We start from the raw sequence: 221,279 nt of genomic DNA, 5'->3' as shown, positions 1-221,279 counted from the left end.
CAGCCGGACGATCCGCCGGGTGTCGTTCTCCCGCGTGTAGGCGATCACCGTCTGGTACACCTCCACGATGATCAACAGGAGCAGCCCGGTGTCGATGAAGCCGATCACGACCAGCGGGTCCGTGATCGCGCCCGACCGGATCGCCCCGGCGATCTGGAGCGCCAGGTCGGCGACGCCGATGGCGAACAGGAGCGCGAACACCGACGCCGCCGCCAGTTCCACCCCGTGAACGAACCGACCGGTGACCGCCGCGTACCGGTCCGCGAGCGGCGGCGGCTCCTCGGCCGCCCCCACCTCGGCGTCGTCACCGCCCCCCTCGTCTGGCACCATCGCTCGTACCGGCCCATGCGGACTGTTCGCACATAACGGCCGTACCGACGTTCGTTGGGGTGGCCGACCGCCACGTCGACACGCCGTCCGCGAAAATAACTATATAAAATTTTCGTCCGTTTATGCCGCTGCGGTCGGGTGAGGTCGGATTCGGGCGGGAAGAGAGCTCTATCGCCGCCGTTAATCCAGATTGATCGGTGTTGATCCGGGATCGAGATGTGGTTTATATATGGAGTTGCGGCCGGTAGAGAGGGGTACGATGAGACAGCCAGACCGACACACGACAGTTCGCGTGGCGACCGACCGCTCGGCGCGGCCGACGGGGGGTTCGCGATGAAGCGCGCGCTCCTCGCGCTCGCGACGGCGCTACTGGTCGTGACCGCGGGCTGTGCGGCCACGCCCGGGACGGGGACGCCGTCCGCCGACGGTGACGGCACCGGCGACGGCGCCACGGACGGGGGCACCGACGACACGTCGGCGGACGCGGGCACCGTCAACTTCTACGTGAGCGACGAGCCCAACGACATGGACGACTTCGAACACCTGAACGTCACGATCACGACGGTCAGGTTCCACCTGGTCGACGCCGCCAACGGCTCGTCGGACGGGAACACGTCCGTCGCGAACGCGACGGCGACACCCGTCAACGAGACGGCGACGGCCAACGGAACGGCGACGCCCGCGAACGGCACGGTGGCCGACGAGGAGGACGACGCTGACGACGAGGACGAGCGAGAGGACGACAAGCGCGAAGAGGAGGAGATGGACGACGATGACGACGAGAGCGGGGACGGCCGCTGGGTCACCCGCGACGTGAACGCGACGAGCGTCGACCTCTCGCAGCTCCGCGGCGCGAACGCGACGCTGCTGGAGCAGTTCGACCTCCCCGCGGGCGAGTACGACAAGGTCCACATGGAGGTCGGCGACATCAACGCGACCCTGAAGAACGGCGAGGATCAGCGAGTCAAGCTCCCCAGCGAGAAACTCCAGCTCAACTCGGAGTTCACCGTCGAGAACGGCTCCGAGGTCGACTTCGTCTACGACGTGTCCGTCCACAAGGCCGGCAACAGCGGGAAGTACATCCTCAAGCCGGTCGTCAGCGAGTCGGGCACCGAGGTCGACATCGAGCGCGTCGACGATGACGACGACGAGCGGTCCATCCAGGCCGCCTTCGACGGCAACGTCACCGCCGGCGAGAACGTCACCGTGGTCGTGACCGAGAACGGGACGGCGCTCGCGAACGCGACGGTTAGCGTCGACGACGGCGCGACCGGCGCGACCGACGCCGACGGTGAGTACGTCGTGTCCGTCCCGAGCGACGCCGAGGAGCTCGAAGTCGAGGTCGAGGACGGCGACGCCGAGGCCGAACTCGAAGCCGAGTTCGAGGAAGGCGACGACGATGACGATGACGGGGACGGACCCGGTGAAGGTGCCGGGGACGGCGGGGACGACTGACGCCGCGACGACAGCAGCGAACGGCGCCCGCGGTCAGTTCTCGCGGTCAGTTTCCGGTTTCGTCCGTGCGGTCAGTTCTCGCCCGGGCGGCCAGTTCAGTTCTCGTCCGCGCACGGCACGTCGCGCTCGGTGACTTCCACCGTGCGCGAGGCCGTGGCGACGGTGGTGTTCTCGGTCGTGACGGTCGCGCGGACGGGAACGGTGTCGCCGCCGTCCAGCGACGGCGGCCGGTCGGCGGTCCGCAGGAGGACCAGCCGCTCGGAGCCGCCCGTCGAGAGCGTGACGGTGTGGGTCTCGACGAGCGCCCCGCCGTCGACGGAGACGTTCACGCGGAACGACGGCTCGGGCGGCCCGTCGTCGCGGAGGGGGCGTTCGACGACGAGCGACCCGCTCAGCCCGGCGTCGCCCGGCATCGGTCCCCGGTCGTTGCAGGTGACGACCCCGTCGGAGTCGGGGTAGGGATGCTCGGACTGGTTGCCGACCGCCACCCGCGGTTCGAACGTCGAGACGGTCGCGTTCGCGGGGCGGTCCTCCGAGGTGAGCGCCGACAGCGCGACGGTCGCGCCGCCGACGACGGCGAACATGAGGACGATCCCCGCGATGGCGAAGCGGCGCATACGTCGCCCGTGGCGCGGACCCGATATGTGTCTTGTCACCGACGGGTCGGGATGCGACTGCGACCGGGGCGTCCGAGCGCACCGATCCTCCGGTGCGGAGCGGCCCGGTCGGCGGGATCCGCCGCGAGTGTCCGCGAGCGCCGTGCGGGCGGGGATCGCACCTTCGGAACTGTTTTAGGCGCCGCTGGGCCAACTAGCAACGAATGAGCGACCTCGAACAGGAGTATCGACTCGACTACTTCGAGGAGCACGGCTTCCACCGGAAGGAGTGCTCCGAGTGTGGGGCCCACTTCTGGACGCTCGACGGGGACCGGGCGACCTGCGGCGAGCCGCCATGCGAAGAGTACGGCTTCATCGACGACCCCGGCTTCGACGAGGAGATGTCCCTCGAGGAGACCCGCGAGACCTTCCTCTCCTTCTTCGAGGAACGGGGTCACGAGCGCATCGACCCCTACCCGGTCGCGGCCAACCGCTGGCGCGACGACGTCCTCCTCACCCAGGCCTCTATCTACGACTTCCAGCCGCACGTCACCAGCGGCGAGTCCCCGCCGCCCGCGAACCCGCTGGTCGTCTCGCAACCGTGTATCCGCATGCAGGACATCGACAACGTCGGCAAGACCGGCCGCCACACGATGGCCTTCGAGATGGGCGGCCACCACGCGTTCAACGCCGACGAGGGCACCGACTACGCCTACGAGGGCGAGGTCTACTGGAAGGACCAGTGCGTCGAGCACTGCGTCGACCTGCTCGACGACGTGGGCGCCGACGTGGAGGACCTGACGCTCATCGAGGACCCCTGGGTCGGCGGCGGCAACGCCGGCCCCGCCTTCGAGGTCATCTACCGCGGACTCGAACTCGCGACGCTCGTGTTCATGCAGTTCGAGCAGGATCCGGAAGGGGACATCGAGATGAAAGACGGCAACACGTACAGTCAGATGGACCGCCGGGTCATCGACACCGGCTACGGCATCGAGCGCTGGACGTGGATGTCCCAGGGCACCCCCACCGTCTACGAGGCCGTCTACCCCGAGACCATCGACTTCCTGAAGGACAACGCCGGCCTGGACTACTCCGAGCGCGAGGCGGAGATCGTCCACCGCGCCGCGAAGCTCGCGGGCCACATGGACATCGACGAGGCCGAGGACATGGAGTCGGCCCGCGACAACATCGCCGACCAGCTCGACGTGAGTACGGGCGAACTCACCGACCTGCTCGAACCCCTCGAAGACATCTACGCCATCGCCGACCACTGCCGGACGCTCGCGTACATGCTCGGGGACAACATCGTCCCCTCGAACGTCGGCACGGGCTATCTCGCCCGGATGGTCCTCCGGCGCACCAAGCGCCTCGTCGACAACGTCGGCGTCGACGCGCCGCTGGACGAGCTCGTCGACATGCAGGCCGAGCGGCTGGGCTACGAGAACCGCGACACGATACGGGACATCGTCCGCACCGAGGTCGAGAAGTACCGCGAGACGCTCGACCAGGGCGGCCGCCGCGTCCGCCGGCTCGCCGACGACTACGCGAGCAAGGGCGAACCCATCCCGGTCGGCGAACTCATCGAGCTGTACGACTCCCACGGCATCCAGCCGGACATGGTCGAGGAGATCGCCGCCGAGAAGGGCGTCGATGTGGAGACGCCGGACGACTTCTACGCGCTCGTGGCCGAACGCCACGGCGGCGGCCAGGCCTTCGAGGAGGAAGAGGGTCGCCCCTACGAGGACCGGCTGGAGGAACTTCCGGACACCGACCGCCTCTACTACGAGGACCAGCAGCGCACGGAGTTCGAGGCCGTCGTCCTGGAGGTCTTCGAGCGCGAGGACGAGGGCTACGACGTGGTGTTGGACCAGACGATGTTCTACCCCGAGGGCGGTGGCCAGCCGCCGGACCACGGGACGCTGTCGACCGACGACGCGACCGCGGAGGTCTCGGACGTGCAGATCGTCGACGGGGTCATCGTCCACACGACGGACGAGGACCCCGGGAAAGGCGAGTTCGTCCGCGGCCAGATCGACGGCACGCGGCGCCGCCGGCTGATGGCCCACCACACCGCGACGCACATCGTCATCCACAGCGCCCGGCAGGTGCTCGGCGAGCACGTCCGCCAGGCCGGCGCCCAGAAGGGCACCGAGTCCTCCCGGATCGACGTGAGCCACTACGAGTCGGTCTCCCGCGAGGAGGTCAAGGAGATCGAGCACCGCGCCAACGACATCGTCCGCTCGAACGGGCCGGTCAAACAGGAGTGGCCCGACCGCCACGAGGCCGAGGACGAACACGGCTTCGACCTCTACCAGGGCGGGATCCCCGCCGGCGAGAACATCCGGCTCATCCACGTCGCCGAGGACGTGCAGGCCTGCGGGGGCACCCACGTCGCCCGCACCGGCGACATCGGGACGATCAAGATCCTCGGCACCGAGCGCGTCCAGGACGGCGTCATCCGCATCGAGTTCGCCGCCGGCGACGCCGCCGTCCAGGCCACCCAGGACACCGAGGACGCCCTCTACGAGGCCGCCGACGTGCTCGACGTGGCCCCCGAGGAAGTGCCCGAGACGGCCGAGCGGTTCTTCACCGAGTGGAAGGAGCGCGGCAAGACCATCGAGGGGCTCAAGGAGGAACTCGCCGAGGTCCGCGCGGCGGGGTCGGGCGACGGCGAGGAGGTCGCGGTCGGCGACGAGACGGCCGTCGTCCAGCGCCTCGACGGCGACATGGACGAACTGCGCGCCACGGCGAACGCCCTCGTCGAGGAAGGGAAGATCGCAGTGCTCGGCTCCGGCCGCGACGGCGCGACGTTCGTCGTCGCCGTCCCCGACGGCTCGGCGGTCAACGCCGGCGAGGTCGTGAGCCAGCTGGCGCGGAAGGTCGGCGGCGGCGGCGGCGGCCCGCCCGACTTCGCCCAGGGCGGCGGCCCCGACGCCGAGGGCCTCGACGACGCGCTGGACGAGGCGCCCGACGTGCTCCAGCAGGTCGCGAACGTCTGAGTCCCGACGCGACTTTCTGCCGAATCAGTCGTTTTCCCGCCGAACCGGCCAGAATCGGCTGTATCGCCCGATAGTCTGTGTCCCGTATCACATCCCCCAGCTCGTCCTGCGCGTGCTGGAGCTGCTTGACGCCTGATCCGCGCACTCCCGACCTGCCATCGGCAGACTGAAATGACAGTATGAATAACACTTCTCTGTGAGTCCGACGCGACTCCGCAAGGCGGTCGGTAACTGGCGACACTGGTGGGACCTGGCGGAGGTCGCGTTCGCAGGCTGGTTGCTCGTCGTGTTGCTCGGCGGTCCGGACGCCGTCGGACGACTGACCGGACTGGGGGCGATAACGCCGGTTCTCGAACTCGCCGCGAACTGGGGATTTCAGGCCGCGCTCGCGTCCGTATTCGTCGGCTTCGCGCTCCTCCACCTCCGGCAGGAGAGCGATTCGGCCGACCGATCAGACTCCGCGGATGACAACGAAGTGGGTTCTATCCGCCGCTGACCGGCGGAAAGAGGGCGAGTTCGTCGCCATCGTCGACCGGCGTCTCGAAGCCCTCCGCCTCGGCGAACGGGTCCCGGCCCTCGTGGAGCAGGCGGACGTGGTCGTAGAGGTCGCCCTCGTCGTCCAGCACTTCGGATTCGAGGTCGGGATGCGTATCGAGGAGCGCGTCGAAGGCGTCGCCGACGGTCTCGGCGCCGGACTCGACCGCGATCTCGGTGTCGCCGGCCGTCTCGGCGAGCGTGGCGAACAGTCGCCAGTGCATACACGAGGGAGGGCGCCGACCCCCAAAGAGCGTTCCGCACTGCGGCGAGGAGCGACCCGAACGGGTTCGCTACTCGTCGTCCTCGCGGCGCTGGTCGAGCGCGACCGTCCAGTCGCTGTCGTCCGATCCCCCGCTGTCCTCACCGTCGTCGCCGTCGGGCTCCCCGTCGCCGTCCGGGCCGGTCACCCCCTCGCCGTCGTCCGATCCGGTCGCGTCGTCCGGCGGCTCGTCGGGGCTCGGCTCGGCGAGGGGCTCCCAGTCGTCGCCGACGGCCTCGTCGGCGTCGCCGGTCCCGTCCTCGTCCCCGGGCGCGTCGCGTTCGTCGTCCGAATCGGCGTCGTCAGCCGACGAGTCCGGCACGTCGCCGACCGCCTCGTCGGCCCCGGTCAGCTCGTCCACGTCGGTCCCCGGGAGGTCGGCCAGGTCCTCGCGCGTCGGCTCCGCGGGCGGTTCGTCCGGTCCGTCGTCGGGTCCGGGACCCGCGTCCTCGGACCCGGCGTCGTCGACGGCCGTGGTCTCGTCGACGGCCCCGGTCTCCTCGCCGCTCGGGTCACCGTTCGACTGCCCGTCGCGCTCGTCGGCTTCGAGCGCCTCGATGCCGGGGGCGTCGGCGTCGGCGAGCGGGTCGGCGGCCGATTCGGCGGGCGGCGTCTCCCCGTCCGCGCCCGCGTCGGACCCCGCCGGCGCCGCTTCCGACGGTGTCCCGGCCCCGTCGGGCCCGTCGCCGGTCGACGCCTCGCCGACCGTCCGCCCGGGGTCGACCTGCTCGTCGGGGGACAGCGCCGCGCCGGTGGCGGCGGGCCCCGCCGGAGCGGGGCCGTCGCGGGGCCTCGCGGCCGCTTCGACCTTTCGGATGGCCTCGGGCGCGGCGACCACGTAGACGGCGTCGCCGGCGGCGAGCGCGCGGTCGCGGCCGGGCAGCGGTTCGACCGGGCCCGACTCGGGGCGGACGGCCACGACGGTCACGTCGAGGGCGCCGACGGGCTGGCCGGCCAGGTCGCTCCCGGCGGCGACGGTGACGGCGGCCATCGTCTCGTCGGCGGCCCGGAGCACCGACGCGAACTCCCGGTCCGGGCGCGTCTCGACGGGGAGGGTCACCAGCTTGTAGCCCGCCTCGGCGTCGAGCTTGCGGGTGTCGGCGGCGTCGATGGCCAGCGTCGCCACGTCGTCGACGGTCCCGCGCAGTTCCGCGGTGACGACCCGCTCGAAGGGGTCCGTGCGCCACACCTGGACGAGGTCGCCGGCGCTGGCGGCGAACGCGGGGTCGGCCTTCACGGCGACGGCGGCGGTCTCCGGCGGGAGCGTCGGGCCGATACCGGCCGCCCGCGAGCCGACGGCGAGGTACTCGACGGTCCCGTCGTCGGCGAGTTCGACGTCGACGTGGCCGACCGCGTAGTCGGCCTTCAGCCGGGTGACGAGGCGGTCGCGCAGCTCCTCGACGGTCAGCCGGCGGGGGAAGACGAACGTCTTGCCGGCGAGCTTCTCCTTCGTCTCGGCGGGCACGGGGTCGTAGCCGACGATGTCGTCGACCTCTTCGGGGAGCTCGACGCTGATGACGCGGCCGACGGCCTGGACGACGCGGCTGACCTCCGTCTCGACGGCCCGTTCCCCGGTGGCGACGGCCACGTCCGACCCGACGCGGTCGCCCGCGTCGGCGCCCGCGCGGGTCGCCGCGAGGGCGACGAGGAATGTGACGACGTGGAACAGGACCCCCGCCTGGTCGAGGGGGTCGCCGCTCCCGTCCGGCGCGATGACCTCCCCGAGCGCCTGGTTGGTGTTGAGGACGACCGCGACGGCGCTGAGTCCGAACAGCGCGGGGAGCTCGCCGGGGACGCGCTCGCGGACGTACCAGCGATAGAGGAGCGCGACGGCCGCCGCCACGCCCGCGGCGAGGACGGCGAACGCGAGCACGCGTACCGCGTTCGTCAGCGCCCGCTCGGTGAGCGAGCCGCTCTGGGCGACGGCCGCGGTCGCGAGGTCGACGGGTCCGGCGCCGAGAGCGACCGCGGCGTCGACGAGCGTCGCGAGTCCGGGCCCGGCCGCGGGGAGCGCGAACCCGGGGCCGACGACCGCGGCGACGCCGCTCACGCGACCGCCTCCCGGAAGGCGTCGAGTTCGCCGCGGGTCCCGACGGCGAACACCTCGTCGCCGGCCGACAGCGTCGTCGACCCCTTCGGCGCGACGACCCAGCCGCTCGCGCCCCGCACCGCCATCACGGCGACGCCGTAGGCGCTCCGGACGTTCGCCTCGCCGACGGTGGCCCCGTCGAGCGGCCCGCCGGCGCCGACGGTCACCCGGCCGAAGCGCCGGCCCGCCCGCCGGAGCAGGCTGAGCAGTTCGTACTCCCGGCGGACGCCCCGGGACTCGACGACCACGCGGGCGCGGTCGGCCTTCAGCAGCGGCTCGGCGTCCGTCCGCGTGACCGCGACCGTGACCCGCCCCTCGCCGCCGGTCGTCGTCGGCGCCCGTACCGGCTGGGGGACGCCCTCCGCCTCGTCGTCGCCGTCCTCGTCGTCGTCGGCGCCGGCCGCCTCCGGGTCGGGCCCGGCGGCGGCCGTCGCGGTCTGGGTCTTCGCGCTGACGACCGTCCCGCGGACCTGGGCGTCCGGGGTGATGAGCGTCACCTCGTCGTTGCGGGCGACGCCCGTCGGGACGAGGGCGTTCACCGAGACCGCCCGTTTCCCGTCGGGGACCCGCTTGGAGAGCCCGGAGAACGGGGGCGCGGCGACGACGGCGGCCCGCCCGCGCTCGTCGACGGTGACGGCGGCGTCGCCGAGGTCGTACTCGGTCTTCAGGCGCTCGGCCAGCCGCGCTTCGAGCTCCGAGATGCGCAGGTCCGCGGGGAAGGTCCACTCGCTGTCGCGGATCTCCGCGCGGAGGTCGTCCGGGAGCGGGGGGTAGCCCTCCATGTCGGCCACCTCGCCGACGACGCGGACCCGCGCCTCGTCGCGGCCGGCCAGCGCCCCGCGCACGTCCGCGGCGAGCGTCCGCTCGCGCAGCTGCTTCAGCGACAGCCGCTTGGGGAAGGTCGCGCCCATCTGGTCGCCGCGGCTGTGGGCGTACAGCGAGATCATCAGGACGACGAGGATGGCGGTCGTGATCGTCACGGCGTTGGCCGACTGGGTGATCGTCGGGTCGGCGAGCGCGAGCAGCCCCCCGTTGACCCCCGCCAGCGCGACCGCGAGGACGACCACACCGAATCCGGGGATCGTGACGCCGGTGAAGTACTTGAAGACGAACCCCAGCGACCACGCGACCAGGCCCGGGATGATCCCCGTCAGGATACCGAGATAGATACCGAAGAGTAGCTCGACCGGGAACGATGCCATGACCGGGTGTGACGGTAGCCTCTCGTAAACCCCTATCGGCGCCCGCCGCGGCCGCCGGCCGGACTTCCGCCCGCGGTGACACGACCCGTCGCGGGTCGGTGGGATTTTAGCCGCTCGGCCGCCTCGAAGTGGGTATGGACGCGAGGCGGCTGGTGGGCCATCCGCGGGCGGTGTTCGTCGGGACCCGGGCAGCCGTCTGGCTGCCGACCGTCGTCGCCATCCTCTCCTTTGCCACCGGCGTCGCCAACATCAGCGCGACCGAGGTCAACCCGCTCATCGAGACCTACATCCAGATCCCCCGCGAGGTGCAGCGCGCGGCGGGCTTCACCGGCGCGCTGACCGGCTTCCTGATGCTGCTGAGCGCCTGGGGGATGCGTCGACGGCTGCGCGCGGCGTGGTTCTCGACGGTCGTCCTCCTGCCGGTGACTGCCCTCCAGGGGCTGGCCCAGTCGAGCCGCTACTCGCTGCCGCTGATCGCCCTGTCGCTGCTCTCGCTGCCGACGGTGCTGGTCAACTACCGGCGGTTCGACCGCCGGGCGGACCTCTCGACGACGCAGCTGGCCGCGGCCGCCGCGCTGTCGGGGACGCTCGTCTACGGCACCGCCGGCGCCTACCAGCTCCGCGAGGAGTTCAACAACCTGGGGACGCTGACCGACGCGCTGTACTACACCATCGTCACCGCCAGCACCGTCGGCTACGGCGACGTGACGCCCGCGAGCCAGCAGGCGAAGCTGTTCGGGATGTCTGTCCTCGTGCTCGGCGTCGCCAGTTTCACCGTCGCGCTGGGGTCGCTGCTGGGCCCCGCCATCGAAGCCCGTCTCTCCCAAGCACTCGGTACCATGAACGAATCCGACCTGGAACTCCTGGACGACCACGTCGTCGTCCTGGGCTACGGCGACCTGACCGAACCGCTGCTCGAAGAGCTCTCGACCGCCGCCGAGTTCGTCGTCATCACGCCCGACAGCGAACTGGCGGCCTCGCTGCGGACGCGGGACCTCCACGTCGTCGTCGGCGACCCCAGCGACGAGGACCCCCAGAAGCAGGCCGGGATCGAACACGCCCGCGCGGTCATCGCCGCGACCAACGACGACGCCCAGGACGCCCTGTCGATCCTCACCGCCCGGCAGTTCCACCCCGACGCCCGCATCGTCGCCGCCGCGACCGACCGCGAGAACACCGAGAAGCTCCGACGGGCCGGCGCCGACGCCGTCATCAGCCCCGCCGTCATCGGCGGCCACCTCCTCGTCGAGTCCGCGCTCGGCGACACCGACATGGAGGGGCTCGCCGAGCGGTTGCTCGACGTGGACTCCGGGGACGACCCGTCCGGCGCCGACTGACGCCGGGAGCGGCGCCGGGCACCGTACCGCCGGTCGCGCGGCCGCCAGTCGACCCCGCCGCCGCGGGGCCGCTCACGACCGGTCGACGATCGCCACGTCGGTATCCAGGTGCTGGATGCGCTCGAACGTCGGCGGCGAGACCAGCCGCGAGGCCGCCGAGCGGTCGGTGCTGGCGCCCATGAACACCAGGTCGAAGTCGTCGGCGTTGTCGGCGAGGTAGCGCTCGATGGACTCGGTGGCCACCCGGGTCTCGAAGCCGCCGTCGAACGGCTCGACCAGGTCCGCGAGCATCGCCTCGGCGCGGCGGCGCTCCCGGTCGCTCGACACGCACGAACAGACGCTGATCCGCCCGGAGCGCCCGACCAGCCGGCGGGCGAAGTCGAGCATGCTGTGGGCCACGTCGCTGGCCCGGCGGACCGGCACCAGCGCGCGCTTCCAGCGGGTCCGGCCGGCCGCCGAGCGGTGGACGACCACGTCGATCTCGCCGCGGAACAGGTCGTAGACGTAGGGGGTCAGCGCGCCGTGGCGCTGCTCGTAGGCCGTCGCGACCAGGTCGCAGCCGGTCTCGCGGGCGGTCCCGAGGACGGTGGCCGCCGGCGACCGGCCGCCCACGGCGACGACCACCTGGCAGGGGACCCCCACCCGCGTCTCGATCTCGTCCGCGCGCGCCTCGAGGTGGGTGGCCGCCTGGGCGACCGCCCGCTCCTCGGCGTGGTCGTCGAGCCCGGCGTCGTCGACCGCGCGGTCGGGCCCGTCCCCGGTCCCGCCGGCGTCCCCGCTCTCCGGGTCGGCGTCGCCGCGGTGGTCACGGCCGTCGTCCGGGACCGGGGCGCCGTCGTCGTGCCCTCCGCGGCCGCCGTCGGTCGCGACCCGGCGGTCGGCCCGCCGGCCGTCGTCGAGCAGGTCGCGCTCGGCGCTGGCGACGGCCTCGTCGTCGACCACGTCCAGCAGGACGACCTTCCCGGCGTCGTGGGCGGCCGCGAGGCGGGCGCCGAACATGGCCGTCGCGTCGGGGTTCTCCCCGCGCATCGGGACGAGGACGTGGTCGTCGCCGTGGGTCGACTCGTAGAGGAACTGGGCGCGCCGGTCGTAGAACTGTTCGCGCCAGGCGACGAACACCAGCGCGACGACGCTGCTCGCCAGCAGCACCGACAGCGCGAACACCAGCTCGTGGCCCGGCCGGACGAGCAGCCCCAGCAGCGCCGTCGAGTAGGCCGACGGCTCCTCGACGTCGAGCGCCCAGGTGCTCGCTCCGGCGAGGAAGACGGCGACGGCGGCCTCGAACGCGCCGACGGTCAGCCCGCCGGGGGCGCTCGCGCCGGCCCCCGCCGCCCCCACCCCGAGCGCCGACCCCAGCGCCAGCGCGGCCCAGCCACAGAGCGACCCGACCGTCAGCCCCGCGACGAACCGCGCCGGCGAGGCGTACTTCCCCTCCGGGTTCGCGAACAGCGTGTACGTGCCCGACGCCAGCGGCGGGAAGAGCAGGAACGAGAGCCGGTCGATGCTGTTGAACAGCAGCGTCACGACGGCGATCAGCAGCGGGACGAACACCAGCACCGACAGGTGGACGAGGTTGCTCGTCCGCTCGACCCAGCGGCGGAAGGCCCGCAGCTCCCGCCGTTCGAGCCGCCGGAGCCGCGCGACCGCCGCGTAGATCCGGTCGCCGAACGGCCCGCGCATGCCCGCCACTATCCCGCCCCGACACAAAAAGTGTCGTCCGGCGGTCGTCGACCCGGGACCGTTCGTCCCTCGCGGAGCCGGCCACTCAGAGCCGCGTGGCGGCCTCCAGCGAGATGCGGATCGCGCGCTCGACGTTGTCCTTCGCCTTCTCGGGCAGTTCGTCGTCGTCGGTCTCGCCCTTCTGGGTGCCCTCGACGAGGTTGCCGTCGACGGTGCAGATGGCGCCGGCGCGCAGCCCCTTCCGCCGGGCGAGCGTGAAGACGGCGGCCGCCTCCATCTCGACGGCCAGCAGGCCCGCCTGCTCCCAGTCGTCGACGTACTCGTCGGTCTCGGCGTAGAAGGCGTCGTCCGTCGCGATGGGGCCGACGTGAACCGACTCGCCTCGCTCCTCCGCGCTGCGGACGAGCGTGTCCAGCGTGTCGTAGTCGGCGACCGCCGGATATTCGACGTCCTCGTAGCGCTTCGTCGTCCCCTCGTTCTTGGCGGCGCCCGTCGCGACGACCATGTCGCCGATCTCGATGTCCGACTGGAGCGCGCCCGTCGTCCCGACCCGGACGAACGTCTCGACGCCGACGTTGGCGAGTTCCTCGACGGCGATGGTCGCCGACGGGCAGCCGATCCCCGTCGAACAGACCGTCAGGTCCCGTCCCTCGTAGGTCGCGTTGACCAGTTTGTACTCGCGGTTCTCGGCCACGTGCTCGACGTTCTCGCAGTGGCCGGCGATGCGCTCGACGCGCCCGGGGTCGCCCGGGATCAGCGCGATGTCGTGTACGTCGCCCTCCTCGACCAGCAGGTGCGGCTGTTTCGCCATGGCCGACCCTGGGACCGGCGACGGCAAAACGGTACCCGTTCCGGCCGCTCGCGCCGCCGCCGGCTCCCGAGCGCTCCCGTGCGATGGGTATCCCTCCGGAGCCGGACGGGGGTGCGTTTCGGCAGCGATCCGAGGGCCGAAAACCGCGGGAGTGCGGCGGGATTCGACCCGAAACGAGGGGGTTCGCTGGCGCGGGAGGGCTCGACCCGAAGCGGGGGTGTCGAGCGAGGGGCGCTCAGATCGCGGGGCCGATCAGGAACAGGAAGAGGTTGTTGGCGGCGGGACCCATGCCGACGGCGGCGACGAAGGCGAACAGGACGTTGCCCTGCGTGGGCTCCTCCTCGACGAGGTCGGCCAGCAGGACGACGATGCCGGCGGCGACGACGAGTTTGACGACCGCGAACAGCCACCCCTTGCCGATGTAGGGGTAGGTGGGGAGCGTCTCGGCGAAGTCCATGATCCGGCGGGGGATCGGGGTGCGCTCGCCGGTGCCGACCACGTCGACGCCGATGGCTGTCGAGAAGCCGTCGAGCGCGTGGGCGAACACGACCAGCGGGCCGGCGACGCCCGCGCGGTCGACCGCGGCCGTCCACTTGAGCGCGACCAGGTAGTAGACGGGCGCGGTGAGCACGGCGGCGCCGAGGAACCCGAGCGGGAGCCACACCAGCGCGGTCGTCGAGTCGACGCGCCCGGCGGCGAAGGCGTAGGCCAGGACCGTCAGCGCGAGCACGAGCGCCCCGCCGACGATCCCGAGGTAGCGGGCGATCGGGGCGGGGTCGTCGAGCATCTGGGCGCGGACGACCGCGGGGAGCCAGACGCCGGCGGCGAGGACGAACGTCGTCACGTACACCGCGGGCGCGGCGAAGAAGGGTTCGAGCGGGTCGAGGATCAGCCCGGCCTGGTACAGCGCGTGGAAGGCGCCCCCGGCGACCATCCACGGCGAGAGCGCGAGGACTTGCCGGGCGGTGACCGGCGGGTCCAGCAGGTAGAGCGCGGCGACCGCCGCCACCGACAGGACCGCCAGCGTGATCGCGTACGGCAGCGGCGGGACCACGAGCCCGCTCGGGAGGATCTGCATACCCTGTGGCGCGGCGTCGACCGACGAAAGGGTTGCGGTCGCATGGATGTCGTCCGACCGTGGGGTTCCGGCCGGGATGCGCGGAAGACCGGGAGGGCGACCGCCGACGCGACCGCCCCCGCGGCTCGCCGCGGCCGATCCGGGCGGGCTTTAGTGGTGGGGGTGCGAGGAGTGAGCCATGACCACGGACGCGGCGGACGTGACGGGCCGCATCGAGCACACGGTCCTCGGGCCGGAGACGACGCCGGACGACGTGATCGCCGTGCTCGACGCCGCCATCGAGTACGGCCTGCGCGCCTGCATCCCCCCGTGTTACCTCGAACTCGCCGACGGCTACGCGCCGACGGTGCCGCTGTCGACCGTCGTGGGCTTCCCCCACGGCCAGCACACGACCGCGACGAAGGCCGCCGAGGCCGAGGACGCCTGGGAGGCCGGCGCCGACGAACTCGACGTGGTGATCAACGTCGGTCGCCTGCGGGCGGGCGAGGACGACGCCGTCGCCGACGAGATCGAGGAGGTCGTCGCGGCCGTCCCGGTCCCGGTGAAGGTGATCGTCGAGACGCCGCTGCTGACCGAGGAGGAGAAGCGCCGCGCCGCGGAGTGCGCCCTCGAAGCGGACGCCGACTACCTCAAGACCGCGACCGGCTTCTCGGAGGGCGGGGCGACCGTCCCCGACGTGGAACTGCTCGCCGAGTACCTGCCCGTGAAGGCCTCCGGCGGCGTGGGGTCGTGGGCCGAGATGGAGGCGATGCTCGACGCCGGCGCCGAGCGGATCGGGGCGTCGAGCGGGGACGCCATCGCCCGGGAGTTCCTCGACCAGCACGACACCGCCGAGCGGTCGGACGTGAGCGGCTGGGACGATTAGGCCGGTCGACGAACGCGAGGGCCGCCTGGTCACCCTGATCCGTCGCGCTTTTGGCCGCGAGCGCCAAGAGTGGAGTAACGCGATGGCCCGCTATCACATCGAGACCTACGGCTGCACGGCCAACCGGGGTGAGAGCCGCCAGATCGAGCGGTCGCTCCGCGACGGCGGCCACCACCCCGCCGACGGCCCCGAGGAGGCCGACGTGGCGATCCTCAACACCTGCACCGTGGTCGAGAAGACGGAGCGCAACATGCTCCGGCGGGCCGAGGAACTGGACCGCGAGACCCCCGCGGACCTCGTCGTGACTGGCTGTATGGCCCTCGCGCAGGGCGAGGAGTTCGAACAGGCCGACGTGGACGCCGAGGTACTCCACTGGGACGAGGTCCCCGAGTACGTCCGCAACGGCGAGTGCCCGACGACGACGCCCGACACCGAACCGGTACTGGACGGCGTCGTCGGCATCCTCCCCATCGCGCGGGGCTGTATGAGCGACTGCTCGTACTGCATCACCAAGCACGCCACCGGAAAGATCGACTCCCCCTCCGTCGAGGAGAACCTGGAGAAGGCCCGCGCCCTGGTCCACGCCGGCGCGAAGGAGATCCGCATCACCGGCCAGGACACCGGCGTCTACGGCTGGGACGAGGGCGAGCGGAAACTGCACGTCCTGCTCGACCGCATCTGCTCGGAGATAGAGGGTGAGTTCCGGGTGCGGGTGGGCATGGCCAACCCCAAGGGCGTCCACGGCATCCGCGAGGAACTCGCGGAAGTGTTCGCCGAGCACGACGAGCTGTACAACTTCCTGCACGCGCCGGTCCAGTCGGGCAGCGACGACGTGCTCGGCGACATGCGCCGCCAGCACCAGGTCTCCGAGTACGTCGAGGTCGTCGAGACCTTCGACGAGCACCTCGACGAGTGGACCCTCTCGACGGACTTCATCGTCGGGTTCCCCACCGAGACCGACCGCGACTTCGAGCAGTCGATGGCCCTGTTGCGCGAGACCCGCCCGGAGAAGATCAACGTCACGCGCTTCTCGAAGCGGCCGGGCACCGACGCCGCCGACATGAAGGGGCTCGGGGGGACGGTCAAGAAGGAGCGCTCGAAGGCGATGTCGGAACTCAAGATGGACGTGATGGAGGGGGTCTACGAGTCGATGGTCGGCGACGTACGGTCGGTGCTGCTGACCGAGGACGGCACCGACGACTCGCTCGTGGGCTACGACCGCGCCTACCGGCAGGTGGCCGTCCCCGACGCGCAGAACCAGGGCGCGGCGCTGGGCGACACCGTGGACGTGGAGGTCACGGGCCACAACACCGTCTACGCGCTGGGCGAGCTGGCGTAGGCGACTCCCACCGGTCGCCGACCCGCGGGTTCGCCGCCGGTGGGGGACCGCCTTCGGGCCCGCGGCGGACGTGTGTGAGGATACGGATGAACACCGGGATTCAATTATCTCTCTCACCTGTGATACTTGTGAACGATTCCGGAGGGCAGCCGTCTGACCGGGAGACCGTCGTCACTGCGGCCGGCGACACACACCTGGAGCTGGCGGAGAACCACCTCAGACGGGCGCTGGACGCGGAAGAGGAGTCGCGGCGAACGTTCCACATCCGGTCGGCGCTACAGTCGGTCGTGATCGAAGCCGAGCGCGAGGACGACTGACGAGGCGGGCGCGGGTCCGCCGCGGACCGGGCGCCGGGCGCGTCGTCGACATCGGTCGCGCCCCGCCTCACCACTCGGGGAAGTACCGCCCGTGGAAGCCGAACGGGACGGCGTGGGGCAGCGGCGCCCGCGCCCGCTCCGCCAGCGTCTCGCCGTCGAGCACCAGGAGGTCGGTCCGGGACTCGGTCGTGTTCAGCGCGGTTACCAGCACGACCCCTTCGTCGCCCGGCCGCTCGGCGTCGGGCGCGCGGACGAAGACCGGTTCCTCCACGAACACACCCGACTCCTCCCACCGCCGGGACTCGCCCGACCGCATGTCGACCTTCGCGACGTGGTTGCCGTCGCGCTCGGCGGCCCCCTGCGCGTAGGCGTAGCGGTACGGCTTCGTCCGGTCGCCCGGGGCGACCCGCGGGAGTTCCAGCCCCTCGTACAGCGACTCGCTCGTCACCGGACGACCGTCGAGCGGGACCCTGAACCGCCGGAGGTGGCCGTCCCGCCCGCTCTCGAACCAGTCGGCCGCCTCGGCGAGGTACAGCCCCTCGACCACGTCGGCGTCCGGGTACGCGACGAGGTCGACGACGAGCGCGTCGGCGCCGCCGGCCGCCCCGCCGGTCGCGGCGTCGCTCGCCGCGTCCTCCGGTCCGGCCTCGAAGGCGTTGACGTGGTGGAAGACGAACCAGGCGTCGGTCGTGCGGGTCGCGACCACCTCGCCGGTGTCGCGGTCGACGACGCGAAAGCGGGTCCCGCGCTCGGGTTCCCAGTCGTAGTTGTCGACGAAGCTGTCCGACCCCGGCAAGAGGAAGGAAGCGGGGTTCGTGACGAACGGGTGTTCCGTGAGGACGACGTACCGCTCGGTCAGCGCGAAGCTGTGGACGTAGGCGGGGTCGTCGGCCGGCAGCGTCGCGATCTGCTCGCGGGAGCGCGAGCCGTCGGGGAGCCGGTAGAGCGTGTACTCGCTGGGCCGGCCGAAGGTGGTGAGGAGGCCGACCGTCTCGCCGCGGTGGGGGTCGGGGACGACGTGCGCGCAGTTGACGTGGCCGGTCAGCGCGTCGGCGAAGGCGAACTCGCCGACGGTCGCCAGCGACTCGGGGTCGACCGAGCGAAAGCGGGGGACCTCGGTCATCGCGACCAGCGAGTCGTCGACGCGGGCGACGTGGACGTTGCAGTTGTCCGTCGGTTCGCCGAACAGGAGTTGCCGGACGCGACGGAGGTAGCCGCCACCGGTGGCGAACTGGCCCGCGATCTCGCCGGTCGCCATCGCGCGGCGGTAGGTCTCCGAGCGCAGCGCCCGGTTGGTGTAGCGGACCGCGTCGGAACTTCCCTCGAAGGCGAACCGGTGGAGCATCGCCAGGCCGTCGAACCAGTGGGCGACGCGGTCGCCGCCGACCTCGAAGATCGCCGGCCCGTTGCGGACCAGCGCGCCGTCGAGCCACTCTGGGAGGGAGCCTTCGACCGCGAGCGAGCGGTCGGCCACCTCGTCGTCGAGCGTCGAGAACCCCAGTTCGAAGCCGGCCTCCATCGACATACCCGCCCGTTGGGCGGCCAGGGGTGAGTGGCTGGCGGTGGGGTCCCCGGGGCTACTCCTGCTGGGAGCGCCAGCGGTCGTCGGCGAGCTGGTCGACCTCCTCGTCGGGCTTCCACTCGTCGAGTTCCCGGGGGTCGACGTGGACGAACACGTCGTCGACCTCCGGAAGCTCGCGGATCGAGTCGACGACGGCCGACTCGATGTCGTGGGCCTCGTGGAGCGTCCGCTCGCCCTCGACCTCGATGTGCAGCGACACGTCGATCTCAGGGCCGACGTAGTGGGCGATCACGTCGTGGGCGCCCTCCACGTCCGGGTGTTCGAGCGCCCGGCGGAGTATCTCCCGGCGCAGCTCCTCCGGCGGGGCGCGACCCAGCAGGTAGCCGAGGTTGTCGCGGACGACCTCGACCCCGGTGTAGACGATGCCGACGGCGACGACGATGGCGGCCAGCGGGTCCAGCACCGGGTAGCCGACCCCGGCGCCGAGGACGCCGACGATGGCCGCGCTCGCGGTCAGGATGTCGTTGCGGTTGTCGACGGCGGTGGCGGTCAGCGCCGGCGAGTTGTGCCGGTCGGCCGCGGCGAGGACGTACCGGTAGAGGGCGAACTTCGCGACGGCGGCGACGGCCAGCACCGCGACCGCCGTCGGGCCGCGGGAGACGGCCACGTCGCCCGACAGCAGTGCCGTCGCCGACTGGTAGAGGACCGTGCCGCCGGCGACGAAGATGCCCAGCGCGACGAACAGCCCGACGAACGGCTCGATGCGCTCGTGGCCGTGGGGGTGTTCGAAGTCCGGCGGCCGCGTGGTGAGATAGAGCCCCGCCACCGTGACCAGCGAGTAGACGGCGTCCGAGGCGCTGTTGACCGCCTCGGACTGGACGGCGAGGCTCCCCGTCGCGAACCACGCGCCGCCCTTCAGCAGCGCGAGGGCGACATTGGCCCCGAGCAGCAGCAGGCCCACCCGCCGGAGCACCCGCGGCCGGTCGTCTGTCATCGTCGGTGGTTGCCCCCGGCGGGTCAAAGCGGTGTCGGGACGGGCACCGACCGATGCGGCCGCCGAGCGGGGCTCAGTCCCGCTCGATCGGTCGCGCCCGCGCCGTCTCCGCGACGTAGACCAGCCCGTCGAAGTATTCGGGAAGGCGATAGCTGGCGTTCGCACTGTCGGGTTCGCCGTCGGCGTCGTAGACGGCCCCGAGCGAGCGGACCGACCGCTCGTCGTCGAACCACGCCGCGAGGCGCTCGTCGTCGGTCGCCCCGTCGAAGTCGAGGAACAGGCACGACTCCCCGACCGCCGCGAACAGCCGGGTCGCGGCGTCCGCGGGCGGCGGGTCGAGCGAGCAGACCGCCAGCTCGTGGCCGTCGTCGGTCTCGACCATCGCCTGGAACTCGCCGCCGCCGAAGTCGAAGCCGACGGCGTAGTAGTCGTCGCCGTGACGGTCCGCGAGGTGGCTCCCCATCGACGGCGCCTCGCCCCACTGCATCCGGCGGGGGCCGCGCTGGAGGTGACCGTCGTGCGCCCACACGGCGACGCGGTCGTGCGGTTCGTGGTCGAGCATCCACGCCACGTTGTCGGCCATCGCGCGGTCGCGGCGCGTGGCCATCGTCGCCACGTCGTCGTCGTGTTCGGCCGCGTTGACGCCGACGGCCTGGTCGAGCGTCCGGAGGTGGCGGCGGTGCAGCGCGACGGCGTCGTCGCTCCGTTCGTCGAACCACGTCCCGAGCGCGTCGACCGCCGCCTCGGCGTCGGCCACTCGCTCGTCGGCGGGCTCGTCCGGGTCGTCGGCCTTCAGTCCCTCGTCGGCCAGCATCGAGAGGGTGTCCCGGTGCTCGTCCGGCCACTCGGCGTCGCGGCCGTCGAAGAAGTCGAGGAGCGCCCCCGCCGGTCCGGCCGTGAACTGCGCGTCGACGCCGTAGAACCGCACCCGGTCCTCGACCGGGCGGCCGTCGTTGAACTCGCGGAGCCACTCGACGAGCGCGAGCACTTCCTCGGTGTCCCACGTCCAGAAGTAGATCCCGTCGAGCGCGTCTCTCGGGTCGCCGCGGCCGTGGACGACGTACTCGTCGATGGCGAGCGTCTCGGCGAAGTTGGCCTCCAGCGCGAACAGCCGGTAGTCGAGTCTCTCGACGAGCAAACGGAGGAGTCGGTGTTTCAGCCGGAAGAACTCCCGCGTCCCGTGGGTCGCCTCGCCGAGGCCGACCACGCGGGCGTCGCGCAATCGCTCGACGAGCGGGTCGAGGTCCGCCAGGTCTGCGGCGGGATCGGTCGTCTCCAGCGCGTGCGTCCGCTCACGGAGGCGGTCGGCGAGAGCGACCAGCCCATCGTCGGTGGGCGGCCAGTCCGCGTCTGCGTCCGTCTCGGTCGTCGTGCGTTCGCCTGTCGATGCGTCGGTCGCTGTCGTGTCGTCCGTCATGGCACAGTCCTCTCTGTTCGGTTTGCGAGCGGGGCGAAGTCGGGAGTCGGCTCACGTGCGACGGACGACCTTCACACTCGCGAGTCAATCGGTCGACAGGTAAACGTTTCGGGGGTCAGTCGGTGAACTCGACGGCGCGGTCCTCACCGGTGACTTCGGCGCCGTCCTGCTCGGCGAACGCCGCGCGGAGGCGGTCGTAGGTGTCGTCGACGGCCTCGACGATGACCTGGGTGTCGGAGATCACGGGCATGAAGTTGGTGTCGCCCTCCCAGCGCGGGACGACGTGGGTGTGGAGGTGGTCGTCGATGGAGCCGCCGGCGGCGCCGCCGCCGAGGTTGAGCCCGGCGTTGTAGGCGTCGGGACCGATCCCCTCCTCCAGCGCGTCGAAGGTCCGCTGTTTCAGCCGGGCGTGGTCCAGCAGGACTTCGTCGTCCAGGTCGCGGTAGTCGCCGGTGTGGGCGTGGGGGATGACCATCACGTGACCGGGGTTGTACGGGTAGTTGTTCAGGAGGACGAAGGCGTCCTCCGAGCGGGCGACGACCCGCCGGTCGCGGTCCTCGGCGGGGTCGCCGTCGGCGAAGGCACAGAAGACGCAGCCGTCGACGTCGTCGTTGCCCCCCTCGCGCTCGACCCACTCGATGCGCCACGGGGCGAAGACCTGGTCCATGCCGGCCCTGCGGGGCCGACCCACTAAACCCCGACGGGCTCGCGGTCGCGGTCCGCGACCGATAGTAAAAACCTATTGACCGGCGGGAACGATGCGGGAGGTATGTCCCCCTCCTCCCGAACGCGTCCCCTCCGGGCGGCCGCGGCGGCGTTCGTCGCCGGCGCCGGGGCCGTCACGCTGTTCGGCGTCCTCGTCGCCGGCGACCCCGTCGAGCGGGCGGCGCTCGGCAGCCTCGGCTACGCCGCCGGCGCCGCCATCGGCGTCTACATCGCCTACGCCGGACCGGACATCGGCCTATAGTTCGCGCTCCAGCACCTGCCCCCACACGTCCAGCCCCTCCGACTCGTAGAAGGCCCGGCCCTCGTCGTTCTCGGCCCAGCAGGCCAGCGCGAGGTTCTCGCAGCCCCGGTCGCGGGCCCACCCGTCGAGCCAGTCGAGCAACTCGCTCCCGAACCCCTCGCCCCGGCGCGGCTCGTCGACCACGAAGTCGTGGACCCAGAGGTGCCGTTCGTGGTGGAGCACCCGCTGGACCGAGACGCCGGCGACCGCGACGAGCGTCCCGTCCGGCCCGGCGCCCGTCCCGTCGGCCGCGTCCCCGCCGTCGGTCTCGTACAGCCCGAACAGCCGGTAGTCGTCCTCCTCGCGCCAGCCGCGGACGAACGCGTCGTCGACGTGGCTCCACAGCTGGCGGAGTATCGGCACCGCCTCGTCCCACCCCTCGTCGGTCGTCACCTCCCGGACGCGCGTCGGCATGTACGGCGCATGACGGGACCGGAGCAAAACCGTTTCCCAGGCGCGCCACCGCCTGACACGGTCGCCCGTCGGAAGGGCTTTGGAACGGCCGGGCGTCGGGACGGCTATGGGACTCCTCGAAGCGATCCTCGTGTTCGCCGTCGGCTACGTCTGCGGCGCCGTCACGCGGATCTTCGCCGGGATCGCGGCGATTCTCGCGCTCGTGCTCGCGGTCCTGGGCGTCGCGCTCCCGGCCTCTATCGTCGGGATCGTCGACCCGATCCTGGGGGTGTACCTCGGCAACGAACTGCTCTTCCTCTCGGGGTTCCTGTTCGCCATCGCGCACGACCCGGCCGGCGAAGAGAAAGAGGGGTGAGTCGGCTCGCGCCGCAGGAACGCGGCCTCAGACCGTCGGCCCGTCCACGTCCTCGTCGGCGGCCTCGCGCCACGAGTGGGTGGGCTCCCAGCCCAGCAGGTCTGCGGCCTTCGCGTTCGAGATCGAGGACTCGTCGCCCGAGAGGTCGCAGGGCTCGGGCACCGAGCCGAACTGCTCCTCGAACAGCTCGGCCGTGGAGCGGTCGGCGTAGTTCTCGTCGGCGACGGCGAAGACGGCCTCGTGACCCTCGATGTCGGCGTCGAGCGCCGCGACGACGATGGACGCGATGTCGCGCACGTCGATGTAACTCCAGAAGTTGCCGACGCCCTCCTCGGGGGGCTCGTTGCCGAGACAGACGTACTCGCCGGGGTACTGGATCCACGAGGGGCGGATCGAGACGACCGGCACGTCGTGGCGCCGGACGGTCGTCCGGGCGAGGGCCTCGCCGGCCTCCTTGGAGACGCCGTAGGGGTCCTCCGGCCGGAGCGGGTGGTCCTCGTCGACGGGGAGGTAGTCGGGCGCGGGCGTCTCGGCGGCGAAGGGGAACCCGAGCGCGCTCTCGGAGGAGGCCCAGACGACGCGGGCGTCGGCCCGCCCCGCGGCTTCGAGGACGTTGTACGTCGAGACGATATTGTTCTCGAAGACCTCGCCGCCGGGGTGGTCCATCGGGTCCGGGATGGCCGCCCAGTGGACGACCGCGTCGGGGTCGAACGCCCCCACGAGGTCGAACACGTCGCCGCGGTCGGCGAGGTCGGCGACCCGCACGTCGACGTTGGGGCGCTCGCTCTCGGCGAAGCGCTGGTCGACGCACATGACCTCGTGGCCGTCCTCGGCCAGTCGGTCGACGATCCATCGCCCGGAGCCACCGAGGCCGCCGGTGACGAGTATCCGTGACATGTGCGGTCCGACGGTCTCGCCCGGGATAAACCCGGAGAAAGCGGATCAAACGGGGACGAGCACGACCGGCACGGCCCGCGTCTCCAGCACCGCCTCGGTCATGCTCGGCAGGACGAACTCCTCGACCGCGCCGCGCTCGACGTTCCCCATGACGACGCAGGTCCAGTCGCGGTCGGGGTCGGCGGCCACCTCGGCGAGGCGCTGGCGCGTCGACGGACCCGCCTCGTCGTCCGCGGCGCTCTCGACGGCGACGTCCGCGTCGACCCCGGGCGCCGTCCGGTCGAGGGTCGCCTCGACCTCCCCGCGCACGTCGACCGTCTCCTCGACCAGCTCCCGCAGGTGGTAGACGTAGAGGTCCTCGCCCGTCTCGCGAGCCCGCTCGGCGGCGAACGCCAGCACCGACTCGCGGCCCTCGCCGCCGTACGCGACGAATATCGTACCCATGTGCGGCCCCTACCGACTCCGCGTCGTCACTTCGCAGCCGTCCTCGGTGACGATGACCGTGTGTTCCTTCTGGCTGACCATCCGTCCTTCGTCCTCCTTGAGGACGGGGTAGCCGTGGACGATGTCCTGGCGCTGGAGCCGTCGCAGCGCCATCTTCGGGCGGCGCACGTCGAGCCAGCGGGCGGCGAAGGGGAGCGTCCGGAACTCCTCGGTGATCTGGTCGAGCGCCTGGCGGGCGGTGCGGTCGCGGACCGACCCCTCGCGCTCCAGCGCGAAGATCTCCTCCTGGCTGCCCTCCTGGACCTTGCCGCCGCCGTCAGTGGCGAACGGCTCGACCGCGACCACGTCGCCGACCTCGAGTTCGGCGCTCTGCTCGACGGCCCGGTTCGGGATGTTCGGCGTCGTGTGCTGCTCCCAGTGGCCCAGGCCGTGGCCGGTGAGGTTGACGACCGGGTTGTAGCCGTAGCCCTCGATGGTCTCCTCGATGACGGCGCCGATCTCGCCCGTCTCGACGCCGGGTTCGACCACGTCCAGCGCGGCGTCGAGCGCCTCCGCCGAGGCCTCGGTGAGCTCCGACTCGCCGGCCAGGTCGACCGTGACGGCCGTGTCGGCGAGCCAGCCGTCGATGTGGACGCCGATGTCGAGTTTCACGAGGTCCTCGCCGATCTCGCGGTCGTCGTCGGGGCCGGCGGCGCCGTGGGCGGCCTCCTCGTCGACGCTGACGTTGACGGGGAAGGCGGGCTCGCCGCCGAGTTCGCGGATGCGGTCCTCGGCCCACTCGCTGATCTCCAGGTAGCCCGTCCCGACCTCGCACCGCTCGGCGGCCTCGTCGCGCACCTGCGCGAGGATCTCGCCGGCCTCCCGGCACTTCTCGTACTGCTCGGAGTCCAGATCGACGCTCATGGCTCGCGGTTTGCGCCCTGCGGTCAAAGGGTTTCTGTGTCGCGGGGGCGGCCCCGCGGTCGACGCGGGCGGGGTCGTGCCGCCGATCCCGATTGAAATAGGTTGCGGTCGGCCGCACCGCCTGCGGCCGGCCGCCACGGCTTATGTCCCTTCCCGGCGTACGTCCGGATATGACGCCTGCCCTCCCCAGCGGCGCTGTATCGGTCGCGCTCGGCGGCGCGCTCGTCGCCGTCGGGTACCTGATCGCCGTCCGCGGCTGGACGTTCCTGATCGCCGGGTTCGACCGCACGTCTTCGGCCGACCCCGACGCGGTCGGAAACGTCGTCGGCAACGCCGTCATCCGGGTCGGCCTCGCCGTGGCCGTCGTCGCCGGGGCCACCGGCGCGGGCTACCTGCCCGACGAGGCGAACCTCGCGCTCACCGCGGCGATCCTCCTCGTCGTCGCGCGACTGCTCTACCGCGTGAACGTCGTCCTCCCCCGCCAGTCCGCGGAGGGCAACGGCGCATGACGGGGACGTGTCGGGATCCGACTGTCCCCCGATCGCGGCGCCGCTCCGGGTGAGCGCCCGGTATTTAGTGACCCCGGCCCGCACGCCCGGACCGTGAGCGCGGACGACGAGGTCGAGTCGCTCGCGGCCCTGCTGGCGGACGACACCGTCCGGTGTCTGCTCCTGGCGACGCGCGGGGAGCCGCTGTCGGCCGCGGAGATCGCCGACCGCTGCGGCGTCTCCGAGACGACGGTCTACCGCCGGATCGAGGAGCTGACGGCCCGCGACCTCGTGGTCGAGCACACCGAACTCGACGACGGCGGCCACCACAGCACCTACGAGGCGGCGCTGGACCGCGTGACCGTCGACGTGACCGACGACGGGTTCGAGGTCTCCGTCGAGCGCCGCGACAGCATGGCCGACGCGTTCACCCGACTCATCGAAGACCTATGACACCGACACCGCCCGCGACCGCGCTCGCGCCGCTCCAGACCAGCCTCGCGTGGGCCGAGCTCGCCCTGCTCGGCATCGACCTGACCTCGGCGCTGGTCGGCGTCCTCATCAGCTACATCGCCTACCGGGGGTACCAGCGGACCGGCAGCCGCGCGATGGCCTTCGTCGCCGCCGGCTTCGTGCTGATCATGGTCGTCCCGTGGCTCGGGTTCGTCGCCACGCTCGTCGTCGGCTCCTCGCGGCCGGTCGAACTCGGCGTCGGCGCCGTCTCCGAGGTGAGCCAGCTACTGGGCACGCTCGCCATCCTCTACGGGATCCGGCTGGAGACGGGCGGGTAGCCCCGCGAGCGGTCCGGCCGTCACCCCTCTCGCGCCGTCTGCATCGCCGGGCTGTTGTACGCCTCGCCGACGCTCCCGTCGGCGCCGAGGACGATGATCCCGGCGTCGCCCTCGGCGGCGTCGTCGAACTCCTCGATCGCCAGCCGTGCCGCCGTCTCCGCGTCGGCGCCCCGTTCGAGGAGGCCGACGGCACGGCGGGCCAGCCCCTGTTTGGCGATGTCCTCGCCCGCGCCGGTCGCGCTCGCCCCGCCCGCCTCGGAGGCGTAGAAGCCCGCGCCGACCTGGGGCACGTCGCCGACCCGGCCGGCCAGCGCGAGCCAGCGCCCGCCCGTGGAGGTCGCGGCGGCGATCTCCTCGCCCGCGCGGGCGACCGCCCCGACGGTGTCGTGGTCGTGGGGGTCGGCTCGCGCCGGTCGGTCACCCGTTTCGGGATCGTCGTCGCCACTCCCGTCGCCCTCGCGCTCGTCGCTCGCGAAGTGCTCGCGGACCCACCGGAGGTGGGCCTCGGCGTCGTCGGTGGGCGGTTCGGCCTCGCCCCATCGCTCGCGGGTGCGGTCGGTCCACAGGTCGAGCCCCGTCTCGACGCCGACGGCGCCGGCGAACGAGACCGCCCGCTCGCCGGCGAGCACGACGTGGGGCGTCTCGGCCGCGACCGCCCGGGCGACCTCGACGGCGTGGCAGACGCCCGGCATCGCGGCCGCCGCCCCCGCGTCGCCGTCGGCGGTCATCAGGCCCGCGTCCGTGCGGATCGCCCCGTCGCTCTGGACGGCGCCGCCGACGCCGGCGTTGAACGACGGGTCGACTTCGAGGACGCGGACGGCCGCACAGACCGCCGCGACCGGGTCCGACTCCTCGGCCCCGCGGGCGACGGCCTCGTCCAGCACTGCCTGGCGGTCGGCGGGCTCCTCGGGCGGCGACCCCGCCCCGCCGTGGGCGATGATCTGCATACCTGGTCCTGTCGCCCCCGTGGCCATAAGTTCGGTGTCCCGCGGTTTCCCGCGAGCGCCCGCTCGCCGCGGTCCCCCGACCGGTTCCGGTACCGCGCCCCTTCGACCCGTTTCGTCCGGCGTGCGGGGATCGTCGACACATCCCTCGGGCATCGTCGAAATCACGTTCGACGATCCCGAACAGATTCGGCGTTCGACGGGGTTCGTTCCGGCGAAACTCCCTCAGGGAAAACGGCAGTCCTTTAGGCCCGAACGTGGAATGGCGGCGTATGGGATACGAGTACGACAGGGTTGAGGTTCCGTCTGACGGAACGGCGATCGAAGTCGTCGACGAGGAGGCCGACGAGCTGGACATTCCGGAGAACCCGATCGTCCCGATCATCCACGGGGACGGGATCGGGAAGGACGTCGGGCCGGCCGCCCAGAAGGTGCTCCAGGCCGCCGCGGAGGCGACGGGCCGGGAGATCAGCTGGATGCGCGTCTTCGCCGGCGAGTCCGGCCGCGAGAAGTACGACGAGAACCTGCCCGACGACACCGTCAACGCCATCGACGAGTTCCGCGTCGCGATCAAGGGCCCGCTGACGACGCCCGTCGGCGCGGGTTTCCGTTCGCTGAACGTCGCCCTGCGCCAGACGCTGGACTTCTACGCGAACGTCCGGCCGACCTACTACCTCGACGGCGTCCCCTCCCCGATGAAGTCGCCCGAGGAGATGGACATGGTCACCTTCCGGGAGAACACCGAGGACGTCTACGCCGGCATCGAGTGGGAGGAGGGCACCGAGGAGGTCGAGCAGGTCCGCGAGTTCGTCGAGGAGGAGATGGGCTTCGACTCGACCATCCACGACGGCCCGGTCGGCATCGGCATCAAGCCGATCACCGAGAAGGGCAGCAAGCGGCTCGTCCGCAAGGCCATCGACTACGCCATCGAGCACGACCGCGACAAGGTCACCCTGGTCCACAAGGGCAACATCATGAAGTTCACCGAGGGGCAGTTCTCCGAGTGGGGCATGGAGGTCGCCGAGGAGGAGTACCCCGACGAGGAGGTCTTCGCCGCGCCCGACTCGCTGTGGGAGACCCAGGAGGAGATCGACATCCCCGAGGGCGCCGTCATGGTCGAGGAACGGCTCGCCGACGCGATGCTCCAGTGGATGCAGCTCCGGACCGACGAGTTCGGCGTGCTGGCCATGCCGAACCTCAACGGCGACTACCTCTCGGACGCCGCCGGCGCCCAGATCGGCGGCCTCGGCATCGCGCCGGGCGCCAACTTCGGTGACGCCCGCGTGCTCGCCGAACCCGTCCACGGCTCCGCGCCCAAGCGCGCCGGCCAGGACCAGGCGAACCCCACCGCGATGATCCTCTCCGGCCGCCTGATGTTCGACTACATGGGCTGGAAGGACGCCGCGGACCTCGTCCGCGACGCGGTCGAGGAGACCATCTCCTCGGGCACCGTCACCTACGACCTCGCCCGCAACCTCGACGACGCCGAGAAGGTCTCGACGACCGAGTACAGCGACGCCGTCGTCGACAGCATCGAAGACCTGGCGTAGACGCAGTCACCGTTTTCACGTCGTTTTTTGCGGTCCGTTGCTCGCCGCTCACTCCGGCGACCAGGTGTAGTGCTGTGCGACGTGCAGCGTCGAGTCCGGGACGACGACGTCGACGCCCGCTCCGGACACGTCGCCGACCGACAGCAGGTAGGGCAGCCACAGCTCCCCGGCGGCGGCGTCGCCGCCGAACGCCCGGTGTTCGTCGACGGGCCGCAGCCCGCCCTCGGCGTCCCCGTCCTCCGCGAACACCCGGACCGAGCGACTGACCAGATCGAGGACGAACAGCCGGCCGTCGCGGGCGGCGACGGAGATGGGCAGAAGGAACTCGCGGCCGCCGCCGTAGCCCGGCTCCCCGACGGGGTGCCACTCCTCGCCGTCGAAGCGCTGGAGGCGGTTGTTGTTCTCGTCGGCGACGTAGACGCCCCGGTCGCCGACGGCCACGTCCGAGGGGTTCCAGAAGCCGCCGTCGATGTAGCCGAAACAGCCCCGGTCGCCCCGCACCCGTGCACTGTCGAGGACGCGGTCGTAGTCCCAGGCGCCGATCCGACCGTTCGCCGAGTCGGCGACCCAGACCCGGGCGACGCCGTCGCCCCGCGGGTCGACCGCGATCCCCCGCGGGAGCTTCACCTCGCCGTCGCCCATCCCCCAGGTGCCGAACGAGTCGACCAGAGTGAGCGAGACGCCGGCGCCGGCACCCTCGCCTTCCTCCCCGACCGCCTCGTCGACGGCGTAGACGTGGACCTGGCCGCTCCTGTCGGCGTCGCGGTAGTGGGCGGTGTAGTCGGTCACGAACAGCCGGCCGCCCCCGCCGGTCCCCGCGGGCCAGTAGGCCAGCCCGAACGGGAACCGCGTCGCCGGGAGTGCCACCGCGTCGACGCGGCCGCCCCGGCGGCCCGCACGGCGACCGCGGGTGCTCTCCGCGTCGGCGGCCCGCCCGCCGTCGGTGACGGAGTCGTCGGCGCCGCCAGCCGCGCCGAGGGCGACGCACCCGAGGCGGCCGTTCGCGCCGTCGCCGACGAGCGCACACCGGTCGAGCGGCGAGTCGGGGTCGGCGACGACGACCGACCCGGTCGGGACGGCGAACTCCCCCGGGCGGTCCCGCGGGGCGCCGACGGTCCCGAGCCGCCGGGCGGACTCGGTGTGGATGTCGACGGCGTAGGCGCCGACCCGCCCCGCGAGCGCCTCCGCAGTCAGCACCGGCAGCGTCGGGTCGTCGGCGTCCGAGTCGGGCACCGAGACCCCCTCGAACCCGGCGATCCCGACCGGTCCCCGGAACCGCTCCTGACCGCCGTCGCCCGGGACGGCATCGCCCCCGGAAGCGGCATCGTCCTCCTGCCGGCGGCCGTCGCGGGGGACCCCGATCCCGTCCTCGATGGCGGCGTTCGCCCGGATGTCTTCGCCGTCCTCGGGGACGACGCCGTCGGCGATGCCGACGCTCGTGTAGACGTGGACCCGCCCGGTCGCCGCGTCGGGGACGAATATCTGCGCGTCGGCACCCGACCCGACGACGGCCACGTCGCGGGGCATCGGCAGCTCGGCGAGTACCTCGTCGGACAGTCCCTCGAAGGGCGCCGCCGCGCCGGTCCGGTCGCAGCGGACGACCGTCGCGAGCTTCGGCGGCCCGGTCGGCCCGTCGTGGAGGACGCCGTAGCCCGTGTTCGCCACGTAGATCCGGCCCTCGTCGTCGACGTCGAGACCCTGTGGCCAGTACAGCGGCGTCGGGTTGTCCTCGCCGACCGCGCGGATCGACCGGACCTGCTCGCCCGTCTCGTCGAAGACGACCAGCCGACCCCGCAGGTCCGACCCCTCGCGGTAGAACTCGTCGGCCGCGACCACCCGGACGCCGTCGGGGTACGCGTGGGCGACGACGCCGTTCGGGTGGAACGGGTCGTCGGCGGCGAACTGGTCGACGGCAGTGACCTGTGGGCAGTCGCCGTCGTACGCGTAGTCGAGCCGCTGGATCCGGCCGTTACCGGTGTCGGCGACGTAGACCGCGCGGTCGGTGGGGTGGTGGGCCAGCCGCATCGGGAGGTCGAACCGCCCCGGCTGTGGCCCCGTGGCCCCGACGACGGCGAGCAGCCGGTCCAGGTCGTCGCCGACGACGAGCAGCCGGTTGTGGCCCGAGTCGGCGAGCCAGACGTTGTCCTCGGCGTCCTGTGCGGTCCCGACCGGCGACGCCAGCCGGGGGTCGACGGCCCCCAGCCGCGCCGGGAGCGACGGGAGGCCGTCCGTCGTCGCGGCGACGCCGGCCGCGGTCACGGCGCTCGCCGCCTGGCCGCTCGCCGTCCGGTCGGTCGCCGCCTCGGCGGTCGCCGCTCCGCCGTCGGACCGCCCGGCGACCGCTCCGCCGGTCGCTCGCAGGCCGTAGTACCCACGGAAGGTGAACCCGCCCATACCGATCGATCAGTTGCCAGGTCTATGTGAGTTGCTATCGGGAGACGGGCGGTCGCGGGCGGGTCACTCGGCCGTGGACGACGCCGCCGGCGGGCCGTCCGCGGCGGGCAGCGAGACGACGACGGCGGGACCGTCGCCCGAGCCGTCGACGCGGGCGCTCCCCCCCGAGCGGTCGAGGGCCCAGGCGAACAGCCAGGCGCCCGCGTCGCGGTGGCGGTCGAGGGTGACCGCCGGCGGCGCGGTGAACGGTTCGACGGCGCCGCGGTCGACCCGTGCGTTCGGGAGCGAGACGCGGATCTCGACCCGTCCGTCCGCCTCGGCCGCGCGGACCCGGAGGGTCGGTTCGTCGGCGTCGCTGCCCCGGGCGAGCGCGCCGAACAGCGCCTCGAAGGCCGTCGCGATCGACGGCGGGGCGACGACCGCACACTCCGACGGGACGGCCGCCGACACCGCCACGGGTCGACGGCGCTCGGCGGCGGCCTCCGCGGCCGCGTCGACGACCGTCGACAGCGACTGCGGGCGCGTTTCGTCCCGTTCGAGCGCCCGCTCGGCCGCGCGGGCCGTCGTCGCGGTCGCCGCGAGGCCGTCGGCCGCGCGCTGGATCGACCGCGCCAGCGCGAGCGGGTCGCCGGCGTCGTCGCCGTCCCGGTCGGCCAGCGCGTCGGCGATGAGCTGGGCGTGGCCGGTCACGAGCGTCAGTTCGTTGCGGAGGTTGTGCCGGAGGACCCGCCCGAGCACGCGCTTGAGCCGTGCGAGCTCCTCGGCGCGGCGCTCGCGGGCCGTGACCTCCCGGCAGGTGCAGACGGTGCCCTCGAAGGAATCGGGATCGACGACGGTCAGCTCGTAGCGGTGGCGGTCGCCGTCGGCGCCGCGAACGCGCGCGCAGAAGGTCCGGTCGCCGCCGGTCGGTCGCCACCACTCGTCGGCGTCCGCGTCGCCGCCGCGATCCGACTCGTCGCCCGGGTTCCCGTCGTCGACACCGCCCGGACGCTCCCCGCCGCCGGCGTCGGCTCTCCCGCCGTCGCACGCGGCACCGACGGTCGGGAAGGCCTCCCGGACGTGGGTGCCCCGCAGCGCCGAGCGGGGGCGACCGAGCAGGCGTTCGAGCGCCTCGTTGACCAGCGTCAGCCGGCCGTCGGCGTCGACGACGAACATCGGGTCGCCGGCGCTCTCGACGAGCGTCCGGGCGCGTTCGAGCCGCGGGTCCGCGGCCCCGCCGGTCGCCTCGCGGCCGACGTTGACGACGCCGGCGTACTCGCCGTCCTCGCGGCGGACGGCGAACTGGAGCGCCAGCGTGACCCGCTCGCCGTCGGCCGTCTCGAAGGCCACGTCGAGGACCTCGCTGTCCAGCTCCGGCGTCGCGAGCAGCCGCTGGACGGCCAGCTGTCCCTTCTCCAGCTCGCCCGGCGCCATGAACTCCGCCGAGTGGGTCCCGGTCATGTCGGCGTAGCCCAGCGCCTCGGCGAACGCCTCGTTGTGGTAGACCACCTCGCCGTTCGCGTCGACGACCGAGACGCGGTCCCGGGCGTGGTCGACCAGCGCGGCCAGCAGCGCGCGGCGCCGCTCCCGGGCGGCCAGCGGCGTCAGGTCCCGCGCGTAGCGCACCCGGAGGCCGTCGCCGCCGGCCGTCAGCGACAGCGCCCACTCGCCGACGCGGCGCCGGTCCGTCCCGTCGGCCTCGGTCCGGACCGCCGCGGCCTCGCCGCCAGCAGGCGGGTCGGTCGCGTCGGCGAACCCGGGGTGGCCGTCCGGGACGCTGGTCGCCGTCCCACTGTCCGCCACGACGCGGACGGCCGAGCCGACGGCGGATCCAGCGGATCCGACCGCGGTGTCGCTCCCGTCGTCAGGGCTGTCTGTACCGTCCGTGTCAGTTGACGCGCCGGCGGTCGGTTCCGCCGGCGCGTCGGCCGAGCCGGTCGGTCGGGCGTCGCCGCCGACCCCGACGAGCGCGAGGACCTTCTCGACCAGGAAGGTCGCCGGTGCGGTGCCCGTCCCCTTCTCGACGAGGCTGTCGACGGCGGCGAGCCGCTCGCCGTCGATCCCGGCGTGGGCGGCGCCGGCGTAACAGACGACGGGGGCGTCGGCCCCGTCGGCCGCGGCGGCGAGGCGGTCCCAGTCGGGGTCGTCGATGCAGTCGGTGACCAGGCAGTCGACGCGGCCGGCGTCGAGCGCCGTGACCGCGGCGTCGACCCCCTCGGCGCGCTCGACGGCGACGGTCGGGCCGACGCCGGCGGCGGCCTCGCGGATCCGCGCCGTCGCCGAGCGGTCCGGGTCGAGGTGACAGACGCGCACGTCTGCGTCCTCGGGCCCGGCCGTGTCGGACGCCGATCCGCCGGCCATCGGCCCCCCGAGCCCGTCGGCGCGGTCGAACCGGACCGTCGCCCGGGTGCCGTCGTCGGTCTCGAACGAGAGGTCGCCGCCGGACTTGGCGACGACCCACTCGACGAGCCAGAGGCCGACGCCGCTGCCGTGGTCCAGCGCCGTCTCGGCGCCGCGTTCCAGCGCCGCCAGCTCCGCGTCGGGGATCCCCGGGCCGTCGTCGACGACCGAGAGGGTCACCGACCGCTCGTCGACCGTCCCCGTCACCGAGACGGTCGGCGCCGCTCCCGCGTGAGCGGTGGCGTCCTCGCGAGCCTGCGAGGGAGGGCTCGTCGAGCCGTGCTCGACGGCGTCGTCGGCCCCCGGCCGACGGCTCGTGGAACTGTGTTCCACGGCGTCCTGCTGAGCCTGCGAGGGAGGGCTCGTCGAGCCGTGCTCGACGGCGTTCTCGACGAGGTTCCGGACGGCGAGGTCGACGACCGGCACGGCCCACACGTCGACCGACGGGGCGTCGACATCGAGGGTGGTCGCGGACGGCGGGTCGACGGCGGCGACCGCCCGGTCGACGGCCTCGTCGAGCGCGACGGCCGTCGGCTCGGGGTCGGTGTCGACGATGCGCTCGACGGCCGCGGTCTTGGCGACGAGGTCCGCCAGCGCGTCGGCGCGCTCGCCGATCGCCGCCGCCAGCGCCGCGGGTTCGCCGTCGACGCGCTCGACCAGGCGGTCGGCCAGGTCGCCGATCTCGCGGACGCCCTCGCCCACGTCCGTCCGGACGACGCCGGCGAGCAGCCGCCGGAGCTGTTCGAGCTCCCGGCGGCGGCGCTCGCGCTCGGTCACGTCGCGGAAGGTGCCGACCGTCCCGACGACGGCCCCGTCGGCCCGCACCGGCCCGAACGTCGCCTCGAACCGCCGCTCGCGCCCGTCGGCGTCCGGGAGCCGCAGCTCGGTGTCGTGCCACCGGCGGCGGTCGCCCGCGCGGACCGTCTCCAGCGCCGCGGCGATCCGCTCGGCCGCCGCGTCCGGGACGGGGTCGGTCGCGGGCACGCCCTCCAGGGCCGCGGGGTCGACGCCGAGAAACTCGCCCATCGCCTCGTTGGCGAGCGCGATCCGGTCGTCGCCGTCGACGACCCACATCGGGTCGGCCGCGCTCTCGACGAGCCGCCGGTACCGATCGGCGCGACCCGCCCGCCCGGACGGCCGGTCGGGACGGCGCGCCGCGCCGAGGACGCCCCCCGCCGGCCGCCCGGTCAGCGCGACCGACAGCCGGACCCGCGAGTCGCCCCACCGGAACGCGAACTCGCGTGTCAGCTCCGTGTCGGGGTCGAGTTCGGCGACCGTAGCCGCCCACGCCGCCCGCTCGTCCTCGGCGACGAGCCGGTCGACCGGTCGCCCGACGAGCGCCGCCGGCTCGGCGCCGAGCAGCGACGCGAACGACTCGTTGCAGTAGGCGACCCGCCCCTCGCCGTCGGTCGCGAGGAGCCCGTCGCGGACGCGTTCCGCGAGCGTCTCGACGGTGTCGAGCCCGTCGTCGCGGTCGCGGAGCCGCGTCACGTCCTCGAACAGCTCCACCCGGTCGGCCGCCGAGTCGGCCGGACACGGCGCGGCGGCGTGGCGGTACACCCGCCGACCCGCGTCAGTCCCGACCGCCACCGCGGTCCCGTCGGTCGCCGCTCCCTCGGCGGCCGCCGCCGCGACCCGCTCGGCCGCCCCGGGGTCGGTCGCCGCGGTCGCGAGTCCGTCGTAGAAGTCCGCTCTACCCGCTGCGACCGCGGGGTCGACCCCCAGGGCGTCGACGAGTGTCGCCGTCGCGTCGACGACGCGGCCGTCCGCGACCGCCACCGCAACGCACCGGCGCGCCCGGACCGCGTCCGGGACGTTCCCGTCCGCGGTTCCGCCCGCCGCCCCGCCCGCGCCCCCGTCCGTCATCGACGGTTCCGAACCCCCCGGGCGACCGACCGCCGCCGCTGGCGCGGCCCGTCGCGGCTCGCCCGGACGCCCCCTCGTCCGTTCGTTGACACGACCGCGGGTAGCGGGCCGCGTGCGATAAAAGTACCGTCGCCGGGCGCGAGCGCGTCACGGGCGGCGTCGCGGCCGTGCAGTCGGCGCCAGCGGGGCGGAACGTTCACCCCGATCCGGGCCCAACGGCACGGCGTGACACGGACGCGTCGATCCGCCCGGCGGCCGGCCGCCACGGGACGACACCGGCGAGGTGAGCGGGCGGCGTGAGCGCGGCGCTCGACCTCGAAGTCGGACCGGTCGCCGTCGGGGCGCTGGTCGGCCTGGCGGGCCTGACCTTCCTGCTGGAACCGCTGGTCGGCCCCCTCGCGGTCGGTGGCCTGCGCGTCCGGCCGGTCGCGCTCTCGGCGGTCGTCCTCGCGGCCGCGCTGCTGCTCGGCGCGGCCGTCTTCTATCGCCGGGGCCGACGGCTGTTCGCGCTCGCCCACGCCGTCTTCGGCCTCGCGTGGACGGGCATCGTCCTCGGGACGGCGACCGGGAGTGGAACCCTGCTCGTCGGCGGCGTCGTCCTCGTGATCGCCGGCTGCGGCTTCCTGGTGACTCAGGCGCGCGAGCGGTGACTGCGGTTCCCCGACCGCGGACGGGGGACGGTCGCCGGAGAACCGAAACGGATTACACCGACCCGGGTGCCGACTCGTGGTATGCGACGTGACCGATGGATGACACTGGCCGCCGCGGCGCTGGTGGTCCTGTCGGGCTGCGGGGCGCTGGGCGGGGGTACCGCGGCGCCGGGGGAGCGTACCGCGACCGACGCGCCCGGGACGGGCGACGGCGGCGGAACCGGGTCGGCGAGCGCGGCGTCGACACCGGACCCGACCGCGACGCCGTTCTCGACGCTGACGCCGGCGGCGCGGGCGACGCCGGAGGAGGGGGAGTCGCTGCCCCCGGGCGTCCGCGAGGACGGCAGCGTCAACGAGACGGCGCTGCTGATCGCCCACTTCGAGGCGACCAACCGCTCCGGCTGGCGACTCGCCCACCGCAACGGGAACGACACGCAGGTGATCTACAGCGCAGACGGCGAACAGTACAGGCGCGACGACCGGGGGGTCGACTGGTACACCGAGGGCGTGCTCGTCACGAACCGGACGCTCCTCGGCGCGCCCTACGAGATGGAGTCGGCGTCCAACACGACGGCGATGCCGTCCAGGCCGACCGGCGGGATCGTCCTGGCGCTGGGCGTCCGGATGGCGACGAGCAACTACCGGGCCGTCGGGACCACCGAGTCCGGCGGCCGGACGCTGTACGAGCTCCGGATGACGGGGACGAAGGAGGCCGCCGGGACCGGCCACTACACCGGGCGGATGCTCGTCGACGACGCGGGCCGCATCCACCGGCTGACCGGCGAGGTCGGCGACAACGAGTCGGTCGCCGACACCTACGACTTCGACTACGAGTGGGGGGTCGACGCGGTGCCCCGGCCGCCGTGGCTCGACCGGATCCCCCGCGGCGTCGTCGAGAAGACGCCGGACGGCACCGCGCTGAACGTCACGCTGACCGGCGAGGCGCCGATCCCGGCGGGGACCGAACTCACGGTCCGCCACAACCGGACCGGCCGACCGGTGACCCTCGACGGGGCGCTCGAACCCGGCGAGTCGCTGTACGTCGGCCTCCGGGGCGGGGGCGACGAGCGCTCGGTCGCGGTCGGGCGCGAGCCGCCGACCGGCGGGGACCTGATTGACCTCCGCGGGGGACAGACCCGGCTGGCGGGGACGGTGACGGTCGACGGGGACGAGGTCGACCTGTCGTTCGCCGCCGGGTGGAGCGGCATCTGATCGGCGGGACCGGGCGGCTCCGGTCGGCTGGACCCGGGCCGTCGCCGACGCGGCCCGTCAGGTCGGCCTGGCGCGGCCGCCGAACCGCGACTCGGCGAGCGCGAACGCGAAGGTGCTGGCCAGGCCCAGCAGCGTCGCGCCGGTGAGCGTGAAGGCGAGATACGACAGGTCGCCGTACGCGAGGACGAAGCTGGAGACGCCGTGGAGGATGAAGGCGATGGCGAGCACGTAGACCGGCGCGTTGAGGTGGCGCCACTCGAACTCGCCGTCGATGTAGCCGTCGACGACGCGGCCGAGGCTGCTGGTGACGCCCGCGGCCGCGAACCAGCGCAGCGACCCGTAGACGAGCGCCGCGATCACCTCGATCGCGGTCAGCGCGTCGCCGGGCGCCGACTGGAGGTCCTGGACCGTCTGGGCGCCGGTGAACCCGCCGATCATCAGCAACAGCCCGGCGACGAGGTAGGTCACCAGCGAGACGCGCCCGGCGTAGAGCCCCTCGCGGACCCGCTCGACGAACGCGTCGAGCCGCTCGCCCAGCGCCAGCCCCCGCGACAGCAGGTAGAAGCCGATCAGCGCCGACGTGACGCCGAAGACGGCGCCGGGCATGTCCAGGCGCTCGGCCAGCAGCGACAGCGGGTAGATGAGTAGGAGGATCCCCATCGGGATGAGGATCGTCCCCCGCGTCTCGGGGTCGTCGAGCACCTGCTTGATCGTGTAGTACATCGATTCGAGGTCCTGGGCCTGCCGGACGACGACGCGCTGGACGCCGTCGATGGGCACCCGCGAGCGGATCACGGGGAGGACCGACTCGTCCTGGGCGCCGTCGGTGACGACCATCGCACGCACGTCCTCGCCCGTGGCCAGCCCCGCCAGCACCTCGTCGAGCTCCTCGCCGACGGCGCGGTTGGCCGCCACGTCGCTGCCGTCGACGCCGGTGACCGCCGCCACCTCGACGGACTCGTCGGTGACCCGGTCGGCGATGTGCAGCCCCTCGAAGAGGACGTTCACGTCGCTGTCCTCGGGGTCCGTGGTCGCCAGGTCGACGGCCGCGGCCTCGACGGCGTCGCGGCCGACCACCGGCGTCTCGACGCCGGTCTTCCGACCGAGGTCGTCGTCGAGGTCCACGCACAGGACCAGCAGCATCGATCGGGGGTAGGCTACGCCCCTGTATCAGTCTTCGGGGCTCGGGGCGATATCAGTGTCTGCAGTGCGGACTGGGGGGCGTCGAACGCTCTCGACCCGCCCGCTCTGAGTCGTTCCGGCCACAGGAGACACCAGGTGATGAAAGCCCTCGGCCCGCTCGCGGTCGCTGAGCGACATATCCGCGCTCGGACAACAGCACCGCGCCGCACTCGCGCGGATAGTGCCCGCTCAGGCGACTATCGGCGCGAGCGCGCCTCGCCCTTTCAGTCCGCCAGGACCGCAACCGCACAACACCGCACCGCAACCGCACGCACAGCACCGCAGACTGCCACACGCCTCCCCAGCCGATTCACTCGTTCGTTTCACTCACTCGCTCATCCCTCGCGCGGCTCCGGTCGCGCGCATGAAAGCGCGCGACAGCGCGCGCCACCGCTTCTCGTCAGTCGTCGTCCTGTTCGAGGATGGTCGCCATCGTCTCGGCCTCCTGCGAGAGGGTCTCGTCGCCGATGGCCTCGGCCTCGGACTCGAAGTACTCGCGGAACTCCCGGATGCGCTGCTCGTAGGTGTCGCTCACCGTCAGCGGTTCCGACTGCTGTTCCCACTCGCCGAGTTCGTGCTCCGGCGGCGGCACCTCGATGCCGTCGTCGGGCCCCGGCGTCTCGCGGTCGGCCTCCCGCTCGGCGACCAGCCAGTTCTTCAGGAGGTCGGCGTACCGCGAGAGCAGGACGGCCTTCCGGACGCCCGTGTTCGCGTAGTAGTCCGGGTCGGCGTCGGGGAACCGGACCCGCGTCGCGTTCTCGTGGCTGCGGCCCCTGCGGTCGGTCCAGCTGACAGTGAGGTCCAGCGCGGCGTCGGCGGACTTGCGGTCGACCTGCGCGAGGACGACGCCGCCGCGGGACTTGCCGCCCTCGCTGGGCGACGCGAACAGCGTGTTGACGCGCATGATCCGGCCGGTCGACTCCTCGGCGGCCGAGGTGCCGTAGACCCGGCGGATGTCGTAGCCGGCGGCATCGAGCGTGAGTTCGAGGTCGAACACCAGCGGGGTGACCATGTACTTGAACTCGTCGCCGAGCCGGCGGGTGAACTCGTCGGCCGAGTGGACGCTGTAGTAGTTGGCCCCCCGGATCGACGTGATGGCGTCGACGAGTTCGGCGTGGAAGTCGACGCCGACGCCGACGAACGTGGTGTAGCGCCCCCGGTCGGCGTTGTCCGCGAGGCGCCCGCGCAGGTCGCCGGCGTCGGTCTCGCCGAGGTTCGGCATCGCGTCGGTCAACACGATCGTCCGGTTCTCGTAGACGGAGCGGTCGGCGTCGTCGTACTCCCGGAGCAGGTCGGTCGCGTCGGCCACGCCCGCCGAGAGCCGCGTGCCGCCGCCCGCCTCGATGTCCTCGCGGACGTGCTCGCGGATGGCGTCCATGTCCGTCGCGGCGACCGGTCGGAGCGGCTTCGCGACCGTCGACTCGTCGTCGTAGAGGACGATCCCGAGGCGGTCGCCCGGCCGGAGCTGTTCGGTCAGCGCAACGAGCGCCTCGCGGGCCACCTCGATCTTCTCGCGGTCGGTGTCCCCCTTCGGGGTCCGCTCGTTACCGTGGCGGTCGTAGTAGTAGTCGTCGAACGCATCGGACATCGACCCGGAGACGTCGACGACGACCACGAGGTTGAGCCGCTTGCGCTCGAACTTGTCGGCCGCCAGCCCGGAGTTGAGCCCGACCGTGAGGTACCGCTCGGTCTCCCCCGAGAGGGGGTCGGCCGTCACCGCCGGGGCGTAGGCCGGGCCGAACGTCGCGCCGCAGAGCGGCCCCGGGTCGCCGGTCTCGAAGTAGTAGTCGTAGAACAGCCCCTCGTAGCTCAGGCTCTCGGGCAGCGGGAGGTAGCCCTCCTCGACGTTGCGGCGGAAGGTCCCCACGTCCTTCGCGCCGCCCGCGGCGAGCCCGACGCTCCCCCCGGTTGGCGTGGCGGTCGCCATCGGCGTGGCGGTGTGGGTCCCGCCGCCGTGGGCGGCGGTCGCTGTCGGCGTCGGGTCGTACTGCCAGTCGTCGATGCGCTCACGGTCGGTGTCGACGGGCGGGGGTGTCTCCGGCGTCTCCGTCGGCGTGTCCGGGCAGGGTGTCGCCGTCGGGTCCGCGCCCGGACTCGCCGCCGGTTCGGGTCGGTCGCTCTCCCGGTCCGGGTCCCCCTCGTCGGCGCGACAGCCCGCCAGGGCGGTCGCGGCGGAGGCGGCGGCCGTGCGCAGCAGCCAGCGCCTGGTTCTGTCGGTCGGCATACCTCCGGGTTCGGAGACGGTTCAAAAGGCCGTGATGAACGCTCAAACGAGAGTTTGAAGCACTCGTCGCGCCCCGCGACCGGCCCGTCCCGCTCGCCTCGACGCGGGGGGACTCCGAGTCCGCTCCGCCCGTCGAACGGTCGGTCCCGCCTCGCTACGTCGGCGCGCCGCGGCGGGCCTGGTACACCCGGGTCACCCCGGCGACGACGAGCATGGCGACCAGCAACGCGGGCAGGATCCCGAGCGCCGCGCGGAGGCCGACCCGCTCGGCCAGCAGGCCGACCAGCGGTGGGACGAGCGCGATGCCGACGTAGCCGGCGCTCGTCGAGATGGCGTTGACGGGGCCGCTGTACTTGGGAGCGGCGTTCATCCCGAACGCCGACAGCGTCGGGAACGTCGCCGAAATCACCAGGCCAAGCGCGAAGACGGCGACGAACAGCCAGCGGCCGTCGGCGAGGTAGATCGTCGCGAGCAGCGCGGGCATCGTGAGCGTCAGCGTCACGAGCACGAGGTCAAGCGTGCGGCCGGTGCGGTCGGCGAGGTAGCTGTAGGCCAGTCGGCCGGGGACGTACGCCGCGAGGAAGGTCGAGAGGACGAGGTTCGCCTCCGCCGCGGGGAGCTGCCGGGCGGCGAAGTAGGGCAGCCAGGTGAAGAGGGTGCCCTCGATGCCGCCGTTGAACACGAGTACGCCGGTCATCCCGGCGACGGCGGGCTCGCGGAGGACCTCCCGGAGGTCGTCGAGGGTGAGTTCCCGCTCGGTGGCGACCGAGTCGGGGAGGTCCAGGCGGACGAGCAGGACCGTCGAGACGAGGAAGCCCGCGGCGACGACGCCGTAGGCGAACCGCCAGTTCCCGGCGGCCAGCGCGGCGGTGACGACCAGCGGTCCGGCCGCGGCGCCGGCGGCCCACACCAGCGCGTAGCGGTTGAAGATCCGGGCGCGGCCGTCGGGGTAGAGGTGGCCCAGCACCGCCCGGTCGAGCGCGCGGAACGGCCCCGTGGCGACCCCGCGGAGAAAGAGGGCCGCGAGGAAGACGAGGAAGACCGGCGCGATCCCCGTCAGGACGGCGCCGACGGCGACGACGGCGGCGCTGCCCACCAGCGCGCGGTAGATGTCGATGCGGCCGGCGACCAGCCCGACGACCAGCACCGAGGCGACGAACCCCAGCGTGCCCGCGGTTGCGACGAGCCCGAGCAGTCCCTGCGACACCTGAAAGCTCTCCTCGATGCTGGGCAGCAGCGCGCCCCGGAGCTGGAAGCCGACGGCGTCGGTCGTGACGAACGCGAAGATGGCGACCGTCCACAGCAGGCGCTCGCGACGGTCGGTGGTCTCGGCCACGTCAGCCTCCCGTCGGGGTCGGCGGCTCGTCCCCGTCGCGCGACTCGGTCCGGCTCACTGGCCGAGTCGAACGGGTCCATCCCCAATAGGGTCGCGCTCGCGGCCGGGGTTTCCGGTTCGTGCGGCGGTCGCGGGTTCCGGTTCGTACGGCTGCCGCGGTTTTGGGTCCGCGCGGGCCGCGGGCGCCACCGGTTGACATCCCCGGTCGGGAACACACGACTTTTCCCGCTCGACGGGATAGGTAGGAGCGATGATATCCGAGGGCTGCGAACAGTGCGCCAAGGGCGGGAAGATGGTCCTGTTCGTCTACGGTTACTGCGACCAGCGCGACTGTTTCTACTGTCCCCTCGGCGAGAACCGCAAGAACGTCGAGCAGGTCTACGCCAACGAGCGGCCCGTCGAGTCCGACGAGGACGTGCTGGAGGAGGCCGAGCGCATGGACGCGCTCGGGGCGTCTATCACCGGCGGCGAACCGCAGGAGGCGATGGGCCGCACCACTCGCTACCTCTCGCTGCTCAAAGACGAGTACGGCGAGGACTTCCACACCCACCTCTACACCGGCATCACCGGCGGCCGGGAGAACATGCGCCGGCTCTCGGAGGCGGGCCTCGACGAGATCCGCTTCCACCCCCCCTACGAGCAGTGGGGCGACCTCCACGGCACCGAGTGGGAGGAGATCCTCTACATCGCCCGCGAGGAGGGGCTGACGCCCGCCTTCGAGATCCCGGGCATCCGGCCCGAACAGGAGTTCATCGAGTTCCTCGACGAGGGCGCCGCCGACTTCTGCAACATCAACGAGTTCGAGATGTCCGACGGCAACTACCGCCGGATGCAGGAGGAGGGGTTCGAGCTGCGCGACGAGCACATGAGCGCCGTCGACAGCCCGCGCGAGCAGATCCTGGCGGAGATGGGAGACCACGAGAAGGTGTACTTCTGCACGAGCGTCTTCAAGGACGCCGCCCAGCACCGCCGGCGGCTCAAGCGGATGGCCCGCACGCTGCGCCGGCCGTTCGACGAGATCACCGACGACGGCACGCTCGTCTACGGGAAGGCGTGGGTCGACGCCGCGCGACTCGACGAACTCGGCGTCCCCGAGGAGTACTACACCGTCAAGTCCGACCACGTCGAGGTGGCGTGGTGGCTGCTGGAGGAGATGGTCGAGGAGGGCGACGTGCCCGAGGGCGAGATCGTCGAGCAGTACCCGACCTACGACGGTACCGTCGTGGAACGGACGCCGCTGTCGGGCGGGAGCGGTGGCGGCAGCGATGGCAGCCGGTCCGCGGCGGGCGACTGAGCGTCCGCGCGCCACCGGCGCGCGGTTCTCCGGACGCGAGCGAACACAGTGAGCGAGGCGTCCGGCTTTTTCACCCATGTTTTTGCCGGCCGGGTTCCCGCAGGGAGCGTAGCGACCGAGGAAACCCGGCCCGGAAAAACATGGGCGTCGACGCCGCTGCCGGGCGGCGACGGCGGTGGCGGCAGCGATGGCAGCCGGTCCGCGGCGGGCGACTGAGCGTCCGGCACAGCCGCGGTAAGTATTTGCCGAGCGGGCGAGAGGGACCCGTATGCTCGGCGGACTCGACCGCTACGACTGGCTGTCGCTGGCGCTGGTCGCGGCGACGCTGGTGGCGGGGCTGGCGCTGTGGGGGCGGCTGCCCGCGGAGATGGCGGTCCACTTCTCGGCGTCGGGCGAGCCGGACAACTTCGCGTCGAAGCCGGTGGCCGTCCTCTCGCTCCCTGCGCTGATGCTCGCGACGATGCTGGTGATGGAGTGGGCGGGCCGCGTCGACCCGCCCGAGGACCCGTCGGTGCTGGGCGTCGTGACCGTCGCGACGATGGCCCTGATGGCCGCCGTCCAGGGACTGCTGTTCGCCTGGAACCTCGGGTACGAGGTGCCGTTCGAACTGTTCGTGGCCGGCGTGGGCGTCTGGGTGGTCGTCGTGGTCGGGTACACGGTCGCCCGCGAGGGGCGAGCCGGGTTCGGCTGAGTCTACTCGGCTGACGGGGCTCGGCCGACCGTGCTCCGAACGCCATCGGTGACGATCCGTGGAGGCGTCCGATGCGGGCCGGCCCGTCGCGGTGGCGCTGTCACAGGTGTTTTGTGGTACTGACATGAATGCGGGGATATGCCCGCAGCGGACCGGGATCGGACGAGGGAGGGGTGTCGATGAGCGACCGGACGCTCGGCCGGCGGGTCGGGGAACTGGTCGCCGCGCTGGTCGGGGTGGCCGCGGTGGCGGTGTTCGCGCGACGGGTCGGTCCGGACCTGTCGGTGACCGTCCAGTCGGCGCTGTTCGCGCTGGCGGCGACGCTCGCGCTGGTCGGGGCGGCGACGACCCGCTTTCGTCAGGGGCTGCTCTTCCTGTACGCCGCGCTGCTCGCGGGGGCCGTCGGCTACGCGGCGTCGACGCACTCGCTCGGGACGGCGGGGACGTTCGCGGCCGTTGGACTCGCGCTGGTCGCGCTGTTCGGCGCGGTCTACGTCGTCGAGGAGCGCCGCTACCGGCTGCGACGCGGGGAGGCCGTCGCGGCGGTCGTCGTGGTCGCCGTCGCGGGCGGGGCCCTCGTCGCGGCCGACCTCGGGACGAGCCCGCTGACCTACGAGACGACCGTCCACGGCGCGGCGGAGATGCCCGCCGACCCCGAGCAGTCGACGGCGGTCGTCGTCGGCGCGGCGACGGTCGACAACGACTTCGTCTACCGCGAGCAGGTCTCGTTCCCCGCCGCGCGGGCCTGCGTCTTCAACGGAACGGCCCGGACCGACGTGGCCGTCCTCTACAGGGCCGGCGGGTCGTACTTCCCGTCGAGCGTCGGCGGGAACGGCCGGATCCGCGCCGACATGACGGTCCTCCCGTCGCAGGCGACCGTCGAGTCGCTGTCGGCGACGGTCCCCGTCGAGCGCGCCGACGAGTGCCCGGCCGCCAGCGACCGCGAGCGGATCGTGGTCGTCGTCGACGAGTAGCGGGTGCCGACCGCGTCTCCCGGTCACCCCGGCACGCGCCGGTCACTCCGCCGCGGACCGGCCGCTCCGGTACGTGGGCCCCGGAGTTCGGAGCAACAGTTACCGACCAGCACCGCGTACCCCCGCCCATGCGACTCGACCGGATCGGCGTCGACGAGTCGGTCGCGGCGGTGTTCCCGCCCGAGCGGCTCGTCGAGCGACTCGCCGACGCGACTGCGGAGACGAGCGTCGACGTGACGGGCGTCGACGGCTCGCCGGGCTCGCTGGCCGACTGCGACGCCGTCGTCACCTTCGAACACCGCGACGCGTTCCTCGACCTGGAGTGGGTCCACTCGATCCAGGCGGGGGTCGACCGGTTCCCCCATGACCGCCTGCGCGAGCGGGGCGTCGCCCTGACGAACAGCACGGGAATCCACGGCGACGCCGTCGGCGAGACGGTCGCGGGGTTCGTCCTCGCCCTGGCCCGGCGGGTCCACCGCCACGCCGCCAACCAGGCCGACCGCGAGTGGGACCGGCCGGCGTGGGACGAGGCCTGGACGGTCGCCGGCGAGCGGGCCTGCGTCGTCGGCCTCGGCGGCCTCGGGCGGGGGATCGTCGACCGGCTGACCGGGCTCGGGCTCGACGTGCACGGGGTGCGCCGCGACCCGCTGCCCGAACCGGGCGTCGACCGGGTGTACACCACGGACCGGCTCCGGGAGGCCGTCGCCGGCGCGCGCTTCGTCGTCCTCGCGGTGCCGCTCACCGACGCGACCCGCGGTCTGGTCGGCGCCGACGAGCTCGCGGCGATGGACGAGGACGCCTACCTGGTCAACGTCGCCCGGGGCGGCGTCGTCGACCAGCCGGCGCTCGTGGCAGCGCTACGCGACGGCGAGATCGCGGGCGCAGCCCTCGACGTGTTCGAGACCGAACCGCTCCCCGAGGACTCGCCGCTGTGGGACCTCGACGACGTGATCGTCTCCCCGCACTGCGCGGCCTACACCCGCGACTACTACCGCCACGTCGCGGCCATCGTCGCGGAGAGCGCCCGCCGGGTCGCCGACGGCGACGAGCCCGTCAACCGCGTGCTCTGAATCCCGTCGGCCGCGGACTGCTCCCCGGTGCGACCGACTTCCGCCGGCGGAGTCGCGCTCGACGGTCAGTCTCCGGACGGTTCCGTCGTCAGGGCTCGATCACGAGCTTGCCGAGGAAGCTGTCCTCCATGACGGCGCGCTGCGCCTCGCCGGCCTCCTCGAGGTCGTAGCTGCGGGCGAGTTCGATCGACAGCCGGTCCCGTGCCATCAGGTCGGCGACGCCGGCCAGCCCGACCCGCAGGTCCGGCATGTTGAACATCGACATGAACTGGTAGGACACGTCCTTCGAGCGGGCGGCGCCGTCGTCCGTGAACCCGGGGTCGGGGCTGTTCTCGCCGATGCCGACGACGCGGGCGCCCTGCGCGGCCACGTCGGCGTCGAACTGGAGGTAGTCGTCCAGCCGGTGGTCGAGCACGGCGTCGACGCCGCCGTCGGACGCCTCGGTGACGGCGTCGGCGAGGTCGTCGCGGCCGTAGTCCAGCACCGTGTCGGCGCCCAGCCGGTCGAGGGCGTCGTGGTACCCCTCGCTGGCGGTGGTGATCACGCGGGCGCTGACGGCGTCGGCGACCTGGACGGCCGCGTGGCCGACGCCGCCGGACCCGCCGTGGACGAGGCAGTGCTCGGCCGGGTCGAGGGCGGCGTGGTCGACCAGCGCGCGCCAGGCGGTGACGGCCGCGACGCCCGCCGCGCCGGCCTCCGCCAGGTCGACGCCGTCAGGAAGGCGAACGACCCGATCCGTCGGGACGGTCGCGTACTCGGCGTAGGCGCCCTGGTGGCCGGCGTTGCCGACCCCGGTGCCGAACACCCGGTCGCCCTCGGCGAACCCGTCGACGCCGTCGCCGGTCGCCGCGACGACGCCCGCGAAGTCGACGCCCGGCGTGAACGGGAGGCCGACGGGCTCGTAGGAGCCGTCGCGGAAGTAGGTGTCGACGGGGTTGACGCCGGCCGCCGCCACCTCGACGAGCAGTTCGTCCGACGCGGGGGTCGGACGGTCGGTCTCCTCGACCCCGAGGACCTCGGGGCCGCCGTGGTCGTGCAGACGGACTGCGCGCATGTCGGTCGGACGAACGGGCCGACGAGGGTTAACTGTGGGCGTCACCCGGGCGCTCGCCCCGTCCCCGGGCTCCCGTCTCCGCCGCCACTTGCCGCCGATCCCCGACCGCCGGACCGCTCGGCGACGCCGGGATCGATACCTAATTTCTGAGGCCCTGCGGACTTCCGTCTCCAGGCCCTACGATCGGATGGCTCGTGTGACCGCGAGCCCCATCCCACCACGGATGCACCTCACCCGCGACCCACCCCGTCCACACCCACCCGTTCCCGCGCTCGGGGGAGCGTAGGAACCCACCCTTTCCCGGACCCTTCGCGCCGGCGACCGTTCGCCCCCTTCGCCGTCTCGCTTTCTCACCCCTCGTACGCGCCGAACAGCGGCAGCGACCGCTCGAACCGCCGCGTCGTCACCAGCCGCTCGTCGCCGTCGAGGCTGTGTTCGGCGTCCCGCACCGCGTCGGCGTTGAGCCGCAGGTCCGAGCCCAGCGCCGCCGCGACCCCGTTCAGGTTCGCCCGCGCGTAGGCGGGCGCCGCCGCGCTCCCCAGCAGGACGACGCTCCCGCCGTCGTCGCGGAACGCGCGGACCCTGTCGAGTTCGGCGGGCCCGAACGGCCCCACCGGCGGCGTCACGACCAGCGCCCGTCCGCGGTCGAGAAACTCGCTTCCCAGCCGGTTGCGCTGGAGGAACGCGAGTCCCTGCCCCTCCAGGTACCGCCGGTAGTAGGCGGCGTCCTCCGCCGACAGCGCGTAGTCGACGCCGAACCCGCCGTGGCCGCCGTCGACCAGCACCGCGCCCTCGCGGTCGGCCAGCCGGTCGAGCAGGTTCGTCAGGAACGGGAACTGTCCGTAGCCGCTCGTGTCGACCCCGAACCCCTCGGCCTCCTCGTAGGCCTCGTTCACCAGCAGGCCGCCGACGACCGCGACGCGGGCGTCGCGGTCGACCCCGACCAGCGGGATCTGGTCCCCGTATTCCACCGCGCTCGACTCCGTCGGGGCCTGTTCGGCCGTCGGCTCGGCCCGGACCGGCGCGCGCTCGCCGGGCAGCTTCCCGTCGGCCCGCCGCACGCTCGACGGGCGAGGGACGAACAGCTCCTCGACGGGGTCGTCCCGGACCGGCTCCGTCGATCCGGGGTCGCTCTCGGCCCAGAGCCCGCGGCCGGCCTCGCGGGCGTCGGACTCGGCCCGGGCCAGCGCGTCGTGGGTCGTCACGCCGGAGTGGTAGGCCCGCGCGTACCCCGCGGCGACGACCTCGCGGTTGTAGAAGGACCGCTCGCCGTCGGCCTCGTACTCGAGGTACCCGAGCAGCCGGCCGTAGGTCCCCCTGACCGGCTCGCTCGGGTCGAACGACAGCGTCACCGTCTCGCCGGCCAGCCGCTCGCGGGCGAACGCCGACGCGCGCTCGCCGTACGCGACGAGCGTCTCCGGGTCCCCCACGCCCCGCCACTCCTGGACGCGCTCGAACCGCCGGTTCTCCCCGGTCTCGGGCGTGTCGATGCCGATGACGCGGACCTCCTCCACCGTGCCGTCGTCGAAACGCACGTCGACCGTGTCGCCGTCCGTGACCGACACGACCTCGACGCTGTGGGTGGTCCCCGCCGCGATGTCACTGGACATACACCCCGTCCACACGATAGCCACTTGTCACTTGCTCCGGAGACGGATGCGTGGTACTGTCCGGCAGGGATCGGCTCGGGAGTCGGGTCGCCGCCTGCGACTACTCGTAGTAGCTCCGTCGCTCGACGACCTCGGCGAAGGCGACGTTCTCGCGTACGTCCGTGATCTCGACGGTGACGCGTTCGCCCTGGTCGGTGTCCGGCACGATGACGACGAACCCCCGCTCGACGCGCGTGATCCCGTCGCCCTGCTCGCCGATGTCCTCGATCTCGACGGTCCGCTCCTCCCCCTCCTCGACCGGCGGCGACCGTCCCGAGCGGTCCTCGGTCCCCCGGTCGGGACGCTCGGTTCGCGTCGCGTCGCCGGTCGCCGCTCGCTCGCCGTCGTCGCCGTCGGACGGCGACGGGACCAGCGCAACGCGATACGTGTCGCCGGCCGCGACCGAACCGGTCCTGATCTCTCGTTTCGGGACCTCGACGACGTAGGACCCGTCCCGTTCCTCGATCCGCGCCGAAAACAGACAACGAAGCTGGTCGGAGATCTCCATTCGTGGCGTCTACCGCCCACGCAAGCGGCCGTCGCACTTGGTTCTATCGTGTGTCGAGCGACAGGACGGGCCCGTCCGCGGTCGTGGACGGGCGTGCACCGGACTCCGAACCGCCGGCGAACGGCGGCACGCCGGCTGGTCGGTGTGAAAACGAGGCGGGCCCGGGCAGGGCCCGCCGCGAAACAACGAACGGTGGGGTGGGGCGGGTTCGGGGTGGCCCCCGAACGGAGTGGATGGCTTCAGTGTCCGTGTGTGCGGACGGGTAGCACTGAGGGGCATTCCGGTATAAGTCTTGTCCCGTCGGCGCCCGGGGGCCGCCGTGCCCGACGACGCACTGGCGGGATCGCCGCCGGTGACCCGGTTCGCCACCCGCGAGTGTTCGGGGGTCACCCGCGAGCGTCCGGGTGGCCGCCCCGCGAGTGGCCGCCCGGATCCGCCCGCGGGTGCGGCACGGCGATCGGGAGTTTAACCTGCGATAGCCGCCATCCCGTCGGTATGTCGCTCGGTTCGTCGCTCGCCCGCTCGCTGCGAACGGTCGCCGCCGCGGCCGGCGTCGGCGCGGAGACGCTCCTCCCGGTCGACGCCAACCCGGTTCCCGCCGACTGGCGCCACGTCACGAAGGTCGACCCGGAGACTGCGAAGCCGCTGCCGGTCGCCTATCCGCTCTACCTCCGGCACACCGACGCCGTCTCCGTCGGCGGGTCGAGCGCCGTCACCGCCGAGAACACCGAGGAGACGTTCCGCCTGCTGGCCCGCGCGCCCGTCCCTGCGTTCCACGAGCCCAGCGAGGCCCGCCACGTCACCGAGCGGACCCGCGAGCTGGCCGCGTTCCTCGCGCTTCCGGAGGTGCTCAACGGCGAGACCGAGGCGCTGGTCGGCACGCTCGGCGAGGGGCTGGCCTACCTCCGCGACGAGATGGTCCCCGGCCTGCTCCGCGAGAGGCTCCCCGGCCCGCTCTACCGGGCGGTCGGCGACCCGCTCGCCGACCTCGCCACCTCGTGGCTGCTGGAGGCGGCCGTCTTCGAGGCGTACATCGTCCAGAACCCGTCGAGTGCGGCGGCCCGCCGCAGCGGCGTCGACGAGTCGGACGTGCTCTCGCCGGCGACCGCGCGGGAGCGGGCGATGGTCGCCGACCGCCACCTCGACAGCGAGGTCGTCTACGTCGAGTACTCGGGTACCTACGGCGGCGACGAGGCCGCCGACGTGCTCCGCGCAGTCTCGGAGTCGGTCAACGGCGCCCGCGTCTGGTACGGCGGCGGGATCGACGACCGCGAGAAGACGCGGGCGATGCTCGACGCGGGGGCCGACACGGTCGTCGTCGGGGACTGCTTCCACGACGTTGCCGACGAGGAGGTCGAGGTCTGCGCCCGCGCCGTCGAGGCGCTCGGGGTCGCCCCGTCCGCCGCCGACATCCGGTCGTGGTTCGACGCCGAGGTCGACCCCGCGGGGACGGCCGCCGCCCGCTACCTCCGGACGGCGCCGGGCGTCGACGACCCCGAGGCCGCCGCCGAGCGCGCGCTGCTGGCCGCCCTCGCGCTCTGTTTCGGCGCCCTGCCCGCGGTCGTCCCGGCCGGGCCCGGGCGATCGGACGGTTCGACCGGCGACCCCGCCGACCGGACCCGAGCGCTGCTCTCGGGGATGGACGCCGACGCGACCGGTCGCCTGGAAGCCGCTCTCGCCGATGACGGCGACGACGCCCTCGACGCCTGCTGCGCTCGCGTCGCGGCCGCGCTCTCGGACGCCGACCCCGAACCGCAACGGGTTCGACACCTGAGTCTCTCGAAGCTCTCCGTGTCCCGGTGAGCGCGGCGGACCGAGCGACAGCGGACCGAGCGGAGGGCAGGACTATCGGTCGCCGCCGTCCGGACTCCCGGGGAGGGCGCCGGGGTCGCCCGAGAGGTAGATGTACTCGGCGGCGATCCCCGTCAGGATGGACTCGGAGTCGACGGCGTACTCGATCGCCCGGTCGAGGTACAGCGAGGAGACGTCGACGACGCGGTCGTAGGCCTCCCGCTCGGAGTCTGCGACGACGTACTCGGCGGTGACCGGCGTCAGTTGCGTCTCCGCGCGGTCGGCCGCGAAGTCGTCCACGTCGTCGAGCCACACCTGCGCGCCGATGATCGCGAGGACGACCGCGTGCTCGAAGGCGGGCTCGATCCGGATGTCCGCGGCCCGGAACATCTCGATCATCCCCTCGTAGATGACGCCGACCCGCTCGTACTGGGTCTTGCAGTAGGGCCACTCCCGCTCCGCCGCGGTCAGCGTCCCGGCCTCGCCGTCGAACTCCGCGTACTTGTATTCGGCCTCGATGCGCTCGACGGCCTCGGCGGGATCGTCGGCGACCGGGGCCGTCCCGCCGTCGGCGTCCGCCTCGCCGTCGCTCCCGCCCTCGCCGAGCGCCCGCGCCATCAGCGCCCGGAAGTGCTCGTCGTCGGCCTGGTGGGTGTTCGACTCCGCGACGGCCGCCTCGTAGGCCTCCCGGACCGCGTCGGGGAACCCGGCCATCTGGGCCTCGACGCGCTCGCGCAGCCGGGACTGGGCGATCCGGGCGGCTCGCTCGCGCTCGGCGTCGTCCAGCGGCGGGTCCGTCTCGAAGTCCTCGAACTCCTCGTCGTTGATCGCGTCGCGCATGTCGCCGTCGAGCAGCGCCTCCGTACAGAGGCGGGCGACCCGCTCGACGCGGCCGACGAACTCGACCTGTTCGCTCGCCTCGCGTCGCAGCCGCTCGCGGCGGGCCGGGTTGGCCCCGCCGACGAGCGACCGGACGGCGTCCCCGGTCGACCGCGCGGGCTCGCCGGTGACCGGGTTGTAGCCGTCGCAGTCGTCGAGCGCCCGGCGGTAGAGATAGCCCAGCGTCAGCTCGACCGGGAGCGTCAGCTTCGTCTCGTAGCGGAAGTCGACCTCGTCGTAGCCGAGCTCGCGCTCCAGTTCGGCCTCGATGGCGCCGTAGGCGTCCGCGAGGAACTCCGCGAGCGTGTCGTCGACCCACGACTTGATCCGCAGCGCCGTGAGGTCGAGTTCGCCCGTCCGCGCGTAGAACCGGGCGACCGCGCGGAGCGACAGCGGCAACTGGTCGCGCTCCGACGCCCACCGCGCGGCGGCGCCGAGCGGAGCCGCGGGCGAGCCCGATCCGGAATGCATCGGCCGCCTGTTTCCCGGCGGCGTTTGTATAGCTGTTGAAACCGCCGGCCGCCCCCGGTCGGTGAACGCGACCGACTCGCGGGAGTTCGTCGCACCCGCTCGCGAGCGACCCGCGCGCCGGCGACGCCGTCCACCCGCGACCGTCGAGCGGCGACAGCCGCGGTCTTCGAGCGACCTAGCTTACCGAACGGTTACCTCCGGGAACGGGACTGTGGACATCCGACCGGTCGAAACCGTCCATCTGTGCCCCTTGAGACTCGTTTTGTGTATTCCCTTCCCAGTTCCGAGGGCCGACCCGTCTTTTTCCCGCCCGGGACTGACCGATCAGTTAGTTTTTCGTTCGGCCGGGCCTTTCGTTCGGACATGGCGAGATCCGTCAGTCCGCGGCGACCGGACAGGTCGAACACCGAGATGACGACCATCGGGTACCTGATCGCGGTTCCGCTGTTCGCGCTGTTGCTGCCGGTCGCGCCCGTGCTGATCGTTCTCTGGCTGGCCGACCGACTCTGAGCGGCGGCGGTCGACCGTCCGGTGGCGGGGTCGTTCGGTCAGTCCTCCCGCCGGTCGTCGGCGACGCGGCGGAGCGGCGATGCGTCCACGGTCGGCGGGAGGTCCCCGAGCGCTCGGTACCCGTCCGTCCGTCGGCGGGCCGCGTAGTCGTCGAGTCGCTCCGCCGGGAGTTCGGGGGCGGCTACCGCCGCCGAACGGCCGTCGCGTTCGCGCGCCGCCCGGGCCGCTCGGGCCGCGGCGAAGCAGCGGCCGGCCCGCGTGAGGCCGTCGAGGCGGCGGTCGCCCGCCCCGGCCAGTCGCCCACCGAGGACGGCGGCGCACTCGCCGATCCGACCGGCGGTCCGTTCGATGGACGCGACCGGGTCGAGGGCGGGGCCGACCGGCTCCGCGAAGGTAGTCGCGAGCGCGCCGGTGAGGGCTTCGAACGCGTCCGCGAACGGTCCGACGCAGTCGCCGACCGCCGGGTCGTCGACGGCGGTCAGCGTCGAGTACGCCGCGGCGGCGAGGTGGTCGCCCGCGAGCAGCGCGGCGACCTCGTCACGGGTGGACGAGTGCGGGCACCGGTCGGCGAACTGGACGAGCAGGTCCCGCCGGATCCGGCAGTACCCCCGGAGGAGTTCGACCGCCGCCGCGGCGGGGACGACCCGGTCGGGGTCCGGGCCGTCCGCCAGCGACCGGTAGGCGCCGCCGACCAGCCGGCCGTACCAGCGGTCGTCGGCGGCGTCGACCGCCTCCCGCGCGAGCGCGGGAGCGTCCCCGTCGGGCCCGCTCAGCCCCGCTTCGAGCCGCGCTTCGACCGCCGACCGCGAGACGACACTCCCGCCCATGGGCGTCAGTCGTCACCCGCCGAGGGCTCGGCGGCCGCCGCGTCGATGTCGACGTTCTCCTCGGTCAGCTCGGTCCCCTTCCAGGTGCCGCGGCGGTACCAGAGGACGGCGACGGCCGCGCCGACGACGTTCGAGACGGCGAACGAGAGCCAGATCCCCGCCTCGCCGAGCGGGCCGGCGGCGAACCAGGCGATCGGGAACCGGACGACGCCGAGCATCAGGACGGAGATGGCCGCGGCGGTGAGCGTCCGGCCGGCGCCGCGGAAGCTCCCGGTGTAGGCCCGGGTGATCCCGATGAACCCGAAGGTCAGCGCGACGTAGCGGAGGAACTGGGCGCCGACCTCGACCACGCGGTCGGCGTCGGCCTGGTCGGCGCCGACGAACACCGAGACGATCGGCTCCGGGGCGAGGAACACGGCGACCCCCGCGAGGGTGAGGACGCCGAACAGCACCTTCGCCGCGAGGTTCGCCGCCGCCTCCGCGCGGTCGGGCCTGTCGGCGCCCACGTTCTGGCCTGTCATCGTCTCCACGCCGCGGGCGACGGCGATGGCCGGCAGGACGATCACCGAGAAGACGCGCGTCCCGATGCCGTAGGCGGAGACGACGGGGTCGGGGAACATCGCGACGACGAACAGAAGCAGGTTCATCGACAGCGCCCGGCCCATCCCCTCGACCGACGCCGGGAGGCCGATCCGGACCAGCCGGCGGAGATACGAGAGGTCGGGGGCCATGTCGCGGACGTGGATCTGGACGCCGCGCTCGCCGCGGAACATGATCGCCAGGCCGACGGCCAGCGCGAGCCCGCGGGAGAACACGGTCGCGATGGCCGCCCCCTGGATCCCGAGTTCGGGGAAGCTCACCGTCCCGACGAGCGGTGCGTTCTCGACGACGGTCCACCCGAAGATCAGGAACGGGTCGAGGACGATGTTGAGGACGACCGACCCGAACATCACGAGCATGGGCGTGACCGTGTCGCCGTAGCCCCGCATGAGCGCGATGAACACGAAGAAGCCGAACATGAAGAGCAGGCCCAGCGAGATGACCTCCATGTAGCTCGACGCCAGCGGCAACACGTCCGCCGAGGCGCCCATCAGCGAGAGGAACTCCCCGACGACGAAGTAGCCGACGACGCCCAGGACCAGCGACACGACCGCCGCGAACGTGACCGTCTGGGAGGCGGCGTACTCGGCCTCCCGGGGCTCGCCGGCGCCGGTGAACTGCGCGACGAGGACGCTGCCGGCGACGGAGATGCCGGTCCCGAAGGAGATGAGTAAGAACACCATCGGGAACGCGAAGCTGATCGCCGCCAGCGCGTCCGTGCTGTACTGGCCGAGCCAGAACGTGTCCGCCAGGTTGTAGGCCGTCTGGAAGAGGTTCGTGACGACGATCGGCATCGCGAGGAAAAAGAGGGGCTTGCCGATCCCCCCCGACGTGAGGTCGAAGTCCTCGGGGCCCTTGAACAGCGCGTCGAGGCGGCTGCGAAGCCCCATCAGTTGGGAACCCCCGTCGGCCCGTCGGCGACCAGGTGGCGCTCGGCGTACCGGGTCACCGTCTCGGCGAGCCGGTCGGACGAACGGTCGACCGCGACCGGTCGCGCGTGGGCCCCGGCGACGGCCGTCACGAGGAACTCGGCCGCGGCCGCCGGGTCGACCGCGTCGTCGAACTCGCCCGCCTCGACGCCGTCGGCGACGACCGACCGGACCCGCTCGTAGAGGAACTCGTCGAACTGTTCGAGTCGCTCCCGGACCCGCTCGTCGTGCGGCGCCTGGGTCTGCACCGCCAGCATCGCCGTGCGCAACTGCTCGCCGGCCGCCCCCTCCCCGTCGGCGAGGACCGTCTCGAACAGTTCGGCGAGTCGCTCGCGCGGCGTCTCGCCCTCGACCGCCTCGATCCGCCCGGTGTACCGGTCGTAGAGGAAGTCCAGGAACTCCGCGTACAGCGTCTCCTTGTCGTCGTAGTAGTAGTGGATCAGTCCGGTGCTCGTGTCCGCCTCCGCGGCGATGTCCGCCAGGGTGAGGTCGGCGTGGCCCCGGTCGCAGAGCGCGCGGTGCGTCGCCGCAAGGATCGCGGTCGCTGCGTCGTCGTCCATCGGTCGATATCGTGCTTACTAACTAGTTAGTCAAAAAGTTTCGGACTCGGGAACCGCCGTTTCGAGCCGCTGGAACCGATTTGTGGCAGCCGCTCGGAACTGATCGGCCGGTATCCGGACGGGCCGGCTGACGATCCGGTCACAACTGTTATCCCGCCCAGCGCGAATGTGGGAGTGATGGCCGATCCAACGGAGGGGAGTTTCCCGGAGCCGCGAGCGGAGATCATGCGGGCGACCTATCGGGCGCTCCGGGAGCACGGGTACGCCGACCTGACGGTCGAGCGGATCGCAGAGGAGTACGGCAAGTCGACCGCCGCGGTCCACTACCACTACGACACGAAAGACGAGCTGCTGGTCGCCTTCCTCGATTACCTGCTCGAGCGCTTCGTCGACACGATCCGCGACGTGGAGACCACCGACCCCCAGCGCCGCCTCGACCTGCTCCTCGACGAGCTGATATTCGCCGCCGAGGACCACCGGGACCTGGCGGTCGCGATGCTGGAGATGCGCTCGCAGGCCCCGTACAAGGAGGACTTCCGCGAGCGATTCCGCGGGAACGACGAGTACATCCGCTACATGATCAAGGCGGTGATCAACCACGGGATCGACGAGGGCGACTTCGAGGACGTCGATGCGGACCACGCGACGCGCGGGCTGATGACGATCGTCGACGGCGCCCGCACGCGGGCCGTCGTCCTCGACGACGGCGACGCGCTCGAAACCGCCAGACGGGTGGCCGACGAGTACGTCGACGCCACGCTGATCTGACGGCGGCGACGCCCGTCCCCGATGCTGACCGTTCGGACGACGCGCCGGTCGATCGAGTATCAGTCGTGGATCTCCGGGCGAGGATATTTAGCCGGATGACTCCCTGTCCTAGCCAGTGAGCCGCGTCTCGAACGAGGTCGGCGGCGGGGGGATCGCGGTCGCAGGCGCCGCCCTCACCGCCTATCACCTCGAAAAGCTCGCCGATTCGGTCGCGGTCGTCGAGGCCCTCCACCACCTCGTGCCGCCCGCCCTCTCGCTCGGACTGGTCGTCCTCGGCGTCCGGCTGGCGCGGGGCCGGCTCGTCGGCGCCCGGGACACGGACCGGCTGCTCGGCTGGACCCTCGCCGGCGCGCTCGCGCTGGCCGCGTTCGACCTCTGGGGGATGGCCGGCGCCGTCATCGGCGGCTTCCCGCCCCGGAATCCCGTCGCGCCGCTGCTCGCGATCGGGACCTTCGGCGCGCTCGGCGGGGCACTCGTCGGTCTCTACGACGCCAGGCGGATGGAACAGCGGCGGTCGCTCGAACTGCTCAACCGGATCAACGACACGCTCCGCATCGCCACGCGGGAGGTCGTCCACGAGACCGACCGCGAGTCGCTGGAACGGACCGTCTGCGACCGGTTGGTCGACTCCGACCCCTACGACGCCGTGTGGCTCGGTCGCTACGACCCGGAGGCGGCCCGCGTCCGGCCGACCGCGTGGGCGGGGTTCGACGACGAGTACGTCCGGTCGCTCGTCGTCACCGTCGACGACAGCCCGACCGGCAACGGCCCCGGCGGCCGCGCCGTCGAGACCCGCGAGATACAGTGCGTCCCCGACGTGTTCGACGACCCCACGATGGAGCCGTGGTGGGACCAGATGGAGCGACACGGGATCACGTCGCTCGCGGTCGTCCCCATCTACCACGACGACACCGTCTACGGGTTCTTCAGTATCTACACGGACCGCGACGACGTGTTCCGCGAGCGCGAGCGGGCGGTGCTCTCGGAGCTCGGCGAGACGATCGGCCACGCCGTCGCCTCGATCGAGGCCCGCGAGCGGCTCGCCGAGCGCGAGCGCGAGCTCGCCCACCAGAACGAGCGCCTCGACGAGTTCGCCGCCGTCGTCTCCCACGACCTGCGCAATCCCCTGAACGTCGCCTCCGGACGCGTCGAGATCGCCCGCGGCGAGCGGGACAGTGAGCACCTCGCCGTCGCGGCCGACGCCCTCGACCGGATGGCGGCGCTCATCTCCGACGTGCTGACGCTCGCGCGGCAGGGCGAGACGGTCGACGAGTTCGAAGACGCGTCGCTCCGGGCCGTCGTCGACGAGGCGTGGGCGACCGTCGACGCCCCGGCGGCGACGCTCCGTGTCGACGGGGAGCTCGGGCGCGTCGCCTGCGACCCCGGCCGACTGCGACAGTTGCTGGAGAACCTCTTCCGCAACGCCGTCGAACACGCCGGCCCGGACGTGACCGTCACCGTCGGACCGACGGCCGACGGGTTCTTCGTCGCCGACGACGGCCCCGGGATCCCGCCGGACAGACGGGACGAGGTCTTCGACGCCGGCTTCTCGACGAACGAGGACGGGACCGGGTTCGGCCTCAACATCGTCGAGCGGATCGCGCGGGCCCACGGCTGGGACGTGTCCGTCGGGGAGAGCGCCGACGGGGGCGCCCGTTTCGAGTTCGCCGGGGCCGGATCGCCGCCCTCAGCCGTCGAGGCGCGCTGAGTCCCCGTCCGCTCGGCCGACCGCCGCGACCGTCTCCCGGACCGCCGACACGTACTCCTCGCGGGTGTAGCCGAGCCGGCCGATCCACACCTCCTGATAGGAGGGGTGGACGAGCGGGACGAGCGTCGCGTCCAGCTCCCGGCACTCGACGGGGTCGAGCACCGAATCGAGGAAGCCGTCGAGTTCCCGCCCCTCGACCGCCAGCACGGACTTCGTGGCGTGTTTCCCGGTCGCGAGCACCGCGTCGGGGTTGACCCCCCGGACCTCCTCGACCAGGTAGGGCCGGCAGTTCGCCCGCTCCTCGGCGGTCGGCTCGCGGTTGTCGCCGGGGTCGTCGGGGTCCGCTGGGAAGCACTTGACGGCGTTCGTGTAGTAGGCGTCGCCGGCGTGGCCCGCGTCGGCGACGAGCTCGCGGACCTTCCGGCCGGACCGTCGCGAGGTGTAGGCCAGGCCCGTCAGGTTGCCGCCCCGCCAGCGGTCGGCGTCCGGGTCGCCCGCGGCGGGCGCCTCGCCGACGACCACCAGCGTCGCGTCCGGCGGCCCGTTCCCCCAGGCGATGCACTCGCGGCTCTCGGTCAGCGCGGGACAGCGCCGGCAGTCGTCGGCCAGCGCGTTCCGGTCGTCGGGGTCGGGGACGGTCGGCACGGTCGATCACTGGGGTCGTGAGTTCACTCGGCGCCGGTGACGCTGCGCCAGGCGCGGGCGGGCCAGGCGAGGACGGTTCCGAGTCCGGGGTAGCCGTCGGCCCGCCAGACGGCGGCGGCGGCCGCGACGACCAGGAGCTCGAAGTACAGTTCGGGGGAGGCGTCGATCAGCGCGAGGTGGGCCGCGAAGCTCTGTTCGACCTCGTACTCCAGCGGCGGGACGACGGGCCACAGCAGGAAGCCGGCCCCGCGGACCTCCAGGGCGACCAGCGAGTACAGCGCGTCGCCGAACGCGTGGACGACGGCGCCGATACCGAACGCGACCGCCAGCGGCGCCTCGCCTTCGTCCCGGGCCCGAGCAGCGGTATAGAGCAGCGCGACCAGCGGGCCCAGGACGAGCAGCGAGTGGGCCAGCGACCGGCCCGACGGCAGGACCGACAGCGTCCACGCCAGCGGCTTGTCCACCAGATCCGGGAACTGCGAGGCGACGGCGACGACCAGCGCGGTCGCCGCGGTCGGGCGGTGGCCCCGCCCGAGCCGCGAGTAGCAGCTGTAGGCGAGATACGCGAGCGCGAGGTGTCCCCAGGGCCACATCCACCGGAGGCGAGGGGCGTCCGGTCCTTACGTGTGTCGGCTCCCCGGCGACGCGACCGGGAGACACCGCCCCTCGCGGCCGCATGCTCGCGCGACTGCCCGGCCGGTTCTGAAAGGCATATGCGCCTCGCGGCCGTCGGGCCGGGTATGGGCTACGCGTGTCCCGCCTGCGGCGACCCCCAGGCCGACGCCGAGCACCTCGCCAACCACCTCGCCTTCACGGCCATGCTCCGCGGGGGCGACCACGAGGCGTGGCTCGACGACCGCGTCGACGACTGGGCGGAGCTGGACCCCCCGGAACTCGCCGAGCGCGTCGTCGACCACGCCGACGAGGAGGAGTTCCCCCAGGTCTTCGAGGACACGACCGGCGGCGGCCACGACCACGGCCACGACCACCAGCACGAGGGTACCCGGCAGGGCGCCGGCGGCCCGACCCCCGGTGGGGCCGACGCCGTCGAGGACGCGGCGCCGGGCGGCGTCGCCGACCTCGACGACTTCGAGGGCGAGCCCGACGACGTGCTCGCCGAGGCGAAGGAGCTGACTCGCCGGCGGCGGGAGAACGCCGGCGACGGCGCTGACGAGAAGGGAGCCGACGGCGGGCCCGGCGACACCGCGGACGCCGAAGACGACGAGCACGAGGCGGCGGACGGGGACGCGGCCGACGACGAAACCGACGGTGCCTAAGTCGCGGCGGCCGAACGGCGGGTATGGACACGGAGGGGACACTCTCGCCGGCGACCGCCGCCGCGGCCCGCGAGCGCTACGGGGCGCTCGGGTCGACGGCCCAGGTCGTCGTCAAGGAGACCGCGAAGGCGATGGGAATGGACGCCGAGGAGTACCGCGACCGCGTGACGAGCGACGTGGTCGAGACCGCCCGGGACGCGCTGTTCGCCTCCCTGCTGGAGGTCCGCGTCGGGTCGCGCGAGGAGTTCGAGGAGTGGGTCGCCGACCACGACGGCTACGAGGTCCACGAGGTCGGCAGCGAGAACGTCGACCGCGTCGTCTGGCACGCCGCGCCGGCCGCCGAGACGGTCGTCGCAGCCACGTTCCAGGAGGAGCGCGAGGCCGCAGTCGGGACCCTCCGCCGCCAGGCGTTCGGCCGGATATACCGCGGTCTGGTGGCCGAGGGCGACGAACGCGCCGGCGAGAGCGGCGAGACCGCCGAGGGAGGGGAAGCGGCAGCCGACGAGTCGAACGGCGAGTAGCGCGTCGCCGTCGCGTATCCGTGTCGTTTTCACGCGCTCGGCCGTAGCGAGGGGTATGCGTCGGGTCACTCGCAACGCCGTCCTGTTGATCCTCGGAGTCGTGGTCGCGCTGCTCGCGCTCGGTGCCCTCCCGTCGCTGCTCGCCAGCGGCGACCCCTACTACGTCACCGCCGAACCCGTCGACGGAAACGAGTCGGCCGACGGCTCCGGCGCGGCGGCCGTCAACGAGAGCGCCGCCGTCAACGGCTCGGCGCTCTCGGAGCGGCGCTACCCCTACACTACTCAGGCGCTCCGCAACGGCACCTCGGACCCCTACCGGAAGGGGCCGTGGGGGCTGAAGGAGTCGTTCACCCACTCGCCGTTCGACGAGCGGTCGGCGCTGGCGGCGCGCAACGCGACGGCCGTCTCCGAGTCGGGCGTGCTCGTCTCGTACAACGGCACGCTTTACCGGGTCGCGGTCGGACAGCGACCATGAGCGACCGCGACGACGCGGACGACCGCGGCGACCGCGACGACGAGCGGACCGACGGCGGCGACCGCGAGGCGGCCGACCCCGCGGCGGACGGACGGACCCGAGAACCCGGCCACGAGTGGCGGGTCACCGAGCGCGAGGCGGAGTACGAGACCGGCTGGTACACCGGCGGCTACGACCGCGTCGAGCAGCCCGACGGCACCGAGAAGGACTACTACTGGGCGGAGCTCCCCGACGCGGTGGTCGTCGTCGCCCGGACCGGCGACGAACTCGTCCTCGTCGACCAGTACCGGCCTGTCATCCGCGAGCAGTGCCTCGAACTCCCAGCGGGCATCGTCGAGGACGGCGAGTCGTTCACGACCGCCGGCGCCCGCGAACTGCGCGAGGAGACGGGCTTCGACCCCGCCGGCGTCTCCCTGCTGGAGGAGTTCTGGTGTTCGACCGGCGTCCTGCGACACAGGCGGGGCATCGTCTTCGCCGAGGGGCTCGAACCGGTCGAGCGCGATCTGGACGGCAACGAGTTCCTCTCGGTGACCACGGTACCAGTCGACGACGCGCTGACCGTGGCGCGGCGCCAGCCCGCCAACGACGCCACCATCGAGGGAATACTGCTCGCGAAGGAGGACGGGCTGCTGTGACCCCGCCCGACCCGCCCTGGACGGACGACGACGCCGAGTGGCCGGTCCGCGAGGAGGTCGTCGCCTGGGAGACGCCGTTCTGCGAGGCGGGCTACGACGTGGTCGAACGCCCCGACGGGACCGAGGGCGAGTACTACTGGCTCGCCTCGGCCGACGCCGCGGCCGCGGTCGCGGTGACCGACGACGACGAACTCGTCCTCGTCGAGCAGTACCGGCCGCGCTACCGCCGGCGGTCGCTCGGGCTCCCCGCCGGGTTCGTCGAGGACGGCGAGGACCCCGAGGCTGCGGCCGCGCGGGAACTCCGCGAGGAGACGGGGTTCGTCGCCGACGACCTCTCGCACCTCGAAACCCACACGCTGTCGCCGTGGACGCGGTACGTCCGCCACCTGTACGTCGCCACCGGCCTCGACCGCGGCGAGCGCGACCTCGACGACGGCGAGTACGTCGACGTGGAGACGGTCCCGGCCGACGAGGCGGTCGACCGCCTGCGAGGCCGCGAGGGAGTGTCGGAGGGCATCACCCTCACCGGCCTGTTGCTCGCCCGCGAGGAGGGTCTGCTGTGACCGGCGGCGACTGGCGCGTCGAGTCGTCGGTCGTCGAGTACGAGAACGAGTACTTCGCCGCGGGCTACGACGTCGTCCGGCGACCCGACGGCACGACCGCCCGCTACTACTGGATCGACCCCGCCGACGTGGTCGCGGTCGTGCCCGTCACCGACGACGGCGAGGTCGTCCTCGTCGAGGAGTACGAACCCCAGCTCGGCGGGACCGTCCTCGGCTGCCCGGCCGGCGGCGTCCACCCCGACGAGTCGCCCGCCGACGCCGCGGTCCGCGAGCTGCGCGAGGAGACGGGGTATCTCGCGGCCGACCCGACGGCGCTGCTCACCTACCGGCCCGAGCAGTGGGTCCGGATGGAGTGTACGGTCTTCCTCGCCGACGCCCTCGACCGGGTCGAGCGCGACCCCGACGAGGGGGAGTTCGTCACCGTCCACACGGTCCCGGTCGCCGACGCGCTCGACGCCGTCCTCGACGCGGAGGTCGTCCACGGCGCGCAGCTGACGCCGCTGCTGCTCGCGCTCGCGGAGGGACTGTGACCGACGGCGAACCCGCCGAGCCGACCGCCGCGAGCGCTGCCGACCTCGCGGAGCCGCCCGCCGACGCCGGCGCCGACTGGACCCGCCTCGACACCGAGGTCGTCTGGGAGAACCCCTACTTCGAGGCCGGCTACGACGAGTACCGCCAGCCCGACGGCGACGTGAGCCGCTACTACTGGATCGACCCGGGCGACTTCGTGGCGGTCGTCGCCGAGACGGCCGACGGCGAGGTCGTCCTGCTCGAACAGTACGACGCCCGGCTGGACCGGTCGCTGCTGACCGTCCCCGGCGGCGCCGTCGACGACGGCGAGTCGTTCGTCGACGCCGGCGTCCGCGAACTCCGCGAGGAGACGGGCTTTCGCGCCGGCGAGACCGAGTTGCTGGAGGCGTTCGAGCCCACCGCCTGGACCCGGATGACCCAGGCGGTCGTCTACGCGTCCGACCTGGAACCCGGGGCTCCCGAGCGCGAGGGCGGCGAGGACATCGAGGTGTACACGGTCCCACGCGAGGACGCGATCGCTGCGGTCCGGTCGCGCGAGGTCCCGTTCGCCGCCTCGCTCGTTTCGCTGCTCGTCGCCCGCGACGAGGGCCTGCTGTAGGGACCGTCGCGCACACCCGTCGGACTCCGACGAACCTATGCCGTCCGATCCCCGATCCCGATCCACCGATGGACGGCGAGATCTCCTGCGACGAACTGCAGGCGCTACTGGACGAGAACGGGGAGGAACCGCCCGAGGACCTCCGGATCGTCGACATCCGGAACCCGGGGTCGTTCGAGCGCGGGCACATCCCCGGCAGCGAGAACATCCCGGCGAACGAACTCACGGACCGCGTCGAGGAACTCGACGGCGCCGACCGCGTCGTGACGGTCTGTCCGAAGGGCAAATCCAGCGTCCAGGCCGCCCGCCTGGTTGGCTCCTACGAGGGCGTCGACGGCCCGGTCGAGAGCCTCGCCGGCGGGCTCAGCGAGTGGGACGGTCCGCTGGATGCCGCCGACACGTCCGACCACGGCGACGAGTCCGCGGCGCCGTTCTGACGCTGTCGCTGTGCCTCGGTCACTGTCCTCGATCCACCCCAGCGCCGCCGCTCGCGGGCGCGAGACGGTGGCTCGGTGAAGGTCCTCGTCACAAGGGGCTCAGTGGGGGTAACTGCTCGTCATCGCCACCGTGCGTGGGTAGTCCGGCGCCGGTGAAAAGGGTATTCGATCGGGTTTCGGCCGGACTGCGAAACCGGGAGCGTCGGTCTCCCGTCGCACCGACCGAAACTGACAGAGGACCTGCCCGTGTATCGCGACTATGGGCCGCGCTCCCGAGTCGTTCGCCGAGGCGCTCGCCTCGGGCAACACCGACCGCGTGAACGGGGCGATCGACGAGGTCGAGGCCGTCGACGCGACCGAGCGCGTCGAGCAGTACCCGGCGCTGTTCGACGCGTGTTACCCGGTCTACGACAGCGACGACGGCTACGTCAGGCAGGCGGTCGTCCGCTTCCTGCGGGACGCCTACCCGATGCTCGAACTCCAGATCGCCGCCGTCGAGGGCGACCGCGTCGACGGGTACGCGACCGACGACCTCGCCGAGATCAGGAGTTCTCTCGTCGAACTCCTCCTCGAAGGGCTCGAAGACGACGACGGCAGAGTCCGGACGGCCGCCGTCGACGGTTTCGAGACGCTCGGCGTCGCGCTCGACGCGGCGGGACTCGACGCCGAGCGGGCGGCGCTGGTCGAGGCGCTCGAAGACCTGGCCGACGGACTCCCGGAGGAGAAGGCCGAGGACGCCGAGAGCGCGAAACGCTCCGTGGAGCGCATGGGATTCGTCGGCGGTCTGATGTCCGATATCGAGATCGATTCGCCGTGAACTCGGAGACGGATCGTATACGACAGAGGACAGCGCATACACACACGTTCGGTCGACAAGCACCCGACTTATGTGGGCTCGGTCGCGTAGGGGGAGCAATGACCGTGCGCCACGACGGGATCACCGTCGAGTGGCTGGGCTACGCCACGCTGCGGTTCGCCGGCGATGACACCGTCGTCTACACCGATCCCGGGCGATACGGCGTGCTCACCGGCGAGTGGGAACCCGACTCGGAGGGGGTCGGCCACCCGCCGGCGCAGGATTACCGTCCGGAGGACGCCGACGTGGTCTGTCTCACCCACGTCCACCACTACGACCCCGACGGCGTCGAACGAGTCGCGGGGCCGGACACCACCATCGTCGCGTTCGAGGCCATCGAGGAGGGCGTCGAGGACCGCGAACTCCCGCCGCTCGACTCGCTGCCGTACGACGTGGTGACCGTCGGCGACAGGGAGTCGCTGACCGTCGACGGCGTCCCGGTCTGGACGGTCCCGGCGTACAACGAGGAGAACGGCCCCCACACCCGCCCGGACGGCACCCCCTTCCACCCGGAGGGGTTCGGCTGCGGGTTCGTCGTCGACGTGGAGGGCAAACGGGTGCTCTACCCCGGCGACACGGACGCGCTCGGCCCCCACCAGAACGTCGAGGTGTCGGTGTTCTGCCCGCCCATCGGCCCGCGGTTCACGATGGACCGCCACGAGGCCGCCGCGCTCGCCGCCGCGATGGAGCCCGAACTCGTCGTCCCGGTCCACTACAACACCTTCTCGACGCTCGAAACGGACTCGCGAGGCTTCGCCGCCGACGTGGCCGAGGCCGGGGTTCCCGTCGCGCTCGACGAGCGCTGAGCGCCGACTCGATCAGTCGCCGTCCCCGGTTTCGGACTCGCGCTCGTCGCTCCCGGCCGGGACGAACGTGAACGCCGTCCCGTCGCCCACGCGGTCGCCGCCCTCGACGGCTTCGACGGTGAGCGTCACGTCCGCGGTGGCGCCGCAGCCGCGGCTGACGAACTCCGCCCACTCGTCGCCGGCGGCGACCGGCCCCGACTCCGTACGCCGGAGGTAGGCATGGTACTGTGACTTCGAGAGCTCCTCGGCGATCCGGTCGCTGACCGGCGCGTACCGGACGACGACCCGTTCGGCGACCTCCTCGGCGGTGGCGTCGGCTGTCACTGGTCGATCCGATGTGGGTCTCGGTGAAAACGGTTGTGCGGTCCGCCGCGCCGACCGGCCGAACGAGTCGCCGCCGGCCCGATCTAGTCGTCCCACCCGGCCAGCGCGCGGTGTTCGTCGGCGACGGCGCGGATCCCGTCGGCGTCCAGCGCGCCGCGCTCGGTCAGGACCGCGTCGACCAGTTCCGGCGGGGTCACGTCGAAGGTCGGGTTCTCAACACTCACGGGAGCGTCGCCGTCGTACACCTCGCGGGGGTCGCGCTCCTCGCGGTCCACGTCGTCGGCCGTCCCTGCCCGGTCCTCACCGCTCGCGGCCGCAATCTTGTCGCTCGCGGCGACGACGTAGCAGTCGATCCCCTCGGCGGCCGCCGCGGCGGCCGCGCCCCGGGTCCCGACCTTGTTGACGACCCGTCCGTCCGGCAGCACCGTGTCGGCGCCGACGACGACCGCGCCGATATCCGTCGCCGCCAGCCGGTCGGCCAGCGCCGCGTCGGTCGTCAGCGTCACCGCGGCGTCGGTCGCTTCGGCGAATCGCTCGGCGGTCCCGACGCCCTCCCGGCCCGGTCGGGACTCGGCGATCAGCACCGCGTCCGGGTCGGCCCGCTCGACCGCCGCCGCGACCGTCCCCGACCGCGAGAGGGTGGCGATCCGACCGGGGAGCCGGTCCGCCGCGAGGGCGGCGGCGTCGGCGTCAGCGGCGCTCGCGCGTTCGATACCTTCGAAGGAAGCAGCTTCGAGTGCGGCCGGGGTGGCTTCCTCGCTCGCCGCGTCCATCGCCCGGTTGACGCGGTTGGCGACGACGGCCATCGACGGGTGGGCGTCCAGCAGGGCGCGGGCGACGGCGACGAGGTCCGTCCAGTCCGCGGGGGTACCGTCGGCGTCCGTACCGTCACCGTCCGCGCTCGCCCCACCACAGCCCACTCCTTCGACCGCCAGCGCGGCCTCGTCCCGCAGAACTTCCAGCGCGCGCAGCGATATCCAGGCCGACCCGTGCTGGGCGTCTTCGGCGACAGTCTGGACCGTCGGCCGCACCCGGTCGTAGGATGTCCAGAGTTCGGGCACCGTTTCGCGTCGCAGGATCGCCGCCGGCGCCGTCCACTCGAACTCGTCGGTCTCCTCGTTCGGTTCGACGGTCCGCACCTCGCAGTCGAACAGATAGGGGTGGACGACCCACCGGCGACCGAGTTCGTCGTCGACGACCGGGAAGGGGTCGCCCCGCCGGACCAGCGCGGTCTCGCTGTCGGGGTCGATACCCGTCTCCTCGCGGGTCTCCTCGCGGGCGGCGGCGTCGGGGTCGCTCTCGGCGTGACCCGCCACGGCGCCCCACCGCCCGGTGTAGGAGCCGACCGCGTCGCTCCGGCGCAGGAGCAACACCTCCCCGTCGTTGCGGAGGAACACCGTCACGACATGGGTCTCGTCGAGGTCGTCCCCTGGAGTCCCATCGGTGTCCCCGTCGCGCTCGTCGGTCATCGCTCGCAGGTTCGCCCGCCGACCCTATCAGCGCCGGGGTCGTCGTCCGCGTGACCGACGGCGGCGCCGCGGCGGGCTCCGAGCGCGACCCGCGGGTCCGCGAGGGGGAACCGACTTGGGCGTCCCGGCCGAACGCCGCCGTATGGAGATCGCCCTCGTCAGCGACACGCACATCCCCTCGCGCGCCAGCCGGATCCCCGACGCGTTCCGCGAGCGGATCCGCGCGGCCGGCCACGTCGTCCACGCCGGCGACTTCGACTCGAAGGGGACGCTCGCCGACGTGGAGGACCTGGCGCCGGAACTGACCGCCGTCGCCGGCAACACCGACCCCCGCGTCGGGCTGCCCGAACGGGCGACCGTCGAACTCGGCGGCGTCACCTTCGTCGTCCTCCACGGCGCTGGCTCCAAACGCGGCTGGGAGGACCGGGTCGCCGCCGCGGTCCGCGAGGAGGCCGACGAACCGCGGGTCGGCGTCGCCGGCCACACCCACGAGGTGTTCGACCGGGAGGTCGGCGGCGTCCGGCTCCTGAACCCCGGGAGCGCGACCGGCGCCGCGCCGGCCGACCGGGCGACGATGATGACCGTCGACGCGGCCGACGGCGACCTGGACGTGACCGTCCACGAGGTCTGAGCGGGACCGAACGGGTGGAGCGGTCGCCGGTCACTCGGACAGCGCGCTCGTCGCGGCGTCGAACAGGGCGTCGCGGATCTCACGGTCGGCGCCGAAGACGGTGAGCGGCCCCTCCGAGCGCGCGACGGCGCCGGCCTCGCCGGCGAGCAGCGACCCGGCGACCTGCTCGCGCTCGGCGGGGTAGTAACAGACGAACCCCTCCAGCTTCCCGCGGGCGAGCAGCCCCCAGTAGACCACGGGCGCCCACGTCTGGATGGCCCGCTTGGGGACTTCCTCGACGGCGTCGGTGACAGCGTCCCACTCGCGGCGCTCGGCGCCGCCGGAGACCACCTCGGGGCCGATTATCATGCCGACGGTCGCCTTCTCCGGCGGGAGGGTCGTCCCGTCGGTCACCTCGACCGGCGTCCCGTTGTACTCGACGCCGCCGCCACGGGTCGCGACGTAGGTGTCGTCGAGGACGGGGACGTGGACCGCGGTGGCGACGGGTCGGTTCTCCGGGCCGTCCGGGCCGGCCCGGTCGCAGGCCGTCGCGGCGACGCCGAACGTGGGGATGCCGGCGGCGAAGTTGTTCGTGCCGTCGAGGGCGTCGACCACCCAGCGGTACGCCCCGTCGCCGTCGTGGTCGCCGGACTCCTCGGCCGAGATCCGGTGGTCGGGGTGGGCGTCGGTGATGGCGTCGAGGACGCGCCGCTCGGCTTCCCGGTCGGCCTCGGCTTTCACGTCCTTGGCCGTGTAGTCGGCCGGCGTGCCGCCGTTCGCGAAGGCCTCGCGGAGGTAGTCGCCGCCGGCCTCGACCGCGCGGCGGGCGGTGTCGGCCAGCGCGTCGGCGTCGACGTCGTCGGCCGCACCGAACCGGGGAGTGCCGGCGCTGTCGGCACCTGCGTCGGCGCCTGCGGAGTCGTCGGGCATAGCCTGGCGTGTGGACCGCCACCCTACGAGCGTTTCGGATCGGCGCCTGTCGGCGTCGGTCTCGCGCGGCGTCGCGGTGACCCGTGGCCGCGCCGTACCGGCAGGCCGGCCGTCACCGACCCGGGCGATCCCTGCTCGTAACGGGGCGCTTTTGACGGGGCACGACCCAGTGCGGGTATGGAACTGTTCGCGGTCGAGGGCATCCCGGAGGTCCGCCCCGGCGACGACGTGGGCGAGCTCGTCGCCGACGCCGTCGACCTCCGCGAGGGCGACGTGGTCTGTGTCTCCCACTCTATCGTCTCGAAGGCCGAGGGCCGGGGCGCCGACCTCGGCGAGTTCGACCCCGGACCGCGGGCCGAACGCATCGCCGAGCGCATCGGCGACCTCGCCGGCGAGGAGAAAGACCCCCGCTTCGCCCAGGCGGTCCTCGACGAGAGCGCGGAACTGCTCACCGAGGAGCCGCTCATGCTCGCGGTCACCCGGTTCGGCCACATCTCCGTCAACGCGGGTATCGACCGCTCGAACGTCCCCGACTCCGATCTGCTCCTGCTTCCCGAGGACCCCTCGGCCAGCGCCGAACGGATCGCGGAGACGCTGGACGCGCCAGTGGTCGTCACCGACACCTCGGGGCGGCCCTTCCGCCAGGGTCAACGGGGCGTCGCCATCGGCTGGGCGGGGCTGCCCGCGGCCCGCGACTGGCGCGGCGAGACCGACCGCGACGGCCGCGAACTCGGCGTCACCGTCGAGGCGGTCGTCGACGAACTCGCCGCCGCCGCCAACCTCCTGACCGGCGAGGGCGACGACGGCCTCCCCGTCGTCGTGGTCCGGGGCTTCGAGTTCGGCGACCACGAGCCCCACGACGGGCTCTTCCGCTCGCCGGAGGGCGACTACGTCCGCGACGCGCTGCGGGAGTGGGAGTACGACAGGGAGCGGTTGCGCGAGGGCGGCGACCGGGCGGACGACGACGGCGGCGCGGATGACGGAGGAGACACGGAATGAGAGCGATCGAACTCACGCCGGAGCGGCCGGTCTCGACGATAGCACAGCTGGGCGCGACCGCGGAGCGGGTCGGCTTCGACGCCGCGTTCGTCAGCCACCACTACAACAACCGCGACCAGTTCGGCGCGCTCACGGCCATCGCCGGTGAGACCAGCGATATCGACGTGGGACCGGGCGTCGCCAACCCCTACGAGACCCACCCCGTGACGCTGGCCTCGCGGATGGCCACCCTCGACGAGTACAGCGGCGGCCGCGGCGTCTTCGGCGTCGGCCCCGGCGACGCCTCGACGCTCGCGAACCTCGGCATCGACCCCGACAGCCCGCTACGGCGGGTGCTGGAGACGTTCAGAGTCGCCCGGCGCCTGTGGGACGGCGAGCGCGTCGACCACGACGGCACCTTCGAGGCGGCGGACGCCGGCCTCAACTACGACGCCGGCGACATCCCGGTCTACGTCGGCGCCCAGGGGCCGCACATGACCCGCATGGCCGCCAAACACGCCGATGGGGTCCTCTACAACGGCGCCCACCCCCGCGACTACGCGTGGGCCAGCGAGCGGGTCGCCGAGGGACTGGACGAACGGCCGGACGACCGCGGTGAGTTCGACTTCGCCGCCTACGCAGCCGTCAGCGTCGCCGAGGACGGCGAGGCGGCCCGCGAGGCTGCCCGCTTCCCGGTCGCGTTCGTCGCCGGCGGGGCGCCCCCGCCGGTGCTGGAACGGCACGACATCGACCGCGAGGCCGCCGACGAGGTCGGGTCGGCGGTGTCGGCCGGCGAGTTCCGCGAGGCCGCCGGGCTGGTCACCGACGCGATGCTCGACGCCTTCTGCATCGCGGGCTCCCCGGCGGAGGTCGCGGCTGAGATCGACGCCGTGCTGGAGTACGCCGACAGCTTCGTCGCCGCGTCGCCGCTCGGCCCCGACGCCGAACGGGCTATCGAGTTGCTCGGCGAGCTGGAGTGAGTTGCGAGAAGCGGCGGGCGGTCCCGCGGGCTATCGCGCTTCCGGCGGCGGCGAACTCGCGCCGGTGAACAGCGAGAAGAAGGCGCCCAGCGACAGGACGCCGAACACCGCCGAGGCGCCGAGGACGAACAGGGCGCCGAAGGCGATCAGGACGTAGTTGAGCGGGTCGTGGGCCGCGACCTCCGCGAACTTCCCGGGCATCTCGACGACGCTGTTGACGAGTTCCACCGCCGACTCCGTGAGGGTCACCATACCGGAACGTTCGAACCCTCCCTACTTCGACGTTTCGTGTGCGGACCGGTGGCTCCCCGGCGTTCGTCCGAGACGCTTTTGCCCCCGCGGCCGCTCCTGTCTGGTAGCCGTGGCCATCACGGACAAGATCTACGTCAAGAACCACCAGCAGATCGCCTCCCAGCTAGAGACATCCTTCCCGAAGGGGGCGTTCAAGGGGGCGACGCTGGACATCCTCTACCAGGGGGAGAACCTCGCGAAGCTCGACGACGCCACCCAGGACCGGGTGCTCGACTTCGCCCAGGACTTCATGGACTGCGACTGCGAGGCCAATCCCCACTGCGGCCACCCCGAGGAGAAGTTCGTCCGGTATCTCCTCGACCTCCGCGCCCAGGGGATGGGGCCCGACGCCATCGTCGACGTGATGGGCGACGACTACATGCTGTACGCCTACCCCGGCGACGTGCTTTCGTTCCTCGACGGCGCCGTCCGCACGCTCGAAGCCGTCGAGACGCTCGCCGACGTGGACGGCCGCTCCGACTTCGCGAGCGACGCGCGGCGGAAGCGCGAGGAACTGCTGTAGCGCTTCGCCGTCTCCGCGTTCTCACGCTTCGAGCGCTGTGACCAGATCGTGAAACGTCTCGATGGTCAGGTCCGGCTCCGGCCCGAACGTCTCTGGCGGGTCGCCCTTCCGGTCGACCCACACCCCCTGCATCCCGGCGTGCTGGGCGCCCATCACGTCGAACCACAGCGCCGTGACGTGGGCCAGCTGCTCGACCGGCTCCCCGACGCGCTCGGCGGCGTGGCGGTACAGGTCGACGTGTGGTTTGAACGTCTCCACTTCGTCGGCGCTGATCGTGTCCGCGACCAGGTCCCCGATGTCGGCGTGGTCCACCAGCGATTCCAACATCTCGGGATTGCCGTTCGAGAGGACGTAACAGTCGTAGCCCGCCTCGATGAGCGCTTCGAGGCCCTCCCGCACGTCGTCGAACACGTCGAGTTCGTGGTAGACGGCGAGGATCTCGTCGCGCTCGTCGGCGGAAATGTCGGCGTCCGTCGCGTCAAGCGCGTACTGGAGCGCGTCGCGGTTCATCTCGTAGAACGGCTGGTAGGCGTCGACGTGGTTGGCGACCATCGTGTACTCCAGCGACCGCGCCCGCCACAGGTCCGAGACGGGCTCTGGCTCGTCGACCCGCTCCGCCAGCGCCCGCTCGGCCGCTTCCACGTCCACGAGCGTACTGTACGAGTCGAACAGCAGCGCTGACGCGCGGTCGGGGTCAAACGTCATACGGTAGCACACCACGACGGCCGGTCACATAACGGCTCGCCTGGGGGTGTCGAACGCGAGGACAACGGGCCGAGACGGGAGCGTGCCGCGAAGTAGGCCGGAAAGAACGCGCGCAGAGAAAACCGAGGGGGAGACGGCTAGATCGACTCTTCGAAGTTGCCCAGGCGGTAGGAGGCCTCCTCGTCGTCCTCGCTGCCGTCGAGGTCCTCGAGCTGGACCACGTCCTCCTGGTCGTGCTCGTCGAGCTGCTGGCGCAGCTTCGTCACGTAGCGCTTGTGCTCTTCGAGCTGCTCGCGGAGGTGTTCCGCCTCGAGTTCGAGCCGCTCGTGCTCGCGGACGAAGCTCTTGGGCACCTCGACCTTCGGCGGGAAGCTCTCGGTGTCGCTCGTCGAGGCGCTCGACTCGTTGAGCTGATGTTCCGGGACCACCTCCACCTGCCCGTCGTGGGCGACGAGCATGTCGACGTAGTCCCTGAACACCGCCGACAGCGAGAGATCCCGCTCGTCGGCGATCTCGCGGAGCGTCTCGAACTTGTCCTCGCTCACGCGAAAGGAGATCGTCTTGTTCTTGCTCATTACTCCGCAGTCCGTTCTCGGCCCACTTAATCGTTTGTCAGACGCTGGCACGAGCGTCGGGCACCGTGAAAGAAACCGCCACGGGCGCGCTACGGACCGATCTCGCCCTCTCTGGCGGTATCAATTCTGATATTCGGCGGCTCGGCAGGAGGTACACGGGCGCCGCTCGGCGGGTTCGTCCGCCTGTCGTGTTATATCGAAAGAAAGAACGCGCGAACGGCCGGCCCGGGTCAGGCGTCGCCGGCTTCGGCGGCGACGGCCTCCTCGTCTTCGAGGCTCTCCAGGGCCTCGACGACCTGCCGGCGGTAGTTCTCGATCGGGAGGTCGTACTCCTCGGCGGCCATCGCGACGTACTCGTCGACGGCGGCGCCGTCGCCGTCCTCGCCGGTCTCGTCCTCGTAGCGGCGGATCCGTTCGAGCGTGCGCTCGGCCGTCTCGACGACCCACCGATCCCGGGTCGCGGCGTCGACCTCGGTGATCGACTCCGGCCGGATGGAGACGTTCACCTCGCCGTCGTCGGTCTCGTAGGTGCGGGGCTTGCCGACGACCGAGACGTAGGCCGGCGGCTCCAGCTCCCGCAGCATCGAGGCCGCGTCGGGCTGGTACTGGCCCGCGTACATGTAGTAGCGGTCGCCGTTGGGGTCGATGACCTGCCCCTGCCAGTACTCGCTGTCGTCGCCCACGTCCTCGGTCTCCATGAGCGTCCCGACGAGGAACACGCGGTTGGCCCGCTCGCCCGTCGGGAGCAGCAGGTAGACCGGCGCCCGCTCGTCGTCGCTCTCCTTGAACGTGTACGTCGCGTCGTTGAACTCGCCCGCGAACACGCGGCGGGCGACCTCGCGGGTGGGTGTCGTCGCCATCTATATCGACCTCGCTTTGATCAGCACGGCCTCTGCATCCGTCGGCTCGGAGAGCCGCTCGACCTCGTCGACCAGCACGTACCGCCGGAAGGTCGGCCCGGTGACGCGGTAGTACTTCCCCAGCAGGTCCGCGCGCATCTCGTCGGCGACGACGGACGTGTCGAGCGCGTCCATCGCCATCTCCTGGGCCTCCTCCAGCGTGATGCCGGTCAGGTTCTCCGTGGCCTCCTTGTCGAACAGCACCTCGTGGACCTCCTCGCCGTCGTCGAGTACGCCCTTGATCCGCAGGTCGAACTCGCCCTCGACCTCGCCGTGCTCGTTGCAGCGACCGTTCTGGAGGACGCGCGTGCAGTCCTCCTCCGGGCAGCGCTTGATCAGCCCGGACCCGGACTGGATGTCGACCAAGGCGCCCTCGACGGTCACGTCGTCGTCGCCGACCTCGATCTCCTCGTCGAGCTCCTCGATCACCGTGGTACGGTTGAGCTTCACCGAGAACCGCCCCTCGTACTCGTCGGTCACGACGTTCCGGAGGTCGTAGACCTTCCCCTCCTCCAGCTCGGGCAGGTCCGATTTCGACCACTTGGTGAACTTGATCGTGCCCGTCTCGTCGCCGAGCAGGCCGACCTGCGCCACGGCGTCGGAGTTTGCCTCCCACAGCTCCGTGACCTCGCCCTTGATGTCGACCCACTCCTCGGGGGCGTCGATGTCGGCGACCTGAACCCGGTCGTTGCCGGACCCGCCGCCGCCGAGTTCGTCGCGCTCCATCCCCGCCTCGTCGAGGTAGGTGTTGGTGACGCTCCGCCGGGCCTCCGAGAGGGGGACCTTGTACTCGTTGACCAGCGTGTCGAGACGCTCCTCCACGTCGTCGACCGAAAGGTCCAGCTGGTCCTCGAACTGTTCGTGTATCTCTGTCGCCTGGGTACGCAAATCCGTCATCTGTGTCGTTCCTGTCTCCGCGTTGTTTCGATGGGAGACACTCTTCTCTTGGTCGCCCCCGTATATAAACTCTCGTACGGCGGAGTGAAAGTGAAAACCGCACGACTGGGCGGGTATAGTTCGGACGTTTCGGGTGCGCGGTATCCTCCGTCTTCCGCGTTCCCCTGGGGCTCCCCGACCCGCTCGAACGCCGACGGGGCTAAGGGCCACCCGGACCAACCCGCGATCAGATGGCAGACGACCGCATCGAGCGCGTCCTCCGGCAGAAGCTCCGGTCGGCGGGCCGCCAGATCGGCGAGGCCAAGCGCGCCTACAGACACGCCCGTCGCTCGGCGGAGGCCGACCTCCCCCACGGCGACGACGGGCGCGCGCGGATCGTCTGCCGCCGGTACGCCGAGCGCCGCGCGGTCGAACTCGACCCCGAGCACAAACCGGGCTGTTTCGACCCCCAGTCCCAGGACTGCCAGGGCTGCGTCGAGGACATTCGGTCCGGCGACATCGAGACGTGGTGAGTGGCCGTCACCGACGGGCGACTTCCGACGGGCATTTGACATCCGGGTTCGAGGGAGTGGTATGGCCCTCCACGCCGAATACCACCTCGGCTGTGCGGCCCTCCCGCTGGTGGACGTGGCCGCCGCGGTACCCGACGCCGAGATCGAACTCTCGATCGGGCTGGGCGAGGGGGAGCGGCCGCGTTTCACCGCGGTCGTGACCGCCGGCCCGGAGACGACCGCGGCCGTCGAGGCCGAGTTCGAGCGCACGCCGTTCGTCGGCGAGTCCCGACTCGTCGTCCGCGAGGGCGACACCAGCCGCTACACCGTCGCGCCGGGCACGAGCATGGCCGAACAGCTCGGCGACCACCTCGACGACCTCGACGACCTGCGCGCGCTCTACGAGACGCCCGTCCAGATCGAGTTCATCCGCGCGACAGCGACGGGCTGGGTCCAGGCGGGTCGGTTCGCCGACCGCGCCGCGTTCGACGAACTCCGCGAGTTCTGGCAGCGCAACACGACCTTCCGACTGCGCAAGCTCGCCCGCGTCGGCGACGACGCCGAGGGCCGGCCCGGTTCAGGCGTCGAGGCCGACGACGGCGACGGCCTCACCGACGCACAGCGCGAGGCGATCCGGACCGCCCACCGACTGGGCTACTTCGAGATCCCGCGGACGGCGACGCTCGACGACGTGGCCGCCGAACTCGGCATCTCGGCGTCGTCGTGTTCCGAGCGACTCCGCCGCGCCCAGACCCACCTCGTCGAGACACACGTCGGATCGGAAGCGCCGTTCGCCGGGCAACCGCCCTGACCTCGCTCCCGCTCTGCCGTCTATTTCCGGCGATACGACCGCTCAGAACTCGACCGACACGTCACCGGAGAGGTACGCGACGCTCCGTTCGACGATCCGGCGCGTGAACGCGTCGGTCACGGCCCCCTGCGCGCTCGCGACCGCGTCGTGTTTGACGGTCACGAGCACCCACGGTGAACAGTACGACGTTCGCTCGGGGTCGGACCCGACCACCCAGTCCTCGTCGGTGATCTCGACGTTGTCCGGAAGGTCGCTCAGCGTCAGGCCCGCACAGAGGTACTCCTCGCCCGCGTACGGGATCGCCTCGGCGGCCAGCACTAACCACGGTCTCGGATCCCCACCCGTGTTGTAGGGGTCCGGCGCCCAGAACACGTCGCCGGCCGCGAACCGGTCACTCATCGCGACGTTCGCGCGGGTCGACCGCGTGGTCCCGCCAGGCCGCCATCTCCGGGGTCTCGTCGTCGCCCTCGCGGCTCGCGAGCGCGGCGGCGGACTGGTCGGCCGCCGCGTCCACGCTCCGCTCGTGGTCGCTGACGCGCCAGTAGTGCCCGCGGTGGTCGACGCGGCCCCGCTCGCGCAACCGGACGAGCGTCGGGCCGACCGAGCCCGCTTTCACGTCCGTCGCGTCCGCGATCTCGCTCTGTGTGTACGCCTTGTCCGGATTGTCCCGGAGAAAGGCGAGGATCGCCGCCGCGTTCGTCCCCGGCGTCGGGCCGTCTTCCTCCCCGTCGGCCCCCAGTTGCTCGAATCGATCCGTGCTGATCGGCATACCGGACGTTGTGTATCACATGTATTGAACACATCGATATATCAGATGTATCGAGCGTATCGCCGGGTCCGTTCGGACAGATGGCTTCCATCGTCCGGTACCGAGGACGGTGTGGTCGCGGCGCGGCGTATAAAAACGGCCGCACGACTGAGAGTCAGACGTAGCCCCGCGACCCCACAACGGGGAGTCCCATGCCGACGACACGCGCAACGACCGCAGCGGACGGTATCGAGGTCGAGTACGAACGCCACGGCGACGGCCGGCCCGTCGTCCTCCTCCACGGCGGGATGGCGCCCCGCGAGTACTGGCAGCCCGTGATCCCCCACTTCGACGAATACGGTGCCGTCGTCCCCCAGCGCCAGGGTTTCGGTACCTGTCTCGACGACCCCCAGGAGACCGGCCCCGACGAGGTACTGGAGCGGGAGGTCGCGTACGTCCGCGCGCTCGTCGACGACCTCGACGTAAGGAACGACGAACCGCCGGTCCTGCTCGGCCATTCCTTCGGCGCACTCACCGCCATCGAGACCGCGCGAGCTCTCACCGCCGACGGCGAATCCGATGCCATCGAAGCCGTCGTCGCCTACGAACCCGCGATCCTCCCCGAGGCGTTCGCCGAGCACGCCGACCTGGCCGACCGAATGGCGGCCCGCCTCGACGGTGGCGACCGCGAGGGCGCGATGAAGCTGTACGTCGAGCAGGTCGTCCTCGCGGGCGAAGTCGAGGATCTGGACGCCTGGCTGGCCGGGTGGCCGGTCTGGCCCGACTGCGTCGACTTGGTCGAGGAAGTGATCCGGATGAACTACGCGGTCGAGCACTACGAACTCCCCGAGCGACTCGACGCGGACGCGCCCGCGCTCGTCCTCGCGGGGACCGAGGGACCGGACTTCCTCCGCGAGAGCGCCCGGGCGGTCCACGACGCGCTCCCGTCGAGCCGGTTCGTCGAGTTCGACGGCGTCAGCCACAGCGGCCCCTCGGAGGCGCCCGAGCGAACCGCCGCCGAGGTTCGGGCGTTCCTCGACGCCCGCTGACGGCGACCCACCGCCGGGCCGGGAAGCCGCCGGCTATTTCTCCGAGCCGGTCGACCCCAGGCACATGACCGACCCCATCGTCGCGGTCGTCCTCGCGGGCGGGACCGGCACGCGCCTCTACCCCGCCAGCCGCAGCGACCGCCCGAAGCAGTTCCGCTCGCTCGGCGGCGACCGCTCGCTGCTGGCCGAGACCGTCGACCGCGCCGGCTTCGCCGACGAGGTGTACGTCCTCACCCGACCGGACCTGGCCGACGAGGTCCGCGAGCACGCCCCCTCGGCGGCCGTGCTCACCGAACCCGAGCCGAAGGACACCGGCCCCGCGCTCGCCTACGCCGCCCACCGCGTCCGCGAACAGGTCGGCGACTGTACGCTGGTCTGTCTCCCGAGCGACCACCACATCGAGGGCGACTTCGCCGGGACGATGACCGACGCCGCCGCCGTCGCCGCCGAGACCGACTCGCTCGTGACCGTCGGCGTCGAGCCCAGCCGACCGGAGACCGGCTACGGCTACATCAAGCCGGACGACGAGGCCGAGACCGACAGCGGCCGCACGTACTACCCCGTCGATAAGTTCACGGAGAAACCGGACCAGGGCGCGGCGATGCGCTACCGCCACCACGGCTACTACTGGAACGCCGGGATGTTCGCCTGGACGCCCGACGCCTTCCTCCGGGAGGCCGCCGACACGGAACTGGCCCCCCTCGTCGACGCGCTCGACGCGGGCGACCCGGCGCGCGGGTTCGACGCCGTCGACCCGGTCAGCGTCGACTACGCGGTCATGGAGGCGACCGACGACGCTGCCCTCGTCCCCGCGACCTTCGAGTGGGACGACCTCGGTGCGTGGGACGCCGTCGCCCGCGTGGCGGACACCGACGAGGACGGGAACGCGGTCCTCGGGGACGCGCTCACCGTCGACGCGGAGAACACCGTCGTCGCCACCGACGGCCACGCCAGCGTCGTCGGCGTCTCCGACCTCGTCGTCGCCGCCTACGGCGACCGCACCCTCGTCGTCCCCAGGGACCAGGCCCAGCGGGTCCGTGAGGTCGTCGCAGAGCTGGAAGAGGACGGTCTGTTCTGAGGCCGCCGCGGATGTGTTGCGGGTGCGGGTCAGGCGGGCTCCAGCCCGTCGACCAGCCGGCGGAAGGTGTCGCCGTCGAGGTACCGCGACGCGCCCGCGACGACGACGTAGGTGACGCCGTCCTCGGTCCAGACCGCCTCCCAGGCCCCCGACTCCTCCGTCAGCGCCGCGTAGTGGACGCGCTCGCCGCGCAACGCGACCGTCTCCCTGGTCTCGGCGGGCTGGTCGGCCGGCTCCGGCGGCACGTCGGGTCCGAGTTCGCTGTCGGGCGCCGCCGCGGTGATCCACAGGTGGTCGCTCCCATTGTCCGCGCGGCGGTAGACGGCCTCGACGGCCCCGCTGTCGGGGAACGTCGCGGCCGAATCGAGACCGTAGGCCGCCCCGACGCCATTGTCACTGGGGACCAGTAGCTCGGGAGTCACGTCGCCGAGCGCCACCGGCGAACAGGGGACGCTCTCGTCGTACGGACGGGCGATCCCGTGGGTCCACAGCCCGTGGGGGACCCCGACCGCCTCGCACCGGTAGCGGCACCAGTAGTTCAGCCGGTGGAACGGGACCTGCCAGACGGCGGGCGACTCACCGTCCGCCGGGTCCGCGTCCGCCGCCGGCACCAGCCCGTCGAGGAGCCCTTCGAGTTCGGCGTCGTCGAACTCGCCGTCGAGGACGGACACCTCGACCTGCGTGCGCGCCCGCTGGACGCAGGCGCCCCGGTTGCCCTTGTAGTCGGTGCCGAGGAAGCCGACGGCGTCGCCCGCCTCGACCGGCGTCGGCTCCTCGGTGCCCCACAGCGGCGCGACGCTGGCGGCCGGCGGCGCCCAGTCGTACAGGAACTGCTTCATCCGCAGCTCGCGGCCTTCCCCGGCCACGACGGTCCGGACCGCGGCCGGGTTCCCCTCGCTGTACGGCGTCTGTCCGATGTCTTCGGCGTCCAGCCCGTCGGGCCGCCCCGGCGGCTGTTCGGGCCGGATCGTCGTCTCGCGTATCGCGCAGTCACCGGGGAGCCACCCCGGCTCGAACACGACGAAGTTCGCCCCCGTCTGCGCGTCCGCGGGAGTGGTCTCGCGAGGCGGTTCGGCCGCGTCGGCGTCGGTCAGTCGAACGTCCGGCCCCGCCGTCCGCCAGTCGGTCCCGTCGCTCGGCCGCTCGTCGGTCATACCCGATCCGGCGGGCGCCGACGCCTAAACCGTTCCCTGAACGACGTTTTTGTAAGATATCGGACTGCACAGTGGGTCGTGCGGAGCGTTCAGTATAGGCGAGCGCTGTTGCGGTGAACGGTTGCGGTGCGGTCGGCGCGCGCTGGAGCGCGCGTTCATGCGCGCGACCGTAGCCGCGCGAGGGATGAGCACCGCACGCCGGAGGCGCGCGGAGCGCAATCGGCTGGGGAGGTTCGTGGCCGTCTGCGGTGCTGTGCGGGGCGGTGCTGTCCTGGCGGACTGAACGGGCGAGGCACGCTCGCGTGCAGTTCAGTCGCCTGAGCGACCCCTACCCGAGGCGGCCGCGAGGCCGCGAGGGTATGTCGCTCAGCGACCGCGAGCGCGACGAGGGCGTTCAGCGCTCGCTGTCGGCTGCGGTCACTCTCGCACGACTTCGTGCCACACCAGATCAACCAGAAACAACCGTTCAACCCACAACGCGAACGACACGCCGTGTACGGCCCCCAATACTTACCGGGGAGCCGGGAGTATCGGCCGGAACAGTACCCGAACTGGGCGATCCGCCACGGGAGTCCCGCTCGCGCCCGCGCTCCCCGCGGACACACCCGTCTCGGTCCCCGCCCCGATGGTCTCACACACGTTCCGCCGGTGGCTCGACAGAGCCTGTTTCGCCCTCGCGGCGCTCGCCGTCGTCACCGTCGGGTTCGTCCAGGGGCGGATCACGGTCACGCTTCCGCTGCTCTTCCTCGGTCTCGGGAGCGTCACCGTCCTCAACGCGGCGGTCGCCTGCCTGAGCTTCGCCGCGACGCTGTCGAGTTCCGCCGCCGTCTTCTTCGCCGAGGTGCTCCGCGAGCGCCGCCGTGGCCCCTACCCGTCGACCGGCCCGGAGATCGCGGCCGTCGTCCCCTCCTACGGCGACGCGGGCGCGCTCCACCGCAGCGTCGAGAGCCTGCTGGCCGCCGACTACGCGGACGTGGCCGTCTGCGTCGTCTGCGAGCCGGGCGACGAGTCGACGCTGTCGGTCGCGCGCTCGCTGGCCGACCGCCGGCGGGTCACCTGCCTCGTCAACGACCGTAATCCGGGGTCGAAGGCCGCCGCCGTCAACTACGCCGTCGACCGCACCGACGCGCCGTACGTCGGCGTGTTCGACGCCGACGAGCGGGTCCACCCGACGTTCCTCCCCGCCGCGGCCGCCGGCCTCGAAGCTTACGAGGCCGTCCAGGGCCGCACGTTCCCTCGCCCGGACGGCCTCCTTGAGACGGTCACCTACTACGAGTCGGTCGTGCTGGGCTACCTGAGCCACCGGCTGGTCGCGCTGCTGACGGACTTCGACATGGTCGCGAGCAACGCGCTCGTCCTGCGCCGCGACACCTACGAGCGCGTCGGCGGCTACGACCCGCGGATGCTCACCGAGGACTTCGACTTCGCCTTCCGCTGTTACGAGGACGGCGTCTCCGTCCAGTCGTCGTTCGCCTACCCCTCGGAGATCGAGGGCGCTCACACTCTCCGTGACTGGTGGGGCCAGCGCAAGCGCTGGATGACCGGCTACGCGCAGGTGTTCCACCGCCGGCTCGGCCGCCTCGACCCGCTTGGTCGCCCGCGCAGCGTCGCCTCGCTGGCCGTCTGCGGCGGCGCCATCCTGGGCAACTTCGTCGTCCTCTCGCTGGTCCCCCAGGCCGTCGTCCTCGGCGCGACCGGCGCAGGGGTCGTCCTCGGCGTGACGGTCGGGGCGCTGGCGGGGGTCTGTCTCGGCGTTCGCCTGCTCGACCGCCGCGTCGGCGTCGTCGACTCGGTGGGCCTCGGCTGGCTGCTCGTCCCGTTCGTCCTCCCCCTGTACAGTCTCGCCGCCATCAAGGGGATCGTCGAGTACCCCATCTCCTGGCGCGGCGAGTGGTTCCGCGTCGAGAAGGAGGGGTGACAGTGGGGTCTACCGACGGGAAATCGGAGATCGCCGCAACAGCGACCGCGAACTCGACAGCAACCACGAACTCGACAGCAACCACGAACTCGACAGCAACCGCAGACAGCGTGAAAGCCCCCGTCCGCTTCCATTCCCGCCCGTATCGGCTCGCCGACCAGTCTGGGCGGGCGGGAATGAAAGGGGCGACTCGCTCGACGAAGGCCGACGACGCGGGCACTGCAACGAGCGAAGCGAGTGAAGCGCGCAGCGAGGCGCCCGAGTCGAGCGAGTCGGGGCTTTCACGCTGTTCGCGGTCACGGGTCCGTTCGCGGTTGCGGTAGCGGGTATCACTCCGGGAGACCCGCTCCGAACTGATCGAACCCGGCACAACGAATATCCGGGCACCGCCCCTCGTACCGAGAGATGAGCGACGGCCGAGTCGACGGCCTCCTATCAGATCTGACGCTCGACGAGAAACTGCGGCTGGTCCGCGGCCGGCCCGACCCCGAGGGCCGCGCCACCGGCTACGTCCCGGGCGTCGAACGCCTCGACATCCCGCCGCTGCGGCTCGTCGACGGACCGCTGGGGGTCCGCGACCGCGAGGCGACGGCGTTCCCGGCGACCATCGCCCTGGGGGCGTCCTGGGACCCCGACCTGGCGCGGCGCCTCGGCCGCGCGCTCGCCGCGGAAACCCGAGCACGGGGCCACGACGTGTTGCTCGCGCCCGGGCTGAACATCGTGCGCGTCCCCACCGGCGGCCGCAACTTCGAGTACCTGAGCGAGGATCCCGTACTCACGAGCGCCGTTGGCGCCGCCTACGTCGACGGAGTCGAAACGGGGGGCGTCGGCGCGACGGCCAAACACTTCGTCGCGAACAACCAGGAGCACCGCCGCGACACGGTCGACGCCGTCGTCCCCGAGCGGGCGCTGCGGGAGATCTACCTCCCGGGCTTCCGCGCGGCGGTCGACGCGGACGCCTCGGCGGTGATGGCCGCGTACAACCGCGTCAACGGCCACTACATGAGCGAGAACCGACGGCTGCTGGAGGGCGTCCTCCGCGGGGAGTGGGGCTTCGACGGCGTGGTGATGAGCGACTGGTGGGGGACTCACGACGCAGCCGCGGCCGCCGAGGGCGGGCTCGACCTGGAGATGCCCGGCGCCTCCGCGGTCGAACTGTTCGCGCCCCACAGCCGCTGGCTGCGCGCGATGCTCCGCCTCCGACTGTCCGATCGACTGGACCTCGATCCGCCGCTGCTGTGGCGACTCACCGACCGATTGGCCGACGAGGGCCAGCCCGACCCCTACCCCTTCGACTTCTTCGGCGACCCGCTCCGCCGGGCCATCGACGACGGACTGGTCGCCGAAGCGACGCTCGACCGGAAGGTCCGGCACGTCCTCGGACTGTACGAGCGGGCCGGGCTGCTCGACGGACGGTCGGAGGGGTCGGCGCGGTGGGGCAGAGCGGGCGACACTGCGCCGTCCGTCGACTGGGACGCCCACCACGACCTCGCCCGCGAGGTGGCCCGCCGCGGGACCGTCCTGCTGGCCAACGACGGGACCCTCCCGCTCGGGGAGGACGACTCCCTCGCCGTCGTCGGGCCGAACGCCGACGAGGCGAAGGTCGGCGGCGGCGGGAGTTCGGAGGTCACCCCGACGCGGACCGTCAGCCCCGTCGAGGGCCTCAGGGCGGGAGCGTCCCGGGTCACGTTCGAGCGCGGGGTCAAGCGGGTGGCGAACCCGTCGATGTTCGACCTGCCGGGGTCGGGACTCCGGCGGCGACTGCGCGCCGGACCGGACTTCGACGCCGCGGTACGGGCGGCGGCCGACGCCGACGCCGCGATCGTCGTCGTCCAGGACGGCGCGACCGAGAGCGAAGACCGCACGTCGATGGCCCTGCCCGGGGAACAGGACCGGCTCGTCCGCGCCGTCGCCGCGGAGAACCCCCGTACCGTCGTCGTCTGCCGGTCGAGCGGCCCGGTCGAGATGCCGTGGGCGAGCGAAGTCGCCGCCGTCGTGCAGACGTGGTACCCCGGGCAGGCGGACGGCGCGGCGCTCGCGGACGTGCTCTTCGGCGCCGACCCCGGCGGACGGCTCCCCCTGACGGTCGGCCGCCGGTTCGAGGACTACACCGTCGCCGGCGACCAGCGCCGGTACCCGGGCGTCAACGAACACGTGCACTACGACGAGGGCATCTTCGTCGGCTACCGCGGCTTCGACCGCGACGGCGTCGCCCCCCGCTACCCCTTCGGTCACGGCCGCTCGTACGCCGACTTCGCGTACGCGGACCTGGCCGTCGAGCGCGCCGCGGCCGCCGGTGGGACTGACGGCGACGGGACGGACGGCGGCGGGACGGACGGTGGCGACCTCGACGCTCCGGCCATCGATGTCACCGTCACCGTCGCGAACCGCGCCGGCCGCCCGGGGCGGGAGGTCGTCCAGGCGTACGTCGAGCCGCCCGACCCGCCGGGTGCGACCGCTCGCCCCGGGCGCGAACTCGGCGGCTTCGTGTCGGTCGCGCTGGATCCCGGCGAGCGGCGGGCCGTCCCGCTGTCGGTCCCGCGCCGGGCGCTCGCCCGGTACGACCCCGGTGCGGGCTGGACGGTCGACCCCGGCGAGTACGCGGTCGTCGTCGGCCGGTCCGCGCGCGGGGGGCGTGTTCGGGCGACGGTCACCGTCGGCTGACGTGCCGTCGTCGGACAAGTCGCCGACGGGCACTCAGTGCTGGCCGAGCGCGCCGTGGTAGAACTCCCGGTGGTCGTAGTGGTCGGCCACGTCCTCGCGGATCGACCCGTAGTTCCGCTCGACCGCCCGGCGCGTCTCGTCGTCGATCTCGAAGTCGTGGGACTCGTAGAACGCCGAGGTCGCGCCCATGTGGTGGATCAGCGCGTAGAAGTCCAGCGGCTGGAAGAAGAGTGGGTCGTCGATCTCGGGATGGCCCATCGTCGGGTCGACGTGGGCGTCGAAGCCGGTGCGGTCGAACGCCTCGATCAGCAGCTCCGTCCGCCGGCTGAGCTCGACCGACTGAGCGTCCTCCCAGAACTCGGTGTCGCCGTCGGCGTAGGCGTAGTGGACGCTGATGAAGTCGTAGATGGACTCCCAGGTCTCCCGGACCCAGGCGTTGTACCGCTCGCGGACCGCGTCGTCCGCGACGCGACCGTGGCCGGACAGCAGCGTCGCGAGCGTGACCGACGCCTTCGCGTTGGCCGTCAGCCCCGTCGACTGCAGCGGCTCGACGAACCCCTCGGCGTTGCCGACCGCCACGCAGTTCTCCACCCACGCCCGCTCGTGATACCCCGAGTCGAACTCGTATTTGACCACGTCGTCGGCGTCGATCCCCTCGCAGTGAGCGACGAACTCCTCGCGGGCCGCGGCCTCCGAGACGTAGTCCGAGGCGTAGACGTAGCCGCGGTCGCGGTTGTCGTAGGTGTCGATCTGCCAGAACCAGCCCGCCTCGCCCGTCTCGACGACCGTCGCCGGCACCACGTCCGCCAGGTCGATCTCCGACCGGGCGTTCAGGGCCGCGTCCAGCGGCAGGTCGAACTCGCGGAAGTCGTCGGTCTGCTCGCCCCTGAGCACGCGCGAGAAGCCCGTCGCGTCGACGTACAGGTCGGCCTCGTAGGCCCGGTTGCGACTCCGGAGCCGCCTGATCCGGTCGTCGGCCACGTCGACGGTCACGACCTCGTCGTCGATCAGCCTGATCCCCCTGTCGAGACACAGGTCCCGGAGGAACTCGTTGAACCGCTCCGTGTTGAGGTGGTAGGCGACGTTGTCGTACTTGCGGGCGCCCCCCTCGCGGGGCGAGAAGTACCACGGCGACTTCCCCTGGGCGACCAGCTGCTCGCACTTGGACTGGTGGGCCTCGCTGTCGTGCAGCTCCGAGTAGTAGAAGTAGAAGGCCTCGTTGGTGTCCCGCTCCTCCGGGTTCGGGAACTTCCGGCTCTGGTCGAACGGGTAGTGGAACGGCTCGTTCCCGCACCAGTCGCGGAAGTACACCGACGCCTTCCACACCGGCTTGACCGCCTCGACGAACGATCGCTCGTCGATACCGAGGCTGTCGTGGAGGATCTGCTGGATCGCCAGGAAGGTGCTCTTGCCGACCTGCGGGACCGGCTGGCCGAAGTCGTCGACGACCGATACGTCCAGCCCGGGGTTCATCCGCTGCAGCGCCAGCGCCGCGAGCAGCCCCGAGTCCCCGCCGCCCACCACGGTCACGTCCTCGATGCGCTCGCTCATCGTTCCCCTACGGGAGAGTCGGCCTAATGAATCTATTTCAGCGCGAGGGACAGGTCCGCCCGACACCGCCGCCCGCTCGAACGTCGGCGGACGGGTTGGGAGTCGGCCGGTGACTGTTCGTGGTCATCGCCCCGTCCGGATCCGCCGCCGTTCGCCGCTCGGTCCGGCGGATCCGTCTCCCAGAACCGTTTTACGGGCCAGCGGTAACCACACGGGTATGAACACGTGGCAGCGCCGGTCGGTCATCTACACCGGCGTGCTCGCCCTCTCGATGTACGCCTTCACGGTCGTCTACCAGTACGGGATGGCGGCCTTCGAGGGCGACCCCAAGACGTTCCTGGAGGCGCTGCAGTTCGTCGTCGAGACGTTCACGACGACCGGCTACGGCTCCCAGGCGGGCTGGGAGTCGGCGGCGATGCTCGTGCTCGTCATCGTCATGGACGTGACCGGGACCGTGATGATCTTCCTGGCGCTCCCGGTGGTCGCGTTCCCGGCCTTCGAGGAGGCGCTGTCGACGACCGTGCCCACGGCGGTCGAGAACGGCCACGAGGACCACGTCGTCGTCGCCACGTACACCCCGCGCGTCGAGACGCTCATCGCCGAACTCGACGCCCGCGGCGTCGACTGGGTGATCGTCGAACCGGACCGCGACCGCGCGACGGACCTCTACGAGGAGGGCTACGAGGTGATCCACAACGACCCCGACTCCGCCGACGGGCTCGCCGCCGCGAACTTCTCGGACGCGCGGGCGCTGGTCGCCGACGTGTCCGACCAGGTCGACGCCAGCATCGTCCTCACCGCCAAGGAGATCGACGAGTCGGTGCGCGTCGTCAGCGTCGTCGAGGAGCCCGACCGCGCCCGCTACCACGACCTGGCCGGCGCCGACGCGGTGCTGTCGCCGCGCCCGCTCCTGGGCGAGAGCCTCGCCCGGAAGGTCACCGCCAGCGTCTCGACGGACCTGGGCAGCAAGGTCGAACTCGGCGAGGACTTCGACATCGTCGAACTCCCGGTCCACAGGGGCGCCGACGTGGCCGGACGGACTCTCGCCGAGAGCGGGCTCCGCGAGCGGGCCGGCGTCAACGTCATCGGCGCCTGGTTCGACGGCGAGTTCGAGAGCCCGCCCTCGCCCGACTCCGTCATCGAACCCGGGACCGTCCTGCTGATGACCGGCCGCGACGACCAGCTCGAGGCGCTGGCCGACCGCACCCGCTCGGAGGTGCGCCGCCACACCACCGGCGAGACGGTCGTCGTCGGCTACGGCGAGGTGGGTCGCACGGTCACGAACGTCCTCGACGACGCCGACCTGCCCTACACCGTCGTCGACAAGGAGGACGGAGCGGGCGTCGACGTGGTCGGCGACGCGACCGACCCCGCAGTGCTGGAGCGGGCCGGCCTCGGGGACGCGCGGTCGGTCATCCTCGCCATCCCCGACGACACCGCCGCCGAGTTCGCGACGCTGGTCGTCCGCGACGAGAGCCGGCGGGTCGAGATCGTCGCCCGCGCCGAGGAGGCCGAGGCGGCCCGGAAGATGTACCGCGCCGGCGCCGACTACGTCCTCGCGCTGGGGACCGTGACGGGGCGGATGGTCGCCTCCGCCGTCCTCGAAGACGAGGACGTGATCTCGCTGGACACCCAGGTCGAAGTCGTCCGCACGCGCGCGCCGGGGCTCGTCGGCACCACGCTCGGCGACGCCGACGTGCGCGCCCGCACCGGCGTCACCGTCGTCGCCGTCGAACGCGACGGCGAGGTGGTGACGGATCTGGGCCCCGAATTCCGCGCCCGCAGCGGCGACGAACTCGTCGTCGCCGGCCCCGACGAGGCCACCAACCGCTTCTCCGAAGTGTTCGGCTGACGGGCCGCCATCGTGGGTCGAGTCGCCGCGTTCACTCGTCGAGGTAGGTCGGCACCTCGACCCCGGGCCGGTCCAGTCGCAGGCGGTCGCCCACCTCGACCTCCTCGACGACCCGCGGGTACTCGAAGGTCGTCGCCGCCTTCGCGAGCGCGCCGGGGTCGGCCTGGATCGACCGCCAGCGCCGCCAGTGGGTCGGGACCAGCCGCTCGATCCCGACCATGTTCGCCGCGTCGACCACGTCTTGGGCGTCGTTGTACAGCTTCCGCCGGACGACCTCGCCGTCCTGTCGCAGGCGGGCGCTCGTCCCGTAGGAGAGCATCCCCACGTCCACGTCGAACGCCTCGCCGACCGCCTCGAACGCCTCGCACGGGCGGTTGTCGCCGCCGTGGAAGATCGTCCCCGCCTCGTGTTCGAGAACGTACGTGACGCTGCCGTCGGCGTCGGGGTCGCGCCCGCCCCGGACGTGGACGGTGAGGTCGCCCACCTCGTAGCTGTCGCCCGGTTCGACGACTTCCCGGTCCTCGTCGGCGACCGCGCTCACGTCGTGATTCTCGTAGCACGCCGCGGGCGCGTGGACCGCGGCGCCGTCGCGGTCGAGCAGCGGGCCAAAGGAGGGCGGCCAGAAGTGGTCGCGGTGGTCGTGCGTGCAGAAGACGGCGTCGCAGGCCTCGGCCCACCCCGGCTCCATCGGCACCGGCGGCATCCGCGCGACGTACTCGCGGTCCCGCTCGGTGCTGAAGTAGGGGTCGACGAACAGGGTCGTCTCGGGCGTCCGGACCGCCCACCCGGTCACGCCCAGGAACCACAGCGACACGCCCTCCACCCCGGAGCCGAACAGCTCCTCGCGGGCCCACCACCGGCCCCAGTCGCTGGTTATCGTCATCGGGTCACCCGCCGGCGCGCGTCGGGGCCTCTGCGGTCCATGCGTACCGGTCCCGCGGGGTGCGGGTAAACCTTCCGAGGGGGGCGCCGCGGGGCACGTCCGGAACCCGAGTTACGGGCTCCGACGGCCGGAGCGGCGGGCGCCGAGCGCCGCGAGCGCCAGCGCGCCGAGCAGTGCCCCGACCGCGCCGAACCCGGGGCCGTCGACGGCGGTCGTCTCGGCCGTCGGGGACGCTGTTCGCGTCGGGGTCGTCGCCGGATCACCCGGGGGCGTCCCGGACGCCGTCGTGGTCGACGGAGCGGTCGGCGTCGGTGACGCGGTCGGCGAGGCCGATGCGGCGGTGTCGGTCGGCGTCGCGGATGTGGTCGGCGACGCCGTCGGCGTCGAGCGGTCCGCGACCACGAGAGCGGGGTCGACGTACCCCCGGTACCCATCGTCCCACGAGTCCCGCGGGTCGAGTCGCGTCCCGTTCGACCGGATCTCGATGTCGAAGGTCGTACCCGGCGCGACCCCGCCGAGGTCGAACTCGGCGCGGAACCGGTAGACCGCCCCCTCGGCGCCGGGCGGTCGCTCCCGTGCGACGCGGACCGTCTCGGTGAGCGGGAACGGGTCGCTCTCGGCGTTCGACAGCCTGATCGTGACCGTCGACCCCGGAGCGAGGTTCGTCCACCCGGCTACGGTCCGGTTCGGTGCCGGTGCGACCGCGACCGTTCCGTCCTCCTCCGTCGGGAACGTGACGGTCGCGTCCGGTTGAACCACGAAGAACCGTCCCGTCCGCCATCCCTCGTAGAGGTCGCTCGGGTTCAGCCGATGTTCGTCGTCGACGACAAACCGGGGGACGTAGTCGTTCCCGTCGATCAGGTGGGGCTCGCCGAACGTCCACCCCCCGACTTCGTGGAGCTCGCCGTAGTCTCGCGGCAGCGCCGTCAGGTCGGCCGCGACGTAGTAGGTGTCGTTGGCGGGCTCGGCGGCGACCGTCGTCACGTTCGCCGCGGCGAGCGAGAGGTGCTGGCGCAGGCGCGACGGTCCGGGCATCCGCTCGCTGAGCAGGAGCGACGCGTTCGGCCCCGCGAGCAACCGCCGGAAGCGCGCCTCGTCGGTCGCTCCCGACTCGTTCGCGACCGCGCCGGCGACGCCGGGCACGGTCAGTCGCAGGACGAACGTGTCGCCCACAGCGACCTCGTCCGCGGGGGTGAGCCACCGCCGGTCCTGCGCTCGCCGGATCGCCGCCGGCGAGTCGAGGCGCTCGCGCGACCCGTTCGGCGCGACCATCACCGTCGCGTTGCCGAGCCCGGGGTCGGCCAGCGTGAGCCCGGCGGTGTCGGCCGGCTCGCCGCCGGTGTCGTTCGCGTACGCCGCGACGCGATACGTCCCGGCCGGCAGTCGACCGGTGGCGTCGTCGGCCGACAGCCGGTCGCCCTCCCCGATGTCGTACACCTCGGCGGCGGTCACGCCCGGTCCGGCCACGTACGAGTTCAGCGCGAGCGCGACCCGCCCGTCGCCGCTCGCGTCCGTGAGGGTCAGCCGGCGGTCACCGCCTGGACCAGTCACGACGACGGCGACCGACTCCCCCCGCGGGACCGCGAGCGTGAACTCGGCCACGTCGCCGTCGGCCTGTTCGACCGCGTCCTCCTCGATGGCGACGTGGGAGTCGGCGGCCGTGTCGCCCGGGGCGACGGGCGCCCCGAGGGCGACTCCCGGGAGGCAGAGCGCGGCGGCGAACGCGACGGCGGCTACCCGCCGGAACGGACGGCCGGCTCCGGTCATCGGCCCCGCCTCCGAGCGCGGGCGATTCCCAGCAGCGCGACGAGCATCGTCGCGGCGAGGGCGGCCACCGACCCGAACCCGGAGCCGTCCTCGGCTGTCACCCCGGTCCTCCCGTCAGTCCCCGACGTGTCCGTGGTCGACGGGGGCGTGGGTGTCACGCCGGTATCGACGTGGACGGTGGCCGTCGACGACGGTGGGACGGTCGACGGGTCACTCGGCGTCGCTGTCGGCGATTCCGTCGTCACCGACGGCTGGAACGGGGTCGGTGTGGCCGTGGCCGTCCCGGTCGGCGGCGAGTCGGTCGTCGGACTCGTCCGCGGGACCGTCGCGGCGACGGCCCGCATCGAGTCGGCGTACGGCCGGTCGACCGAACGGAAGTAGCTCCCGTCGCCGTCGGAGTCGTGCGCGAGGTAGACGCGGAGGTCCGCGTCGCCGGCCGCCGCCGCATCGCTGACGTTCACCTGCACCCCCTCGTGGGTACCGGGGTCGAAGTAGTCGCTGCTACCGACGACCGTGCCGCCGTCCACGCGCTCGACGGCGACGAAACCGCCCGCGGGCAGGGTCGCGTTCGCGACGCGGACGACGCCGTCGGCGAACGGATCGGTCGCGAGATCGACCGCGGCGGCGGGCGAATCGACGGGCGCTCGGTACTCGCTGCGCTCGTAATCGCTGTCGGCGGACGCTCTCTCCGGCCGAACGTGGAGCCCGATCTCGGTTCCGGGTTCGACGCCGCTGAGGTTCAGCGCGGTTTCGAAGACGAACTTCGGCGGCTGGAACTCGCCGGGATCGACCGTCTCACGCGTGACGCGAGCTGTTGCGGTCCGCGGCGGGTCGATCCCCGTGGCGTCGGTCACCGTGACGGTGACCGTCGACCCGGGCGCGAGCGGCGTGTAACCGGTGACGGTCTGGTTCGGCGCCGCGGCGAAGCCGGGGGCCAGATCCCCGTCGAGGTCGGCGCCCGAGAGCGACGCCGCGCGGTCGAGGAGCACGAAGCGCCCGGTCCGGTTCGGCTCGTCGACCGATCCGGGATTCAACCGGTGGTCCCCATCGACGAGGAGCCGCGGGACGAACTCGGCCTCGGAGAAGTGGTCGTCGATCCCCGGGCCCCCCGTGGCGCGGGGGACGACCGCGAGGTCGGCAGCCACGTAGTAGGTGTCGTTGGCGGTGTCGGCGGCGACCGCCTGGCCGCGCGAGCCGTTCAGGTAGAAGACCCGCCGGTCTCCGTGCGGGCTCACGTGCCGCTGGACGAGTCGGAGCGAGACGTGCTCGCCCGCCAGCACCGACTGGAACCGCGCACCGGCGGTGTCGCCGGTCGCGTTCGCCACCCTGTCGGCCATCCCCGGCAGTCGCAGTCGGAACACGACCGTGTCCCCGTCGGCGACGACGGGCGACCGCGTCACCCATCCGGCCTCGCGCCCCCGGTCGATCGCCGCGACGGACGTGAGGCGATCGACCGAGCCGCGCGGAGCGACCATGACGGTCGCGTTCGTGCCGTTCGGAGGGTGTTCCGCTACGGCCCTGTCGGCGCCGGGGCGGTCGGTCTCCCCAGCGGGACCGTCGCCACCGGGCGCGGCGGCAGAACCGGCCGCGAGCGCCGCCGCGACCAGGGCGACGGTGACGACGGTCGCGACCGCACCGCGGGAGGGCGTCGCTGTCATACGCGCCGGGTTCACTATCCGCTCAAAAGTGTTTTGTGGTGATCAAATCTCGAACGAACGCTCGCGCTGACGAGAGGAGAGACCCCGGAGGATCCGGAACGGATTACTCGACGTAGTCGATGTCGTCGCCGAGTTCCTTGGAGGCGCGTTCCTGCTCGGCTTCGCTCTTGCCGTAGATCTGGGGGCTCTCGACGCCCGTCACCACGATCATCGTCTCCATCTTGCCCTCGAACTGCTGGTTGACGCTCGCGCCCCAGATGATGCGGGCGTCGGGGTCGATGCGGTCGTAGATCTCCTCGACGACGCCCTCGGCCTCCTCGATGGACATGTCGGGGCCGCCGACGACGTTGACCAGGGCGGAGTTGGCGCCGTCGAACTCCACGTCCAGCAGCGGCGAGCGCAGCGCCGAGCGGATGGAGTCCTGGGCCTTGTTCTCGGAGTCGGACTCGCCGAGGCCGATCATGGCGACGCCGCCGTTCTCCATGATGGTGCGAACGTCGGCGAAGTCGACGTTGACGAGGCCGGGCTTGGTTATCAGCTCGGTCATGCCCTTCACCGAGCGCATCAGGACGCGGTCGCAGATCTTGAACGCGTCCTGCAGGGGCATCGACGGCGCGTAGTCGAGCAGGCGGTCGTTCGGGACGACGATGACGGTGTCCGAGACCGCTCGCAGTCGCTCCAGACCGGCGTCGGCGTTGGCGCGACGACGCTCACCTTCCGCGGTGAAGGGGATGGTGACGATGGAGATGGTGAGCGCGCCCTGGTCCTGGGCGGCCTGGGCGACCACGGGGGCCGACCCGGTCCCCGTGCCGCCGCCGAGGCCGGCGGTGACGAACACCATGTCGGAGCCGTCGATGGACTGCTGGATGTCTTCGAGGTTCTCCTGGGCGGCCTCCTCGCCGATCTTCGGGACGGAGCCGGCGCCGCGACCGCCGGTGCGCTTGCGGCCGATGAGGATCTTCGTGTCGGCCTTGACCTCGTCGGCGAGGTGCTGGGCGTCCGTGTTGGCGGCGACGAGCTTCGCCCCGTGGATCCCCTCCTCCATCATCCGGGTGACGGTGTTGCCGCCGGCCCCCCCGCAGCCGACGACGGTGATCTTCGTCTCCAGATCCTTGACCACGTCGGCCAGTTCCTCGTCGGACATCTGCCCCGAGGTGGACATCTCGTCCGTCCCCGTCGAACCCCCCGTATCCTGCGGTTCCCGGGGCTCCTGCTCGGCCGCCTCCTCCCGCTCGGCCTCGGCCTCGTCGATCGCGTCGTCGATTATAGAGTCCATATTTAAGTTTCCGTTGCTGGGCAACATTTATTAAGCTTCTCCCGCGCGTCAGACGCCTGACTGACGCTCGGTAGCACGCCCGTACTTCGGTGTTCGCCCGTGTAAGCCACCCTTACTCCCGCGGACGGGCGTCTCGGCCGATCTCCAGGTGAAACGGTGGGGCGGCGGGGCGCGCGCCGGATGCGTTTCGACTGCGGATCGGATACGTGCGCGGTGGTTGCGGGATCGGAACGGGGCGCGGCCGGCGAGCGGGGGCTACCCCGAGGGGTCCTCGACCGGGAAGCGGCGCTCGCGCTCGACGTGGACCACCGCGGGGTCGATCTCCTCGCCGTCGACGGTCACGGGTTCGCCCTCGGCGAGCCTGCCGAGCTTCGGCCCGTCGGGGACGCCGAGCGTGCGGGCGCGTTCGGGGTCGAACGCCGACTCCCGGGCGACGACCGCGCCGTCGGCGCGCTCGACGGTCTCGTACGTCGCTTCGAGGACGGCGGCGAGTTCGTCGACCAGCGCCGCCCCGTCGCGGTCGGCGTCGACGAGCGCCCGGCCCTCGGCGCGGGTGCCGCTCTCTGTCGTCTCGAAGGCGACCGTCGCCCGTTCGACGGCCTCGCGGGCCGCCTCGTGGTCGATCCCCTGGGCCTCGGCGAGCAGGTCGTCGGGGAGGGCGACCGTCTCCAGGCTCCCGTCGTCCGGGTCCCCCTCGTAGCCGGCCGCGCGCTCGCCGAACCGGACGCCCGCCTCGACGCTCCCCAGTCGGTCCTCGACGGCGGCCACCAGATCCAGCGGGACGCCGGTCGTCTCGCGGACCCAGGTCTCGCTCACGGCGCGGTAACCCAAGTCGTCGACCACTCCTTCGAGGGCGGGGCGGTCGCCCTCGACGACGGCGTAGTCGGCGGCGCTCGCCTCGAAGGCGCGGCGGACCACGTCGCGGTTGCGCTCGGGGTCGCCCATCGCGTCGAGCCCCCAGTCGGGGGCGATATGGCCGACCGCCCAGTCGGTCTCGGCGAGGATCCGCTCGAAGCGGGGGGCGTAGTGGCCGCCGCCGAACCCGACGAGGTGCCGACGAGTGCCGTCCTCGTCGGGGGCGTCCGGGTCGGTCTCCCGGAGCGCGAGGATGGCGCGGGCGACCGCCTCGGCCGCGTCGGGGTCGTCCCACTGCGGTTCGTCGCTGCCGACCTCGACGAACATCGAGGGGACGCCCACGTCGGTCGGGCCGTGGTGGGTCGCCTCCATCCCGACCTCGTAACCCTCGGGGGCGTGCTCGCGCAGGGCCGCGAGGACGCGCCGGTGGGCGTTCGGGCAGGCACGGGCGAACGCGCCGGGTTCGCCGCCGTACTCGGCGGGGCCGAAGTTGCCGGTGTGGTGGGCGGTCAGCAGCGGCCCCGTCTCGCCGGCGTGGCGGGAGGCGAAGACGAGCAGGTCCGGTTCTGTCCGGCCCTCTGCGCCGTCGACGCGGCCGAACGCGTCGGCGACGCCGTCGAGTTCCAGGTGCAGGTCGTCGAACTCCCGCAGTTCGACCGAGCCGGTGCGGTAGACGGTCCCGCCGCCCGCGGCGTCGGGGCGGGAGCCGTCGGTGTGCTCCGTCCAGTCGGTGACGGCACGCAGGCGCTTCCCGATGTGGACCGAGGCGGAGTCGTCCCGGGAGACGGCGACGGCGAGCATCTCAGTCGGCGAACTCCGGGTGGACGGGCTCGCGGCCGAGCGCCGTGCGGCCGGCGTCGGCGGCCAGTCCGAGCATCCGTTTCAGCGCCTCCCGGCGGAGGGCGAACAGCGCAGTCCCGATGAGCGCGTAGGCGGCCGTGTAGACCAGCAGGAGTTCGTAGGACGACACCGGCACCGCGAACAGGTCGCGGATGATGACGAACTCCAGGGCCACCTGCGAGATGAACAGGACGAAGATGGTCAGCGCCTCGCGGACGCTGATCTCGAAGTCGACCAGCACCGCCAGCGCGAAGTAGCTCTGGGCGGCGGTGATCCAGATCTCGGCGGCCTGCTTCTGGTCGAACGGGAGCACGCCGTACTGGCCGTAGGCCAGCGAGAAGACGACCGACAGCGTCCCGATGAGCAGCGTCCACTGGTTGAGCTTCGAGGAGATCAGCGCGTTGAACCCGGCGGTCGAGCGGGCCTTGTTCACGAGGACGACCACGACGATGAGCTCCGGGCTCTCGGAGGCCAGCGGCGCGATCCACTGGATCATGAAGAACTCGGGGATGCCGTTGTTGATGCCGATCTGTTCGAGACCGTGGGCGAACGGCTCGACGGCCGAGAAGATCATCGCGCCGGAGTAGCCGAACAGGGCGAGGACGACCATCGGGCGCCAGGGGAGCGACCACGACTGGAAGTACTGGGGGACGCCGACGTGTTCCTCCTCGGCGTCCACGTCGCCGCGGATGATGATGAGGATGTAGGTGACGTAGAGGCCGACGAGCAGGGCGGTGTCGAGCGCGTCGATGCCGCCGCCGAGGGGGACGAAGAAGGCCCACAGCGTCGCGAGGAAGAGGAAGGCGACCTCCGTGGCGATGCTCCGGTCGAGTTTGACGGCGTCGGCCAGCCACCCCTCGCGGTCGCGGACCGCGGGGTCGCGGGTCTTGGCGGCCCGGTAGACGGTGAAGACGGCGATGCCGGCCCAGCCGATGCCGATGAGGATGCGGTTGGCGCCGGTCATGTTCGCGACCGCGAGGTTGGCGTCGTGGCAGGCCCGCGCGAGTTCGGTCTCGCCGGCCTCGACGGCGGCGGTAGAGAGGTCGGCGCAGGCGGCGGTCGTCGCGCCGCCCGACCCGGCGCTCCAGGCGTACAGCGCGTCGACCGCGTACTCGGGGGCGACCGCCAGCACCGCCAGGACGGCGATGGCGAACGCCCGCGGCACGTCCTTCTCGGCGGTCTCGGCGCCCCACGCGAGCAGGAACGAGGCGCCGAGGACGGCCACGCCGCTGACGGCGACGGTCGGGACGGTGCCCAGGTCCGTGCCGGTGAGGACGGCCGCGACCCACCCGGCCGTCAGGGCGAGGGCGCCGGCGACCTGCACCAGCGGATGACTGAGGCGACTCACTGTATCGGGCCACGACACCTCCGCTTGAAACAGTTGCGAATCCCGCGCCCGCCAGTCCTCGCGGCCCCGGTCGCCCCCCGCGGCCCGGGCCGGACGAGCCGGGACGGGTCGCGTCGCCGGTCCATCGCGGTCCCGGCCCCCGTTGTCCGCGGCGGGCCGAGACGGAACACGTTATGTCGGCGGCCCCGCTGGGGTCGGTATGGACGTCTACGGACTCATCGGCAACCCGGTGGGCCACTCGCTGTCCCCGCCGATGCACGAGGCGGGCTACGAGGCGCTCGACGTCGACGCCCGCTACGTCACGTTCGAACCGCCGAGAGACGGCGCCGCCGCGGCGGTCGAGGGCGCCGCCGACCTCGGCGTCGCCGGGCTGAACGTCACGATCCCGTTCAAGCAGGACGCCCTGGCGGCCGTCGAACCGGACTCGCTCGCCCGCCGCATCGGCGCGGTCAACACCGTCGACTTCTCGGGCGACCGGATCACGGGCCACAACACCGACGCCGTCGGGGCCACGCGGGCGCTGCGGGCCCACGACGTGGACCTGTCGGGGACGGCCGTCGTCGTCGGCGCCGGCGGCGCCGGCCGCGCGGTCGCGTTCGGCCTCGCCGACGAGGGGATGACCGTCCGGGTCGCCAACCGCACCGAGTCGAAGGCCCGCGGCCTGGCCGCGGACGTGCGAGGCGAAGGGACGGACGCGGACGGGGCCGCCGAAGACGCGACCGCTCCGGACGGAGTGGACGCCGACGCGACGGGCCACGGCCTCGACGCCCTCCCCGAGCTGCTGGCCGACGCCGACGTACTGGTCAACGCGACCAGCGTCGGGATGGAGGCCGACGAGACGCCGGTCCCGGCCGGCGCGCTGCACGGCGACCTGGGCGTGCTCGACGCCGTCTACCGGCCGCTGGAGACGCGACTCCTTCGGGACGCCGCCGACGCCGGCGCGACCACCGTCGACGGCGCCTGGATGCTCCTCTATCAGGGCGTCGCGGCGTTCGAGCGGTGGACCGGCCGCGAGGCGCCGGTCGACGCGATGAACGAGGCGCTGCGCGACCGGCTCTGAGCCGCGACGGGCGGCTCGGGAGCCCGTTCGGGGCGCTCTCGCGGCGGCCGACGCCCCGGACGACCGCCGAGCCGTCGGCGGAAACGACCGGTCCTGTCCCTCCAGCGAGTGCAGAAAGACGTTAAGTGATGGGGTCCGCTATTGCTCCCCATGGGGCTCATCGAGCGTATCAAGTCTGCACTCGGGCTGGGCGCGTCCTCTTCGACTTCCCAGCCGGCAGCGTCCGCCACCGACGGCCCGTCGCCGGGCGACGACCCCGGCGCGGGCGACGGGGCTGCCGGCGACGGCGTCGACGTGACCGTCGAGCACGAACCCGCGACCGCCAGCGAGGACGCGGTCAAAGGGACCGACACCGCGACCGACTCGCCGACCGGACCGACCGGCTCGACCGACGAGGCGGAGACCGAGGCCGAGGACGACGGCGACACGGAGGCCACCGACACTGAGGCCGAAGCCGACACGGAGGCCACCGAAGCCGAGGGCGAAACCGTCGAGGCCGAGGAGTCGGACGCCGCCGAAACCGGCGACGCGGACGCCGCCGCGGCCGACGACTCGTCGACCGAGGCGCCGACCGACCCCGCGCCCGACGCGGAGCTGGAGGACATCAAGGGCATCGGGCCGGCCTACGGCGAGCGCCTGCGCGAGGCGGGCGTCGACGGCGTCGGCGACCTGGCCGAGTCCGACCCCGCGGCGCTGGCCGAGGAGACCGACATCGCCGAGTCGCGCGTCGAGAACTGGGTCGAACAGGCGAAACTCTACTGACCGCTCCCCTTGCGGGGACCGAAAACCGGTTATCTCCCCCGTGCTTCTCCCGTAGTAATGCCGAGGGTCGTGACCGAGCGGGCCGCCTTCGAGCGCGCCGCGGCGTCGGCGCCGGCCGGCGCCCGCGTCCCCGTCGAGGTCCGCGTGACCGTCGCCGACCCGTTCGACGCCTACCGCCGCGCCCGCGACGGCCCCGGCGGGTTCCACCTCGAAACGACCGGCGGCCAGTCCGGCTGGGGGTACTTCGGCGTCGACCCCGTCGACCGCGTCACGGTCACCGCCGACGAGGCCGCCGGCGCCCCCGCAGGCGAGTCACCGAGCGTCGACGCGCTCGTGGATCGGCTCGCCGCCGAGTCGCTGGTCCGCGGGGACTGCGACGTGCCCTACCCCTGCGGCGCCGTCGGCTGGCTCTCCTACGACGTGGCCCGCGAACTGGAGGCCCTGCCCGACTCCGCCGACCGCGACCGCGAACTGCCGCGGCTGCAGGTCGGCGTCTACGACCGGGTCGCGGCCTGGGAGGAACCCCGCGAGGGCGAGGAGACGACGCTCCGGGTCACCGCCTGCCCGCGGGTCGATGGCGCCGACGGCGACGCGGTCGGCGGTGACGACACCGACGACAGCGGGGCCTCCGAGACGGCCGCCGACCCCTACGACCGCGGCCGCGAGCGGGCGCTCGACCTCGCCCGGGCGGCCGTCGAGGGCGACCCCGAGGTAGGGGACCCGCCGGTCGCGGCCGACGAGGCCCGCTTCGAGAGCGACTGCGGTCGGGCGGCCTTCGCCGACCGCGTGCGCCGGGTCAAAGAGTACATCCGCGACGGCGACACCTTCCAGGCCAACGTCTCCCAGCGGCTCACCGCCCCCGCCGCGGTCCACCCGGTCGCCGCCTTCGACGCACTGCGGGCCGTCAACCCCGCCCCCTACTCCGCCCTGCTGGAGTTCCCCGGCGTCGACCTGGTGAGCGCCAGCCCCGAGCTCCTGCTGGAGCGTGAAGGCGACCGCCTGCTCACCGAGCCAATCGCCGGCACGCGCCCGCGCGGCGAGACCGGCGAGGAGGACGAGTTCCTCGCGGAGGACCTGACGAGCGACGAGAAGGAGCGCGCCGAGCACGCGATGCTGGTCGACCTGGAGCGCAACGACCTGGGGAAGGTCAGCGAGTACGGGAGCGTCGAGGTCACCGAGTACCGCCGCGTCGACCGCTACTCCGAGGTGATGCACCTCGTCTCGCTCGTCGAGGGCCGCCTGCGCCCCGAGTTCGACCTCGGCGACGCCGTCGCGGCGGTCTTCCCCGGCGGCACCATCACCGGCGCGCCCAAGCCCCGGACCATGGAGATCATCGACGAGGTGGAGGCGACCCGGCGGGGCCCCTACACCGGGAGCGTCGGGATCTTCGGGTTCGACGGCCGCGCGACGCTGAACATCGTGATCCGGACCCTGGTGCGCTACGGCGAGGAGTACCACCTCCGGGTCGGCGCCGGGATCGTCCACGACTCGGTGCCCGACCGGGAGTTCGAGGAGACGCTCGACAAGGGCCGGGCGCTCGTGACCGCCGTCGACGAAGCGCTGGGCGACCGCGCCGCCTTCACGGTGGAGGACCATGACTGAGCCGTCCGCGCCCGGCGTCGGGAGCGTCCCGTCCGTCGACCCCGACGCCACCGCCGGCGGCGACCGCCTCGCCGCCGACGCGACCGCCGTCGACCGCCGGTCGGACGTGACTGTCCTCGTCGTCGACAACTACGACTCGTTTTCCTACAACCTCGTCCAGTACGTCGGCGAGGTCGTCACGACCGCCGACTGGCTCCCCGAGGTCACCGGCGGCGAGGTGGTCGTCCGCCGCAACGACGCCGTCGACGCGGCCGGGATCCGCGAGATTGACCCCGACGCTATCGTGGTCTCGCCCGGTCCCGGCACCCCCCAGGAGGCGGGCGTCTCGATGCCGATCTTCCGCGACCTGGACTACCCCACGCTCGGGGTCTGCCTGGGCCACCAGGCGCTGTGTGCGGTCGCCGGCGCGCCCGTCGGCCACGCCGAGGCGGTCGTCCACGGCAAGCCCTCCACCGTCGGCCACGACGGCCGCGGCGTCTTCCGGGCGCTGCCCGACCGCTTCGAGGTCGGCCGGTACCACTCGCTGGCCGTCGAGCGCGCGGACCTGCCGGACGTGCTCGAAGAGTCGGCCCACACCGACGACGAAGCCGACGTGTTGATGGCCGTCCGCCACCGCGAACGGCCCCACGTCGGCGTCCAGTTCCACCCCGAGAGCATCCTCACCGAACACGGCAAGCAGATGATAGAGACGTTCTGCCGCATGAGCCTGGAGGGATCGCTGTGAGCGACGACGGGTCTGATGGTGGGGCCGACGACCCCCTCACCTACCACGTGAACGGCGACCTCGTGCCGGCCGACGAGGCGACCGTCTCGGTCCGCGACCGGGGGTTCATGTACGGCGACGGTGCCTTCGAGACGCTGCGGGTCTACGGCGGCGAGCCCTTCGAGTGGGCGGCCCACCGCGACCGGCTCCGGCGGACCGCCGAGACGCTCGGGTTCGCCGACGCCGTCCCCGACGACCTCCGCGAGCGGGTGGCGGAGACGCTGACCGCCAACGACCTCGACGAGGCGTACTGCAAGGTGTCGGTGACCCGGGGGGTCCAGCCGGGGAAGCTCACGCCCGACCCCGACGTGGACCCGACGGTCGTCGTCTACGTCGCGCCGCTGGGCCGCGGCGGCGTCGAGGGCGACCCCGTCTGGGACGAACCGGCGACCGTCCAGACCGTCCGGACGCGCCGCCCGCCCGCCGAGTCGTTCCCGGCCGACGCGAAGACACACAACTACCTCCCGGGGATCCTCGCCCGCCTGGAACTCCGGCGGGCGGCGACCGAGGAGTTCGCCGCCGACGAGGCCGTGATGCGGACGACCGACGACTACCTCGCCGAGGGCGCGGCGAGCAACCTCTTTTTCGTCGACGGCGGGACGCTGAAGACCCCCAGCGCCGACCTGCCGATCCTCCCCGGCGTGACGCGGTCGGTCGTGACGGACCTGGCCGAGTCGGAGGGGTTCTCGGTGCGGACGAGCCGGTACACGCTCGACGACCTGCGCGACGCCGACGAGGTCTTCCTCACCAACTCCACCTGGGAGGTCCGCCCCGTCACGAGCGTCGACGGCATCGACGTGAGCGTCGGTCCGATGACGCGGCTGCTCGCGCGGCTGTTCGACGAGCGCGTCGAACGGGAACACTACGGCGGCAACGGGAGCGAGGACGTGAGGGCAACCGGCGGCGAGGGACCGGCCGACGGCGACGCGACCGACGGCGAACCCCCGGCGGACGGGAACGCGGCCGACGACGGGGGGTAGTCAGTCCGGACCGCCGGTCGTGTCGCCCGCTTCGATGACGGGTTCGTCCGTCCGCTCGACGCCCTCGACGTCGAGGATCAGGTCCGGGCCGAAGGCGCCGGCGGGCGTCCGGAACCCGGCCGGCGCCTCACCCGCGGCGACCCGCTCGGCGATCGCCACGGCCGTCAACTTCGTCAGCCGGTACGTCTCGGGCGCGACGAGCCGGGAGACCGCCCGCTTCCCGTCGGCGGTCTCGACCTCGCCCCAGACGTAGCTCTCGCCCTCGCGGCGCTCGCGCTCGTCGGGGCCGTCGACGCGGGCCTCGACGACCCGTTCCAGCAGCGACTGGACCGCCCCGGAACCCGCGAGGGGCCCGAACAGTCCGGCGGCCCGGGCCGCACGCGGAGCCCACGACGGGACGGCGGTGTAGACGGCGACGTTCCCGATCCCGGTCGTGTGGTAGGCGGTCGACACGTCGCCCCAGGGGATCGCCATCGCGGTCCGCTCGCCCCGGCCGAAGTCGATCCGCCGCGTCTCGCTCCCGATGGGCACCGATTCGATGCACCCGTTCCGCCGGACAGCGCCGCCCTCGCCGAGTCCGCGGAGGGCAGTCTTCGCGGTGCCCGGAGAGACCCCGCCCGACGCCTCGAACCCGAGCGCGAGGCGGTCGGCGTCGGGCAGCCGCTCGGCGAGGTGGGCCGCCAGGCAGTCGGTGGGGACAACGTCGAAGCCGACGCCGGGCAGGACCGTGATCCCCGCCTCTTCGGCCTGTTCGTCCGCGGCGGCGAGTCGCTCGAACACCTCGATCTCCCCGGTGATGTCGAGGTAGTGGGTGCCGGTCCGCAGGCAGCCTTCGACCACCGGCTCGGCCGTCTCCGCGAACGGTCCCGCGCAGTGGACGACCGCCTCGACCTCCTCCAAGGCCAGGTCGAGCAGCCGCGGCTCGTCCAGCGCGAACACGCGCTCCTCGCAGCCCTGCCGGATCGCCTGGTTCTCGACGGCGTTGCGGTCGCGGCCGCCGACGACCACGTCCAGCCCCCGGTCGGTCGCCTCCTCGACGATCAGCCGCCCGGTGTAGCCGTACGAACCGTAGACGAGGATATCCGCCATGGGTCCGGGTTCGCCGGAGCGAGGGTTAAGGGTGGGGGTCCGCCATCAGACGGTGTTTGGCAGCCGAATGCGGTCGGCGCGCGCCGTCGTGCGCTCTCGTGCGCGCGACGCAGCCGCGCGAGGTCTTCGTGAACTGTGTGAACGAAGGCTCGTCGGAGCGTGCTCCGACGGTGGATGAGCGACGGCAGGAGCGAATCGGCTGGGGAGGTCCGTGGCCGTCTGCGGTGCTGTGCGGGGCGGGTGCGGTGCCGTGCTGTTCCTGGCGTCCGCGCGAACGTGTGAGCGCGGGCTCGGGAGAGCTTGCTCTCCCGGTGGACTGAAAGGGCGAGGCGCGCTCGCGTCCAGTTTAGTCGCCTGAGCGGGCACTATCCGCGCGGTGCGAGGCGCGCAGCGCCTCGAAGCGAACGGCTGTGCCGTGAGCGGGCGGTGCGGAGAGCGCGGATATCCCGCTCAGCGACCGCGAGCGCGCCGAGGGCTTTCAACGCTCACTGTTTCCTGCGGTTGCGGTCACTGCTAGCGAGCGGGCCGAGGGCTTTCAGCACCCACAGTCACCTGCGGCCACATCCAATCACCCTCGTATCGATCCGGAGCGGTCAAAAACAGCCGAGACGCCCACACGGAGGCCGATCACCATCGCTGCAACGGGACGGGAGCTATATCACCGCAGGACCGCTACTCCGAGGCGATGGGTCACCACACCTTCCCCGCGGCCGACGCCGACCGACTGGAGGACGCCGCGCGCCGATATCGCAACTGCTCGGCGGAGGAGCTGCTCTGGGCGCTCGACCCCGGTCCCGACGACGCGGTCGTCGACGTGGGCAGCGGCACGGGCTTTTTCACCGACGACGTGGCGCCTCACGCGGGCACGGTCTACGCCCTCGACGTGCAGGCGGCGATGCACGACCGCTACCGCGAGAAGGGCGTCCCGGAGAACGTCGAACTCGTCACGAGCGGCGCCGACGACCTGCCGTTCGACGACGGCGCGCTGGACGGCGCGTTCGCGACGATGACCTACCACGAACTCCCGAGCGAGGCGGTCGAGGAACTCGCCCGCGTCCTCCGACCGGGCGGCCGCGTCGCAGTCGTCGACTGGACCGCCGAGGGTCCGGGCGAGCGCGGCCCGCCGCCCGGAGAGCGCTACGACGCCGACCACGCCGCCGCGGCGTTCGAGGCGGCCGGATTCACTGTCGACTTCCGGGCGACCCGCTCGGAGACGTTCCTGCTCGCCGCGACGCTCGGCGGGGAGTGACCGAGCGCGCTACTCCAGTTGCTCGCGGACTTCGGCCTTCACTTCGTCGGCGTAACTGTCGGCCAGCCGGGTCGGCTCGGGCAGCTTGTACCCCGCCGCACAGGCGAGCACGATGTCCGCTGCGGTGTCGGCGCTCACGCGGTGGCCGGGGCTGACGACGAGGGGGTTGACGTACCGATCCGAGTTCTCGAACTGGCGAGTCTGGACGGCGTCGCCGATGTGCGTCCCGGGCTCGGCGGTCTCCACGTCCGCGTCGGCCTCGATGGCGACGCGGGCCCCCTGGGGGAGCTTCCGGTCGAGCGACTCCCGTGGGGTGCCACAGAGCAGGTTCTTCGCGACGCCCACGGTGGGCAGGTCGAGCGTGACCCCAATGTGGGTCGCGATGCCGGCCTCCCGGAAGTGGATGCGGCCGCTGCCGTCCACGAGGGCGACGTCGGGGTCCCGTTCCAGCGCCGCGAACGCCGAGAGAATGGCCCTCCCCTCCCGGAAGCTCAGCAGGCCCGGGATGTAGGGGATCTCGACGGGTTCGACGGCGTGGACGCGCTCGACCACCTCGCCGTCTCGCAGGAGGACGATAGCGCTGACGGCGTGGTCGTCGACGAACGCCTGGTCGACGCCGGCGACCAGCGGCGGATCCGCCGCCGCCGGTTCGCCGCTCTCCCCCGCGTCGGCGAGACTGGTCTGGTCGGCCTCGGTCGCGGCGTCCCCGCCGCAGACGCTCGCGGCGTCGAACGGGAGGTCGTCTTCGAAGACGGCGCTCCCGGCGATCTCGCGCTGGAGCGCCTCCATGTCTTCCCGGGAGAGCGAGGCGTCGGGGACGAACTCGGGGCGGACGACCTCCATCAGCGGGCCTCCATCGGGACGACCCCCATCAGAACGGGCCGCGGCCGCCGGGGCCACCCGGACCGCCGGGGCCGCGGCCGCCGGCGCCGAACTGCAGCTGGTCGGGGATCCGGTGGCGGCCCTTGACGTGCTGGCCGTACAGCAGGCCGATCCCGAGCCCGAGGAGGTGGGCGAGCTGTGCGGTGCCGCCGGCGCCGATGCCGGTCGACAGGATCAGGAAGACGGTGTAGCCGGTGTAGCCGACGGTCAGCAGCCACAGCGGCACCGGGAGCAGGAAGTACAGGTACACCGTGAGGTTGGGGTTGAGGACGGTGAGCACGGCCATGATGGCCAGGCCCGCGCCGCTGGCGCCGAGCACGCCCGCGGCGACGCCCGGCTGGGGGATCCCGCCGTACTGGTAGATCTGGAAGCCGACCTGGCCGAGGCCGGCGAGCGCGCCGCTCCCGAGGAACAGGACCGCGAAGTCGCGGGACCCGACGTAGTCCTCGACGAGCCGGCCGAAGAAGTAGATCACGATGCTGTTGATCCCGATGTGGCCCAGCCGTCCCGGCGCGTGGGCGAAGACCGACGTGAACCAGGTCCAGACGTACTCGGGGTTGGCGGGCGAGAGGACGAAGATGGCCTCGTGGAGCCCGGCGGGCCCGAACAGGAGGACGACGTGCTGGAGCAGGAAGGTGATCCACATCAGCCCGAGGAAGGCGTAGGTCATGTTCCCGCGGAAGTACGCCAGCGGGCCGCCGGGGCCGGTGTCGATCCCCAGGCGGTCGCTCAGGCCGCCGCTCTCCGAGTCGGTGGCGACGCTGTCGTCGAAGCCGCTGTCGAAGACCCCGCCTGGGTCTTCCCAGTTGTCCAGCCCCGGACAGCCGTGGTTCTCGGGGAGGCGGTGTTCCGCACAGAACGTGCCGCCGCAGTGGCGACACTGGTACGGCATGTTCTCCTGCTTGCCGCACTCGTCGCACCTCGACATTACCCGCTCTTGGGAGGGTACCGGCAAAGGGATTGTGTTTGGTCCACCCTACCGGGGCCGAACCGCACGCCGACGGCGTCGCCCGTGCCGGCCTCGGGCGACCGGCGCTCGTCGACCGCGAGTTCGGGCGGCCGCCCGAACCAGTTCGTCCCCGCGGACGGGCGACAGACCGCCTGACGATCGGTGCCCGTTGGCCGGCACCCACGCACTTACATAGGATCGCCGCATCAGATCGGGCCGTGAACGAGACGAGTACCGAGCCGCGGGTGCTCATCGTCGACGACGAGGCCGAGGTCGCCGACGTGTACGCGCTGCGCCTCCGCGACGAGTACGACACCGAGACGGCCTACGGCGGCGAGGAGGCCCTGGAAGCCGTCGACGAGTCGGTCGACGTGGTCCTGCTCGACCGGCGGATGCCCCAGGTGTCGGGCGACGAGGTGCTGTCGGCGATCCGCGACCGGGGCCTGGACACCCGGGTCGTCATGATCACCGCGGTCGACCCCGACTTCGACATCGTCGACATGCCGTTCGACGACTACCTCTGCAAGCCCGTCCAGAAGGACGACCTGGTCGCCGCCATCGAGCAGCAGCTCACCGCCAGCCGCTACGACGACCGCCTCACCGAGTACCTGGAGGTCACCTCGAAGATCGCCCTGCTGGAGGCCGAGAAGACGGAGGCGGAACTCGACGACAGCGACGAGGTCGCCGGGCTCCGCGAGCGCGCCGACCGGCTGCGCGACGAGATGGACGACGCGCTCGCCGAGTTCGACGACTTCCAGGCCGCGTTCAACGAGATCAGCCGCCACGCCGAGTGACTCCCGTTCTCGCCGCCCGCTCCGTGACTCCCGGACTGCCCGGGTTCCCCGTCGACGGTCGACGGACCCGGGGCTGTGGACGGTTCCCGCTCAGCAGACGTTCGCGGTGACGAACACGTCGTTGCGCCGGGTGATCTCGACGCCGACGCCGACCTCGTCGGCGTTCGGGTAGGTCAGCCGCGGTCGGTAGGTGTCCGTCTTCCACCACGCGTCGACGACGGCCCGAGCGACGGCGGTCTCGTTGCCGTTGAACTCGCGTGTCCCGTTGTCGTAGTAGGGCTCGCCGGCGACGGTCCGCCCGACCGCCTCCAGGGCGTTGCCGTCGGCGGTCCGGAGCGTGGTGCCGTCCGGCGACGACCACTTGCAGCGGTCGTAGAGCTCGTGCTCGCGGTAGCGCTCGACGCTGGTCACGCCGTCGATCCGGTGGATCGTCTCGCCGATGTCGGCCATCCGGACGCTGTGTCCCCTGGCCATCTCGGTGAGCCGGTCGACCCCCTTGCCCTCGTTGTCGAGCGGGTCCAGCCCCGCCGCCGCCCGGCGCTCGTTGATGTACTCCCCGACCAGCCGCTCGATCTCCCGCTCGTCGAACGCCTCGGCGGGGATGTCCGTCAGCGCGGGCGTCGCGGTCGGCGTGGGCGTCGGCGTGGGCGTCGGCGTGAGCGTCGGATACGGCGTCGGCGTCGCGGTCGGCGTGGCCGCCGCCGTCGCCGTCCCCGTCCCGGCGGCCGCCGTCCCGGTCGTCGTCGGGGCCAGCGTCGGCAGGTCCGTCGCCTCGACGGCCGTCGCCGTGTCCGGCTCCCCCGTCACCGGCGCGTTCGGCTGGCTCAAGGCGGCGCCGACGAGCACCGCGACGACGACCAGCGCGACCGCGCCGCCCCCCGCGACCAGCAGCGTCGGCTTGTTCACGTCTACGTCCACCATAGTCGGGAGTCTGTACGGCCCCCATTAACTGTTGTGTCCACGAGACGGGGGCGCACGGCCGCCGTCCCCGCTCCGGCGACCGGCGGTCGGCGGCCACGGCCGCCCGCCGCCTCGGTGACCGGCCGCGACGGCCGCCCGCCGCCTCGGTGACCGGCCGCGACGGCCGCCCGCCGCCTCGGTTGTCGGTCGCCCCGGCGGTCGGGGAGCCCTCCCCGCCACTCAGTCGTCGGCCGAGACGGACCGGTCGAGCGCGCGCCGGACGCCGGCCGCGACCGTCTCCGGGGTCGCCCGCGCGGCGGCCTCGACGGGCGACCGGTCGCCGTCGACCCCCCCGCTACGACCGACAGGCGTCGCCCCGTCGTCGCGCTCGCCGACATCGCCGGGTCGCCCGTCGCGCCCGGCCACGCCGTCGGAGCGGGCGCCCTCCTCGCGTCCGGTCCCCGTCGCCCGTCCCGGACCGCCGAGTTCGGCCGTCGCGCTCGCGGGGTCGTCGTCGGCCGCGACGCGGACCACCGGGTCGCGGTCGCGGGCGAGCGCCCGGAGCGCGTCGGGCAGCGGCTCGACGACCACGACCGCGTCGGCCGCCGCCAGGCAGTCGCGGGTCGCGGCCGCCGCCGCGCCGTCGAGCCCGTCGAAGGGGGGCGCGGTCACCGCCTCCGCCGCGAGTTCGCGGGCCGTCTCGGCGGCCACGTCGCCGGGCGGAAGGGCGCCGACGGTCACCGTCGCGCCGGCGGTCGCGAGCGCCGAGACCACGCGGGCGGTCCGCGGGCCGGTCCCGAGGACGTGCACCCGCCGGTCCAGCTCGCCCGGCTCCGGCAGCGCCGTCACCGCCGGCGTCCCGGTTACGGGGTTCGACAGGACGGCGGCGTCGGTGTCGAAGGCGGCCCCCACGTTCTCGGCGGTCAGCACGTCCTCGGGCGGCCCGACCGCCAGCAGGTCGCCGTCGGCGAGGACGGCCAGCCGGTCGCAGAAGCGAGCCGCCAGGTCGAGGTCGTGGATCGCCGCCAGCGCCGCCTTGCCCTCCGCGTCGACGAGGTCGGCGACGAGTTCCAGCGTCCGGACCTGGTGGTTCACGTCGAGGCTCGCCGTCGGCTCGTCGAGGACTAAGGCGGGCGTCTCCTGTGCCAGCGCGCGGGCGAGCACGACGCGCTGGCGCTCGCCGCCGCTGAGCGAGGCGACCGACCGGTCGCGGAAGCGCTCGGTGTCGGTCCGTTCGAGCGCGCGGTCGACCGCTTCGGCGGCGTCGGGGTCGCCGCTGAACCGCCCGTGATAGGGCGTCCGCCCCATCTCGACGATGTCCTCGGCGGCGAAGTCGAAGGCGACCGTCGTGTCCTGGGGGACCGTCGCGACCAGCCGGCTCGCCGCCCGCGAGGAGAGGTCGGCGACCGTCTCCCCGCCGACCCGGACCCGCCCCGAATCCGGCGCGAGCACGCCGTTGATCGCCTTCAGGAGCGTGGTCTTGCCGGCGCCGTTCGGGCCGACGAGCCCGACGAACTCGCCCGACGCGACCGACAGCGACACCCCGGAGAGGACCGACAGGTCGCCGTAGGACAGCGACACGTCCTCGACTTCGAGGAGCGGGCCGTCGGCGGCCGCCGCCGGGTCGGCGGCCGGTGTGGACTCGTCTCTCGACCGGTCGCCCTCCTCGCCGCCGACGAGGCCGTCCAGCGCGTCCGGCAGGTCGGGCGTCACAGCGAGTGCACCTCCCGGGTCCGGAGGAGATAGAGGAAGAAGGGCGCGCCCAGCGCGGCGGTGACGATGCCGACGGGGACCTCGACGCCCCCCGAGCGGGCGACTGTGTCCGTGGCGACGAGGAAGGCGCCGCCGGCGACGGCGCTCGTCGGCAACAGGATCCGGTGGTCCGGGCCGACGAGCAGCCGCATCATGTGCGGGACGACGAGGCCGACGAAGCCGATGGCGCCGGCGACCGCAACGGCCGCCGCCGTGAGGACGCTGGAGACCGCCAGCAGGACCCGCTTGGTGCGCTCGACCTCGATGCCCAGCGTGTGGGCGTCGGCCTCGCCGAGCAGGAGGACGTTCAGGTCACGGCCGTAGGCGACCAGGAGGCCGAAGCAGGCCGCCGCGACGGGGACGGTGACGGCCACGTCGGTCCAGACGGCGTTGCGGAGCAGCCCGCCCATCAGCCAGTACAGCGCCTGTTCGAGGCTCTCGCCGGCCCGCAGGAGGAGATAGGAGACGACCGCGCCGAGCAGCGTCTGGACCGCGACGCCCGCCAACAGGAGCGTCGCCGTCGGCGTCCGCCCGCCCTCCGTGGCGATGAGGTAGACGACGAACGCGCTGACGACGGCCCCGACGAACGCGGCCGTCTGGAGGGCGTACGGTCCCGAGAAGGAGAGGGCGATGGTCGCGACGGCGCCGACGGCGGCGCCCGAGGAGACGCCGATGATCGAGGGGTCGGCCATCGGGTTGCGGAAGAAGCCCTGCATCACGGCCCCCGCGGCGGCCAGCGAGAAGCCGACGGTCGCCGCCAGCGCGATCCGCGGCAGGCGGATCCGCCGGACGATCGTCTCGCTGGTCGAGTCGACCGGGAACGAGAACAGGTAGGTGTAGGAGGGGTCCGGGATCGGGACCGTGGCCGTGGCGCCGAACAGCGCGACCGTGCCGCTGCCGACGGAGACGCCCGTCGGGACGCCGACGGCGTTGAGCGCGGCCCTCGCGACGGTCGGGAGCGGGACGCTCACCGGGCCGACGGTGGCGCTGACGAGCGCGACGGCCACCAACAGTCCGGCCAGTCCCGCCGACCACCCCGCGGTCCGCGTCCGGACTGCCATGCTGCCCTCAAGTCTGGTTGCAGTAGGTAAATATTTATTGCAAAGGCCCGCACCGCCGGACGCCATGAGAGACGCGACGGCAGTCGTCGGTGCGGCGCTGGTCGTGCTGGCGGCGGTGGGCGCGGTGCCCGCCGCCGCCGGCGCCGGCGCCGCCGCGGGTGCATCGGGTGCGGGCGCCGCGAGCGGGAGTTCGCTCGCGGACACCCACTGCACGTATCCGATGACCGTCACCGACGCGACGGGAACGGAGGTAGAGATCGACGAGGACCCCGACCGGCTGGTCGGGCTTGCGCCGAGCGCCGCCCAGATCCTCTGGAGCATCGGGGCCGACGAGGAGACGGTCGCCATCCCGCAGGACTACTACATCGACTACCTGAACGACACCGAGGGCAAGACCGACGTGGTCAACGACGACGGGTCGGTCATCACCGAGGCCGTGGTCGGCGCCGAGCCCGACCTGGTGCTCGCGCCGAACGTCGTCCCCAACGAGACCGTCGAGACGCTGCGCTCCAGCGGCCTGACGGTCTACAAGTTCGAAGACGCGGCCTCCCTGGAGGACGTGTACCAGAAGGTCGAACTGTACGGCCAGCTGACCGGGAACTACGAGACCGCCGGCCAGGTCAGCGCCCGGATGCAGGGCGAGGTGCAGGCCGTTCGCGACGCGGTGAGCGGCGAGGACAACCCCCGCGTGTTCTTCCACCTCGGCGGCGGCTGGACCGCGGGCGAGGAGACGTTCGTCGGCCAGATCGTCGCCGCGGCGGGCGGGGACAACATCGCCGCCGGCGAGATCAACACCAGCAACAACTACGGCACGCTCAGCAACGAGATCATCACCGAGCGCGACCCCGAGTGGATCGTCCAGAACGGCCAGTTCGGCTCGGTCCCGAAGACCCCGACGTTCAACGAGACCACGGCCGTCCAGGAGGGCAACGTCGTCCGCGTGAACCGGAACTTCATGACCCAGAACGGGCCGAAGAACGTCGAGGCACTGAAGACGATCGCGCAGGCGCTCCACCCCGAGGCCTACGAGAGCATCGACTTCTCGGCCGTGGAGACGCCCGAGCCCGCGACGTGTGCGACGCCGACGCCGACCGCGACGGCGACCGCCGCGATGGACGGCGGTGACGCGACGGCCACGTCGTCGATGGACGAGACCGCGACCCCGACCGCCGAATCCGAGGACGGCGCGGCCTCGCCCGTCGAGACGACCGCCAGCGGCGACGGCGCCGGCTTCGGCGCGGCGACGGCGCTCGTCGCCCTGCTTGCCGGCGCGCTCGTCGCTCGCCGCCGGTAACGGTTCGACACCGCTTCCGATTTTTCGACGGCATGCAGGTGACGCGAAGGATCGGTGCGACTAGCGGGTGAACCACCGCAACCGCAGACAGCGTGAAAGCCCCGGCCGTGCCAACCGGATGGTCAGTCTACGCGGGTGGGAATGAAAGGGGCGACGCGCTCGACGACGGTGGCTGACGCAAGCACCGCAGGGCGAAGCCCGAGGAGCGCAGCGAAGCCCCCGAGTCGAGCGCGTCGGGGCTTTCACGCTGTTCGCGGTGGCGGGATCCCGTTCAGCTGCGGTCGAGCACGCTACTCCTGAAGCAGTCACAGGCGATCCCCATCACACGACTCGTTCGCGGCGACCGGAAAGACCCTTACGTAGCCGGGTGCTCACCGACGGGTATGGTCGAGAACGTCATCTGGCCGGCGGCGCTCGACGCCACCTGCACGCGCAGCGAGGGGCGTCGGGTCTCGGAGGACCTCGCCGTGCCGGAGCCGACGGTCGACGAGATCGCACAGGCCGTCCAGCAGGTGGGCTACGACGCCGTCATCGAGCGCGAGAAGACCTACCCCCGGGAGTACGAACCCCGCGGGCGCGTCCTCGTCAAGGACGCCGACGACGCGAGCAAGACCGACCTGCTGGGGGCCGTCGCCGCCTACCTCGGCGTCATCCGGGAGTGACCGCGGTGGGGGGATCGCGGTGAGACGCGTCGGCGAGGTCGTCCGGATCGCCCAGCACCTCGCGGTCGTCCGCGCGCCGGACGCCGACCACGTCGACATCGGCACGCCGGTCGTCGACGAGAACCTCGAGGACCTGGGCCGGGTGGTCGACGTGTTCGGCCCCGTCGAGCGGCCGTACCTGGCGGTGACGACCGACGACGACGTGCACCTGCCCGGGCTGGTGGGATCGGCCCTGTACGCGCGCTGACCCGGAACCCGTCCACGACTCCGAAGCCCGATAGCTTACACGCCTCGAGATTCAATCGGCGTGGCGAATGCAGTTGTTTCCGAACGGACGCGGCGTCGGGGTCACCGAGACGCTCCACGGGCTGGCCGAGTGGCCGGTCGTGGTGCTGTTCGGGCTGGTCACCCAGCTCGGCGACGGCTGGTTCCTCTTTCTGCTCGGCGGGACGCTGTTCGTCGCCGGCGAGGAGTTCCCCGTCCTGGGCGTCGACCGCCGGCGCGCGCTGTTCGTCTTCGCCCTCGCGCTGACCTACGTCGCCGTCATCGGCGCGCTGAAGGGGTTCTTCGGGCTCGGCCGCCCGCCGGGCGCGGCCGACCCGCCGGCGCTGGCGTGGGCACCGGGGGCGCTGTCCGCCCTGCTGGAGCGGGCGACGACGGCCGACGGCCCCGGGTTCCCGAGCGGTCACGCGCTCGGGACGACGATGGTCTGGGGCGGGCTGGCGCTGGTCGTCGACTGGGGGACGGCGCGCCAGCGGTTCGGCGCCGCCGCCGGGGTGATCGTGCTCGTCGCGCTCTCGCGACTCGTCCTGGGCGTCCACTACCTCGTCGACGTGGTCGCCGGGGCCGCGGTCGGCGTGGCCCTGCTCGGTGCGCTCTACCGGTTCGCCGACGAGGGGACCGACCCCGGACGCGTCCTCGGGGTCGCAGTCGCGGTCGGCCTCGTCGGCCTGCTCAACGGGCTGACGTTCGACAGCGTGGCGGCCATCGGCGGCGCCCTCGGCGGCTGGGCGGTCTGGCGGGGCGTCGCCGACTCGACACCGGCCCACCCGACCCACCGCCGGGAGATCTTCGCCGGGTTCGGCGTCCTCCTGGCCGCGGGACTCCTGTTCGCCGCGCTCGAGGCGTTCGAACCGGCGCTGGCGCTGGCGTTCGTCGGGACGGCGCTGGCCGTGGGAGGCGCCGTCGGCGCGCCGCTACTGGGCGAGCGGCTCGTCTGAGGACAGCGTAACCCTCAAACGCGTCGTCGCCGAGGGATCGGCATGGACCAGCGGTCGCGCGCGTACGTCGCTTCGGGGGCCATCGTCGGGATCTTCCTGCTCGTCCAGCTGGGGGCGCTCGCGCTGGTCGAGCCGTTCCAGTCGGCCGGCTACCAGGCCACCGCCGACCCGCAGGACCCGGCGAACAGCCTCGTCTACATCGGGTTCATACTGGTGATGACCGGCGTCATGCTGGCGATCATCCGGTTCGGCGTCGACTGGCTGCTCCGATTGCTGCTCGTGGGGACCGGCGCGTACATCGGCCTGTTCGTCCTCCGGGTGCTCGTCCCGCCCGTCCTGACGATACCCGTCGGCGGCTTCTCGCTCAACGCCCTCGCGTGGGCGGGGGGACTCCTCCTGGGGGTCGCGCTGTGGGTCCACCCGGAGTGGTACGTCATCGACGCGGCGGGGATCGTGATGGGCGCCGGCGCCGCCGGCCTGTTCGGCATCAGCTTCGGGATCCTCCCGGCGCTCGTCCTCCTGACCGTGCTCGCCGTCTACGACGCCATCAGCGTCTACGGCACCGAACACATGCTGACGCTGGCCTCCGGCGTCATGGAGCTCAAGGTGCCCATCGTCCTCGTCGTCCCGCTGTCGCTGTCCTATTCCTACCTCGACGCCGGGACGCCCGCCGCCGTCAGCGAGGAGAGCGACGCCGGCGAGGCGGACGCCGAACGGACGGCGACCGGGGCCGAAACGACCGACGCCGGGTCCGGGACGGCGACCCCGAACGGCGGAGCCGCCGACGGGTCGGCGAGCGACGCGGACGCGGACGGCGAGGCCGGCGAGGCCCCCGCTGACGGCGACGGAGACGACGAGTTCGAACTCGACCGCGAGGCGCTGTTCATCGGTCTCGGCGACGCCGTCATCCCGACCGTGCTGGTAGCGAGCGCGGCGTTTTTCGCGCCGGCGGGCGTCCCGACGGTCGACCTGCTGGGGATCCCGGCGACGCTCCCGGCGGTCACCGCCATGGTCGGGACGACCGCCGGCCTGGTCGTCCTGCTGTGGATGGTGCTCAAGGGTCGCGCCCACGCCGGGCTCCCCCTGCTCAACGGCGGTACCATCGCCGGCTACCTCCTCGGCGCCGTCGCAAGCGGCCTCTCGCTCGCCCAGGCGACCGGGATCGCGCCGTACCTCTGACCGTCGCCCGCTCCGTGTACTTCGGAGGTATATTACCGATCAATAGTTCGGTATTCGCGTACGTTCGGGTATGAATATCCAGTGTATTAGGGTCTCAGGTGTCGTATAGACACAACGCTTATCCCGAAGTGTCACTCAGTGTGCCATACGATGGGTGAGACCGAACGATCGACCACGAGCGGGGTGGAACGGACCGCGGGCGCCAGCCTCACGTTCCGCGGGGAGGGCGACCGCGGCTGTCCGAACTGCGGGGAAGTCGCGCTGGCGTTCGACCCGGGGACCGGTCGCGCACGCTGTCGCGCGTGCGGCGAGGCGAACTGACCGGGGCCGCTTCGGGTCGAGCAGGCTACTCCTCGAAGGCTCGACTGGCGGGCAGGAACTCGATCTCCCGGCCGAGGCCGGCGTCGACGGCCCGCTCGTAGAGCATGTGGGCGGCGGCGACCGTCTCGATGGCCGTGCCGCCGCTGTCGAACAGCGTCACCTCGTCGGGGTCGGTCCGCCCCGGTTCGACGCCGGCGACGACCTCGCCGAGTTCGGCGTGGACGTGGTCGTCGTCGACCGCGCCCTCCTCGCGGGCGAGCAGGAACGCGCCCGCGTCGCGCTCGACGCGCTCGCGGAGGTCCGGGACGTACGTCGCGCGGGCGACCGTCTCGGCGTCGACCTCGCGCTTCTCGGGGTGGTACTGCCCCATGCAGGTGACGTGGGCGCCGTCGGCCAGGTCCGCGCCGTCGAACACCGGCTCCGCGGCCGTCGTGGCGGTGACGACCGCGTCGGCGCCGGCGACCGCGGCGCTACTGGAGTCGACCGCGCGGACCGTCGGGTCGAGTTCGTCGTCCATCGCCGCGGCGAACGCCTCGCGGTGCTCGCGGGTCGGCGAGTAGACGCGGACGGCGTCGAACTCGCGGACGGTGACGGCCGCGCGGAGCTGGCCGCGGGCCTGCGAGCCGCTGCCGATCACCGCCAGTTCCGTCGCGTCCTCGCGGGCGAGCGCGTCGAGCCCGACCGCGCCGGTCGCGCCCGTCTTGAACGGGTTGAGGCTCGCGCCGTCGAAGACCGCCAGCGGCGCGCCCGTCTCGGCGTCGAACAGCGGGAGGACGAAGTGTGCGTCGCCGGAGCCGAACCCGCCGGTGTACATGTACCCGCCCATCGCGCCCGTCTCGGGGAGGATCGCCGAGTACCCGGTGAGCATCCCCGGCGGGTCGCCGCCGGTGAGACGGGTTCTCGGACGAGCGGGGGCGCCCTCGCCGCGCTCGCGGTACCCCTCGCGGACCGCGTCGACGTACTCGGCCGGCGTCGCGAGTCCGCGCACGTCGTCGCTGGTCAGGAACAGCGCCCTGTCGTCGGTCATATCCCACCGTAGGGCCAGCCGCGGCTTAGGGGTGTGGGAACGGGAAGGCGACGAGAGGAGGGCGAGACGGGGAGAGGAACGGGAAGGCGGCGAGAGAACGGAAAGGGAGAATCCGGCGGTCAGTCGGCGGGCTGGAAGCCGCCGTCGTCGGTCGACGAACGCGGGGCGCCGTCGACGGGACCGTTGACGAACATCGCGTGCCCGATGAGGCCGACGGCCACGACGGAGGCCAGCGTGATCGCCGTCGTGAGCGCGAACCCGAACGCGGCGAGCAGGGCCGCGATTCCTCCGAGTGCGAGCGGGATGAGACCGAGAACGAGGTCGTAGTATCCAGCCATAATCTATCTTCAACTACAGATTGGTAATACATAAGTGTTCTCCAGAATGTGCGGGTACCATTCGGTGTGACACCTGTGTATTTGCTCTGTCGCCACTGAGAAACCAATTCATAACTTATTCAAATCCAATAATCCGATATCGGACGTGCGCGACAACCGAGGCCGCTATTTTCGTCCGATCGCGGCGAAACTGCGAGGTCGAGACCGGGTCGGCGACTCCGCTCGGGGCGGGCGGAACCGCCGAGAGGTATCACAGCTGAGAACCGGAGTGGCGCGCGATCGCGAGTGCGCCGACTTCGATCGCGGTCGATCCGTCGGTATCCCCCGCCAGACGGACCCTACTATACGTTATCCCTCGTGATAATCCGACACGTGTATTTATGATGGGGTATCGGCAAGGTGTGGACGGAGGGACGGCACGCGCCGGCTCAGGACACAATGACGCCAGACGCAACGGACGACCCCCAGGGACGGACCGGATCGGACGAGGAGCGGCGACGCTACGCCGAGCTCGACATCGGCGGCGAGGAGTTCGTCATCTACGACCGGGACAACCACGAGGCGTGGATCCAGTCGACAGTCGCCGTTCCGGTCGAGGAGTCGCTATGACGGCGGGTCCCGACGGGGCCTCGCCCGGCGCCCGCGTCTCCCTCCGGTATCGCGAGACGGACTGACCCCCCACTGCCCCACTCACCACAGCGGGCGTACCCCCACCGCGCTGCGCTCTGCGGTACTGTCGGGCGCGGCCCTTCGCCGCGCCCGTTTCTGTCGCGTCGAACGACCACCTACGACGCGAGTACGCTCACTGCGACGCGCCACGGGAGCAACAGCGCGAGCGTGACGAGCACGGAGACGGCGAAGAACGTGACCGCGGCCCCGCCCGGGACGGCGGCGGTCGCGCGGAGCGCCTGCGCGACCAGGGCCGCGCCGACCCAGGCGGGTACCGTCCGCACGACCGCCCGCTTCGCCGAGGCGTACGTGCTCCTCGCGTAGACGCCGGCCAGCAGCGACGTGACCGCCCAGCCGACGGCGAACGGCAGGACCGTGACCGCGACGTGACCGGGGTCGACCCCCGGGTCGCCGCCCCCGTGGCCGACCGTCACGCCCAGCAGGACGAACGCGGTGATGCAGGCTAGATCCCCAGCGGCGACCAGCGCCGTGAACGGCGCGGGCTCGACGCGGTGGGCGAGCGCCGTGCGGACGGATGTCATCACCCGGAGCGAGGGGCCGTTGCCCCTTCACTGGTTCGATGAGTCGGCGGCGTCCGCGGTTCGGTCCCCCGGTCCCGCCGTCGCAGCCGCGGGTTTCACGCCCGCGACCGTGTACCCGAACCCGCGGTCGGGGACCGACGCCCGGAAGCCGCCCGACTCCACGCGGTCGGCCAGCGCGTCGGCGGCGAGAAACCGCGAGTCGAAGCCCACGAGGTGCTCGGCCGCGACCAGCCCCCGTCCCCGGAGCGTCGTCGGGTCGAACTCCCGGACCACGAGGACGCCGCCCGGCCGGAGCGCGCGGTACGCTGCGGCGACGACCCCGTCGACGTCGGCCATATGGTGCAGGGCGTCGACCACGAGTACCGCGTCGACCGACGCGTCGCCGACCGGGAGCCGGGCCGCGTCGCCCTGCACGGTTTCGAGCCCGTGACCGCGCGCCGCCCGGAGCATCCCCCGGGCCGCGTCGACGACGACCGGCCGCGGCGCGTCCAGCGCCCGCGAGGCTCGCCCCGTCCCGCCGCCCACGTCGAGGACCCGCTCGACCGGCCGCTCGGCCAGGTCCAGGCCGGCTTCCAGCGTCTCGGGGTCGGCCGCGTACATCGCCCGGTCGTAGAGGCGCGCGAACCGGTGGAAGACGCCCACGTCGCCGAGTGCCATACCGCCGGCTACGGGTGCCCGCGGGATAACGGTGGGCGTCGGCACGGTGGCCGCCGGGGGAGTGTCCGCGACCGGTCGGGGCGACCGCGCCCTACAAGGGGCAGCGGCCGGTAGCCCCGGCCGATGGAGCACGTCCTGCTGGGGTGGCCCGAGGACGGCCCGACGCTGACGCTTGACTGGCGGGCGTTCAGCTACGCCGGGAAGTTCGTGATGTCCAACACGGGGAAGGCCGTCGTCCGGACCGGCGAGGGGTCCGGCCCGCCGGTGACCGACGACGGGGAAGCGGCCGCCGACGTGGTCGCCGCCGCGGCGTTCAACGAGGACCGCACCGACCCGGGCGTCTGCTGGATCCGCTACATCACCGTCCGCGAGGACCGCCGGGGCGAGGGGATCGGCCCGGACCTGGCCGCGTTCGTCGCCGCCCGCGCCGCCGACCGCGGCTACGAGCGCGCCCGCATCGCCGTCAACAACCCCTTCGCCTACCAGGCGCTGTACCGCGCCGGCTTCCGCTTCACCGGCGAGGAGACCGGCGTCGCCGAACTCGTCCTCGACCGACCGCTCGGCGACGGGGACGACACCGGCGGACCCGACGGACCGCGCGGCGACCGCTCGCGGGCGACCTACCAGGCGGGACTCGACGTGTATCGCGAGCGCGACCGGTCCGGCGGCGGTCCGGACCTCTCGGCGGCCGAACGCGAGTTCCTGGCGGAGAAAGCGGGGGCGGACCCGCCCGAGCCCGTCGATCCGCCCGCGTGACCGGGCGCGGCCGGAACGGATCGGCCGTCAGTACAGCTGTTTCTCCCGCTCCTCGCGCTCCTGTTCGCGTTCCTGCTCGGCCTTCGACTCCCGGCGGCGGGCGAGCCAACCCTTGAAGCCGGGGACGTACGTCCGGCGGCAGTCGCGGGCGAAGGCGTAGATGCCGTAGACCCAGAAGAAAAACAGGAGCGTGCCCATCCCGAAGTACAGGAGCGCGGCGGTCGAGACCATCAGGTCTCCTCCCGGGCGCCGGGGTGGCCGCCGCCCATCGCCTCCGAGCGGACGATGTCGTGACAGACGGCGTCGCCGCTCGCGGTGTCGAAGACGTGGATCTTCCGGCGGTCGAGGACGACCTCGATGTCCTCGTCGGCGTCGAGGTCGCTGTCGGGCTCGACGCTCATCAGCAGTTCGTCGGCGCCGTGGGCGCTGGCGGCGCCGCTGGTGCCGGTGTCGGCGCCGGCGGCGTCCTCGCCGCGCAGGACGAGGTAGACGAAGACCTGGTCGCCCATCGGTTCGAGCACGTCCGTCCGGGCGCGGATGCGCCGGGTCGGGTTGGCGAGTTCGTCGGCCTCGCTCGCGGGGTAGACGTCCTCGGGGCGGACGCCGATGGTCACGTCGTCGCCCTCGACGAGTTCGGGGACCTCCGCGGGGTCGAACGCCACGTCGAAGCCCTCGGTCCGTATCTCCCCGGCCTCGACGGTCCCCTCGACGAAGTTCATGCCGGGCGAGCCGATGAACCCCGCCACGAAGAGGTTGGCCGGCTCGTCGTAACAGACCAGCGGCGGGGCGATCTGCTGGAGGTGCCCCTCGTTCATCACGGCGATGCGGTCGGACATGGTCATCGCCTCGGCCTGGTCGTGGGTGACGTAGATGATGGTCGTGTCCAGCTCCTTGTGGAGGCGCTGGAGCTCGGTGCGCATGTGGACCCGCAGTTTCGCGTCGAGGTTCGCGAGCGGCTCGTCCATGAGGAAGACGGCCGGCTCGCGGACGATGGCGCGGCCGATGGCGACGCGCTGGCGCTGGCCGCCCGAGAGCTCGTCGGGCATCCGGTCGAGTAGCTCCTCGATCTGGAGGATCTCGGCGGCGCGGGCGACGCGGCGGTCGATCTCCTCGCTGTCGAAGTCCCGCAGCCGGAGCCCGAAGCTCATGTTGTCGTGGACGTCCATGTGGGGGAACAGCGCGATGTTCTGGAAGACCATCGCGATGTCGCGGTCTTTGGGCGGGCGGGTGGTCACGTCCTCGCCGGCGATAGTGATGGTCCCCTCGCTGGGGATGGTGAGGCCGGCGATGGTCTCCAGCGTCGTGGACTTGCCACACCCCGACGGGCCGACGAGCGTGACGAACTCGCCGTCCTGAATGTCGAGGTTCATGTCGTCGACCGCCGTGACGTCCGCGTAGCGTTTCGTGACGTGTTCGAGTTTGACTTCTCCCATTGTTCACTCCTTGAGTGCGCCCGCAGTCAGCCCGCTGACGATGCGCTCCTGGGCGATCACGACGAGGATCACCACGGGGAGGACGCCGACGATACTCGCGGCCGCCATCAGGTTGTAGAACGCCTGGTACTGGCCCTGGTAGTTGACGACGCCCCAGACGATGGGCGCCCAGTTCTGGGCCTGGCCGTCGGTCATCAGAAAGGAGATGAAGAACTCGTTGTAGACGCCGATGAACGTCAGCACGCCCGCCGTCGCCACGCCCGGCGCCGACAGCGGGATGATAACCCTGAACAGCGCGCCGATGCGGGTCGCGCCCTCGACGCGGGCGGCGTCCTCCAGCCCGTCCGGGATCTGGCTGTAGAAGGTGGTGAGGATGAAGATCGACAGGGGGAGAAAGAGCGCGCTGAACGGCGTCACCATCGCGCCGGGCGTGTTGAACCAGTTCGGGCTCGATATCGTCCCGACGGCGGGCAGCGTGAGGATCTCGACGTTGCCCGTGAAGAACTGGAACAGGGGGATGATGAACGCCGCGGGCGGGAAATACGAGATGGCGAGCAGGACGAGCAGCAGCGCCGTCTTGCCGCGGAACTCCAGGCGGCCGAAGGCGTAGCCGGCGAAGCTCGCGACCAGCAGGACGATGACCGTCGTCGTCAGCGCGATGACGATGCTGTTGAACATGTAGACGTGGAAGGGCAGCCGCTGGAACATCTCGACGAACGACGCGGGGTTGAACCCGTTAGGGAGCAGGCCGATGTCGGTCATCCGGTCGCCGGGCGTCAGCGCCAGCACCAGCAGCCAGTAGAACGGGAAGAGGGTGGTCACGAGGAAGAAGGCGGTGACGACGTAGAAGAGGAACTGGTAGGCGTCGCCGGGGTTGCGGATCGCCTCCTGGGCCCGGTTGGCGATCGGCCCGTCGTCGTCGCCGTCGCCCTCCTCGACGGTGGTGGAGGCCATCAGGCGCCCACCTCCAGGTCGGCGAACTTGACGATGTACACCAGCGCGACCAGGGCGACGATGCCGGCGGTGATGAACGCGACGGCCGCGGAGGTCGCGTACCGGCCCGCGCGGAAGGTCGAGACGACCATACAGGTCAGCGACGGCAGGGTCGAGCAGCCGCCGGTCGTCTCGATGATGCCGTAGACGCGCATCGACTGGATGGTGCGAAAGAGGAGCGCGACGAGCAGCGCCGGCAGGACGAGCGGGAAGGTGATGTAGCGGAACTGCTGGACCTTCGAGGCGCCGGCGACCTTCGCCACGTCGTAGAGGCTGCGGTCGACGCTCTGGAGGCCGGCGAGGATGAGCAGCGCCATGAACGCGGAGGTCTTCCACACGTCGGCGACGATGACGATGATCAGCGTGTCGGTGGTGTTGATCAGCGGGTTCGCCGAGAACACGCCCAGACTCTGCATCAGGTCGGTCCCGACCCCGATCCCCGGCTGGAAGAACAGCCAGAAGATCAGCCCCTGGATGGCGATGGGGACCGCCCACGGGATGAGGATGGCCACGCGGACCCACCGGCGACCGCGGAAGCTCTGGTCGAGCACGAGCGCCTGGCCGAAGCCGATGATCGTCTCCAGCGTGACGGCGATGGCGACGTAGACGAGCGTGACCGTCAGCGCGCTCTGGAGCGGCTGGCTGAAGTCGACGAACGGGCTACCGAGGACGGCGTTGCGCTCGCCGGTCAGCAGCTCGACGTAGTTCTCGAGGCCGACGAACTCGCCGACGTACTCCGCCGAGAACAGCGCGTCGGCGCGCAGCGACATCTCGAAGGTGCTGACCAGCGGCCACAGCGCCATCGTCGAGACGAGCAGCAGCGTCGGGACCAGCAGGACGTACGCGAACCCCTGCTCGGAGAGCCGCTCGGTCCAGTTGGCCGGCGCGACGGCCGCCGACCGCAGGCGGCCCCGCGAGTGGTCGTCGCTGGTCGCCATGTTAGACGCTCTCTTCGAGTTCCCGGAGGCTCTCCGCGAGCGCGGACATCGCGGACTCGGGCTCCTGCTGCTGGGCGATCACGGCGTTGACGCGGCTGGCGATCTGCGACGACTGGTCCGGCCAGACGACCGTCACCGGCCGCGGGATGGCGTTCTCGCCGGCCACCCGGAGCGTCTCCAGGTGCGGGCCCCACGGGTCCACGTCGCCGACGTTCTCCGGGTCGAACAGCCGCCGGTCGCCGGTGAGATAGCCCAGCTCGCTGAACTGGAAGGTCCGGAAGCTCTGCTGCATCGTCGCCTCGATCACCTGGACCGCGGCGTCGACGTTCGCCGAGTTGGGGTTGACCGTGAGGTGCCACCCGCCCAGCGCCGAGGCGGTGCCGCCGATGCCCTCGTATTCGGACTCGTCCTCGCTGACCGCGTAGGGGATCGGCATCGTCCCGAGGTCGTCGGGCGAGAGGTTCTCGGACTCCTCGAAGGCGGTCGCCGCCTCGAAGATGCCGCTGGGCCAGTAGCGCAGGGCGACGGCGTTGCCGTTCGTGAACGGGGACAGCGACGGCCCCTCCGTCCACTCCAGGACCGCGTTGGGCGAGATCTGCTGGTAGCCGTCGAGCGCCTGCTCGTCGTCGGAGCCGTGGATGAGCGTCCGGACCATCCGCAGCGCCTGGTGGACGGGCTCCTCGTTGACGGTGATCGGACGGTCGCCGACCGGGCCGAACAGCGTGTCGCGGCCGCCGAAGTAGGCGCCGCCCCAGGTGGACATGAACTCGTTGAACGTACAGCACGAGAGGCCGACGTAGTCGGTCCCCTGCCAGTTGAAGCCGTACTCCACGTCGGCGTTGCCGTGGGTCTCGGCGACGACCTCCGAGAAGCGCTGCCAGGTCATCGGCTCGGTCGCCCAGCTCTCGCCCTCGGGGTCGAAGCCGGCGTCGGTCACCAGGTCCTTCCGGTACTGGATCGTGGGGAAGCCGACCTGCCAGGGGACGCCGTACAGTTCGCCCCGCGGGCCGCCGCCCCCGCCGGTCGCGGTGTCGGTGTCGGTCGCGCCGCCGCCGACCGCCTGGGCCGGCGCGCGCGCGCTCTCCAGCGGCGCCTCGAAGTAGTACTCGTCGAGGGTCGACTGGGCCTCCTGGGAGAGCCGCTCGCTGAGGTTGACCAGCTGGTCGCGGACGATGAACGGGATCGTCCACCCGCTGTCCATCCGGAAGATGTCGGGCGTCTCGCGGCCGGCGTTGAGCCAGCTACGGTACTGGGCCTGCACGTCGCCGGAGATCTCCGAGGTCGAGAGGAAGGTCACTTCGATGTCCTCGGAGAGGCCGGCGTCGTACAGCGCCTGGCGGGTGTCCTCCGCGCGGTCGGTGACGTTCGACGGCATCGCCATCTCGACGGTCGCGCCGTCCCCGCCGTCCCCGCCGTCGCCGGTGCCGTTCGTCCCGTTTCCCCCGCCGGGCCCCGCGCCGTCCTGACAGCCGGCGAGCCCGACCGCGCCGGCCACGCCGACGGCCTTGACGAAGCGCCGCCGCGAACTCGGCGGCCCGGCCCCGCTCTCCGCTCCCGACGATGAGTCGTGCGACATACCTCCCACGATCGATCCTGCGAGACTAAGGTATAGTCCGGCATCCGCTGACACGCTCGGAATAATCCGGGGTTACCGCCGGCCCCGCTGTCGAAACGGTCGCCGCCGACTTGATGACGGCAGTCCGACACACCCCATGGAACTCGTCGGCCACCGCGGCTGTCCCGACCACGGCCCGGAGAACACCGCCCGGGCGGTCGCGGCGGCCGCCCGACACCTCCCCGCCGTCGAGGTCGACCTCCGGCGCTGCGGGTCGGGCGAGCTCGTCGCCGCCCACGACGAGCGCGTCGACGGCTTCACCGACGGCCAGGGCCGCGTCGCCGACCTCGACCTGGACGGGCTGCGCGAGCTACGCGTCGGCGGGTCCGACGAGCCCGTCGCCACCTTCGCCGAGGTCCTCGACGCCGTCCCCGCCGCGGTGACGCTGCAGGTCGAGCTCAAGGAGCCCGGGCTGTGGCGAGACGTGCGGGCGGCGCTGGCGGCGGACGGCCGCTCGAACGTCCGGCTCTCGTCGTTCTCGGCGCCGGCGCTGGCCGAGATCGCACGCTCCGAGTGGGACCCCGAGACGGGCCTGCTGTTCGGCGAATCGCCGACAGCGAACCTCGACCTGGCGGCGCTCCTGGACTGCGCGAACGTCCACCCGCACGCGCGACTGTGTCTCGATCCCGGCGGCCGCGCGCTCGTCGAGCGGGCCCACGAGGCCGGGTTCGGCGTCTACGCGTGGGGGCTCGAAGCGGCGGCCGACGAGCGTGCCGGCGGCGGAGCGGACTCTGCGGCCGACGAGCGCGAGCGGCGCGGGGCGACGGTCCGGGCGCTGGCCGACCGGGGCGTCGACGGCGTGACGACCGATACCTGGGACCTCCCGCGCCCGTAGTACCCGCTTACGCCCGATAAGGCGACCGTATCGGTCGAAACCGACGACACCCTCAAACGGGCGAGCGCCGCAGTGGCGGTCATGCAGCGAAACGGCGGCCGCCCGGACGGCGAGTCGCGCTCCGGCGGCGACGACGCGGAGACCGACCGGCCGGCGCCGGCCACGCTCGCCGACGCGACGGCGGCCGACGGGGAGGCGGTCCTCGCCGACCTGATCGAGGCGGGCGCCGTCGACGCGAGCGGCGACGACGTGGCCCTCGCGGCCGACTTCGGGCGGCGGTGGCAGGCGGAGATCGAGGCGCTTCGGGACGCCGATCCGGCCGACCTGGCGGCCGCGACGCTCGCGGCGGCGCCGGCCGCGTCGGCGGTCGAGGCGACGATCGACCGCGACCGGACCTACGTCGTCCTCTCGGACGGGGCCGACGAGCCGGCGGGCGAAGTGTGGATCCGCCGGCCGGTGGCGGTCGCCGAGACGGCCGCCGCGCGGGCGCTGGCCGCGACCACCGACCTCGCCCCCGAGCGACGCGCCGTCGCCGCTCACGGCCTGTCGGTATTCCTCGACGCCTGCCCGATCTGTGAGACCGACCTCGACGCCCGCAAGGCCGGCGGCTGCTGCGGCCCGCCCCGCACCGACGCCGAGGGCCACCCGCTGCGGGCCCTGGTCTGTCCCGACTGCCGGACGCAGTTCGCCGCCTTCGAGTAGGCGCGGCGCCACTCGTCGGGCGTGACCCGCTACCTGCTCGCGACCGCGTCGGTCCACACGACCGCCGCGGCCGCCGACTACCTCGGCGACCGGCTCGCCGCCGACGACGAGGTCGTCGTCCTGACCGTCGCCGAACCCGACCTCGACGGCCGTGACGCCGGCGACGCCGCCAACGTCGCCCGTTCTCGACTCTTGCCCGCGACGGTCGAGGTGCTCGAACGCGAGGGCGAACACGCGTCGGCGCAGCCGCCGCGGAACGACGAGGTCGGCAGCGCCGACCTCGTAGCCGAGGAGATCCGGACCGTCCTCGCCGACCGGGACGCGGACGTGCTCCTCCTCGGGCCGCGGCGGGGCGACCCGGAGGCCAGCGGCGAGGGCGGGGACTCGACCGACCACGAGGCGCCCGGCTCGACGGTCCGCGCGCTACTGGGGGACGTGGCCGTGCCGGTCGTGGTCGTGCCGGTACCGGCGCTGTCCGGGTCCGCCTGACGGCCGCGGACCCTCGGCCGTCGGACTGGTTCCCGACCCGTGGAAAGCCTTCGCACGAGCGTTTATCCCGGGGGATGGGACCAGGGCCGGCCATGGAGCCACGAGCGCTCGGGCGCGACGAACGCGCCATCGAGGGACTGCCCATCAGACTCGTCATCGCCCTGGTCGTCGGGGTCGCCAGCCTCAGCGTGATGATGAACACGCTCGGCGGCGTCCAGACGCTCGGGGTCACCGAACTCGACGTGAAGCCCTCGCCCGAAGTCGTCGACGAGACCAGCACCGAGATCAGCGTCGCGGTCGTCGAACCGCAGGGCGGCCGCGTCGCCAACGCGACCGTCGTCGCCACCGGCGGTACCGCGACGCTGGACTCGGTTGCGACCGCGCGGACGAACGCCAACGGCACCGCGACGCTGTCGCTGTCGCCGTCGCTCGGCCCGAACCAGCAGGAGGGGACGATACAGTTCGACGTGAAACCGCCCGCCGGCGGGCAGTACGCCGACGAGCGCGGGAACACGGAGGTACTGGTGGTCGCGGACGGATAGGGCCCGGTCGGTTCAGCGCCCGACCGCGTCGTCCCAGTCGATCCACTCCTGTTCCCAGCCGGTCCGGCCCTCGGCGTTGCGGCGGGCGAACTCGCGGTCCTCGCGGCGAGTGCGGTTGCGCTCGACCGTGTCGGCCTGCTCGCCCTCGACGAGCATCGGCCGGAAGGCGACGCCGCCGAGCCGCTCGACCACCTCGCCGCCCTCGACGACCGCGAGGTGCTGCTCGCCGGCGCCGTGGGGCATGACCAGCCGGCCGCCTTCGGCGAGCTGGTCGACCAGCGCCGCGGGCGGGCTGACCGCCGCCGCCTCCAGCAGGATGCGGTCGAACGGCGCGTACTCGGGGAGCCCGTCGGCGCCGTCGCGGCGGTCGACGAGCACGCCCTCGTAGCCCGCCTCGGCGAGGTTCTCCCTGGCCTCGACCACCAGCCGGCGCGTGATGTCGATGGCGTGGACGCGTTCGGCGCCGGCCAGTTCCGCGACGACCGCGGCGGTGTAGCCGACGCCCGCGCCGACGACGAGGACCGAGTCGCCCTCGCGGACGTCGAGCGCTTCGAGCAGCCGCGCGACGGTGCTCGGCGCGAGCACGCGCGTCCCCAGCCGCTCGAACGGTCGGTCGGCGTAGGCGCCGCGGTCCTCCGCGACGAACGCCTCGCGGGGCACCTCGCGCATCGCGACGGAGAGGGCCTCGCTGCGGAGACAGCCCTTGCTCTCGTGTTCCAGGCTGTCGACCATATCGTCGCGCACCACCGCCGGATCCATGCCCGCCCGTCCGCCCTCGACGGTAATGAATGGCGCGGCTCCGGTCCCTGCCGCCCCGTGTGCGCGAGGGACGGGCTCGGTCGGACCGCCCCAGTTACTGTTAGTTTTTTATCCTTTGAGGAATATCATTCGGCCGGACACATGGTCGACGGAACGACAGGGGTTCGACAGCGTCGAGCGACCCGCGGTCCGGTCCCGAGGCCGCCGGGTCGCCCGGACGAACCGACGGCCGCACTCGACGGGGGCGGCGACGTTCGAAGACAGCGCACGCCGTCGAACGGGGGGGACCGACCGTGTCGGTCGTGAGCGATCCGAACGGGTTCTACGAACGGGGAAAGAGCGGCCTGAGCGTGCGGTACGTGCTCGGGATCGTCGCGCTGGCGGGCGTGGCCAGTTCCCTGTCGGGGATCGTGCTCCTCTACTACCAGCTGCAGATCGTGCCCGGAGCGGCGACGACGCTGTTGCTGACCGGAGGGGTGGTCACGCTCCTCGCGAACGTCCTCTCGGTGTTCGCGTTCTGGTTCGTGTACGCCGTCGTGATCCACCTCCTCGCCATGGGGATCACCGAGGGGTCGATGCTGTCCGTTCCGGAGGGGTCGTTCAGACGGCTCAGTCTGTTCGTCGGATGCGGGTTCCTCCCGGACGTGCTGGCCGGGATCAACAAGGCGGTCGCCACGTTTCTCACGGTGCGAACCGCCTTCGCCGGGACGGAGCCGTCGGAGCTGGACGCGAGCGTGCTGGCGGCGTCGCTGCAGGGCGCGACCGCGATGCGGATGACCGTCGCCGTCACGACGGTGATCCTGCTCTGGCGGGGGTTCATCTGGGCGTTCGCGGTCAAACACACCTACGACATCGAGCTCCGGACGGCGGCGGCGATCGCGGCGGTCCCGACGCTCTGTAGCGTCCTCCTGACGGTCCTCGTGTTCAACGCCCGGCTGCTCGGACTCTGACGCCGCCGCGACCCCGCGCCGCGGGTCCGGGCCTCCGCGCGGGTGCCGCCGGACGCGGTCGACAGCGAGTCACAGGACGTGACCCGCCAGCCAGGTCGTGACCGTGGCTTCGACGACCGCGCCGACGACGATCAGCGAGAGCGCGAGCGCCGCGAGCACGCCGAGTTCGCGCAGTTCGGACCGGTCGACCACGGTGTCGCGCCGCTCGCGCAGGTACGACAGGAAGTTGACGGGGAGCCGGAACCCCGCCGCCCCCGCGATCCACAGGGCGGGGAGTTCGAACAGCCCGTGTGGGACCAGCAACGCGGCGACCTCGAGGGGGCCGGCCGGGACCAGCCCGACGAAGTAGAAGTGGAACACCCCGTTGGAGAACAGTAACACGAGCGGCACGGTGCCGAACGTCACGGTGCCGGCGAGCAGCGCGACGGCCACTGCGAGGTTGATCGCCAGCAGGTCGGCGAAGGAAGCGCCCGCTCCGGCCCCGGCGACCGCGGTGCCGCCGCTGGCCCGTGCCAGTCGCGCGTAGTCGAGCGTCGAGCCGACGCCCAGCCCCAGCACCGCACCGGACAGATAGACGGCCGCCGCGGCGCCGATCAGCCGTCCGTTGGCTCGGACCGCCGACCGGAGCACGGCGAACCGACGCGTCAGCGCCCCCGCGACGACCGGACCGTCAGTGACCGTCATCCGCTGATACCGGGCTAGGCTCCGGGACCGTACTGGTGGTACAGGTACCCGACCCCGTAGCCGGTGCCGTTGCACAGGACGTACGCGAACAGGTATCCGTTGGCGGCGAGCAACACGTTCGCGGCCAGCGCCGGAACGGCCAGCGCGATGCCGGCGGCCGCGACTCGGCCCGCGCGCTGGTTTTCGGCCGGGAGGCTGTGGTTGTGGGCGACGACGGCCCCGAAGGCGAGGCCCAGCACCGCGACGACGCCGGCCCAGACCGGCTCCAGCGCGAGCAGCGACACGCTCTCGGGGAGGACGCCCGCGACGGAGAGCCCGAGCGCGTCGAGCGGTAGCGTCGCGAGCACGACGACGACGAGCAACTGTACCAGGTCACCGCGCGCGTTGTCCGGATCCGACGACGAGCGGACTGTCTCTTTCGAATTCATATGTTTTTCTGATTGGTTTAACGTCATTATCGGTTGTCGTGTGACGGATAAAAAAGTGTGGGTCGCCCGGCGGTCAGAGTCCGATCAGGATGGAGGCGGCCCACCCGTACGGACCACCGACCAGACTGGCGAGCGTCGTGTACTTCGTGACCGTGGACGCGCCGAGCAGGACCTGACAGGCGAGTTCCGCCTGTGAGGAGTCGGCCTTCTCACACGCCTCGCCGACGAGGATGGACCCGAACTCCGCAGTCGCGCCCTCCGCGCCGCTGACGGACGCGTCCGCCGCCGCCGTCGTGTCGGCGGCGACGGTCCCCGCCGTGAAACTGGTCGCGATCATCGACAGTACTACCAGCGATGCCAGGAATCGGCCTGCGGTTTTGTACTCCATAACTCCAGTTTCGGTTACATTTGGTTGCTACATAATTGTTTCGTCAATCCTAATTTATTCTAGAATACACTACTGGGAGATACGAACGGGGGTCGGGTCGAGCGTGACGCGCTCGTCGGCGGTCGAAAACCGTCGCCGAAGAAACGCCGGGCTACTGCAGCTCGACGAACCGGACGCCGCCGTACTCGTCCCGGTCCAGCGACCCGTCGGCGCGCCGGCGGGCGCGGACGAGCGTCTGCTGGCGGCGGCCGATCGGCGCGAGCACGTACCCGCCGGGGCGGACCTGCTCGACGACGGGCTCGGGGAACTCGGGGGCGGCGCAGGTCAGGTACGCGCGGTCGTAGGGGGCGTGCTCGGCCCACCCCTCCTTGCCGTCGCCCGCGCGGACCGACACCGCGCCGTAGCCGAGGCGGTCCAGTCGCTCGCGGGCCTCCTCGGCCAGCGAGTCGTGGTACTCGACGGAGTAGACGTGCTCGGCGCCGACGACTTCGGCGGTGACGGCGGCGTGGTAGCCACAGCCGGTGCCGACCTCCAGCACGTCGTCGCCCGCCGAGAGGTCGAGCAGGTCGGCCATGACCGCGACCATGTGCGGGGCGCTGATGGTCTGGCCCTCGCCGATGGGCAGCGGGGTGTCGCGGTAGGCGTCCTCGCGACGGTCTTCGGGGACGAACTCGTGACGGGGGACGGTCGCCATCGCCTCGCGGACGCGCTCGTCGTCGATCCGGCCGCGGTCGTCGAGTCGCTCGACTAACCGCTCGCGGGCGGCCGCGAAGTCCATGCTACCACGCGGACCAGGCCGACGAGGACTCGTCGCGCGCGTACACCCGGTTGATGTCCTTCGCGAAGGCGCTGTCCCCGTCGAAGTCGAGCTTGGCGTGCTCGTAGCCGACGGCGTCGTCGCGGACGTGGATGCCCTCGACGGTGAACTCCTCGTCGCCCAGTTCCTCGGTCTCGCCGACGACGAACTCGTAGTCGCCGGGCACCTGGACGGTCAGCGACTCCGTCTCGTCGTGCGTGCCGTCCTTGGGGTGGAGTGTCAGGTCGACGCTGACGTTGCCGACCGCGCGGGTCCAGATGGTCCGGACCTCCTCGGCGGTCGTCTCCTCGGCGCGCTGCTCGTCGCCGAGTTCGAGGCTGGTGATCCGGACGGTCATGATCGCCTCCTCGGTCTCCAGCAGGAACTCCTCGCCGACGGCGAGCTGTTCGCCCTCCGGCACGTCGGCGGTGGCGGTAAAGGACTCGCCGTCCTGGGAGACGACCACGTCGCGCTCGTACTCCGTGGTCGAGGGGAGCTGGTCTTTGTGCGTGTGGCCGCATTCGGTACAGCGGATCGTGGCGTGGCCGCCGCCCGTCGCGAGCACCTCGTGGACGGTCTCCAGCGAGGGCGAACACGAGGGGCAGGCGACGGCGACCCGCTCGGCGGACTCGGTCATACCCCCGTGTTGCCCCCGAACGCGTAAAAGTCCGCTGAGTCGGCCCGCCGGGGCCGTGAGCCGGCGGCGGACCGACCGGTCGACGAGGGGGCCGTGTTCGACCCCGGAGATCCCGGTACGGGGAGAATATTCACGTGGGCCCGCGCCGAACGAACGCGGCATGCACACCGGATCCGAGCGACCGGGGGGCGAGTGGGGGGACCGACCGGCAACGGGGGAACGGCTGCAGCGCCGCCGGGTCGCGGTCTTCCTCGGCGTCACGTTCGCGGTGTCGTGGGCGACGGCGGCCGTTATCTACGGGCTGGGCGGCGTCGGTGCGGGGCCGACGCTGGCGCTGGGGATCCCGCTGTGGCTGGTCCTGCTCGCCGGCCCCTACATGTGGGGACCGGCCATCGGTCACGTCGCGGCCCGGTGGCTGACCGACGAGGGGTTCGACCGCGGCGAGATGCACCTCCGCGTGCGGACGCGCTCGCGCCCGTGGCTCGTCGGGTGGGTCGGTCCCCTCGTCCTGATCCTCGCCGGTGCGGGGCTGTACTTCCTGGTGTATCCGGACCTGTTCGGCGGGACGGCGGCGGTCGCGGACCTGCTCGCGACGGTCGAGGCGGAGACGGGCCAGGAGATCCCCCTCTCGCCGACGGCGTTTCTCGCCGTCCAGTTCGTCCAGGCGCTCGTGGCCGCGCCCCTGCTGAACAGCGTCGCCACGTTCGGCGAGGAGTTCGGCTGGCGCGCGTACCTGCTGCCGAAGCTCGCGCCGCTGGGCTGGCGGCGGGCGCTGGTCACCCACGGCGTCGTCTGGGGCGTCTGGCACTGGCCGGTCATCGCGATGGGGTACAACTACGGCCTGGCGTATACGGGCGCGCCGTGGCTCGGCCTGGCGGCGATGACCGTTGCGACCGTCGGACTCGGCGTGTTCCTCGGCTGGGTCACGCTCCGGAGCGGGAGCGTCTTCCCGGCGGTCGTCGGCCACGCGATGATAAACGGCAGCGCCGGCCTCGCGACGCTCTTTGCCACGGCCGTCCCCAACCCCGTGTTCGGACCGACGCCGGTCGGCCTGGTCGGCGTCGTCCCGTGGCTCGCCGTCGCCGCCGTCCTGTTCGTCCGGACGGACTGGCTCTACCCCGACGAGCGCGGACAGGCCGAGAGTGGTCCCGAGAGCGTCTGAACCCTTATTCTGCCGACGGCAGCTCGACCTCCGCCCCGTCGGCGTACACCGTGGGGCCGGTGATGATCCCGTCGAGGTGGACGGGCGCCGTGGTGTCGCCGCCGATGCCGTGGTCGTCGCCGACGGCGATGTGGACGGTGCCTGCGGCCTTCTCGTCGAGCAGGACCGACCCCACGAGCTCCTCGACGGCGAGGTTCGACCCGATCCCCAGCTCCGCGAGGTTGTAGGCGTCCCGCCCCACCTCGTCGGCCGCGGTCTCGAGCTCCTCGCGGACGGCGTCGTCGGAGACCTCGGTGACGTAGCCGTCCTCGACCTCGAACGCCAGGGTCTGCCCCTCGTCGAGCCTGCCGTGGGGCATCATCGTCCCGTCGACGACGAAGCGCCCGTTCGCGTCCTCGGGGCTGACGAAGATCTCGCCGGCCGGGAGGTTCGACATCTCGCCGGGCTCGTGGACGATCCCGGTGTCGAGCTGCCACGCCCGGTCGCCGAGATCGAAGGCGATGTCGGTGCCGCGCTCGGTCGTCACGCGGACCTGCTCGCAGCCCGCGACCTGGTCGAGCAGGCGCTCGGACTCGGCGGCGATGGAGTCGTAGTCGGCGTCCAGTCCCGCCCGGAAGACGTCCTCGGTGATCCCCGGGAGGGTGGCGACCCGGGCGCCCGCCCCGGTGGCGTCGGTGCGGGCCTCGGTGTGGGTGAGGCTCTTCGTGGTGGGCGCGAGCACCACGTCGGCGCCGGCCATCGCGGCCGCGACGGGCTCGGGCGGCTCCTCGCCGTGCTGGTCGCCCGGCGGGTAGCGGACGATAGCAGCGTCGTCGGTGATCCCGCTCGCGACGCCGTACAGCGCCTCGCCGATCGGCCGGCGCTCGTCGTCGGTGACGACGGTACAGGACTCGTCGCTCCCGAGGTCCATGCACTGCTTCACGGCGGTCTCGGCTGGCGCTCGCAGGGACGAATCGCTCATGCCCGACCCGAAGCGCGGCCGGCGGTTAGGTCTTGTCCTCGGGCAGAAGGGGCCCACCGGCGAGCACCGGTCGACGGTCGATAGGTACAACGGCTCTTTGAGTTTCGCGAAGGGGTTTATATAGGGGGGCCGTAGTACGGGACGCCTTCCCACCCACCTGCCCCTGCCCGCTGTCGGCCCTCCACCCGTCCCGCCCCGTCCCCCCACCCGATCTCCGGGTGGTCTCCGCCCCGTCTCCCGGTCGCGGCCGCCGCGCCCGACCGCCTCCGCACCGCTCCACTCCGTTCCGCCCCGTCCGCCGTGAGTCGTGCGGCGGCACCTGACTCTTTAGTAACACGGTTGCGACCGGTGACGTATGCGAAGCCGCCGAGCCCTCCTCCGCCGGCTGGCCGCGGGAGCGACCGTCCCGCTCGTCGGGTGCAACCTCGGCCCCGACGACGGGCCGGGAGACGGGACGACGGTCGACGGAGACCCGACGGGCGGACCGACCGCGAGCGAGCGACCGCCGGCGACCGGATCGGCGACACCGACGGCGACGGTGACGCCGACCCCGACCGCGACGCCGACCCGGACGCCCACACCGACCGAAACGCCGACGCCGACCCCAGCACCGACTGCGACGCCCGGACGGGGCGACCAGGTGGCGGCGTTCACGGGCGCGGACTCGCGGGAGTACGACCACTTCGGGGCGACACTGGCCGTGGCGGAGGACGCCCTCCTCGTCGCCGCGCCGGGCGACGCCCACTCCGGGACCAGCGGTCCGGAAGGGTCGGTGTACGTGTTCGAGCGGGCCGGCGGCGAGTGGCGCCAGCGGTCGACGCTCCGTCCCGACCCGGAGTCGCTCCCCTTCGACTACAGGTTCGGGACCGACATCGCGGTGTCCGACGGGACGCTCGTCGTCGGCGCGGTGGAGCGGATCGGACCCCACGGCATCCCGAGAGGTGGGGCCGTCGTCTTCGCCGACGGCGACGAGGGGTGGGAGCAGACCGCAACGCTGCGTGCCGACCGCTCGTCCCCGGAGGTCGAGGAGGCGTTCGGACGGGCAGTCGCGGTCGACGGCGGAACCGTCCTGGTCGGCGCGCCCTGGGGTGCCGACGGCGACGAGCGGCCGGGAGCGACGTACGTGTTCACTCGCGGCGGAGCGGCGGAGACCGGCGGGGGCGGCGGCTCGACCGGGACCGATCGACCGGCCGGCGAGTGGGGCCAGACCGCGCGGCTCGTCCCGACCGGCGCGGACGGCAGTTACTTCGGGCGCGCGGTCGCGCTCGACGGCGACGCGGCCCTCGTCGGGGCGCCGGACTACGAGAGGGCGGACGGCGACGCCGTCGGGCGGGCCCACCTGTTCGAGCGCGGGAGCAGCGGGTGGCGCCGCCGGGCGACGCTGGCGCCCGCGGTGAACCACGACCCCGACAACGGGGACCACGTCGGCAGTTCGGTCGCGCTCGACGGGTCGACGGCGCTGGTCGCCGCCTGGGGAGCCGACGAGCCCAACGGGTTCTACGGCGGCGCGGTCTACGCGTTCGAGCGGGTCGACGGCGACTGGATCCCGGAGACGAAACTCGCCGCCGCCGACGGCGACCGCCGGGACGTGTTCGGCAGCGACGTGGCGCTGTCGGGCGACCGGGCGCTGGTCGGCGCCGAACACGACGACTCGACCGGCGCGGACGCCGGCTCGGCGTACCTGTTCGGCCGCGACGGCGACGGCGAGTGGCGCCAGGACGCGAAACTGCTCCCCGGGGACGGCGACCCGCACGACCTGTTCGGTACGTCGGTGGGGCTGTCGGCCGACCGGGGGTTCGTCGGGGCGATCGACGGCGAGACCGAGGCGAGCGGACCCAACGCGGGCGCGGTCTACGTCTTCTCGGTGTAGTGCACTCCCGTCGTCGACGGCCGCCGGTCAGGCGTCGGGGTCCGCGTCGGCCGCCAGCCCGTCGAGGAGGTACTCGGCGGTGGTCCGGGTCGTCGCCAGCGGCGTGTCGTGCACGTCACAGATCCGCAGGAGCGCGCTGATGTCCGGCTCGTGGGGCTGGGCGGTCAGCGGGTCCCGCAGGAAGATGATCCCGTCGAGGCGCTCCTCGGCGACCTCCGCGGCGATCTGCGCGTCGCCGCCGATCGGCCCCGACTCCTTGCGTTCGACCGTCAGCCCCGTCGCCTCGGCGACCCGCTTGCCCGTGGTTCCGGTCCCGACCAGGTCGAACGTCGAGAGCAGCGACTCGTAGGTCTCCGCGAGGTCGATCATCTCGGGCTTCTCGTCGTCGTGGGCGATCAGCGCCAGGCGCGTCATACCGGGGGTTCTCGCTCCGGGGGGTTAGCTGTCCCGCCGCTCGCGGCGCGGTCGGCTACCCGGTGCGTCGAGTCGGGACGGCGCGGTCGCCACTCGGGGTCGACCGCTACTCGGGGTCGACGGCGACGTGGCCGCCGCCGTCGATGGTGACCTCGTGGCCCTCCACGGTGAATGTCAGCGACTCCTCCTCGCCGTCGCCGTCGAGCAGCGCCGCGACCGCGTCGAGGTCGACGTACGACTCGGCCCCGGCTATCTCGTCGGGGTCGGCGTCTGTCGCGTCGGCGACCGCCGTCCGTACGGCCTCGTCGATCGGTTGCGGACTTACCCACCCGTCGCTCTCGCCCTCGCCCTCCCCTGGGGCGAGGACGTACAGGTCCTCGCTGGCTGGCATACCCTGTACGTCGCCAGAGCGCTATATAGTACTACGACTGCGATTTCACGCTCTGAAAGAACTGCCCCGGCCCGTCCGCCGACTCCGGGCGACCCCCCGGCCGCCGGAACCGGCGCTTTTTCCGCTCCGTCCTCCCGACGACCCCTGTCCGCCCCCGGGACCGACCGGAGTCGCCGCTGTCGGGGACACGCTGAGACGGCTGCGCGCTCGCGGGACGGCCGCGAGCAAAATCGGGGATGCCCCGATACACCGGTGTTGGAGGCGTCGTCCGGAAGTCGGATGTCAGAGGCACGGTCCGGCTCACTCCCCCCAACACCGTTCGTATCATTCACCACAACCTCGATTAACCTTTTGGCATGGTGGAACAAGTGTATTTAAATACAGCCGCCGCGGTGCCGGCGACCGACACTGCGAGGGGGTGGGAGATGGCGGACCGGGGTCGGGTCCGGTCCGGGACCGGCGGCGGTAGGAACCGGGTTTCGGACCGGACCCTCTGACGGACCGCCGAACCCGCGGGTCAGATACCCTCGCGCTGGTAGGCGCCGTCGTAGGTGTCGGCGTGGTTCGCCTCGGCGAGGACCAGCTGTGCGATCCGGGCGTCGGCTTCGAGTTCGACGGGGTGGTACACCTCCAGCAGCCCCTCGCCGCGGCCCTCGTAGCCGGCGTCCCAGACGGCGGTGTCGAGCATACAGGAGTTGCGCAGCAGCGACGACCGCGGGTAGAGGAAGCCGACGTGGCCCTCGGGGATGCGGACGGTGTCGGCGTAGCCGACGACGTACCCCCCAGCGTCGAGCCGGTAGACCGCGGTCCCGTCCGCCTCGTCGGGGTCGAGCTCGCGGCGCTCGCCGACGGTCTTGCCGTCCGTACCGACCCGTCCGGGTTCGACCTGCTCGTAGACGGCGCCGAGCCGCAGGTCGACGCCGTTGGGCTGTACCTGCTCGTCGTCCACGTCGCCGAGGGCGTCGGCGACGAACCGCCCGCTCCTGAACATACCGGCCGTGGACCCCTCGCCCGCATAGCCGTTTCGTTCCGGAAAGCGTCCGCGGACCCCCCGTCTCTCCCCCAGAGCGCCCGTGCGACCGCTCGTCCGGTGACCGCGCACACCGCCCCGCCGACCGAACGCGTTCACCGAAGCCGAACGTCCGACGGCGACGTTAGTCGTGACCGCGAACGACGATGGTCGAAATCGCAGGACTGCGCGGCTGTGACACCTGACAACACTCGCGGCGACTCGCGGGTTTTATATCCGCTCGTGTGCCATTGTGGGACGTTATGGGACAGACACTCACCGAGAAGATCCTCGACGACCACCTCGTCGAGGGCGAACTCGAGCCCGGCGAGGAGATCGGGATCGAGGTCGACCAGGTCCTCACCCAGGACACGACCGGCACGCTCGTCTGGCTGCAGTTCGAGGCGCTCGAACTCGACGACGTCCAGACGGAGGTCGCCGCGCAGTACTGTGACCACCAGACCTACCAGTTCGACTTCAAGAACACGGACGACCACCGCTTCCTGCGGTCGGCGGCGGGCAAGTTCGGCGCGCACTTCTCGCGGCCGGGCAACGGCATCTGCCACAACGTCCACAAGGAGAACTTCGCCGCGCCGGGCAAGACGATGCTCGGGTCGGACTCCCACACGCCGACCCCCGGCGGTCTGGGCGAACTCGCCATCGGCGCCGGCGGCCTCGACGTGGCCGTCGCGATGGGCGGGGGCGCCTACTACATCGACATGCCCGAGGTCGTCAACGTCCGCCTGGAGGGTGAGCTCCCCGAGTGGGCCACCGCCAAGGACGTCATCCTCGAGCTGCTCCGGCGGCTGTCCGTGAAGGGCGGCGTCGGCAAGATCTTCGAGTACACCGGCCCCGGCGTCGAGAGCCTCTCGGTGCCCGAGCGGACGACCATCACCAACATGGGCACGGAGCTGGGCGCCACCTCCTCGATCTTCCCGACCGACGAGAAGACCGAGGAGTACCTCGAGGCGGTCGGCCGCCCCGAGGACTTCGAGCAGGTCGAGCCCGACGAGGACGCCGAGTACCACGACGAGATCGTGGTCGACCTCTCGGAGCTCGAACCGCTGATCGCCGAGCCGTCGATGCCCGACAACGTCGTGCCCGTCCGCGAGGTCGAGGGCACCGACGTCGACCAGGTCATGATCGGCTCCTGTACGAACGGCGCCTACGAGGACATCCTCCCGGCCGCGAAGATGCTGGAGGGCCGCGAGATCAACAAGACGACCGAGATGATCGTCGCGCCCGGTTCCAAGCAGGCCTCCGAGATGCTGGCCCGCGAGGGCTGGACCGCGGAGATGATGGCCGCCGGCGTCAACTTCTCCGAGGCGACCTGCGGCGCGTGTATCGGCAACGGCCACGTGCCCGCTTCGGACTCGGTCTCGCTGCGCACCTTCAACCGCAACTTCGAGGGCCGGTCGGGCATCGAGGACGACTCCGTCTACCTCTGCTCGCCGGAGGTCGCCACGGCGGCCGCCCTCAAGGGCGAGATCGTCGACCCGCGCGACCTGGCCGACGAACTCGGCGACCTGGAGGACCCCGGCTTCGAGCTCGGCGACAACTACGTCGGCGTCAGCGGCTCGGACCTCATCGCGCCCGACGAGGCCGTCGACGACGAGCTCATCAAGGGCCCCAACATCGGCGACGTGCCGCTGAAGGACCCGCTCCCGGCCGACCTGGAGGGCGAGGTCCTCCTGAAGATGCCGGACAACATCACGACGGACCACATCAGCCCGGCCAACGCCGACGTGCTGATGTACCGGTCGAACATCCCGAAGCTCTCGGAGTTCACGCTCACGCGCGTCGACGAGACCTTCCCCGAGCGCGCGCTGGAGGCCGACGGCGGCGTCCTGCTCGCCGGCGAGAACTACGGGCAGGGCTCCTCCCGTGAACACGCGGCGCTGTGCCCGATGTACCTCGGCATCGACGCCGTCCTCGCCCAGAGCTTCGCCCGCATCCACAAGGCGAACCTCTTCAACTTCGGCATCGTCCCGCTGACGATCGACGAGGACACCTACGAGGACATCGACCAGGGCGACTCCGTCGAGATCGTCGACGACGTCGCCGACGCCGTCCGCTCCGGCCAGGAGGAGATCACGGTCCGGATCAACGACGACTGGGAGGCGACCGCCAACCTCGACGCCTCCGAGCGCGAACGCGAGATCCTCGCCGACGGCGGCAAGCTCACCCACGTCAAACAGCAGTACGAGTCCGGCGACGGCGCCGCGCCCGCCGACGACTGACCGGCTCGTCACACCTTCGCATTTTTCGTGCGCTGTCCGGCGAGCGGCGGCGTCGCGGAGCCGTCGAGTCACGGAAACGGAAAGAGAGTGGGTGGGGTGGGGAGGGTGGGGTGGCACCCATCGCGGGTGCGTTCGCCGGTGGGTGGGTCGCGATTATGAATTTTCTGATCACCGCGTCGTCGCGTGGTTTTTCGTGAGGGATCGGCGGTCGGCCTCCCGCCCGGGCTGTATCTCGCCACCGGACCCGTCCGCCGGCAGTAGACATTTGTAGGGCCGTCGCCTACCCGGCGGTAGTGACGACCGTCCCAGCGGACGAGGAGTCGGGCTCGGACGTGCACGTCCGGGAGGCCGAGCGGGCCGACCTGCTCGCGGTCTTCCACATCGAGCAGGAGGCGTTCCCCCAGCCGTGGCCCTTCTCGGCGTTCGAACGCTTCCTCGACGAGCCCGGCTTCCTCGTCGCGCAGGTCCGCGACGACGAGGACTCCCGGGAGACAGCGACGATCGGCGACGACGGCCGCGTCGTCGGCTACGTCGTCGCCGACGTGGTCCCCGAGCACGGCGACTCGCTCGGCCACGTCAAGGACATCGCCGTCGCCGAGGAGTGTCGCGGCCAGGGCGTCGGCCGCCGCCTGCTCCAGCGGGCGCTGACCGTCCTCGCGACCGAGAGCGTCGGCTCGGTGAAACTCGAAGTCCGGGAGTCCAACGAGACGGCCAGGCGGCTCTACCGTGGCTTCGGCTTCGAGCGCCGGGGTCGGCTCCCCCGCTACTACTCCAACGGCGAGGACGCGCTCGTGATGGTCCGGGAGTTCTGAGCGACCGTCGCCGTCGCGGGGTTACTGCTCGTCCCGCAACTCCTCCGCTATCGCCTGCAGGTCCGCCTTCCGGAAGCTGTCGCCGCTGTCCGCGCCGTCGCCGTCCAGCCCCTCGACGGCCCCGCGGATCGCCGTCCGCATCGCCGGCTTCGAGGGCTGGCTGTCCGTGTCGATGTCGGCGTCGACGGCGTCGCAGATCGCCGCCAGCGCCTCCTTGGTGAAGGCGCTGGAGACCTCGCGTTCGAACCGGCCGACCGAGACCCGGATCTCGTTTCGCAGGGCGTGGACTGTCGGTGACATGGTGTGGTCGTGGTCGGGGTCCGTCGTGTACGTTGTGGTCGATGAGTCTGATCTGTCGGTGGGATCGTCGCTGCGCTCCGGTGAACCGGTCCCGTAACCGCAAACAGCGTGAAAGCCCCGACTCGTTCGGCTCGGGGGTCTCGCTGCGCTCCTCGGTCGTTCCACTCCCTGCGGTGCTTGCGTCGTCCGCCTTCGCCGAACGAGTCGCCCCTTTCATTCCCACCCGCATAGACTGATCACCAGCCGAAACGGGTGGGAATGAAAGGGGCCGGTCGCTCCGGTCGCGCGCCTCGCTGCGCGCTTCACTCGCTTCGCTCGTTCCAGTGCCTGCTTCGTCGTGCTTCCCGGAGCGACCGGGGGCTTTCACGCTGTCTGTCGTACCGATCGAGTCTGTTGTCGCGGAGGCGGTGACGACGCGGACCGCTGTATCCCCCTCTCGTTCTCACCACGCGGCGAGCGCGTCGCGGCCGTGGTTGTACGAGAGGATGCCGAGGAAGGCGAAGACGCCGGTGAACGCGAAGGCGCCGCCGAGGAAGAACACCCAGTCGATGCCGACGTTGCTCGTCAGCCAGCCGCCGGCGAGCGGCGCGAGCACGGAGCCGGGTCGCCACACGAGGTCGCGGACGCCGAAACTGGAGGCGACGCCCTGACCCTTCCCCTCGTCGGCGAACAGCGCCATGCTGGCGGGCTCGCGGATCGAGTCCGCGAAGCCCAGCAGGGCGTTCAGCGCCACGAGCGGCAGGAAGCCGGTCGAGAGGTGACCGAGGACGGGGTAGACCGACGGGAGCCCGAGCGCGCCGCCGATCGCCGGGGTGAACGGGACGACCAGCGCGACGGTCCCGTAGAAGAGCCCGCCGACGAAGACGAACCGCGCCCGACCGAAGCGGTCCGAGAGGCTGCCCGTGAACGGCTGGCTGATCATGTTGGTGAACTTCTCGGCGGCGATGACGACCGAGATGCCGACGGTCGCCTCGAACCCCAGGCCGCCCGAGGCGGCCTCCAGGCCGGCGTAGATGGGCACCCACGTCCGGACGAGCGTCACCGCCACGGCGTACTGCGCCCGGAAGCTCGTCATCGTGAGGATCCGCCTGTTGAACGCCAGGTCGCTGAACGGGAACCCGCGGATCCGCGTGTCGTCGGGTTCGACCCAGAGCCAGACGACGACGAACGCCGTCGCGGAGATGGCCGTCAGCAGGGCGAAGACGGCGTCGAAGCCGAAGGCGTCGTAGAGCGCGCCGGCCGAGAACGTCCCGCCGATGGCCGCCGCGAACCGCCAGGAGTTGGAGGTCCCGATGGTGTTGGCCCGCTCGGACTCCCGGGCCAGGTCGCCGACCAGCGCGAGCGCGATCAGCCCGCCGGCGGTCGCCGCGATGCCCTGGAACGCGCGGACGCCGATGAACTGCCAGCTCGTCTCGACGAACGCGAACGCGAAGTAGACGACCGACGCCAGCCCGACCCCGCCCAGCAGGACCGTCCGCTTGTCGTAGCGGTCGGCCGCCCACGAGATGGGGACGATCCCGACCGCCTGTGCGAAGGTCAGTCCCGTCGCGAACAGCCCGAGGACGAACCCCTCGGCGCCGAGCTGTTCGATGAAGTCCGACAGCAGCGTCAGTAGCGTGATGAGCCCGAACGCGCTCGCGAACCGCGTGAAGTAGAGCGCGCGCAACTGCTTCCCGGTGTCTGTCACTGGTCGAGCGTCTGCGATACTGGCCAAAAGCGATTGCGATACTCGAAGAGTTCTCTTCAAGCGGCGACAGGTCGCGCCGCAGTCGGTCGGTCCTCGGGACGGTCACCGGAGGGCGTCGACGCTGGCGGCGGCGAAGGGGACGAGCATCTCCTCGGGGTGGAGCCCGCCGTGGTTGCCGACGTGGCCCAGGTGGTCCTCGTCGTCGCACCAGGCGGTGCGCTCGCGGTGGCTGAGGACCACGTCGCCCGCCCGGCGGCGCGCCCGCTCGCAGGGGTCCGGCCCGAACAGACCGTCCGCGAGGGCGTCCTCGCCGGTCGTCACGAACGCGTCCAGTCGGTCGTCGAGCGCGGCGGCGACGCGGTCGGTCGCGCCGTCGTCGAGGTGGAGGTGGGCCGACCGGGGGCTCCCGACCGGCGGGAGGGGGTCGCCGCCGGGACCGGTCCGCAGCGCGTCGGCCACGCCGTCGACGGCCACGAGGTCGACGTAGTCGTCGGGGTCCGTGTCGACGAGGCCGTGGTCGGCGGTCACGACCAGGAGCGTCTCGGCGGCCGTCTCGGGGTCCAACCCCTCGACGAGCTGGCGCTGGAGGGCGTCGGCGACGGCGCCAAGTTGCGCCCGGTAGTCCGCCGAGTCGGTGCCGGCGAAGTGGGCGAGGGCGTCGGCCATCCCGAAGTAGGCGTAACAGCACGTCGGGCCGTCGGCCGACTCGAGCGTCTGGCGGACCGTCAGCGCCAGCTCGGCGGCGTTGGCGGCGGGGTGGTCCTCGGCGGCGCCGAGCATCGCCTCCGAGGAGGGGCTGCCGGCGATGGACTCCGGTTGGACGGCGTGGGCGTCGACGCCGTCCGCAACGAGCGCGTCGTATATCGGGTCGCCGGCGAACAGCTCGGCGGGGTCCATCACGTCGGCGGCCGAGTCGCCGCTGCCCTTCCGGACGAACGGGAGGCCCTGGACGACCGCGCCGACCTCGGGGTCGTACCACTCCCAGCCGAGCATCCCGTGTTCGGCCGGCGTCCGACCGGTGTGTAGCGTCGGGATCGCCGACCCCGTCTCGGAGGGGTACACCGAGGTCAGCGGCGTGACCGTCCCGCGGGTGTCGAGCGCGTCGAAGAGTTCGTAGCGGTCGGCGTCGGCCCGCCAGCGGTCGAGGCCGAACCCGTCCACGAGGACGAGGACGACGTGGGAAACGTCGGTGTCGACGCCCGCGAACACGTCGTCGGGCAGCGTCCGTCCGGCGTCGACGCCGAACAGATCCGTCACTGTCGGGCCGACACCGGCGAAGCAGTAGCCGTCGTAGTCGGGACGGAGGTAGCCGTCGCGTTCGTGCTCGTCACGGAGGGCGGCCGCGACGTCGTCGCGTCTCATGGACGCGGTTTCGCGCAGACGGGCCAAAAGTGGCGGGGGCGGACGTGAACCGGTGCCACCACGGGTCGCTCGACCCGGCCGAATTCTTCGCAGCCACCGCCGACAATGTCCGTCATTTGACTTGAAATGTTCAATACGGAAACCACTAAGCCGGCGTACTACATAATAGATGATGTATGTCTACAGAGAGCGGATCCCGAGACGCGGCGGAGCGCAAGTCGGCGATCAGGAAGCGCCACGAGCAGGCGGCGAACGAGGTGCTCCCGGAGCATCGGGAGCTGTTCGTCGGCGGCGAGTGGGTGCCGAGCGCCTCCGGAGAGACCTTCGAGACGACCGACCCGACGACCGGCGAGACGCTCGCGGAGGTACAGGCCGGCGACGCCGAGGACATCGACCGTGCCGTCGAGGCGGCGTGGGAGGCCTACGACGAGCGGTACAGCGAGACGTCGACGGCCGAGCGGCAGGCGATGCTCGAGTCCATCGCCGACGCCGTCGAGGAGCACAGAGAGGAGTTCGCGCGCCTCGAGAGCCTGGACAACGGCAAACCGATCACCGAGGCGCGCATCGACATGGCGCTCGTCGTCGACCACTTCCGGTACTTCGCCGGCATCGCCCGCGCCCACGAGGGAGTGACCGTCGATACCGACGACAGCAGGCACGTCCAGACGCTCCGGGAGCCCTACGGCGTCGTCGGACAGATCATCCCGTGGAACTTCCCGCTGCTGATGGCGGCCTGGAAGCTCGGCCCCGCGCTGGCGGCCGGCAACACGGTCGTACTCAAACCCGCCGAGGAGACCCCGCTGAGCGTCCTGAAACTGATGGAGGTCACCGAGGACGTGATCCCGGACGGCGTGGTGAACGTCGTCACCGGCTTCGGCCCGGAGGCGGGCGCGCCCCTCTCGGAACACCCGGACGTCCGCAAACTCGCGTTCACCGGGTCGACCGAGGTCGGCCGGGAGGTGATGAAAAGCGCCGCGGACAACATCACCGACCTCACGCTGGAACTGGGCGGGAAGAGCCCGCTGATCGTCTTCCCGGACGCGGACCTGGAACGGGCCGTCGAGACGACCATCACGGCCATCTTCTTCAACACCGGGGAGTGCTGCTGCGCCGGGTCGCGGCTGTTCGTCCACGAGGACGTGAAAGACGAGTTCCTCGACGAGCTGGCGGCCGCGGCGGAGGACCTGACGGTGGACGACCCGCTGCTGGAGTCGACGGACCTCGGGCCGAAGGTGACCGCCGAGCAGGTCGAGCGGACGATGAGCTACATCCAGGAGGCCGAGGAGGCGGGGGCGGCGTTCGTCACCGGCGGGAGCCAGCCCGACGACGAGGCCCTCTCGGACGGCTGTTTCGTCGCGCCGACGCTCATCGACGACATCGACCACGACAACAGGGCCGTCCAGGAGGAGATCTTCGGGCCGGTCCAGGAGGTGTTCACCTGGAGCGACTACGACGAGATGATCGAACTGGCCAACGACGTGGACTACGGGCTCGCGGCGGGCGTCCTCACCGAGGACCTGACGAAGGCCCACCGGGCGATCAGGGACATCGAGGCCGGCAACGTCTGGGTCAACACCTACAACGACTTCCCGGCGGGCCAGCCCTTCGGCGGGTACAAGCAGTCCGGGATGGGCCGGGAGACCGCCCAGGAGGCCGTCGAACACTACACGCAGACGAAGACCGCCAACATCTCGCTGCGGTAGCGTGACCGTCCCCTTCCCGGAGCTCCCCCCGGGTCGGATCCGGGCCGGACACGTCTCGGTGGCGCCAGACGGGACGGCCTACGTCGTCCCCTCGGGGATGCACGAGCGACTGCGAGACGCGGTCGTGTCCGACGACGGCGAGCGAGCGGGGGACCCGAAGGTCGACCTCGCGCTGGCCGGGTGGGCCTCGCTCCAGCACGACGGGATGACCGACCGGGTGAACGTCGACGCCCCCGACGACTTCGCGAACACGGCCGTCGTCAGGCGGTTCGCCCGCTCGCACGACGCGGGCTCGGTCGCCGTGGCGTACCACCCGAGCGGCGAGGTGCGCCGGTGGACCGACCCCGCCGCCGTCACGCTGCCCGAGACGCCGGAATAGAGGGTTCGCTCAGTCCGACGCCTCGACGATTCCGACCCTCAGTCCGACGCCTCGGCGGCCGCCAGCGGTTCGATCGCGATCTCCACCTCGATGTCCTCCACGTCCCAGGTCCTACGGTGGCCGTCGGCGACGGCACCGACCTCCTCGGCGCGGACCTCCTCGGCGATCAGGTCCTCGTGGGGTGCGACCAGATCCGCGACGCGGTCGTCCTGCACGTCGTACTCCAGGCGGATCGGCGCCTCCATGTCGAGGTCGAGTTCCTTGCGCATCTCCTGGACGCGGCGGACGACCTCGCGGGCGTAGCCCTCGGACTCGATGTCCTCGGTCAGCGTGGTGTCGACGTAGACGACGCCCTCCGCGCCGAGCGCCTCGAACTCGGCGCCGGCGACGCCCTCGGGGGTGTGGCGGACGAACTCGACCATCTCCGGGTCGAGGTCGACCGGCTCGTCGAGGTCGGCCGAGACCGCCGACTCCAGCGCCGCGACGGTCGGTTCGGCCACGCGGGCGTCGTTGAGCGCGCCCATCACGCGGCCGGCGTCGTCGCCGAACTCGGGACCGAGCAGGCTCATGTCGGCCTCGGCGGAGTAGGACAGCTCGCCCCAGTCCGCCTCGGGGTCGACCACTTCGACGGCGCGGGCGTTGAGGCGGTCGGCCAGGAGATCCGCGCGGAGTTCGACGGTGCCGGCCACGTCGGTCGCGTCGGCCTCGTCGCCCGTGTCGTCCACGTCGACGACGACGCGCTTGACCGGCCAGCGGAGCTTGCGTTCGGCCTGCTGGCGGGCGTTCGACCCGGCTTCCTCGATCTCGCGGACGACCTCGATGTCCCCCTCCAGGCCCACGTCGCGGTACTCGTCGTCCGGTTCGGGCCAGTCGCACATGTGGACCGTCGGGTGGCCGGCGTCGCCGGTGAGCGAGCCGTAGACCTCCTCGGCGACGAAGGGGGCGAACGGGGCGAACAGCGCCGCGACCTCCTCCAGGACGGTGTACAGCGTCGCGTAGGCGGCCCGCTTGCTCGGCGAGTCGGACTCGTCCCACATGCGCTCGCGGACGACCTGGATGTAGAACCGCGAGACGTCCTCGACGACGAAGTCGAGGAGGGCGTTCACGGCGCGGTCGTTCTCGAAGTCGTCCATCGCGTCGGTCATCTCCGCCTCGACGCTCTGCAGGCGCGAGAGCACCCACTCGTCGACGAGTTCGAGGTCGTCGGCCACGTCGGCGAGCGTCGTCGCCTCCGGGTCGAAGTCGTCGGCCCGCATGTACGGCAGCGGGAACCGCGCGACGTTCCAGAGGATGTTGAGCCGGCGCTGCATCTCCTGGGTCTCGTCCCACGAGAAGTTCATGTCCTCGCCCTGGGCCGTGACCGACAGCAAGAAGAGGCGCATCGGGTCGACGCCGTACTCGTCGATGACCTCGTGGGGGTCCACGAAGATGCCCTTCGACTTGGACATGCCGCGGCCGTCCGGCATGTTGGCGTAGCCGTGCATGAGGACCTGCTTGTACGGAATTTCACCCATCGCGGCGGTGGCCATGCCGAGCTGCGACCAGAACCACCCGCGGGTCTGGTCGTGGGCCTCCATGATGAGGTCGGCGGGCCACAACTCGTCGAAGCGGCTGTCGTCCTCGGGGTAATCGAGGGTGCCCCACGTCGCGACCGAGGAGTCCAGCCACACGTCGAAGACGTCCGGGACGCGCTCGTACGTGGTGCCGTCCTCGGTGATCGTCAGGTCGTCGACGGTGTCCTTGTGCAGGTCCACCTCGTCGGGATCGATGTCCTGGTCGACTCGCTCGGCGAGTTCCGCGCGGTCGCCGACGACGATGGCGTCGCTCATCTCCCCGGACCAGTCTTCGGGGATCCAGATCGGGATCGGGATGCCCCAGTAGCGCTGGCGGGAGACGTTCCAGTCGGGGGCGTCCTCGACGAAGTCCCGGAAGCGGTTGTCGCGCGCCCACTGTGGGTACCACTCCGAGTCCTCGATATTTTCGAGGAGTTCGTCTTTGATGTCGGTGATCGTGATGAACCACTGGTCGGTGACGATCTGGATGATCCCGGTGTCGCAGCGCCAGCAGTGACCGTAGCTGTGAGTCGTCGTCTCCTCCGCGAGGAGCGCGCCGTTGTCGTCCAGATCCGCGATGATGTCGCGGTCGGCGTCCTTGACGAACTCGCCGGCGTACTCGCCGGCCGACTCGTCGTAGACGCCGTCGGCGCCGACCGGACAGAAGATGTCCAGCCCGAGCTCCGTGCCGCGCTCGAAGTCCTCCTCGCCGTGGCCGGGCGCGGAGTGGACGAGCCCCGTGCCGTCGCCCTCGGTGTCGACGTACTCGCCGGTGTACACTTCGAGGGCGCCCTCGCCGCTCGGGGCGTCGGGGACCTCCTCGCGCAGCGGGTGCTCGTAGGTCCAGCCCACGAGGTCCTCGCCGGTCAGTTCCTCGACGACCTCGTAGTCGTCGTAGCGACCCGCCGAGAGGACCGACTCGACCTTCGGCGCGGCGACGTAGAGCCGCTCGGTCTCGCCGTCCTTCGTCGCGTCGACGCCGACGTACTCCCCCTCGCCGTCGACCGCGACGAACGTGTTGGCGGGGATGGTCCACGGCGTCGTCGTCCAGATGACCAGCGAGCCCTCCCTGTCTTCGAGGTCGAACTTGACGTAGATCGAGGGGTCCTCCACGTCCTCGTACTCGACCTCGTTGTTGGCGATGGCGGTCTCGCAGCGCGGACACTGGGAGATGGAGCGCTGTCCCTGCTCGACGAGGCCGCGCTGGTGGGCCTTCTCGAAGCCCCACCACGCCGCCTCCATGTACTCGGGCTCGACCGTCTTGTACGGGTCGTCCCAGTCCATCCAGACGCCGAACGACTTGAAGTCCTCCTGCAGCCCCTCCAGTTGCTCATTGGCGTAGGCCTTGCACTCGTCGATGAAGTTCTGCTCGCCGAACTCCTCGATGTCCTTCTTGTTCTCGAAGTCCAGCCGCTCCTCGACGCGGGTCTCGATGGGCAGGCCGTGCATGTCGTAGCCCGGCCGGTCGGTCACGTCGTAGCCCTGCATCCGGAGATAGCGGATGTAGCAGTCCTTCAGGGTCTTGTTCCAGGTGGTGCCCATGTGGGCCGACCCGGAGGTGTAGGGCGGGCCGTCGACGAAGAAGTAGTCCTCGCCGTCGGCGCGGTGCTCTTTCGTCCGCTCGTAGGCGTCGACGGCGTCCCAGTAGTCGAACACCCGGTCCTCGACCGCGTCGGGGTCGTACTGGTCGGGCACGTCCGCGAACCGCTCCGTGCGGGCCGCGGGTTCCCCGTCTCCGTCGGCGTCGTCCGTGCTCATACGTTCACGGACCCGCCCGACGCTCTTGGAAACTTCGATTACGCGGTCGAAGGTGAGGACGGTCGGGGAGGGGAACAGCACCGGGACTCAGGCCCAGTGTGTCGCAAAGTTGTGTGTGCGTTCACGGGCACGTGGGCACTATGAGCGGGTCAACGCCGGGACACGCTGCGTCCGGGCGGGACACGAAGGAAGCCCGTCTCGCCCGTCCCAGCGGATCCCTCCGACTGACGAGACACGAGAGCGTCCCGACACTCGTCGACGCGCTTCTCGGTCTCCCGCCGGGGAGGGAGTTCAGCGAGAGCGAACTCGCCGACCACCCGGCGTCACCCGCCAGACCGTCGGTAACTACATCGGCCCCCTTCTGGAACTCGACGCCGTCGAGGAAGTCCCGAACACGTCCCCGCGCCGCTACCGAGTCGCCGAGAGCGACGCCGTTCGGGAGCGGTTCGAGTTCGACAGCGCACTAAACGCCGCCGGCGGGTGAAGCCGACACGAAAACACCCCTGCGACGCTCTCACTCCACGGCCACGCCGATCTCCATCTCGTAGCGCACCAGCGACTCGCCGTCGTCGTTCAGCACGAACTCGCCGCGGAAGGTCTCGCCGTCGAGCAGGTGCGGGAGCCACACCCGGTCGTCGACCCACATCTCGTCGTAGGGCACCGCGTCCGCCGGGTGCCACTCCGGCACCGCTTCCTCGGTCGCTTCGGGATCGCCCTCGATCCCATCCGCAGCGAACACGTGGACGTGCATCGAGTCGTCGTCGACGCTCCCGTCGCGGAAGTGAAAGTCGAACTTACCGCATTTCTCCAGCCCGACGGGGTCGACCCGCAGCTCCTCGCGGACTTCCCGCCGGGCCGCTTCCCGCGGCGTCTCGCCGTCCTCGACCTTCCCGCCGGGGCCCACCAGTTTGCCGGCGCCGAGCCCGCGCCGTTTCCGGATGAGCAGCAACTCGCCGTCGACGACGGGGTGGCAGAGCGTCGCCTCGGTCGCCTCCATACCGGGAGACGCACCCGTCGGACCGGCTTCAATCCATCGCCGCGCGAGCGGACCATCGGGTCGCCCACACCCCGTTTCACTTCCGGCGAGCCGGCCGTCGTACTCCCGGACGCCGGCCAGATTTCGGCCGGGATGTCGCGGAAAGATACCGGTTCGTTCGGCGTGCGTTCCACTTTCGCCCCGACTGGCAAACGGTTAAGTGGCGCGGGGAGCGTGGTGAAAGTAATGACGGAGGACCCCGAGGAGGGGATGCTGTCGTGGGACGAGTCGGTGTTCCGCGACGAACACGTCTTCGAGATCGACTACCTGCCGGAGACGTTTCTCCACCGCGACACGCAGATGGAGACGCTGAAGTACGCGCTCCGGCCCGCGGTCCGGGGGTCGCGGCCGCTGAACGTCGTCGCGCGCGGCCCGCCCGGCACCGGCAAGACCACCGCCGTCCAGAAGCTGTTCGGCGAGCTGCAGGCCCAGACCGACGTGAAGACCGTCCGCGTGAACTGCCAGGTCAACTCCACGCGGTACTCGGTGTTCTCGCGGCTGTTCGAAGGGGTGTTCGACTACGAGCCGCCCTCCTCTGGGATCTCGTTCAAGAAGCTGTTCTCGCAGATCACCGACCAGCTGGTCGCCGACGACCGCGTGCTGGCGGTGGCGCTCGACGACGTGAACTACCTCTTCTACGAGGACGAGGCCTCGGACACGCTGTACTCGCTGCTGCGCGCCCACGAGGAGCAGGGGGGCGCGAAGATCGGCGTCACCTGCATCTCCTCGGACCTCGATCTGGACGTGATCGACGCGCTGGACACCCGGGTCCAGAGCGTCTTCCGCCCGGAGGACGTGTACTTCCCGAAGTACGACCAGTCGGAGATCGTCGACATCCTCGAGGAGCGGGTCGACCGGGGGTTCCACGAGGGCGTCATGGCCGCGCCCGTCCTCGACCGGGTCGCCGAGTGCACCGAGGAGCAGGGCGGCGACCTGCGCGTCGGCATCGACCTGCTGCGCCGGGCGGGACTCAACGCCGAGATGCGCGCGAGCAAGGAGATCGAGATGGAGGACGTCGAGAAGGCCTACGACAAGTCGAAGTACGTCCACCTCTCGCGGCGGCTGCAGGAACTCTCGGAGGCCGAGAGCGCCCTACTGGAGGTGATCGCCGAACACGACGGCAAGCGGGCGGGCGACATCTACGACGTGTTCAACGACGAGACCGGCCTCGGGTACACCCGCTACTCCGAGGTGACCAACAAGCTCGACCAGCTGGGGATCATCACCGCCAGCTACGCCGACGTGGACGGCCGGGGCCGCTCGCGGGAGCTGACCCTCAACTACGACGCCGACGCGGTCCTCGAACGGCTGTAGCGGGCCGGCGATCCTCGGGTCGGGCGCCCCGGCGACGTTCTCCGACCGGGCGGCCCCGGCGAGGCGTTTCGAACAGCACGGCCCACCGAGCTGTCGGTCCGACGAACCGTTCCGTGCGGACGGGTCGTGTCCGGTACGTACCCTCCGTCCTCCTCGCAGTCGCATCCCTGTCTGCCGCCGTTCCCCCGACCACAACCTATAAACGCTCGGTCGCTAAACTATGGATTAGACGGGTCTAATATTCGGATTTGGTGTCAAGCTATGTCATTCGATACAGACGACGGACGGACGATGACGCGGCGGGACGCGCTCCGCGCCGGCGGTGCGGCGGCGCTGGCGGGGCTGGGCGGCTGCACGGCCTTGCCGAGCGCGCCGGTCGAAGCCGGGAGCGACGGCGACGACGGGGGCGACCCGGTCGCCGTGGCGTCTTTCTTCAGCTTCTTCGACTTCGGCCGGCAGATCGCAGAGGGGACCCCGCTGACGGTGGAGAACCTCGTCCCGGCGGGGCTGCACGGTCACGGCTGGGAGCCAAACGCCAGCATCACCCGGCGCATCATCGAGGCGGACGCGTTCGTCCACGTCGGCGCGGAGTTCCAGCCGTGGGCCGACCGCGCCATCGAGACCATCGAGGGCGACGACGTTGACACGGCGCTGATCAACGTCCGGGAGGGGATCGAGCTGGTGGACCTCGCGGCGTCGCTGGACCGCGACGAGGAGGGCGTCGGCGCCCAGCGCGGGAAGGACCCCCACTTCTGGCTGGACCCGCGGCGCGCGAAGCAGTCCGTCGACAACATCGCCGAGGGGTTCGCGGAGATCGTCCCGGAGCACGCCGACGCCTTCCGCGAGAACGCGGAGACGTACAAGTCCGAGGTGCTCGACCGCATCGACGCGGACTACGAGGCCATCTTCGACCGGTCCGACCGCGACATCGTCCAGCTGGCCGCGCACAACGCCTTCCAGTACCTCGGTGTGCGCTACGGCGTCCAGATGCGGCCGCTGGTGACGAACCTCGCGGCCAGCGGCGACGTGAAGCCGGCCGACATCCGCGAGGCCGAGCGGGTCATCCGCGAGAACGACATCCGCTACGTCGCCAACGGCGTCTTCGAGTCCCAGCGCCCCGCACGGCAGCTCGTCCGCGAGACGGCGGTGGCGGCGTACTTCCCCGTGACGCCGTACGCCGGCGTCCGCGAGGAGTGGGTCGCGGAGAACTGGGGCTACGAGGAGATCGCGTACAACATCAACATGCCCACCTTCGAGATCGTCCTCGGCAACGAGACGCCGGAGGACGCGGCGCCGTCGGCCGAGTGGCTCGAACAGTGGCGGAACTTCGAACCGATATGAACGCACAGGACACCGGTTCCGGGAGCGGGACCGACGCGGACGAACGAACGACCCCCGGGACCGACGACGCGGCCGGCGAGCCGGTCGTCGACCTCGCGAACGTCACCTTCGGCTACACGGCGACGCCCGTAGTCGAGGACGTGTCGCTGACCGTCGAGGCGGGCGAGTACGTCGCGGTCGTGGGACCGAACGGCTCGGGCAAGTCGACGCTGATGGGGCTGATGCTCGGGCTGCTCGAACCGGACGCGGGCCGGGCCCGGCTGTTCGGCGACCGCGCCGACCGCTTCGACGACGGCGAGCGGATCGGGTACGTCGCCCAGCAGGCCAGCGCCGCGACCGGGATGCCCATCACCGTCCGCGAGGTGGTGAAGATGGGCCGGTTCCCCCACGTCGGGTTCGACCGGCTCCCGGAGGACAACCGGGAACTGCTCGACGGGCTGCGAGAGGGCCCGCTGGACACGGCCCGGGATGTCGCGAACGCCGTCTCCGGCCGGCTGTCCGGGGAGGACTGGGCCGTCGTCGACGACGCGCTCGCGACCGTCGGGATGAGCGGGTTCGCCGACCGCCGCATCACCGAGCTGTCGGGCGGCCAGCGCCAGCGCGCGTTCATCGCGCGGGCGCTGGCGGGCGAGGCCGACCTGCTCGTCTTAGACGAGCCGACCGTCGGCGTCGACGCCGAGTCGGTCGACGCCTTCTACGACCTGCTGGCGGCGCTGAACGCCGAGGGGATCACCGTCCTCCTCATCGAGCACGACCTCGGAGCGGTCGTCGAGCACGCCGACCGCGTCGTCTGCCTCAACCGCGAGGTGTACTTCGACGGTCCGACCGACGAGTTCGTCGACAGCGACGCGCTGGCCCGGGCGTTCGGCGCCGGCGCGCGGTCGCTCGCGGGGGTGTCCGAATGAGCGCGGACGTGGCGGCCACGCTCCTGACGGCCGTCCTCGCCGCCGCGGACCCGTCGGTGGTGATCCCGTCGGTGGCCCTCCCGCTCCAGAGCGGCCTGGGTGCAGTCGGCGAGCTCGTCTTCGCCGTCCTCCTGTGGGTCCTGGAACAGTGGTACTGGCTGATGGACTGGGTGTACTACTTCACGGGGCTGGAGATGCTGAACCCGCGCTACCGGTTCATGCACCGGGCGGTCCTCGTCGGGCTCTGCGTCGGCGTGATGGCGCCGCTCATCGGCACCTTCCTCGTCCACCGCCAGCTCGCGCTCATCGGCGACGCGCTGGCCCACACCGGGTTCGCCGGCGTCGCCGTCGGGCTGTTCCTCAACGCCGTCATCGACCTGGGGGTGTCGCCCTACCTCACCGCGGTCGTCGTGGCGATGATCGCCGCGCTCTGCATCGAACTCATCTCGGAGGTCACCGACGCCTACAACGACGTGTCGATGGCCATCGTCCTCTCGACGGGGTTCGCGCTGGGGACAACGCTGATCAGCCTCAACGCGGGCGGGCTCGCCGTCGGCGTCGACCAGTTCCTCTTCGGCAACCTCTCGACGGTCTCGCCCCAGAGCGCGGCGATCCTCCTCGTGCTGTTCGCCGTCATCGTCGGCACGGTGGCCGTCACGCGCAACCAGCTGCTGTACGTCACCTTCGACGAGACCGCGGCCGAGGTCTCGGGCATCCCCGTCAACTGGTACAACCGCGTGATGGTGATGCTGACGGCGATGGTCGTCGTCGGCGCGATGCAGATCATGGGCGTCATCCTCGTCGCGGCGATGCTCGTGGTGCCGGTCGCGGGCGCGACCCAGGTGTCCCGGAGCTTCTCGGAGTCGCTCGTGGTCTCGGTCGTCCTCGCGGAGCTGGCGGTGTTGCTGGGCATCGCCGCCGCCTACTACGGCGGCGTCACGGCCGGCGGAGTCATCGTCCTCTTCGCCGTGGCGATCTACGTCTGCGCCGTCGCCGTCGGCAAGCTCCAGTCGGCCCGCGGCGAGCGGACCGCCCCCGACATGGGGGCCATCGAGGCCGACGGCGCCGACATCGGGGCCCCGGCGGAGGACGACTGACCGGCGCGGCCCGAACGGAAACACACGAGTACGAGCGGCGGGTCGGTCCGGGCGAATGGCAGAGGACCGCGCGCCGACCCGGCTGGAGCCGCTCGCGCTCGTCGCCGTCGGCGGATTCGCGGGCGCGGCGCTGCGGTACGCGGTGGCGCTCGCGCTCCCCGGCGCCTTCCCCTGGGGGACCCTGGCCGCGAACGGGCTGGGGAGTCTCGCGCTGGGCGTCCTGCTGTACGAGCGCCGCTTCGCCGACGCCGTGAGCGCGGAGACGCGGCTGGTCGTCGGCACCGGCTTCCTCTCGTCGTTCACGACCTACAGCGCCTTCGCCGCCGAGACGACGGCGCTGGCCGGGACGGGCGGGCCGACGCTGGCGGCGGCGAACGTCGCCGCGAACTACGCGGTCGGGATCGCGGGCGTGCTCTGCGGTCGCCGGGTCGCGAGGTGGGTGTCGTGACTCCCCTCCTGTTCGTCGGTCTCGGCGGGGTCGCCGGCGCGCTCGCCCGTCACCTGCTCGGCGAGCGGGTCGACGCCCGCACCGGCGACACGCTGGCGGTGAACGTCCTCGGGAGCCTCGCGCTCGGCGCGGTGCTGGCGGCCCCGGTCGGCGAGGGCGCGGCGCTCGCGCTCGGGACCGGTTTCTGCGGGGCGTTCACGACGTTCTCGACGTTCGCCTTCGAGACGGTGCGGCTGTTCGAGACCGGCGAGCGCCGCCGGGCGCTGGCCAGCGCGGCGGTCAACCTGGGCGGCGCGCTCGCGGCCGTCTGGGTCGGGTCGACCGTCGCGGCGGCGGTGTGGTGACCGGTCGAAGCGGGACCGAAGAATTCCCGGACCGCCACGAGCTACTCGCTCAGCGCGTAGAGGACGCCGTCCTGGCTGGCGATGTAGACGCGGCCGCCGGCGACGATCGGCGCGGCCGTCTCGATGTTGTTGCCCGTGGCGAACGACCACTCCAGGTCGCCGGTGTCGGCGCTGAGGGCGTAGACGCTGTCGTCGCGGGAGCCGACGTAGACGGTGCCGTCGGCGACGACCGGCGGGGCGGTGACGCCGTCGTCCGGGTCGGTGAACCGCCACAGCTCCCGGCCGTCGTCCGCGTCGAAGGCGAACAGCGTCCCGCCGCGGGTGCCCGCGAACACCCGCTCGCCGGTCACCGCCGGCGTCGCGGCGAACGCGTCGCCCCGCGAGGTCTCCCACACGGTGTCGCCGCGGACGTTGACCTGCGCGATGGTGTTGCTCTCGCTGGTGACGAACAGCCGGCGCCGCCGGTGGGCGACGCCGTTGACGCTCCCGCCGAGGTCCACCGTCCACTCCAGGCTCCCCGAGGCGGTGACCGCGTACAGCTCGTGGTCGGCGCTGGGCGCGTAGACCACGCCGTCGGCGTAGACGGGCGAGGCGGTGATCGCGCCGTAGGTGTCCTGGTTCCACTCCTGGCCGCCGTCGAGGGCGTCGAACCGGTAGGCGCGGCTGCCGGTCGACCCGACGTAGACGGCCCGGCCGTCGACGACCGGCGCGGTGTAGTCCTCCGTCGACCCGGGGTCCCACTCCCAGAACACCGAGCCGTCGTCGACGTGCAGGGCGTAGAACACGCCGCCGGTCGTCCCGACGTAGACCAGTCCGCGGTCGACCGCCGCGGCGCTGGTGACCGGCCGGGCCGTGTCCCGCGACCACTTCGTCTCGCCCGTCACGGGGTCCAGCGCGTGGAACGACCCGGTGTTGTCGCCGGCTCCGCCCGCGCCGACGTACAGCGTCCCGTCGGCCAGGACCGGCGTCGCGTTCACGGAGTCCTGGTCGAACTCTTTCTGCCAGTCGACCGTGACGCCCTCGTGGGGCCCCGCGGCGTCGGGGTGGTGGCCCCAGTGCTCGCCGTTGCGCATGAACGCCGGCCACGACGCGAGGTCGGACCCGCCCGGCGTCGCCGTCGCCGTCCCCGTCGACGCCGGCGTCTCGGTCGGCGTCGCGGTCGCCTCCGGCGTCGCGGTCGGCGTGTCGCTCGGCGTCGGCGTCTCGCTCGGTGTCGTCGTCTCCAGCAGTGCGTCACTCGGCGTCTCCGTGGCCGAGTCCCCCGGTGTCGGCGTCCCGCCGCCGTCGGATCCGCAGCCGCTGAGCCCGACCGTCGACGCGCCCAGCACGGCCGCCAGGAACCGACGGCGGCTCGCCCGGTTCCGTGCCATGGCCGGTGTATCGGTCAACGGTGGTATATGTCCTTGGGTTCGTTCGATCCCCGTCCCACGACCGGATATCGCCCCAGAGAGCGTTTCTCCCCCGGAACCGTCCGGCCGCGCGATCCCGGGTCCGTCCCGCAGTTCGTGTGCAAAGGTTTCGCATACCAATAGACCTATATGGTGGTGTGGTATACCGTAGCATGTATGGCGTCCGCACCGAGCACCGACGACATGTTCGACGAGTTCCTGACCGACCGCGGACACGACGTCGAGGAGGCGGGCTGGGAGGAGAACTACAACAAGAAGCAGTGCCCCGACTGCGGGGGACTACACGACTCGGCCGCCACAGAGTGCTCGGTATGCGGCTGGTCGCCGGCGTAACGCCCGCGAAACACACTTCTCCGCGTTTCTCCCGCCCGTAGCGACCGCTCCCCGAGTTTCGCGCAGTAGCTGCCGGCGCGGTCGCGGTGCGGTCGGCGCGCGCTGGAGCGCGCGACCGTAGCCGCACGAGGTCTTCGCGAGCCTGCGATCGAAGGCTCGTCAGAGCGTTCTGACGGTGGATGAGCGAGTGAGCGAATCGGCTGGGGAGGCTCGTGGCTGTCTGCGGTGCTGTGCGGGGCGGTGCTGTCCCTGGCGGACTGAACGGGCGAGGCGCGCTCGCGTTCACTTCAGTCGCCTGAGCGGGCACTATCCGCGCGGGCGGTGCGGAGAGCGCGGATATCCCGCTCAGCGACCGCGAGCGCGCCGAGGGCTTTCACCGCTCACCGTCGAGTGCGGTCGTGATCACTGCTAGCGAGCGCGCCGAGGGCTTTCAGCGCACACCGTCGAGTGTGGTCGAATCGGGCGCGGTTGCGGTCCGCCCGGTATCGCGGTCCACCCAGCAGGGCTTTTGCTTCGGCCGTCCCAACGACCGCTCATGCGAGTCGACGCCGACAGCGCGGCGGTCGTCGTGGTGGACATGCAGAACGGCTTCTGCCACCCCGACGGCAGCCTCTACGCACCGGGCAGCGAGGCGGCCATCGACCCCGTGGGCGAGGCGGTCGCGAAGGCCCGCGAGGCGGGCGCCGCGGTCGTCTGGACCCGCGACGTACACCCGCCCGAGCAGTTCGAGGACGCCCACTACTACGACGAGTTCGAGCGCTGGGGCGAGCACGTCCTCGAAGACTCCTGGGAGGCGGAGATCGTCGAGGAACTCGACCCCGCCGACGAGGACCTGATCGTCGTGAAACACACGTACGACGCCTTCTACGAGACGCAACTGGAAGGGTGGCTGGACGCCCACGACATCGACGACCTGGTGATCTGCGGGACGCTGGCGAACGTCTGCGTGCTCCACACCGCCTCCAGCGCCGGGCTCCGGGACTACCGGCCCGTCCTCCTGGAGGACGCGGTGGGCTGCATCGAGGAGGACCACCGCGAGTACGCGCTGGAGCACGCCGACTTCCTGTTCGGCGAGGTGACGCCGCTCGACGACGTCGAGTTCGTCTGATGGACGGGGACCGTCCCGCCGGCGACGCGTCGTCGGCGACGCTCCGCCGCTACGAGCCCCGCGACCGCGACGCGGTCTGGGACCTCCACCGGACGGCGCTCCGGGCGGCCGGCTCGGATCCCGAGGACGTGCCCCACAGCGACGACATCCGTGACGTGAGGGGGAACTACCTCGACACCGGCGGGGAGTTCCTCGTGGTCGAGGTCGGCGGACGAGATCCGGGCGGCGACGCCGGCGGCGAGGTCGTCGCGATGGGCGGACTCGCCGTCGACGGGGAAGAGATCCCCGAGGGTGCGGGCGAACTCCTGCGGATCGCGGTCGCCCCGGACCGCCAGCGCGAGGGGTTCGGCGGCCAGATCGTCGCGGGGCTGGAGGACGCCGCCCGCGAGCGCGGGCTGGACCGCGTCTTCCTGTGGACCGCCCAGCGCCAGCGGTCGGCGGTCCGGTTCTACCGGGCGCGGGGCTACCAGGGCACCGACCACCGGACCGAGGGCGAGTACGAACTGCTCCGGTTCGAGAAGGCGCTGGGGGAGACCCGATGAGCGACCCCGTCCGCGGCGAGGTCTCCGAAGTGGCGGACGGCCCGGAGTACGACCTCGACTTCCGGGCCCACCCCGAGCGGTACCGCCACACGCCCGACGAGCGCGGCGCGTTCAAGATCGAGCCGTACAAGAGCGAACTCCTGCCCGAGTGGGGGATCGCGACGCTGGAAGAGGCCGAGGACGGCGCCGAAGCGATCTACGAACGATACCGGGAGTACCGCGAGACAGACGAGTTCGTCGGGATGGACATGGCTCGCAAGTACCTCCAGATGGGGTGGACGCGGGCGATGCGCTACGCGAAGTACCCCGGCGGGAACAAGTACCGGACCACCGACGACGGCGAACGCGTCGAGCGGGAGCCCGAGGAGTGGTACGACGCGGAGAAACGCGAGATAGCGCTGGTCTACCGGGAGTACCTCGACCGCGTCCGCGACGACGAGGCCTACGAGCGGGCGAAGCGGGAGCACCGCGAGCGATACGGGGACTGACCGACGAGGACTGACCAGCGGGGTCGATCACCGGCTGTCCGTCCGGATCTCGACTGTCACCTCGGTCCCGACCGGCAGGTCGATCCCCTCGCCGACGAGTTTGACGCCCGCGTGGTCGCGACCGAGCGCGAGCGCGATCCCCCGGACCGGCTCGCCGTTCGCCAGCACTGTCGGGTCGGTCCAGGTCACGTCCCGGCCGTCGGCGTGCCCGACGCGCTTGCCGCAGAGGAACGCGTCGGTGGTATCACCACGCCCGGCCTCGCCGGTCGCGTCGAGAGCGCGGAGCAGCCCGCCGCAGTCGTAGTGGGGGAGGCCGCCGTCGAGGACGCCCAGCGGCTCGCCCGCGGCGTCGGTCGCGACGAACCCGGCGAAGCGCTCGCCGGGCGCCGGATGGGCGGGCCGGTCGAGGACGGCGTAGGTCTCCCCGGCGGCGACCACGGTCCCGGTCCCGTCCCACCGGAGCGCGTCGACCGCCACGTCGGGGCCGAGTTCCAGGGGAAGCGACCCCGCGGCGCGGTGGTGGTCCGCGCCGTACTCGCGGAAGCCGAGGTGGAGGTGGTTGGCGACCCACGGCGCGAAGAAGCCGGCGCGGACGAGCCGCCCGAGCGAGTCGCCCACCGCGACGGAGTCGCCCGCCGACACCGCGGGCTCGACGTGCAGGAGTCGGGCGACGCGCTCCCCGGTGTCGACGAGGATCAGGTGGTCATCGTCGGCCGCGTAGGGCTGCGAGGGCGCCCGCACGGTCCGCGTCTCGACCACCTCGCCGGCCACGGGCGAGGGCGCGTCAACGGCGGGGCCATCCTCGGGGTTCGGCCGGAGGGCGTCGCCGTCGGCGTCGCCGGGGTAGAGGTCGACGGCGCAGCCGCGGTCGTGGGCGGCGAACGGGGAGTTGTAGAGGGTGACCCGCCGGAAGGGCGCGAGCGACCCGGCGGACAGCGTGACGGGCATCGGCGGCGGTTAGGGGAGAAGACACATGACAGTCGCGCTTCCACACTCGGCAATGGACCGGCGCACCACCGCCCTCGTGGCGGTCCTCCTCGGCGTGGGACTGATGGCGGTCCCGGCGCTCGCCCAGTTCCGGGCGCCCGACGGCGACCCGGTCAGCTTCCAGGTCTGGACCGACGAGCCGCCGCCGGAGAACGCGTCGTGGGACAGTCCGACGACGGTGAACGCCTCGGCGGTCCCCGACGCCGTCGTCGCGGAGATCCGGGAGGCCGGCGCCGGAGACGGAGGCGAGGCCGTTCAGACCCGCACGGCGGCGATCGACGAGACGCTGTACCCGGCGCTGGAGTCCTCGCCCGAGGCGGTCTACGTGCGCGACGGCCCGACGTGGTACCGTCTCAGCCGGATCCGGGGCACCGGCGGCTTCGTCGACGCTCCGCTGATTCTTGGAGGTGTCAGTTTCTTCGCCGGACTCGTGGTCACCGCTCTCGGCGGGTGGTACGGCGTCTTCGGCGGGGACTGAGAGGACCGTGATGGTTTTTCCGCGACCGCCCCCAGATGCCGCCATGCGCGTCTACTGCGACCGCGCCGACACCATAGAGGCCGACCGCGCGGTCTCGGAGCGGCTGGTCGAACGGGTCGCCGACGAGCGCGAACCCGCGGTCCGGGTATGGCGGCCCCACCGACAGGTCGCGTTCGGTCGCCGCGACGCCCGGGCGGAGGGGTACGACGAGGCCCGCGCGGTCGCCGCGGAACGGGGTTTCCCGGCGGTCGAGCGCGAGGTGGGCGGCCGCGCCGTCGCCTACACCGGGTCGACGGTCGCGTTCGCGCGGGTGCAGCCGGTCGCGGACCCGCGTTCGGGGTTGACCGAGCGCTACGACGCGGCGACGGCCGACCTGCTCGACGCCCTCGACTCGCTGGGCGTCGACGCCCGCGAGGGCGAACCCGCCGACTCCTTTTGCCCGGGCACTCACTCGGTCCAGGCCGACTGCGGCGGTCGGGCGCGGAAACTCGCCGGCCTGGCCCAGCGGGTGCGCGCCGACGCGGCCGTCGTCGCGGGCGTGCTCGTCGTCCGCGACCACGAAGCTATCGCGTCGGTGCTCGACCCGGTCTATGCGGCGCTGGACGTTCCCTTCGACCCGGAGACGGTCGGGAGCGTCGCGCGGGCGGGGGGCGAGGCCGACCCGGACGCGGTCGTCCGAGCGGTCGAGCGGGCGCTGGTCGGCGGCGAGCCGGCCCCGGCGTCGGTAGAACGGGTCGGCTGAGCCCGCTCCCCGTCGAATACGTGCCAGCGAGTTGTGGGAAACCGCGGGACTTAGGGTACCGGACGTTCGAGGTGAGGTATGCTGTTCCGGAACGCGACGCTCGCGGACGGCCGCCGGCGGGACGTCCGCGTGTCGGGCGAGACCATTGCGGCGGTCGGGGAGGACCTGGGCGGCCGGGAGGGCGAGCGGACGGTCGACGCGACCGGCAAGCGCCTGCTCCCGGGGATGATCGACGCGCACGTCCACTTCCGCGAGCCCGGCGACTCGCACAAGGAGGACTGGACGACGGGCTCGCGCAGCGCCGCCGCCGGCGGCGTGACGACCGTCGTCGACCAGCCCAACACCTCGCCGCCGACCGTCGACGGCGCCGCCTTCGACGAGAAGGCCGGCATCGCGGCCGACTCGCTGGTCGACTACGGCCTCAACGGCGGCGTCACCGCCGACTGGGACCCCGACTCGCTGCTCGACCGTCCGCTGTTCGCGCTCGGGGAGGTCTTCCTCGCCGACTCGACGGGCAACATGGGCATCGAGGAGCCCCTGTTCCTCGACGCGCTCGCCGAGGCCGACGCCCGCGACGTGACCGTCACCGTCCACGCCGAGGACGCGGGGCTGTTCAACGTCTCCGCGAGGGAACGCGAGGACGCCGACGCCTGGAGCGCCTACCGCACCGCCCGCGCCGAGGCCGCCGCCGTCGAGCGGGCCTGCGAGGTCGCCGCCGAGCGCGACACCACCATCCACGTCGCCCACACCTCCACGCCGAAGGGCATCGACATCGCGAAGGAGACGGGCATGACCTGCGAGGTCACGCCCCACCACATGTACCTCTCCCGCAGCGACCTGCGCGAGCTGGGCACCCACGGGCGGATGAACCCGCCGCTGCGCCGCGAGAAGCGCCGCCAGCGCGTCTACGACCGCGTCGTCGACGGGACCGTGGACATGATCGCGACCGACCACGCCCCCCACACCGCCGACGAGAAGGACGCCGACATCTGGGACGCCCCGTCGGGCGTCCCCGGCGTCGAGACCGCCCTCCCGCTCCTGCTGGCCGACGCCCGCACCGGCGACCTGACCTACGAGCGCGTCCGGGACCTGACCGCCGCCAACCCCGCCGACGTGTTCGACCTGCCCTCGAAGGGTCGAATCGCGGAGGGGATGGACGCCGACCTCGTGCTGGTCGACCCCGGCAAGACCCACCCGATCCGCGCCGACCGCCTGCACACGAAGTGCGACTGGACCCCCTTCGAGGACCGCGAGGCGGTCTTCCCCGAGCTGACGCTCGTTCGGGGGACCGTCGTCTACGAGCGCGAGGACGACCGCCCCGGCGGCGAGAGCGAGACCTTCGGTGACGCCGTCGGGCGGAACGTCCGGAGCGCCGGCGAGGCCACCGGCGACAGCCGGGGTCCGGCCGCGCGTAGCGGCGAGACGGAGTCCATCGCCGACCTGGCCGCCGAGGTCGTCGAGGAGCGCCCCGACGACGAGCGCTGACCGCTTCGAACGCCCCTCTCCCCGGGCCGCCGCTCAGACCGCCCGCTCACGCGCGGCGTCGAGCCGCGACTCCGGCACGGGCCGGACGACGCCGTAGACGACGCGGTAGGGGAGCAGGCCGGCGCCGATCCCGGTCATCGCGACCGCGACCGCGTCGACGACCGACAGCGCCGTCAGCGCGCCCGCTACGCCGACGACGGCCGCGAACCCGACGACGAGCGCGATCGCGAGCCCGCCGCGGTAGTAGGGGTCCCAGTCGGCCACGCGGTGCTCCTCGGCGTACATGAGCGCGACCGTCACCACGGCGGCGAGGGCCGCGAGCCACCAGCCGCTCCGCAGCCCCGCGAACCCGGTCGTGCCGAAGCCGTACCCGAGCCACAGCACGCCCAGTCCGCACTCGAGGAGGACCACACGTCGGGCGGCGTCCATATCCGGCGATCCGTCCGGCCGAGTGAAAAACGTTCAGTCGTCGTCGACGGCGTCGGCGGCGGTCGCCTCGAAGTGGTGGCCGCAGTCGGGACACTCCACCTCGTCGTGGCGCAGCGCCGCGGAGTGCTCTCGGACTTCGCGCATCACCTCCGATATCTCGTCTTCCGCTTCCAGTTCCTCCTCGACGGAGAGTTCGACGCCCTCCACCTCCAGCAGGAACTTCGCGACCTCGGTGGCCTCGTACATCACGTCGTCGAGCTCCTCGGCGGTGAAGAAGTCGCACATCGCCCCGTAGAGGAAGGTCGCGCCGGCCTTGCGGACCTTCTCCTCGAAGGACGCTCTCGCTTGATTGACCGCCTGGGGGGTGTAGGTGTCGGTCATGAACGGGACGAGTTCCGGGAGGTTCTCGCCGATCTTCGTCATCTCGACGCCGGTCTCGGTGCGGAAGTCGGCACAGAGCCGGGCGATTGCCCACTCGCGGGCCGTGATGTAGGTGCGCTCGCGCAGGAAGTCGTTGGCGCGGTCGTAGGTGCCGCCGTCGATCTTCTTGAAGCGGTCGTACTTGGCCACGTCCGGCGGCAGATCCGGGTCGGGCGCGTCCGCCGGTCCGGCGTCGCCCGCGTCCGGTGTGTCGATGTCGTCGGCGTCGCCCTCTCCGGACGCGTTCACGTCGTCGGGTTCGGGGTCGTCGGTCGGCTGTGCGTCGGCGGCCCGGTCCGGCGACTCGTCGACCCCCTCGGTCGACGCCGCGTCCGCGTCGCCCCCGTCGCCCTCGCCCGTTTCGGGTCCGTCGGTCATGGTCCCTTCTGTGTCGCCGCCCCGAAAAAGCGTGTCGGCGTCGCCGTCACACCGAAGGAGCGCCGTCCTCTCGGTCCCGGTACAAGAATAATTATAAACCTCGGCGGGGAAGTGGTGTGTAGACACGTACCATGGCCAACACGACCTATCTCGCGAGCATGGTGTTGATGGGGCTGCTCGGGGTCGGGGTCGTCCTGTTCGTCCTCCGGTCGCGGCGGTGGCGCCACTACGTCCCCCGGGTCGCCCGGGACGTGGCGGACGGCGAGCGGCCGGCCTCGGGGCTAGCGGGCCTCGCCGGGCGCACGAGCACGTGGACGGCCGCGTACGTCGTGCTCGTCGTCGGGTTCATGTTCGGCGCGATGGCCTACGCGAGCGGCGCGATCACCGGACCGGCGATCATCGGCGCGGTCGTCGCCCTGGTCGCGGGTTTCCTCGTCGCGGGCGTCTACTTCGCGATGCGGGAGAACGGCCGCCCGAGCGCGCAGGCGGCCGCCGGCGGCGCCGTGGCGACGGGGATGCTCGCCGTCGTCGCGATCACGATCGTACTCGTCACGACCGGCTGATGGCCCACTCGACCCGCCGAGCGCGCCCCTGGCCGACCGGCGCGGGACTGCTGGCCGCGGCCGTCGCGCTGGAGGGGGTCCTCCTCGCCGGCTACTTCCTCGCCACGCCGGGGACCGTCACGGTCCCGCGCTACGTCCTCTACCCGTTCGTCTGGATCAACGCCGTCCTCGTCGCCGCCTACCGCACCCCGATCCCCTCGGCCCCGCCGCGCCGGCACCTCCTCGCCGGCGCGCTCGCGGCCGGCTACTTCCTCGTCCTCGCCAACTGGGCCGGCCTGATCGGGTTGACCGTCGGCGGCCACCACCCGATCCCCGAGGGGATCCTCGGTGTGAGCGTCGGCTCCGGCTCGCCGGGCTGGGCCCGCGTCCGACTGATCACCCGGTCGTTCTACGTCTCCGTCGTCCCCTATCGCGTGATCGGCTACCTCGGGCTCACGTACCTCGTCTACGCCGCCGTCGTCGACGCCAGCGGCGTCGTCGCCTCGGGAACCCTGGGCTTCGTCTCCTGTCTGAGCTGTTCGGCCCCCATCTTCGCCTCCGCGGTCACGGGCGTCCTCGGCGGCTGGGTCACCCTCATGTCGACCGCCATCGCCTACTCGGTCGACATCTCGACGGTCGCCTTCCTCGCGTCGGTCGCGCTGTTGTACTGGCGACCGGGGTTCCCGTCGCTGGGACGTGACGGTAACGGAACCGGGTTAGCGACCGGGCCGGACTGAGCAGTCGAGAGGGACCGAGCAGTCGCCCGGACCCGTTCCCGCGCGTTGGCGGATCCGTCCGCACCGCAGGTCGCCCCGGCGGTCCGGTTGTCGACGAGCAGCGCGGTGCGGACCGAACACGCCCGGGTGGCCGGGCCGTCGGCGGGGAGGCGGAGCGTCGCGTTCGTCAGCGGGTGGTCGACCAGCAGCCGGATCCGCGCGGTGACCGTCGAGCGCTCGCCCCGGCGGACGTGGCGGGTGAACCACTCGTCGATGTTGTCGTTGTCCATCCTCGCGGCGACGGTCAGCGTCCGCGTCTCGCCCGGGCGGAGCACCTCCTCGGGGCCGAGGTTCCGGACGGAGAGGGCCTCCGCGTCGGTCTCGAACAGGCGGACGCCGTTGGCGTCGACCGACGCGCGGACGGCCGCGGGCGCGGCCGGGACCGGCACGTCGCCGGGGTTGCGGACCCGGAGGTGCAGCAGGAGCGTCGTCCGGTTCTCCGTCACGGTCCCCCACGTCGCCCGGCCGCGTTCGACCTCGTACCCGACGGTCAGCGACTCGCCGCCCAGTCCGAGCGAGCGGGCCAGCCGCGGCGCGCGCTCGCCGAAGTCGACCCGTCTTGTGTACCGCCCGCGGGTCCGGTCGACCGCCCCCGAGACGGCGTCGACGACCGGCCGCGACTCGGTCAGCATCGTCCGGTTGCGCTCGAACGTCCGCGAGACGGCCGGCGACGGCCCGACATCGGCGCGCACGGTCGCGTCGGCGGCGACCCGCAGCGTCTCGTTCGCGCGGACGTACGCCACCCACCACTCGGGGATCCGCTCGTTCCGGAGCGCCGTCCGGAAGCGCATCGTCGTGTTGCCCGGCGGCACCGCCAGCCCCGACTCGTCGCCGACCGCGACCGTGACGCCGTTGAACGCGATGTCGTACTCGGCGGTCAGTCCGGGCCCGAACGCCGTCCCGATCGGGTTCGGGTTGCGGACCCAGACGGTCGTGACCACCTCGGTCCGATCCTCGGTGACTTCCCCCCACTCGCCCGCGTCGACGACGCCGACCGAGGGCGCCCCGACGACGCCCAGCAGGTACAGCGCGACGACTGCGACGAGCGCCGCGACCATCGCGAGCGGGACGGCGGCGAGCCAGCGGCGTCCGCCCCCGTCGTCCGATCCGTCCGCCGAATCGCCGTCGAACATCTCGTGGTGGCTTGTCGACCGACGCGAAAAAGGAGCGAGCGGGAAACAGCAAGCGGGGCGCTTCGGCCGCGAGCGAATCCGAACGCGGCGATCCGCCGTCGCCGCTCAGTTCCCGGGGACGGTCGGCGGCTCGCAGGTCGACGTGCTGTTCTGGCCGTCAACGAGGATGGCCGTCTGGAACTCACAGTCGTAGCCGACCGGCGACTCGCCCGGGAAGCGGAACTGGCCGCCGGTGGCGGGGTTCTCGAAGACGATCTGGAACTGGGCCTCGACGGCGGTCGCCTCGGTGCCCGGGCCCCTGTCCTCGCGGACGTGGCTGGTGAACCAGTCGTCGACGCGGTCGTTGTCCATCGTCACGCGGTAGGTGATCTCGCGGGTCTCGCCCGGCGCGATGACGGCGTCGGGGCCGAGGCTCTCCGCCGAGAGGTCGCCGCTCTCGGCCTCGAAGGTGCGCACGTCGTTCATGTCGACGCTGACGCCGAGGCCGTCGGGCGACGCGGGCACCGGCACGTCGCCGGGGTTGTGGACGAGCAGGTGGAACCGGACGGTCGTCTCCGACTCGGAGACCTCGCCCCAGGTCGCCCAGCCCCGCTGGACTTCGTAGCCGACGGTGACGCTGTCGCTCCCGCCCAGCGGGCTCTCACCCAGGAGGTCCTCGCCGACCTCGCTCGCGCTCACCGACTCGGTGTAGGTACCGCTGGTCTCGTTGACCGACGCCGACAGCGCGCCGATCACCGGCGTCGACTCGTTGAGCATCGTCCGGTTGCGGTGTACGTCGTGGCTCGCGCTGAACAGTGTGTTCACCTGCAGCGTCGCGTTGGCGTCCACGTGGACCGTCTCGTTCGCGCGGACGAACGCGACCCACCAGTCGGCGAGGTGTTCGTTTCTCACGTCCGTCCGCAGCTGCTCGGTGCTGTTGCCCTTCGGGACCTCGATGCCGGACTTCGACCCCTCGGCCAGCAACACGTCGTTGAGGACGATGTCGTACTCCGCGGTGACGGTGTTGCCCAGCGAGACCCCGATTGGGTTGGGGTTGTCGATCCAGACGGTCGTCACGATCTCCGTGCGCTCGTCGGTGACCTCTCCCCAGTCGCCGCGGTCTTCGAGCCCCGCGGCCGGCGCGCCGATGACGCCGACCAGGTACAGGACGACCAGCACGCCGACCAGCCCTCCGAGCGCGACCCCGATCCGCCGCGGCCAGGTCGCGACGAGCGCGGTCAGCCGCGACCCGTCGTCGCCCGCAGCGGTCTCCCCTCCGCGATCTGCCGAACCAGCCTCTGACATGACTGCGCGGACAGTCGCCATCGATCGAATAAACGCTGGCGATCGGGACCGAACCCGTTCGGACGGGGTCGCGCCGGGCGGAGAAGGCCGCGAGTCGGCGCCCCCGAGGCGGTGGGAAACCGCCTGCCGGCTACAGGATCGAGTAGGCGGCGGCGGTCGTCAGCGCGAGCGCGACGAACAGGCCGCCGAGGAACAGGTAGGTGACCGACCGGGGCTCCCAGCGGAGGTGCATGTAGTAGGTGGCGACGAACGTCGCCTTGACGAACGACAGGACGAGGATGATCCCGAACGCCGTCCAGTAGGTCCCCGGCGCGTCGAAGTCGACCAGACCCGTCTGCTCGACGAGCGCCTGCGTCGTCGACAGCGCCATCAGTACCACGAATATCGCGGTGTAGAGTTTGAATCGTGCCATGGTTTTACAGGATGTAGAAGAGGGGGAACAGGAACAGCCAGACGATGTCCACGAAGTGCCAGTACAGGCCGAAGTACTCCAGGCTGGAGTCGTCGTCTAAGTACGCGCCCTTCCAGGCCCGCGGGATCATGTACAGGAGCATGATCAGCCCGACGATGACGTGGGCGCCGTGGAGCCCGGTGGTCAGGTAGAACGTCGACGAGGCGACGTTCGTCCCCACGTTCCAGCCGTTCGGGAACGCCTCGGTCGAGATGTGGAACAGGTGCTGCCACTCCAGGCCCTTGTTGATCAGGAAGCCGACGCCGAGCAGCCACGTCACGGTGAGGCTGGCGACGACGCCCCGGCTGCTGTTCCTGTGGGCGGCGACCAGCGAGAGGACGACCGCGAAACTGCTCGCCAGCAGCAGGTACGTGTTGACCAGCCCGGGGAACGTGACGTGGGCCTCGGGGATGAACGCGTGGTGCCAGTGCATCCAGCCGTTGGCGACCCGCAGGAACAGGTACGAGCCGACGAAGCCGCCGAACAGGACCACGTCGGAGGCCAGGAACGTCCACATCCCCAGCTTCATGTTCTCGACGCCGCCGAACGGCCACTGCTCGGCGACCGTCGGCTCGGGGACGTAGAAGGACTCGTTGGCGAACCCGACGAACCCGACCGCGCTCAACAGGCCGCCGACCGCGGTCAGCCAGAGGTACGGGCCGCCGCTGCGGATCCCCGAGACCCCGAGGAAGGTGAGGAAGCCGGCGAAGCAGACGACGAACGGCCAGAAGCTCGCGTGGTCCGGATGACGATCGTCCCCGTGGGCGGCGCCGGTCCCGGCCGCCGCCGGCGTCGCACTCGTCGGGCCGCTGACGAGTCCCGTCCCGCCCGCGGTGGCGCTCTCGGCGCGGACGTTCCCGCCGTCGGGCGTCGTGGTCCCGCCGTCGGTCGACGCGGCGTCCGCTGCGGGGTCGCCCGCGGGCTCGCCGTCGCCGCTCCCGTCGGCGGTCAACTCGGGCTCGTCGCGGAAGGAGAGCTTCCCGCCCGCGTAGCTGGGTTTGCCGGGGAAGTTCTCCAGCGGCGGGGGCGAGGAGACCGCCCACTCGGCGGTGGTGGAGTACTCCCAGGGGTTGTCGCCGACCTCCTCGCCGACGGCCATGCTCTTGAACAGGTTGTAGAACATGACGAGGAAGGAGGCCCCGAGGATGAACCCGCCGATAGAGGCGACCTGGTGCCAGCTCGTCAGCCCGGGCGCGTAGTCGAACACCCGCCGCGGGGTCTCCCAGGCGACGAACAGCGGGAAGTACAGGAGGTTGAACCCGACGAAGTACAGCGCGAAGTGGACCTTGCCGAGGTACTCGTCGTACATCCGGCCGGTCATCTTCGGGAACCAGTAGTAGAGCCCGGCGAACAGCCCGGTCGCGCCGCCGACCATCACGTAGTGGAAGTGCGCGACGACCCAGTAGGTGCCCCGGAACTCGTAGTCGAGGACGACCGCGCCGAGGAAGACGCCCGTGATCCCGCCGATGATGAACAGGATCAGCGCGCCCAGCGAGAACAGGAAGGGGGTGGTGAAGCGGATGCGTCCCTTGATCATCGTGTAGATCAGCGAGAAGACCATGAGGTCGAAGGGGAGCGAGATGCCGATGGTCGTGATCATGAAGAGGGTCTTTATCTCCAGGTTGATCCCGGTGAGGAACATGTGATGCATCCAGACGACGAAGCTCTGGAGCGCGACGAGCACCATCGCGAGGACGAACCACTTGCGGCCGACGATGCGCTGGCCGGTGAACGTCTGGAAGCACTCGGCCATGATGCCCAGCGCCGGGAAGAAGACGATGTACACCTCGGGGTGGCCGAAGAACCAGAACAGGTGGGTCCACAGCAGCGTCCCGCCCTCCGCCGAGAAGTAGGTCACCCCGAAGAGGTGCTCGGCGGCGAGGATCATCAGCGCCGCCAGCAGGGCGGCGAAGGCAAAGAGCATCATCCACACCGTCAGCAGGATCGACATCGAGAACATCGGCAGGTCGCGCATCCGCAGGCCCTCGGCGCGCATGCGGTACATCGTCGTCAGGAAGTTGACCGACCCCATCGTCACCGCCGCGATGAACATGATGAGCGCGAGGACGACGGTTGTCCCGCCGATGTTGGGCATGTACGTCGGGAGGTTCAGGGGCGCGTACATCGTCCAGCCGCCGTCGAACGTGCCGCCCTGGAAGAACGACGCGATGAACAGGAGCCCCGAGAAGAGGTACGCCCAGTAGCTCATCGCGTTGAGCCGCGGGAAGGCGAGGTCGTCGGCGCCGATCTGCAGCGGGACGAGGTAGTTGGCGAACCCGAAGGCAAAGGGGGAGATGAACCAGAAGACCATCAGCAGGCCGTGGGCGGAGACGGCCTGGTTGTACGCGCCGGCGCTGAGGATGCCCGCGCCGGGCGACCACAGCTGGACGCGCATCAGCATCGCGAGCACGCCCCCGAGGACGAGGAAGAAGAGGGCGGTGATCGTGTAGAGGATGCCGATGTCCTTGTGGTTGGTCGTGACGAACCAGCGCTTGACCGAACTCATCGGCGGGAACTCGTGGCCGCCGGCCTCGCCGTGGCTCACGGCGCAGCACCTCCCGCGCGTGCGGGTGCTATCGAACCCGGACCATCGGGGCCGCTCACGGCCGCTTCGGTGCCGTTACTCGCGGTGCCGTTCGCGGCGCTGGCGTTCGCCGGCTCCGTGGTCGCGTACCACTCGTCGAACGCCGACTCGTTCATCACCTCGACCTGGGCGGTCATGCCGGAGTGGCCGTCGCCGCAGATCTCGTAGCAGTTGGCCTGGTAGGTGCCGGGCTCCTCGGCGACGAACCAGGCGTTCGTGGTCTGGCCCGGGATCGCGTCGGCCTTCGCGCGCAACTCCGGGATCCCGAAGTTGTGGAACACGTCCCGCGATGTCACCGAGAGGTTGATCACCGTGTCCGTCGGGACGCGGAGCGTGCTGGCCTCGGCGCCGTTGGGGTAGGTGAACTGCCAGCCGAAGCGGAACCCGTCGACCTCCACCGTCATCACGTCACCCCCGTTCTGCTGGACCTCCGTGGGCTTGCCCTCGACGTACAACAGCGACGCGTACGTCCAGATCACCAGCGAGAGGACGATGAACGCGCTGATGCCAAAGGAGAGGAACAGCTTCTTGCCCTTGCCCCCGCCCTCGGGCAGCTCGCCGACCTCCGGCCGGTCCGCGTCGGGAGCGGGGTCCTCGTCCTCGCGGTAGCGGTACCTGTAGGCGTTGTACAGCGTGTAGGAGATGACGACGACCCCGACCAGCGTCCCCAGCCCGAGGAAGGCGACGAAGATGCTGTTGAACACCTCCGCCGGCGCCCGGACCCCGCTGGTCCCCGCCAAGACGGTGTCGCCGACCACCGCGCCACCAGCTTCTACCATATTCGATCACCAACGATACACCCGGTCTTATTGTTTGGGGCGTGTTGACACCCGTCCTTATCAACGAACCGAACCGATTCGTATCCCGCCCTATTTTTCGGGAGGTTTTTGTCCGCTCGGATGGTACGTGATGGCATGGCAGACACGCGCGAACTGGAGGAGAGCGCCGTGGAGGGGGAGGAGTTCGACGACCCGACGGTGGTCGACGACGAGTTCGACCGGCTGTTCGGGATCGTCGCGGACGGCGTCGTCGGCGCGGCCGGGGGGCTCGTCGGGACGGCGCTGATGACCGTGGTCCTGCTCATCGGCGAGAGCTTCGGCGTGTTCACCCGCGCGTCGTTCGCGACCGTCACCGAGATGGTCGGCCTCGAAGGGCTGTTCCCGCCGGTGACCGCCGGGTACGTCCTGTTCGTCCTCGCTGGGATGTTCCCCTGGCCGCTGCTTTTCGCCTCGCTGAAGGACTACCTGCCCGGCGGCCGGGACCCCGTCCACGGCCTCTACTTCGGGACGGCCCTGTGGACCGGGTTCGTGTTCGCCTTCTACGACGGCTACGCCGGCCTCGCGCTGGCCGGCTACCTGTTCGTCACGCTCGTCGCCCACTGGGTCTACGGGCTCGGCCTCGGCGCCGTCTTCGAGTACCTCTCGACCCGCCCCGATACGCTCGTGTGAGCGCGCGAACGAGGTGCGGGCCGGAGTCGACGGGGACGGTCGGGGTCGACGGGAACAGCCGGCGCGATGCGGACGGCCGGGCCGAGGGGACGCGTCGTCCGCGATACCGTCGTTTTTGTCCCCCCGGGCCGTATCGCTCCCATGGACAGGGGCCAGATCCTCGAACTCGTCGCCCACTACCTCGTCATCGTCGTGATCGTCACGGTCGTCCTCGGCGTCGTCCGCGCCGCCGTCGGCGATATCGGCTTCTGGGTCGAACTCGCCGTCGTCGTCGTCATCGTCGCGCTGTATCGCCCGGTCGTCAAGGCCGTCGACATGGAGCCGAGCGCCTGGAAGCGCGAGTGAGCGGCGTGTTCGGGCGCGTTCGGACGACCGTCCGGCCGGCCCGCGGGACGGGTCCCGAACGCGCCCCGGACCACGGCCGCGGGGCTTGAAGACGGCGGCGCCCGAGGGGACGACCATGGAACGACGGGATGACGTTCGGGACCTCGCGCGGGAGCTGGTCTCGGTCCCGAGTCACGAGTCGGAGGCGGCGGCGGGCGACCGCATCGAGGGCTGGCTGCGCGAGCACACCGACGCCGCGGTCCGCCGGGACGACGCCGGCGGCGCCGAGCGGGGCGGTAACGTGATCGCCCGGAAGGGGTCGGGCGAGACCGCGCTGGCGCTGGTCGGCCACCACGACGTGGTCCCGCCGGACGGCTCACAGGTCGAGGACGGCGAGTACGTCGTCCGGGAGGAACCGGCGGACGGCGACGGTGGGGCCGACGACGATGGCGACCGCCGGCTGTACGGTCGGGGCAGCGCCGACATGAAGGGGGCCGTCGCGGCGGCCATGTGTGCCTTCCGCGACAGCGAGGCGCCGCCGGGGATCGAACTCGTCTTCGCGTCGTTCGTCGGCGAGGAGGTCGGGGGCGTCGGCGCCCGCGCGGCCATCGACGAGGGGTTCGCCCCGGACTACGCGGTCGTCGGCGAGGGCTCGACCGGCTACTCCGCGCCGGGGGTCATCGACGTGGCCGTCGCCCACAAGGGCCGGCGCGGGTCGACGCTCGTCGCCGAGGGGACGGCCGCCCACGCCAGCGAGGTCGCGTCCGGCGTCAACGCCGTCTACCGCGCGACCGACGCCGTCGACGTCGTCCGGGACCTGTCGTTCCCGAGCACCCAGGTACTCGGCCGCGAACTGTCGGGGAGCATCGCGGTCACGGGGATCGAGGGCGGGTCGGCCTGGAACGTCATCCCCGAGCGCTGCGAGGTGACCGTCGACGAGCGGACGGTGCCCGGCGAGCGCGCCGACCTGGAGCGCGCGGAGACGGTCGACGGCGTCAGCTGGACCGTCGACCAGGACCTCCCGCCGATGGCCTGCGACGACCCCGCTTTCGCCGACGCGGTGCTGGCCGCGGCCCGCGACGCACACGAAACGGAGGGCGAAACGGAGCCGGACGGGAGCGGGGCGGCGCCGGACGAGGGTGCGACCGCGCCGGGCGACGGGCGGCCCGAGCAGGTGGTCAAGCCCCACGCGACCGACGCCGGCTGGCTCGCCGACGCCGGGACGACCTGTGTGGTCTGTGGCCCCGCCGAACAGGGGGAGGCCCACACCGCGGACGAGAGCGTCTCGCTTCCCGTCCTCGACCGCTGTTACCGGATCTACCGCGGCGTCGCCGAGTCCTGGGCGGGGTGACCGCGTGTTTTTCACTCGACAGCTCCAAGGGCGGGTATGCGACGCCGAGCGTTCCTCGCGGCGGTGGCTGCCGCCGGCGTGGCCGGCTGCCGGAGCGACGGCACCGCGACCGACGGGGGGACCGACGACGGCGGGAGCGGACCGACCACGTCGACGGACGGGACGGCGACGCCGACCACGGAGGCGGACCCGACGACGGGGACGCCCGCCGCGACGGTCACCGGGACGCCGACGGCGACGCCGACCGGGACACCCACCGCGACCGCCTCGCCGACCCCGCTCGAACCCGGGACCCGGGAAGCGGTGTTCCCCGACTACGAGACGACGGACGTTCGGGTGACGACCCCGGACGGGGAACGGCTGGGGTCGGTGACGGCCGCGATCGCCGATACCGGAGGTCTGCGCTTTACGGGCCTGAGCGACACCGAATCGCTGCCAGAGGACTGGGGGATGCTGTTCGTCTACGACTCGGTGGGGAGCCATACCTACGTGATGCGCGAGATGGACTTCGGGCTCGACATCGTCTACGCCGACGGCGAGGGCGCGATCACCGAGATCCACCACGCGCCCGAGCCCGGCCCGAACGAGGACGGCGAGGACCAGACCTACCCCGGCCGCGGCCAGTACGTGCTGGAGGTGAACAAGGGGTGGACCACCGAACGGGGCGTCGAGACCGGCGACGTGTTGCGGTTCGAGCTGTGAGGGTGCGTCGCCGGGCGGAGCCGCCGCCGGGTTCGCCGCCGACGCCGCACTCTTTGCCGTCGGCCACGGATCGCGACCCATGCGAACCGCTGCGTTCACCGACCTGATCGGCCCCGAGGGCGTGAGCGTCGTCGACCGACCCGACCCCGAACCCCGGCGGGGCGAGGCCGTCGTCGACGTGGCGGCCTGCTCGATCAACCGCCACGACCTGTGGATCCTGGAGGGCGACTCCGCGATGGTCGACGCCGACGACCTCCCGTTCGTCTCCGGGCTCGACGTGGCCGGCCGCGTCCGCGAAGTCGGCCCGGACGTGTCGGCCGTCGAACCGGGCGACCGGGTCGTCCTCTGCCCGAACGAGACCTGCGGGGCCTGCCGGTTCTGCCGCGAGGGCCCCGAGAACCTGTGCGAGAACTTCTCGCTGTACCACGGCGGGCTGGCCGAGCGAGCGCGGGTGACGGCCGACCGGCTCGTCGCCCTGCCCGACGGGGTCGACGCGACCACGGCCGCGGCGCTCCCGACGGCGTACATGACCGCCTCCCGGATGCTAGAACGCGCCGACGTGGCGGCCGGCGACCGGGTGTTCGTCCCCGGCGCGACCGGCGGCGTCGGCGTCGCCACCGTCCAGCTGTGCGACGCCCTCGGTGTCGAGACCGTCGGCACCTCCCGCTCGGCGGCCAAGCTCGACCGCGTCCGCGAGTCCGGGCTGGACCGGGGGATCGAGTCCGCCGACGTATCGGAGATCGAGGCCGCCGTCGACGAGCCGGTCGACGCCGTCGTCAACCACCTCGGCGGCGAGTACTCGAAACTGGGGCAGTCCGTCCTCCGGCGCGGCGGCACGATGGTCGTCTGCGGCCGCACTGCCGGCGGGACCTCCGAGTTCGACGTGGCCGACCTCTTCCTGGCCCACAAGCGGATCGTCGGCTCCACGATGGGCACCCAGCCGGACCTCGAACGGTTAGTCGAACTGGTTGCCAACGGGGCGTTCTTGCCCGTGATCGACGAGACCTACCCGCTGGCTGAGACCGGCGCGGCGTTCGCCGCGATGCAGGACCGCGAGAGCGTCGGGAAGCTGGTGGTGACCCCGTAGCGGCGGACGGAACTGCCGCTCACGAACAGAGTGTCAGAACGTATAGTCCTGGGAGGATTCGAACCTCCGTCGTAGCCCCCAGAAGGCTACATGATTGGCCACTACACCACAGGACTTCACCCGAGTATACTGCGGTCCCGTATTTCAGTGTTGCGGACTCGAACGTACCGTGTTACCGTGGTTCAGTCGCTTTCGCTCCGGCGCTCCCATCGTCGGTCGGGGGGTCGAAGTGTTCCCGGCGGTGGCAGTTCGCACAGAGAACGACACATCGGTCGACTTCCGCGCGGACTTCGCTCTCGTCGGCGCCGTCCGAGATCAGTTGCCCGACGCCCGCGGACTTCTCGTCCGGGTCGGGATGGTGGAACTGGAGACACGAGGGGTCGTCCTCGGAACAGCGACGACAGCCGCGGTCGCGGCGGTACTCGTACGACCACGCTCGCAGGCGTTCGCGTTTCGACTGCGGTCCGCCGTCGCGGTCGACGACCGCCGGCCGTCGGTCGTGGCGCTTCCGGTGACAGTTCGCACAGAGCACGTCGCACTTCTCGAACTCCCCGCGGAGTGCCTCCCGGCCGTAGCCGTGCGTTATCATATCGGTGACGGCCATCGCTTTCGTCTCACCGTCCAGATGGTGAAAGTCCAGGCAGGCCGGGTCGGACTCGCCGCACCCGGCGCAGCCCCGCTCGCGCTTCCGCTCGTTGACCCACGCGCGGAGTCGCGCCCGCCGTCGCAACGTTCGCTCGGTGTTGTGCTCCGCGTTCCGGTAGTGCCATCGCTGATCCTGCGAGAGCTCTTCCCACGTCTCACCGTCGGGAAGCTCGACCCCCTCGGGTTTCGGCGCGACCCGGGACCCGCGCGACGCGTTCGTCGATAGTCCCGCCCGTTCCTTCGCCTCGTTCCACCCGCCGACGACCCGAAGGATCGTCGACGCCGCGGGCGTCAGCCCCAGGTCCTCGTACTGCGCCTTCGACGGCGACTCCCCCAACTGCTCCGCGGCCTTCCGGAGTGCGTCGAGACACTCCTGCTCCGTTCTCCCCATGGTACGTCCGCTTGCCCTCGTCCCCGCCCGAGTATTTACGGGGCGGTGAGTGACCGACTACAACTCCCGCTCGTAGAAGATCATCTCCCCCGCGGGCGTCGACTCCCGACGCGTCTCGGCGTAGCCGAACGACTCGTACAGCGCGACCGCGCTCTCCTGGTCCGGCGTCGTGTCCAGCACCAGCCGGTCGAAACCCAATTCCTTGGCGCGAGCTTCGAGTTCCCGGAGGGTCCGGCTGCCGAAGCCCCGTCGCTGGTGAGCGGGGTCGACGCGCATCCGCCTGACGACCGCCGCGGCGGGGTCCGTCTCGTGGTGGTCGACCTCGGCCGAGGGCTGGAGCGCGCCCATGGCGACGATCTCGCTCCCGGAGCCGTCGGTCCCATCGATCTCCCCCACCAGGAACTCCCCGCCTGCGTCGAGGTACGCGGATTCGACCGCCCGGAGGTCGGCGTCGAGGTGGGCGTACGCCTCGTCGTAGGCGCCGATGTCCCGGAGCGCGCGCTCGTGGAGGTCCCAGACCGCCTCGGCGTCGTCGGGTTCGTACCGGCGGACCGTGAGGTCTGACACGGTCTGTCGGTGGGTCGCGTCCGGGAAAATGTCACTGGGGACGGCAACGACTGCCGCTCGCTCGGAATTGTTTCGACCGCCGGCAACGGCGAGCGCTGAAAGCCCTCGACACGCTCGCTAGCGGTTGGTTTGACCGCAGGGAACAGCAGGCGATGAAAGCCCTCGGCCCGCTCGCTCGGAGTTGGATCGACTGCACTCGACGGTGAGCGCTGAAAGCCCTCGGCCCGCTCGCTCGGAGTTGGATCGACTGCACTCGACGGCGAGCGCTGAAAGCCCTCGGCCCGCTCGCGGTCGCTGAGCGGGATATCCGCGCTCTCCGCACCGCCCGCGCGGATAGTGGCCCGCTCAGACGACTGAACAAGCGCGAGCGCGCCTCGCCCTTTCAGTCCGCCAGGACAGCACCGCCACCGCGACCGCACAGCACCGCAGACGGCCACACACCTCCCCAGCCGATTGCGCTTCTCGGCCTCCGGCCTGCGATGCTCATCCCTCGCGCAGTTCCGTCGCGCGCATGAACGCGCGCGACAGCGCGCGCCGCGTAGAAAGCCGGTCTCAGATCTCGTCGGCGGTGGGGTAGTCGGTGCCGAACACGTCCTCGACGACGGGGTCGCCGCTGTCCGCGGACTCGTCGGCGCCCTCCTCGCTGTCGTCCGCTTCGTCGGCGGGGCTGACGCTGCCGGTGCGGTAGCCGTCGAGGTCGAGCGTGACGTGGTCGAAGCCGAGTTCGCCGATGTACTGGCGGGCGGCGCGGACGAACTCCGGGTCCAGCGCGTCCTCCAGCTCGTCCTCGCCGACCTCGATGCGGGCGATGCCGTCGTGGTCGCGCACGCGGAACTGCTCGAAGCCCCAGGTCCGCAGGACGGTCTCGGCCTGCTCGATGCGCGAGAGGCGCTCCTCGGTCACTTCGAGGCCCGTGGGGATCCGCGAGGACAGGCAGGCCATCGAGGGCTTGTCCGCGACCGAGAGGCCGTAGTCGTCGGCGATCTCCCGGACCTCGGACTTGACGATGCCGTGCTCCAGCAGGGGGGAGTAGGCGTCGAGTTCCTCGACCGCCTGCAGGCCGGGGCGGTGGCCCTCGCCGGGGTCGGAGGCGTTGGTCCCGTCGCAGACCACGTCGATGCCCAGTTCCGCGGCGTGGTCGAACATCGCGCCGAGCCGCATGGTGCGGCAGTGGTAACAGCGGTCGTCGCCGTTCTCGACGAACGCCTGGCTGTCGAGCTCGGAGAACTCGACGATCTCGTGGCGGATGCCGATCTCCTCGGCGACGCGGCGGGCGTCGTCGAGTTCGGCGTCGGGCAGGGTCTCGCTTTTGGCCGTGCAGGCGACGGCGTCGTCGCCGAGCGCGTCGTGGGCGATGGCGGCGACGGCGCTGGAGTCCACGCCGCCGGAGAAGGCGACGAGGACGCCGTCGCGGTCGGCCAGGTCGGCGCGCGCGGCGGCGAGCTTGTCGGCGACCGGAGTGCTCATCGCCGGCAGTTCGGAGTGAACGGCCAAAAGCCCGTTGTTCGACCGCTCGGCGCCGGGCGAACGGGTTCGGCCCCCCGCCGCGGCCCGCCGGCGGCAATCCCGTGGTTTTAGCGACCCGGCGGCGGAGTACTCGCGCATGAAGTTCGCGCGTGTCAGGCTCCGGTTCCCCGCGGAGCCGCCGCTGCCGGTCCACGCGGCGATGGCCGGCTGCGAGGGGGTCGAGCGCCTGCGACTGCGGTTCGGCGGCGTCTCCGAGAGCGGGCCGCGGACCTACGTGACCGGCGTGACGGGCGACGTGGCGGCGATGGACGAGGCGCTCGAAGCGACGCCGGCGGTCCTCGACCACGAGGTCGTCGCCGACGAGGGCGATCGGGGGCTCTGCTACGTCCGCGCGGCGGCGTCGGACCTCGAACTCGCGCTCCACGGGGTGTTCACCGAGGGCAGCCTCGTGATGACGACGCCCGTCGACCTGTACCCGGACGGGGAGGCGGTGTTCCGGGTCCTGGGCGAACCGGACGACCTGCGGGCGGCCGTCTCCGAGGCGCGGGACCTCCTGTCGGTGACCGTCGAGCGCGTCGGCGAGTACGACGGCCCGCCCGAACGGGTCGCCGCGGGGCTGACCGACCGCCAGGCGGAGGCCGTCGAGACGGCGCTGGAGCTGGGCTACTACGACGTGCCGCGAGAGGCGACCCACGAGGACGTCGCCGACGCGCTCGACTGCGCGCCCGCCACGGCGAGCGAACACCTCCAGAAGGCCGAGCGGGCGCTCGTCCGGGCGGCCTTCGAGTGAGCGGACCGGCGCGGAGCGTGTCCCGTCCGCCGCCGGCGAGTGCCTGCCTCAGCCCTTTGGGCGCGACGGCCGACCGTCCGGTATGGAACGCGCTTCTCGCTTCCGGGCGTCGAGCCGGTGGCGCGGGCTCGACGCCGCCGGGGCGGCGGTGCCGTCGCAGCGGGCGGTCGGGCGAACTCGCGGGGCCGCGCTCCGGCATGGGTGAGGGCGACGACGCCGCCGGCGACGCGGGCGGGAACGGACTCCGCCACTGGCTGTTTCTCGACGGGAACCGCTGGCTGATCGCGGCGGTCGTCTGCGCCGTCGTCTTCGCGGTCGTCCGCGTCGCCGTCGCCGCGGGCGTCCTCGCGGTCGGGCCGAGCGGCAACGTGCCGACGGTGTTCGGGAGCGGCGTCACCGCCGGCGTGTTCACGCTCGTCACGCTGACGCTGACGGTCAACCAGCTCGTCTCCTCGCAGGCGTTCGGCAAGCCGCCCTCGCTGCGCGAGCGCTACGAGAAGGGCGTCGACCTCCGGGAGGCGGTCGCCGAGGCGGGCGACCGGACGACGGTGCCGGTCGACGCCGCCGAGTTCGTCGGGGCGATCGGCGAGGCGATCGACGACCGGGCCGACTCGCTGCGCGCCTCGCGACGGGCGACCGCCGCCGGAGCCGACGCGGGGGACGACCTCGCCGCGCTCGCCGGCGACCTCTCGGGCTACGCCGAGTCGATCGAGCGCGTCTCCGGCGAGATGGAGCCGGTCAGGGTCATCTCGCTGACCGCGGGGTCGGACTACGCGCGGTTCCACCGCCGACTCCGGGCGGTCACCGCCGGCGCGGACCTGCCCGACCCGGTCGCCGACGACGTCGACGCGGTCGACAGGCTGCTCGGGCACCTCTCGGTGGCCCGCCAGTACTACAAGACGCTCGCGCTCCATCAGGAGCTCACGAAGCTCTCGCGGGAGATCATCTACGTGAGCCTCCCGGCGCTGCTCGTCGCGCTCGCCGTCCCGCTGCTGTACCGCTCGAACGGGGCGACGCTCCCCGGGTGGGCCCTGCCGTGGGCGATCAGCGCCGCGGTCGCGGTGGTGTTCGCCCCGCTCGTGCTCCTCGTGGTGCGACTGCTGCGCGTGTCGACGGTGATGCGCTACACCGTCTCGGCCGGCCCGTTCGCGCCGCCGGAGGACTGGCCGTGGAACGAGTGAGGGGCCGCCGGCGCGTCCCCACACAGGCGCGGGATTTTTCTCCGCCGGTGGTAATGTGGCGGGTAGATGGACATCGAGACGATCCCTGGGGTCGGCGAGAAGACGGCCGAGGCGCTGGCGGAACTCGACGACCCCGAGCGGGCGCTGCGCGACGGGGACGTGGCCGCGCTGGCCCGCGCGCCGGGCATCAGCGACGGCCGGGCCGCCCGCATCGCCCGCGCCGCCATCCGCCGCGAGCACGGCGACCCCGGCGGGTTCGCCGCCACCTCGCGCGCCCAGGAGATCTACCGCGACGCCCTCGATCTCGTCGCCGACCACGCCGTCACCCGCTACGCCGAGCGCCGCCTGGAGACGTTCTACCCCTCGCCCTCCCGTTCGCGGGTCGAGGAGGCCCGCGAGTTCGCCGCCCGGGCGATGGAGCGGGACCCCGACGACGAGGTCCGCGGCGCGCTGGCCGGGGTCGAACCGCTGGAGTCGCCGCCGAGCGTCCGGGTCCGTGACCGCTGTCTCGCCACGACCGACGCCGAGACCTACGCCCGCGCCCAGGAGGCCCTGCCCGAGGTCAGCGTCGAGATCGTCGACGACGCCCGCGGGCTGGCCGACCTCGCGCGGGGCTACGCCACCGTCGTCGCGCTCGACGACGCGTTCACCGGCGTCGAGGTCGAGGGCGACGTGCGCGTCGAACCCGACGCGCTGGACGACCCCGCGACCGTCGTCCCCGAGCGCACCCTCGCCTTCTTCGCCCACAACCGCAACCGCCTGCGGGCGGCCATCGAGGTCCACCGCGTCGCCGACCTGGACCCGCCCTGCGACCTGGACGAACTGGCCGACGCGCTCGCCCGCATCGACGACGAGGGCAACGTCGCGGACGACGACCGCCTCCAGCAGTTACAGACCGCCGTCGACGACCTCGACGCCGCCGTCTCGACCGCCGAGAGCGTCGCCAACGACCGCCTCCGGGAGGCCATCGAGGAGCGAGACGTGACCATCGAGGGCGCGGACCTCCTCTCGCTGGTCGAGCAGGGCGCCGGCGTCGACTCGCTGCTCCAGCGCGAACTCGCCGACGAGTACGCCGAAGCCGTCGACGACGCCCGCGACCACCTCGTCGACGCCCTCGGGCTGGACGACTACGCCGACATGGCCCGCCGGGCGTTCCCCGACCAGCCGACCTTCCCCGTCGAGCGCGACGAGGAGGTCGTCTCCCGGCTCCGCGAGGAGCTCACCACCGCCCGCGACCGCCGGGCGACCCGCCTCAAGCGCGAGGTGGCGACGGATCTGGCCGACGCCCGCGAAGACGCCGAACGGCTCGCCGAGGCCGCGCTCGAACTCGACGTGGAACTGACCATCGCCCGCTTCGCCGAGGCGTACGACGCCACGCTGCCCGAGATCGGCGGCGAGGGGGTCGCCGTCGAGGGCGGCCGCTCGCCGCTTCTGGACGTGCCCTACGAGGCGGTCGACCCCGTCGACTACCGGGTCGAGGGCGTCGCCCTCCTGACGGGCGTCAACAGCGGCGGGAAGACCTCCGTGCTCGACCTGGTCGCGCTGACGGTCACGCTCGCGCACATGGGCCTGCCCGTCCCGGCCGACCGCGCCCGCGTCGAGCACGTCGAGGAGCTGCACTACCACGCCAAGACCCAGGGGACGCTGGACGCGGGCGCCTTCGAGTCCACGCTCCGGGAGTTCGGGAGCCTCGTCGAGGCGGTCCGGTCGGGCGAGGCCGGCGACGTGGTCGTCCTCGTCGACGAGCTGGAGAGCATCACCGAGCCCGGCGCGAGCGCGAAGATCATGGCCGGCATCCTCGAGGCGTTCGACGCTACCGACGCCACCGCCGTCTTCGTCACCCACCTCGCACGCGAGATCCGGGACGCCGCCCGCACCGACCTGGCCGTCGACGGCATCGAGGCCAAGGGGCTGGTCGACGGCGAACTCGTCGTCGAGCGCTCGCCGGTCAAGGACGTGCTCGCCCGCTCGACGCCGGAGCTCATCGTCGAGAAACTCGCCGACGAGCGCGACGGCTTCTACGTGGAACTGCTGGAGAAGTTCGACTGAGCGGGCGGGAGAGCCGTCCGGCAGACGGCGAACGCGCGAACGGCTGACGGCAGGGCGAGAGCGGGCGGCAGGTCCCGGCACTTGCACACGGGCTTAAGGGCGCGGCGGCACTACCCTCGGGTATGCGACGATTCCGGCTGGGGAGCGCGTTCGGTATCCCGATCGACGTGGACCTGACGTTCCTGCTCGTCCTGCCGCTGTTCGCCTGGGCGATCGGGTCGCAGATCGGCCGGTACGTCGAGATCGTCAACGACCTGTTCGGGTCGTCGATCCCCGTCGACACCCTGACGGCCTCGACCGAACTCTCGCTGGCGCTGGGGCTGGTCGCGGCGCTGGGGCTGTTCGTCGGCGTCGTCCTCCACGAGCTGGGCCACTCGCTGGTCGCGATGCGCTACGGCTTCCCCATCTCGTCGATCACGCTGTGGATCTTCGGCGGCATCGCCCAGCTCGACGAGATGCCCGAGGACTGGCGCCAGGAGTTCCTCATCGCCATCGCCGGCCCGGTCGTCAGCGTCGCGCTCGGCGCCGTCTCCTACGCCGCCTTCCTCGCGGTGCCGGCGGGCGAGTCCCTGGCGCTCGCGGCCGCGGCGTTCGTCCTCGGCTACCTGGCGCTGATGAACGTCGTGCTCGCGGGGTTCAACCTCCTGCCCGGCTTCCCGATGGACGGCGGCCGGGTCCTCCGGGCGCTGCTCAACCGCACCCGGCCCTACGCCCGCGCCACCGAGATCGCCGCCGAGGTCGGGAAGGTGTTCGCGATCCTCCTCGGCCTGTTCGGCCTGTTCGGCGGCGGCGGCCTCTTCCTGGTCGCCATCGCCTTCTTCATCTACATCGGCGCGGCCAGCGAGGCCCAGCAGACGGTGATGCGGGCGGCCTTCGAGGGCGTCACCGTCGAGGACGTGATGACCCCCGCCGACCGCGTGACCGCCGTCGACGACGACCTGTCGGTCGCCGAGCTGATCGAGACGATGTTCCGCGAGCGCCACACCGGTTACCCCGTCGAGCGCGACGGGGAGATCGTCGGCCTCGTCACGCTGGAGGACGCCCGCGCGGTGCGGGAGGTCGAACGGGACGCCTACCGGGTCGAGGAAGTCATGTCGACGGACCTCTACACGGTCGCGCCCGACGACGACGTGATGACGGCGCTGGAGGAGCTGGATTCGCACGCCGTCGGCCGACTGCTCGTCATGGACGACGACGAGTTCGTCGGGCTGATCACCCGGACGGACATCATGAGCGCGCTGTCGATCATCAAGTCCAGCGGCCGCTACCAGTCGGAACCCGCCGACTCGACGGGCCCCGACGTGTTCCGACCCGAGGAGTCGCGCCAGTCCTGATCCGGGGCCGACGGCGGTTCCCGCACGCTCACACGTCCTCGACGAGTTCGCCGATCCGGTCGATCGGGAGCCCCTGCATGGTCTTCGTGTCGAGCCCGTGGCGCTCGATGACCTGCGTCACCTGGAACGCCCGCTCCCGGTCGTCGACGGCGTAGACGACCAGGAAGTCGTAGTCGCCGAGCACGGCGTGGGAGTCGACGACCTCGCCGCCGAGGTCCCTGATGTCCTCGCGGATCGCCCCCCAGATCGAGACGAGTTCCTGCGGGTTCTGGTACTCAGCCTCGTTCACGTCGACCTCCGTGATGTAGGTGGGCATCTGTCCACTCGCACAACGGACGGGACGCCATTCAGCCTGGTGGCCGCGGAAGGCTCGCCGCTGTGGAGAGGTCGCGGCGGTCGGGAGGAAGTCAGTGCCGTTCGAGCCGTCCGTTCGGCCGCGCTACAGCTCGCCGTCGGGCAACTGGTCGAAGGCGGCGGGGTCCTGCCACAGCTCGTGGAGGGTGCCCGCGGCGAGGAACCGGGTGGGCGCGGCGACCCACTCGGTGGTCACGGGGTCCGACAGCTCCGGCGCGTCGGTCTCGAACCACCAGGCGACGTAGCGGCCGTCGGCCAGCCGCGCGGTCGGGTACATCTGCCCGTCGACCTCCACGTCGACGCGGGTCTCGTCGTCGACCGGCGGCCGCTCGTCGCCGTCGGTCGCGACGCTGATCTCGATGGGGATCGACCGCTCCCCGCTCGCCTCGCCGACGCCGCTCTCGTCGCCGCGTTCCGTGGTCGGGATCATCCTCGTCTCGGTTCTACGGGAGGGGTCCCTCACCCATAAACCCCAGTCGGTCAGGCGTCAGACGCCGCGCCCCCGGCGGGTTCGGCACACCGCTCGCCCCCGTCCCGGCCCGCGGTGTCGACGCCGTCCCGGTCCCGGCGGGCGTCGCCGTCGCGTTCCCGCCGGCCGTCGACACCGGGATGAACCGGACGGTGACCGGGACGGTGACGCCGGCCGTCCGGCGCAGTTCCGTCTCGATGTCGTCGTCGAGGTCGGGGTCGATCTCGCCGCCGGGCGCCGTCACCGTCACGACGACGCGGGTCGGCGTCCGGCTGAACGGCTCGTCGCCGTACTCGACGGTGACCTCGGTCAGCGTCAGGTCGGCGTACCGGTCGCTGTCGACGACCTCCTGGGCGGTGGCGCGGACGCTCTCGGTCGACGCCCCGGCCCGGTACGCCGAGTAGGTGAACGCGCCCAGGATCGCCGCGAGGACGAGCACGGCGACCGCGATGACGACGGTCCAGTTGTGTACCCGGCGGCGCGCCCCCCGGCGCTCGCGCTCGCCGTGGGCCCGGTAGCCCGAGAGCCACAGCGTCGCCAGCGCCATCAGGTTGATCGAGAGCGTGTTGACCAGCACCAACAGCCCGGCGCGGAGGACGATCGCCGGCAGCCCCCAGGCGATGCCGATGCCGATGGCGGCGGTCGGCGGGATCAGCGCCGCCGCCACCATGACCCCGACCAGCGGCGTCGAGATGTCCCCGGTCAGGCTCCTGGCGCCGGCCGCGCCCGACCCGAGCGCGACGACCAGCGAGAGGAGGTCCGGCGAGAGCCGCCCGGATATCTGCTCGATCGCGGTCACGTCGACGTTCGGCGGGACGAGGAAGAACGTCCGGACGACCAGCGCGAAGGCGGTCGCGCTCGCGACGGCCAGCCCGAACCCGAGGACCTGGAAGGTCACCCCCTCCCTGGTGAGCTCCCGGTCGGCCAGGACCGTCCCCACGCTGGCCGAGAGGGCCGGCCCGATCAGCGGCGCGATCACCATCGACCCGACGACGATCGACGCGCTGTCGAGCAACAGCCCGGCGGTCGCGACGACGGCGCTCGCGACCGACAGCAGGACGTAGGTGAGCCTGTCCGGGACGAGCCCCTTCGCGACCATCCGGATCTCCTCGTGGGCGATGTGTTCGTCGGACGTGCGTTCGTCGTACTCGCGCTGGAGCTCGCCGAAGCGGTCGGAGACGACCGTCTGGACGGTCTGGACGACGACGTGGGACTCCTCGTCGAGCCCGATCTCCCGCAACGAGGCCACCACCGGCTCGACGGCCTCGACCGGCAGCGGGAAGGTCGCGACCGCCTCGTACTCGCGGCCGTCCGGCCGCCGATCGACCCCGCCGACCTCGTCGGTGACCGCGTAGTCGATGCCGTGGTCCGCGAGGACCCGTTCGACCGCCCGCCGTTCCCCCTCGGGGATCGTCACGTGGACGAAACGCATGAAGAGAGGGAGTCTCGCGAGTCGGCGGCCGAACCGGGCGCGCGGCGGCGGCCGGACTGTCGGCGGACGCGAGTGCCGGGGGGTCGGCGGACACGACTGCCGGACGGTCGACGGATGGGCCGACGGGCGGGCCGACCGCCGGGTGGCCGACGGGTGGGCCGACCGCGGGACGGTCGACGGGCGGCTCGGTCGCCGGACGGTCCGCGCCCGGTCACGCCGCGACGATCGGCTCGTAGTCGTACTCGCTGGTGAGGTCTTTCAGCTTCTCCAGGGCGGCCTCCTCCTCTTCCAGGTTCTCGTGGAGGATGTCGCCGGCCTCGTCCATGCCGAGGCGGTCGGCCAGCAGTGCGAGGTTGCCGTAGGCGGCGATCTCGTAGTGTTCGGTCTTCTGAGCGGCCGTCAGGTTGGCCACGTCGAGCACCTCCGGGTCCGGGTCCATCTCGACCAGCTCCTGGTGTTCCTCGATCAACCCCTGGATGCCCTCGCACTCCTCCTCCTCGGGCTCCTGACCGAGCATCTCGAACACTTCTTCGAGGCGGTCGATGTGGCCCTCCGTCTCCTCGCGGTGCTCCCGGAAGGCCCGGGCGATCTCCTCGTGCTCGGTCTGCTCGGCCAGCTGGTCGAGCACGTCGAGCAGTTCGTTCTCGGCGTAGTAGATGTCTTCGAGTTCGTGCGTGAACAGCTCTTTCGCAGATGTGACTGCCATGGTGATCCTCCGTCGGCCCCTCCGGCCGCCCCGCCGATAGTAATCCGCTCGCTACCGACGGACCCGCTGACGGCGCCGCCGTATCCGTCGGTTACCGGCTCGAAAGCTCGCCTGAACGCGGCCCGAACCGGGACGTGACACCGGGACCGCGGCGGGGAACCCGTGGAGCGTGGCGCTGACGGGGACGGATCCCGGCCCGCGGAGTGAACGGACGCGTTCGTTTTTCACGTCGGGCGCGAACGGGGCGGCATGGAAGGGGACCTGCTCGTCTACGGAGCGTACGGCTACACCGGATCGCTGATAACCGAACGCGCCGTCGCGGACGGTCTCGACCCGATACTGGCGGGGCGGTCGGCCGAACGGGTCGAGGCGGCGGCGACCGAGCGCGGCTGCGACCACCGGGTGTTCAGCCTCGAACACCCGACGGTCGTCGAACGGATGGTCGCAGACGTCGACGCCGTGCTCAACTGCGCCGGCCCGTTCGAGGACACCGCCGAGCCGCTGATCGACGCGTGTCTCCGCGCCGGCACGGACTACCTCGACCTGGCCGGGAACGTGGACGTGCTCGAAGCGACCGCCGCCCGCGACGCCGAGGCGACCGAGGCGGGCGTCGCCGTCGTCCCCGGCGTCGGGTTCGACGTGGTCCCGACCGACTGCCTGGCCGCCATCCTCCACGGCCTGCTCCCCGACGCCGAGGAACTCACCCTCGCCATCGACGGGCTGGGGACCTTCTCTCCGGGGACGGTGAAGTCGATGCTCCGCGGGCTCGATCGGCCGGGCGCCGTCCGCCGGGACGGCCGCGTCGAGACGGTCCCGGTCGCCTACAAGCGCCGCACCTTCGAGTTCCCGACCGGAGAGCGGACCGCCGTCACCGTCCCCTGGGGCGACGTGTCCTCGGCGTACTACTCGACGGGCATCCCGAACATCGAGGTGTACGCGGGCGTCCCCGACCGCGCCGCCGACGTGATGGAACGGACGCGGCGGCTCGTCCCACTCCTCGCCGCGGGGCCGGTCCGCCGGGCGGCGGAGGCCGTCGCCGGCCGGGTCGTCTCGGGGCCGACCGCCGAGGAACGGGCGGGGAGCGAGACGCACATCTGGGGCGAGGTGGTCGAGGCGGACGGCACCGCCGCCCGCGCGCGGATGCGGACGCCGAACACCTACGACCTGACCACGGCCACGGCGGTCGAGGCCGCGCGGCGCGTCCTCGACGGCGAAGCCGGCGACGGCTTCCAGACGCCCGCCTCGGCGTTCGGCCCCGAGTTCGCCGAGGCCTTCGAGGGCGTCGAGCGGGAGATCCTGACCGAGCCCGAACCCGAGCGGGTCGCCCAGTAGCGCGGCCGGCGACCGCCACCGGACGAGCGGCGACCGGCGACGGGGATCGGTCCAGCAGCGACCTGCGGCCGTAAGGCGCCGTTACCGCGGGTTCCCGCCCGTTACTTTTCCCCGGCGGTTCCCGAGGTCCGGTATGGCGAAAGAGCTGGAAGAACTGGACATGACCCGCGACGAGGCCGCCGACAAGCTGGAGTCGATCGCCGCGGACCTGCGCGGCGACGGCTCCTTCGACGTGAACGTGAACAACCGCACCGTCCACCTCGCGCCGCCGGACGAGATCGGCATGGAGATCGGCGTCCGCGAGATGTCGTCGCTGCTGCGGGGCAGCCGCGAGGCGTTCACCGTCAAACTCGACTGGAAACCGGAGTAGCGGCCCGGTCCCGTCGCCGCGTTCCCGGGCGGGACCCGGGGGTCGGCGCCGTCGCCCACCGCGGCCACGATCCGGCCGTGTTCTCCGCCGACGCCGCCTTTTTGCCCGGCCGGCGCGCGACTCCGGCAATGACGGTCGACATCGCCTTCGTCGGCGCCGGCGGCATCGCCCAGTGGCAGCACTTCGACAACCTCGAGGCCATCGACGACGCCCGGATCGTCGGGGTCTGCGACGTGGACGCCGAGACGGCCGAATCCGCCGCGGAGCGGTTCGAAGTCCCCGCCTTCTCCGACCACCACGACTGCTACGCGGAGACCGACCCCGACGCCGTCTTCGTCTGTCTCCCGCCCTTTGCCCACGACGACCAGGAGACCGCCGCCGCCGAGCACGGCTACGACCTGTTCGTCGAGAAGCCGCTCGCCCTCTCCGCGGAGAAGGCCCGCGAGATCGAGGCCGCGGTCGAGGCCAACGACGTGCTCGCGCAGGTCGGCTACGACTGGCGCTACTCCGCGGGGGTCGAACGCGCCCGGGAGATCCTGGCAGGGCGCGACGTGGGTTACGTCGACGGCTACTGGTGGGGCGGCGTCGCCGGCGGCGAGGACCACTGGTGGCGCCACGCCGACAAGTCCGGCGGCCAGGTCGTCGAGCAGGCCACCCACGTCTACGACACCGTCCGGTACCTCGCCGGCGACGTGGAGCGCGTCGCGGCGGCCGGGAGTCACCGCATCGAGGAGGCCGTCGACTTCTCCGACGCCACCTCTGCGACGATGACCCACGAGTCGGGCGCGATATCGCACGTCTCGACTTCCTGCGCGGCCGAGGACGACAAACACGGCCTCGAAGTGGTGGCCGACGGCGCGACACTCGAAGTGACCGAACAGTCCGTCTCCGGCGTCGTCGACGGCGAGGCGATCGACGAGGAGTTCGACCGCAACCCCTACGCCGCCGAGGTCGAGTCGTTCGTCGACGCCGTCGCGTCGGGCGACGGCGGAGGGCTGCGCTCGCCGTACGCGGACGCCCGCCGGACGTTCGAGCTGACGCTGGCGGTCAACGAATCCATCGAGGACGGCGAGCCGGTCGAGCTGTAGAACGAGCGGCGAGCGGTCGGCTACTCCAGCAGGCTCTCGCCGGTCATCGCCGCCGGCTTCTCGACGCCCATCAGTTCCAGCAGCGTCGGCGCCAGGTCCTCCAGCGCGCCGCCCTCGCGCACCCGGCGGCCGCCGTCGGTCCCGTCGGGCGCGAGGTAGATCAGGGGGACCGGGTTCGTCGTGTGGGCAGTGTAGGGCTCTTCCTCGGTGCCCATGTCGTCGGCGTTGCCGTGGTCGGCGGTGACCAGCACGTGTCCGCCGGCTCCCTGGATCGCCTCGACCAGCCGCCCGAGCTGCTCGTCGACCGCCTCGACCGCTTCGACGGCGGCGTCGAAGTCGCCAGTGTGGCCCACCATGTCCGGGTTCGCGTAGTTGAGCACCAGCAGGTCGGGGTCGCGCTCGTCGATCTCGGCGATCGCGGTGTCGGTCACCTCGGCGGCGCTCATCTCCGGCTTTTGGTCGTAGGTCGGCACGTCGGGGCTGGGGACGATCTCCCGGATCTCGCCGTCGAACTCCACCTCGCGGCCGCCGTTGAGGAAGTAGGTGACGTGGGCGTACTTCTCGGTCTCGGCGAGTCTGAGCTGGGTGTGCCCCGTCTCCGAGACGACCTCGCCGAGCGTGTCCGCGGGGCGGATCGGCGGGAACGCGGTCGGCAGATCGAACGTCTCGTCGTACTGGGTCATCGTCACGACGCGGGTCTCGGGCGGGTCCGTGTGGCCGCCCCAGGCGTCCGAGCGGATGTCGGCGAGCATCCGGGTGAGCTGGCGCGCGCGGTCCGAGCGGAAGTTGAAGAAGACGACCGAATCCCCGTCTTCCAGTGCGGGTTGACCCTTGACTAGCGTCGGCTCGACGAACTCGTCGGTGTCGCCGCGGTCGTAGGACTCCTGTACGGCGTCGACCGCCGACTCGGCCTCGTGGCCGGCGTGGCGCTCGACGATGGCGTCGTAGGCCAGCTCCGTGCGGTCCCAGTTCTCGTCGCGGTCCATCGCGTAGTAGCGGCCCGAGACGGTGGCGACGTGGCCGGTCCCCTGCTCGTCGGCGTGGGCCTGCAGGTCGGCGAGGTACTCCTCGCCGCCCGTGGGGGAGGTGTCGCGGCCGTCGGTGAACGCGTGGGTGACCGCCTCGACGTCCTTCTCGGCGGCCAGTTCGATCAGCGCGTGGAGATGGGACTGATAGGAGTGGACGCCGCCGTCCGAGACGAGGCCCATGAAGTGGACGCGGCCGTCGTGGTCGCGGGCGTAGTCGAACGCCGAGAGGATGGCCTCGTTGTCGTCGATGGCGCCGTCGCCCTCCGGGTCGGGGCGGTCCTCGCCGCGCCAGCGGGCGATGGCGTCGGTGACGCGGGCCGATTCCTGCTTGACGACGCGGCCGGCGCCGATGTTGAGGTGGCCGACCTCGGAGTTGCCCATCTGGCCCTCCGGCAGGCCGACGCGGCGGCCCGAGGTGACGAGCGTGCCGTGGCCGCCCGCGCTCCAGAAGCGGTCGAAGTTCGGCGTCTCGGCGGCGGCGACGGCGTCGCGGACTCCCTCGTCGGGGTTCAGCGCCCAGCCGTCCAGGATGACGAGCGCGGCTTTCATACCTCCCGGTCCGCCCGGCCGACCCAAGTCGGTGTCGGTCCGCGTGACTCGTCCCGGAGGTGCCCCGGTCCGTCACGGTCGTTTACTGTAAAAACAGCTATGTTTGTTGCGTGTGCTCGGAGAACATGGTCAACGAGCCGCCCGACTACTGTCCCCGCTGCGGGGGGCAGCTGGTCGGGGTCGACGAACCGACGAGCCAGCGGTGTACCGACTGCGGCGAGTACGTCTTCTACAACCCGACGCCCAGCGCGCGGATCGCGGTGCTTGACAGCGGGGGAGGGAGTCGCCAGGGCAGTGCGGCGGAGCCGCGGGACGGCGACGCGATGTTGCTGGTGACCCGGCCGGACGGCCGGTGGATACTGCCGGGTGGGAAAGTCGAGGTCGGGGCCGACCCGGACGAACACGCCGCGGTCGAACTGAAAGAGGAGACGAACCTGACGGTCGACCCCGAGGACCTGTGGCTGTACGACCTCAGCACGTACGTCGTCTTCGACCAGCGCCACTGCGTCGGGATGGAGTTCGCCGTCGACGCCGCCTCGACCAGCGGCACGATCGAGGCCGGTGACGACGCCGGTCGGGCGCGGTTCTGGACGCCCGAACAGCTCGCGGCCAGCGACGAGCCGAGCATGACGGCCGACGAACTGCGCGAACGGCTGCGGCTGGCCCGCCGGGCGCTAGCGGGCGAACAGCTGGTGTAGGCGCTCGCCCGGCCGTGGCCGGCGGAGCGACCTCGGGCGCGAGCGACCGCCCGGTCCCGCGGAAACTTATTGTGAGTGGCCCGCCCATCGCTAGGGCATGGACGCGCAACTGCTGTCGGACGACCTCGCCGACCAGATCGTGACGACGGCCCGGACCGCCACCGGCGACAGCCTCCGGTCGGTGACCTTCTTCACGCGGTCGGACTTCGAACAGCTGTACCTGCGGGAGGACCTGGAGCGGGACGCCGACCTGGACACCTTCGTCGGCCACGAGTGGCGCGGCTTCCGCGACACGCGCAACGCCTACCAGTCCTCGGAACTGGGCGAGTACCGCTACACGATCCGGGCGTTCGAGAACGGCTACCTCCTCCGGGTGACCGGCGAGCGCCGCGGCGTGCTCATCACCACCGACGGCCTCCAGATGCAGTCCTACGAGGAGATCGCCGACGCCATCGAGAAGATGCTCGCCGAGGACCCAACCGCGGAATGACGCTGGACCCGGTCCACGTCGACGGGATCGCCCGCCTCGCCGGCCGCGTCAGCGAGGGCGTCGACGAGGACGACCACCAGGACGCCGCCGAGACGGTGTGGGCCGAGTTCCTCGACCCCCTCTACCGCGACGGCGAGGCCGTCGTCGAACCGATCGGCGAGCAGCGCCGCGAGAAAGTCCCGGTCGACGATATCGCGCTCCGTGAGTCGCCGTTCCCCACCCAGCACGGGCTGGACTCGGGGACGATCAACCCCACCACGTTCAAGAACGGGCTCGTCCTCGACGTGTCCCAGGCCGCGATGGCCGCCGTGCCCTCGGACCTGGAACTGCACCGCGCGCGGACCATCGTGATGACCGCCCACTCCAACGACGACACCTACCGCATCGGCCAGGAGGACTGGACGATGCACGACGAGGGCTACGTCCGCGAGCGGGCGCTGCACGCCCCCCGCGTCGACCGCTACGAGCAGAACGTCGTCCACGCGCTCGCCCTCTATCTCGCCGAGAGCGAACACGCCCGCCAGCAGGCCGAGATCGTCGACGACCTCCTCGTGCTCGACGGCCCGCTGTACCCCACGGGCCTGCTGAAGTGGGCCGAACGCGACACCGAACTCGCGGATCTGCTCGTCGAGGACGAGCGACCCCGCGACGTGGTCGAGAACTACGTCCGCCTCGTCGAGCGGTTCGTCGAGCGCGAAGTTCCCCTGATAGGGTTCATCAAGAACAGCACCGCCAAGGCCATCACCCGCGTGGTCCGCGAGAGGACCAACGCCCCCTGGGCCAACGACAACGCCTTCTTCGGGCGGGTGCTCGCCCGCCGCGACGACCGGGGGGAGCTGAAGACCGACGCCCTCACGGCGACGGGCTGGTTCCGCTCGCGGGTCGGCACCGACCGCGTGATGGCCGCCGCCGGCGACGCGCTCGGCATCGACCGCGAACTCGATCCCGAGGCCTACGAGGTCACCTTCTTCGTGCTGTACGACCCGCGCGACGACCTCTGTTACCGCGTCGAGGCGCCCTACGCGTTCACCGAGGACGCGGAGACCCGCCGGGCGCTTCGGATGCAGGTGCTCCACGACGTGGCCGGCGAGCAGGGGCCGCCGCTGGCGGTCGCGAAGGCCGACGAACTCGCCCACATCGACCGCCAGGCCAACGAGCAGCTGCGCCGACGTATCGAGCGCGAACTCGGCAGCGACCGCCACCGCGAGTACGACGACAAGCGCTGGGGCGTCGACGTCGAGGAGCTGGTGTAGCGCGTCCGGACTGACATCGATCTCCGATCGGACCACCAGCCGTATAGCCCGGCCGCCCGAACCTCGCCGTGATGGACGCGAGCGACTGGCTCCAGAGCCACCAGGTCGCCGTCTACGCCGCCGGCGTCGCCCTCGCGGTCGGGTTCGGCGTCGGGCTCCCGTCGGCCGCGCCGCTGTTCGAGCGGGCGATCACCCCCGTGCTGGCGGTGCTGCTGTACGTCACCTTCCTCGAAATCCCCTTCACCAGGTTCCGAGCGGCGTTCACCGACGCCCGGTTCGTGGGGACCGCGCTCGCGATGAACTTCCTCGTCGTCCCGGTCGTCGTCTACGGGCTCACCCGGCTGCTCCCGCAGGACCCGGTCGTCCGCGTCGGCGTGTTCATGGTGCTGCTGACTCCCTGTGTCGACTACGTCATCGCCTTCACCGACCTGGCGGGGGGCGACGCCGAGCAGGTCACCGCGACGACGCCGGCGCTGCTTGTCGTCCAGTTCCTGCTGTTGCCGGCGTACCTGTGGCTGTTCACGGGCGGCCGGGCGGCCGGCGCCATCAGCGGGGGGCCGTTCGTCGACGCGTTCCTGGCGCTCATCGCGGCCCCGCTGGCGCTGGCGTGGCTGACCCAGCTGTGGGCGGACCGCTCGGACGCGGGCCGACAGTGGGGGGACGCGATGGGGCTGCTCCCCGTGCCGGCGATGGGCGCGACGCTCCTGGTGGTCATCGCCTCCCAGATCCCGCGAGTCGGGGACTCCATCGGGGAGATCGCCGCGGTCGTCCCGGTCTACGTCGCCTTCCTCGTCGTGATGCCGCTCCTGGCGCGGCTCGCGGCCGGGCTCGTCCGGATGGACGCCGGCGCGGCCCGCGCGCTCGTGTTCGCCTCGGTGACGCGGAACTCGCTGGTCGTGCTCCCGCTGGCGCTCGCGCTGCCGCCGCGGTACGCCCTCGTGCCGGCGGTCGTCGTCACGCAGACGCTGGTCGAACTCGCCGGGATGGTCGCGCTCACGCGGCTCGTGCCCGAACGGCTCGTCCCCGGGGCGCCCGAGCCTATCGCCGTCCCCGGGTTCGCGGGGCGGGGGTAACCGGCCTGCACGCGAAGGCTGGCTCCCCGACGCACCCAAATCGCTTTGATCGTGGCGTGTCACTCGTCGGCCATGACCGACGACCGCGCCGCGCTGGCCGAGCAGTACGCCGACGGCGCGAACCTCGAAGCGCGCATCGCCCTCCACGAGAACTACGAGGTGGCCGACCGCGACTGGTGGCCCTGGGTGTTCGACCGCTACGACCTCCCGGCCGACGCCGACGTGCTGGAGGTCGGCTGCGGCACGGGCGACCTCTGGCGGGAGAACGCCGACCGGGTCCCCGCCGGCTGGGACCTGCTGCTCACCGACTTCTCGCCCGGGATGGTCGCCGACGCCCGCGAGACGCTCGCCGGGGCCGGGGTGGCCGCCGAGTTCGGGACCGCGGCCGCCGAATCGGTCCCGTTGCCCGACGACAGCGTCGACGCCGTGGTCGCCAACCACATGCTGTATCACGTCGACCGCGACGCCGCGCTGCCGGAGATCCGGCGCGTCCTGCGACCCGGCGGGCGGCTGTACGCGACCGCCAACGGCGAGTCGAACGCGGCGGCGCTACGCGAACTGCGCGCGGCGACGACGGCGTGGGAACCGTCCGACATCGGCCAGTTCACCCTGGAGAACGGGGCCGAACAGCTCGCCGACCACTTCAACGAGATGCGCCGCCACGAGCGCGAGACGTATCTCCGCGTGCCCGACCCGGAACCGCTCGTGGCGCACACGGCGTCGCTGGAGAGCGTGGGGCCCGAGGGGGTCGAGGCGTTCGCCGAGGCGGCCGCCGAGCGGCTCGCGGACGGGCCGATGGAGATCGGGAAGTCGATGGGGCTGTTCGTCGCCGAGACCGAGCCCGCGGAGTGACGGCGGCGTCGGGCGGGCGTGTGGTCCGGCGCGCCGACCGCGGCGACCGGGGGCGTCAGTACAGCCCTTCGGTCAGGCTGACGGTGCCGTTGCCGACCTCGACGCGGATCGTGTGGTCGGGGGCGGAGCTGACGCGGCACTCGGCGGCCACCGCGCGGCGGTTGTCGAGTTCGACGACGACATCGTACTCGCCGGGGGCGAGGACGTTCTCGACGGCGATCGCCTCGCCGGGCTGGCAGTAGTACCGCGACTCGAAGGCCGGCTCGTCGCCGCTCCCGCGGACGGTCACGTCGAGGTCGTACCCCCACTCGCTGTCGTAGTTTCGCAGGTGGATGTCCTCGCTGCGGGGAGTTTCGCGGATCGCGGGGCGGGCGGGACTGCGGTCGGCGAACGGCGAGTCGCCGTGGGAGGGCAGGTTCGCTCGCATACCTCCCGCTTCGGACCGACGTATCAAAGGTCCGCTGGAGGGTTAAACGGCGATTTTACTCGTTCCGTCCGGCGGCGGGACCGCCGGACCCCGTCCGGACCGGCGGTCCAGGCGTCGGACGGATCGACCGGCACTCCGGTGGCCGAACGGATCGGCCGCCCCGACGACCGAGCGGTTAACACGCTCGGCGCCCTCGCGGGTTCCATGGGACTGATCGCTGAGTTTCGACTGACCGGCGACGCGCTCCCGCTGGTGGACGTGGCGGCGGGCGTGCCGGCGGCGACCGTCGAGTTCGAGGCGGTGCAGGGCCAGCCGTCGGGGCCGCCGGAGTTCCTGGTGCGGACGGTCGGCGCCGACCGCGAGGCCGTCGAGGCCGCCTTCGCCGAGGCCGACTCCGTCACGGACCACTCGCTGGTCGTCGCCGACGGCGATACCCGGCGCTACCAGTGTCGCCCCACCGGCGGGCCCCCGGAGGGCCTGGAGACGCTCGCGAACAACAAGTCGATCCCCGACCGCGTGACGGTCGAACCCGACGGCTGGACGGAGCGCCGGTGGTTCGCCGACCGCGAGGAGTTCGACGCCTTCCGCGAGTTCTGCCGCGCCAACGACCACACCTTCCGCCTCGACCGCCTCGTCGCGGTCGACGGCGAGGAGGCCGAGGAACCGGGCCCCTTCGGCGCGGTCGACGGCGATTCGGCGCGGCCGCCGGGGATGACCGAACCCCAGCGCGAGGCGCTGGTGACCGCCCACGAGATGGGGTACTTCGACGTGCCGCGGACGGCCTCGACCGCCGACGTGGCCGACGAACTCGGCGTCGCCCCCGCCTCCTGCTCCGAGCGGCTGCGCCGCGCCCAGGGCCACCTCGTCGCGCAGTTCCGTCGCGCCGACACCAATATAAAACCCCGAATGGATTAGGGCCAGGGCTACGGGGGCGTGGCCGTTACGGACGCCCGTGAGAGAACGGAAGCCACGACCGGACGGTGGGACCGCCGGGAACGGCGGCGGTGGGAACGCCATCGAAGCGAGCGGCGTGGAGGTGACCTACGCCGACGGGACCGAGGCGGTCAAGGGGATCGATCTGACGGTCCCGAAAGGCGAGTTCTTCGGCTTCCTCGGCCCCAACGGCGCCGGGAAGACGACGACGATCAAGACCTTCGCGACCCTCCTCTCGCCGACCGGCGGCTCTATCACCGTCAACGGCTACGACGTGCGGAGCGAGGCCCGCCGGGTCCGCGAGACCATCGGCTACATGGCCCAGGAGACCAGCGTCGACGAGGAGCTCACGGCCCGCGAGAACATCCGTTTCGCCGCGCGGGCCTACGGCGTGCCCAAGAGCGAGCGGGCCGACCGCATCGACGAACTGCTCGACCTGGTCGACCTGGCCGACGTGGGCGACAAGCGGGCCGGCGAGTTCTCCGGCGGGATGAAGAAGCGACTGGACGCCGCGACGGCGCTGGTCCACAGCCCGCCGCTGGTGTTCCTCGACGAGCCGACGACGGGGCTGGACCCGAAAGCCCGGAACCGCCTCTGGGAGTACTTCGAGCGCATCAACGAGCGCGGGACGACCCTCTTCCTGACCACGCAGTACCTGGAGGAGGCCGACCACCTCTGCGACCGCCTCTCGGTCATCCTCGACGGGGAGATCGTCGCCACCGGGTCGCCCATGGAACTGAAACGGCGCGTCGGCGGGGAGATCCTCGACGTGGAGGTCGAGGGCGAGGCGGTCGACGCGACCGGGGACGGGAGCGCCGCCGACGCCCGCGAGCGCGCCGCCGAGATCGCCCGCACCGGCGACGTGTTCGACGCCGACGCGGACGTGGCGGTGACCGACGACGGCATCAGCGTCACCGCGGAGCGGGCCCGCGAACACGGGACCGACCTGCTGGTCGCGCTCCGGGACGCCGGGATCACGGTGACCGGCTTCAACATCCGCGCGCCGACGCTGGACGACGTGTTCCTCGCGATCACCGGCGAGGAGCTCGACTCGGAGGACCGGTCGGCCGACTCGGCGGACGTGACCGGCCCGGAGGTGACCGCCGAATGAGCGACGACACGGCCGGGAACGACAGCGTGCGAGCCGACGGCGGCCGCGCCGACGACGCGGCCGAGGTTCGCACCGACGGCGGGACCGCCCGTCCGGCGGGCGAACGCCTGTCGGGCAACTCCTTCCTGGGCGACTTCTGGGTGAACTTCGTCCGCTGGAACCTGAAGGCGGTCCGCAACCCGTTCGTCGTCGTCGGGTCGCTCGTCCAGCCGATCATCTTCCTCGTCCTGTTTACCCAGGTGTTCGGCCAGGTCGCCACGGGCGCGCTCAGCGGCGGCTCGGCCGGCGGGATCACCTACGAGACGTTCCTGCTGCCGGCCATCGCGATGCAGGTGTCGCTGGCGGCCGCCGCCGGGTCGGGCATCGGCCTCGTCAACGACATGGAGGAGGGACTCTTCGAGAAGACGCTCGTGATGCCGATGAGCCGCTCGGCGATGTTCCTCGGCAAGACCGCCGCCGAGATCCTCCGCATCGTCGTCCAGATCGCCATCATCCTCGCGCTCGGGACCGTCCTCGGCGCCAGCGTCGCCACCGGGTTCGTCGGCGCCGTCGGGATCGTCCTGATCGGGATCCTCTTCTCGCTGTGGTTCATCGCGCTGTCGAACATCTTCGCCGTCGTCACGAAAGACCAGGAGTCGACGATCATCGGCGCGAACCTCCTGCAGTTCCCCCTCCTGTTCGTCTCGACGGCGTTCCTGCCGCTGTCGGCGATGCCCGGCTGGATCCAGACCGTCGCCACCTTCAACCCGATCACCTACGGCGTCGACGCCGCCCGCGCGCTGATGCTCGACCGGGACGTGATGACCGTCATCGAGGTCACCCGCTTCGGCGGGATCTGGGACACGCTCGTCCCCGCGGTGGTCGTCCTGCTCGCGCTCGACATCGTCCTGGGCGGGATCGCCGTCTACCTGCTCAACCGCGCGTCCTCCTCGGACGTCCAGTAGCGCGACGGACGCCCTCCGGGTTGCCGACCGCTACGGGTCCGGTTGCTCCCTGTCGGGGTTCTCGACGACCTCGATCTCCACGTCCTCGCCGCGGAGCCCGAGCCGGGCGAACTGCGTGCGGACGTGCTCTTTCGCCGCCGCCAGCGCGGCGTCGCGCGTCTCGAACCCGCGGGTCGTCGGCGCCTCGAAGGCGACGCGGCGCTCTTTGCCGTCGATCCGCTGGACCTGCCCGCCGGACTCCACCTCGTAGAACTCGTCGCAGATCCAGACGTAGGGGGCGCCCTCGTCGGGCGCGCCCTCGAAGGTCGGCGGCCGCTCGCCGCGCTCGTAGAGCGTCCCCGTCAGCGCCGTCCCGCCCGCGTGGCCGCGTACCAGTAGCATATCCCCGATAGTAGGGAGCCGAGCGGCAAAAGCGCGCCGGGCGCTCCGACGGTGGCCCCGCTCGCTTCCGGAATGACTATTCTGTCGGCCCGTCGACCGCTCGGTAATGTCCCCGGAACTCGACGCCCTCGCCCGCGGGCTGGCGGTGCCGTACTACGACGACGCCCTCCCGGCCCACGACGGCTGCCACGCCAGACGCGTCCGCGACCTGTCGCTGCGACTCGCCGGCGAGTGGGACCGGTCGCCCGACCGCGGCGTCCTCGCCGCGGCGGCCTGGCTGCACGACATCGGCCGACCGCTGGAGCGGGTGGGGGAGATCGACGACCACGGCGAGTGGGCGGCCGCCGAGGCCGCGCCCCTCCTGGCCTCCGAGGGGGTGACCGCCGAGCGGATCGACGCGGTGGTCCACTGCCTCCGGAGTCACAGCATCCGACCGAGTTCTCCGGACCCGGAGACCCCGGCGGCGAAGCTGTTGTTCGACGCGGACAAGCTGGACGCCGCCGGGGCGGTCGGACTCGTCCGCCTCGCCTGCATCGTCGGCGAGCGCTCGGGGCGAGCGGGCGAGAAGTACGCCGCGATCGACACCGGGTCGGTCGACGGCGCGGACGCGGGCGTGCCGGACCTGACGCTCCTCCGGGAGTGGGCGCGCGAGCGACTGGACGCGCTGTACACGCCACCCGGCCGCCGCCGCGGCGAGTCCCGCTGGGCGTTCATGCAGGACTTCTTCGACCGGTTCGAGGCCGAGACGGCGGCCCCGGACGCCTGACCGACCGGCAACCGGTCCCGCCGACCCGCTCAGACCCAGGGAGACAGATCGACGACGACGGGCAGGTGGTCCGAGGGGAACCAGCCGTCACCGACCACGTCGGCGGCGACGCCGTACCCGTCGACCGCCGCGCCGGCGACGAAGACGTGGTCGATCGCCCGGTCGGGCAGCAGCGTCTCGAAGTCGGTTCGGGTGGTGTCGGGCCCGTGGGGCGGGTGCGGGCTCGCCTCGCGGGCGTCGACCAGCGCCGGCTCGCTCTTCCCGTCCTCGCGGCTCTCGCCGCCGACGAGCGCCCGGTACGGGTCGTCGCCGGCCACGCAGTTGAAGTCGCCCCCGACGACGACCGGTTCGTCGCCCTCGCGCAACTCGCCGACGCGCTCGCGGAGCACCCGCGCGCCCTCCGCGCGGGCGCGCTCGCCCTCGTGGTCGAGGTGGGTGTTGCAGTACAGCAGCGTGCCGCCGCGGTCGCGGTCGCGCAGGCGGGCCCACGTCGCGATCCGCGGGTAGGCGGCGTCCCAGCCGACGCTGCCGGGGTCGTCGGGCGTCGGCGAGAGCCAGAACGTGCCCGCGTCGACCCGTTCGAAGCGCTCGGGGCGGTAGCCGACGGGGCAGAACTCCCCCTCGCCCTCGCCGGCCTCCCGGGAGTCGCCGACCCACTCGAAGCCGGACAGCGCCTCCCGGAGGTCCGAATACTGGCGCGCGAGCGGTTCCTGGAGCCCGACGGCGTCGGGGCGGTGGAAGCGGATCGTCCCCGCGACGGCGTCGCGCCGGCCCGCCCAGTCGAACTGCCCGTCGTCCGCCACGTCGCGGCGGACGTTGTACGTGAGCATCCGGACCGCGTCGCCGTGCATACCCGCCTCTCGGGCGCCGGGGGTCTTGAGGGTACCGCGGTCGGCAGGAGCGGACGGTGCTCGTGCGAGTTGAGCGGGTGTTTCTGGTCGTTTTAGTGTGAAAGCGATGAGCACGACGGCGAACGCACCGACGATGAGTGCTGAACGCTCTCGCCGCGCTCGCGGTCGCTGAGGGGGATATCCTTGCGGCCAGGGGCCGCTTCGGATAGTGGCCCGCTCAGACGACTGTACGAGCGCGAGCGCGCCTCGCCCGTTCAGTCCGCCAGGACTGCACCGCGACCGCACGACACCGCAACCGCACAGCGGCCGCGCCGACACCGCACAGCACCGCAGACGGCCACGAGCCTCCCCAGCCGATTCGCTCCTGGCGTCGCTCATCCACCGTCGGAGCACGCTCCGACGAGCCTTCGTTCACACAGTTCACGAAGACCTCGCGCGGCTACTGTCGCGAGACGAGACTCGCGACAGCGCGCGCCGACCGCACCGTGAGCGCGACAGCTACCGGCTAGCACACCGGCTTCGGGTCGACGCCCATCGCTTCGAGCGCGGTCGCGTACGCCTCGTAGGCCGCGGCGACCACGTCCTCGGCGGCCCGCTGGGCACGCTCCCAGTCGGCGTCCGTCTCGCAGACGGCGTCCAGCAGATCGACACCCTCGTCGAGGCGGGCCTGTGTCTCGCTTCGCAGGTCCCGGGCCAGGTCCGCCCGCTGTTCGTCGGCCTCGTTGACGAAGAAGCTGACCACCTGCAACAGCGTCCGGTCGGCGACCAGCGGGCGGCCGACGAACGCGGCGGCCAGCCGCTCGACGGTCCCGTCGACCTCGGCGAGCGCGTCGTGTAGCGGGGCGTCGCTCCCGTCGATGGTCGCCGCGGCGTCGGCGTCGTCGTCCGGCAGGGCCGCCAGCGAGTCGACGACGCGGTCGAACCGCTCGCGCTCGGCCTCGGCGGCCGTCTCGAAGGCCGACGCCGGGTCGCCCGTCGCCCCGTCGGCCCACCGCGAGAAGGTGTCCCGCCCGCTGGCGGCCGACTCGGCGACCGACCGGAGGACCGGCGCCCGCTCCAGGTCGGCGCCGGTCGCGGCGATCAGGTACTTGTCCGAGCCCAGCCGGTCGAGTTCCGTCGCCTTCGACTCGCGGACCGCGTCGACGAGTGCCTGGCCGTTCATATCCCGTCCGTTGGGGCGGCGGACGGGTATATCTACGGCCGGCGCCCCGTCGGCGGTCCGGCCGCGACGCCGTCGAACTTTAAGTGGGCGCCGCGTGTTTCGCCGACAAACGTGCCCGGACCGGTCGAGACGCTCGTCGAGGCGCTGGCGGCCCAGCGGCTGCTGGTGCAGGCGCTGGTCGGCGGGCTGGTCATCGCCGGGCTCAACCTCCTGGGCGCGTCGCTCGTCTTCGTCTGGCGCGACCCCTCCGAGCGGGCGCTGGACGGCGCGCTGGGGTTCGCCGCCGGCGTCATGCTCGCCGCGAGTTTCACCAGTCTGATCCTCCCGGGGATCGAGGCGACGCCCGGCGGGAACCCCCTGCCGGTGCTGGGCGGCGTCCTCCTGGGCGCGCTCGCGCTCGACCGGGCGGACGTGCTCGTCCCCCACGCCCACTACCTGCTGACGGGGAAACGGCGCGACGACGCGGCCGACCCGGGCGAGAGCGTCCCCGTCGACGAGGAGCGCTTCGCCCCCGTCGTCCTGTTCATCCTCGCGATCACCCTGCACAACATGCCCGAAGGCCTCGCCGTCGGCGTCGGGTTCGGTTCCGCGGCGGCCGGCGACGCGTCGGTCGGGAGCGCCGTCGCGCTCATGCTCGCGATCGGGATCCAGAACGTCCCGGAGGGGCTGGCGGTGTCGGTCGCCGCCGTCAACGCCGGGCTCGACCGCCGCTTCTACGCGGTGCTCACCGGGGTCCGGTCGGGGCTCGTCGAGATCCCGCTCGTGCTCGCCGGCGCGCTGGCGGTCACGCTGGCCGCGCCGGTCCTGCCCTACGCCATGGGGTTCGCCGCCGGCGCGATGCTGTTCGTCATCAGCGACGAGATCGTCCCCGAGACCCACCTCCGGGGCAACGAACGGGTCGCGACGCTCGGAACGATGGTCGGCGTCGTCGTCATGCTGTACCTGGACGTGTCGCTCGGGTAGCTGCAGGCGGGACCCGGCGCTCCGGGCTCGGCCGCTCCGGCGGCATCGAAGCGACCGACTTAGATACGCGCGGCGACTACCGCGAGTGTGACACCGCTGCGCCCGGTCGCCCACGCCGCGCCGTCGCCGGATCCTGTCCTGCTCGGGGTCCACCTGCTCGCAGGCGTCGGCTCCGGGCTCCTGCTCGCGCTGGCGGTCGGGGCGCTCGGCCAGCGGGGCTCGCGGTCGTACCTGCTGGTCGTGCTCGCGCTCGCCGCCCTGCTCGCCCGCACGCTCGTCTCCGCGCTCGCGATGTTCGGCCCGCTGGACGCCGGACTGCACCACTTCGCCGAGCACGCCCTCGACGCGACGGTCGCCACGTTCCTGCTCGGCGCCATCTACTACGCGCGCTCGACCGCCCCGGACGCGCCGGAGGAGCCGTCGTGACCGACACCGACACCCGCGCCCGCGTGGCCGCCCACGTCGCCGACAACCCCGGCGTGTACTTCAGCGAACTCGTCCGCCAGCTCGACCTCGCCCCCGGCCAGGCCCAGTACCACCTGCGGAGGCTCGACGACCGCGTCGTCGCCGCGGACCTCTACGGGCGCACCCACTACTACCCGCCCGACTGCGACGCCTTCGAGCGGCGCGCGCTGGCGGTCCTCCGGCGCGAGACCGCCGCCGACATCGTGGTCTTCCTCCTCCGGAACGGGCCGACGCCGGCCGCCGAGACGGCCGAGGGCGTCGGCGTCGCCCGGAGCACGCTGGAGTGGCACCTGGATCGATTGACCGACCTCGACCTCGTCGCCAAGCGCCGCGACGAGCGCGGCCGCGTGACGCTCGTGCTCGAAGCGCCCGAGGAGACCGCCGAACTGCTCCGGACCGTCGAGCCGTCGCTCCCCGAGAAGCTCGTCGACCGGTTCACCCGCCTGGTCGACCGCCTGCTCGCCGAGTAGGCCGGACGGCCGTCGAGCGACCGGAGGGCGGCCGGCGCTCGAACGGCGCGGACGCGCCCGCCGACCGCTTTCGACTGACCGACCAGAACCCCCTTGTTCGACCGGTCGCTAGGAGTCGGCGATGCCACCGAGTCGCCAGCGCGGGGTCTCGCGCCGGGAGTTCGTCAAGGCCGCCGTCGCCATCGGCGGGTCCGCGGCGCTGTCGGCCTGCCTGGGTCGCGAGGACCCCGACCTCCCGTCGGGCCCCGACGACCTCTCGACGCTCCCCGACCGCCAGCACGCCTGGAACGGTGCCCTCCGCACCGACGACCACGGCAACCACGTCCCGCCGAAACACCACCTCCTGCTCTACCTCGACTACGCCGGCGACGGGACGCCCACGGACGGCGACCGCGGGACGGTCGAGACCGCACTCCGGTCGCTGGAACGCGCCTACCCCCGCAGCACCGACGAGGGCGAGATCGGCCTCCTGTTCACCGTCGGCTACGCCCCCGCCTACTTCGACCGCTTCGGGGGGGCCCTCCCGGAGAGCGTCGACCTGCCGGCGCCCGAACCGCTCGCGCCGTTCGAGGACCCTGTCCCCGACGAACCCGACGCGGTCGTCCACCTCGCCAGCGACTACGGCTCGGTCCTGCTGGCCGCCGAGGAGGGGCTGCTCGGCGAGCGCGACACCGTCAACGGCCGCGAGCTGGACGCCACCTTCGACGGCGTCTTCGAGCGCGCCAGCCTCGCCGAGGGCGGCCGCGCCCGCCGGACGGGGTTCATCGGCGAGGGCCTCCCCGCCGAGAACCAGGACGTGGCGGGGATCCCCGACTCCGAGCCCGTGCCCGACGACGCGCCGCTGTACATGGGCTTCGAGTCCGGCTTCGAGAAGACACAGGCCACCGAGGACCACGTGACCATCGGCGAGGGACCGTTCGCCGGCGGCACCACCCAGCACGTCTCCTCGATGGACCTCAACCTCACCCAGTGGTACGAGCAGGACAGCCGCGAGCACCGCGAGGCGTCGATGTTCTGCCCGGCCCACGCCGACAACGACGTGATCGAGGGCACCGGCGAGAACCTCGGGAACTCCAGCGGCGTCGGCGGCTGCGCAGAGACGGTCGAAGAAGACGCCCGCGACGGCGTCGTCGGCCACGCCCAGAAGAACGCCCGCGCCCGGGAGGACGGCCGTCCGGTCATCCTCCGGCGGGACTTCGACTCGACCGACGGCGACCGCGCCGGCCTGCACTTCCTCGCCCTGCAGGAGTCGATATCGGACTTCGTGGCCACCCGCGAGGCGATGAACGGCACCGACGCCGCCGCCGAGGGCGCGGTCGGCCAGCGCGCCAACAACGGCATCCTCCAGTACATCAACGTCCGCCGGCGCGGCAACTATCTCCTCCCGCCGCGGGCGTCGCGGGCGCTCCCGGCGCCGAACCCCGGCGAGTGACCGCCGAGTCGCGGGCGCGGTGACGGCCCATCCGGCCGACACGCCGACGCTTTCGAGAACTCGACCAGAAGCCGCTTTTGGGTACGGCCACTAGGGGCGGCTATGCACAGACGACGCTTTCTCGCCGCGGGCGCGGCCGCGGCGTCGGTCGGGCTGGCCGGGTGTCGGTCGCTCTTCCAGACGCGGTCGGCGCGGTCGCCGCCGCTGGTCTCCGACCGCCCCGACGCCGTCTACGTCCCCAGCCACGTCGAGGGGATGGCGATGGTCGGCACGGCCGCCGCCGGCGACTTCCGGGTCGCGCTGACCTACAGCTATCCCCACCGCTTCTGGCTCGTCAGCGGCGACAGCACCGAGAAGGTAGAGATCGAGGGGTCTGACTCGCTGCACCTCATGACGACCGTCTGGGACCCCGAGACGGACACCGTCCTCCCCCACGGGTCGCTCACGACGACGATCACCCGCGACGGCGAGCGACTCACCAGCGGCAAGCCGCTGTGGCCGATGCTCTCCCAGAACATGGGCGTCCACGCCGGCGACAACCTCGAACTCGACGGCGACGGGACCTACGAGGTCGAGGTGAGCGTCCCGCCGCTCCCGACGCGCCGGGCCGGCGCCCTCGGCGGTCGCTTCGGCGAGCTGGGGACCGCCTCGTTCACCCTGGAGTTCTCCCAGTCGGCGCTGGAGGAGATCTCCTACGAGCGCCTCCCCGACCGGCAGGGCGAGCGCGACGCCCTCGACCCGATGTCGATGGACATGATGCCCGTCTCCGCGACGCCCGCGCCCGGCGACCTCCCGGGGACCGTCGTCGGCGAGGGGTCCAGCGGCGACGCGCGGTTCGTCGTCTCGCGGCTGGCGTCGCCCCCCGACGGGGTCTCCGCGGGGGACTCGACGGCGACCCCCGCCGACGGCCCGGACGACGACCGCCCGTATCTCGCCGTCTCGATGCGGACGCCGTACAACGGCTACCCGATCCCGCAGGCGTCGCTGTCGGCGACGGTCACCCGCGACGGGACGACGGCGTTCGACGGCTCGCTCACTCCGACCGTCCACCCCGACCTGGGGTACCACTACGGCGCCGTCGCCGACGTGCAGTCGGGCGACGACCTGACGATCGCGGTCGACGGGGTCCCGCAGATCGCCCGCCACGAGGGCTACGAGACCGCGTTCATGTCCTTCGACGAACTGTCGATGACCGTCGGGGAGTAGGTCCGAGAAGCGGCGACCGGTCGGCGTTCGGTCGTGGGCGGGTCGCCTACTCCCGCCCGGGCAGCGAGACGCCGCGCGCCGCGAGCAGGTGGTCGACGCCGCCGACGAGGACGAACAGGGCGCCGAGCGCCGTCGCGGCGAGGTGGAGTTCGCCGAACCAGATGGGCACCCAGGCGAAGGTGCCCTGGAGGCCGGCGACCGCCTCGGAGAGCAGCGGGATCTCGTCGTCGGGCGCGGTCAGCGCGCCGGAGCCGTTGGCGGCGGTCATCCGCGGCAGGGGCGTCTTCGTCTGCGTCGCGTCCGCGGGCGTCGCGGTCCCGTTCTCGCCGCCGGCGTCGGTCGGCGTCGCGCCGCCGTCGTAGCTGCCGGCGTACTCGCCGTACGGCAGGCGGTCGGCCTCGTAGACGATGCCGGGCCCCGTCCGGGCGACGGCGCCGACGGAGACGTTCCAGACCGCCTCGCCCTGCGGGTCGACCTCGACCACGCGCCGGTTGCGCGAGTCGGCGATCAGGGTGTTGCCGTTGGGCAGGCGGTCCGCGTCGCGGGGCCACGTGAGTTCGATCCCCCCCGCGCGGTCGACCGCCCAGACGGGCTCCCAGTCGCCGTCGTCGGTCCGGTGGAGCTCGACCACGCGGTCGTTCTCGCTGTCGGCGACCAGCACCGCGCCGTCGCCGAGCCACTGCGGGTTGTGCTGCTCTTTGATGACGGCGGGGTCGCCACAGCGCACGTCGCCGTCGCCGTCGGCGTCGTAGAGCCGGCCGTCCTTGAGGCAGTTGGCGTCGCTCGACCCATCGTCCTCGTTGATGACCTCGACGACGCCCTCGCCGCGCTCGAGGATGAGGATCTGGTTGGCGTTGCGCACGGAGACGATGAACCGGCCGTCGCCGATGGCGTCCACGTCGTTGATGTGCAGCCAGTCGCGGCTGGTCGGGTCCTCGGGCGCCTCGTAGAGCTCGCTGGCGCGCCACTCCCAGACCTCGGTCCCGTTCTCGACGACGACGACCCGCTCGGCGTCCATGTCGGCGTAGACGATGCCGCCGTCGCCGGTGGCGTCTGCGGCGTGGACCTCGCTGTTCGTGATCGAGCCGACGGGGAAGCTGTACTCGGAGACGATCTCGCCGCTGCCGGGTTCGAGGATCCGGTAGCCCGTGCGGGCGCAGGGCGCCGAGAGCTCGCCGCAGTCCTCGGAGCTCTCGTTGGCGAAGGCGGCGAGGACGCTCCCGTTGTCCAGCCGACTCACCTCGAAGTAGCCGTCGGCCTCGGTGTTGCGCCAGGCCACCTCCCGGCCGTCGAAGGCGATGACGCTGCCGTGGGTCACCCACCCGCCCTGGTTGCCGACGAGCGTCCGTGGCGCGTCGGCGGCGGGCGTGCCGGACGGGGCGGCCGTCCCGCCGGAGTCGGAGGGCGCGTCGGTTCCGGCCGGGAAGGCCGTCGGGGTCGTCGAGTCGTCGACGCCGCCGGACGCGGAGGGGGCGGTCGCGGCGCCGACGACCATCGTCGCGAGGAAGAGGCCGACGCCGAGCAGGGCCAGGGCGCTGCCGCGCGATACGTCCATCGTGGGACGTTCCTCCGCCGCGTTCGCGAATAAGCCTTCGGGTCCGTGACGGGAACCCGTGGCGCGGCTCGGCCGCGGCCCCGCCGCGGTCCGACCGCGGTTCGCTCCGCTCACTCCCTGCGGTCGTACGGCCAGTTGGGGTCGCGCGGCTCGTCGTCCGTCGGCTCGCGCGTGTTGGGCGCGGCGCCCTCGACGCAGGCGCCGAACGCCCGGACGTTCTCGCGGGCCTCGCTGAGCGCGACGTGGTTGGTGTCGCTGACGAACTCGGGGTCGGCGAACTGGATCGGGTCGTCGAGCCAGTCGCAGACCGGACAGCGCTCGTAGGACCCGGGCGGCCCCGGCGGGAGCGTCCGGTAGCCGCAGCAGGGGCAGTACCCCTTCTCCCGCGCCGCGGGGTTGCCGGGCGGGTCGGCCATACCCGGCGTTGGGACCCTCGGGAGAAATGCGTGGCGACGGCCCCGTCTCTCGCCCGGACCGGTTCGGACGGGACGCCTCGTACCCTATTTCACCCATGTTTTTGCCGGCGGGGTTCCCCGCAGGGAGCGGAGCGACCGAGGAAACCCCGCCGGCAAAAAGATGGCCTGTACTGAGCGCTCCGCGAGTTGTCCGTACTGGACAGTTCCGTCGCTGGGACTGAAACGATTAAGGGCCGTCCCGGAGGACGGGGAGACGTGCTAGACAAACTCGGCGCCGCCGGGGTCGTGGGGATCCTCGTGATCCTGGGCGGTATCGGACTGATCGCGTCGGTCGAACCGCTGATCGCCGCCGGGATCGGCCTCGTCGTCGCCGGCGTCGGCCTGATCCTCTACGGCGTCGTCACGAACGTCCTCGCCTCGTTCGGCATGGGCGGGATGGTCTGACACCCGAGCTACGCTCCTCCAGCCAGCCGTCTCAGCCCGCGACCGACGGCGTAACCGACGCCACAGCAGACGAGGACGAACGCGACCGACGTGAGCAGCTGCTGGACCGCGAACGACGCGGCGTCGGGCGGCGCGAGCAGACACCGGTCGGAGCCGTCGGCCTCGGGGAAACAGCCGTAGTGGAACGGCCAGTACTCGCTGCGGAGCGCGAGCGCGACGCCGGGCGCACTCGTGGCGACGACGCCCTCGGGGACGTGAAACCCCCGGTAGCCGGCCGCGGCCGCGACCAGCGCGAGCGCGCCGGCGACGTAGAAGGGGGCCGGTCCCCACAGCCACCCCGGCGGGAGGACGAGCCAGTGGGTGAGGAAGACGCCGGCGCCGAGCGCCAGCACGACCCGCCGGTGGGCGCGCTCCTCGCTGGCCCTGCTCGCCCAGATCCGACCGGGCGGCCGCATGCGAGACACCCCGTCCCCGGACGGCAAAAATCGACCGGCCGACGGCGCCGTGCGGTCGCCGGCCCCGCCGTGGCCCCGCTACGCGGGGCCGTCGCACTACACGATGTCGTCGCGCTCGAACACGATGTGGAACGCGACGACGTAGCCGAAGAACGTCACGACCGGGTACAGCGGCCCGACGAACAGGCCGAACCCGACCTCGAACGACGACTGCAGCAGCTCGCGGACGACCGATTCGAGGAACGAAACCCCGTAAATCGCCGCCGTCGTGCGGAGCAGGAGGTCCCCGCCGGTGCCGCGGGCGAACACCAACAGTACCGACGCGATCACCGCCACCGTCGAGAGATGGCTGACCGCCTCGTACTGGATCCCCGACGGCGCGAACGCTCCCGTGAGGTCGCCGTGCAACAGCGAGTTGAGCACGCCGACGACGAACCCCCCGAAGATGACGCCGAGCACCGCGATCCCGGCCGCCGTCGCCACCGATTCGACCCCTACCCGATCGTGTCGAACCTCTGCCATACCGCCCCTCGCTCGCGCTGCCCTAATAAAACCCGACCCCGCGACGGCGGTCGTGTCTGGACGAGCGGGAGGCGTGCCGGCCGTGGTGTCGTGCCCGTTCGGTCGGGACCGCGTGTCGATCGTGTTCGAACGAATAGCTATTGTGCTGTGCGGAACACGTCCGCACGATGGCACGCCTGGAACGGCTCAGAGTCTTTCCGGTCAAGGGGCTGGACGGCATCGACGTCGAGAACGCGACGGTCCTCGACGGCGGGACGCTGCGCCACGACCGCGAGTACGCCCTCTTCGACGCCGACGGCGAGGTGGTCAACGGCAAGCGGACCGACCGGGTCCACGACCTGGCGACCGACTTCGACCCCGGGACGGGGACGCTCCGCGTCGAGGCGCCCGACGGGACGACCCGGGCGTTCGAACTCGAACGGGAGCCCGAACGGGAGCGGGCCGCCGAGTGGTTCGGCGACTTCTTCGGGATGGACCTCGCGCTGGAGCGCGATACGACACTGGGATACGTCGACCGCCGGGAGATGGGCCCGTCGGTCGTCAGCACGGCGACGCTGGAGGCGGTCGCCTCCTGGTTCGACGACGTGACCGTCGAGGGCGCGCGCCGACGGCTCAGGGCCAACGTCGAGGTCTCCGGAGTGCCCGCGTTCTGGGAGGACCGCTTCGTCGGGGCCGACGCCCCGGCGTTCGAAGTCGACGGCGTCCGCTTCGAGGGCGTCACGCCCTGCGGGCGCTGTGTCGTCCCCCAGCGGGACCCCGACACCGGCGAACCGGTCCCCGAGTTCCGCGAGCGGTTCGTCGAGCGGCGCCGGGAGACGTTCCCCGAGTGGGCCGACGAGGCCGCCTTCGACCACTACTACTCGCTGATGGTCATCACCAGCGTCCCGGAGGCCGACCGCGGGCGGACGGTCCGGGTCGGCGACGCGGTCGAGGTCGTCGAGTGAGCGGGGCCCAGCGACGGACACGTCCGCCCGACCGCCCGAAGACCTTCGCGGGGAGAGCAAAGCATGACGCGTCCGAAAGGAGTCTGCGTCCGATCCCCAGCGCGCGTCCGGCGTCGAGGTGACATTTCACCCCCAGGAGTGGGTCGATTCGGCGGGGGAAGCCCACGAGTGGGGGCGCAAACAGCTGATCCCCACCGAGGGGCGCGACCCGGTCACGTTCACGGTTCCGCGGGACGAGGCCACCGACTCTTCGGGGAAGGTGTTCGAAGACGAGTCCTACGAGGCGAACCTGCTTCAGGCCCATCCGGACGCGCCGGACTGGGTGAACGACTGGGACGGCCCGTACTTCGTCACGGTCGAATCGCCGTAGCAGGCCGTCGAACGGTCTCTGCGAGGTCCCGCGTCAGGCCCCACAGGGTTCGCCGTCGCCGCCGGCGTCCGGGCAGAGCCCCAGACACGCCGAGTCGACGAGCGCCCGGAGGCGGTGGACGCCGTCGTCAGGGAGGGCGAACCCGATGTCGAACGCGGTCCCCTCGTCCAGCGTCGTCTCCAGCACCGAGTCGAAAAAGGTCGAGACGACGCAGTAGCGCCAGCCCGCCCGCGCCGCGACGGTCTCGCCGCGGTCGGTCAGCCGGACGCCCCGGTACTTCTCGTAGTCGACGAGGCCGCGCTCGTCGAGTTTCGACACCATCTCCGTGACGCTGGCCGCGGCCACGTCCAGGTGGTCCCCGAGGTCGCCGGTCGTGACCCGCTCGTCGGCCTCCGCGTACAGCGAGACGGCGAACAGGTAGCGCGCCTCGCGCCGCTCGACCGCCGACAGCGACGACCCGACTGACGGGGACGGCCCCGACCGGGGTTCCGATGACATGTTTCACGATCGATCCGCCGTCTCCGAAAGGACAGTCCCGAACCCCTTCGCTCGGCCGATCCGGCCGAACATCTCCGTCCACACCGTTTAGTTTAGGGCCACCTAAAACAGAGGCACGATGGGAATCGAAGCGGAGGGCGGTCCCGAGATATCGCTGCTCGGGCGGGACGTCCAGGTCAGGCGGGTCCGGCCGAGAGTCGTCCTCGCGCTGTTGCTGGGCGCGTCGCTCGCCGGCGTCTGGCTCTCGAACCTCGGGGCTTCCGTCCCGGCGCGAGCGGTGACGTGGGCGACGGTGGTGGCCGTCGGCGCTCTCGCCGGTGGTCTCTACTGGCGCGTCGCGCTCTTCGACCCCGAGGCGTTCGACGAGTCGACCGACCGCCGTGCGGTCGAGCGCCGCTGGGCCCGCGTCGAGGCCGTCGCCGTCTGGGCGTTCGCCCTCTCCGGGGCCGGCTATCTCGTCCTCGACCAGCGCGGGGGCGCGGCCGGGTTCGCGGCCGTCGCGCTCGGCGTCGGGTGCGTCAGCGTCCCGGTGCTGTGGTTCGCACGCCGCAGGGCCACAGCCGAGCGCTCGCGCCGTCGAGCGCGAGCGCTCCGGTCGCTCGCGCTCCTCGCAGTCGCGGTCGCGCTCGGCGCGCTCGCGTGGATCGAGACGGGGACGACGGCTATCGCGTGGGCGGTCAGACTCGGCCACCTCGGGGCCGTCTCGCTGTGGCTGGGCGGGGCGGTCTGGCACAACTTCGTCGTCCTCCCGACGGTCCGCGCCAGTCCCGGTCTCGGTCCCGTGCTGAAGGCGCAGGCGCGCCGGTTTCGCCGCCACCTGCCGGCCGTCGTCCCGGTCGTCCTGGCGACCGGCGCCTACCAGACCGACCGGCTGCTCGGGCTCTCCGTCCCCGCCCTGCTCGGGTCGCGAATCGGCCACCTCGTCGCGTTCAAGGTCGCCGTGCTGACCGTCCTGACCGGCCTCGTGGTCGCGAGTGTCCGCCGCGGCTGACGGCCGGCCACCCGGCGGGAACGCCGGGGTCAGGCCTCGGCCGGTCCGGTCGGAAGCCGTTCCTCCGCGCGCGGGAACAGCACGTTGTTCTCCCTGTGGACGTGCATGTGGGTGTCGCGTTCGAGGCGGTCGAGCCGGTCGAGCATGCTCCGGTAGCTCGCGCAGGCGTCCCCGGGGACCGCGTAGCCGTCGGTCAGCTCGGCGATCCGGTCGAGGCGGTCGGCCGTCGCGGCGTGGTCGTCCTCGAACGTCCGGATCGCCTCGCGGAGCCGGGCGGCCTCGTCGGTGGACGGCGACTCCCCGCGGTCGAGCTTGCCGACGACGGGAAACAGTTCGGTCTCCTCCTCCTCGATGTGCTCGCGCATCTCCTCGGCGAGCTCGGAGAACTCCGCCTCGAGTTCGCGGAGTTCGGGGTGGTTCTCGCCGTGGACCCGGGCGACCTTCGCGACCAGGTCCTGGAGCGCGGGCAGTTCCTCGCGGAGGTAGTCGTGGTGGGTTTCGACGACGTGGTCAGCCAGGTCGGCGAGCCCCTCCCAGTCGTCCGCGTCGGCGTCCTCGCGGTCGCGGGTCTCCCGCAGCCGCGCGCGAACGTCGTCGACGGCCAGGTCCGCCTGGTCGCAGGCCGTCGCCAGCGTCCGGTCGCCCTCACAGCAGTAGTCGAGCCCCAGCGACTCGAACGCCCGGGCGTAGGCGGGCGTCTCCTCGACGAGCGATGCGAGCGTGCGGTCGGGGTCGATGTCGGTCATGGTATGGGTCGTCCGCAGGCGGTCGGTCAGAACGGCGCGTCGGGCGTCTCGTCGGCCGCGCCGTGGTCGGCGGCGCCGCCGTGGTCGTGGCCGTGGCTATGATCGTGGCCGTGTCCGTGGTCGTGGCCGTGGCTGTGGTCCCGCTCGGCGGCGTCGGCCTTGCCGACCAGCACCCTGAACTCGCCGGGCTCTTTCTGCCGGTACTCCCACCGGAACTGTGGCCCCGCCTCGGCCTCGAACTGGTGGTACAGCGGTTTCGGGTCGTGGTCGTTGACCAGGACGAACCCCTCGCCGGCCTCCAGGTCGGCGTACGCCTCGAAGATGGCCTCGTGTCGCTGCGCCGGCGGCCGGTCCCGCACGTCCAGCTCCTCGACGACCTTGACCGCGTCGTCGGGTTCCGCGCCGGTCGCCGCCGCGTCCCCGCCGCCCGGCTCGGCGTCCCCTCCGGCGTCGTCGCCCTTCGTGATGTGGACGCGACACTTTCCCGGCTCCGACTCGACGACCTCCCAGTCGAACGAGTCGCCGTAGCGCTCGCGGAACTCCCGGTGGAGCGGCCGCGGTTCGTGCGGGGCGACCAGCTCCATCGTCCCGCCCTCGGGGATCATCCCGTAGCGGTGGTGGATCGTCGGGTGTCGCTCCGCCTTGGGGATCTCCCGCACGTCGTATCGGGTGACGACGTCTCCGGTGTCGGCCGTCGACTCGTCCGTCTTGACGATCTCGACGCGCCACCCGTCGTCCCCGCGGCTCCGGTACTCCCAGTCGACGATGTCGCCGTGGGCCGACCGGAGCTCGTGATACAGCGGCTTGGGGTCGTGGTCGTTGACGAGGACGAACCCCTCGCCGGCCCCGAGCTCGTCGAAGATCGACAGCAGCGCCTCGTGGCGCCGCTGGGGCTTCAGGTCGCGAACGTCGATCGCCCCGCGGTCGCCGTCCAGCGGCTCCCCCTTGGTCACCTCGAGCTCCCTCGGTTCGGCGTCCGGGTCGGCGTAGGTCCACGCCAGCCGCCGGTCGCGTTCGATCTGGTACCGCACCAGGCCGGCGTCGACGTCCCGGTCGGCCACCACCGCGACGGACTCGCCGACGTCTACCGCCGCCAGTTCGTCGAACAGCACCTGTCGGGACTCCTCGTCCGGATACTCGCGCAGGTCGAGTGCTGGTCCCATCCCCTGAACGTTTTCGGACCAGCCGTAATACCCCGTCGGCGAATCCCTTCGGGTCCGGACGGCCGGTCGGGTGATTCGGGCGGCGACCCGCGCTGTCGGGGACGAACACGGCCAGCGCCGCGCGTCGCGGCTGTTCGGCGCTCGCGGGCCCGACGAGATCCGGTGGGACGGGCGGCTCGGGACGGTGCCGCTCAGTCGCTCTCGCCGCGGTCGCCGGCGCGGTGTTCGCTGATGAGGCGGTCGACCATCTGGGCGTTCTGCTCGCGCTCGCGCTCCTCGGCGCGGTCCTCCCAGTCCTCGATGGCCGCCTCGACCTCCCGCTCGCGGGCGACCGCGAGTTCGTCGACCTCCTGGACGGTCACCAGCTCGGCCGGCGCGACCGGCACGTCGTGTTTGAAGAGGATCTCGTCGGCCACGTCCGAGAGCCCGCCGTTGCGGAGGACGAGCTTCGGGTCCACGTCGACGATCTTGTCGGCCGTCGAGGCGCCCGCGCCGGAGGCGTCCCGGAACATGATCACGTCGTTCTCGGCGAGTCCGAACCGCTCGTCGGCGTCGTCGATGGCGTCGCTGGTGAACTGCTCGACGACCTTCACGGGCGTCAGCCCCTCCTTGGCCTCCGACACGTCCGCGAAGTTCGAGTGGTCGAGCTTCCAGAGGGCCTTCAGCCGCTCCAGCTTGCCCTCCAGTTCCTCGATGCGGTCGTCCTTCTCGTCGATCTCGCCCTGCAGCCGGCGGTTCTCCCGCTCCAGCCGGGTGACCTCCCGGTCCTTGCGGGCCTCGACGCGGGTCTCGCTGCGGGCCTCCGAGAGCTTGCCCTCCAGGTCGTCGATCGCGGCGTCTTTCTCGTCGATCGTGTCCTCCAGGCTCTCGACGTGCGACTGCAGCTGGGCGACCTGCGATTCGAGCTGGGAGATCCGCTTCTGTTCGGGCGACTGCTCGTTGTCCGGCCGGTCGGGCTCGGCGCTCTCGTCGCCGCCGTCGTCGCGGAGGTCGTCGAGGACCGTCTCGACGCTCTCCCCGCCGGCGACGACGCGGGCGACGACCGGTCCCACGTCCTGGCCGGGCGGGACCTTCGCGGCGATGCGCTCGAACTGGTCCTTGTGGGCGTCGAAGGCGCCGAACGCGGCGGCCATGGCGTCGCGTTCGTGGTCGTTGTCGTAGCCCTCCTCGCGGGTGCGGTGCTGTTTCACGTCGACCGGCAGGTCGCGGTCGGGCGTCCAGCCGGCGGCGTCGAACGACCGCCGCAGCTTCTCGACCGTCGAGGGCATCGGCGTCACGTCGGCCGCGACGATGACGGGCCGACCCCGCTCGACGATCCACTCGGTCACCTCGGCGCTGTCGGCGGTGCGGGTGCTCAGCACGTCCAGCACCTCGCCGTCGAGGCCGACGATGGCGACCGCGGTGGTGGTGCCGGGGTCGACGCCGACGACGACGTGGTCCCGCCGTTTCGCGAGCGGGCGGAACTCGATGCCGTCGCGGCGGACGCGTTCGACCTCGACGCGCACGTCGCCCGCCCGCTCGTTGGAGACGGGGATGTCCCGCGGGCGCCCCTCGACGGTGAAGACGGCGTTGGAGAAGCCGCCGTACTTCTCGGTCACCTCGCGCTCGAAGTCCAGCCCCGCCTCCTGGAGTTCGGACTCGACCTCGCGGGTGCGTTTCTTGACCGAGCCGTGGATGCGGCGTGTGTAGCGGTCCTCCGACCAGCCGCCGCCACCGCCGGTCGAGCGGCCCCGCGAGACCTTCACCTCGGTCTCGTCGGTGAAGGCGGAGACGACCTGGCCGACGTTGTTGGCGGCGAGGCGGGCGGCCGCCTCCGCTTCCTTCATGGGATCCTTGCCGTAGGGCACGTCGTGGCGGTTGGCGACGCGGGAGAGCGGCTCCGGGCGCTCGGCGCCGGTGACCTGGACCAGCGTCGTCTCGTCGGGGAGTTCGCCGAGGAAGTGGACCAGCGCGTCCTTGTTCTCGGCGAGTTCGTACATGTTGTCGGTGGCGACGATGGCGGGCCGCTCGTCGCGGATCAGCCGGCGGAGCTTCCGCCGGGAGACCACGTCCCGGTCGACGTGCTCGCCGTCGAACGCGACCAGCGCGTAGGACACGTCCCCGCGCACGTCGCCGCTCTGGACGTCCACCCCGAAGACGACGGCGTCCAGCGCACTCGTACGGGTGCTCACACGCACGCGTATGCAATCTGCGAATATAAACCCGGCGCGGGGCCCGACCCCGCCGGCGTCGGGGACTCGTCGCTCGCTCGACGCGAGGCGGTGCCAGCTGTCCGCGCCGCGACGGCGGGGGCAGTCGGACGGAGACTCGGGGGGCGCCGGCCGGCGGGGCCGTTCAGAGGTGCTTCTTGCAGGTCTCGGCGAACGTCGCCAGCGGCAGGTCCGCCTCGGAGTCGACGCTGACGAACAGACCGGAGAACTCCCCCACGGCGAAGTGGAAGGCCGTCAGGTCGTCGAAGCGGTGGATCGAACACTGGAGGTCGCCGGCGGCGAACAGGTCCTCGAGGTGGCCCCGTCCCAGGCCCTGGAGGACGAGCTCGTCGTGGACCCGTTCGGCCTGGTCGGCGAGGTGGCCCTCGACGTCGTCCCGGACGTACACCGGGTCGTACCCGTCCCGGTCGTAGGTGGCGACGACGCGCAGGGCGTCGCCGGCCTGCTCCCGGAGGGCCGCGACCAGGGCACCCCTGTCATCGATTGCCATACACCCAACCATTTCGCGCCCCCCATTGTCAAACCAGCGGCCGTTCGGGGGGTCGCGAAACCGCTACGGGGCACCGCCGGCCATCCGCGACCGCGCAGGGAGCGTCGGCGGGTTCCGCGAGCGGGCGTTTTACGTCCGCTCGTTCCGTGCGTCGGTCATGGAGTACACCACGCTCGGCTCGACCGGGATGGAGGTCTCGCAGGTCTGTCTCGGCTGCATGAGCTTCGGCAGCGGCGACGACTGGATGCTGGACGAAGCGGAAGGGCGGGAACTCGTCGAGCGGGCCATCGACCTGGGCGTCAACTTCTTCGACACCGCCAACACCTACTCGGCGGGCGAATCGGAGCGGATCCTCGGCGACACCCTCGCCGACTACGACCGCGACGAGCAGGTCGTCGCCACCAAGGTCCGCTTCTCGGGCGCCAGAGACCACCGCAACGCCGAGGGCCTCTCCCGGAAGACGATCGAACAGGAACTCGACCACTCGCTGGACCGGCTGGGCATGGACACCGTCGACCTGTACCAGATCCACCGCTGGGACTACGACACGCCCATCGAGACGACGCTGCGGGCGCTCGACGACGCCGTCTCCCGGGGGCAGGTCCGCCACATCGGCGCCTCGTCGATGTGGGCCCACCAGTTCCAGGAGGCGCTGCGGGTCAGCGACGAGCAGGGGCTCGCCCGCTTCGAGACGATGCAGAACCTCTATCACCTGACCTACCGCGAGGAGGAGCGGGAGATGTACCCCGTCTGCGACCGGGAGAACGTCGGCGTCATCCCCTGGAGCCCCCTAGCCGCCGGCTACCTGACCCGCCCCCACGAGGAGTTCACCGCGACCGACCGGGGCGAACACGAGATCGACTACGGGACGCCCTACCACGAGGGCCCCGGCAGCGAGGAGATCAACGAGCGCGTCCAGGAGCTGGCCGAGGAAGAGGGCGTCACGATGGCCCAGATCGCCCTCGCGTGGCACTTCCAGAACGACAACGTCGACGCGCCCATCGTGGGTACGTCGAGCATCGAGCACCTCGAAGAGGCCGTCGAAGCCCTGGAGATATCGCTGTCCGACTCCGACGTGGAGTATCTCGAAGCGCCGTACCACCCCGTCCCCGTCTACGGCCACGAGTAGCCGGGTCGCGAGGGGTTTCCCGGCGCGACCACCGCAAGTTCGACCACCGCAACGCCGCGGGTACCGCCATCCTTTCGGCGGCCTCGCCCGGATCGACGGACGTGCCCGACCAGCCGCCGGAACCACGAACCCTCTCCACCGGTCACGAGGTCGCCGTTCCACTCGAAACGGAGGCCGAGGCGACGGCGGTGGTCGTCACGGCCGACGCGAAGGCGGCCGACGAGTGGCTGCCCGAGGAGCTCGCGCCCGTCAGGGTCGCCCTCGGGCGAACCGCGGTCACCTTCCTCTCGGTGGACTACCGCCGGATCGGCGACGACGCGATGGCGCCCTACGAGGAGGTCGGCGTCCTCCTGGCCGCCACCCCCGCCGACGGGCCGCGCCAAGAATTCGCCGCCCTCCGGCGGGGGCTCGCGGGGTCGACGGGCGCGCTCGGCGGCTACGTCGCGGCGCTGCCGGTCACCACCGAGCCGGCCCGGGCGCTCGGCGCCGAGATCTGGGGGTACCCCAAGTCCGTCGCAAGCGTTCGGATCACCGACCGGGGCGACCGCCGGCGGACGGCCGTCCGCGACGAGCGGGGTCACCTCCTCACGCTCGACGCTCCCTGGAATCCGCGGTTCGAAGCGACGGTGCGAACGACGAGCTACACCGACGGGGACGGGCGCGGGGGCGGGGCCGACGGCGGCGTCCCGGCCCGTCGCCAGCCGCTGGAGCTGTCGGGGCGGTTCGGCGGCCGGCCGTTCGGCGGGACCTACACGCTGGGCCGCCATCCGCTGGCCGAGCGCCTGCGCGACCTGGGGCTAGGTCGTTCGCTGGGGGCGCTCGCGTTCGACGGTCGGTTCACGATCGGCGGCGGGCGACGAGTCGACCCCTGAGGGGACCGACTCCCCGCGCGAACTGACCGACTCGGCGTCCGACGGGACGGCTGCCCGCTGGGGGTCCGTCTCCGTCGCGTCGCCGCCGACGGGGAGGAACACGCGGGCGAGGATTCCGGGCCGGAGCAGCGAGGCGGGCGACCGTTCGAGGTCGAGCACCTCGCCGTAGGCCGCCGCGAGGGCGCCGTCGTCGTTGGCCGCCCGCAACAGGCGGTCGAAGTACCGGTTGAACAGCCGCTCGGGGAGCGAGGGCTCCCCGTCGGTCTGGGGGTACTGGTAGTCGACGCCGGTCGCCATCCGCCAGGCCGTGTCGACCACCGGGGCCTGCCGGTCGAAAAATCGGGTGGGCAGGCCGTCGAGGCCGCCCTCGGCCAGCGCGTGGTGGAGGACCACGGCGTCGAGGGCGGCGACGGACATCCCCTGGCCGTACGCGGGGTTGAAACTGGAGACGGCGTCGCCGGTGACGACCAGGCCGTCGGGGAACCGGTCCAGCCGCTCGTAGCGGCGCCGCAGGCTCGCCGGGAACGGGTAGCGGGCGACTTCGTCGGAGACCCACCGCTGGCGCCGCAGCAGGTCGCCCACCAGGTCGACCGGGAGGTCGTCGGCGAACGCCAGCACCGCCTCGCGATCGGCGGGCGCGTCGTCGGCGTGGACCTCCGCGAGGAGCACGTCCCACTGGCCGTCCTCGATCGGTATCAGCACGGCGCCGCGGGTCTCGGGCGGGTCGGCGGGGGCGCTGATCAGCCGCCTGTCGCCCGGCGGGCGCTCGATCCGCAGCGAGGCGTACTGCAGGTCGATCCCGACCCGGTCCTCCGGCGGCGCGGAAAAGCCGTGGTCGGCCAGCCACTCCGGCGTCCGGCTGGCCCGCCCCGTCGCGTCGACGACGAGGTCCGCGTCGATCGCGTCGACCGCCCCGTCCTCGCGGACCGTGACGCCGGTCACGGCCTGTTCGGCCTCGTCGGTGCGGTAGTCGACGAACCGGCAGTCGTCGCGGATCCGGACATTCTCGCGGGCGCGGAGCCGTTCGCGGACGACGTGTTCGAACAGCGGCCGGCTCGCACAGTAGGAGGGGGTCCGCTCGTCGCCGCTCGCGAGGTAGCCGCCCTTCTGGTACTCGACCAGCTGGCGCGTCACGTCGACGATCAGTCCCCCGCCGGCCGCCAGGTCCTCGCCGAACCCCGGGAAGAGGTCCTCCAGGGTCGCCTGTCCGGCGCCCAGCAGCGCGTGGGGGTGGCTAGTCTGGGGCGCGCCCTCGCGTTCGACCGGCCCGTCGGGCAGGGGGTCGCGCTCGACGACGACCACCTCGTCGAAGCCGTCTGCGAGCACCCGCGCCGCACAGAGGCCGGCGATACTTCCACCGAGGACGAC

General features: G+C 72.0%; 226 protein-coding genes, 1 tRNA gene and 1 pseudogene (2 of these 228 only partly in view). 118 read left to right on the top strand and 110 right to left on the bottom strand.

Annotation, left to right across the window (positions count from 1 at the left end):
- A protein-coding gene (locus E3328_RS14095) for a phosphate-starvation-inducible PsiE family protein (protein ID WP_135365266.1) crosses the window boundary here: on the bottom strand, positions 1 to 330 show its 5' portion. 183 nt of this gene lie to the left of the window's left edge; the window shows 330 of its 513 coding nt (coding positions 1–330); it begins with the start codon at positions 328 to 330; its stop codon lies beyond the left edge, outside the window.
- Between the two features lie 333 nt (positions 331 to 663).
- Between E3328_RS14095 and E3328_RS14090 the strand changes: the two genes are divergently transcribed.
- Positions 664 to 1,785 carry a DUF4382 domain-containing protein gene (locus E3328_RS14090; protein WP_135365265.1) on the top strand — a complete coding sequence of 374 codons (1,122 nt, stop codon included), beginning with the start codon at positions 664 to 666 and terminating at the stop codon, positions 1,783 to 1,785.
- A gap of 95 nt (positions 1,786 to 1,880) precedes the next feature.
- On the opposite strand, the gene E3328_RS14085 is transcribed toward E3328_RS14090, so the two are convergent.
- Positions 1,881 to 2,402: a hypothetical protein gene (locus E3328_RS14085; RefSeq protein WP_135365264.1), complete on the bottom strand. Its 522-nt coding sequence runs from the start codon at positions 2,400 to 2,402 to the stop codon at positions 1,881 to 1,883.
- 203 nt (positions 2,403 to 2,605) lie between these two features.
- Here E3328_RS14085 and alaS point away from each other — a divergent pair, with 203 nt between their 5' ends.
- On the top strand, positions 2,606 to 5,380 hold the full coding sequence (gene alaS / locus E3328_RS14080) for an alanine--tRNA ligase (RefSeq protein WP_135365263.1): 2,775 nt from the start codon (positions 2,606 to 2,608) through the stop codon (positions 5,378 to 5,380).
- 196 nt (positions 5,381 to 5,576) lie between these two features.
- A complete protein-coding gene (locus tag E3328_RS14075; protein ID WP_135365262.1) occupies positions 5,577 to 5,876 on the top strand; it encodes a hypothetical protein in 300 nt (99 codons plus the stop codon).
- Here E3328_RS14075 and E3328_RS14070 read toward each other — a convergent pair.
- From E3328_RS14070 to E3328_RS14060, 3 genes are all read right to left on the bottom strand, one after another.
- On the bottom strand, positions 5,863 to 6,138 hold the full coding sequence (locus E3328_RS14070) for a ubiquitin-like small modifier protein 1 (protein WP_135365261.1): 276 nt from the start codon (positions 6,136 to 6,138) through the stop codon (positions 5,863 to 5,865). The two genes, E3328_RS14075 and E3328_RS14070, sit on opposite strands and share 14 nt — an antisense overlap.
- Before the next feature lie 69 nt (positions 6,139 to 6,207).
- Positions 6,208 to 8,226 (bottom strand): DUF8167 domain-containing protein, encoded by a 2,019-nt coding sequence (locus E3328_RS22060; RefSeq protein WP_209452207.1) that lies wholly within the window; start codon positions 8,224 to 8,226, stop codon positions 6,208 to 6,210.
- On the bottom strand, positions 8,223 to 9,467 hold the full coding sequence (locus E3328_RS14060; protein WP_135365260.1) for a potassium channel family protein: 1,245 nt from the start codon (positions 9,465 to 9,467) through the stop codon (positions 8,223 to 8,225). Before E3328_RS14060 ends, E3328_RS22060 begins: the two co-directional genes overlap by 4 nt.
- Before the next feature lie 134 nt (positions 9,468 to 9,601).
- On the opposite strand from E3328_RS14060, the gene E3328_RS14055 reads away from it, so the two are divergent.
- Positions 9,602 to 10,804: an NAD-binding protein gene (locus tag E3328_RS14055; protein ID WP_209452206.1), complete on the top strand. Its 1,203-nt coding sequence runs from the start codon at positions 9,602 to 9,604 to the stop codon at positions 10,802 to 10,804.
- A gap of 72 nt (positions 10,805 to 10,876) precedes the next feature.
- On the opposite strand, the gene E3328_RS14050 is transcribed toward E3328_RS14055, so the two are convergent.
- The 3 genes from E3328_RS14050 to E3328_RS14040 all read right to left on the bottom strand — a co-directional run bounded on the left by E3328_RS14050 (position 10,877) and on the right by E3328_RS14040 (position 14,373).
- A complete protein-coding gene (locus tag E3328_RS14050; RefSeq protein WP_135365259.1) occupies positions 10,877 to 12,484 on the bottom strand; it encodes an HPP family protein in 1,608 nt (535 codons plus the stop codon).
- 85 nt (positions 12,485 to 12,569) lie between these two features.
- Positions 12,570 to 13,295 carry a guanosine phosphorylase gene (locus E3328_RS14045; protein ID WP_135365258.1) on the bottom strand — a complete coding sequence of 242 codons (726 nt, stop codon included), beginning with the start codon at positions 13,293 to 13,295 and terminating at the stop codon, positions 12,570 to 12,572.
- A 235-nt stretch (positions 13,296 to 13,530) separates the two neighbouring features.
- Entirely contained in the window at positions 13,531 to 14,373 is an 843-nt protein-coding gene (locus E3328_RS14040) for a DUF63 family protein (protein WP_135365257.1), read from the bottom strand.
- Between the two features lie 178 nt (positions 14,374 to 14,551).
- On the opposite strand from E3328_RS14040, the gene deoC reads away from it, so the two are divergent.
- From deoC to E3328_RS14025, 3 genes are all read left to right on the top strand, one after another.
- Positions 14,552 to 15,238, top strand: coding sequence for a deoxyribose-phosphate aldolase (deoC, locus tag E3328_RS14035; protein WP_135365256.1), 687 nt, complete (start codon positions 14,552 to 14,554; stop codon positions 15,236 to 15,238).
- Positions 15,239 to 15,320: 82 nt separating this feature from the next.
- The gene (locus E3328_RS14030; RefSeq protein WP_135365255.1) at positions 15,321 to 16,577 is read left to right on the top strand and encodes a tRNA (N(6)-L-threonylcarbamoyladenosine(37)-C(2))-methylthiotransferase; all 1,257 of its coding nucleotides are present in this window, start codon (positions 15,321 to 15,323) and stop codon (positions 16,575 to 16,577) included.
- 128 nt (positions 16,578 to 16,705) lie between these two features.
- A complete protein-coding gene (locus E3328_RS14025) occupies positions 16,706 to 16,894 on the top strand; it encodes a hypothetical protein (RefSeq protein WP_135365254.1) in 189 nt (62 codons plus the stop codon).
- 67 nt (positions 16,895 to 16,961) lie between these two features.
- Here E3328_RS14025 and E3328_RS14020 read toward each other — a convergent pair whose 3' ends face one another.
- The 4 genes from E3328_RS14020 to E3328_RS14005 form a co-directional block, all read right to left on the bottom strand.
- Complete coding sequence (locus E3328_RS14020) at positions 16,962 to 18,419, bottom strand: carotenoid oxygenase family protein (RefSeq protein WP_209452205.1); 1,458 nt, start codon at positions 18,417 to 18,419, stop codon at positions 16,962 to 16,964.
- A 52-nt stretch (positions 18,420 to 18,471) separates the two neighbouring features.
- Positions 18,472 to 19,410, bottom strand: coding sequence for a cation diffusion facilitator family transporter (locus E3328_RS14015; RefSeq protein ID WP_135365253.1), 939 nt, complete (start codon positions 19,408 to 19,410; stop codon positions 18,472 to 18,474).
- A gap of 73 nt (positions 19,411 to 19,483) precedes the next feature.
- A complete protein-coding gene (locus tag E3328_RS14010) occupies positions 19,484 to 20,827 on the bottom strand; it encodes an erythromycin esterase family protein (protein WP_135365252.1) in 1,344 nt (447 codons plus the stop codon).
- A gap of 115 nt (positions 20,828 to 20,942) precedes the next feature.
- A complete protein-coding gene (locus tag E3328_RS14005) occupies positions 20,943 to 21,494 on the bottom strand; it encodes an HIT family protein (protein ID WP_135365251.1) in 552 nt (183 codons plus the stop codon).
- A gap of 102 nt (positions 21,495 to 21,596) precedes the next feature.
- On the opposite strand from E3328_RS14005, the gene E3328_RS14000 reads away from it, so the two are divergent.
- Positions 21,597 to 21,794 (top strand): hypothetical protein, encoded by a 198-nt coding sequence (locus E3328_RS14000; RefSeq protein WP_135365250.1) that lies wholly within the window; start codon positions 21,597 to 21,599, stop codon positions 21,792 to 21,794.
- On the opposite strand, the gene E3328_RS13995 is transcribed toward E3328_RS14000, so the two are convergent.
- Positions 21,789 to 22,247, bottom strand: coding sequence for a GNAT family N-acetyltransferase (locus E3328_RS13995; RefSeq protein WP_135365249.1), 459 nt, complete (start codon positions 22,245 to 22,247; stop codon positions 21,789 to 21,791). The two genes, E3328_RS14000 and E3328_RS13995, sit on opposite strands and share 6 nt — an antisense overlap.
- Before the next feature lie 106 nt (positions 22,248 to 22,353).
- Between E3328_RS13995 and E3328_RS13990 the strand changes: the two genes are divergently transcribed.
- The gene (locus E3328_RS13990) at positions 22,354 to 22,602 is read left to right on the top strand and encodes a hypothetical protein (RefSeq protein ID WP_135365248.1); all 249 of its coding nucleotides are present in this window, start codon (positions 22,354 to 22,356) and stop codon (positions 22,600 to 22,602) included.
- Between the two features lie 27 nt (positions 22,603 to 22,629).
- On the opposite strand, the gene E3328_RS13985 is transcribed toward E3328_RS13990, so the two are convergent.
- From E3328_RS13985 to map, 3 genes are read right to left on the bottom strand one after another with little or no spacing between them, the layout of a single operon-like run.
- Complete coding sequence (locus E3328_RS13985) at positions 22,630 to 23,499, bottom strand: NAD-dependent epimerase/dehydratase family protein (protein WP_135365247.1); 870 nt, start codon at positions 23,497 to 23,499, stop codon at positions 22,630 to 22,632.
- 45 nt (positions 23,500 to 23,544) lie between these two features.
- The gene (locus tag E3328_RS13980; RefSeq protein WP_135365246.1) at positions 23,545 to 23,943 is read right to left on the bottom strand and encodes a universal stress protein; all 399 of its coding nucleotides are present in this window, start codon (positions 23,941 to 23,943) and stop codon (positions 23,545 to 23,547) included.
- Between the two features lie 9 nt (positions 23,944 to 23,952).
- The gene (map, locus tag E3328_RS13975) at positions 23,953 to 24,846 is read right to left on the bottom strand and encodes a type II methionyl aminopeptidase (RefSeq protein ID WP_135365245.1); all 894 of its coding nucleotides are present in this window, start codon (positions 24,844 to 24,846) and stop codon (positions 23,953 to 23,955) included.
- A gap of 170 nt (positions 24,847 to 25,016) precedes the next feature.
- Here map and E3328_RS22055 point away from each other — a divergent pair, with 170 nt between their 5' ends.
- The 3 genes from E3328_RS22055 to E3328_RS13960 all read left to right on the top strand — a co-directional run bounded on the left by E3328_RS22055 (position 25,017) and on the right by E3328_RS13960 (position 26,125).
- Positions 25,017 to 25,355, top strand: a complete 339-nt coding sequence (locus tag E3328_RS22055) for a DUF3784 domain-containing protein (protein WP_167837405.1) — start codon at positions 25,017 to 25,019, stop codon at positions 25,353 to 25,355.
- 93 nt (positions 25,356 to 25,448) lie between these two features.
- Positions 25,449 to 25,787 (top strand): winged helix-turn-helix domain-containing protein, encoded by a 339-nt coding sequence (locus tag E3328_RS13965; RefSeq protein WP_167837404.1) that lies wholly within the window; start codon positions 25,449 to 25,451, stop codon positions 25,785 to 25,787.
- Positions 25,784 to 26,125, top strand: a complete 342-nt coding sequence (locus E3328_RS13960; protein ID WP_135365243.1) for a DUF7521 family protein — start codon at positions 25,784 to 25,786, stop codon at positions 26,123 to 26,125. Before E3328_RS13965 ends, E3328_RS13960 begins: the two co-directional genes overlap by 4 nt.
- 20 nt (positions 26,126 to 26,145) lie before the next feature.
- On the opposite strand, the gene E3328_RS13955 is transcribed toward E3328_RS13960, so the two are convergent.
- Positions 26,146 to 27,072 (bottom strand): isoaspartyl peptidase/L-asparaginase, encoded by a 927-nt coding sequence (locus E3328_RS13955; RefSeq protein WP_135365242.1) that lies wholly within the window; start codon positions 27,070 to 27,072, stop codon positions 26,146 to 26,148.
- A 269-nt stretch (positions 27,073 to 27,341) separates the two neighbouring features.
- On the opposite strand from E3328_RS13955, the gene icd reads away from it, so the two are divergent.
- Positions 27,342 to 28,619 (top strand): NADP-dependent isocitrate dehydrogenase, encoded by a 1,278-nt coding sequence (gene icd / locus E3328_RS13950; protein WP_135365241.1) that lies wholly within the window; start codon positions 27,342 to 27,344, stop codon positions 28,617 to 28,619.
- A gap of 48 nt (positions 28,620 to 28,667) precedes the next feature.
- Here icd and E3328_RS13945 read toward each other — a convergent pair whose 3' ends face one another.
- Positions 28,668 to 31,013, bottom strand: coding sequence for an NHL repeat-containing protein (locus E3328_RS13945; RefSeq protein ID WP_135365240.1), 2,346 nt, complete (start codon positions 31,011 to 31,013; stop codon positions 28,668 to 28,670).
- A gap of 63 nt (positions 31,014 to 31,076) precedes the next feature.
- Positions 31,077 to 35,258 (bottom strand): PAS domain S-box protein, encoded by a 4,182-nt coding sequence (locus E3328_RS13940; RefSeq protein ID WP_167837403.1) that lies wholly within the window; start codon positions 35,256 to 35,258, stop codon positions 31,077 to 31,079.
- A gap of 296 nt (positions 35,259 to 35,554) precedes the next feature.
- Between E3328_RS13940 and E3328_RS13930 the strand changes: the two genes are divergently transcribed.
- Positions 35,555 to 35,908, top strand: a complete 354-nt coding sequence (locus E3328_RS13930) for a hypothetical protein (RefSeq protein ID WP_135365238.1) — start codon at positions 35,555 to 35,557, stop codon at positions 35,906 to 35,908.
- 81 nt (positions 35,909 to 35,989) lie between these two features.
- The gene (locus tag E3328_RS13925; RefSeq protein WP_135365237.1) at positions 35,990 to 37,120 is read left to right on the top strand and encodes a hypothetical protein; all 1,131 of its coding nucleotides are present in this window, start codon (positions 35,990 to 35,992) and stop codon (positions 37,118 to 37,120) included.
- A gap of 57 nt (positions 37,121 to 37,177) precedes the next feature.
- Here the strand turns inward: E3328_RS13925 and E3328_RS13920 are convergent, their stop codons facing one another.
- The 3 genes from E3328_RS13920 to E3328_RS13910 form a co-directional block, all read right to left on the bottom strand.
- Positions 37,178 to 38,263: a DUF373 family protein gene (locus tag E3328_RS13920; protein WP_135365236.1), complete on the bottom strand. Its 1,086-nt coding sequence runs from the start codon at positions 38,261 to 38,263 to the stop codon at positions 37,178 to 37,180.
- A gap of 439 nt (positions 38,264 to 38,702) precedes the next feature.
- Entirely contained in the window at positions 38,703 to 40,526 is a 1,824-nt protein-coding gene (locus tag E3328_RS13915; protein ID WP_135365235.1) for a vWA domain-containing protein, read from the bottom strand.
- Between the two features lie 154 nt (positions 40,527 to 40,680).
- Entirely contained in the window at positions 40,681 to 41,862 is a 1,182-nt protein-coding gene (locus E3328_RS13910) for an MFS transporter (RefSeq protein ID WP_135365234.1), read from the bottom strand.
- Between the two features lie 250 nt (positions 41,863 to 42,112).
- Between E3328_RS13910 and E3328_RS13905 the strand changes: the two genes are divergently transcribed.
- From E3328_RS13905 to ddh, 4 genes are all read left to right on the top strand, one after another.
- Positions 42,113 to 43,156 (top strand): radical SAM protein, encoded by a 1,044-nt coding sequence (locus E3328_RS13905; RefSeq protein WP_135365233.1) that lies wholly within the window; start codon positions 42,113 to 42,115, stop codon positions 43,154 to 43,156.
- Between the two features lie 268 nt (positions 43,157 to 43,424).
- Positions 43,425 to 43,847, top strand: coding sequence for a DUF1648 domain-containing protein (locus E3328_RS13900; protein WP_135365232.1), 423 nt, complete (start codon positions 43,425 to 43,427; stop codon positions 43,845 to 43,847).
- 179 nt (positions 43,848 to 44,026) lie between these two features.
- Positions 44,027 to 44,821, top strand: a complete 795-nt coding sequence (locus E3328_RS13895; RefSeq protein WP_135365231.1) for a hypothetical protein — start codon at positions 44,027 to 44,029, stop codon at positions 44,819 to 44,821.
- Positions 44,822 to 44,949: 128 nt separating this feature from the next.
- Complete coding sequence (gene ddh / locus E3328_RS13890) at positions 44,950 to 45,891, top strand: D-2-hydroxyacid dehydrogenase (protein ID WP_135365230.1); 942 nt, start codon at positions 44,950 to 44,952, stop codon at positions 45,889 to 45,891.
- A gap of 88 nt (positions 45,892 to 45,979) precedes the next feature.
- On the opposite strand, the gene E3328_RS13885 is transcribed toward ddh, so the two are convergent.
- The 3 genes from E3328_RS13885 to E3328_RS13875 form a co-directional block, all read right to left on the bottom strand.
- Positions 45,980 to 46,945: an NADPH:quinone reductase gene (locus tag E3328_RS13885; protein ID WP_135365229.1), complete on the bottom strand. Its 966-nt coding sequence runs from the start codon at positions 46,943 to 46,945 to the stop codon at positions 45,980 to 45,982.
- A 350-nt stretch (positions 46,946 to 47,295) separates the two neighbouring features.
- Complete coding sequence (locus E3328_RS13880) at positions 47,296 to 48,555, bottom strand: thermonuclease family protein (RefSeq protein WP_135365228.1); 1,260 nt, start codon at positions 48,553 to 48,555, stop codon at positions 47,296 to 47,298.
- A 100-nt stretch (positions 48,556 to 48,655) separates the two neighbouring features.
- Entirely contained in the window at positions 48,656 to 49,102 is a 447-nt protein-coding gene (locus E3328_RS13875; protein ID WP_135365227.1) for a TRAM domain-containing protein, read from the bottom strand.
- A 495-nt stretch (positions 49,103 to 49,597) separates the two neighbouring features.
- Between E3328_RS13875 and E3328_RS13870 the strand changes: the two genes are divergently transcribed.
- Entirely contained in the window at positions 49,598 to 50,905 is a 1,308-nt protein-coding gene (locus E3328_RS13870) for a geranylgeranylglyceryl/heptaprenylglyceryl phosphate synthase (protein ID WP_135365226.1), read from the top strand.
- 42 nt (positions 50,906 to 50,947) lie between these two features.
- Here the strand turns inward: E3328_RS13870 and E3328_RS13865 are convergent, their stop codons facing one another.
- A complete protein-coding gene (locus tag E3328_RS13865; protein ID WP_135365225.1) occupies positions 50,948 to 52,243 on the bottom strand; it encodes a hypothetical protein in 1,296 nt (431 codons plus the stop codon).
- A gap of 363 nt (positions 52,244 to 52,606) precedes the next feature.
- Between E3328_RS13865 and E3328_RS22050 the strand changes: the two genes are divergently transcribed.
- On the top strand, positions 52,607 to 52,753 hold the full coding sequence (locus E3328_RS22050) for a DUF7535 family protein (protein WP_167837402.1): 147 nt from the start codon (positions 52,607 to 52,609) through the stop codon (positions 52,751 to 52,753).
- Between the two features lie 38 nt (positions 52,754 to 52,791).
- Here E3328_RS22050 and E3328_RS22045 read toward each other — a convergent pair whose 3' ends face one another.
- Genes E3328_RS22045 through E3328_RS13850 form a run of 3 tightly spaced genes read right to left on the bottom strand, consistent with a single transcriptional unit; the run spans position 52,792 to position 55,669 of the window.
- Positions 52,792 to 53,580: a polyprenyl synthetase family protein gene (locus E3328_RS22045; RefSeq protein WP_167837401.1), complete on the bottom strand. Its 789-nt coding sequence runs from the start codon at positions 53,578 to 53,580 to the stop codon at positions 52,792 to 52,794.
- A 5-nt stretch (positions 53,581 to 53,585) separates the two neighbouring features.
- Positions 53,586 to 55,070 (bottom strand): MATE family efflux transporter, encoded by a 1,485-nt coding sequence (locus E3328_RS13855; RefSeq protein ID WP_135365224.1) that lies wholly within the window; start codon positions 55,068 to 55,070, stop codon positions 53,586 to 53,588.
- Entirely contained in the window at positions 55,070 to 55,669 is a 600-nt protein-coding gene (locus E3328_RS13850; RefSeq protein WP_135365223.1) for a TetR/AcrR family transcriptional regulator, read from the bottom strand. The genes E3328_RS13855 and E3328_RS13850 overlap by 1 nt, the downstream gene beginning before the upstream one ends.
- A 177-nt stretch (positions 55,670 to 55,846) precedes the next feature.
- On the opposite strand from E3328_RS13850, the gene E3328_RS13845 reads away from it, so the two are divergent.
- Both E3328_RS13845 and E3328_RS13840 read left to right on the top strand, forming a co-directional pair.
- Positions 55,847 to 56,437, top strand: coding sequence for a TetR/AcrR family transcriptional regulator (locus E3328_RS13845; protein ID WP_135365222.1), 591 nt, complete (start codon positions 55,847 to 55,849; stop codon positions 56,435 to 56,437).
- A gap of 115 nt (positions 56,438 to 56,552) precedes the next feature.
- Positions 56,553 to 58,145 carry a receiver/sensor box histidine kinase gene (locus tag E3328_RS13840; protein WP_209452204.1) on the top strand — a complete coding sequence of 531 codons (1,593 nt, stop codon included), beginning with the start codon at positions 56,553 to 56,555 and terminating at the stop codon, positions 58,143 to 58,145.
- Here the strand turns inward: E3328_RS13840 and E3328_RS13835 are convergent.
- Both E3328_RS13835 and E3328_RS13830 read right to left on the bottom strand, forming a co-directional pair.
- Positions 58,125 to 58,790 carry a uracil-DNA glycosylase gene (locus tag E3328_RS13835; protein WP_135365221.1) on the bottom strand — a complete coding sequence of 222 codons (666 nt, stop codon included), beginning with the start codon at positions 58,788 to 58,790 and terminating at the stop codon, positions 58,125 to 58,127. The two genes, E3328_RS13840 and E3328_RS13835, sit on opposite strands and share 21 nt — an antisense overlap.
- Before the next feature lie 23 nt (positions 58,791 to 58,813).
- Positions 58,814 to 59,383: a metal-dependent hydrolase gene (locus tag E3328_RS13830; RefSeq protein ID WP_135365220.1), complete on the bottom strand. Its 570-nt coding sequence runs from the start codon at positions 59,381 to 59,383 to the stop codon at positions 58,814 to 58,816.
- A 147-nt stretch (positions 59,384 to 59,530) separates the two neighbouring features.
- Here E3328_RS13830 and E3328_RS22040 point away from each other — a divergent pair, with 147 nt between their 5' ends.
- The 10 genes from E3328_RS22040 to E3328_RS13780 all read left to right on the top strand — a co-directional run bounded on the left by E3328_RS22040 (position 59,531) and on the right by E3328_RS13780 (position 65,489).
- Entirely contained in the window at positions 59,531 to 60,067 is a 537-nt protein-coding gene (locus E3328_RS22040; protein WP_167837400.1) for a DUF5810 domain-containing protein, read from the top strand.
- Between the two features lie 23 nt (positions 60,068 to 60,090).
- A complete protein-coding gene (locus tag E3328_RS13820; protein ID WP_135365219.1) occupies positions 60,091 to 60,588 on the top strand; it encodes a DUF5809 family protein in 498 nt (165 codons plus the stop codon).
- 55 nt (positions 60,589 to 60,643) lie between these two features.
- Positions 60,644 to 61,063, top strand: a complete 420-nt coding sequence (locus E3328_RS13815) for a hypothetical protein (protein WP_135365218.1) — start codon at positions 60,644 to 60,646, stop codon at positions 61,061 to 61,063.
- Positions 61,060 to 61,698: an NUDIX hydrolase gene (locus E3328_RS13810; RefSeq protein WP_135365217.1), complete on the top strand. Its 639-nt coding sequence runs from the start codon at positions 61,060 to 61,062 to the stop codon at positions 61,696 to 61,698. The genes E3328_RS13815 and E3328_RS13810 overlap by 4 nt, the downstream gene beginning before the upstream one ends.
- Positions 61,695 to 62,261 carry an NUDIX hydrolase gene (locus tag E3328_RS13805; protein ID WP_135365216.1) on the top strand — a complete coding sequence of 189 codons (567 nt, stop codon included), beginning with the start codon at positions 61,695 to 61,697 and terminating at the stop codon, positions 62,259 to 62,261. Before E3328_RS13810 ends, E3328_RS13805 begins: the two co-directional genes overlap by 4 nt.
- Positions 62,258 to 62,791 carry an NUDIX domain-containing protein gene (locus E3328_RS13800; protein WP_135365215.1) on the top strand — a complete coding sequence of 178 codons (534 nt, stop codon included), beginning with the start codon at positions 62,258 to 62,260 and terminating at the stop codon, positions 62,789 to 62,791. The genes E3328_RS13805 and E3328_RS13800 overlap by 4 nt, the downstream gene beginning before the upstream one ends.
- The gene (locus E3328_RS13795; RefSeq protein ID WP_135365214.1) at positions 62,788 to 63,390 is read left to right on the top strand and encodes an NUDIX hydrolase; all 603 of its coding nucleotides are present in this window, start codon (positions 62,788 to 62,790) and stop codon (positions 63,388 to 63,390) included. The genes E3328_RS13800 and E3328_RS13795 overlap by 4 nt, the downstream gene beginning before the upstream one ends.
- A 68-nt stretch (positions 63,391 to 63,458) precedes the next feature.
- Complete coding sequence (locus E3328_RS13790; protein ID WP_135365213.1) at positions 63,459 to 63,827, top strand: rhodanese-like domain-containing protein; 369 nt, start codon at positions 63,459 to 63,461, stop codon at positions 63,825 to 63,827.
- 259 nt (positions 63,828 to 64,086) lie between these two features.
- On the top strand, positions 64,087 to 64,644 hold the full coding sequence (locus E3328_RS13785; protein WP_135365212.1) for a hypothetical protein: 558 nt from the start codon (positions 64,087 to 64,089) through the stop codon (positions 64,642 to 64,644).
- A gap of 98 nt (positions 64,645 to 64,742) precedes the next feature.
- Positions 64,743 to 65,489, top strand: coding sequence for an MBL fold metallo-hydrolase (locus E3328_RS13780; protein WP_135365211.1), 747 nt, complete (start codon positions 64,743 to 64,745; stop codon positions 65,487 to 65,489).
- Between the two features lie 12 nt (positions 65,490 to 65,501).
- Here E3328_RS13780 and E3328_RS13775 read toward each other — a convergent pair whose 3' ends face one another.
- Entirely contained in the window at positions 65,502 to 65,813 is a 312-nt protein-coding gene (locus tag E3328_RS13775; protein WP_209452203.1) for a DUF7968 family protein, read from the bottom strand.
- 83 nt (positions 65,814 to 65,896) lie between these two features.
- A complete protein-coding gene (locus tag E3328_RS13770; protein WP_135365210.1) occupies positions 65,897 to 67,282 on the bottom strand; it encodes an eIF2B alpha/beta/delta subunit family protein in 1,386 nt (461 codons plus the stop codon).
- 142 nt (positions 67,283 to 67,424) lie between these two features.
- Here E3328_RS13770 and E3328_RS13765 point away from each other — a divergent pair, with 142 nt between their 5' ends.
- Positions 67,425 to 67,913, top strand: coding sequence for a metallophosphoesterase family protein (locus E3328_RS13765; RefSeq protein WP_135365209.1), 489 nt, complete (start codon positions 67,425 to 67,427; stop codon positions 67,911 to 67,913).
- A gap of 30 nt (positions 67,914 to 67,943) precedes the next feature.
- On the opposite strand, the gene E3328_RS13760 is transcribed toward E3328_RS13765, so the two are convergent.
- On the bottom strand, positions 67,944 to 68,822 hold the full coding sequence (locus E3328_RS13760; protein WP_135365208.1) for an inositol monophosphatase family protein: 879 nt from the start codon (positions 68,820 to 68,822) through the stop codon (positions 67,944 to 67,946).
- A 177-nt stretch (positions 68,823 to 68,999) separates the two neighbouring features.
- Between E3328_RS13760 and E3328_RS13755 the strand changes: the two genes are divergently transcribed.
- Both E3328_RS13755 and E3328_RS13750 read left to right on the top strand, forming a co-directional pair.
- Entirely contained in the window at positions 69,000 to 69,821 is an 822-nt protein-coding gene (locus tag E3328_RS13755) for a coenzyme F420-0:L-glutamate ligase (protein ID WP_135365207.1), read from the top strand.
- Positions 69,818 to 70,780: a 5,10-methylenetetrahydromethanopterin reductase gene (locus E3328_RS13750; protein WP_135365206.1), complete on the top strand. Its 963-nt coding sequence runs from the start codon at positions 69,818 to 69,820 to the stop codon at positions 70,778 to 70,780. The genes E3328_RS13755 and E3328_RS13750 overlap by 4 nt, the downstream gene beginning before the upstream one ends.
- A gap of 30 nt (positions 70,781 to 70,810) precedes the next feature.
- On the opposite strand, the gene E3328_RS13745 is transcribed toward E3328_RS13750, so the two are convergent.
- A complete protein-coding gene (locus tag E3328_RS13745) occupies positions 70,811 to 71,032 on the bottom strand; it encodes a DUF8024 family protein (protein WP_135365205.1) in 222 nt (73 codons plus the stop codon).
- A gap of 109 nt (positions 71,033 to 71,141) precedes the next feature.
- Here E3328_RS13745 and E3328_RS13740 point away from each other — a divergent pair, with 109 nt between their 5' ends.
- Entirely contained in the window at positions 71,142 to 71,594 is a 453-nt protein-coding gene (locus tag E3328_RS13740) for a DUF5814 domain-containing protein (protein ID WP_135365204.1), read from the top strand.
- A 21-nt stretch (positions 71,595 to 71,615) separates the two neighbouring features.
- On the opposite strand, the gene E3328_RS13735 is transcribed toward E3328_RS13740, so the two are convergent.
- The 4 genes from E3328_RS13735 to E3328_RS13720 all read right to left on the bottom strand — a co-directional run bounded on the left by E3328_RS13735 (position 71,616) and on the right by E3328_RS13720 (position 74,670).
- Complete coding sequence (locus E3328_RS13735) at positions 71,616 to 72,299, bottom strand: haloacid dehalogenase type II (protein WP_135365203.1); 684 nt, start codon at positions 72,297 to 72,299, stop codon at positions 71,616 to 71,618.
- A gap of 137 nt (positions 72,300 to 72,436) precedes the next feature.
- Positions 72,437 to 72,874 (bottom strand): DUF8146 domain-containing protein, encoded by a 438-nt coding sequence (locus E3328_RS13730; RefSeq protein WP_135365202.1) that lies wholly within the window; start codon positions 72,872 to 72,874, stop codon positions 72,437 to 72,439.
- Positions 72,875 to 73,104: 230 nt separating this feature from the next.
- On the bottom strand, positions 73,105 to 73,734 hold the full coding sequence (locus E3328_RS13725) for an RPA family protein (protein ID WP_135365201.1): 630 nt from the start codon (positions 73,732 to 73,734) through the stop codon (positions 73,105 to 73,107).
- Complete coding sequence (locus E3328_RS13720; protein ID WP_135365200.1) at positions 73,735 to 74,670, bottom strand: replication factor A; 936 nt, start codon at positions 74,668 to 74,670, stop codon at positions 73,735 to 73,737. It abuts the gene before it with no gap.
- Positions 74,671 to 74,900: 230 nt separating this feature from the next.
- Between E3328_RS13720 and E3328_RS13715 the strand changes: the two genes are divergently transcribed.
- On the top strand, positions 74,901 to 75,182 hold the full coding sequence (locus E3328_RS13715; RefSeq protein WP_135365199.1) for a DUF7091 family protein: 282 nt from the start codon (positions 74,901 to 74,903) through the stop codon (positions 75,180 to 75,182).
- Positions 75,183 to 75,243: 61 nt separating this feature from the next.
- Entirely contained in the window at positions 75,244 to 75,972 is a 729-nt protein-coding gene (locus E3328_RS13710) for a helix-turn-helix domain-containing protein (RefSeq protein ID WP_135365198.1), read from the top strand.
- A 42-nt stretch (positions 75,973 to 76,014) separates the two neighbouring features.
- On the opposite strand, the gene E3328_RS13705 is transcribed toward E3328_RS13710, so the two are convergent.
- Both E3328_RS13705 and E3328_RS13700 read right to left on the bottom strand, forming a co-directional pair.
- Positions 76,015 to 76,371, bottom strand: a complete 357-nt coding sequence (locus E3328_RS13705) for a hypothetical protein (protein WP_135365197.1) — start codon at positions 76,369 to 76,371, stop codon at positions 76,015 to 76,017.
- Positions 76,364 to 76,741: a MarR family transcriptional regulator gene (locus E3328_RS13700; protein WP_135365196.1), complete on the bottom strand. Its 378-nt coding sequence runs from the start codon at positions 76,739 to 76,741 to the stop codon at positions 76,364 to 76,366. Before E3328_RS13700 ends, E3328_RS13705 begins: the two co-directional genes overlap by 8 nt.
- Before the next feature lie 191 nt (positions 76,742 to 76,932).
- Here E3328_RS13700 and E3328_RS13695 point away from each other — a divergent pair, with 191 nt between their 5' ends.
- Positions 76,933 to 77,769 (top strand): alpha/beta fold hydrolase, encoded by an 837-nt coding sequence (locus tag E3328_RS13695; RefSeq protein WP_135365195.1) that lies wholly within the window; start codon positions 76,933 to 76,935, stop codon positions 77,767 to 77,769.
- Between the two features lie 64 nt (positions 77,770 to 77,833).
- On the top strand, positions 77,834 to 78,847 hold the full coding sequence (locus E3328_RS13690) for a mannose-1-phosphate guanylyltransferase (RefSeq protein ID WP_135365194.1): 1,014 nt from the start codon (positions 77,834 to 77,836) through the stop codon (positions 78,845 to 78,847).
- A gap of 29 nt (positions 78,848 to 78,876) precedes the next feature.
- Here the strand turns inward: E3328_RS13690 and E3328_RS13685 are convergent, their stop codons facing one another.
- The gene (locus E3328_RS13685; RefSeq protein ID WP_135365193.1) at positions 78,877 to 80,001 is read right to left on the bottom strand and encodes a hypothetical protein; all 1,125 of its coding nucleotides are present in this window, start codon (positions 79,999 to 80,001) and stop codon (positions 78,877 to 78,879) included.
- Between the two features lie 625 nt (positions 80,002 to 80,626).
- Between E3328_RS13685 and E3328_RS13680 the strand changes: the two genes are divergently transcribed.
- Both E3328_RS13680 and E3328_RS13675 read left to right on the top strand, forming a co-directional pair.
- Entirely contained in the window at positions 80,627 to 81,919 is a 1,293-nt protein-coding gene (locus E3328_RS13680; RefSeq protein ID WP_135365192.1) for a glycosyltransferase family 2 protein, read from the top strand.
- 405 nt (positions 81,920 to 82,324) lie between these two features.
- Complete coding sequence (locus tag E3328_RS13675; RefSeq protein ID WP_135365191.1) at positions 82,325 to 84,583, top strand: beta-glucosidase; 2,259 nt, start codon at positions 82,325 to 82,327, stop codon at positions 84,581 to 84,583.
- A 33-nt stretch (positions 84,584 to 84,616) separates the two neighbouring features.
- Here the strand turns inward: E3328_RS13675 and E3328_RS13670 are convergent, their stop codons facing one another.
- Complete coding sequence (locus E3328_RS13670; RefSeq protein WP_135365190.1) at positions 84,617 to 86,134, bottom strand: FAD-dependent oxidoreductase; 1,518 nt, start codon at positions 86,132 to 86,134, stop codon at positions 84,617 to 84,619.
- A 217-nt stretch (positions 86,135 to 86,351) separates the two neighbouring features.
- On the opposite strand from E3328_RS13670, the gene E3328_RS13665 reads away from it, so the two are divergent.
- Positions 86,352 to 87,986, top strand: a complete 1,635-nt coding sequence (locus tag E3328_RS13665) for a potassium channel family protein (protein ID WP_135365189.1) — start codon at positions 86,352 to 86,354, stop codon at positions 87,984 to 87,986.
- Positions 87,987 to 88,017: 31 nt separating this feature from the next.
- Here E3328_RS13665 and E3328_RS13660 read toward each other — a convergent pair whose 3' ends face one another.
- The 6 genes from E3328_RS13660 to E3328_RS13635 form a co-directional block, all read right to left on the bottom strand.
- Positions 88,018 to 88,869 carry an MBL fold metallo-hydrolase gene (locus tag E3328_RS13660; RefSeq protein ID WP_135365188.1) on the bottom strand — a complete coding sequence of 284 codons (852 nt, stop codon included), beginning with the start codon at positions 88,867 to 88,869 and terminating at the stop codon, positions 88,018 to 88,020.
- A gap of 111 nt (positions 88,870 to 88,980) precedes the next feature.
- The gene (locus E3328_RS13655) at positions 88,981 to 90,636 is read right to left on the bottom strand and encodes a BGTF surface domain-containing protein (RefSeq protein WP_135365187.1); all 1,656 of its coding nucleotides are present in this window, start codon (positions 90,634 to 90,636) and stop codon (positions 88,981 to 88,983) included.
- Positions 90,633 to 92,294 carry a DUF7282 domain-containing protein gene (locus tag E3328_RS13650; protein ID WP_135365186.1) on the bottom strand — a complete coding sequence of 554 codons (1,662 nt, stop codon included), beginning with the start codon at positions 92,292 to 92,294 and terminating at the stop codon, positions 90,633 to 90,635. Before E3328_RS13650 ends, E3328_RS13655 begins: the two co-directional genes overlap by 4 nt.
- A 103-nt stretch (positions 92,295 to 92,397) precedes the next feature.
- A complete protein-coding gene (gene ftsZ / locus E3328_RS13645) occupies positions 92,398 to 93,570 on the bottom strand; it encodes a cell division protein FtsZ (RefSeq protein ID WP_135365185.1) in 1,173 nt (390 codons plus the stop codon).
- Between the two features lie 255 nt (positions 93,571 to 93,825).
- Entirely contained in the window at positions 93,826 to 95,226 is a 1,401-nt protein-coding gene (locus tag E3328_RS13640) for a D-aminoacyl-tRNA deacylase (RefSeq protein WP_135365184.1), read from the bottom strand.
- 1 nt (position 95,227) lies between these two features.
- Complete coding sequence (locus E3328_RS13635; protein WP_135365731.1) at positions 95,228 to 96,589, bottom strand: sodium:calcium antiporter; 1,362 nt, start codon at positions 96,587 to 96,589, stop codon at positions 95,228 to 95,230.
- Between the two features lie 223 nt (positions 96,590 to 96,812).
- Here E3328_RS13635 and aroE point away from each other — a divergent pair, with 223 nt between their 5' ends.
- The 5 genes from aroE (at position 96,813) to E3328_RS13610 (ending at position 101,780) form a co-directional block, all read left to right on the top strand.
- Positions 96,813 to 97,673, top strand: a complete 861-nt coding sequence (gene aroE / locus E3328_RS13630; protein WP_135365183.1) for a shikimate dehydrogenase — start codon at positions 96,813 to 96,815, stop codon at positions 97,671 to 97,673.
- 150 nt (positions 97,674 to 97,823) lie between these two features.
- Positions 97,824 to 98,435 (top strand): helix-hairpin-helix domain-containing protein, encoded by a 612-nt coding sequence (locus E3328_RS13625; protein ID WP_135365182.1) that lies wholly within the window; start codon positions 97,824 to 97,826, stop codon positions 98,433 to 98,435.
- A gap of 57 nt (positions 98,436 to 98,492) precedes the next feature.
- Entirely contained in the window at positions 98,493 to 100,037 is a 1,545-nt protein-coding gene (locus tag E3328_RS13620) for an anthranilate synthase component I family protein (protein ID WP_135365181.1), read from the top strand.
- Positions 100,030 to 100,761, top strand: coding sequence for an anthranilate synthase component II (locus tag E3328_RS13615; RefSeq protein WP_135365180.1), 732 nt, complete (start codon positions 100,030 to 100,032; stop codon positions 100,759 to 100,761). The genes E3328_RS13620 and E3328_RS13615 overlap by 8 nt, the downstream gene beginning before the upstream one ends.
- Positions 100,758 to 101,780, top strand: coding sequence for an aminotransferase class IV (locus E3328_RS13610; RefSeq protein ID WP_135365179.1), 1,023 nt, complete (start codon positions 100,758 to 100,760; stop codon positions 101,778 to 101,780). The genes E3328_RS13615 and E3328_RS13610 overlap by 4 nt, the downstream gene beginning before the upstream one ends.
- Here the strand turns inward: E3328_RS13610 and E3328_RS13605 are convergent, their stop codons facing one another.
- Positions 101,781 to 102,869, bottom strand: a complete 1,089-nt coding sequence (locus E3328_RS13605; protein WP_135365178.1) for a saccharopine dehydrogenase family protein — start codon at positions 102,867 to 102,869, stop codon at positions 101,781 to 101,783.
- A gap of 685 nt (positions 102,870 to 103,554) precedes the next feature.
- Here E3328_RS13605 and E3328_RS13600 point away from each other — a divergent pair.
- Positions 103,555 to 104,118, top strand: a complete 564-nt coding sequence (locus tag E3328_RS13600) for a class I SAM-dependent methyltransferase (RefSeq protein ID WP_135365177.1) — start codon at positions 103,555 to 103,557, stop codon at positions 104,116 to 104,118.
- Positions 104,119 to 104,127: 9 nt separating this feature from the next.
- On the opposite strand, the gene E3328_RS13595 is transcribed toward E3328_RS13600, so the two are convergent.
- Together E3328_RS13595 and E3328_RS13590 are read right to left on the bottom strand one after the other, a co-directional pair.
- Entirely contained in the window at positions 104,128 to 104,961 is an 834-nt protein-coding gene (locus E3328_RS13595; protein ID WP_135365176.1) for an endonuclease V, read from the bottom strand.
- Positions 104,962 to 104,989: 28 nt separating this feature from the next.
- Positions 104,990 to 105,928: a rhomboid family intramembrane serine protease gene (locus tag E3328_RS13590; protein ID WP_135365175.1), complete on the bottom strand. Its 939-nt coding sequence runs from the start codon at positions 105,926 to 105,928 to the stop codon at positions 104,990 to 104,992.
- 239 nt (positions 105,929 to 106,167) lie between these two features.
- On the opposite strand from E3328_RS13590, the gene E3328_RS13585 reads away from it, so the two are divergent.
- Entirely contained in the window at positions 106,168 to 106,743 is a 576-nt protein-coding gene (locus E3328_RS13585; RefSeq protein ID WP_135365174.1) for a response regulator, read from the top strand.
- Positions 106,744 to 106,833: 90 nt separating this feature from the next.
- Here E3328_RS13585 and E3328_RS13580 read toward each other — a convergent pair whose 3' ends face one another.
- The 3 genes from E3328_RS13580 to btuC form a co-directional block, all read right to left on the bottom strand.
- Positions 106,834 to 107,664, bottom strand: coding sequence for a CAP domain-containing protein (locus E3328_RS13580; RefSeq protein WP_135365173.1), 831 nt, complete (start codon positions 107,662 to 107,664; stop codon positions 106,834 to 106,836).
- 219 nt (positions 107,665 to 107,883) lie between these two features.
- Positions 107,884 to 109,356, bottom strand: coding sequence for an ATP-binding cassette domain-containing protein (locus E3328_RS13575; RefSeq protein ID WP_135365172.1), 1,473 nt, complete (start codon positions 109,354 to 109,356; stop codon positions 107,884 to 107,886).
- Positions 109,353 to 110,456: a vitamin B12 ABC transporter permease BtuC gene (gene btuC / locus E3328_RS13570; protein WP_135365171.1), complete on the bottom strand. Its 1,104-nt coding sequence runs from the start codon at positions 110,454 to 110,456 to the stop codon at positions 109,353 to 109,355. The genes E3328_RS13575 and btuC overlap by 4 nt, the downstream gene beginning before the upstream one ends.
- A gap of 64 nt (positions 110,457 to 110,520) precedes the next feature.
- Here btuC and E3328_RS13565 point away from each other — a divergent pair, with 64 nt between their 5' ends.
- The 6 genes from E3328_RS13565 to E3328_RS22035 all read left to right on the top strand — a co-directional run bounded on the left by E3328_RS13565 (position 110,521) and on the right by E3328_RS22035 (position 115,132).
- Positions 110,521 to 111,750, top strand: a complete 1,230-nt coding sequence (locus E3328_RS13565; protein ID WP_135365170.1) for a PGF-CTERM-anchored ABC transporter substrate-binding protein — start codon at positions 110,521 to 110,523, stop codon at positions 111,748 to 111,750.
- Positions 111,751 to 112,133: 383 nt separating this feature from the next.
- Entirely contained in the window at positions 112,134 to 112,412 is a 279-nt protein-coding gene (gene srp19, locus E3328_RS13560; protein ID WP_135365169.1) for a signal recognition particle subunit SRP19, read from the top strand.
- Between the two features lie 19 nt (positions 112,413 to 112,431).
- The gene (locus E3328_RS13555) at positions 112,432 to 112,659 is read left to right on the top strand and encodes an H/ACA ribonucleoprotein complex subunit GAR1 (protein ID WP_135365168.1); all 228 of its coding nucleotides are present in this window, start codon (positions 112,432 to 112,434) and stop codon (positions 112,657 to 112,659) included.
- A gap of 67 nt (positions 112,660 to 112,726) precedes the next feature.
- Complete coding sequence (locus tag E3328_RS13550; protein ID WP_135365167.1) at positions 112,727 to 113,632, top strand: phosphatase PAP2 family protein; 906 nt, start codon at positions 112,727 to 112,729, stop codon at positions 113,630 to 113,632.
- A 42-nt stretch (positions 113,633 to 113,674) separates the two neighbouring features.
- Positions 113,675 to 114,811 carry a presenilin family intramembrane aspartyl protease PSH gene (locus tag E3328_RS13545; RefSeq protein WP_135365166.1) on the top strand — a complete coding sequence of 379 codons (1,137 nt, stop codon included), beginning with the start codon at positions 113,675 to 113,677 and terminating at the stop codon, positions 114,809 to 114,811.
- Between the two features lie 150 nt (positions 114,812 to 114,961).
- Positions 114,962 to 115,132, top strand: a complete 171-nt coding sequence (locus E3328_RS22035) for a TFIIB-type zinc ribbon-containing protein (protein WP_167837399.1) — start codon at positions 114,962 to 114,964, stop codon at positions 115,130 to 115,132.
- Between the two features lie 25 nt (positions 115,133 to 115,157).
- Here the strand turns inward: E3328_RS22035 and E3328_RS13540 are convergent, their stop codons facing one another.
- On the bottom strand, positions 115,158 to 116,159 hold the full coding sequence (locus tag E3328_RS13540; RefSeq protein WP_135365165.1) for an ornithine cyclodeaminase family protein: 1,002 nt from the start codon (positions 116,157 to 116,159) through the stop codon (positions 115,158 to 115,160).
- A 119-nt stretch (positions 116,160 to 116,278) separates the two neighbouring features.
- A complete protein-coding gene (locus tag E3328_RS13535; RefSeq protein ID WP_135365164.1) occupies positions 116,279 to 116,497 on the bottom strand; it encodes a DUF8015 family protein in 219 nt (72 codons plus the stop codon).
- 438 nt (positions 116,498 to 116,935) lie between these two features.
- Between E3328_RS13535 and E3328_RS22030 the strand changes: the two genes are divergently transcribed.
- Positions 116,936 to 117,106, top strand: coding sequence for a DUF7331 family protein (locus tag E3328_RS22030; RefSeq protein WP_167837398.1), 171 nt, complete (start codon positions 116,936 to 116,938; stop codon positions 117,104 to 117,106).
- 176 nt (positions 117,107 to 117,282) lie between these two features.
- Here the strand turns inward: E3328_RS22030 and E3328_RS13525 are convergent, their stop codons facing one another.
- Both E3328_RS13525 and E3328_RS13520 read right to left on the bottom strand, forming a co-directional pair.
- Positions 117,283 to 117,708, bottom strand: coding sequence for a DUF3054 domain-containing protein (locus tag E3328_RS13525; protein ID WP_135365162.1), 426 nt, complete (start codon positions 117,706 to 117,708; stop codon positions 117,283 to 117,285).
- Between the two features lie 27 nt (positions 117,709 to 117,735).
- Positions 117,736 to 118,365, bottom strand: coding sequence for a class I SAM-dependent methyltransferase (locus E3328_RS13520; protein WP_135365161.1), 630 nt, complete (start codon positions 118,363 to 118,365; stop codon positions 117,736 to 117,738).
- Between the two features lie 123 nt (positions 118,366 to 118,488).
- Between E3328_RS13520 and E3328_RS13515 the strand changes: the two genes are divergently transcribed.
- Complete coding sequence (locus tag E3328_RS13515) at positions 118,489 to 119,121, top strand: GNAT family N-acetyltransferase (protein ID WP_135365160.1); 633 nt, start codon at positions 118,489 to 118,491, stop codon at positions 119,119 to 119,121.
- A 27-nt stretch (positions 119,122 to 119,148) separates the two neighbouring features.
- On the opposite strand, the gene E3328_RS13510 is transcribed toward E3328_RS13515, so the two are convergent.
- The 5 genes from E3328_RS13510 to E3328_RS13490 are packed head-to-tail and all read right to left on the bottom strand — an operon-like array spanning position 119,149 to position 124,061.
- On the bottom strand, positions 119,149 to 119,352 hold the full coding sequence (locus tag E3328_RS13510) for a DUF8005 family protein (RefSeq protein ID WP_135365159.1): 204 nt from the start codon (positions 119,350 to 119,352) through the stop codon (positions 119,149 to 119,151).
- Entirely contained in the window at positions 119,352 to 120,554 is a 1,203-nt protein-coding gene (locus E3328_RS13505) for an ABC transporter ATP-binding protein (RefSeq protein ID WP_135365158.1), read from the bottom strand. Before E3328_RS13505 ends, E3328_RS13510 begins: the two co-directional genes overlap by 1 nt.
- Before the next feature lie 3 nt (positions 120,555 to 120,557).
- Positions 120,558 to 121,508 carry a carbohydrate ABC transporter permease gene (locus E3328_RS13500; RefSeq protein WP_135365157.1) on the bottom strand — a complete coding sequence of 317 codons (951 nt, stop codon included), beginning with the start codon at positions 121,506 to 121,508 and terminating at the stop codon, positions 120,558 to 120,560.
- Positions 121,508 to 122,485, bottom strand: coding sequence for a carbohydrate ABC transporter permease (locus tag E3328_RS13495; RefSeq protein WP_135365156.1), 978 nt, complete (start codon positions 122,483 to 122,485; stop codon positions 121,508 to 121,510). The genes E3328_RS13500 and E3328_RS13495 overlap by 1 nt, the downstream gene beginning before the upstream one ends.
- Before the next feature lies 1 nt (position 122,486).
- Positions 122,487 to 124,061: an extracellular solute-binding protein gene (locus E3328_RS13490; RefSeq protein ID WP_135365155.1), complete on the bottom strand. Its 1,575-nt coding sequence runs from the start codon at positions 124,059 to 124,061 to the stop codon at positions 122,487 to 122,489.
- 136 nt (positions 124,062 to 124,197) lie between these two features.
- On the opposite strand from E3328_RS13490, the gene E3328_RS13485 reads away from it, so the two are divergent.
- The 4 genes from E3328_RS13485 to E3328_RS13470 all read left to right on the top strand — a co-directional run bounded on the left by E3328_RS13485 (position 124,198) and on the right by E3328_RS13470 (position 126,668).
- A complete protein-coding gene (locus E3328_RS13485) occupies positions 124,198 to 124,935 on the top strand; it encodes a glycerophosphodiester phosphodiesterase (protein WP_135365154.1) in 738 nt (245 codons plus the stop codon).
- 81 nt (positions 124,936 to 125,016) lie between these two features.
- The gene (locus E3328_RS13480) at positions 125,017 to 125,637 is read left to right on the top strand and encodes a DUF8054 domain-containing protein (protein WP_135365153.1); all 621 of its coding nucleotides are present in this window, start codon (positions 125,017 to 125,019) and stop codon (positions 125,635 to 125,637) included.
- A gap of 21 nt (positions 125,638 to 125,658) precedes the next feature.
- Entirely contained in the window at positions 125,659 to 126,126 is a 468-nt protein-coding gene (locus E3328_RS13475; protein WP_135365152.1) for a universal stress protein, read from the top strand.
- Between the two features lie 92 nt (positions 126,127 to 126,218).
- Positions 126,219 to 126,668, top strand: a complete 450-nt coding sequence (locus tag E3328_RS13470; protein ID WP_135365151.1) for a DUF7382 domain-containing protein — start codon at positions 126,219 to 126,221, stop codon at positions 126,666 to 126,668.
- Positions 126,669 to 126,680: 12 nt separating this feature from the next.
- Here E3328_RS13470 and E3328_RS13465 read toward each other — a convergent pair whose 3' ends face one another.
- Positions 126,681 to 127,427, bottom strand: coding sequence for a protein-L-isoaspartate O-methyltransferase family protein (locus tag E3328_RS13465; RefSeq protein ID WP_135365150.1), 747 nt, complete (start codon positions 127,425 to 127,427; stop codon positions 126,681 to 126,683).
- A gap of 302 nt (positions 127,428 to 127,729) precedes the next feature.
- Between E3328_RS13465 and E3328_RS13460 the strand changes: the two genes are divergently transcribed.
- On the top strand, positions 127,730 to 128,377 hold the full coding sequence (locus E3328_RS13460; protein ID WP_135365149.1) for a YIP1 family protein: 648 nt from the start codon (positions 127,730 to 127,732) through the stop codon (positions 128,375 to 128,377).
- A 69-nt stretch (positions 128,378 to 128,446) separates the two neighbouring features.
- Here the strand turns inward: E3328_RS13460 and E3328_RS13455 are convergent, their stop codons facing one another.
- From E3328_RS13455 to E3328_RS13435, 5 genes are all read right to left on the bottom strand, one after another.
- Positions 128,447 to 129,061, bottom strand: coding sequence for a stage II sporulation protein M (locus E3328_RS13455; RefSeq protein ID WP_135365148.1), 615 nt, complete (start codon positions 129,059 to 129,061; stop codon positions 128,447 to 128,449).
- Positions 129,062 to 129,075: 14 nt separating this feature from the next.
- Positions 129,076 to 129,489 (bottom strand): hypothetical protein, encoded by a 414-nt coding sequence (locus tag E3328_RS13450; RefSeq protein ID WP_135365147.1) that lies wholly within the window; start codon positions 129,487 to 129,489, stop codon positions 129,076 to 129,078.
- A 73-nt stretch (positions 129,490 to 129,562) separates the two neighbouring features.
- Positions 129,563 to 129,877, bottom strand: a complete 315-nt coding sequence (locus E3328_RS13445; protein ID WP_135365146.1) for a hypothetical protein — start codon at positions 129,875 to 129,877, stop codon at positions 129,563 to 129,565.
- Positions 129,878 to 130,028: 151 nt separating this feature from the next.
- Complete coding sequence (locus E3328_RS13440; protein ID WP_135365145.1) at positions 130,029 to 130,655, bottom strand: protein-L-isoaspartate(D-aspartate) O-methyltransferase; 627 nt, start codon at positions 130,653 to 130,655, stop codon at positions 130,029 to 130,031.
- Between the two features lies 1 nt (position 130,656).
- Complete coding sequence (locus tag E3328_RS13435; protein WP_135365144.1) at positions 130,657 to 131,310, bottom strand: HVO_0476 family zinc finger protein; 654 nt, start codon at positions 131,308 to 131,310, stop codon at positions 130,657 to 130,659.
- A 160-nt stretch (positions 131,311 to 131,470) separates the two neighbouring features.
- On the opposite strand from E3328_RS13435, the gene E3328_RS13430 reads away from it, so the two are divergent.
- Complete coding sequence (locus tag E3328_RS13430) at positions 131,471 to 132,472, top strand: CPBP family intramembrane glutamic endopeptidase (protein ID WP_135365143.1); 1,002 nt, start codon at positions 131,471 to 131,473, stop codon at positions 132,470 to 132,472.
- A 4-nt stretch (positions 132,473 to 132,476) separates the two neighbouring features.
- On the opposite strand, the gene E3328_RS13425 is transcribed toward E3328_RS13430, so the two are convergent.
- A complete protein-coding gene (locus E3328_RS13425; protein ID WP_135365142.1) occupies positions 132,477 to 133,433 on the bottom strand; it encodes an aminopeptidase in 957 nt (318 codons plus the stop codon).
- A 355-nt stretch (positions 133,434 to 133,788) separates the two neighbouring features.
- On the opposite strand from E3328_RS13425, the gene E3328_RS13420 reads away from it, so the two are divergent.
- Positions 133,789 to 135,303, top strand: coding sequence for an FG-GAP repeat protein (locus E3328_RS13420; RefSeq protein ID WP_135365141.1), 1,515 nt, complete (start codon positions 133,789 to 133,791; stop codon positions 135,301 to 135,303).
- Positions 135,304 to 135,330: 27 nt separating this feature from the next.
- On the opposite strand, the gene E3328_RS13415 is transcribed toward E3328_RS13420, so the two are convergent.
- From E3328_RS13415 to E3328_RS13405, 3 genes are all read right to left on the bottom strand, one after another.
- Entirely contained in the window at positions 135,331 to 135,717 is a 387-nt protein-coding gene (locus E3328_RS13415; RefSeq protein ID WP_135365140.1) for a methylglyoxal synthase, read from the bottom strand.
- A gap of 106 nt (positions 135,718 to 135,823) precedes the next feature.
- Positions 135,824 to 136,108 (bottom strand): HalOD1 output domain-containing protein, encoded by a 285-nt coding sequence (locus E3328_RS13410; protein WP_135365139.1) that lies wholly within the window; start codon positions 136,106 to 136,108, stop codon positions 135,824 to 135,826.
- 517 nt (positions 136,109 to 136,625) lie between these two features.
- A complete protein-coding gene (locus E3328_RS13405; protein ID WP_135365138.1) occupies positions 136,626 to 137,099 on the bottom strand; it encodes a deoxyuridine 5'-triphosphate nucleotidohydrolase in 474 nt (157 codons plus the stop codon).
- 281 nt (positions 137,100 to 137,380) lie between these two features.
- Between E3328_RS13405 and E3328_RS13400 the strand changes: the two genes are divergently transcribed.
- Positions 137,381 to 139,357, top strand: a complete 1,977-nt coding sequence (locus E3328_RS13400) for an aconitate hydratase (protein ID WP_135365137.1) — start codon at positions 137,381 to 137,383, stop codon at positions 139,355 to 139,357.
- A gap of 293 nt (positions 139,358 to 139,650) precedes the next feature.
- Positions 139,651 to 140,169 (top strand): ribosomal protein S18-alanine N-acetyltransferase, encoded by a 519-nt coding sequence (gene rimI, locus E3328_RS13395; protein ID WP_135365136.1) that lies wholly within the window; start codon positions 139,651 to 139,653, stop codon positions 140,167 to 140,169.
- Positions 140,170 to 140,190: 21 nt separating this feature from the next.
- Here the strand turns inward: rimI and E3328_RS13390 are convergent, their stop codons facing one another.
- From E3328_RS13390 to E3328_RS13380, 3 genes are all read right to left on the bottom strand, one after another.
- On the bottom strand, positions 140,191 to 140,469 hold the full coding sequence (locus E3328_RS13390; RefSeq protein ID WP_135365135.1) for a hypothetical protein: 279 nt from the start codon (positions 140,467 to 140,469) through the stop codon (positions 140,191 to 140,193).
- Between the two features lie 442 nt (positions 140,470 to 140,911).
- Complete coding sequence (locus E3328_RS13385; protein ID WP_135365134.1) at positions 140,912 to 142,156, bottom strand: MFS transporter; 1,245 nt, start codon at positions 142,154 to 142,156, stop codon at positions 140,912 to 140,914.
- 102 nt (positions 142,157 to 142,258) lie between these two features.
- A complete protein-coding gene (locus tag E3328_RS13380) occupies positions 142,259 to 143,518 on the bottom strand; it encodes an alkaline phosphatase family protein (protein ID WP_135365133.1) in 1,260 nt (419 codons plus the stop codon).
- A gap of 176 nt (positions 143,519 to 143,694) precedes the next feature.
- Here E3328_RS13380 and E3328_RS13375 point away from each other — a divergent pair, with 176 nt between their 5' ends.
- A complete protein-coding gene (locus E3328_RS13375; RefSeq protein WP_135365132.1) occupies positions 143,695 to 145,221 on the top strand; it encodes an aldehyde dehydrogenase family protein in 1,527 nt (508 codons plus the stop codon).
- A 1-nt stretch (position 145,222) separates the two neighbouring features.
- Positions 145,223 to 145,600 carry a hypothetical protein gene (locus tag E3328_RS13370; protein ID WP_135365131.1) on the top strand — a complete coding sequence of 126 codons (378 nt, stop codon included), beginning with the start codon at positions 145,223 to 145,225 and terminating at the stop codon, positions 145,598 to 145,600.
- Between the two features lie 38 nt (positions 145,601 to 145,638).
- On the opposite strand, the gene ileS is transcribed toward E3328_RS13370, so the two are convergent.
- On the bottom strand, positions 145,639 to 148,911 hold the full coding sequence (gene ileS, locus E3328_RS13365; RefSeq protein ID WP_135365130.1) for an isoleucine--tRNA ligase: 3,273 nt from the start codon (positions 148,909 to 148,911) through the stop codon (positions 145,639 to 145,641).
- Between the two features lie 140 nt (positions 148,912 to 149,051).
- On the opposite strand from ileS, the pseudogene E3328_RS22850 reads away from it, so the two are divergent.
- Positions 149,052 to 149,395, top strand: a pseudogene (locus E3328_RS22850) (hypothetical protein).
- A 30-nt stretch (positions 149,396 to 149,425) separates the two neighbouring features.
- Here E3328_RS22850 and E3328_RS13355 read toward each other — a convergent pair.
- Complete coding sequence (locus E3328_RS13355; RefSeq protein WP_135365129.1) at positions 149,426 to 149,908, bottom strand: 8-oxo-dGTP diphosphatase; 483 nt, start codon at positions 149,906 to 149,908, stop codon at positions 149,426 to 149,428.
- Between the two features lie 225 nt (positions 149,909 to 150,133).
- Between E3328_RS13355 and E3328_RS13350 the strand changes: the two genes are divergently transcribed.
- The 6 genes from E3328_RS13350 (at position 150,134) to E3328_RS13325 (ending at position 155,396) form a co-directional block, all read left to right on the top strand.
- On the top strand, positions 150,134 to 151,261 hold the full coding sequence (locus E3328_RS13350) for an ORC1-type DNA replication protein (RefSeq protein ID WP_135365128.1): 1,128 nt from the start codon (positions 150,134 to 150,136) through the stop codon (positions 151,259 to 151,261).
- A 291-nt stretch (positions 151,262 to 151,552) separates the two neighbouring features.
- Positions 151,553 to 152,602 carry a metal ABC transporter substrate-binding protein gene (locus tag E3328_RS13345; RefSeq protein ID WP_135365730.1) on the top strand — a complete coding sequence of 350 codons (1,050 nt, stop codon included), beginning with the start codon at positions 151,553 to 151,555 and terminating at the stop codon, positions 152,600 to 152,602.
- Positions 152,599 to 153,507, top strand: coding sequence for a metal ABC transporter ATP-binding protein (locus tag E3328_RS13340; protein ID WP_135365127.1), 909 nt, complete (start codon positions 152,599 to 152,601; stop codon positions 153,505 to 153,507). Before E3328_RS13345 ends, E3328_RS13340 begins: the two co-directional genes overlap by 4 nt.
- Positions 153,504 to 154,604 carry a metal ABC transporter permease gene (locus tag E3328_RS13335; RefSeq protein WP_135365126.1) on the top strand — a complete coding sequence of 367 codons (1,101 nt, stop codon included), beginning with the start codon at positions 153,504 to 153,506 and terminating at the stop codon, positions 154,602 to 154,604. Before E3328_RS13340 ends, E3328_RS13335 begins: the two co-directional genes overlap by 4 nt.
- Before the next feature lie 55 nt (positions 154,605 to 154,659).
- Complete coding sequence (locus E3328_RS13330; RefSeq protein WP_135365125.1) at positions 154,660 to 155,052, top strand: fluoride efflux transporter FluC; 393 nt, start codon at positions 154,660 to 154,662, stop codon at positions 155,050 to 155,052.
- On the top strand, positions 155,040 to 155,396 hold the full coding sequence (locus E3328_RS13325) for a fluoride efflux transporter FluC (protein ID WP_135365124.1): 357 nt from the start codon (positions 155,040 to 155,042) through the stop codon (positions 155,394 to 155,396). Before E3328_RS13330 ends, E3328_RS13325 begins: the two co-directional genes overlap by 13 nt.
- A gap of 41 nt (positions 155,397 to 155,437) precedes the next feature.
- Here the strand turns inward: E3328_RS13325 and E3328_RS13320 are convergent, their stop codons facing one another.
- Positions 155,438 to 156,766: an outer membrane protein assembly factor BamB family protein gene (locus E3328_RS13320; protein ID WP_135365123.1), complete on the bottom strand. Its 1,329-nt coding sequence runs from the start codon at positions 156,764 to 156,766 to the stop codon at positions 155,438 to 155,440.
- A gap of 195 nt (positions 156,767 to 156,961) precedes the next feature.
- On the opposite strand from E3328_RS13320, the gene E3328_RS22025 reads away from it, so the two are divergent.
- The 4 genes from E3328_RS22025 to E3328_RS13305 all read left to right on the top strand — a co-directional run bounded on the left by E3328_RS22025 (position 156,962) and on the right by E3328_RS13305 (position 159,276).
- Entirely contained in the window at positions 156,962 to 157,138 is a 177-nt protein-coding gene (locus E3328_RS22025) for an HVO_0416 family zinc finger protein (protein ID WP_167837397.1), read from the top strand.
- 535 nt (positions 157,139 to 157,673) lie between these two features.
- Positions 157,674 to 158,246 (top strand): cysteine hydrolase family protein, encoded by a 573-nt coding sequence (locus E3328_RS13315; protein WP_135365122.1) that lies wholly within the window; start codon positions 157,674 to 157,676, stop codon positions 158,244 to 158,246.
- Positions 158,246 to 158,788 carry a GNAT family N-acetyltransferase gene (locus E3328_RS13310; RefSeq protein ID WP_135365121.1) on the top strand — a complete coding sequence of 181 codons (543 nt, stop codon included), beginning with the start codon at positions 158,246 to 158,248 and terminating at the stop codon, positions 158,786 to 158,788. Before E3328_RS13315 ends, E3328_RS13310 begins: the two co-directional genes overlap by 1 nt.
- The gene (locus tag E3328_RS13305; protein WP_246023013.1) at positions 158,785 to 159,276 is read left to right on the top strand and encodes a DUF4385 family protein; all 492 of its coding nucleotides are present in this window, start codon (positions 158,785 to 158,787) and stop codon (positions 159,274 to 159,276) included. Before E3328_RS13310 ends, E3328_RS13305 begins: the two co-directional genes overlap by 4 nt.
- Before the next feature lie 27 nt (positions 159,277 to 159,303).
- Here the strand turns inward: E3328_RS13305 and E3328_RS13300 are convergent, their stop codons facing one another.
- A complete protein-coding gene (locus E3328_RS13300; RefSeq protein ID WP_135365120.1) occupies positions 159,304 to 160,224 on the bottom strand; it encodes a DUF8155 domain-containing protein in 921 nt (306 codons plus the stop codon).
- Between the two features lie 52 nt (positions 160,225 to 160,276).
- On the opposite strand from E3328_RS13300, the gene E3328_RS13295 reads away from it, so the two are divergent.
- From E3328_RS13295 to E3328_RS13285, 3 genes are all read left to right on the top strand, one after another.
- On the top strand, positions 160,277 to 160,741 hold the full coding sequence (locus E3328_RS13295; RefSeq protein ID WP_135365119.1) for a hypothetical protein: 465 nt from the start codon (positions 160,277 to 160,279) through the stop codon (positions 160,739 to 160,741).
- Between the two features lie 43 nt (positions 160,742 to 160,784).
- Positions 160,785 to 161,483, top strand: coding sequence for a lipoyl protein ligase domain-containing protein (locus tag E3328_RS13290; protein ID WP_135365118.1), 699 nt, complete (start codon positions 160,785 to 160,787; stop codon positions 161,481 to 161,483).
- Between the two features lie 78 nt (positions 161,484 to 161,561).
- The gene (locus tag E3328_RS13285; RefSeq protein ID WP_135365117.1) at positions 161,562 to 162,968 is read left to right on the top strand and encodes a dihydroorotase; all 1,407 of its coding nucleotides are present in this window, start codon (positions 161,562 to 161,564) and stop codon (positions 162,966 to 162,968) included.
- A 33-nt stretch (positions 162,969 to 163,001) separates the two neighbouring features.
- Here E3328_RS13285 and E3328_RS13280 read toward each other — a convergent pair whose 3' ends face one another.
- Both E3328_RS13280 and E3328_RS13275 read right to left on the bottom strand, forming a co-directional pair.
- Positions 163,002 to 163,397: a hypothetical protein gene (locus E3328_RS13280; protein WP_135365116.1), complete on the bottom strand. Its 396-nt coding sequence runs from the start codon at positions 163,395 to 163,397 to the stop codon at positions 163,002 to 163,004.
- A gap of 33 nt (positions 163,398 to 163,430) precedes the next feature.
- Positions 163,431 to 164,195, bottom strand: a complete 765-nt coding sequence (locus tag E3328_RS13275) for a DUF5806 family protein (protein WP_135365115.1) — start codon at positions 164,193 to 164,195, stop codon at positions 163,431 to 163,433.
- A gap of 131 nt (positions 164,196 to 164,326) precedes the next feature.
- Here E3328_RS13275 and E3328_RS13270 point away from each other — a divergent pair, with 131 nt between their 5' ends.
- Together E3328_RS13270 and E3328_RS22905 are read left to right on the top strand one after the other, a co-directional pair.
- A complete protein-coding gene (locus tag E3328_RS13270; protein ID WP_135365114.1) occupies positions 164,327 to 164,758 on the top strand; it encodes a hypothetical protein in 432 nt (143 codons plus the stop codon).
- The gene (locus E3328_RS22905) at positions 164,758 to 165,474 is read left to right on the top strand and encodes a DUF7546 family protein (RefSeq protein ID WP_449404986.1); all 717 of its coding nucleotides are present in this window, start codon (positions 164,758 to 164,760) and stop codon (positions 165,472 to 165,474) included. Before E3328_RS13270 ends, E3328_RS22905 begins: the two co-directional genes overlap by 1 nt.
- A 1,277-nt stretch (positions 165,475 to 166,751) precedes the next feature.
- Here the strand turns inward: E3328_RS22905 and E3328_RS13260 are convergent.
- From E3328_RS13260 to coxB, 4 genes are all read right to left on the bottom strand, one after another.
- Positions 166,752 to 167,930: an LEA type 2 family protein gene (locus E3328_RS13260; RefSeq protein WP_135365112.1), complete on the bottom strand. Its 1,179-nt coding sequence runs from the start codon at positions 167,928 to 167,930 to the stop codon at positions 166,752 to 166,754.
- A 130-nt stretch (positions 167,931 to 168,060) separates the two neighbouring features.
- The gene (locus tag E3328_RS13255; protein ID WP_135365111.1) at positions 168,061 to 168,342 is read right to left on the bottom strand and encodes a cytochrome C oxidase subunit IV family protein; all 282 of its coding nucleotides are present in this window, start codon (positions 168,340 to 168,342) and stop codon (positions 168,061 to 168,063) included.
- Between the two features lie 4 nt (positions 168,343 to 168,346).
- Entirely contained in the window at positions 168,347 to 170,887 is a 2,541-nt protein-coding gene (locus E3328_RS13250) for a cbb3-type cytochrome c oxidase subunit I (RefSeq protein ID WP_135365728.1), read from the bottom strand.
- 35 nt (positions 170,888 to 170,922) lie between these two features.
- On the bottom strand, positions 170,923 to 171,744 hold the full coding sequence (gene coxB, locus E3328_RS13245) for a cytochrome c oxidase subunit II (RefSeq protein ID WP_246023012.1): 822 nt from the start codon (positions 171,742 to 171,744) through the stop codon (positions 170,923 to 170,925).
- A 135-nt stretch (positions 171,745 to 171,879) separates the two neighbouring features.
- Between coxB and E3328_RS13240 the strand changes: the two genes are divergently transcribed.
- The 5 genes from E3328_RS13240 (at position 171,880) to E3328_RS13220 (ending at position 175,877) form a co-directional block, all read left to right on the top strand.
- On the top strand, positions 171,880 to 172,413 hold the full coding sequence (locus E3328_RS13240; protein WP_135365110.1) for a DUF6789 family protein: 534 nt from the start codon (positions 171,880 to 171,882) through the stop codon (positions 172,411 to 172,413).
- A 141-nt stretch (positions 172,414 to 172,554) separates the two neighbouring features.
- Positions 172,555 to 172,758, top strand: coding sequence for a hypothetical protein (locus E3328_RS13235; protein ID WP_135365109.1), 204 nt, complete (start codon positions 172,555 to 172,557; stop codon positions 172,756 to 172,758).
- A 115-nt stretch (positions 172,759 to 172,873) separates the two neighbouring features.
- On the top strand, positions 172,874 to 174,088 hold the full coding sequence (locus tag E3328_RS13230; protein WP_135365108.1) for a M20 family metallopeptidase: 1,215 nt from the start codon (positions 172,874 to 172,876) through the stop codon (positions 174,086 to 174,088).
- A 36-nt stretch (positions 174,089 to 174,124) separates the two neighbouring features.
- A complete protein-coding gene (locus E3328_RS13225) occupies positions 174,125 to 174,790 on the top strand; it encodes a DUF192 domain-containing protein (RefSeq protein ID WP_135365107.1) in 666 nt (221 codons plus the stop codon).
- Between the two features lie 79 nt (positions 174,791 to 174,869).
- Positions 174,870 to 175,877 carry an alcohol dehydrogenase catalytic domain-containing protein gene (locus E3328_RS13220; RefSeq protein ID WP_135365106.1) on the top strand — a complete coding sequence of 336 codons (1,008 nt, stop codon included), beginning with the start codon at positions 174,870 to 174,872 and terminating at the stop codon, positions 175,875 to 175,877.
- 43 nt (positions 175,878 to 175,920) lie between these two features.
- On the opposite strand, the gene E3328_RS13215 is transcribed toward E3328_RS13220, so the two are convergent.
- The 4 genes from E3328_RS13215 to larE form a co-directional block, all read right to left on the bottom strand.
- Positions 175,921 to 175,993 (bottom strand) — tRNA-Gln (locus E3328_RS13215).
- A gap of 56 nt (positions 175,994 to 176,049) precedes the next feature.
- A complete protein-coding gene (locus E3328_RS13210) occupies positions 176,050 to 176,913 on the bottom strand; it encodes a homing endonuclease associated repeat-containing protein (protein ID WP_135365105.1) in 864 nt (287 codons plus the stop codon).
- A gap of 57 nt (positions 176,914 to 176,970) precedes the next feature.
- Positions 176,971 to 177,480 carry a GNAT family N-acetyltransferase gene (locus E3328_RS13205; protein ID WP_135365104.1) on the bottom strand — a complete coding sequence of 170 codons (510 nt, stop codon included), beginning with the start codon at positions 177,478 to 177,480 and terminating at the stop codon, positions 176,971 to 176,973.
- A 552-nt stretch (positions 177,481 to 178,032) separates the two neighbouring features.
- Complete coding sequence (gene larE, locus E3328_RS13200; protein ID WP_135365103.1) at positions 178,033 to 178,947, bottom strand: ATP-dependent sacrificial sulfur transferase LarE; 915 nt, start codon at positions 178,945 to 178,947, stop codon at positions 178,033 to 178,035.
- A gap of 136 nt (positions 178,948 to 179,083) precedes the next feature.
- On the opposite strand from larE, the gene E3328_RS13195 reads away from it, so the two are divergent.
- The 4 genes from E3328_RS13195 to E3328_RS13180 all read left to right on the top strand — a co-directional run bounded on the left by E3328_RS13195 (position 179,084) and on the right by E3328_RS13180 (position 184,301).
- Positions 179,084 to 179,737, top strand: a complete 654-nt coding sequence (locus E3328_RS13195; protein WP_135365102.1) for a helix-turn-helix domain-containing protein — start codon at positions 179,084 to 179,086, stop codon at positions 179,735 to 179,737.
- A gap of 197 nt (positions 179,738 to 179,934) precedes the next feature.
- Entirely contained in the window at positions 179,935 to 180,918 is a 984-nt protein-coding gene (locus E3328_RS13190) for a DUF7972 family membrane protein (protein ID WP_135365101.1), read from the top strand.
- 66 nt (positions 180,919 to 180,984) lie between these two features.
- Complete coding sequence (locus E3328_RS13185; RefSeq protein ID WP_135365100.1) at positions 180,985 to 182,967, top strand: MutS-related protein; 1,983 nt, start codon at positions 180,985 to 180,987, stop codon at positions 182,965 to 182,967.
- Positions 182,968 to 183,089: 122 nt separating this feature from the next.
- Positions 183,090 to 184,301: a site-2 protease family protein gene (locus tag E3328_RS13180; protein ID WP_135365099.1), complete on the top strand. Its 1,212-nt coding sequence runs from the start codon at positions 183,090 to 183,092 to the stop codon at positions 184,299 to 184,301.
- A 28-nt stretch (positions 184,302 to 184,329) separates the two neighbouring features.
- On the opposite strand, the gene E3328_RS13175 is transcribed toward E3328_RS13180, so the two are convergent.
- From E3328_RS13175 to E3328_RS13160, 4 genes are all read right to left on the bottom strand, one after another.
- On the bottom strand, positions 184,330 to 184,617 hold the full coding sequence (locus E3328_RS13175) for a GYD domain-containing protein (protein ID WP_135365098.1): 288 nt from the start codon (positions 184,615 to 184,617) through the stop codon (positions 184,330 to 184,332).
- Positions 184,618 to 184,740: 123 nt separating this feature from the next.
- Entirely contained in the window at positions 184,741 to 185,085 is a 345-nt protein-coding gene (locus tag E3328_RS13170; RefSeq protein ID WP_135365097.1) for a hypothetical protein, read from the bottom strand.
- A gap of 13 nt (positions 185,086 to 185,098) precedes the next feature.
- Positions 185,099 to 186,556, bottom strand: coding sequence for a TIGR00341 family protein (locus tag E3328_RS13165; RefSeq protein ID WP_135365096.1), 1,458 nt, complete (start codon positions 186,554 to 186,556; stop codon positions 185,099 to 185,101).
- A gap of 211 nt (positions 186,557 to 186,767) precedes the next feature.
- Complete coding sequence (locus E3328_RS13160) at positions 186,768 to 187,262, bottom strand: YciE/YciF ferroxidase family protein (RefSeq protein WP_135365095.1); 495 nt, start codon at positions 187,260 to 187,262, stop codon at positions 186,768 to 186,770.
- Positions 187,263 to 187,511: 249 nt separating this feature from the next.
- On the opposite strand from E3328_RS13160, the gene E3328_RS13155 reads away from it, so the two are divergent.
- The 3 genes from E3328_RS13155 (at position 187,512) to E3328_RS13145 (ending at position 190,052) form a co-directional block, all read left to right on the top strand.
- A complete protein-coding gene (locus E3328_RS13155; RefSeq protein ID WP_135365094.1) occupies positions 187,512 to 188,594 on the top strand; it encodes a saccharopine dehydrogenase family protein in 1,083 nt (360 codons plus the stop codon).
- Positions 188,595 to 188,727: 133 nt separating this feature from the next.
- Positions 188,728 to 188,964, top strand: coding sequence for an amphi-Trp domain-containing protein (locus E3328_RS13150; protein ID WP_135365093.1), 237 nt, complete (start codon positions 188,728 to 188,730; stop codon positions 188,962 to 188,964).
- A gap of 128 nt (positions 188,965 to 189,092) precedes the next feature.
- Positions 189,093 to 190,052: a Gfo/Idh/MocA family protein gene (locus E3328_RS13145; protein WP_135365092.1), complete on the top strand. Its 960-nt coding sequence runs from the start codon at positions 189,093 to 189,095 to the stop codon at positions 190,050 to 190,052.
- A gap of 20 nt (positions 190,053 to 190,072) precedes the next feature.
- Here E3328_RS13145 and gpmI read toward each other — a convergent pair whose 3' ends face one another.
- Positions 190,073 to 191,629: a 2,3-bisphosphoglycerate-independent phosphoglycerate mutase gene (gene gpmI / locus E3328_RS13140; protein WP_135365091.1), complete on the bottom strand. Its 1,557-nt coding sequence runs from the start codon at positions 191,627 to 191,629 to the stop codon at positions 190,073 to 190,075.
- A 125-nt stretch (positions 191,630 to 191,754) separates the two neighbouring features.
- Here gpmI and E3328_RS13135 point away from each other — a divergent pair, with 125 nt between their 5' ends.
- The 5 genes from E3328_RS13135 to E3328_RS13115 all read left to right on the top strand — a co-directional run bounded on the left by E3328_RS13135 (position 191,755) and on the right by E3328_RS13115 (position 195,995).
- Positions 191,755 to 192,327, top strand: coding sequence for an NUDIX domain-containing protein (locus E3328_RS13135; RefSeq protein ID WP_135365090.1), 573 nt, complete (start codon positions 191,755 to 191,757; stop codon positions 192,325 to 192,327).
- A gap of 97 nt (positions 192,328 to 192,424) precedes the next feature.
- Positions 192,425 to 192,817 carry a DUF7522 family protein gene (locus E3328_RS13130; protein ID WP_135365089.1) on the top strand — a complete coding sequence of 131 codons (393 nt, stop codon included), beginning with the start codon at positions 192,425 to 192,427 and terminating at the stop codon, positions 192,815 to 192,817.
- Positions 192,814 to 194,070 (top strand): DNA double-strand break repair nuclease NurA, encoded by a 1,257-nt coding sequence (locus tag E3328_RS13125; protein WP_135365088.1) that lies wholly within the window; start codon positions 192,814 to 192,816, stop codon positions 194,068 to 194,070. The genes E3328_RS13130 and E3328_RS13125 overlap by 4 nt, the downstream gene beginning before the upstream one ends.
- Before the next feature lie 71 nt (positions 194,071 to 194,141).
- Positions 194,142 to 195,143, top strand: coding sequence for an arsenic resistance protein (locus tag E3328_RS13120; RefSeq protein WP_135365087.1), 1,002 nt, complete (start codon positions 194,142 to 194,144; stop codon positions 195,141 to 195,143).
- A gap of 72 nt (positions 195,144 to 195,215) precedes the next feature.
- Positions 195,216 to 195,995, top strand: coding sequence for a class I SAM-dependent methyltransferase (locus tag E3328_RS13115; protein ID WP_135365086.1), 780 nt, complete (start codon positions 195,216 to 195,218; stop codon positions 195,993 to 195,995).
- Positions 195,996 to 196,050: 55 nt separating this feature from the next.
- On the opposite strand, the gene E3328_RS13110 is transcribed toward E3328_RS13115, so the two are convergent.
- Positions 196,051 to 196,422, bottom strand: coding sequence for an Ig-like domain-containing protein (locus E3328_RS13110; RefSeq protein WP_135365085.1), 372 nt, complete (start codon positions 196,420 to 196,422; stop codon positions 196,051 to 196,053).
- Positions 196,423 to 196,626: 204 nt separating this feature from the next.
- On the opposite strand from E3328_RS13110, the gene E3328_RS13105 reads away from it, so the two are divergent.
- The 3 genes from E3328_RS13105 to E3328_RS13095 are packed head-to-tail and all read left to right on the top strand — an operon-like array spanning position 196,627 to position 199,410.
- Positions 196,627 to 197,337 carry a helix-turn-helix domain-containing protein gene (locus tag E3328_RS13105; RefSeq protein WP_135365084.1) on the top strand — a complete coding sequence of 237 codons (711 nt, stop codon included), beginning with the start codon at positions 196,627 to 196,629 and terminating at the stop codon, positions 197,335 to 197,337.
- Between the two features lie 37 nt (positions 197,338 to 197,374).
- A complete protein-coding gene (locus E3328_RS13100) occupies positions 197,375 to 198,466 on the top strand; it encodes an ABC transporter ATP-binding protein (protein WP_135365083.1) in 1,092 nt (363 codons plus the stop codon).
- A complete protein-coding gene (locus tag E3328_RS13095; protein ID WP_209452201.1) occupies positions 198,463 to 199,410 on the top strand; it encodes an ABC transporter permease in 948 nt (315 codons plus the stop codon). Before E3328_RS13100 ends, E3328_RS13095 begins: the two co-directional genes overlap by 4 nt.
- Before the next feature lie 30 nt (positions 199,411 to 199,440).
- Here E3328_RS13095 and E3328_RS13090 read toward each other — a convergent pair whose 3' ends face one another.
- Entirely contained in the window at positions 199,441 to 199,791 is a 351-nt protein-coding gene (locus E3328_RS13090; protein WP_135365082.1) for a DUF7113 family protein, read from the bottom strand.
- 106 nt (positions 199,792 to 199,897) lie between these two features.
- Between E3328_RS13090 and E3328_RS13085 the strand changes: the two genes are divergently transcribed.
- On the top strand, positions 199,898 to 200,557 hold the full coding sequence (locus tag E3328_RS13085; RefSeq protein ID WP_135365081.1) for an HD domain-containing protein: 660 nt from the start codon (positions 199,898 to 199,900) through the stop codon (positions 200,555 to 200,557).
- Positions 200,558 to 200,586: 29 nt separating this feature from the next.
- On the opposite strand, the gene E3328_RS13080 is transcribed toward E3328_RS13085, so the two are convergent.
- Positions 200,587 to 201,408, bottom strand: coding sequence for an endonuclease/exonuclease/phosphatase family protein (locus tag E3328_RS13080; protein WP_135365080.1), 822 nt, complete (start codon positions 201,406 to 201,408; stop codon positions 200,587 to 200,589).
- A gap of 505 nt (positions 201,409 to 201,913) precedes the next feature.
- Positions 201,914 to 202,570 (bottom strand): rubrerythrin family protein, encoded by a 657-nt coding sequence (locus E3328_RS13075; protein ID WP_135365079.1) that lies wholly within the window; start codon positions 202,568 to 202,570, stop codon positions 201,914 to 201,916.
- Between the two features lie 111 nt (positions 202,571 to 202,681).
- Here E3328_RS13075 and E3328_RS13070 point away from each other — a divergent pair, with 111 nt between their 5' ends.
- From E3328_RS13070 to E3328_RS13050, 5 genes are all read left to right on the top strand, one after another.
- On the top strand, positions 202,682 to 203,533 hold the full coding sequence (locus E3328_RS13070; RefSeq protein ID WP_135365078.1) for a ZIP family metal transporter: 852 nt from the start codon (positions 202,682 to 202,684) through the stop codon (positions 203,531 to 203,533).
- Between the two features lie 87 nt (positions 203,534 to 203,620).
- Positions 203,621 to 203,959, top strand: coding sequence for a DUF7471 family protein (locus E3328_RS13065; RefSeq protein WP_135365077.1), 339 nt, complete (start codon positions 203,621 to 203,623; stop codon positions 203,957 to 203,959).
- Positions 203,956 to 204,468, top strand: coding sequence for a winged helix-turn-helix transcriptional regulator (locus tag E3328_RS13060; RefSeq protein ID WP_135365076.1), 513 nt, complete (start codon positions 203,956 to 203,958; stop codon positions 204,466 to 204,468). The genes E3328_RS13065 and E3328_RS13060 overlap by 4 nt, the downstream gene beginning before the upstream one ends.
- A gap of 121 nt (positions 204,469 to 204,589) precedes the next feature.
- Positions 204,590 to 205,900, top strand: a complete 1,311-nt coding sequence (locus E3328_RS13055) for a DUF7405 family protein (RefSeq protein WP_135365075.1) — start codon at positions 204,590 to 204,592, stop codon at positions 205,898 to 205,900.
- A gap of 102 nt (positions 205,901 to 206,002) precedes the next feature.
- Positions 206,003 to 207,106 carry a DUF7350 domain-containing protein gene (locus E3328_RS13050; protein WP_135365074.1) on the top strand — a complete coding sequence of 368 codons (1,104 nt, stop codon included), beginning with the start codon at positions 206,003 to 206,005 and terminating at the stop codon, positions 207,104 to 207,106.
- Between the two features lie 46 nt (positions 207,107 to 207,152).
- Here E3328_RS13050 and E3328_RS13045 read toward each other — a convergent pair whose 3' ends face one another.
- Positions 207,153 to 208,661: an arylsulfotransferase family protein gene (locus E3328_RS13045; RefSeq protein ID WP_135365073.1), complete on the bottom strand. Its 1,509-nt coding sequence runs from the start codon at positions 208,659 to 208,661 to the stop codon at positions 207,153 to 207,155.
- A 110-nt stretch (positions 208,662 to 208,771) separates the two neighbouring features.
- On the bottom strand, positions 208,772 to 209,077 hold the full coding sequence (locus tag E3328_RS13040) for a CPCC family cysteine-rich protein (protein ID WP_135365072.1): 306 nt from the start codon (positions 209,075 to 209,077) through the stop codon (positions 208,772 to 208,774).
- Between the two features lie 255 nt (positions 209,078 to 209,332).
- Here E3328_RS13040 and E3328_RS13035 point away from each other — a divergent pair, with 255 nt between their 5' ends.
- Entirely contained in the window at positions 209,333 to 209,521 is a 189-nt protein-coding gene (locus E3328_RS13035; RefSeq protein ID WP_135365071.1) for a DUF7470 family protein, read from the top strand.
- A gap of 8 nt (positions 209,522 to 209,529) precedes the next feature.
- Here the strand turns inward: E3328_RS13035 and E3328_RS13030 are convergent, their stop codons facing one another.
- Entirely contained in the window at positions 209,530 to 209,976 is a 447-nt protein-coding gene (locus tag E3328_RS13030; protein ID WP_135365070.1) for a hypothetical protein, read from the bottom strand.
- A 96-nt stretch (positions 209,977 to 210,072) separates the two neighbouring features.
- Positions 210,073 to 210,498: a hypothetical protein gene (locus tag E3328_RS13025; protein WP_135365069.1), complete on the bottom strand. Its 426-nt coding sequence runs from the start codon at positions 210,496 to 210,498 to the stop codon at positions 210,073 to 210,075.
- A gap of 167 nt (positions 210,499 to 210,665) precedes the next feature.
- Between E3328_RS13025 and E3328_RS13020 the strand changes: the two genes are divergently transcribed.
- On the top strand, positions 210,666 to 211,442 hold the full coding sequence (locus E3328_RS13020) for an MOSC domain-containing protein (protein ID WP_135365068.1): 777 nt from the start codon (positions 210,666 to 210,668) through the stop codon (positions 211,440 to 211,442).
- Between the two features lie 118 nt (positions 211,443 to 211,560).
- Positions 211,561 to 211,812, top strand: coding sequence for a hypothetical protein (locus E3328_RS13015; protein WP_135365067.1), 252 nt, complete (start codon positions 211,561 to 211,563; stop codon positions 211,810 to 211,812).
- A gap of 33 nt (positions 211,813 to 211,845) precedes the next feature.
- Here E3328_RS13015 and E3328_RS13010 read toward each other — a convergent pair whose 3' ends face one another.
- On the bottom strand, positions 211,846 to 212,310 hold the full coding sequence (locus E3328_RS13010; RefSeq protein WP_135365066.1) for a metal-dependent transcriptional regulator: 465 nt from the start codon (positions 212,308 to 212,310) through the stop codon (positions 211,846 to 211,848).
- Positions 212,311 to 212,428: 118 nt separating this feature from the next.
- Here E3328_RS13010 and E3328_RS13005 point away from each other — a divergent pair, with 118 nt between their 5' ends.
- Positions 212,429 to 213,301 carry a hypothetical protein gene (locus E3328_RS13005; RefSeq protein WP_135365065.1) on the top strand — a complete coding sequence of 291 codons (873 nt, stop codon included), beginning with the start codon at positions 212,429 to 212,431 and terminating at the stop codon, positions 213,299 to 213,301.
- A 29-nt stretch (positions 213,302 to 213,330) separates the two neighbouring features.
- Here E3328_RS13005 and ric read toward each other — a convergent pair whose 3' ends face one another.
- From ric to E3328_RS12985, 4 genes are all read right to left on the bottom strand, one after another.
- On the bottom strand, positions 213,331 to 214,047 hold the full coding sequence (gene ric, locus E3328_RS13000) for an iron-sulfur cluster repair di-iron protein (RefSeq protein WP_135365064.1): 717 nt from the start codon (positions 214,045 to 214,047) through the stop codon (positions 213,331 to 213,333).
- Positions 214,048 to 214,073: 26 nt separating this feature from the next.
- On the bottom strand, positions 214,074 to 215,210 hold the full coding sequence (locus tag E3328_RS12995; protein WP_135365063.1) for a DUF2249 domain-containing protein: 1,137 nt from the start codon (positions 215,208 to 215,210) through the stop codon (positions 214,074 to 214,076).
- A 191-nt stretch (positions 215,211 to 215,401) separates the two neighbouring features.
- Complete coding sequence (locus E3328_RS12990; RefSeq protein WP_135365062.1) at positions 215,402 to 217,381, bottom strand: DUF460 domain-containing protein; 1,980 nt, start codon at positions 217,379 to 217,381, stop codon at positions 215,402 to 215,404.
- Between the two features lie 163 nt (positions 217,382 to 217,544).
- Entirely contained in the window at positions 217,545 to 217,910 is a 366-nt protein-coding gene (locus E3328_RS12985) for a DUF7522 family protein (RefSeq protein WP_135365061.1), read from the bottom strand.
- A 157-nt stretch (positions 217,911 to 218,067) separates the two neighbouring features.
- Here E3328_RS12985 and E3328_RS12980 point away from each other — a divergent pair, with 157 nt between their 5' ends.
- A complete protein-coding gene (locus tag E3328_RS12980; protein ID WP_135365725.1) occupies positions 218,068 to 219,039 on the top strand; it encodes an aldo/keto reductase in 972 nt (323 codons plus the stop codon).
- Positions 219,040 to 219,140: 101 nt separating this feature from the next.
- Positions 219,141 to 219,911: an acetoacetate decarboxylase family protein gene (locus E3328_RS12975; protein ID WP_167837396.1), complete on the top strand. Its 771-nt coding sequence runs from the start codon at positions 219,141 to 219,143 to the stop codon at positions 219,909 to 219,911.
- Here E3328_RS12975 and E3328_RS12970 read toward each other — a convergent pair.
- On the bottom strand, positions 219,837 to 221,279 hold the 3' portion of the coding sequence (locus E3328_RS12970; RefSeq protein ID WP_209452200.1) for an FAD-dependent oxidoreductase. It continues 63 nt past the right edge of the window; the window shows 1,443 of its 1,506 coding nt (coding positions 64–1,506); its start codon lies off the right edge, out of view — the gene reads right to left on this strand; it ends in the stop codon at positions 219,837 to 219,839. The genes E3328_RS12975 and E3328_RS12970 overlap by 75 nt on opposite strands.

The organism is Halosimplex halophilum (assembly GCF_004698125.1).
GTDB classification, from domain to species: domain Archaea; phylum Halobacteriota; class Halobacteria; order Halobacteriales; family Haloarculaceae; genus Halosimplex; species Halosimplex halophilum.
The sequence above is the reverse complement of the archived record's forward strand: the minus strand, read 5'-3'. Positions and strand labels throughout refer to the sequence as shown.

Coding starts and splice junctions, on each gene's coding strand:
- E3328_RS13170 (WP_135365097.1), bottom strand. CDS start 185,085: ATGATCCCGACCACGGAACGCGGCGACGAGAGCGGCGTCGGCGAGGCG.
- E3328_RS13075 (WP_135365079.1), bottom strand. CDS start 202,570: ATGAACGGCCAGGCACTCGTCGACGCGGTCCGCGAGTCGAAGGCGACG.
- E3328_RS13745 (WP_135365205.1), bottom strand. CDS start 71,032: ATGGTGACCCTCACGGAGTCGGCGGTGGAACTCGTCAACAGCGTCGTC.
- E3328_RS13705 (WP_135365197.1), bottom strand. CDS start 76,371: ATGAGTGACCGGTTCGCGGCCGGCGACGTGTTCTGGGCGCCGGACCCC.
- E3328_RS13710 (WP_135365198.1), top strand. CDS start 75,244: ATGGCCCTCCACGCCGAATACCACCTCGGCTGTGCGGCCCTCCCGCTG.
- E3328_RS13120 (WP_135365087.1), top strand. CDS start 194,142: ATGGACGCGAGCGACTGGCTCCAGAGCCACCAGGTCGCCGTCTACGCC.
- ftsZ (WP_135365185.1), bottom strand. CDS start 93,570: ATGGACTCTATAATCGACGACGCGATCGACGAGGCCGAGGCCGAGCGG.
- E3328_RS13490 (WP_135365155.1), bottom strand. CDS start 124,061: ATGTCGCACGACTCATCGTCGGGAGCGGAGAGCGGGGCCGGGCCGCCG.
- E3328_RS13855 (WP_135365224.1), bottom strand. CDS start 55,070: ATGGGGCTTCGCAGCCGCCTCGACGCGCTGTTCAAGGGCCCCGAGGAC.
- E3328_RS13760 (WP_135365208.1), bottom strand. CDS start 68,822: ATGCCCGACGACTCCGCAGGCGCCGACGCAGGTGCCGACAGCGCCGGC.
- E3328_RS13225 (WP_135365107.1), top strand. CDS start 174,125: ATGCGACGCCGAGCGTTCCTCGCGGCGGTGGCTGCCGCCGGCGTGGCC.
- E3328_RS13755 (WP_135365207.1), top strand. CDS start 69,000: ATGGAACTGTTCGCGGTCGAGGGCATCCCGGAGGTCCGCCCCGGCGAC.
- E3328_RS13435 (WP_135365144.1), bottom strand. CDS start 131,310: ATGACCGAGTCCGCCGAGCGGGTCGCCGTCGCCTGCCCCTCGTGTTCG.
- E3328_RS13115 (WP_135365086.1), top strand. CDS start 195,216: ATGACCGACGACCGCGCCGCGCTGGCCGAGCAGTACGCCGACGGCGCG.
- E3328_RS13700 (WP_135365196.1), bottom strand. CDS start 76,741: ATGCCGATCAGCACGGATCGATTCGAGCAACTGGGGGCCGACGGGGAG.
- E3328_RS13390 (WP_135365135.1), bottom strand. CDS start 140,469: ATGTCACCGACAGTCCACGCCCTGCGAAACGAGATCCGGGTCTCGGTC.
- E3328_RS13160 (WP_135365095.1), bottom strand. CDS start 187,262: ATGGCAGTCACATCTGCGAAAGAGCTGTTCACGCACGAACTCGAAGAC.
- E3328_RS13275 (WP_135365115.1), bottom strand. CDS start 164,195: ATGACCGACGGACCCGAAACGGGCGAGGGCGACGGGGGCGACGCGGAC.
- E3328_RS14030 (WP_135365255.1), top strand. CDS start 15,321: ATGGCCCGCTATCACATCGAGACCTACGGCTGCACGGCCAACCGGGGT.
- E3328_RS13535 (WP_135365164.1), bottom strand. CDS start 116,497: ATGGCTGGATACTACGACCTCGTTCTCGGTCTCATCCCGCTCGCACTC.
- E3328_RS12980 (WP_135365725.1), top strand. CDS start 218,068: ATGGAGTACACCACGCTCGGCTCGACCGGGATGGAGGTCTCGCAGGTC.
- E3328_RS13240 (WP_135365110.1), top strand. CDS start 171,880: ATGGCAGACACGCGCGAACTGGAGGAGAGCGCCGTGGAGGGGGAGGAG.
- E3328_RS13780 (WP_135365211.1), top strand. CDS start 64,743: ATGACCGTGCGCCACGACGGGATCACCGTCGAGTGGCTGGGCTACGCC.
- E3328_RS13565 (WP_135365170.1), top strand. CDS start 110,521: ATGAGAGACGCGACGGCAGTCGTCGGTGCGGCGCTGGTCGTGCTGGCG.
- E3328_RS12985 (WP_135365061.1), bottom strand. CDS start 217,910: ATGGCAATCGATGACAGGGGTGCCCTGGTCGCGGCCCTCCGGGAGCAG.
- E3328_RS13615 (WP_135365180.1), top strand. CDS start 100,030: ATGACTGAGCCGTCCGCGCCCGGCGTCGGGAGCGTCCCGTCCGTCGAC.
- E3328_RS13250 (WP_135365728.1), bottom strand. CDS start 170,887: ATGAGTTCGGTCAAGCGCTGGTTCGTCACGACCAACCACAAGGACATC.
- E3328_RS13195 (WP_135365102.1), top strand. CDS start 179,084: ATGAAGTTCGCGCGTGTCAGGCTCCGGTTCCCCGCGGAGCCGCCGCTG.
- E3328_RS13945 (WP_135365240.1), bottom strand. CDS start 31,013: ATGGGCGGGTTCACCTTCCGTGGGTACTACGGCCTGCGAGCGACCGGC.
- E3328_RS13550 (WP_135365167.1), top strand. CDS start 112,727: ATGCAGTTGTTTCCGAACGGACGCGGCGTCGGGGTCACCGAGACGCTC.
- E3328_RS14060 (WP_135365260.1), bottom strand. CDS start 9,467: ATGGCATCGTTCCCGGTCGAGCTACTCTTCGGTATCTATCTCGGTATC.
- E3328_RS13810 (WP_135365217.1), top strand. CDS start 61,060: ATGAGCGACCGCGACGACGCGGACGACCGCGGCGACCGCGACGACGAG.
- E3328_RS13865 (WP_135365225.1), bottom strand. CDS start 52,243: ATGCATTCCGGATCGGGCTCGCCCGCGGCTCCGCTCGGCGCCGCCGCG.
- E3328_RS13190 (WP_135365101.1), top strand. CDS start 179,935: ATGGGTGAGGGCGACGACGCCGCCGGCGACGCGGGCGGGAACGGACTC.
- E3328_RS13020 (WP_135365068.1), top strand. CDS start 210,666: ATGGCACGCCTGGAACGGCTCAGAGTCTTTCCGGTCAAGGGGCTGGAC.
- aroE (WP_135365183.1), top strand. CDS start 96,813: ATGGACGTCTACGGACTCATCGGCAACCCGGTGGGCCACTCGCTGTCC.
- srp19 (WP_135365169.1), top strand. CDS start 112,134: ATGGTCGAGAACGTCATCTGGCCGGCGGCGCTCGACGCCACCTGCACG.
- E3328_RS13305 (WP_246023013.1), top strand. CDS start 158,785: ATGAGCGACCCCGTCCGCGGCGAGGTCTCCGAAGTGGCGGACGGCCCG.
- E3328_RS13400 (WP_135365137.1), top strand. CDS start 137,381: ATGGGACAGACACTCACCGAGAAGATCCTCGACGACCACCTCGTCGAG.
- E3328_RS13730 (WP_135365202.1), bottom strand. CDS start 72,874: ATGAGCAAGAACAAGACGATCTCCTTTCGCGTGAGCGAGGACAAGTTC.
- E3328_RS13450 (WP_135365147.1), bottom strand. CDS start 129,489: ATGAATTCGAAAGAGACAGTCCGCTCGTCGTCGGATCCGGACAACGCG.
- E3328_RS13750 (WP_135365206.1), top strand. CDS start 69,818: ATGAGAGCGATCGAACTCACGCCGGAGCGGCCGGTCTCGACGATAGCA.
- E3328_RS13520 (WP_135365161.1), bottom strand. CDS start 118,365: ATGGCACTCGGCGACGTGGGCGTCTTCCACCGGTTCGCGCGCCTCTAC.
- E3328_RS13260 (WP_135365112.1), bottom strand. CDS start 167,930: ATGTCAGAGGCTGGTTCGGCAGATCGCGGAGGGGAGACCGCTGCGGGC.
- E3328_RS14005 (WP_135365251.1), bottom strand. CDS start 21,494: ATGGACCAGGTCTTCGCCCCGTGGCGCATCGAGTGGGTCGAGCGCGAG.
- E3328_RS13845 (WP_135365222.1), top strand. CDS start 55,847: ATGGCCGATCCAACGGAGGGGAGTTTCCCGGAGCCGCGAGCGGAGATC.
- E3328_RS13315 (WP_135365122.1), top strand. CDS start 157,674: ATGCGAGTCGACGCCGACAGCGCGGCGGTCGTCGTGGTGGACATGCAG.
- E3328_RS13605 (WP_135365178.1), bottom strand. CDS start 102,869: ATGGCGGATATCCTCGTCTACGGTTCGTACGGCTACACCGGGCGGCTG.
- ddh (WP_135365230.1), top strand. CDS start 44,950: ATGCGACTCGACCGGATCGGCGTCGACGAGTCGGTCGCGGCGGTGTTC.
- E3328_RS13885 (WP_135365229.1), bottom strand. CDS start 46,945: ATGCGCGCAGTCCGTCTGCACGACCACGGCGGCCCCGAGGTCCTCGGG.
- E3328_RS13355 (WP_135365129.1), bottom strand. CDS start 149,908: ATGGAGGCGACCGAGGCGACGCTCTGCCACCCCGTCGTCGACGGCGAG.
- E3328_RS13880 (WP_135365228.1), bottom strand. CDS start 48,555: ATGTCCAGTGACATCGCGGCGGGGACCACCCACAGCGTCGAGGTCGTG.
- E3328_RS14050 (WP_135365259.1), bottom strand. CDS start 12,484: ATGCGCGGGCCGTTCGGCGACCGGATCTACGCGGCGGTCGCGCGGCTC.
- E3328_RS14010 (WP_135365252.1), bottom strand. CDS start 20,827: ATGACGGACGACACGACAGCGACCGACGCATCGACAGGCGAACGCACG.
- E3328_RS13600 (WP_135365177.1), top strand. CDS start 103,555: ATGGGTCACCACACCTTCCCCGCGGCCGACGCCGACCGACTGGAGGAC.
- E3328_RS13270 (WP_135365114.1), top strand. CDS start 164,327: ATGGCCAACACGACCTATCTCGCGAGCATGGTGTTGATGGGGCTGCTC.
- E3328_RS13080 (WP_135365080.1), bottom strand. CDS start 201,408: ATGCACGGCGACGCGGTCCGGATGCTCACGTACAACGTCCGCCGCGAC.
- E3328_RS13465 (WP_135365150.1), bottom strand. CDS start 127,427: ATGGATCCGGCGGTGGTGCGCGACGATATGGTCGACAGCCTGGAACAC.
- E3328_RS13295 (WP_135365119.1), top strand. CDS start 160,277: ATGGACCGGCGCACCACCGCCCTCGTGGCGGTCCTCCTCGGCGTGGGA.
- E3328_RS13735 (WP_135365203.1), bottom strand. CDS start 72,299: ATGACGTTTGACCCCGACCGCGCGTCAGCGCTGCTGTTCGACTCGTAC.
- E3328_RS13720 (WP_135365200.1), bottom strand. CDS start 74,670: ATGACGGATTTGCGTACCCAGGCGACAGAGATACACGAACAGTTCGAG.
- E3328_RS14015 (WP_135365253.1), bottom strand. CDS start 19,410: ATGACAGACGACCGGCCGCGGGTGCTCCGGCGGGTGGGCCTGCTGCTG.
- E3328_RS13050 (WP_135365074.1), top strand. CDS start 206,003: ATGCACAGACGACGCTTTCTCGCCGCGGGCGCGGCCGCGGCGTCGGTC.
- E3328_RS13900 (WP_135365232.1), top strand. CDS start 43,425: ATGCTCGGCGGACTCGACCGCTACGACTGGCTGTCGCTGGCGCTGGTC.
- E3328_RS13665 (WP_135365189.1), top strand. CDS start 86,352: ATGAACACGTGGCAGCGCCGGTCGGTCATCTACACCGGCGTGCTCGCC.
- ileS (WP_135365130.1), bottom strand. CDS start 148,911: ATGAGCACGGACGACGCCGACGGAGACGGGGAACCCGCGGCCCGCACG.
- E3328_RS13005 (WP_135365065.1), top strand. CDS start 212,429: ATGGGAATCGAAGCGGAGGGCGGTCCCGAGATATCGCTGCTCGGGCGG.
- E3328_RS13765 (WP_135365209.1), top strand. CDS start 67,425: ATGGAGATCGCCCTCGTCAGCGACACGCACATCCCCTCGCGCGCCAGC.
- E3328_RS13660 (WP_135365188.1), bottom strand. CDS start 88,869: ATGACGATAACCAGCGACTGGGGCCGGTGGTGGGCCCGCGAGGAGCTG.
- E3328_RS22030 (WP_167837398.1), top strand. CDS start 116,936: ATGACGCCAGACGCAACGGACGACCCCCAGGGACGGACCGGATCGGAC.
- E3328_RS13350 (WP_135365128.1), top strand. CDS start 150,134: ATGACGGAGGACCCCGAGGAGGGGATGCTGTCGTGGGACGAGTCGGTG.
- E3328_RS13055 (WP_135365075.1), top strand. CDS start 204,590: ATGCCACCGAGTCGCCAGCGCGGGGTCTCGCGCCGGGAGTTCGTCAAG.
- E3328_RS13995 (WP_135365249.1), bottom strand. CDS start 22,247: ATGCCGACGCGCGTCCGGGAGGTGACGACCGACGAGGGGTGGGACGAG.
- E3328_RS13990 (WP_135365248.1), top strand. CDS start 22,354: ATGGGACTCCTCGAAGCGATCCTCGTGTTCGCCGTCGGCTACGTCTGC.
- E3328_RS13925 (WP_135365237.1), top strand. CDS start 35,990: ATGCGACGTGACCGATGGATGACACTGGCCGCCGCGGCGCTGGTGGTC.
- E3328_RS13095 (WP_209452201.1), top strand. CDS start 198,463: ATGAGCGACGACACGGCCGGGAACGACAGCGTGCGAGCCGACGGCGGC.
- E3328_RS14040 (WP_135365257.1), bottom strand. CDS start 14,373: ATGCAGATCCTCCCGAGCGGGCTCGTGGTCCCGCCGCTGCCGTACGCG.
- E3328_RS13620 (WP_135365181.1), top strand. CDS start 98,493: ATGCCGAGGGTCGTGACCGAGCGGGCCGCCTTCGAGCGCGCCGCGGCG.
- E3328_RS22905 (WP_449404986.1), top strand. CDS start 164,758: ATGGCCCACTCGACCCGCCGAGCGCGCCCCTGGCCGACCGGCGCGGGA.
- E3328_RS13960 (WP_135365243.1), top strand. CDS start 25,784: ATGACACCGACACCGCCCGCGACCGCGCTCGCGCCGCTCCAGACCAGC.
- E3328_RS13815 (WP_135365218.1), top strand. CDS start 60,644: ATGCGTCGGGTCACTCGCAACGCCGTCCTGTTGATCCTCGGAGTCGTG.
- E3328_RS13820 (WP_135365219.1), top strand. CDS start 60,091: ATGGACACGGAGGGGACACTCTCGCCGGCGACCGCCGCCGCGGCCCGC.
- E3328_RS14070 (WP_135365261.1), bottom strand. CDS start 6,138: ATGCACTGGCGACTGTTCGCCACGCTCGCCGAGACGGCCGGCGACACC.
- E3328_RS13175 (WP_135365098.1), bottom strand. CDS start 184,617: ATGCCCACCTACATCACGGAGGTCGACGTGAACGAGGCTGAGTACCAG.
- E3328_RS13470 (WP_135365151.1), top strand. CDS start 126,219: ATGGAGCCACGAGCGCTCGGGCGCGACGAACGCGCCATCGAGGGACTG.
- E3328_RS22045 (WP_167837401.1), bottom strand. CDS start 53,580: ATGGGCGGGAGTGTCGTCTCGCGGTCGGCGGTCGAAGCGCGGCTCGAA.
- E3328_RS13430 (WP_135365143.1), top strand. CDS start 131,471: ATGCACACCGGATCCGAGCGACCGGGGGGCGAGTGGGGGGACCGACCG.
- E3328_RS13230 (WP_135365108.1), top strand. CDS start 172,874: ATGGAACGACGGGATGACGTTCGGGACCTCGCGCGGGAGCTGGTCTCG.
- E3328_RS13090 (WP_135365082.1), bottom strand. CDS start 199,791: ATGCTACTGGTACGCGGCCACGCGGGCGGGACGGCGCTGACGGGGACG.
- E3328_RS13915 (WP_135365235.1), bottom strand. CDS start 40,526: ATGCCGACCGACAGAACCAGGCGCTGGCTGCTGCGCACGGCCGCCGCC.
- E3328_RS13310 (WP_135365121.1), top strand. CDS start 158,246: ATGGACGGGGACCGTCCCGCCGGCGACGCGTCGTCGGCGACGCTCCGC.
- E3328_RS13715 (WP_135365199.1), top strand. CDS start 74,901: ATGGCAGACGACCGCATCGAGCGCGTCCTCCGGCAGAAGCTCCGGTCG.
- E3328_RS13640 (WP_135365184.1), bottom strand. CDS start 95,226: ATGCTCGCCGTCGCCGTCTCCCGGGACGACTCCGCCTCGGTCCACATC.
- E3328_RS13675 (WP_135365191.1), top strand. CDS start 82,325: ATGAGCGACGGCCGAGTCGACGGCCTCCTATCAGATCTGACGCTCGAC.
- E3328_RS22025 (WP_167837397.1), top strand. CDS start 156,962: ATGGCGTCCGCACCGAGCACCGACGACATGTTCGACGAGTTCCTGACC.
- E3328_RS13210 (WP_135365105.1), bottom strand. CDS start 176,913: ATGGGGAGAACGGAGCAGGAGTGTCTCGACGCACTCCGGAAGGCCGCG.
- E3328_RS13290 (WP_135365118.1), top strand. CDS start 160,785: ATGCGCGTCTACTGCGACCGCGCCGACACCATAGAGGCCGACCGCGCG.
- E3328_RS13955 (WP_135365242.1), bottom strand. CDS start 27,072: ATGCAGATCATCGCCCACGGCGGGGCGGGGTCGCCGCCCGAGGAGCCC.
- E3328_RS13905 (WP_135365233.1), top strand. CDS start 42,113: ATGATATCCGAGGGCTGCGAACAGTGCGCCAAGGGCGGGAAGATGGTC.
- E3328_RS14000 (WP_135365250.1), top strand. CDS start 21,597: ATGTCCCCCTCCTCCCGAACGCGTCCCCTCCGGGCGGCCGCGGCGGCG.
- E3328_RS13145 (WP_135365092.1), top strand. CDS start 189,093: ATGACGGTCGACATCGCCTTCGTCGGCGCCGGCGGCATCGCCCAGTGG.
- E3328_RS13495 (WP_135365156.1), bottom strand. CDS start 122,485: ATGGCGACCAGCGACGACCACTCGCGGGGCCGCCTGCGGTCGGCGGCC.
- map (WP_135365245.1), bottom strand. CDS start 24,846: ATGAGCGTCGATCTGGACTCCGAGCAGTACGAGAAGTGCCGGGAGGCC.
- E3328_RS14055 (WP_209452206.1), top strand. CDS start 9,602: ATGGACGCGAGGCGGCTGGTGGGCCATCCGCGGGCGGTGTTCGTCGGG.
- E3328_RS13410 (WP_135365139.1), bottom strand. CDS start 136,108: ATGCCAGCCAGCGAGGACCTGTACGTCCTCGCCCCAGGGGAGGGCGAG.
- E3328_RS13830 (WP_135365220.1), bottom strand. CDS start 59,383: ATGTGGCCCTGGGGACACCTCGCGCTCGCGTATCTCGCCTACAGCTGC.
- E3328_RS13455 (WP_135365148.1), bottom strand. CDS start 129,061: ATGACGGTCACTGACGGTCCGGTCGTCGCGGGGGCGCTGACGCGTCGG.
- E3328_RS13980 (WP_135365246.1), bottom strand. CDS start 23,943: ATGGGTACGATATTCGTCGCGTACGGCGGCGAGGGCCGCGAGTCGGTG.
- E3328_RS22040 (WP_167837400.1), top strand. CDS start 59,531: ATGGGCTACGCGTGTCCCGCCTGCGGCGACCCCCAGGCCGACGCCGAG.
- E3328_RS13405 (WP_135365138.1), bottom strand. CDS start 137,099: ATGTTCAGGAGCGGGCGGTTCGTCGCCGACGCCCTCGGCGACGTGGAC.
- E3328_RS13125 (WP_135365088.1), top strand. CDS start 192,814: ATGACGCTGGACCCGGTCCACGTCGACGGGATCGCCCGCCTCGCCGGC.
- E3328_RS12995 (WP_135365063.1), bottom strand. CDS start 215,210: ATGGGACCAGCACTCGACCTGCGCGAGTATCCGGACGAGGAGTCCCGA.
- E3328_RS13895 (WP_135365231.1), top strand. CDS start 44,027: ATGAGCGACCGGACGCTCGGCCGGCGGGTCGGGGAACTGGTCGCCGCG.
- E3328_RS13135 (WP_135365090.1), top strand. CDS start 191,755: ATGGTCAACGAGCCGCCCGACTACTGTCCCCGCTGCGGGGGGCAGCTG.
- E3328_RS13380 (WP_135365133.1), bottom strand. CDS start 143,518: ATGAGACGCGACGACGTCGCGGCCGCCCTCCGTGACGAGCACGAACGC.
- E3328_RS14045 (WP_135365258.1), bottom strand. CDS start 13,295: ATGGCGAAACAGCCGCACCTGCTGGTCGAGGAGGGCGACGTACACGAC.
- E3328_RS13085 (WP_135365081.1), top strand. CDS start 199,898: ATGTCCCCGGAACTCGACGCCCTCGCCCGCGGGCTGGCGGTGCCGTAC.
- btuC (WP_135365171.1), bottom strand. CDS start 110,456: ATGGCAGTCCGGACGCGGACCGCGGGGTGGTCGGCGGGACTGGCCGGA.
- E3328_RS13180 (WP_135365099.1), top strand. CDS start 183,090: ATGCGACGATTCCGGCTGGGGAGCGCGTTCGGTATCCCGATCGACGTG.
- E3328_RS13680 (WP_135365192.1), top strand. CDS start 80,627: ATGGTCTCACACACGTTCCGCCGGTGGCTCGACAGAGCCTGTTTCGCC.
- E3328_RS13375 (WP_135365132.1), top strand. CDS start 143,695: ATGTCTACAGAGAGCGGATCCCGAGACGCGGCGGAGCGCAAGTCGGCG.
- E3328_RS13040 (WP_135365072.1), bottom strand. CDS start 209,077: ATGGCCGACCCGCCCGGCAACCCCGCGGCGCGGGAGAAGGGGTACTGC.
- E3328_RS13045 (WP_135365073.1), bottom strand. CDS start 208,661: ATGGACGTATCGCGCGGCAGCGCCCTGGCCCTGCTCGGCGTCGGCCTC.
- deoC (WP_135365256.1), top strand. CDS start 14,552: ATGACCACGGACGCGGCGGACGTGACGGGCCGCATCGAGCACACGGTC.
- E3328_RS13345 (WP_135365730.1), top strand. CDS start 151,553: ATGACGCGGCGGGACGCGCTCCGCGCCGGCGGTGCGGCGGCGCTGGCG.
- E3328_RS13875 (WP_135365227.1), bottom strand. CDS start 49,102: ATGGAGATCTCCGACCAGCTTCGTTGTCTGTTTTCGGCGCGGATCGAG.
- E3328_RS13480 (WP_135365153.1), top strand. CDS start 125,017: ATGCAGCGAAACGGCGGCCGCCCGGACGGCGAGTCGCGCTCCGGCGGC.
- E3328_RS13545 (WP_135365166.1), top strand. CDS start 113,675: ATGGACCAGCGGTCGCGCGCGTACGTCGCTTCGGGGGCCATCGTCGGG.
- E3328_RS13850 (WP_135365223.1), bottom strand. CDS start 55,669: ATGGACGACGACGCAGCGACCGCGATCCTTGCGGCGACGCACCGCGCG.
- E3328_RS13030 (WP_135365070.1), bottom strand. CDS start 209,976: ATGCGGCCGCCCGGTCGGATCTGGGCGAGCAGGGCCAGCGAGGAGCGC.
- E3328_RS13790 (WP_135365213.1), top strand. CDS start 63,459: ATGGACGGCGAGATCTCCTGCGACGAACTGCAGGCGCTACTGGACGAG.
- E3328_RS13655 (WP_135365187.1), bottom strand. CDS start 90,636: ATGACCGGAGCCGGCCGTCCGTTCCGGCGGGTAGCCGCCGTCGCGTTC.
- alaS (WP_135365263.1), top strand. CDS start 2,606: ATGAGCGACCTCGAACAGGAGTATCGACTCGACTACTTCGAGGAGCAC.
- E3328_RS13785 (WP_135365212.1), top strand. CDS start 64,087: ATGGGCCGCGCTCCCGAGTCGTTCGCCGAGGCGCTCGCCTCGGGCAAC.
- icd (WP_135365241.1), top strand. CDS start 27,342: ATGGGATACGAGTACGACAGGGTTGAGGTTCCGTCTGACGGAACGGCG.
- E3328_RS13185 (WP_135365100.1), top strand. CDS start 180,985: ATGGACATCGAGACGATCCCTGGGGTCGGCGAGAAGACGGCCGAGGCG.
- E3328_RS14085 (WP_135365264.1), bottom strand. CDS start 2,402: ATGCGCCGCTTCGCCATCGCGGGGATCGTCCTCATGTTCGCCGTCGTC.
- E3328_RS13940 (WP_167837403.1), bottom strand. CDS start 35,258: ATGACGGACGGGGGCGCGGGCGGGGCGGCGGGCGGAACCGCGGACGGG.
- E3328_RS13695 (WP_135365195.1), top strand. CDS start 76,933: ATGCCGACGACACGCGCAACGACCGCAGCGGACGGTATCGAGGTCGAG.
- E3328_RS13670 (WP_135365190.1), bottom strand. CDS start 86,134: ATGAGCGAGCGCATCGAGGACGTGACCGTGGTGGGCGGCGGGGACTCG.
- E3328_RS13425 (WP_135365142.1), bottom strand. CDS start 133,433: ATGAGCGATTCGTCCCTGCGAGCGCCAGCCGAGACCGCCGTGAAGCAG.
- E3328_RS13110 (WP_135365085.1), bottom strand. CDS start 196,422: ATGCGAGCGAACCTGCCCTCCCACGGCGACTCGCCGTTCGCCGACCGC.
- E3328_RS13485 (WP_135365154.1), top strand. CDS start 124,198: ATGGAACTCGTCGGCCACCGCGGCTGTCCCGACCACGGCCCGGAGAAC.
- E3328_RS22055 (WP_167837405.1), top strand. CDS start 25,017: ATGACGCCTGCCCTCCCCAGCGGCGCTGTATCGGTCGCGCTCGGCGGC.
- E3328_RS13155 (WP_135365094.1), top strand. CDS start 187,512: ATGGAAGGGGACCTGCTCGTCTACGGAGCGTACGGCTACACCGGATCG.
- ric (WP_135365064.1), bottom strand. CDS start 214,047: ATGACCGACATCGACCCCGACCGCACGCTCGCATCGCTCGTCGAGGAG.
- E3328_RS13420 (WP_135365141.1), top strand. CDS start 133,789: ATGCGAAGCCGCCGAGCCCTCCTCCGCCGGCTGGCCGCGGGAGCGACC.
- E3328_RS13300 (WP_135365120.1), bottom strand. CDS start 160,224: ATGCCCGTCACGCTGTCCGCCGGGTCGCTCGCGCCCTTCCGGCGGGTC.
- E3328_RS13505 (WP_135365158.1), bottom strand. CDS start 120,554: ATGGGAGAAGTCAAACTCGAACACGTCACGAAACGCTACGCGGACGTC.
- E3328_RS13920 (WP_135365236.1), bottom strand. CDS start 38,263: ATGCTGCTGGTCCTGTGCGTGGACCTCGACGACGACCTCGGTCGGAAG.
- E3328_RS13105 (WP_135365084.1), top strand. CDS start 196,627: ATGGGACTGATCGCTGAGTTTCGACTGACCGGCGACGCGCTCCCGCTG.
- E3328_RS13130 (WP_135365089.1), top strand. CDS start 192,425: ATGGACGCGCAACTGCTGTCGGACGACCTCGCCGACCAGATCGTGACG.
- E3328_RS13340 (WP_135365127.1), top strand. CDS start 152,599: ATGAACGCACAGGACACCGGTTCCGGGAGCGGGACCGACGCGGACGAA.
- E3328_RS13335 (WP_135365126.1), top strand. CDS start 153,504: ATGAGCGCGGACGTGGCGGCCACGCTCCTGACGGCCGTCCTCGCCGCC.
- larE (WP_135365103.1), bottom strand. CDS start 178,947: ATGAGCACTCCGGTCGCCGACAAGCTCGCCGCCGCGCGCGCCGACCTG.
- coxB (WP_246023012.1), bottom strand. CDS start 171,744: ATGGTAGAAGCTGGTGGCGCGGTGGTCGGCGACACCGTCTTGGCGGGG.
- E3328_RS22035 (WP_167837399.1), top strand. CDS start 114,962: ATGGGTGAGACCGAACGATCGACCACGAGCGGGGTGGAACGGACCGCG.
- E3328_RS13580 (WP_135365173.1), bottom strand. CDS start 107,664: ATGGTGGACGTAGACGTGAACAAGCCGACGCTGCTGGTCGCGGGGGGC.
- E3328_RS13725 (WP_135365201.1), bottom strand. CDS start 73,734: ATGGCGACGACACCCACCCGCGAGGTCGCCCGCCGCGTGTTCGCGGGC.
- E3328_RS13330 (WP_135365125.1), top strand. CDS start 154,660: ATGGCAGAGGACCGCGCGCCGACCCGGCTGGAGCCGCTCGCGCTCGTC.
- E3328_RS14090 (WP_135365265.1), top strand. CDS start 664: ATGAAGCGCGCGCTCCTCGCGCTCGCGACGGCGCTACTGGTCGTGACC.
- E3328_RS13685 (WP_135365193.1), bottom strand. CDS start 80,001: ATGACCGACGAGCGGCCGAGCGACGGGACCGACTGGCGGACGGCGGGG.
- E3328_RS13320 (WP_135365123.1), bottom strand. CDS start 156,766: ATGGCACGGAACCGGGCGAGCCGCCGTCGGTTCCTGGCGGCCGTGCTG.
- E3328_RS13500 (WP_135365157.1), bottom strand. CDS start 121,508: ATGGCCTCCACCACCGTCGAGGAGGGCGACGGCGACGACGACGGGCCG.
- E3328_RS13510 (WP_135365159.1), bottom strand. CDS start 119,352: ATGGTCTCGACCGCCGCGCTCCTGTACTTCGGGATGGGCACGCTCCTG.
- E3328_RS13445 (WP_135365146.1), bottom strand. CDS start 129,877: ATGGAGTACAAAACCGCAGGCCGATTCCTGGCATCGCTGGTAGTACTG.
- E3328_RS13235 (WP_135365109.1), top strand. CDS start 172,555: ATGGACAGGGGCCAGATCCTCGAACTCGTCGCCCACTACCTCGTCATC.
- E3328_RS13280 (WP_135365116.1), bottom strand. CDS start 163,397: ATGGACGCCGCCCGACGTGTGGTCCTCCTCGAGTGCGGACTGGGCGTG.
- E3328_RS13690 (WP_135365194.1), top strand. CDS start 77,834: ATGACCGACCCCATCGTCGCGGTCGTCCTCGCGGGCGGGACCGGCACG.
- E3328_RS13985 (WP_135365247.1), bottom strand. CDS start 23,499: ATGTCACGGATACTCGTCACCGGCGGCCTCGGTGGCTCCGGGCGATGG.
- E3328_RS13525 (WP_135365162.1), bottom strand. CDS start 117,708: ATGACATCCGTCCGCACGGCGCTCGCCCACCGCGTCGAGCCCGCGCCG.
- E3328_RS22050 (WP_167837402.1), top strand. CDS start 52,607: ATGGCGAGATCCGTCAGTCCGCGGCGACCGGACAGGTCGAACACCGAG.
- E3328_RS13285 (WP_135365117.1), top strand. CDS start 161,562: ATGCTGTTCCGGAACGCGACGCTCGCGGACGGCCGCCGGCGGGACGTC.
- E3328_RS13515 (WP_135365160.1), top strand. CDS start 118,489: ATGGAGCACGTCCTGCTGGGGTGGCCCGAGGACGGCCCGACGCTGACG.
- E3328_RS13650 (WP_135365186.1), bottom strand. CDS start 92,294: ATGACAGCGACGCCCTCCCGCGGTGCGGTCGCGACCGTCGTCACCGTC.
- E3328_RS13595 (WP_135365176.1), bottom strand. CDS start 104,961: ATGGAGGTCGTCCGCCCCGAGTTCGTCCCCGACGCCTCGCTCTCCCGG.
- E3328_RS14020 (WP_209452205.1), bottom strand. CDS start 18,419: ATGTCGATGGAGGCCGGCTTCGAACTGGGGTTCTCGACGCTCGACGAC.
- E3328_RS13440 (WP_135365145.1), bottom strand. CDS start 130,655: ATGGACTTCGCGGCCGCCCGCGAGCGGTTAGTCGAGCGACTCGACGAC.
- E3328_RS13165 (WP_135365096.1), bottom strand. CDS start 186,556: ATGCGTTTCGTCCACGTGACGATCCCCGAGGGGGAACGGCGGGCGGTC.
- E3328_RS13540 (WP_135365165.1), bottom strand. CDS start 116,159: ATGACCGACGACAGGGCGCTGTTCCTGACCAGCGACGACGTGCGCGGA.
- E3328_RS13415 (WP_135365140.1), bottom strand. CDS start 135,717: ATGACGCGCCTGGCGCTGATCGCCCACGACGACGAGAAGCCCGAGATG.
- E3328_RS13255 (WP_135365111.1), bottom strand. CDS start 168,342: ATGGCACGATTCAAACTCTACACCGCGATATTCGTGGTACTGATGGCG.
- E3328_RS13010 (WP_135365066.1), bottom strand. CDS start 212,310: ATGTCATCGGAACCCCGGTCGGGGCCGTCCCCGTCAGTCGGGTCGTCG.
- E3328_RS13770 (WP_135365210.1), bottom strand. CDS start 67,282: ATGACCGACGAGCGCGACGGGGACACCGATGGGACTCCAGGGGACGAC.
- gpmI (WP_135365091.1), bottom strand. CDS start 191,629: ATGAAAGCCGCGCTCGTCATCCTGGACGGCTGGGCGCTGAACCCCGAC.
- E3328_RS13025 (WP_135365069.1), bottom strand. CDS start 210,498: ATGGCAGAGGTTCGACACGATCGGGTAGGGGTCGAATCGGTGGCGACG.
- E3328_RS13625 (WP_135365182.1), top strand. CDS start 97,824: ATGGGGCTCATCGAGCGTATCAAGTCTGCACTCGGGCTGGGCGCGTCC.
- E3328_RS13220 (WP_135365106.1), top strand. CDS start 174,870: ATGCGAACCGCTGCGTTCACCGACCTGATCGGCCCCGAGGGCGTGAGC.
- E3328_RS13590 (WP_135365175.1), bottom strand. CDS start 105,928: ATGTCGAGGTGCGACGAGTGCGGCAAGCAGGAGAACATGCCGTACCAG.
- E3328_RS13870 (WP_135365226.1), top strand. CDS start 49,598: ATGTCGCTCGGTTCGTCGCTCGCCCGCTCGCTGCGAACGGTCGCCGCC.
- E3328_RS13150 (WP_135365093.1), top strand. CDS start 188,728: ATGGCGAAAGAGCTGGAAGAACTGGACATGACCCGCGACGAGGCCGCC.